This is a genomic window from Mesorhizobium sp. ES1-1, from assembly GCF_020164785.1.
Classification (GTDB): Bacteria; Pseudomonadota; Alphaproteobacteria; order Rhizobiales; family Rhizobiaceae; genus Mesorhizobium.
The window spans coordinates 114,098-307,128 of record NZ_JAIUGX010000008.1 but is presented as its reverse complement, the minus strand read 5'-3'; the positions used below and the strand labels follow the sequence as shown (position 1 = coordinate 307,128).

At 62.8% G+C, this 193,031-nt stretch carries 171 protein-coding genes, 4 tRNA genes and 1 riboswitch (1 of these 176 cut by a window edge); of the genes, 101 read left to right on the top strand and 74 right to left on the bottom strand.

Going from position 1 to position 193,031, the window contains the following annotated elements:
- Nucleotides 1-282: 282 nt before the first annotated feature.
- The 7 genes from LB513_RS16290 to LB513_RS16260 all read right to left on the bottom strand — a co-directional run bounded on the left by LB513_RS16290 (nt 283) and on the right by LB513_RS16260 (nt 9,065).
- Complete coding sequence (locus LB513_RS16290; RefSeq protein ID WP_224664511.1) at nt 283-1,269, bottom strand: lipid A biosynthesis lauroyl acyltransferase; 987 nt, start codon at nt 1,267-1,269, stop codon at nt 283-285.
- Nucleotides 1,270-1,281: 12 nt separating this feature from the next.
- Nucleotides 1,282-2,310 carry a zinc-binding dehydrogenase gene (locus LB513_RS16285; RefSeq protein WP_224664510.1) on the bottom strand — a complete coding sequence of 343 codons (1,029 nt, stop codon included), beginning with the start codon at nt 2,308-2,310 and terminating at the stop codon, nt 1,282-1,284.
- A gap of 36 nt (nt 2,311-2,346) precedes the next feature.
- The gene (locus LB513_RS16280) at nt 2,347-3,624 is read right to left on the bottom strand and encodes a beta-ketoacyl-ACP synthase (RefSeq protein ID WP_224664509.1); all 1,278 of its coding nucleotides are present in this window, start codon (nt 3,622-3,624) and stop codon (nt 2,347-2,349) included.
- A gap of 47 nt (nt 3,625-3,671) precedes the next feature.
- Nucleotides 3,672-4,862 carry a beta-ketoacyl-ACP synthase gene (locus tag LB513_RS16275; protein WP_224664508.1) on the bottom strand — a complete coding sequence of 397 codons (1,191 nt, stop codon included), beginning with the start codon at nt 4,860-4,862 and terminating at the stop codon, nt 3,672-3,674.
- A gap of 56 nt (nt 4,863-4,918) precedes the next feature.
- Nucleotides 4,919-5,200: an acyl carrier protein gene (locus tag LB513_RS16270; protein ID WP_224664507.1), complete on the bottom strand. Its 282-nt coding sequence runs from the start codon at nt 5,198-5,200 to the stop codon at nt 4,919-4,921.
- A gap of 197 nt (nt 5,201-5,397) precedes the next feature.
- Nucleotides 5,398-5,946: a histidine phosphatase family protein gene (locus LB513_RS16265; protein WP_224664506.1), complete on the bottom strand. Its 549-nt coding sequence runs from the start codon at nt 5,944-5,946 to the stop codon at nt 5,398-5,400.
- A gap of 98 nt (nt 5,947-6,044) precedes the next feature.
- Entirely contained in the window at nt 6,045-9,065 is a 3,021-nt protein-coding gene (locus LB513_RS16260; protein ID WP_224664505.1) for a caspase domain-containing protein, read from the bottom strand.
- A 142-nt stretch (nt 9,066-9,207) separates the two neighbouring features.
- On the opposite strand from LB513_RS16260, the gene LB513_RS16255 reads away from it, so the two are divergent.
- From LB513_RS16255 to LB513_RS16245, 3 genes are all read left to right on the top strand, one after another.
- Entirely contained in the window at nt 9,208-10,155 is a 948-nt protein-coding gene (locus LB513_RS16255; protein ID WP_224664504.1) for an AEC family transporter, read from the top strand.
- 176 nt (nt 10,156-10,331) lie between these two features.
- Nucleotides 10,332-11,789, top strand: coding sequence for an NAD-dependent succinate-semialdehyde dehydrogenase (locus LB513_RS16250; protein ID WP_224664503.1), 1,458 nt, complete (start codon nt 10,332-10,334; stop codon nt 11,787-11,789).
- 91 nt (nt 11,790-11,880) lie between these two features.
- Nucleotides 11,881-12,903: an aldose epimerase family protein gene (locus tag LB513_RS16245; RefSeq protein ID WP_224664502.1), complete on the top strand. Its 1,023-nt coding sequence runs from the start codon at nt 11,881-11,883 to the stop codon at nt 12,901-12,903.
- Here LB513_RS16245 and LB513_RS16240 read toward each other — a convergent pair.
- A complete protein-coding gene (locus tag LB513_RS16240; protein ID WP_224664501.1) occupies nt 12,900-13,832 on the bottom strand; it encodes a sugar kinase in 933 nt (310 codons plus the stop codon). The two genes, LB513_RS16245 and LB513_RS16240, sit on opposite strands and share 4 nt — an antisense overlap.
- A gap of 151 nt (nt 13,833-13,983) precedes the next feature.
- Between LB513_RS16240 and LB513_RS16235 the strand changes: the two genes are divergently transcribed.
- Complete coding sequence (locus tag LB513_RS16235; protein ID WP_224664525.1) at nt 13,984-14,433, top strand: FixH family protein; 450 nt, start codon at nt 13,984-13,986, stop codon at nt 14,431-14,433.
- A 7-nt stretch (nt 14,434-14,440) separates the two neighbouring features.
- A complete protein-coding gene (locus LB513_RS16230) occupies nt 14,441-15,640 on the top strand; it encodes a cytochrome-c peroxidase (RefSeq protein WP_224664500.1) in 1,200 nt (399 codons plus the stop codon).
- A gap of 1 nt (nt 15,641) precedes the next feature.
- Here LB513_RS16230 and LB513_RS16225 read toward each other — a convergent pair whose 3' ends face one another.
- Nucleotides 15,642-16,079: an Lrp/AsnC family transcriptional regulator gene (locus tag LB513_RS16225; protein WP_411962712.1), complete on the bottom strand. Its 438-nt coding sequence runs from the start codon at nt 16,077-16,079 to the stop codon at nt 15,642-15,644.
- Nucleotides 16,080-16,257: 178 nt separating this feature from the next.
- Between LB513_RS16225 and putA the strand changes: the two genes are divergently transcribed.
- Nucleotides 16,258-19,869: a bifunctional proline dehydrogenase/L-glutamate gamma-semialdehyde dehydrogenase PutA gene (putA, locus tag LB513_RS16220; protein ID WP_224664498.1), complete on the top strand. Its 3,612-nt coding sequence runs from the start codon at nt 16,258-16,260 to the stop codon at nt 19,867-19,869.
- A gap of 12 nt (nt 19,870-19,881) precedes the next feature.
- On the opposite strand, the gene LB513_RS16215 is transcribed toward putA, so the two are convergent.
- From LB513_RS16215 to LB513_RS16200, 4 genes are read right to left on the bottom strand one after another with little or no spacing between them, the layout of a single operon-like run.
- Nucleotides 19,882-20,196 (bottom strand): antibiotic biosynthesis monooxygenase family protein, encoded by a 315-nt coding sequence (locus LB513_RS16215; protein WP_224664497.1) that lies wholly within the window; start codon nt 20,194-20,196, stop codon nt 19,882-19,884.
- Nucleotides 20,197-20,250: 54 nt separating this feature from the next.
- A complete protein-coding gene (locus tag LB513_RS16210) occupies nt 20,251-21,390 on the bottom strand; it encodes an energy transducer TonB (protein WP_224664496.1) in 1,140 nt (379 codons plus the stop codon).
- A 1-nt stretch (nt 21,391) separates the two neighbouring features.
- Complete coding sequence (locus tag LB513_RS16205) at nt 21,392-21,832, bottom strand: hypothetical protein (protein ID WP_224664495.1); 441 nt, start codon at nt 21,830-21,832, stop codon at nt 21,392-21,394.
- A gap of 5 nt (nt 21,833-21,837) precedes the next feature.
- Nucleotides 21,838-24,012, bottom strand: coding sequence for a TonB-dependent hemoglobin/transferrin/lactoferrin family receptor (locus tag LB513_RS16200; RefSeq protein WP_224664494.1), 2,175 nt, complete (start codon nt 24,010-24,012; stop codon nt 21,838-21,840).
- 195 nt (nt 24,013-24,207) lie between these two features.
- Here LB513_RS16200 and hemP point away from each other — a divergent pair, with 195 nt between their 5' ends.
- From hemP to LB513_RS16175, 5 genes are read left to right on the top strand one after another with little or no spacing between them, the layout of a single operon-like run.
- Nucleotides 24,208-24,414, top strand: a complete 207-nt coding sequence (gene hemP, locus LB513_RS16195) for a hemin uptake protein HemP (protein WP_224664493.1) — start codon at nt 24,208-24,210, stop codon at nt 24,412-24,414.
- A gap of 22 nt (nt 24,415-24,436) precedes the next feature.
- Nucleotides 24,437-25,498 carry a hemin-degrading factor gene (locus LB513_RS16190; protein WP_224664492.1) on the top strand — a complete coding sequence of 354 codons (1,062 nt, stop codon included), beginning with the start codon at nt 24,437-24,439 and terminating at the stop codon, nt 25,496-25,498.
- Between the two features lie 9 nt (nt 25,499-25,507).
- Entirely contained in the window at nt 25,508-26,416 is a 909-nt protein-coding gene (locus LB513_RS16185) for a hemin ABC transporter substrate-binding protein (protein ID WP_224664491.1), read from the top strand.
- Nucleotides 26,417-26,427: 11 nt separating this feature from the next.
- Nucleotides 26,428-27,531, top strand: coding sequence for a FecCD family ABC transporter permease (locus LB513_RS16180; RefSeq protein WP_224664490.1), 1,104 nt, complete (start codon nt 26,428-26,430; stop codon nt 27,529-27,531).
- A 15-nt stretch (nt 27,532-27,546) separates the two neighbouring features.
- Nucleotides 27,547-28,338, top strand: a complete 792-nt coding sequence (locus LB513_RS16175) for a heme ABC transporter ATP-binding protein (protein WP_224664489.1) — start codon at nt 27,547-27,549, stop codon at nt 28,336-28,338.
- Nucleotides 28,339-28,423: 85 nt separating this feature from the next.
- On the opposite strand, the gene rirA is transcribed toward LB513_RS16175, so the two are convergent.
- Nucleotides 28,424-28,888, bottom strand: coding sequence for an iron-responsive transcriptional regulator RirA (gene rirA, locus LB513_RS16170; protein WP_224664488.1), 465 nt, complete (start codon nt 28,886-28,888; stop codon nt 28,424-28,426).
- 260 nt (nt 28,889-29,148) lie between these two features.
- Here rirA and LB513_RS16165 point away from each other — a divergent pair, with 260 nt between their 5' ends.
- The 3 genes from LB513_RS16165 to LB513_RS16155 all read left to right on the top strand — a co-directional run bounded on the left by LB513_RS16165 (nt 29,149) and on the right by LB513_RS16155 (nt 31,625).
- The gene (locus tag LB513_RS16165; RefSeq protein WP_224664487.1) at nt 29,149-30,444 is read left to right on the top strand and encodes a DUF445 domain-containing protein; all 1,296 of its coding nucleotides are present in this window, start codon (nt 29,149-29,151) and stop codon (nt 30,442-30,444) included.
- A gap of 101 nt (nt 30,445-30,545) precedes the next feature.
- Entirely contained in the window at nt 30,546-30,974 is a 429-nt protein-coding gene (locus LB513_RS16160) for a phasin family protein (RefSeq protein WP_224664486.1), read from the top strand.
- Between the two features lie 153 nt (nt 30,975-31,127).
- Nucleotides 31,128-31,625 (top strand): MaoC family dehydratase, encoded by a 498-nt coding sequence (locus LB513_RS16155; protein WP_224664485.1) that lies wholly within the window; start codon nt 31,128-31,130, stop codon nt 31,623-31,625.
- Nucleotides 31,626-31,658: 33 nt separating this feature from the next.
- Here LB513_RS16155 and LB513_RS16150 read toward each other — a convergent pair whose 3' ends face one another.
- Nucleotides 31,659-33,113 (bottom strand): MFS transporter, encoded by a 1,455-nt coding sequence (locus tag LB513_RS16150; protein WP_224664484.1) that lies wholly within the window; start codon nt 33,111-33,113, stop codon nt 31,659-31,661.
- Nucleotides 33,114-33,242: 129 nt separating this feature from the next.
- Between LB513_RS16150 and LB513_RS16145 the strand changes: the two genes are divergently transcribed.
- Entirely contained in the window at nt 33,243-34,154 is a 912-nt protein-coding gene (locus LB513_RS16145) for a LysR family transcriptional regulator (RefSeq protein WP_224664483.1), read from the top strand.
- Here LB513_RS16145 and LB513_RS16140 read toward each other — a convergent pair.
- The gene (locus LB513_RS16140; RefSeq protein WP_411962711.1) at nt 34,141-35,559 is read right to left on the bottom strand and encodes a PLP-dependent aminotransferase family protein; all 1,419 of its coding nucleotides are present in this window, start codon (nt 35,557-35,559) and stop codon (nt 34,141-34,143) included. The genes LB513_RS16145 and LB513_RS16140 overlap by 14 nt on opposite strands.
- Nucleotides 35,560-35,664: 105 nt before the next feature.
- Between LB513_RS16140 and LB513_RS16135 the strand changes: the two genes are divergently transcribed.
- Nucleotides 35,665-36,528: a DMT family transporter gene (locus tag LB513_RS16135; RefSeq protein WP_224664482.1), complete on the top strand. Its 864-nt coding sequence runs from the start codon at nt 35,665-35,667 to the stop codon at nt 36,526-36,528.
- A 15-nt stretch (nt 36,529-36,543) separates the two neighbouring features.
- Here LB513_RS16135 and LB513_RS16130 read toward each other — a convergent pair whose 3' ends face one another.
- The 3 genes from LB513_RS16130 to LB513_RS16120 all read right to left on the bottom strand — a co-directional run bounded on the left by LB513_RS16130 (nt 36,544) and on the right by LB513_RS16120 (nt 39,071).
- The gene (locus LB513_RS16130; protein ID WP_224664481.1) at nt 36,544-37,122 is read right to left on the bottom strand and encodes a hypothetical protein; all 579 of its coding nucleotides are present in this window, start codon (nt 37,120-37,122) and stop codon (nt 36,544-36,546) included.
- A gap of 124 nt (nt 37,123-37,246) precedes the next feature.
- Nucleotides 37,247-38,287 (bottom strand): zinc-dependent alcohol dehydrogenase family protein, encoded by a 1,041-nt coding sequence (locus tag LB513_RS16125; RefSeq protein ID WP_224664480.1) that lies wholly within the window; start codon nt 38,285-38,287, stop codon nt 37,247-37,249.
- Nucleotides 38,288-38,369: 82 nt separating this feature from the next.
- Nucleotides 38,370-39,071, bottom strand: a complete 702-nt coding sequence (locus LB513_RS16120) for a fumarylacetoacetate hydrolase family protein (RefSeq protein WP_224664479.1) — start codon at nt 39,069-39,071, stop codon at nt 38,370-38,372.
- 170 nt (nt 39,072-39,241) lie between these two features.
- On the opposite strand from LB513_RS16120, the gene LB513_RS16115 reads away from it, so the two are divergent.
- Nucleotides 39,242-39,925: a response regulator gene (locus LB513_RS16115; RefSeq protein ID WP_224664478.1), complete on the top strand. Its 684-nt coding sequence runs from the start codon at nt 39,242-39,244 to the stop codon at nt 39,923-39,925.
- 34 nt (nt 39,926-39,959) lie between these two features.
- On the opposite strand, the gene LB513_RS16110 is transcribed toward LB513_RS16115, so the two are convergent.
- Both LB513_RS16110 and LB513_RS16105 read right to left on the bottom strand, forming a co-directional pair.
- Complete coding sequence (locus LB513_RS16110) at nt 39,960-41,300, bottom strand: hybrid sensor histidine kinase/response regulator (RefSeq protein ID WP_224664477.1); 1,341 nt, start codon at nt 41,298-41,300, stop codon at nt 39,960-39,962.
- A gap of 14 nt (nt 41,301-41,314) precedes the next feature.
- Nucleotides 41,315-42,499, bottom strand: coding sequence for an FIST signal transduction protein (locus LB513_RS16105; protein ID WP_224664476.1), 1,185 nt, complete (start codon nt 42,497-42,499; stop codon nt 41,315-41,317).
- 248 nt (nt 42,500-42,747) lie between these two features.
- Here LB513_RS16105 and LB513_RS16100 point away from each other — a divergent pair, with 248 nt between their 5' ends.
- The 4 genes from LB513_RS16100 (at nt 42,748) to LB513_RS16085 (ending at nt 47,741) form a co-directional block, all read left to right on the top strand.
- Nucleotides 42,748-43,248 carry a (2Fe-2S)-binding protein gene (locus LB513_RS16100; RefSeq protein ID WP_224664523.1) on the top strand — a complete coding sequence of 167 codons (501 nt, stop codon included), beginning with the start codon at nt 42,748-42,750 and terminating at the stop codon, nt 43,246-43,248.
- Between the two features lie 120 nt (nt 43,249-43,368).
- Entirely contained in the window at nt 43,369-45,720 is a 2,352-nt protein-coding gene (locus LB513_RS16095; protein ID WP_224664475.1) for a xanthine dehydrogenase family protein molybdopterin-binding subunit, read from the top strand.
- Between the two features lie 11 nt (nt 45,721-45,731).
- Nucleotides 45,732-46,529 (top strand): FAD binding domain-containing protein, encoded by a 798-nt coding sequence (locus tag LB513_RS16090; RefSeq protein ID WP_224664474.1) that lies wholly within the window; start codon nt 45,732-45,734, stop codon nt 46,527-46,529.
- Between the two features lie 186 nt (nt 46,530-46,715).
- Nucleotides 46,716-47,741 (top strand): acyltransferase family protein, encoded by a 1,026-nt coding sequence (locus LB513_RS16085; protein WP_224664473.1) that lies wholly within the window; start codon nt 46,716-46,718, stop codon nt 47,739-47,741.
- A 30-nt stretch (nt 47,742-47,771) separates the two neighbouring features.
- On the opposite strand, the gene LB513_RS16080 is transcribed toward LB513_RS16085, so the two are convergent.
- The 3 genes from LB513_RS16080 to LB513_RS16070 form a co-directional block, all read right to left on the bottom strand.
- Nucleotides 47,772-48,269, bottom strand: coding sequence for a GNAT family N-acetyltransferase (locus tag LB513_RS16080; RefSeq protein WP_224664472.1), 498 nt, complete (start codon nt 48,267-48,269; stop codon nt 47,772-47,774).
- The gene (locus LB513_RS16075; protein ID WP_224664471.1) at nt 48,266-49,024 is read right to left on the bottom strand and encodes a copper homeostasis protein CutC; all 759 of its coding nucleotides are present in this window, start codon (nt 49,022-49,024) and stop codon (nt 48,266-48,268) included. The genes LB513_RS16080 and LB513_RS16075 overlap by 4 nt, the downstream gene beginning before the upstream one ends.
- 115 nt (nt 49,025-49,139) lie before the next feature.
- A complete protein-coding gene (locus LB513_RS16070) occupies nt 49,140-49,571 on the bottom strand; it encodes a cupin domain-containing protein (protein WP_224664470.1) in 432 nt (143 codons plus the stop codon).
- A gap of 526 nt (nt 49,572-50,097) precedes the next feature.
- Between LB513_RS16070 and LB513_RS16065 the strand changes: the two genes are divergently transcribed.
- A complete protein-coding gene (locus tag LB513_RS16065; RefSeq protein WP_224664469.1) occupies nt 50,098-51,246 on the top strand; it encodes a calcium:proton antiporter in 1,149 nt (382 codons plus the stop codon).
- 79 nt (nt 51,247-51,325) lie between these two features.
- Here the strand turns inward: LB513_RS16065 and LB513_RS16060 are convergent, their stop codons facing one another.
- Complete coding sequence (locus tag LB513_RS16060; RefSeq protein WP_224664468.1) at nt 51,326-52,246, bottom strand: LysR family transcriptional regulator; 921 nt, start codon at nt 52,244-52,246, stop codon at nt 51,326-51,328.
- A gap of 109 nt (nt 52,247-52,355) precedes the next feature.
- Here LB513_RS16060 and LB513_RS16055 point away from each other — a divergent pair, with 109 nt between their 5' ends.
- Nucleotides 52,356-53,108, top strand: a complete 753-nt coding sequence (locus LB513_RS16055) for an SDR family NAD(P)-dependent oxidoreductase (protein ID WP_224664467.1) — start codon at nt 52,356-52,358, stop codon at nt 53,106-53,108.
- A 124-nt stretch (nt 53,109-53,232) separates the two neighbouring features.
- Here the strand turns inward: LB513_RS16055 and LB513_RS16050 are convergent, their stop codons facing one another.
- On the bottom strand, nt 53,233-54,126 hold the full coding sequence (locus tag LB513_RS16050; protein WP_224664466.1) for a DMT family transporter: 894 nt from the start codon (nt 54,124-54,126) through the stop codon (nt 53,233-53,235).
- Nucleotides 54,127-54,282: 156 nt separating this feature from the next.
- Between LB513_RS16050 and LB513_RS16045 the strand changes: the two genes are divergently transcribed.
- The 3 genes from LB513_RS16045 to LB513_RS16035 all read left to right on the top strand — a co-directional run bounded on the left by LB513_RS16045 (nt 54,283) and on the right by LB513_RS16035 (nt 60,282).
- Entirely contained in the window at nt 54,283-54,447 is a 165-nt protein-coding gene (locus LB513_RS16045) for a hypothetical protein (protein ID WP_224664465.1), read from the top strand.
- On the top strand, nt 54,437-55,030 hold the full coding sequence (locus tag LB513_RS16040; protein ID WP_224664464.1) for an SOS response-associated peptidase: 594 nt from the start codon (nt 54,437-54,439) through the stop codon (nt 55,028-55,030). The genes LB513_RS16045 and LB513_RS16040 overlap by 11 nt, the downstream gene beginning before the upstream one ends.
- A 527-nt stretch (nt 55,031-55,557) precedes the next feature.
- Nucleotides 55,558-60,282 (top strand): CHAT domain-containing protein, encoded by a 4,725-nt coding sequence (locus LB513_RS16035; RefSeq protein ID WP_224664463.1) that lies wholly within the window; start codon nt 55,558-55,560, stop codon nt 60,280-60,282.
- Between the two features lie 222 nt (nt 60,283-60,504).
- On the opposite strand, the gene LB513_RS16030 is transcribed toward LB513_RS16035, so the two are convergent.
- Nucleotides 60,505-60,579: transfer RNA gene (locus tag LB513_RS16030), tRNA-Asn, on the bottom strand.
- Nucleotides 60,580-60,803: 224 nt separating this feature from the next.
- On the opposite strand from LB513_RS16030, the gene LB513_RS16025 reads away from it, so the two are divergent.
- The 9 genes from LB513_RS16025 to LB513_RS15985 all read left to right on the top strand — a co-directional run bounded on the left by LB513_RS16025 (nt 60,804) and on the right by LB513_RS15985 (nt 72,126).
- Nucleotides 60,804-61,061: a hypothetical protein gene (locus tag LB513_RS16025; protein ID WP_224664462.1), complete on the top strand. Its 258-nt coding sequence runs from the start codon at nt 60,804-60,806 to the stop codon at nt 61,059-61,061.
- A gap of 175 nt (nt 61,062-61,236) precedes the next feature.
- Nucleotides 61,237-61,310 (top strand) — tRNA-Cys (locus LB513_RS16020).
- An 85-nt stretch (nt 61,311-61,395) separates the two neighbouring features.
- Nucleotides 61,396-62,064 (top strand): protein-L-isoaspartate O-methyltransferase family protein, encoded by a 669-nt coding sequence (locus tag LB513_RS16015; RefSeq protein WP_224664461.1) that lies wholly within the window; start codon nt 61,396-61,398, stop codon nt 62,062-62,064.
- A gap of 186 nt (nt 62,065-62,250) precedes the next feature.
- Nucleotides 62,251-63,639: a TolC family outer membrane protein gene (locus LB513_RS16010; RefSeq protein ID WP_224664522.1), complete on the top strand. Its 1,389-nt coding sequence runs from the start codon at nt 62,251-62,253 to the stop codon at nt 63,637-63,639.
- 193 nt (nt 63,640-63,832) lie between these two features.
- Nucleotides 63,833-64,663: a PopZ family protein gene (locus LB513_RS16005; RefSeq protein ID WP_224664460.1), complete on the top strand. Its 831-nt coding sequence runs from the start codon at nt 63,833-63,835 to the stop codon at nt 64,661-64,663.
- Nucleotides 64,664-64,892: 229 nt separating this feature from the next.
- Complete coding sequence (locus tag LB513_RS16000; protein ID WP_224664459.1) at nt 64,893-67,676, top strand: valine--tRNA ligase; 2,784 nt, start codon at nt 64,893-64,895, stop codon at nt 67,674-67,676.
- A 360-nt stretch (nt 67,677-68,036) separates the two neighbouring features.
- A complete protein-coding gene (locus LB513_RS15995) occupies nt 68,037-69,302 on the top strand; it encodes an OmpP1/FadL family transporter (protein WP_224664458.1) in 1,266 nt (421 codons plus the stop codon).
- A 288-nt stretch (nt 69,303-69,590) separates the two neighbouring features.
- Complete coding sequence (ilvD, locus tag LB513_RS15990; RefSeq protein ID WP_224664457.1) at nt 69,591-71,315, top strand: dihydroxy-acid dehydratase; 1,725 nt, start codon at nt 69,591-69,593, stop codon at nt 71,313-71,315.
- Nucleotides 71,302-72,126 (top strand): tetratricopeptide repeat protein, encoded by an 825-nt coding sequence (locus LB513_RS15985; RefSeq protein ID WP_224664456.1) that lies wholly within the window; start codon nt 71,302-71,304, stop codon nt 72,124-72,126. The genes ilvD and LB513_RS15985 overlap by 14 nt, the downstream gene beginning before the upstream one ends.
- Before the next feature lie 42 nt (nt 72,127-72,168).
- Here the strand turns inward: LB513_RS15985 and LB513_RS15980 are convergent, their stop codons facing one another.
- From LB513_RS15980 to erpA, 4 genes are all read right to left on the bottom strand, one after another.
- Entirely contained in the window at nt 72,169-72,423 is a 255-nt protein-coding gene (locus tag LB513_RS15980; RefSeq protein ID WP_224664455.1) for a hypothetical protein, read from the bottom strand.
- Nucleotides 72,424-72,528: 105 nt separating this feature from the next.
- Nucleotides 72,529-73,323 carry an exodeoxyribonuclease III gene (gene xth / locus LB513_RS15975; RefSeq protein ID WP_224664454.1) on the bottom strand — a complete coding sequence of 265 codons (795 nt, stop codon included), beginning with the start codon at nt 73,321-73,323 and terminating at the stop codon, nt 72,529-72,531.
- 7 nt (nt 73,324-73,330) lie between these two features.
- A complete protein-coding gene (locus tag LB513_RS15970) occupies nt 73,331-73,723 on the bottom strand; it encodes a VOC family protein (protein WP_224664453.1) in 393 nt (130 codons plus the stop codon).
- Between the two features lie 2 nt (nt 73,724-73,725).
- Nucleotides 73,726-74,073: an iron-sulfur cluster insertion protein ErpA gene (gene erpA / locus LB513_RS15965; RefSeq protein ID WP_224664452.1), complete on the bottom strand. Its 348-nt coding sequence runs from the start codon at nt 74,071-74,073 to the stop codon at nt 73,726-73,728.
- A 76-nt stretch (nt 74,074-74,149) separates the two neighbouring features.
- Between erpA and LB513_RS15960 the strand changes: the two genes are divergently transcribed.
- The 13 genes from LB513_RS15960 (at nt 74,150) to LB513_RS15900 (ending at nt 89,806) form a co-directional block, all read left to right on the top strand.
- Nucleotides 74,150-75,364, top strand: coding sequence for a deoxyguanosinetriphosphate triphosphohydrolase (locus LB513_RS15960; RefSeq protein WP_224664451.1), 1,215 nt, complete (start codon nt 74,150-74,152; stop codon nt 75,362-75,364).
- 74 nt (nt 75,365-75,438) lie between these two features.
- A complete protein-coding gene (gene argS, locus LB513_RS15955) occupies nt 75,439-77,196 on the top strand; it encodes an arginine--tRNA ligase (protein WP_224664450.1) in 1,758 nt (585 codons plus the stop codon).
- A 103-nt stretch (nt 77,197-77,299) separates the two neighbouring features.
- Nucleotides 77,300-80,407, top strand: a complete 3,108-nt coding sequence (locus LB513_RS15950; RefSeq protein ID WP_224664449.1) for an SPOR domain-containing protein — start codon at nt 77,300-77,302, stop codon at nt 80,405-80,407.
- Nucleotides 80,408-80,540: 133 nt separating this feature from the next.
- Nucleotides 80,541-81,560 (top strand): beta-N-acetylhexosaminidase, encoded by a 1,020-nt coding sequence (gene nagZ, locus LB513_RS15945; protein WP_224664448.1) that lies wholly within the window; start codon nt 80,541-80,543, stop codon nt 81,558-81,560.
- 61 nt (nt 81,561-81,621) lie between these two features.
- Nucleotides 81,622-82,422 carry a segregation and condensation protein A gene (locus LB513_RS15940; protein ID WP_224664521.1) on the top strand — a complete coding sequence of 267 codons (801 nt, stop codon included), beginning with the start codon at nt 81,622-81,624 and terminating at the stop codon, nt 82,420-82,422.
- Entirely contained in the window at nt 82,419-83,180 is a 762-nt protein-coding gene (gene scpB, locus LB513_RS15935) for an SMC-Scp complex subunit ScpB (RefSeq protein ID WP_224664447.1), read from the top strand. The genes LB513_RS15940 and scpB overlap by 4 nt, the downstream gene beginning before the upstream one ends.
- A 169-nt stretch (nt 83,181-83,349) precedes the next feature.
- Complete coding sequence (locus LB513_RS15930) at nt 83,350-83,571, top strand: twin-arginine translocase TatA/TatE family subunit (RefSeq protein WP_224664446.1); 222 nt, start codon at nt 83,350-83,352, stop codon at nt 83,569-83,571.
- A gap of 29 nt (nt 83,572-83,600) precedes the next feature.
- A complete protein-coding gene (tatB, locus tag LB513_RS15925) occupies nt 83,601-84,401 on the top strand; it encodes a Sec-independent protein translocase protein TatB (RefSeq protein ID WP_224664445.1) in 801 nt (266 codons plus the stop codon).
- Entirely contained in the window at nt 84,398-85,273 is an 876-nt protein-coding gene (gene tatC, locus LB513_RS15920; protein WP_224664444.1) for a twin-arginine translocase subunit TatC, read from the top strand. The genes tatB and tatC overlap by 4 nt, the downstream gene beginning before the upstream one ends.
- Before the next feature lie 108 nt (nt 85,274-85,381).
- Nucleotides 85,382-86,686: a serine--tRNA ligase gene (serS, locus tag LB513_RS15915; protein ID WP_224664443.1), complete on the top strand. Its 1,305-nt coding sequence runs from the start codon at nt 85,382-85,384 to the stop codon at nt 86,684-86,686.
- Complete coding sequence (gene surE / locus LB513_RS15910; protein WP_224664442.1) at nt 86,686-87,444, top strand: 5'/3'-nucleotidase SurE; 759 nt, start codon at nt 86,686-86,688, stop codon at nt 87,442-87,444. The genes serS and surE overlap by 1 nt, the downstream gene beginning before the upstream one ends.
- On the top strand, nt 87,441-88,100 hold the full coding sequence (locus LB513_RS15905; protein ID WP_224664441.1) for a protein-L-isoaspartate(D-aspartate) O-methyltransferase: 660 nt from the start codon (nt 87,441-87,443) through the stop codon (nt 88,098-88,100). Before surE ends, LB513_RS15905 begins: the two co-directional genes overlap by 4 nt.
- Before the next feature lie 194 nt (nt 88,101-88,294).
- On the top strand, nt 88,295-89,806 hold the full coding sequence (locus LB513_RS15900; RefSeq protein ID WP_224664440.1) for a peptidoglycan DD-metalloendopeptidase family protein: 1,512 nt from the start codon (nt 88,295-88,297) through the stop codon (nt 89,804-89,806).
- Nucleotides 89,807-89,906: 100 nt separating this feature from the next.
- Here the strand turns inward: LB513_RS15900 and LB513_RS15895 are convergent, their stop codons facing one another.
- On the bottom strand, nt 89,907-90,782 hold the full coding sequence (locus tag LB513_RS15895) for an ATP-binding protein (RefSeq protein ID WP_224664439.1): 876 nt from the start codon (nt 90,780-90,782) through the stop codon (nt 89,907-89,909).
- A 290-nt stretch (nt 90,783-91,072) separates the two neighbouring features.
- Between LB513_RS15895 and yajC the strand changes: the two genes are divergently transcribed.
- Genes yajC through LB513_RS15875 form a run of 4 tightly spaced genes read left to right on the top strand, consistent with a single transcriptional unit; the run spans nt 91,073 to nt 95,275 of the window.
- Complete coding sequence (gene yajC / locus LB513_RS15890; RefSeq protein WP_224664438.1) at nt 91,073-91,414, top strand: preprotein translocase subunit YajC; 342 nt, start codon at nt 91,073-91,075, stop codon at nt 91,412-91,414.
- A 51-nt stretch (nt 91,415-91,465) separates the two neighbouring features.
- Entirely contained in the window at nt 91,466-94,018 is a 2,553-nt protein-coding gene (gene secDF / locus LB513_RS15885) for a protein translocase subunit SecDF (protein ID WP_224664437.1), read from the top strand.
- 28 nt (nt 94,019-94,046) lie between these two features.
- On the top strand, nt 94,047-94,439 hold the full coding sequence (locus LB513_RS15880; RefSeq protein ID WP_224664436.1) for an Mth938-like domain-containing protein: 393 nt from the start codon (nt 94,047-94,049) through the stop codon (nt 94,437-94,439).
- A complete protein-coding gene (locus tag LB513_RS15875; protein WP_224664435.1) occupies nt 94,439-95,275 on the top strand; it encodes a phytoene/squalene synthase family protein in 837 nt (278 codons plus the stop codon). Before LB513_RS15880 ends, LB513_RS15875 begins: the two co-directional genes overlap by 1 nt.
- 26 nt (nt 95,276-95,301) lie before the next feature.
- Here the strand turns inward: LB513_RS15875 and trmFO are convergent, their stop codons facing one another.
- The 3 genes from trmFO to LB513_RS15860 form a co-directional block, all read right to left on the bottom strand.
- A complete protein-coding gene (gene trmFO, locus LB513_RS15870; protein ID WP_224664434.1) occupies nt 95,302-96,714 on the bottom strand; it encodes a methylenetetrahydrofolate--tRNA-(uracil(54)-C(5))-methyltransferase (FADH(2)-oxidizing) TrmFO in 1,413 nt (470 codons plus the stop codon).
- A 569-nt stretch (nt 96,715-97,283) separates the two neighbouring features.
- Nucleotides 97,284-97,424, bottom strand: a complete 141-nt coding sequence (locus LB513_RS15865; RefSeq protein WP_224664433.1) for a DUF1127 domain-containing protein — start codon at nt 97,422-97,424, stop codon at nt 97,284-97,286.
- Nucleotides 97,425-97,472: 48 nt separating this feature from the next.
- Nucleotides 97,473-97,613: a DUF1127 domain-containing protein gene (locus LB513_RS15860; RefSeq protein WP_013531315.1), complete on the bottom strand. Its 141-nt coding sequence runs from the start codon at nt 97,611-97,613 to the stop codon at nt 97,473-97,475.
- 235 nt (nt 97,614-97,848) lie between these two features.
- Here LB513_RS15860 and LB513_RS15855 point away from each other — a divergent pair, with 235 nt between their 5' ends.
- Nucleotides 97,849-98,967, top strand: a complete 1,119-nt coding sequence (locus LB513_RS15855) for a DUF2157 domain-containing protein (RefSeq protein ID WP_224664432.1) — start codon at nt 97,849-97,851, stop codon at nt 98,965-98,967.
- Entirely contained in the window at nt 98,964-99,548 is a 585-nt protein-coding gene (locus tag LB513_RS15850; protein ID WP_224664431.1) for a GDYXXLXY domain-containing protein, read from the top strand. Before LB513_RS15855 ends, LB513_RS15850 begins: the two co-directional genes overlap by 4 nt.
- Nucleotides 99,549-99,568: 20 nt before the next feature.
- On the opposite strand, the gene LB513_RS15845 is transcribed toward LB513_RS15850, so the two are convergent.
- A tRNA-Leu gene (locus LB513_RS15845) sits at nt 99,569-99,651 on the bottom strand.
- Nucleotides 99,652-100,012: 361 nt separating this feature from the next.
- Between LB513_RS15845 and tig the strand changes: the two genes are divergently transcribed.
- Nucleotides 100,013-101,500 carry a trigger factor gene (gene tig, locus LB513_RS15840; RefSeq protein WP_224664430.1) on the top strand — a complete coding sequence of 496 codons (1,488 nt, stop codon included), beginning with the start codon at nt 100,013-100,015 and terminating at the stop codon, nt 101,498-101,500.
- A 162-nt stretch (nt 101,501-101,662) separates the two neighbouring features.
- Nucleotides 101,663-102,187 carry a hypothetical protein gene (locus LB513_RS15835; protein WP_224664429.1) on the top strand — a complete coding sequence of 175 codons (525 nt, stop codon included), beginning with the start codon at nt 101,663-101,665 and terminating at the stop codon, nt 102,185-102,187.
- 88 nt (nt 102,188-102,275) lie between these two features.
- Here the strand turns inward: LB513_RS15835 and radC are convergent, their stop codons facing one another.
- Both radC and map read right to left on the bottom strand, forming a co-directional pair.
- Nucleotides 102,276-103,043, bottom strand: coding sequence for a RadC family protein (gene radC, locus LB513_RS15830; RefSeq protein ID WP_318011196.1), 768 nt, complete (start codon nt 103,041-103,043; stop codon nt 102,276-102,278).
- Nucleotides 103,044-103,073: 30 nt separating this feature from the next.
- Complete coding sequence (gene map / locus LB513_RS15825) at nt 103,074-103,901, bottom strand: type I methionyl aminopeptidase (RefSeq protein WP_224664427.1); 828 nt, start codon at nt 103,899-103,901, stop codon at nt 103,074-103,076.
- A gap of 196 nt (nt 103,902-104,097) precedes the next feature.
- Here map and LB513_RS15820 point away from each other — a divergent pair, with 196 nt between their 5' ends.
- From LB513_RS15820 to LB513_RS15805, 4 genes are all read left to right on the top strand, one after another.
- Nucleotides 104,098-104,517, top strand: a complete 420-nt coding sequence (locus tag LB513_RS15820) for a hypothetical protein (RefSeq protein ID WP_224664426.1) — start codon at nt 104,098-104,100, stop codon at nt 104,515-104,517.
- A 110-nt stretch (nt 104,518-104,627) separates the two neighbouring features.
- The gene (locus LB513_RS15815; protein ID WP_224664425.1) at nt 104,628-104,864 is read left to right on the top strand and encodes a hypothetical protein; all 237 of its coding nucleotides are present in this window, start codon (nt 104,628-104,630) and stop codon (nt 104,862-104,864) included.
- 135 nt (nt 104,865-104,999) lie between these two features.
- Nucleotides 105,000-105,296 (top strand): DUF982 domain-containing protein, encoded by a 297-nt coding sequence (locus LB513_RS15810; RefSeq protein WP_224664424.1) that lies wholly within the window; start codon nt 105,000-105,002, stop codon nt 105,294-105,296.
- A gap of 200 nt (nt 105,297-105,496) precedes the next feature.
- Nucleotides 105,497-105,745, top strand: coding sequence for a DUF6074 family protein (locus LB513_RS15805; RefSeq protein WP_224664423.1), 249 nt, complete (start codon nt 105,497-105,499; stop codon nt 105,743-105,745).
- Between the two features lie 98 nt (nt 105,746-105,843).
- On the opposite strand, the gene LB513_RS15800 is transcribed toward LB513_RS15805, so the two are convergent.
- From LB513_RS15800 to phaC, 3 genes are all read right to left on the bottom strand, one after another.
- Nucleotides 105,844-105,918 (bottom strand) — tRNA-Glu (locus tag LB513_RS15800).
- A gap of 210 nt (nt 105,919-106,128) precedes the next feature.
- Nucleotides 106,129-107,358 carry a D-Ala-D-Ala carboxypeptidase family metallohydrolase gene (locus LB513_RS15795; RefSeq protein WP_224664422.1) on the bottom strand — a complete coding sequence of 410 codons (1,230 nt, stop codon included), beginning with the start codon at nt 107,356-107,358 and terminating at the stop codon, nt 106,129-106,131.
- 214 nt (nt 107,359-107,572) lie between these two features.
- Nucleotides 107,573-109,408: a class I poly(R)-hydroxyalkanoic acid synthase gene (gene phaC, locus LB513_RS15790; RefSeq protein ID WP_224664421.1), complete on the bottom strand. Its 1,836-nt coding sequence runs from the start codon at nt 109,406-109,408 to the stop codon at nt 107,573-107,575.
- 98 nt (nt 109,409-109,506) lie between these two features.
- Here phaC and LB513_RS15785 point away from each other — a divergent pair, with 98 nt between their 5' ends.
- From LB513_RS15785 to recJ, 7 genes are all read left to right on the top strand, one after another.
- Complete coding sequence (locus LB513_RS15785) at nt 109,507-109,899, top strand: hypothetical protein (protein ID WP_224664420.1); 393 nt, start codon at nt 109,507-109,509, stop codon at nt 109,897-109,899.
- Nucleotides 109,900-109,957: 58 nt separating this feature from the next.
- Complete coding sequence (locus tag LB513_RS15780; RefSeq protein ID WP_224664419.1) at nt 109,958-111,175, top strand: LL-diaminopimelate aminotransferase; 1,218 nt, start codon at nt 109,958-109,960, stop codon at nt 111,173-111,175.
- A gap of 48 nt (nt 111,176-111,223) precedes the next feature.
- Nucleotides 111,224-112,537: a homoserine dehydrogenase gene (locus tag LB513_RS15775; protein WP_224664418.1), complete on the top strand. Its 1,314-nt coding sequence runs from the start codon at nt 111,224-111,226 to the stop codon at nt 112,535-112,537.
- Between the two features lie 119 nt (nt 112,538-112,656).
- A complete protein-coding gene (locus tag LB513_RS15770) occupies nt 112,657-113,013 on the top strand; it encodes a hypothetical protein (protein WP_224664417.1) in 357 nt (118 codons plus the stop codon).
- A gap of 72 nt (nt 113,014-113,085) precedes the next feature.
- Nucleotides 113,086-113,253 carry a Thivi_2564 family membrane protein gene (locus LB513_RS15765; protein ID WP_224664416.1) on the top strand — a complete coding sequence of 56 codons (168 nt, stop codon included), beginning with the start codon at nt 113,086-113,088 and terminating at the stop codon, nt 113,251-113,253.
- Nucleotides 113,254-113,436: 183 nt separating this feature from the next.
- Nucleotides 113,437-113,553, top strand: coding sequence for a DUF6434 domain-containing protein (locus LB513_RS15760; protein ID WP_224664415.1), 117 nt, complete (start codon nt 113,437-113,439; stop codon nt 113,551-113,553).
- A gap of 204 nt (nt 113,554-113,757) precedes the next feature.
- Nucleotides 113,758-115,542: a single-stranded-DNA-specific exonuclease RecJ gene (gene recJ / locus LB513_RS15755; protein WP_224664414.1), complete on the top strand. Its 1,785-nt coding sequence runs from the start codon at nt 113,758-113,760 to the stop codon at nt 115,540-115,542.
- Between the two features lie 7 nt (nt 115,543-115,549).
- Here recJ and LB513_RS15750 read toward each other — a convergent pair whose 3' ends face one another.
- The 3 genes from LB513_RS15750 to folE all read right to left on the bottom strand — a co-directional run bounded on the left by LB513_RS15750 (nt 115,550) and on the right by folE (nt 117,736).
- Nucleotides 115,550-116,521, bottom strand: coding sequence for a patatin family protein (locus LB513_RS15750; protein WP_224664413.1), 972 nt, complete (start codon nt 116,519-116,521; stop codon nt 115,550-115,552).
- A gap of 80 nt (nt 116,522-116,601) precedes the next feature.
- Nucleotides 116,602-117,063, bottom strand: a complete 462-nt coding sequence (gene hisI, locus LB513_RS15745) for a phosphoribosyl-AMP cyclohydrolase (RefSeq protein ID WP_224664412.1) — start codon at nt 117,061-117,063, stop codon at nt 116,602-116,604.
- Nucleotides 117,064-117,100: 37 nt separating this feature from the next.
- The gene (gene folE / locus LB513_RS15740; RefSeq protein WP_224664411.1) at nt 117,101-117,736 is read right to left on the bottom strand and encodes a GTP cyclohydrolase I FolE; all 636 of its coding nucleotides are present in this window, start codon (nt 117,734-117,736) and stop codon (nt 117,101-117,103) included.
- 241 nt (nt 117,737-117,977) lie between these two features.
- Between folE and LB513_RS15735 the strand changes: the two genes are divergently transcribed.
- Nucleotides 117,978-118,424: an iron-sulfur cluster assembly scaffold protein gene (locus LB513_RS15735; protein WP_224664410.1), complete on the top strand. Its 447-nt coding sequence runs from the start codon at nt 117,978-117,980 to the stop codon at nt 118,422-118,424.
- 7 nt (nt 118,425-118,431) lie between these two features.
- Here the strand turns inward: LB513_RS15735 and LB513_RS15730 are convergent, their stop codons facing one another.
- Nucleotides 118,432-119,346 carry a LysR substrate-binding domain-containing protein gene (locus LB513_RS15730; RefSeq protein WP_224664409.1) on the bottom strand — a complete coding sequence of 305 codons (915 nt, stop codon included), beginning with the start codon at nt 119,344-119,346 and terminating at the stop codon, nt 118,432-118,434.
- Between the two features lie 332 nt (nt 119,347-119,678).
- Here LB513_RS15730 and yidD point away from each other — a divergent pair, with 332 nt between their 5' ends.
- The 4 genes from yidD (at nt 119,679) to LB513_RS15710 (ending at nt 124,338) form a co-directional block, all read left to right on the top strand.
- Nucleotides 119,679-120,056 carry a membrane protein insertion efficiency factor YidD gene (yidD, locus tag LB513_RS15725; protein WP_224664408.1) on the top strand — a complete coding sequence of 126 codons (378 nt, stop codon included), beginning with the start codon at nt 119,679-119,681 and terminating at the stop codon, nt 120,054-120,056.
- A 141-nt stretch (nt 120,057-120,197) separates the two neighbouring features.
- Nucleotides 120,198-121,025, top strand: coding sequence for a class D beta-lactamase (blaOXA, locus tag LB513_RS15720; protein WP_224664407.1), 828 nt, complete (start codon nt 120,198-120,200; stop codon nt 121,023-121,025).
- Nucleotides 121,026-121,340: 315 nt separating this feature from the next.
- Nucleotides 121,341-123,317: a threonine--tRNA ligase gene (gene thrS / locus LB513_RS15715; RefSeq protein WP_224664406.1), complete on the top strand. Its 1,977-nt coding sequence runs from the start codon at nt 121,341-121,343 to the stop codon at nt 123,315-123,317.
- A gap of 82 nt (nt 123,318-123,399) precedes the next feature.
- Nucleotides 123,400-124,338, top strand: a complete 939-nt coding sequence (locus LB513_RS15710; protein ID WP_224664405.1) for a lysophospholipid acyltransferase family protein — start codon at nt 123,400-123,402, stop codon at nt 124,336-124,338.
- A 22-nt stretch (nt 124,339-124,360) separates the two neighbouring features.
- Here LB513_RS15710 and LB513_RS15705 read toward each other — a convergent pair whose 3' ends face one another.
- A complete protein-coding gene (locus LB513_RS15705) occupies nt 124,361-125,323 on the bottom strand; it encodes a hypothetical protein (protein ID WP_224664520.1) in 963 nt (320 codons plus the stop codon).
- Between the two features lie 154 nt (nt 125,324-125,477).
- Between LB513_RS15705 and LB513_RS15700 the strand changes: the two genes are divergently transcribed.
- Both LB513_RS15700 and LB513_RS15695 read left to right on the top strand, forming a co-directional pair.
- On the top strand, nt 125,478-126,062 hold the full coding sequence (locus LB513_RS15700) for a nitroreductase (RefSeq protein WP_224664404.1): 585 nt from the start codon (nt 125,478-125,480) through the stop codon (nt 126,060-126,062).
- Nucleotides 126,063-126,671, top strand: coding sequence for a flavin reductase family protein (locus tag LB513_RS15695; RefSeq protein WP_224664403.1), 609 nt, complete (start codon nt 126,063-126,065; stop codon nt 126,669-126,671).
- On the opposite strand, the gene LB513_RS15690 is transcribed toward LB513_RS15695, so the two are convergent.
- Nucleotides 126,668-127,549 carry an HpcH/HpaI aldolase/citrate lyase family protein gene (locus tag LB513_RS15690; protein WP_224664402.1) on the bottom strand — a complete coding sequence of 294 codons (882 nt, stop codon included), beginning with the start codon at nt 127,547-127,549 and terminating at the stop codon, nt 126,668-126,670. The two genes, LB513_RS15695 and LB513_RS15690, sit on opposite strands and share 4 nt — an antisense overlap.
- Nucleotides 127,550-127,552: 3 nt before the next feature.
- On the bottom strand, nt 127,553-128,005 hold the full coding sequence (locus LB513_RS15685) for a MaoC family dehydratase (protein WP_224664401.1): 453 nt from the start codon (nt 128,003-128,005) through the stop codon (nt 127,553-127,555).
- A 148-nt stretch (nt 128,006-128,153) separates the two neighbouring features.
- Here LB513_RS15685 and LB513_RS15680 point away from each other — a divergent pair, with 148 nt between their 5' ends.
- Entirely contained in the window at nt 128,154-129,275 is a 1,122-nt protein-coding gene (locus LB513_RS15680; protein WP_224664400.1) for a DUF2336 domain-containing protein, read from the top strand.
- 52 nt (nt 129,276-129,327) lie between these two features.
- Here LB513_RS15680 and LB513_RS15675 read toward each other — a convergent pair whose 3' ends face one another.
- Together LB513_RS15675 and LB513_RS15670 are read right to left on the bottom strand one after the other, a co-directional pair.
- The gene (locus tag LB513_RS15675; protein WP_224664399.1) at nt 129,328-130,275 is read right to left on the bottom strand and encodes a sugar kinase; all 948 of its coding nucleotides are present in this window, start codon (nt 130,273-130,275) and stop codon (nt 129,328-129,330) included.
- A gap of 10 nt (nt 130,276-130,285) precedes the next feature.
- Nucleotides 130,286-131,467 carry an ROK family transcriptional regulator gene (locus LB513_RS15670; RefSeq protein ID WP_224664398.1) on the bottom strand — a complete coding sequence of 394 codons (1,182 nt, stop codon included), beginning with the start codon at nt 131,465-131,467 and terminating at the stop codon, nt 130,286-130,288.
- Nucleotides 131,468-131,593: 126 nt separating this feature from the next.
- Here LB513_RS15670 and LB513_RS15665 point away from each other — a divergent pair, with 126 nt between their 5' ends.
- The 5 genes from LB513_RS15665 to LB513_RS15645 all read left to right on the top strand — a co-directional run bounded on the left by LB513_RS15665 (nt 131,594) and on the right by LB513_RS15645 (nt 137,150).
- The gene (locus LB513_RS15665) at nt 131,594-132,880 is read left to right on the top strand and encodes an ABC transporter substrate-binding protein (RefSeq protein ID WP_224664397.1); all 1,287 of its coding nucleotides are present in this window, start codon (nt 131,594-131,596) and stop codon (nt 132,878-132,880) included.
- A gap of 76 nt (nt 132,881-132,956) precedes the next feature.
- Nucleotides 132,957-133,820 (top strand): carbohydrate ABC transporter permease, encoded by an 864-nt coding sequence (locus LB513_RS15660; protein WP_224664396.1) that lies wholly within the window; start codon nt 132,957-132,959, stop codon nt 133,818-133,820.
- Nucleotides 133,817-134,665, top strand: a complete 849-nt coding sequence (locus tag LB513_RS15655) for a carbohydrate ABC transporter permease (protein WP_224664395.1) — start codon at nt 133,817-133,819, stop codon at nt 134,663-134,665. The genes LB513_RS15660 and LB513_RS15655 overlap by 4 nt, the downstream gene beginning before the upstream one ends.
- Nucleotides 134,666-134,672: 7 nt before the next feature.
- A complete protein-coding gene (locus tag LB513_RS15650; protein WP_224664394.1) occupies nt 134,673-135,743 on the top strand; it encodes an ABC transporter ATP-binding protein in 1,071 nt (356 codons plus the stop codon).
- A gap of 27 nt (nt 135,744-135,770) precedes the next feature.
- Entirely contained in the window at nt 135,771-137,150 is a 1,380-nt protein-coding gene (locus LB513_RS15645; RefSeq protein ID WP_224664393.1) for an aminotransferase, read from the top strand.
- An 81-nt stretch (nt 137,151-137,231) separates the two neighbouring features.
- Here the strand turns inward: LB513_RS15645 and LB513_RS15640 are convergent, their stop codons facing one another.
- The 5 genes from LB513_RS15640 to gcvT all read right to left on the bottom strand — a co-directional run bounded on the left by LB513_RS15640 (nt 137,232) and on the right by gcvT (nt 145,861).
- The gene (locus LB513_RS15640; protein ID WP_224664392.1) at nt 137,232-139,298 is read right to left on the bottom strand and encodes an FUSC family protein; all 2,067 of its coding nucleotides are present in this window, start codon (nt 139,296-139,298) and stop codon (nt 137,232-137,234) included.
- A 40-nt stretch (nt 139,299-139,338) separates the two neighbouring features.
- Nucleotides 139,339-141,393 (bottom strand): DNA topoisomerase IV subunit B, encoded by a 2,055-nt coding sequence (parE, locus tag LB513_RS15635; protein WP_224664391.1) that lies wholly within the window; start codon nt 141,391-141,393, stop codon nt 139,339-139,341.
- 165 nt (nt 141,394-141,558) lie between these two features.
- On the bottom strand, nt 141,559-144,369 hold the full coding sequence (gcvP, locus tag LB513_RS15630; RefSeq protein WP_224664390.1) for an aminomethyl-transferring glycine dehydrogenase: 2,811 nt from the start codon (nt 144,367-144,369) through the stop codon (nt 141,559-141,561).
- 17 nt (nt 144,370-144,386) lie between these two features.
- On the bottom strand, nt 144,387-144,755 hold the full coding sequence (gene gcvH / locus LB513_RS15625) for a glycine cleavage system protein GcvH (protein WP_224664389.1): 369 nt from the start codon (nt 144,753-144,755) through the stop codon (nt 144,387-144,389).
- A 5-nt stretch (nt 144,756-144,760) separates the two neighbouring features.
- Complete coding sequence (gcvT, locus tag LB513_RS15620) at nt 144,761-145,861, bottom strand: glycine cleavage system aminomethyltransferase GcvT (RefSeq protein ID WP_224664388.1); 1,101 nt, start codon at nt 145,859-145,861, stop codon at nt 144,761-144,763.
- Nucleotides 145,862-146,010: 149 nt separating this feature from the next.
- Nucleotides 146,011-146,097, bottom strand: a riboswitch (glycine riboswitch).
- A gap of 240 nt (nt 146,098-146,337) precedes the next feature.
- Between gcvT and LB513_RS15615 the strand changes: the two genes are divergently transcribed.
- Nucleotides 146,338-147,339, top strand: coding sequence for a hypothetical protein (locus LB513_RS15615; RefSeq protein WP_224664387.1), 1,002 nt, complete (start codon nt 146,338-146,340; stop codon nt 147,337-147,339).
- Nucleotides 147,340-147,410: 71 nt separating this feature from the next.
- On the opposite strand, the gene LB513_RS15610 is transcribed toward LB513_RS15615, so the two are convergent.
- The 6 genes from LB513_RS15610 to LB513_RS15585 all read right to left on the bottom strand — a co-directional run bounded on the left by LB513_RS15610 (nt 147,411) and on the right by LB513_RS15585 (nt 152,183).
- Nucleotides 147,411-148,202, bottom strand: coding sequence for a molybdopterin-binding protein (locus LB513_RS15610; RefSeq protein WP_224664386.1), 792 nt, complete (start codon nt 148,200-148,202; stop codon nt 147,411-147,413).
- A 1-nt stretch (nt 148,203) separates the two neighbouring features.
- Nucleotides 148,204-149,088: a cytochrome b/b6 domain-containing protein gene (locus LB513_RS15605; RefSeq protein WP_224664385.1), complete on the bottom strand. Its 885-nt coding sequence runs from the start codon at nt 149,086-149,088 to the stop codon at nt 148,204-148,206.
- A 97-nt stretch (nt 149,089-149,185) separates the two neighbouring features.
- On the bottom strand, nt 149,186-149,863 hold the full coding sequence (locus LB513_RS15600) for a DUF1345 domain-containing protein (protein WP_224664384.1): 678 nt from the start codon (nt 149,861-149,863) through the stop codon (nt 149,186-149,188).
- A 25-nt stretch (nt 149,864-149,888) separates the two neighbouring features.
- A complete protein-coding gene (locus LB513_RS15595) occupies nt 149,889-150,356 on the bottom strand; it encodes a YaiI/YqxD family protein (protein ID WP_224664383.1) in 468 nt (155 codons plus the stop codon).
- A 63-nt stretch (nt 150,357-150,419) separates the two neighbouring features.
- A complete protein-coding gene (gfa, locus tag LB513_RS15590; protein WP_224664382.1) occupies nt 150,420-150,989 on the bottom strand; it encodes an S-(hydroxymethyl)glutathione synthase in 570 nt (189 codons plus the stop codon).
- Nucleotides 150,990-151,055: 66 nt separating this feature from the next.
- Nucleotides 151,056-152,183 (bottom strand): S-(hydroxymethyl)glutathione dehydrogenase/class III alcohol dehydrogenase, encoded by a 1,128-nt coding sequence (locus LB513_RS15585; RefSeq protein WP_224664381.1) that lies wholly within the window; start codon nt 152,181-152,183, stop codon nt 151,056-151,058.
- A gap of 216 nt (nt 152,184-152,399) precedes the next feature.
- On the opposite strand from LB513_RS15585, the gene LB513_RS15580 reads away from it, so the two are divergent.
- The 3 genes from LB513_RS15580 (at nt 152,400) to LB513_RS15570 (ending at nt 158,911) form a co-directional block, all read left to right on the top strand.
- Nucleotides 152,400-154,412: an acetyl/propionyl/methylcrotonyl-CoA carboxylase subunit alpha gene (locus LB513_RS15580; RefSeq protein ID WP_224664380.1), complete on the top strand. Its 2,013-nt coding sequence runs from the start codon at nt 152,400-152,402 to the stop codon at nt 154,410-154,412.
- Between the two features lie 106 nt (nt 154,413-154,518).
- The gene (dnaE, locus tag LB513_RS15575; protein ID WP_224664379.1) at nt 154,519-158,046 is read left to right on the top strand and encodes a DNA polymerase III subunit alpha; all 3,528 of its coding nucleotides are present in this window, start codon (nt 154,519-154,521) and stop codon (nt 158,044-158,046) included.
- Between the two features lie 67 nt (nt 158,047-158,113).
- The gene (locus LB513_RS15570) at nt 158,114-158,911 is read left to right on the top strand and encodes a potassium channel family protein (protein ID WP_224664378.1); all 798 of its coding nucleotides are present in this window, start codon (nt 158,114-158,116) and stop codon (nt 158,909-158,911) included.
- Between the two features lie 9 nt (nt 158,912-158,920).
- Here LB513_RS15570 and LB513_RS15565 read toward each other — a convergent pair whose 3' ends face one another.
- Nucleotides 158,921-159,802, bottom strand: coding sequence for a DMT family transporter (locus LB513_RS15565; RefSeq protein ID WP_224664377.1), 882 nt, complete (start codon nt 159,800-159,802; stop codon nt 158,921-158,923).
- Nucleotides 159,803-159,988: 186 nt separating this feature from the next.
- On the opposite strand from LB513_RS15565, the gene LB513_RS15560 reads away from it, so the two are divergent.
- Nucleotides 159,989-160,495: a hypothetical protein gene (locus LB513_RS15560; RefSeq protein ID WP_224664376.1), complete on the top strand. Its 507-nt coding sequence runs from the start codon at nt 159,989-159,991 to the stop codon at nt 160,493-160,495.
- 3 nt (nt 160,496-160,498) lie between these two features.
- Here LB513_RS15560 and LB513_RS15555 read toward each other — a convergent pair whose 3' ends face one another.
- Entirely contained in the window at nt 160,499-161,827 is a 1,329-nt protein-coding gene (locus LB513_RS15555) for a DNA polymerase IV (RefSeq protein ID WP_224664375.1), read from the bottom strand.
- A 65-nt stretch (nt 161,828-161,892) separates the two neighbouring features.
- On the opposite strand from LB513_RS15555, the gene LB513_RS15550 reads away from it, so the two are divergent.
- Together LB513_RS15550 and LB513_RS15545 are read left to right on the top strand one after the other, a co-directional pair.
- The gene (locus LB513_RS15550; RefSeq protein WP_224664374.1) at nt 161,893-162,468 is read left to right on the top strand and encodes a GNAT family N-acetyltransferase; all 576 of its coding nucleotides are present in this window, start codon (nt 161,893-161,895) and stop codon (nt 162,466-162,468) included.
- A gap of 38 nt (nt 162,469-162,506) precedes the next feature.
- Complete coding sequence (locus LB513_RS15545; RefSeq protein WP_318011197.1) at nt 162,507-164,123, top strand: DUF2125 domain-containing protein; 1,617 nt, start codon at nt 162,507-162,509, stop codon at nt 164,121-164,123.
- 22 nt (nt 164,124-164,145) lie between these two features.
- Here the strand turns inward: LB513_RS15545 and LB513_RS15540 are convergent, their stop codons facing one another.
- Nucleotides 164,146-164,799, bottom strand: coding sequence for a hypothetical protein (locus LB513_RS15540; RefSeq protein WP_224664373.1), 654 nt, complete (start codon nt 164,797-164,799; stop codon nt 164,146-164,148).
- Nucleotides 164,796-165,095, bottom strand: coding sequence for a DUF3572 domain-containing protein (locus LB513_RS15535; protein WP_224664372.1), 300 nt, complete (start codon nt 165,093-165,095; stop codon nt 164,796-164,798). Before LB513_RS15535 ends, LB513_RS15540 begins: the two co-directional genes overlap by 4 nt.
- A gap of 224 nt (nt 165,096-165,319) precedes the next feature.
- On the opposite strand from LB513_RS15535, the gene LB513_RS15530 reads away from it, so the two are divergent.
- The 8 genes from LB513_RS15530 (at nt 165,320) to LB513_RS15495 (ending at nt 173,791) form a co-directional block, all read left to right on the top strand.
- Nucleotides 165,320-165,691 (top strand): response regulator, encoded by a 372-nt coding sequence (locus LB513_RS15530; RefSeq protein WP_006334976.1) that lies wholly within the window; start codon nt 165,320-165,322, stop codon nt 165,689-165,691.
- A gap of 33 nt (nt 165,692-165,724) precedes the next feature.
- On the top strand, nt 165,725-167,098 hold the full coding sequence (locus LB513_RS15525) for a PleD family two-component system response regulator (RefSeq protein ID WP_224664371.1): 1,374 nt from the start codon (nt 165,725-165,727) through the stop codon (nt 167,096-167,098).
- A gap of 436 nt (nt 167,099-167,534) precedes the next feature.
- Nucleotides 167,535-168,275 carry a FadR/GntR family transcriptional regulator gene (locus tag LB513_RS15520; RefSeq protein ID WP_411962710.1) on the top strand — a complete coding sequence of 247 codons (741 nt, stop codon included), beginning with the start codon at nt 167,535-167,537 and terminating at the stop codon, nt 168,273-168,275.
- Nucleotides 168,272-169,459 carry a PLP-dependent transferase gene (locus tag LB513_RS15515; protein ID WP_224664370.1) on the top strand — a complete coding sequence of 396 codons (1,188 nt, stop codon included), beginning with the start codon at nt 168,272-168,274 and terminating at the stop codon, nt 169,457-169,459. Before LB513_RS15520 ends, LB513_RS15515 begins: the two co-directional genes overlap by 4 nt.
- A gap of 29 nt (nt 169,460-169,488) precedes the next feature.
- Nucleotides 169,489-170,766, top strand: a complete 1,278-nt coding sequence (locus LB513_RS15510; protein WP_224664369.1) for an ABC transporter substrate-binding protein — start codon at nt 169,489-169,491, stop codon at nt 170,764-170,766.
- Between the two features lie 178 nt (nt 170,767-170,944).
- Nucleotides 170,945-171,871, top strand: coding sequence for a carbohydrate ABC transporter permease (locus LB513_RS15505; RefSeq protein WP_224664368.1), 927 nt, complete (start codon nt 170,945-170,947; stop codon nt 171,869-171,871).
- The gene (locus tag LB513_RS15500; protein WP_224664367.1) at nt 171,871-172,719 is read left to right on the top strand and encodes a carbohydrate ABC transporter permease; all 849 of its coding nucleotides are present in this window, start codon (nt 171,871-171,873) and stop codon (nt 172,717-172,719) included. The genes LB513_RS15505 and LB513_RS15500 overlap by 1 nt, the downstream gene beginning before the upstream one ends.
- 4 nt (nt 172,720-172,723) lie before the next feature.
- Nucleotides 172,724-173,791, top strand: a complete 1,068-nt coding sequence (locus LB513_RS15495) for an ABC transporter ATP-binding protein (protein WP_224664366.1) — start codon at nt 172,724-172,726, stop codon at nt 173,789-173,791.
- Nucleotides 173,792-173,867: 76 nt separating this feature from the next.
- On the opposite strand, the gene rpmG is transcribed toward LB513_RS15495, so the two are convergent.
- From rpmG to LB513_RS15455, 8 genes are all read right to left on the bottom strand, one after another.
- Nucleotides 173,868-174,035, bottom strand: coding sequence for a 50S ribosomal protein L33 (gene rpmG / locus LB513_RS15490; protein ID WP_006201775.1), 168 nt, complete (start codon nt 174,033-174,035; stop codon nt 173,868-173,870).
- Between the two features lie 153 nt (nt 174,036-174,188).
- On the bottom strand, nt 174,189-174,647 hold the full coding sequence (locus LB513_RS15485; RefSeq protein WP_224664365.1) for a hypothetical protein: 459 nt from the start codon (nt 174,645-174,647) through the stop codon (nt 174,189-174,191).
- Nucleotides 174,648-174,750: 103 nt separating this feature from the next.
- Nucleotides 174,751-175,929 (bottom strand): MFS transporter, encoded by a 1,179-nt coding sequence (locus LB513_RS15480; protein WP_224664364.1) that lies wholly within the window; start codon nt 175,927-175,929, stop codon nt 174,751-174,753.
- A 79-nt stretch (nt 175,930-176,008) separates the two neighbouring features.
- Nucleotides 176,009-176,749 (bottom strand): NUDIX hydrolase, encoded by a 741-nt coding sequence (locus LB513_RS15475; RefSeq protein ID WP_224664363.1) that lies wholly within the window; start codon nt 176,747-176,749, stop codon nt 176,009-176,011.
- 72 nt (nt 176,750-176,821) lie between these two features.
- On the bottom strand, nt 176,822-177,256 hold the full coding sequence (locus LB513_RS15470) for a DUF983 domain-containing protein (protein WP_224664362.1): 435 nt from the start codon (nt 177,254-177,256) through the stop codon (nt 176,822-176,824).
- Nucleotides 177,256-179,580 carry a ribonuclease R gene (gene rnr / locus LB513_RS15465; protein ID WP_224664361.1) on the bottom strand — a complete coding sequence of 775 codons (2,325 nt, stop codon included), beginning with the start codon at nt 179,578-179,580 and terminating at the stop codon, nt 177,256-177,258. The genes LB513_RS15470 and rnr overlap by 1 nt, the downstream gene beginning before the upstream one ends.
- Nucleotides 179,581-179,584: 4 nt before the next feature.
- Nucleotides 179,585-182,221 carry a type I DNA topoisomerase gene (gene topA / locus LB513_RS15460; protein ID WP_224664360.1) on the bottom strand — a complete coding sequence of 879 codons (2,637 nt, stop codon included), beginning with the start codon at nt 182,219-182,221 and terminating at the stop codon, nt 179,585-179,587.
- Between the two features lie 348 nt (nt 182,222-182,569).
- Entirely contained in the window at nt 182,570-182,947 is a 378-nt protein-coding gene (locus tag LB513_RS15455) for a hypothetical protein (protein ID WP_224664359.1), read from the bottom strand.
- A gap of 175 nt (nt 182,948-183,122) precedes the next feature.
- Between LB513_RS15455 and LB513_RS15450 the strand changes: the two genes are divergently transcribed.
- The 4 genes from LB513_RS15450 to LB513_RS15435 all read left to right on the top strand — a co-directional run bounded on the left by LB513_RS15450 (nt 183,123) and on the right by LB513_RS15435 (nt 188,296).
- Nucleotides 183,123-183,869, top strand: a complete 747-nt coding sequence (locus tag LB513_RS15450) for a cytochrome c biogenesis CcdA family protein (RefSeq protein WP_224664358.1) — start codon at nt 183,123-183,125, stop codon at nt 183,867-183,869.
- Between the two features lie 121 nt (nt 183,870-183,990).
- The gene (gene glmU, locus LB513_RS15445; RefSeq protein WP_224664357.1) at nt 183,991-185,364 is read left to right on the top strand and encodes a bifunctional UDP-N-acetylglucosamine diphosphorylase/glucosamine-1-phosphate N-acetyltransferase GlmU; all 1,374 of its coding nucleotides are present in this window, start codon (nt 183,991-183,993) and stop codon (nt 185,362-185,364) included.
- A gap of 264 nt (nt 185,365-185,628) precedes the next feature.
- Entirely contained in the window at nt 185,629-187,452 is a 1,824-nt protein-coding gene (gene glmS / locus LB513_RS15440) for a glutamine--fructose-6-phosphate transaminase (isomerizing) (protein WP_224664356.1), read from the top strand.
- Between the two features lie 91 nt (nt 187,453-187,543).
- Entirely contained in the window at nt 187,544-188,296 is a 753-nt protein-coding gene (locus LB513_RS15435) for a DUF502 domain-containing protein (protein ID WP_224664355.1), read from the top strand.
- Here the strand turns inward: LB513_RS15435 and recG are convergent.
- A complete protein-coding gene (gene recG, locus LB513_RS15430) occupies nt 188,248-190,356 on the bottom strand; it encodes an ATP-dependent DNA helicase RecG (RefSeq protein WP_224664354.1) in 2,109 nt (702 codons plus the stop codon). The two genes, LB513_RS15435 and recG, sit on opposite strands and share 49 nt — an antisense overlap.
- Before the next feature lie 92 nt (nt 190,357-190,448).
- Between recG and LB513_RS15425 the strand changes: the two genes are divergently transcribed.
- A complete protein-coding gene (locus LB513_RS15425; RefSeq protein WP_224664353.1) occupies nt 190,449-190,736 on the top strand; it encodes a succinate dehydrogenase assembly factor 2 in 288 nt (95 codons plus the stop codon).
- A 13-nt stretch (nt 190,737-190,749) separates the two neighbouring features.
- Nucleotides 190,750-193,031, top strand: the 5' portion of a protein-coding gene (gene mfd, locus LB513_RS15420) for a transcription-repair coupling factor (protein WP_224664352.1). 1,216 nt of this gene lie beyond the right edge of the window; 2,282 of the gene's 3,498 nt are visible here — the first part of the coding sequence; the start codon lies at nt 190,750-190,752; its stop codon lies off the right edge, out of view.

Sequence of the window (193,031 nt, the reverse complement as noted above, 5' to 3'; positions counted from 1 at the left end):
ATCCAGCCAGCATCTTGAATCACAAACAAGCCTCGATGGGAATCCTACGATTCTCCCAAAACAGGAAACGCTCTAGCGGCTGAAACTGTCCGCTTTTTCAGGCGCGACACGCTTTCCGCGACTGCCCACTGGAGCGCGCCTGTCTGCAGGCTGGATCCAGCAGGTGCGTCTGGTGCGGCAGGCAGCACGTCAGTGGGCTCTGCGGCGCAACGCAGCGAACGTCTGCATCGCAATGGGATGCATTTCACGCTGGCTGCCAGCACGGCATCTAGGCCGCCACTATCAGTCAACAGCAACCGGCGTTTTTGTCCGCCGACGGTTGTTTGGCCGCCAGCGGCTGATCTCCCATCTCTTGTGGAACCACATCCACTGCCCCGGGTCTTCACGAACCCAGCGCTCGACCACGTCGTTGAGAAGCTGGGTGGTTGCACGCACGTCGATGCTGCCGTCGGCCGTGCGCGGCAAGGTCAGCTTGTCCTCGATCTCGAGTCGGAAACGGTTATTCGGGAGCCTGATGCAACGCGCCGGGTAGACGTCGCACTCATAGTGACGGGCGAGGGTTCCCAGCACCCGGTTGCTCTGGCAAGGACGGCCAAAGAATGTCGTGTCCAGTCCGTTCGAAAATTTCTGGTCGACAAGGATGCCGATGTTGCCGCCATTCTCCAGTACGCCGGCGAGGGCGAATGAGGCGCCGGCCATCGATGGCAGCAATGAGCCCATGGTCGAGCGGCGCGTCGAAAGTATGTAGTCGGCAAGGTAGGGATTATTCGGCGGGCGAAACAGCGCCGTGATGTTCATGCCGAAGGTCGCCGCCGCCACCGGCAGCAGTTCGAAATTGCCGAGATGGCCGGTGAAGACGATGTGCGGCCGTTGTTCGCTCGCGATCTCGAGGAAGTGCTCTTCCCCCTTGACCTCTACCCGGCCGGACCTTGAGGCTGCGGGGTCATAGTCGAACAGGACGTCGAGAAAGACGTATTCGGCGGCTAGACGGGCCATGTTGCCCCACATGTCGGAGGCGATGGCCTGAATCTCGCTTTCGCTCTTTTCCGGGTAGGCCTTGCGCAGATTGTCCACAGCGACCTGATGGCGACCCGCCCATGGGCCGACACGGCGCGCGACGCGATCGACGAAATTCAGCGCACTGTCAGCCGGCAGCAGGCGCAACAGCGAGATGATCAGCATTGCCGCGCGCGCGACAAGCCAGTAGTTCAGCTGGCGCAGCTGTCTGCCATAGCGAAACCGGAGGTCCCGGCGGACTTTCTTCAACACCGAGGTCAATCTCTAGCCGACCCGGAGGATGATCTTGCCAAAGACGTCGCGGCCTTCCATGCGCTTCAGCGCGGCATCGATGTCGTCGAAGCCGACTTCGGTGTCGATAACAGGCGCGACCTGTCCCGCCGACATTTTCTGCATGGCGTTGGCCATGTTCTCCATGCGGCAGCCGAAGGAGCCGAGGAGCTTCAATTGCTGCTGGAAAAGCTGCATCAGGTTGATCTGCGTCGACACGCCCGAGGTCGAACCGCAGGTCACCAGGCGCCCGCCGCGTTTGAGGCACAACATGGAGCCGGCAAACGTGTCGGCGCCGACATGTTCGAACACGACGTCGACGCCCTTTTTCCTGGTCAACTTGCGCACGACGCCTTCGAAACGGTCGTCGCGATAGTTGATGACGTGGTCGGCGCCCAGCGCCTTGGCCTTGTCGATCTTGTCGTTGGAGCCGACCGTGGTGATGATCGTGCAGCCCATACGCTTCGCCAGCTGGATGGCAGCCGAGCCGATGCCCGATCCGCCGGCATGGACAAGGATGGTCTCGCCGGGCTGAAGCTTGGCGTTGTCGAACAGCATGTGCTCAACCGTGCCGAAGGTGACGGGCGCGACGGCGGCGCCGATATCGGTCACGCCGGGCGGCGCAGGGACCAGCAGGCGTGCCGGCAGGTTGATCTTTTCCTGCGCAAAGCCGTCGAGGTGGAAGCCATGGACGCCAGACACATGTTCGCACAGATTGTCGCGGCCTTCGCGGCAGGCCCTGCAAAGGCCGCAGGTGCGGGCTCCGTAAATGGACACCAACTGTCCGGGCATAATGCCGGAGACGCCAGGTCCGACCGTTTCGACTTCGCCGGAAGCCTCCGCTCCGACGACCAATGGCAGCTTGCGCTTGGCGAACGCCATGCCGCGCCAGCCCCAGACGTCGATGTGGTTCAGGGCCACCGCCTTGATGCGCAGTGTGACCTCGCCGAGTGCGGGCGGCGGCGGCGGCGGCAAGTCCACCGTTTCAAGACGGCGGTCCTCTATGAGTTGCAGTGCGCGCATGGGGCCTGTCGGTTCTATCTTGCGATAGGGGGTCGCTTAGACCGGTTCCCGCGCCATGACAAGGCAAGTGTTCTGGCCGCCAAAGCCGAACGAGTTCGACAGAACGCTGCGGACCTCGGCGTTGCGCTTCTTGTTCGGCACCACGTCGAGCACGATGGCCGGATCGGGATTGTCGTAGTTGATGGTCGGGGGAATGACGCTTTCGCGCATGGTCATCAGCGAAAAAGCCGCCTCGACCGCGCCCGCCGCCGAAAGCGTGTGGCCGATCATCGACTTGTTCGAGGAGACCGGCATCGAGCCGATCCGCTCGCCGAACACGGTCGACAGCGCCAGATGCTCCATCTTGTCGTTCTCCGGTGTCGACGTGCCGTGCGCATTGACATAGTCGATCTCGTGCTCGCCCAGCCCAGCGTCGGCAAGGGCGGCGCGCACGGCGGCGATGGCCGGCGAAGCGTCCGGCTTCGAGCGGGTGCGATGGAAGTCGTCGGCCTTCTCGCCGCAACCGCCCAGGATGCCAAGGATCGTTGCACCGCGAGCCAATGCGGCTTCAAGCGATTCCAACACCAGCGCGCCCGACCCCTCGGCAAGCACAAAGCCGTCACGATCCCTGGAGAAGGGCTTGGATGCCTTTTCTGGAATGTCGTTGTGGGTGGAGAGCGCTGAGAGCAGCGAGAACCGGATCAGCGCCTCGGCGGTGGCCGAGCCGTCGGCCCCGATCGACAGCGCACGGTCGCATTCGCCGCGCCGTATCGCTTCGACGCCGAGTTGGATCGCCGTGGCGCCGGAAGCACAAGCCGTCGACAGCGTGATCGGCAGGCCGCGTGTGCCGAGCCGATCGGCAAGTCTGTCGGCTATTGCACCGAACTGCGTGGTCTCGAACATGTCGAGCTCTTTCAGGCCGCGTGCGACCCGCAGCATTCTCTCGGCAGCGCTGTCGTCACCGTCCTTGTCTGAATTGTAGAGCGAAAAGCGCTCGCTCCAGTCTAGCTCGACCGGCGGTGAGGCGAGAAAGAGCGGTCCGCCGAAATCGCCGGACTCAAGACCCGCTTCTGCCACTGCTTCAAGGCCGGCGAGTTCAGCCAGTTCGTAGGTGAGGGCGCTGGCGCCTTTGGAACTCGACGCCAGGAAATCGACCATCCCGGAGATACGGGTATTCAACTGGTCGATCGGAAAGCGAGTGATCGGGTGGATGCCCGACTTGCCGGAGGTCAAGGCCGCCCAATTGTCTTTCTTGCCGACGCCGAGGGATGTCACGACGCCGATGCCGGTGACAGCGACGACGGGCCTGCCCATATGATCATTCAGATTGGCCATTAAGGAGCCCTCGACCGTTTATCGTTGCGGCATCAAGACTGGCCGCTTTATGCGGCGTTGACCAGCGCCATGCCCTCGAATTGGTGATAGCCGATGGCCGTTGCAAGGACGGTTTCCGGCTTGCCGTCGAAAGGCTTCTCGGCTGCGGCATCAAAAACAGGATATGCAGCCTTGCGTTGGACGGCGAGAGCGGCAAGCGCCACGGCAAAGGGAAATTGTGCTTCCTTGAGATGGCCGGTCAGCGTCGAGAAGCCGCGCGCGGAGATCGAGGGGTTGGCGTCGAGCGCCGCCTTCTCGGCCTTGGTCGCCGCATGGGCGCCCGATGCGCCGGACAGGGCAAGCAGCGGGCCGTGAGGCAAGGCGGCCTGCTTGAGCAAATCGGCGATGCCGGCGTCGAGTTTGCCACGCCGGCGCCTGGCGCGGCCGGAAATGATTGGCCCAAGCTCGGCGTAGATCTTGCGGCCCCGGCTCATCGCCTGTTCGCGTTGCTCCAGCACGAGAAAGGCGCCGCCGGAACCTGTCACCACGCCGCCGCCCTCGGCGCCCTGTCTTTGCCAGACGGGCTTCCACGGGCCACGATGCAGGTAGCCGGCCAATTCATAGCCAAGCAGCATGTCGGAATGTTCGGTCTGGAAGGCGCCGCCGACCAATATGTGGGTCGATTGGCCGGAGCGGATGCGCGCAGCGGCCGTCTCGACAGCCGCCACGCCGGCGCCTTCCTCACCCATGAATGTCCTGGAGGAGCCCGTGACCTTGTGGACGATGGAGATGTTGCCGGCGAGCAGATTGGAAAGTTGGGCCAGGAACAGCGTCGGCCGCAATTCGGTGGTCAGCTTCTCGTTGAGCAGCACGTCGCGGTCGTTGCGGTTTTCCGAAGCAGCCAGAATGGCGGCATCAACCGTTTCGTCGCGCTCGCCGCCACCTGCGGCGACAACCATGTCCATGCTCGCGCAGAGCTGGTCATTGCCCTTGATGCCGGCGTCGTCCAGGGCGAGACCCGCGGCATAGGTGCCGAGCCTCTGCCATGTCTCCATCTGGCGCTGGTCGCCGCGCTTGGGGATCTGCAGGTTCCAGTCGATTTCGCGCAGTGGGTGTACAGTGTAGGGCGTGAACCGCGCGGTTTCCAGCACAGGTGTCGCGCCCGGCTGGATGAGCTTTTGCCAATGGGCATCGGGGCCTTCCCCCAGCGAGGAGACAAGGCCGATGCCTGTGATGACGACGTCGTGCGGGCTGCTCATGGGCGGCTTTGTGGGTCAGGCGGCAAAGCGCGTCAAGACCGCGCGCTTAACTGGCCTCAGACGTTCTTGGCGGCCACCAGCGCGTCGATCTTTGCGCACAGGTTCTTCATGACGAAATAGTCGTCGGTCGAAGCCTTGCCGTCATTGACTTCCTGGGTCCACTTTTCCAGCGGCACCTTGATGCCGAATTCCTTGTCGATGGCAAAAACGATGTCGAGGAAATCGAGGCTGTCGATGCCGAGGTCGTCGATCGTGTGGCTCTCGGGAGTGATGGTGTCGATATCGATCTCGCTGGTATCGGCAATGATCTTGGCGACTTTGTCGAACGTGGTGGACAAGGGCTTTTCCTTCGGTTGCGGGTGAATCTGTCCGCATGTCTTTGGGCGCTGTCTAATCGGTTTTTTCCGGCAGGAAAAGGCCTGTCACGCCGGAGATGAATTGGGAGAGACCTTCTGAAACATAAGAATGGACGGGGAGGCCGCGACTTCAGCCGCCGACTTGGAGTCGGCTTCCGCCCACGGCATCCGGTCGCCCGTCAAAAAGTGACGCGACCAAGCACGCGCAGTGTGTCGCCCCGCGGCTCGACGACGACGGCCTCGCCTTCGCGCGGCGAAATGCCGGTCAGCGCCAAGATGTCTTCAAGATGGGTGACCATGACCAGATTGTCGGAACCGGAATAGGCGCGGATCTCATTCAGGATCGCAGCGATCTGCGCCGCCTTCTGGCTGTCATCGCCTTTCAGGAGGTCGAGCGGTTCGAAAGGCTCCGGCTCGGTCTCGAAGGCGATGCGGGCGGTGTCGAGACAGCGGCAATACCGACTGGACAGCAAGCGCTCGACGGGAGCGGCGCGAGCCGCAAACAAGGCGCCGATCTTGCTTGCCTGCTGCTTGCCGCGCGCCGACAGGTTTACCTGGGAAGCACAGTTGTCGATGTTGAAATTAGCCGGGTCGGTGGTGCCGGTGACCATGGCATGGCGAAGTAGGACGACATGCCCGCCGTCACGCAGCAACGCCCAGCCTGCATCCGTCGCCTGCGCCGCGGCGGGGACGGCGAGCAGAAGCAGCGCCAGCACAAATCGAATCATCAGCTATCCCTCTTCGGGTCCCGGCAACGGGATCCGGTGACAGGACATATAGGGGATGGCAAGGCCAGCCGAAAGACAAGGCGCTGCCGGCGGGCGCCTCACTTCTTCGCCAGCTGCTGCTTCACGAGATCGATCTTCTGGTCGGTAAGTGGGATGGGAATGGTATAGCCGGCTTCGGTAAAGCCCCGCTTGGCATTCTCGAAGAACTCGATGGCCTTGAGATAGTGGGGCTTGCCGCCGCCATAGCTGGCGCGGTTCCAGTGGATGTCGCCAAGATTATTTTGTTCGAACGCCCACTGTAGGGGTTGGCTTTCGCGCGTGAACACCTTCAGCGTGGCCGTGAAAGCCGCCTCGGCTTGGTCAAGATATTTGTCGGTCCGTTCGATCGTGCCGAGATTGAGCAGGCTCATGCCGATGCCGTTCTGGGCGTTGGCCCAGTCGACGGGGGCCGCCTCGATGGTCAGCACTTCGAGTGCCGCCCTGCGTGCGGCGATCGAATCCTGCAGGGCCTTGCGATCGCCATTGCTCATGCTCAGCCAGTGCAACGTCGAGCCAAGGGCGGCCTGGGTCAGAGCCCATTGCCGTAGATTTGTCTCGCGCTTGTATTCGCGCAATGCATTGCGGTAGGCGTCTTCAGCCTCTTTGTAATGTTCGGGCTTGCCCGCCACGCCGCCCAGCAACTGCAGCGTATTGCCGAGATTGTAGTAGCTCATGGCCCAGTCCTGCGGGAACTTCCGCCTGACATAGACTTGGCGGGCTGCCTGGAAGGCTGCGGCCGACTGGTCGAGCTTGGCTGCGTCACGGGTGCGCTGGCCGATCGTCTGGTAGATGGAGCCTAGATTGTTCTGCGCCGAGGCCCACTCCAGGGGGAAGCGCTTCCGGGTGAACACCGTCAGCGCGTCATCATAGGCGATGGCCGCTTCTTCGAGGGTGCTCGTGCCCATATCGAAGCGGGCGGCGCCGCTCAGCGCGTTGCCGAGGTTGAGGCGGCTGGTAGCCCAGGACACAGGAAACGTCTCGCGGGTTCGAACCTCCAGCGCGGCGCGGAACGCGTCGGCCGCCTCATCGATCCTGGCCTTGTCGTTGAGCTGGATGCCCAGTGTCACCAGCGTGTTGCCGAGATTGTTCTCGACCATCGCCCATTCCACCGGAGTTTTGGCGCGGGTGTATTCCTGGAGCGCCAGGCGGTAGGCCGCCTCGGCTTGCTTCAGGTGCTCTCCGACTGGATCGCGCTCGCCGAGCGCATAGAGCGCAAGGCCGAGGTTGTTCTGCGACGACGCCCAGTCCAGCGGCACCTTGTCGCGCGGACGTTTGGCAAGAGTGGCGCGCATCGCCGCCACCGCTTTATTCAGGTGCTTGGGGTCGCTCTCGCGCTGACCGATCTTTAGCAGGACATTGCCGAGGTTGTTCTGCGCAGCGGCCCAGTTGCGATCGTCTTTCTCTCGCTCGAAGACGACAAGCGAATCGCGAAAGATCTGTGCCGCCTCTTCGAGATGCGCGGTTTCGGTCTCGCGCTCGCCAATGTTCTGCAACACCACTGCCATGTTGTTGCGAGTGATGGCCCAGTCGCGGTTCTGTTCGCCGTTGGGAAGGAAGTTCAGGATAACCCGGTAGGCCTCGATCGACTGCTGCAGGGCATCGAGATTGCCGCTGGCGTAGCCGTAAGCGTTGAGCGCCTCGGCTTGCTGGTTCTTGTAGTTCCAGCGCAGTTTGTCGTCCCATTTCTCGACCAGCGAGAAGGCCTTGGCGTAGTCGTCGGCGGCGGATTTGTAATCGAAGATCAACGCCGTGGCGTCACCGCGTTTGGCATAGATAGCGGCGTCGGCGATGCGCTTCTGCTTAACCAGTTCCTCGGCCTGGTCGACGGCATCGCTGTTGCGCTCCACCCTGCCGACCGCGTCATCGAGGAATTTGCGCGCCGTCACCATCGCACCCTGACCGATGGCCTTGTCGGCTGAAGCGATGAGCCGGGTGATTTCCGGGTCGTTGGTGCTCAGCGCATTGCGTTCGGCCATCATCCTCTTCAGCCGTCCGGCCTGGGCGCCGAGCACCTTTTGCAGATCTGTCGGATCTTCAGGGATCTTTTCGGTTCCGAGCGCCCTCAGTACGCCATAGAGCGCGTCCAGCGGCACGCTCTCCTGCAAGGAGGCCAGTTCCACCTGGGCACGCTTGGCGTCGGGAAGGTCGGAAATGGTCAGCAGCAGCTGCCGCCTTTCACCGGTGATCAGCCCATCGTCGCCTGTCGGCTCCGGCGGCGCCACACCGAAATAGAGCAGGCGGCGCAGGCTTTCGTTGACCCACGGACGTTGCCTGGCCTTTGTGTCTAGATAGACCTCTTCGGTCACCATGCGCATGACCGAACCGAACTCCGTGCCTTTCATCGCCGCCAGATGGCGCAGCAGCGCGGCGGCATAGGGGCTGTTCTTGCCAGCGGCACCGTCAAGCGCCGGACGGCCCGGTTCGGCGGCGAAGCCGATCACCGTGCCGAGGTTCTCGTCGGCAGCCGGCGTGTTGCCGATAGCCTTGGCGCCGCGCACCGGCTCCAGCCCGCCGGCGCCGATGGGCGAGGCGGATGCCGTGGGGGCGCGCCGTACCACGGCGTCAGCCGGAAACGGATTGGTGCGGCAGGCATCCAGCAGCATGATGGTCACCGGCACGGTCTTCTTCAACTCGTCCATCACCGCGGCAATTGGCACCAGGGCCGTGCCGGCGTCCTTCAGCGACGACATGTCGGCATCGACCGGAACGAGATAATCCTCGCCGCCGGCCTCGATGCCGTGGCCCGAATAGTAGAGAAATGCGACATCGGCGCCTTCGGCGTCCTCGGCGAATCGCTCGAGGTCGCGCTTCAGCTTTGCGGCGTCGCGGTCGGTGACGTTACGGGCATCGAAGCCGAGGTCCGTCAGCATCTTGGCCATGTCGCGGGCGTCGTTTGCCGGATTGGGCAGGGTGGCGATGTGCTCATATTGGGACTGGCCGATGATCAGCGCCACGCCCTTCAGGCTTTTCGTTTCCGCGCCGGCAAGCGTCGTCGCCAAAAGGCAGAGCAGCATCGCGGCGCAAGCCGCCTGCGCCGCGTGCCGGAGAAAGCTGCGTTTCGCAATTTCGACAAATGCCATTTGCCGGTCGTGTCCGCCCGATGAACCAAACCCTCTATAGCGCTGCCAGCCGAGGATGATCAAATTTGGGCACGATCAGTTTCGAGCACCATGAAATCCGGGTGCGATTGCGCCGCGCGCGCGGCTCGCCTATCCCTGGAAAATGTCCCCGCTTACCGAAACCGTCCTGTTCGTTTTCAGCGTTGTCGCGCTCGGCTATCTCGCTGGGTGGACCGGCTACCTTAAGCCGGCAAGCGGCGACGGCATATCCGATTTCGCTGTGTCCGTCGCAGTGCCGCTGCTCTTGTTCCAGACGATGGTGAAGTCGGATTTCCACGGCGTTGCGCCCTGGCGGTTATGGATTGCTTATTTCGCGGCTGTGGCCATCACCTGGACTGTCGGCCATCTCGTCACGACGCGGTTATTCGGCCGCGACGCGCGCGCCGGCGTGGTCGGCGGGGTGTCGTCGGCCTTCTCCAACACCGTGCTGCTCGGCGCCCCATTCATTCTCGGTATATTCGGCCAGAGCGGCTTCGAAGTCCTGTCTCTGTTGGTTTCCGTGCATCTGCCGATCATGATGATGGCGTCGATCGTGCTGTTCGAGATGTTCGGCCGCGACGGCGAAACGGTGCATCCGCTGCGCGTCCTGCGCAGTTTCTCGCGGCGGCTTTTCCTCAACCCGCTTATCATCGGCATTCTGCTGGGCTTGGCATGGCGGACGAGCGGCGTGCCGCTGCCGAACCTCGCGACGCGTCTGGTCGATGCGCTGGCCGGCACCGCCGGCCCGGTGGCCCTGTTCGCCATGGGGCTTAGTCTGCGCCGCTTCGGCATTTCCGGCAATGTCCGGCCGGCCCTGGCGCTGTCGGTGCTGAAGCTCTTCCTGATGCCGGCTCTGGCGCTTGCCTTCGTCTGGCTGCTCGACCTGCCGCCCCTGACGGCCAAGGTCGCGGTCGTGGTGGCGGCGCTGCCGTCCGGCATCAATTCCTATCTGATCGCGATGCAGTTCAACACGGGCCAGGCGCTGGCGACGAATCAGATGACCATCGCCACGGCCAGTGCCGTGGTCACCACGGCTTTCTGGCTGAGCGTGGTTGTTCACGTCTACGGGTAGTTCAGGTCTGCTGGTTTGGAGCTGGCCTAAAGCCTATATGCCATCTTGCAATTGATTGCGTGGCTTGCCCTAGGTAAAGAGCACTGGCTCCAGTGGCCCGGCCTCGATATTATCGGGCACGCTCATCGAATAAAATCCAGAACCGGCCCGTCAGCGCGCCGAGCGGAGGCTAGACCATGCTTCAAAAAACCAGCCATTTCATGCGGCAGGCCAATCTCATCAATGGTGAATGGGTGCAAGCCGACAGCGGCGTGACGGTTGACGTCAACAACCCTGCCACGGGGCTGAAGATCGGCACCGTGCCGAAATCGGGCAAGGCCGAGACGCGCCGCGCCATCGAAGCCGCCGACGCGGCATTCAAGACCTGGCGCAAGACCACCGCGCTGGAACGATCGAAGCTGCTGCGCAAGCTGCATGACGCCATCATGGACAATCAGGACGTGCTGGCCGAACTGTTGACGATCGAGCAGGGCAAGTCGCTGTTCGAATCGAAGGGTGAGATCGGTTCTGCCGCCGCCTACATCCTGTGGTTCGCCGAGGAAGGCCGCCGCACCTATGGCGACGTCGTGCCGTCACCGTGGGCGGACCGCCGCATCCTGGTGACCAAGGAGCCGGTCGGCGTCATCGCGGCCATCACGCCGTGGAACTTCCCGTCCTCGATGCTGGCCCGCAAGCTCGGCCCGGCTCTGGCCGCCGGCTGCACCGCCGTGGTCAAGCCGGCCTCGCAGACGCCATATTCGGGTCTCGCCTGGGGCGCGCTGGCCGAGGAAGTCGGTTTCCCCAAGGGTGTCATCAACATCCTCACCGGCGCGGCCGGCGAAATAGGCGACGAGATCTGCGCCAACCCGCTGGTCAAGAAGATCACCTTCACCGGTTCGACCGAGGTCGGCAAGATCCTGATCCAGAAATCATCCGTTACCGTCAAGAAGGTGTCGATGGAACTCGGCGGCAACGCGCCCTTCATCGTCTTCGACGACGCCGACATTGAACGCGCGGTTGCTGGCGCCATCACCGCCAAGTATCGCAATTCCGGCCAGACTTGCGTTTGCACCAATCGCTTCCTTGTCCAGGCCGGCGTCTATGACAAATTCGTCGAAAAGCTGGCTGCGGCCAGCAACGGGCTCAAGGTCGGCTCAGGTCTCGAAGACGGCGTGCAACAGGGGCCGCTGATCGACGAGAAGGCTGTCGAGAAGGTCGAGGAGCTGATCGCCGACGCCACCGGCAAGGGCGGCAAAATCGTCGCCGGCGGCAAGCGCCATGCGCTGGGCGGGTCGTACTTCCAGCCGACGGTCATCGCCGACGCGACACCCAATATGCGCTTCATGAAGGAAGAGATCTTCGGCCCGGTGGCGCCCGTGTTCAAGTTCGAGACAGAGGAAGAGGCTATCGCGCTCGCCAACGACACCGAATTCGGGCTCGCCTGCTATTTCTACACCGGCGATCTCGGCCGCGCCTTCCGCGTCATGGAAGGGCTGAAATACGGCATGGTGGGCGTCAATGAAGGCCTCATCACCACGCCGGAAGCTCCGTTCGGCGGCGTCAAGGAATCCGGACTTGGCAAGGAAGGCGGACACCAGGGAATCGAGGATTATCTCGATACCAAATATGTCTGCATCGGCGGCCTCGGCCTCTGATAGGCTGTTGCCGTAGCGAGCAGGCCTGGAGCCTGCTCGCACGATATGCGACAAGCAGCCGAATTCCTCTGGTCAACTGACGTTTGCGGGCATGGCGATGAAGGATGGCGAGGTTTTCGGTACAACGCAGGCGGGCGAGGCCGTGCGTCGTTTCGTGATCCGGGGTGGCGGAATCACCGCCAACATCATCGGGCTTGGCGCGATCATTCAGGATTTGCGCCTGACCGGGCACGATGCGCCGCTGGTGCTGGGCTACGACGGGCTCGAGGCCTACGAGAAAAACGACACCTTCTTCGGTGCGGTGGTCGGCCGTTACGCCAATCGCATTCACGACGGCAGCTTCACCATCGCCGGCAACCGCTACCAGACCGAGAAGAACTTTATTGGCAAGCATACGCTGCACGGCGGTTCGCAAGGATATTCGCACAAGCCATGGACGGTGGCGCTGCATGGCCGGGATTTCGTCACGCTGACGCTGCACGATCCCGACGGCTCGATGGGCTTTCCCGGGGCGCTCGACGTTACCTGCACCTACCGGCTGAAGATTCCCGGCACGCTCAGCGTCGAGCTGACGGCGACATGCGAGGAGCCGACGCTGTGCAATCTTAGCCAGCATTCCTATTTCAACCTGGATGATGGCGGCGTTACAGACATTCTCGATCACAGGATGATGCTGAACGCCGGCGCCTATCTGCCCGTCGACAGCGAGATGATACCGACCGGGGTGGTGCAGCCGGTCGACGGTACGCCATACGATTTCCGCCAGGCGCGGCCGCTGCGCATGGAGGCGGAGGGCGAACAACTGCCCTATGACCAGAATTTCTGTCTCGCCGCGACGCGGGGGCCTCTGCGGCAGGCTGCATGGGTGCAGGGGGCAAGCTCCGGTGTCGAGATGGAAGTCTGGACGACCGAGCCCGGTATCCAGCTCTATACCGGCCAATACGTGACGCCCCGTACCGGCCTGGCGGGGCGGACCTACAAGGCTTTTTCCGGCTTCTGCCTGGAGCCTCAGGTGTGGCCGGATGCTCCGAACCGGCCGTATTTCCCGCAGGCGACATTGTGGCCCGGCGCGATCTATCACCACCTGACCGAATATCGCTTCCGGCTGCCCTAATTTGACGGCTGATTGTCGAACGCTGCCCGCAATGTCTCGAACGGCGCCAGGGCGCCGCGCACTTGGACGACAGCGGCGGCGACGCGATGCGCGCGCAAGGTGGACTCGACCGCAGCATGGCCGGCGAGGCGTGCGGCCAGATACGCGCCATTGAAGGAATCGCCGGCGCCGGTCGTATCGACAGGCGCCGCGACATGGATCGCTGGGACTTCGCGCACAGTTCCATCCTCGAAGATGAGCGCCGGCTGCTCGCCATTCTTGACGACGATCTCGCCGACCGTTTGACGCAACCGGTCAATCGTTGCTCTCGGCGCGTCGTCGCCGAAGAGCATCTGTTCGTCGGGGAAAGTGGGCAATACGATGTCGGTCACCGCGAGCGCGTCGACGATCGCCGCTTGCGCCGCCTCGCGTCCCGTCCAGAGCCTGGGCCGATAGTTGGGATCGAAGGCCACAAGCGAGCCCGCCGCCCGAGCCTTCGAAACGGCCGCCAGCAGCGTCTGGCGCGCGGCATTGTCCAGAATTGCCAAGGTGATTCCGCTGAAGTAGACAAGTGCCTGATTTTCAAGGCTTTTCGACAACGCGGCGGGGTCGGAAGCGAGCTGCCGCGCGGCAGCATCCGCGCGCCAATAGGTGAAGGACCGTTCGGCGCCGTTCAGCGTGATGGCGTAAAGGCCGGGCCGCGCACCTGGAATGACAGGGCTGGAGCCTATGCCTATGCCGTTTTCGGCGAGAAAGCTGATCTGGCCTCGCGAGAACGGGTCGTCGCCGAAGGCGGAGACATAGGTTGCCGGCCGGTCGCTGCTCAAGGCATGCAGCGCCCACAGCATGTTGAACGTGTCGCCGGCAAACCCCATACGCCAGTCCGGGCCCGTCTGGCCCGATAGTTCGAGCATGCATTCCCCGACCGAAGCGACGCCGCTTCCCGCCATTCGCTGTCCTCCAATACGTTAGCTGCTGTAGCTTTTTGGGGCCGGCAGCGCCATGCTTGGCAAGCAGCCTTTTTTCAGCCAGGACGTTTTCCCACAGGCCGGCGGGATGCGAGCTGCCCCGCGAAACGTTGACTACAGAAGAGGAACCGGTTTGGCATCGTTATGGCGTTATATTCTCGCGGGTCTTGGCCTGGCTGCCCTGCTGGCTGGCATTCTCGCGGTCGTTTATCTGACGGCGCCGCGATCGCCGCAGTCCGCCGGACCCGATGTCTCGCGCACGAAGCAGACCGACAATGGACTTTTCGTGGCAAGCCTGGAGCCGGAGCGTGGCGTGGTGCGCCAGGGCGAATTGCAATCCTGGCGGCTGACCTTGAAAACCAAGGCGGGCGCGCCGGTGGAAGGTGCAGCAATCGCGATCTCGGGCGGCATGCCGCAGCACAATCACGGCCTGCCGACCAGTCCGCAGGCGAGCGACTATCTTGGCGACGGCCGCTACCGTATCGAGGGGTTGAAGTTCACAATGAGCGGCTGGTGGCAACTGCACTTCGCCATCTCCGCTACGGCCGGGTCGGACACGGTGCTGTTCAACGTGGTGCTGTGAGCGGTCGATGACGCGCCTTTCGCGCCTTGTGGCGCTGATACTGCTCGCCATGTCAGCCGGTTGCGGCAAGCCGGATTTTTCCGACTCCGACAAGAGAACAATCGCGTCGCTGGCTTTGAACACGCTGCCGGCGCTTAAGCCAGACACCACCAATCGCTTCGCCGACGTGCCGGCCGCTGCCGCGCTCGGCTCGACGCTGTTCTTCGACCAGGGCATGAGCGGTGACGGCACCGTGTCGTGCTCGACCTGCCACAAGATCGACAGGCAATTCCAGGACGACCTGCCGCAGGCCGTTGGGGTCGGCCGCACCAACCGGCGTACCATGGCATTGGCGGGCGTCGCCCGCGATCCCTGGTTTTTCTGGGACGGCCGCCGTGACAGCCTGTGGGCGCAGGCGCTGGCGCCACTCGAAAACCCGCTTGAACAGGCAGGCAACCGTACCGCGTTCGCGCGCTACATCAAGGCGCGTTTCGGCGAACGTTACGAGCGCATTTTCGGTCCGCTGCCCGATTTCGCCGGATTGCCATTAAATGCCAGCCCGCTCGGCACCGACGCCGAGAAGGCCGCCTGGAATTCGATGAGCGATGCGCAGCGCGACGCAATCAACAGCGTCTTTGCCAATATCGGCAAGGCCATCGCGGCCTTCGAGCGCTCGATCGAGCCTGCACAGACACGCTTCGACCGCTTTGCGCTGGACCTTGCTACGGGCGCCGAGCCTAAGGGCGATGCCATCTTCTCCGAGCAGGAGATTCTCGGACTCAAGCTGTTCATCGGCAAGGGCAACTGCGTGACCTGCCACAGCGGCCCGCGCTTCACCGACAACAGCTTCCATAATACCGGTGTGCCGCCGGCCGCCGGCTTGCCGCCGGATCGTGGGCGCATCGATGCGGTGGCGCAGGTGCTGGGCGATCCGTTCAACTGTTTCGGCGCTTTTCGCGACGGCGACGCCGGCGCCTGCGGTGAACTCCGCTTCATGGTCAAGGACTCACCAGAGCTCATCCGGGCCTACAAGACGCCATCGCTGCGTGGCGCGGCAACGCGCCCGCCCTACATGCATGCGGGACAGTTCTCGTCGCTCGACGAGGTGGTGGGCCACTATGCAAAGGCGTCGCCGAGCGTTGAGGGGGCGAGCGAGCTTCATCCGCTGGATCTGTCGGACCGCGAACGGGCAGCGCTGGTGGCCTTCCTGCAAACGCTGTCGCAGTGACTTACCTGTCTTTCACCGTTTCCATCGCCACGAAGGTCGAGGTCTGGGCAACATGGGGCAGCGCAGAGATGCGCTCGCCGAGCACGCGGCGATAGGCGGCTATGTCCTTGGTGCGGACCTTCAGCAGATAGTCGAAGCTCGACGCCATCATGTGGCACTGCTCGATCTCGGGCACGGCCTGGACGGAGCGGTTGAACGCGTCGAGGGCGGCCGAGCGGGTATCGGACAATTTCACCTGGACGAAGGCGACATGGCCTTCACCCATGCGCTCGCGGTCGATGATCGCCTGGTAGCCCCTGATATAGCCATCCCTCTCCAGCCGCTTCACCCGCGCCTGCACTGGCGTCTTGGAAAGCCCGACCTTTGCCGCCAGTTCCGACATGGACAGCCGGCCATCGCTTGCCAGGGCGGCCAGGATGTTGCGATCAATGCGGTCCAGTTGGTCTTCTGTCGTCAAAATTGTAGTCCATAAGGCGTAATCCGCGGCCAATTATAATTTGAATGACCTGTCATGTCGATTTCTTTGGACCGGCTCAGCTTTCGCGGCCATGCTAGCGTGCGCCATTCGGTCCGGCGACCGCCGGTCCGCTCCCTGATGCTCGCTCCACAGGACCGCCATGCCAGCGCTCGACGCCATCCGCCAGCAGATCCGCGCCAATTACCTGCCCGACGAAGACGAGGCCGTGAAGCGGCTGGCCGATGCGACGGGCCTGTCGTCTAAAGAACGTGATGTAATCTCGGCGCGGGCCGCCGATCTGGTGCGGGCGGTGCGGGGTTCTTCGGATCCCCGGCTGATGGAAGTCTTCCTCTCGGCCTACGGCCTTTCCACAAAGGAAGGCGTGGCGCTGATGTGCCTGGCCGAGGCGCTGCTGCGCGTGCCCGACACGGAGACGATGGACGATCTCATCGCCGACAAGATCGCGCCGCATGATTGGTCCGCCCATTCCGGCGGCTCGAGCTCTATCTTCGTCAATGCCTCGACCTGGGCACTGATGCTGACCGGACGCGTGCTGGACGAGGGCGAGGGCGGCATCGAGGGCACGTTGCGATCGATGGTCAGGCGGCTGGGCGAGCCGGTCATCCGCAAGGCGGTGGCAGCCGCCATGCGCGAGATGGGCGAGCAGTTCGTGCTTGGCCGAAGCATCGCCGAGGCCGTCAAGCGGGGTCGGCCGATGACGCAGAAGGGCTATCTCTATTCCTTCGACATGCTGGGCGAGGCGGCCCGCACCGAGGCCGACGCGCTTCGCTACCACAAGGCCTATGCCGATGCGATTTCCTCGCTCGACGCCGGCTCCAACGGCCCTGACATCCGCCAGAACCACGGTATCTCGGTAAAGCTCTCGGCGCTGCATCCGCGCTATGAGGTGGCGCAGAAGGAAGAGATGCTGCCTGTCATGGCCGAGCGGCTGCTGTCGCTGGCGCTCGCGGCCCGGCATTCGCGCATGGGTCTCAACATCGACGCGGAGGAGGCTGATCGCCTCGACCTGTCGCTCGATGTCATCGAGCGGGTGCTGGCCGACCCCGAACTCGCGGGCTGGAATGGTTTCGGCGTGGTCGTGCAGGCTTATGGGCCACGCGCCGCCTTCGTCATCGACTGGCTCCACGCGCTGGCCAGGAAATACGACCGCAACATCATGGTGCGGCTGGTCAAGGGCGCCTATTGGGACACCGAGATCAAGCGGGCCCAGACGCTGGGGCTGACCGGCTACCCCGTCTTCACCCGCAAGGCCAACACCGATGTGTCCTACATGGCCTGCGCCAAGAAGCTTCTGTCGATGACCGACCGGATTTATCCGCAATTCGCCACCCATAACGCGCACACGGTAGCCGCCATCCTGTCCATGGCGTCGAGCCGTGACGTGTTTGAGTTCCAGCGCCTGCACGGGATGGGCGAGGCGCTGCATGAGGCAGTGCGCAAGGCCGAAGGCACGCGATGCCGGATCTACGCTCCTGTCGGCGCGCACTCCGACTTGCTCGCCTATCTGGTCCGCCGGCTGCTGGAGAACGGCGCTAACTCGTCTTTCGTGCATCAACTGACCGACGAAGAGGTCGAACCCGAGGATATCGCGCGCGATCCGCTCGAGACTGTCGAGACCCAAGGCCCCGCCGCCAATCCGGCGATCGCCCGCCCGTCCCAGATTTTTGGAGCGGCCCGCCGCAACTCGAAGGGGTTCGACATTTCGGACACGGTGACCCTGGCCGCGATCGAGAAGGCCAGGGCGGCATTCAGCGGTCCGGATCGCTGGCATGCCAAGCCGATCACCCGAGCCGCGGGTTACGGCAAGCAGCGCCCCGTCTTCAATCCAGCTAAGCCGTCCGAGATCGTCGGCACGGTGAGCGAGGCCGCGGCCAAGCAGGTGGCGACCGCCGTGCGTTTCGCGGTGGAGGCGCAGCCCGCCTGGGCAAACCGGCCGGTCGGCGAGCGATCCGCCATCCTCAATCGCGCCGCCGACCTCTACGAAGCCAATGCCGTCGAGTTTTTCGCATTGGCGACGCGCGAGGCCGGCAAATCGCTGGCCGATGGAGTGGCGGAGGTGCGCGAAGCCGTCGATTTCCTGCGCTATTACGCCGCCGAGGCGGCCAATGCCGAGGCCGGCACGCAAGCGCGCGGCGTCATTGTTTGCATCTCGCCGTGGAATTTCCCGCTCGCCATCTTCACCGGGCAGATCGCTGCGGCGCTCGTCACCGGCAATTCAGTGATCGCCAAGCCCGCCGAGCAGACACCGCTGATAGCCTTCCGCGCCATCGAGATGCTGCGGGAGGCAGGCGTGCCGGAGGATGTCATCCAGCTCCTGCCAGGCGATGGCCCTTCGGTCGGCGGACCGTTAACGTCGGATCCCCGCATTGCCGGCGTCTGCTTCACCGGCTCGACCGATGTGGCGAAGCTGATCGAGAAGCAGCTAGCCGACACCGCCGCGCCCGACGCGATGCTGATCGCCGAGACCGGCGGTTTGAATGCGATGATCGTCGATTCCACCGCGCTGCCCGAACAGGCGGTGCGCGACATCCTTGCCTCGGCCTTCCAGAGTGCCGGCCAGCGCTGCTCGGCACTGCGCGTCCTCTATGTCCAGAAGGACGTCGAGAAGAAGATGCTGGAAATGCTGAAGGGCGCCATGGAAGCGCTGAACATCGGCGATCCCTGGCAAATCTCGACCGATGTCGGACCCGTCATCGACGACGAGGCTAGGGACTCGATCAGCGAGTACTGCACCAGGATGGGACTGCAGGGCCGGCTGATCGCCAAGCTCGAAGCGCCCAAAGACGGCCGCTTCGTATCTCCGCATGTTTTCCGGGTGAAAGGCATTGAGGAGATGGAGCGCGAAGTGTTCGGGCCGGTCCTCCATGTCGCGAGTTTCGATGCCGACCAGATCGACGCGGTGATCGCCGCCATCAACCGGAAGGGCTATGGCCTCACCTTTGGCCTGCATACCCGTATCGAAGGCCGCGTGCAGCATTTTGTCGATGGCATCCATGCCGGCAACATCTATGTCAACCGCAACCAGATCGGCGCGGTGGTCGGGTCACAGCCCTTCGGCGGCGAGGGGCTGTCCGGCACTGGCCCGAAGGCCGGCGGCCCGCATTATCTCAGGCGGTTCCGCAAGGGGCCGGAGGCCGGCACGCCTGTCGACGAAGGCCGGAAGGTGACCGCGACCGAGCTTGCCGACAGTTTGCCCGACCCGGCTCTTGGCGGCTGGTCGACACGCCCGGATCGAATCGCGATCTTGAGAAAGCATCTGCGGGGCAAGGGCGCTGCCGCCATTGGGGCCGCCGCCGGCATCGATTTCGGCCAGGTCGACCTGCCGGGACCGACCGGCGAGGCCAACACCCTATCGCTGGCGCCGCGTGGCCGGGTACTGTGCCTTGGCCCCGATGGCTACACTCTGCTGGCCCAGGCGATCCAGGCTCTGGCCGCCGGCAACGCCGTACTTGCGGTCGCGCCCGGCGCGCCGGCGGCACTTTCCGCGCTGACAGGCAAGGGCCTGCCCCTCGCGGCCATCGATGGCCGGCCCGATCCCGTCGAGGCGCGCTCGCTGCGCGTCGATGTCGTCGCCTTTTCCGGCACGCCCGAAGCGGCGCGTATCGTGCGCAAGGTGATCGCGCAGCGCGAAGGACCGATCGTGCCGCTGGTCACCGAGGTGTTCAATCCCGCCGCCTATGCGCTTGAGCGCGCCGTGTGCGTCGACACGACAGCCGCAGGCGGCAATGCAAGCCTGCTGGCCGGCTCCTGACGGGGGCTTGGCCTACGCTCCCTCGACGACGGAAAAGCCCTCGAATTGGGGATGGCCGAGATAATGAACCTTCGTCGTGCCGACATTCCTATGTGCGGCGCGGAAGTTCTCCGACCTGGTCCAGGCGATGAAATCGTCATGGCTCGCCCACACCGTGTGCGAGGCAAACAGCGTGTAGCCCTCGGCCTCATTGACGGGACCGCGGAGCAGATGGAATTCACGGAAGCCCTTCATTTCGGCCAGGCTAGAATCGCGATTCTTCCAAACGGCTTCGAAATCGTCCTCCGAGCCTTTCAGGACCTTGAAGCGGTTCATGGCGATGTACATGGTGTTCCTTTCCTGCGGATGTTCAATGCGTGCGCTGTAATTGTTTCGTGGCACTCAGAATGGGCCGATCACGACCTCGAACTCCAGACTTTGCCTACCGGCCTGCGGCGGTATCGGTGCGAAAGGAGCAGCCTTGCGCACGATGGCAAGCGCTGCCTGATCGAATTTGGCTGATCCTGAGCTTTCCAGAATGCGTAGCTCGTCGATCTCGCCTTTGGTGCCGATGACGAAGGCAACAACCGCATTGTTGCGCGCCGTCAGTTGCAGCGAGGGCGGAAGCGTACGATTGACACTGCCGAGCCTTCTGAAGACCTCGCCGCGGTAGCTGTCTTCCGAAGCGTTGGACGCCTCTTTCCGTTTGCTGCCCGTGCTCGCTGCCTGCTCCGATTGGACTTGGCCGTCGGCCGTCCCGCTCTTCTCATCAGCCTTTGCGGGAGCGGCGGGAGCCGCCGCCTGGGTTGGTCGTGGGTGGGGGACCGGCGGTTGTTTCTGGACGGCAACCGGCATTTCCGGGCGTTGGGCCTGCACGGCTGGTTGTGCCGGCGGTTCGGTTGTAACCGCCACAGCCTTATCGTCCAGGTGTGGGGTCGCCGGCACCTGTATGTCCGGGTTCGCCATTGGGGTTTTGACCGCTTCCGGTAGAGGTTTGGGTGGCTGCCTTGCCGCTTCATGGGCGGGCTCGGAAGGCTGCTTCACGACGTTATCGCGAGGTTCAGGCGATGCTGTTGGCGATACTGGCTTTGTAGGCTTTGCCGGCTGTCGTCGCGGTTCTTGCGGCGCCGGCACCAAGGTGACATTCACCGCGGCCGGATTCTCATCCAACGCGCTGCCTGCGACTTTTCGACCGGCCTGGTTGCCGCCTTCCGACTGCTCCGCGTCCTCGGAGTCGGATCTGCCGGCGGGCGACATCAGGAAGGCGGCCGCGACCACTGCATGAAGCAAGCAGGAGATGATGATCGCCGCTGCCCATTTGCGGTTCGATGCCCGGGCTCGGAGGGGCGCCTCGGTCGGCGAAATCGCCAGCACGTTGCCCGAGTCGGGAAGGGGGTCGGTATCCTGCATGTGTCGCGGCGAGACCTGCAGCGACGCGGACAGACTTGTCAAATCAAGTTCGTTCGCAAGCAGCGACAGCCAGTCGTGCCCGGCCGGCTGCCATGTCAGCGAGTCAGCCGCGAATGATGGACGCAGTCCCACCTCAAAAGCCGAACGCGACGCCGGTCCTGGTGTCGGTCCGCAGCATGCGCATGCAGGCGCTCGGCTCGATGCCGGTGCCGGCGCATTCCGTCGCACTGTTGATCAGCACGCGGCTGAGTTTACCGCATTCGGTCGCAGCCAGGTCGAACCGCGTTACCTTCGTCTTTCCGGCCGGAAGCTCCTTGAAATCGAATACGGTCAGCCGGTCGACAATCCCCGCCTCGTTGAACAAGGCGATCTCGAACGCCGCCTTGGAGAGGTCGGCGCCGAGGTTGTTGTTCACGACGAAGGTCAGCCGGCACCCCTTGTCGGAAGGCTGCGCGGCGTTGAGTTCGAGGCTCAGCGCGGGGACCGGAGCGGGCTGTTCGGCCCACGCCGGAAGCGTCGCAAGCGACATCGCCAGCGTCGAGGTCAGCAGACGAAGCGACGTCGTCAAGCTCATTGCCGTCAGCCTCCGAAGCGCATGGTCGCGGCGAGCTTCAGCGTGATGCCGGGCTCGTAGACCGCCACTGTGGTGCTGCCGTTCAAGGGATTGGCATACTTCACGTCGAACAGATTGTCGGCGCGGAAATCGACCTTGAGATTGTCGGTCGCCTGGTAGCTCGCGAAGGCATTGACCAGCGTATAGTCCTCGGCCACCGCGTTGCCCTTGGGCTTGCCGTTATACTGCACTTCGCCGCCGACAGTCAGTCTGTCCTCGAGGAAGCGAAGCCCAAGCTGGGCTGTGACCTGCGAGGAAGGGATGGTGGCTAAATCCGCCCGGTCACCGTCATAGGATATTGTATGCCCGTTGGTGATCGAGGCAGAGAGGCCGGCATAGCCCCATGCAGCATCGTAGACACCTTCCATCTCGAAGCCGTTGATCTTCGCTTTGGCGAAATTCTGGTACTGGAAGCAGATCGGTATGCCGGGACCGAACGGGCAGCCACTGGTTGGATCGAAGGGCGAAAGCGTCACGCCGTCGATATAGTCGTCGACATCATTGTTGAAGTAAGCCGCCTTGAGGCGAAACGCGTCGCCGGCCTCGAAGATGTCGTTCTGCCTGTAATTGATACCGAACTCGGTAGTCTTGCCGGTCTCGGGCCGCAGGTTCGGATTGGGCAGGAACGGGAAGCTGACGCCCGCCGGGTGATTGCCGCTGATCAGCGTCTCCGTGATCGACGGCGAGCGGTAGCCTTCCGCATAGGTGCCGTAGAATTGCAGGCCGTCCAGGCCCGCTGTTTCGAAAGGCGAAACGCCAACCGTGATGCGCGGCGAGACCCTGTCGCCGGATATGTCGTGGGTGTCGTCCTTCAGGCTGTAACGGTCGTAGCGCAGCCCGCCAATGACCTCCAGCCATTCCCAGGTAAGCTTGTCCTGGACATAGGCACCGGACACGTTGCGCTTGCCCGAAGGCGTGTAGAAGCTGTCGCCGCCGGCGGCGCCGCCGGTTTTGACGTCGTCGCCGACCCAGTCACCGCCATAGGTCAGTTCGTGCGCGATTCCGGCGGTCTCGAAACGGGATGTATTCCAGATATCGATTCCGGTCGTGCCGACGTCGAATGTCGATTGCGACCCCGCCGGCAAGACAATGGGAAGGCCGGTTACCGGATCGAACCGGTTCTGGGGAACAAGGCTCGTCAGGTCGAGATTGGTCTTGTTGTAGGACGTGTTGACATGAAGATCGAGCCAGCTCTTGTCCTCATCCGTGATGTTGTAGCGGGCCGTGAAGGTGTTCGATTTCAGGTCGACGTCATTGACCGGCACGTCGCCGCTGATCTCGCTCCAGCCGTCGCTGGAGCCTACCCAGCCTAGCTTGAGTTCGCTGTTTTCGGTTGGCCTGATCGTCGTCTTGAGCAAGCCGCTGAGCACGTCGAACCCGGTTCCCTTCACCCTGTCGCCACCACCGTCCTTGTAGTCGTCGTAGTCGCGGTAGACGATGTTTCCGAGCACGTCCCAATTCTCGTTGATGCGGTAGGCGCCGGATGCGCTTGTGGTCCAGCCCTTGCCATTGCTCTCGTAGCGTCCGGTGACGGAACCGGCCCAGGTCTCGTCGGACTTCAGGAAGTCCCTGGCATCCTTGGTATCGAAGAACACCACGCCGCCGATCGCGCCGGACCCATAAGTATTGGCGACAGGGCCACGGATGACGTCGACGGACTTTATGAGCTCCGGATCGACATAGAAGGTCGACTGCGTGCCATGATCGGACCGCTGGAAATCCTGGCGCGCGCCATCGACGATGACCGCAACGCGGCCGAAATCCTGCAGGCCGCGAATGTTGATGCTGGAGCTGACGCGCCTGGCGTCGGCCTGCACCGCGACACCGGGCACGCCCAGCAGCATCTCGTTGGGTGTCGTCGCCATGCGGCGTTCAAGCTGTTCCTGATCGACATGGCTGGCCGACGCCAGCGATTCGATCGCCGTTTCACCCGTGCGGCTGACGACGAGAATCTTGTCGAGCAGTGTCGCGTCCCCAGGCGCTGCTTCTTCCTGATCGGCTTTCTGCTCGTCTGTCTGCTGGCCTGCCTGCTGCGCGCTGGCCAACGTCGCCGACAGGGCGATTGCCGCCACGCTGGCCAGCAAGGCCGCCGCACAGTTTGCTGCCGACCGGCCCCGCCAGTCCCAATTCGATAAGCCCATGCCCCAACTCCAAATTCCAGGTTTCATGCTGGCTGGCGTGGGCTGGCTGGCATTTTTGATTGTCCGGCGTCTTAAATGTTGACTCGCTTCATCCGGTATTGCACTGACTAATAAACATGACTATGCGAGTCAAGAATGAATCGGATCTACGCAACGCCTAGCCAGATGCCCGGCACAGGAAAGGGATCGACCCAGATGAATACGCACAATCCCAACCATTTTCGTGATCGCGTCCGCCATTCCGATGACATCCCGGCGCGCTTTCCCCGGGTTCCCCTGGCTGTGCGGACCCTCTCAAGCAACACCTTGTTCCAGGGGGAGCACGAGATCGGCATCGAACATCATGGCGCGCTCTACCGGCTGAAGATTACCCGGCAGGGCAAGCTCATTCTCAACAAGTAAGGCAAGGCAGCAAGGACGAGACATGGACCAGCGCGTAAAACCCGCCCCGCATGAAATCCGGCTGGCACGGGCAGAAAATCCGAAGACGCGCGAGCGCGACCTTGCGGCCCAGCTTGGCGTTTCGGAGGCCGAACTGGTCGCCGCGCATTGCGGCGACGGCGTCCTGCGCATCGAGCCACGTGTCAATGACGTGCTGACCGGCCTCGAAGCGGTCGGCGAAGTCATGGCGCTGACCCGCAATGAAAGCGCCGTGCACGAGAAAATCGGCATTTACGATAAGGTCGTCACCGGCGCCCACAATGCCATGGTGCTTGGCGAACAGATCGACCTGCGCATCTTCCCGAAAGTATGGTCGCACGGCTTTGCCGTGGAAAAGCGCGACGGCGACGACATCAGGCGCAGCCTGCAATTCTTCGACCCTGCAGGCGAGGCCGTGCACAAGGTGCATCTGCGGCCCGCATCCAGTCTCTACGCCTATCAGAAGCTGGTGGCGGCGCTCGAATCGTCGAACCAGGAGCCGTCGGTCGACATCCTCGCCGTCGGCTCGGATGACGAGGCCGAAACCGCCGACGCTTCCGCCAATCTCGACGATCTGCGTGACCGCTGGAGCCGGCTGACCGACGTGCACCAGTTCTTCGGCATGCTGAAGACCCTGAAGCTCAGCCGCCAACAGGCAGTGCGGATGGTCGGCCAGGATTACGCATGGTTGGTCGACAATGACGCGGTCAGCGCCATGTTCCACCGTGCCGCCGAGCGCGAGATGCCGATCATGTGCTTTGTCGGCAACCGTGGCTGCATCCAGATCCATTCCGGCCCGGTCAAATCCATCAAGCCCGTGGGGCCGTGGATCAATGTGCTGGATGAGACTTTCCATCTGCACTTGCGAACGGACCACATCCATGAGGTCTGGGCCGTGCGCAAGCCGACCAAGGACGGTCATGTCACCTCGCTCGAAGCCTACGGCGCCGATGGCAAGATGATCATCCAGTTTTTCGGCAAGCGCCATGAAGGCGAGGGTGAACGGGGAGACTGGCGGTCCCTGGCAGAAAGCCTGCCGCGTCTCCCAAGCACGACAGCAGCCTGAGGGAGTCGAATGAATTTTCTCTTGAGACTGCCGGCTCTGCGCGGATTGATTCTTGGGCCGATCGTGGGTCTTTCCCTCGCTTTTGGTGCGATCGGGCCGGTCGCCGCCACAGAGGACACCTCGGCCTTCACGGATTCTTCGAAGGTTGTTGCCATTGGCGGATCGATCACCGAGATTGTCTATGCGCTCGGCGAGGAGGGTCGCCTCGTTGCCCGCGATTCCACCAGCACCTACCCGAAGGCGGCCCTCAAGCTTCCCGATGTCGGCTATATGCGGCAACTGTCCCCGGAGGGCGTCCTGTCCGTCAATCCGTCGGGCATCCTAGCCCTGCATGGCAGCGGCCCCAGGGAAGCCGTGGATGTGCTGAAGAAGGCGAGCGTCCCTTTCATAGAAGTGCCGGAGCGCTACGATAATGAGGGCATCGTTCAGAAGATACGCATTGTGGGCAGGGCCCTCGGCGTCGACGCCAAAGCCGAGAAGCTGGCCACTGATGTCGAGGCCAAGCTGGTCGCAGCGGAAAAGCGGACCGCTTCGATCAAGGAGCGCAAACGCGTCCTGTTCGTGCTGTCGATGCAGGGCGGCAAGATCCTGGCGGCGGGCAGCCAGACGGCGGCCGACGGCATGGTGAAGCTGGCCGGCGGCGTCAATGCCGTCGAAGGTTTCTCCGGCTACAAGCAATTGTCCGACGAGGCGATCGTGACCGCCAGGCCGGACGTGATCCTGATGATGAGCAATGCCGGCCCTCCGGTTTCGGAGGACGAACTGTTCGCCAACCCATCCATCGCCTCGACCCCCGCCGGTGCCGCGCGCAAGATAATCCGTATCGATGGCGGCTACCTGCTTGGCTTTGGACCGCGCACGGCCGATGCCATCAGCGATCTCGCCGTCTCGCTCTATGGCGCGCAGGTTACGGACTGAACGGGCGCATCATGGTCGATCAATCGATCGCAGGCCCGGAAGCCGTGATGGCAGGTGCGACAGAAGGCGACCGCTCGAGGCGGGCTCGCCTTGTCATCGTGTTGCTGTGTGTCGGGCTCGCCATTGCGGTGTTGCTGTCGCTGACGTCGGGCGCATCGGACGCATCGGCCGTAAACGTCATCCGCGACTGGCTGCTTGGCACCGTTCCGGGCGACCTAGCGTTGAGTGCCCGTGACAGTTTGATCGTCTATGACATCCGTCTGCCGCGCGTCGTCATGGGCATGCTGGTCGGCGCGGCGCTCGCAGTCTCCGGCGCCGTGATGCAAGGCCTGTTTCGCAATCCTCTGGCCGACCCCGGCCTGATCGGCGTTTCCGCCGGCTCCAGCCTTGGAGCTGTTTCCGTCATCGTGCTGGGCGCGACGTTCCTTGCGCCGGTGACGGCCTTGCTCGGGACTCTCGCTCTGCCCCTGGCTGCATTCTGGGGCGGGCTCGCCACGACGCTGGTGCTCTATCAGGTTGCCACCCGGCAGGGCCGCACATCGGTCGCCACCATGCTGCTCGCCGGCATCGCGCTGGCGGCGCTGGCCATGGCGCTGACGGGCATCCTGATCTTCATGGCGGATGACCGCCAGCTGCGGGACCTGACATTCTGGCAACTCGGATCGCTCGGCGGAGCGACTTGGCCTAAGATCGCCTCCGTTGGCCCGATCATCGTGCTGGCCCTGGCGGCGATGCCGTTCCTGGCGCGCGGCCTCAACGCGCTGGCGCTGGGCGAGGCGACGGCCGGGCATCTCGGCATCCCAGTGCAGAGGCTGAAATATACCGCCATCATCGGCGTTTCGGCAGCGGTCGGCGCATCCGTCGCCGTCAGCGGCGGCATCGGCTTCGTTGGCATCGTCGTGCCGCATCTGCTGCGCCTGCTGATCGGTCCCGACAATCGCTATCTGCTGCCGGCATCGGCACTGCTCGGCGGCTCCCTGCTGCTGCTGGCCGATGCGGTCGCGCGCACCATCGTCGCGCCGGCGGAACTGCCCATAGGAATCGTCACGGCGATATCGGGCGCGCCGTTCTTTCTCTGGATCCTGCTGCGCAAGCGCGGCGTGATCGACTTGTGAGCTTGTGAGGCTTTGATGATCGAGGCGAGGGATGTTTCGGTTGAGATCGCGGGCAAGCGTATTGTCGGCGGGGTCGATTTCGATGCACGTCCCGGCGAAATCGCCGCCATCGTCGGCCCTAACGGGTCGGGCAAGACGACTTTCCTCAAGGCGCTATCGGGGGAGCTCGCCTATAGCGGGCGCATCGTTCTCAATGGCCGCGATCTCCAGGCGATGAAGCCGGCCGAGACTGCCGTGCAGCGTGCGGTGCTGCCGCAGGCCACCTCGCTGTCATTCCCCTTCACGGTGCGCGAGGTCGTCAAGCTCGGGCTTGTCGGAGGCCGCTCGGGCGTCCTGCCGGGCGAGGATTGGCGGCTGCCGGAACGGGCGCTTGCGCGCGTCGATCTCGAGGGTTTTGCGGGGCGCTTCTACCAGGAGCTTTCCGGCGGCGAGCAGCAGCGCGTCCAGCTTGCGCGCGTGCTGTGCCAGGTCTGGGCGCCGGTGCTCGACGGCAAGCCGCGCTACCTGTTCCTCGACGAGCCGGTTTCAAGTCTCGACATCAAACATCAGCTGATCATCATGAACATTGCCCGCGACTTCGCAAGAAGGGGCGGCGTCGTCATCGCCATCCTGCATGATCTCAATCTGACGGCCATGTATGCCGACCGGATCTTTGTCATGCATCGGGGCGGATTGGCGGCCACCGGTTCGCCGCAAGACGTGCTGAGCGATGAGCTGATCGAGACAGTCTTCGATTGTCGGCTGAAGGTCGGCGTGCTGCCGGCAGGGAACGTGCCGTTCGTGCTGCCCCAATCCGCGGCGGCTTGAGGTTCGAGGCGAACTGCGTGCCCGTCCCGATTTTCAGACTATGCCAGGCTTGCCCATGCAGGACCTCAAACAGCCTGAGGTCTGATCAGGCGGCAGGCACCTGGCGCTGCATGAGCATATCGATGCCGAGCAAATTGCGCACATTCGGGCGTGCCGCCACAAGGTCGGCGATGGTGTAGCGTTCCAGCACCGCGAAGAAGGCGTTGAGCGCCTCGCGCAAAGCCGAATTCAGCGCGCAGCTGTCGACCAAAGGGCACTCGGCGGCATCGTTCTCGAAGCATTCGGCCATGGCAAAGCTTTCTTCCGTGATCCGCACCACATCGAACAGGCTGATCGATTCCGCGGCACGGCCCAATTTGACGCCGCCATTCCTACCACGCACGGTCTGGATGAGGCCATGCTCGACCAGCGGCTGCAGGATCTTGAACAGGAAAAGCTCCGACACCGTATAGGCGGCCGCGATTTCGGGGATACGGCTCAGCCGGTCGTCATTGGCCGCGCAATACATCAGGATGCGCATCGCATAGTTGGTCTGGCGGGTAAGCCGCATTTTGTCCTCACTGGCACGGTGCCGCCGCGCCTGATTCCAGATATCCGCCGAGGTGGCAGTCCAAAGTGCCGGACTCGTCACGCTTGGCCTTTGCGGAATATGGCCTATACCTTGGAACAATTCCAGACTGGCAAAGCGCAATAGCTGAACAAACTCGTCAACTTTGTGTGCGGTCCGGTAGAACGCGAGGCAAAACCTGCCGTCTCGCCTTTTTTTGGGCGTATACCAGATTGCCCAAGACCGACGAGGAGCAACGCATCATGGCCGAACCGGCACAATCCCCGGGACTGTCAGGCTTCGACACCGACGCTAGCGCCAAGCTATCGGCATTGCGGCGGACGAAGTTCACCGCCACGGCGGCGCTCGCGCTTTGCGTGGTGGTGTTCGCACTGGCGAAGTCATTCGAGCCGGACCATCCCTGGCTCGGTTTCGTCGCAGCGTTCGCCGAAGCGGCCACCATCGGCGGCCTTGCCGACTGGTATGCGGTGGTGGCGCTGTTCAAGCGCCCGCTGGGGCTGCCCATCCCGCACACCGCTATCATCCCGGAAAACCAGAACCGCATCGCCGACAATCTCGGCCGCTTCATCGAGGTCAATTTCCTCGCGCCCGGCCCGGTGCGAGAAAAGCTCGCAGAAGTGGACTTCTCGGCGCTGGTCGCCGATTGGCTGGCCGATACCGACCGCGCCGCCAGCCTGTCGCGTTTCGTCATGCGGCTAGTTCCGCGCATGCTCGCGGCCCTAGAGCATTCCAGCCTGCGCGGCTTCGTCACCAGCCGCATGATCGAGCAGATCGAGAAGGTGCCGCTGGCACCGCTGGCCGCCGAGCTTTTGTCGGCGCTTACCGACGATCGCCGCCACCAGAAACTGTTCGACGAGTTCACCAAAGTGGTCGGCAGGTTTCTCAGTGACGAGCAGGCGCTGGCCACGATGCGCGAGAAAATCCGCGAGGAACTCCCGTCGCTGTTCAACCTTTTTCGCGCCGATGCCTATCTGCTGAAGAAGATCGTCGCTTCGGCCGGCTCTCTGCTGGACGAGGTGCGCGCCGAGCCGGATCACCCGATGCGGGCCGAGTTCGATCGGTTCGCCCAGGCCTTCATCGAGAAACTGAGGACATCGAAGCAATATGCCAAGCGCGCGGAGAAGCTGAAGCGCGATTTCCTGGCCCGGCCGGAAGTCGCGGGCTTGGCGAACGACATCTGGGCAAGTCTCGGCCAGTTCATAGAGCAGGACACCAAGGCCTCGGATTCGATGATCAGTGCGCATCTGGCCAACATGTTCGTCGAGGTCGGACGGCATCTTGCTGGTGACCCGCGGATCAGGGCCGACATGAACCAGGGGTTCGTGGTGGCCCTGGCCGCCTTCGTCGAAAGCCAGAAGCATGGCGTGTCGAAATTCATCGCCGACCAGGTTAAGCGCTGGGACCTTGCCCAGTTGACGCGACTTATCGAGATGAACATCGGCAGGGACCTGCAATATATCCGTTTCAACGGCATGATCATCGGCGGTCTTGCCGGTCTCGTGCTCTACCTGGCCGAGCGTCTGTTTCTCGCCGGCTGACGCCCGTTTGCAGCCAGCGCCGCTCGAATGGACACGCGGCGCTTCCATGCTATTGTCGCTCCGGGAAAGCCATTTCGGTGGCGACAGGGAGGCACCACATCATGGCGAAGCAGCCGCAATCCGATTCGTTTATGGAAATGTTCGGCAAGTTCGGCCGCGACCTGAAGCTGCCCACGGTCGATGTCGAAACCATCCTTGCGCATCATCGCCGGAATTTAGAGGCGCTGGAGCAGGCGGCTCGGGTCACTGCGGCCGGAGCGACGTCGCTGTTGTCCAGGCAACGCGCGTTGCTGCAGGATACGCTGCGCGAGGTCACCGACATGGCGCAAAGCTACAAGGCGCCCGGGACTCCGCAGGAGCTGATGGCCAAGCAGACCGAGTTTGCCAGGAAATCCTTCGAAACCACGTTGAAGAATGCCGGCGAAGTGGCCGAGCTGGTCAAGAAATCGGGTACCGAATCGATCGACATCCTGCGTTCGCGCATCAAGGAGGCGATGGAGGAGATCCGCGCCGGCTACGAGAAGAAGTAGCGGCTTTCGGCCAGTCAGGCTTTTTTGCTGATGCCGGCCAGATCACGGAGCATTCCGTTCAGGCCCGCCGTCGCGGAACGGATTGCGCGACGATGAATTGACAGAGGCCGCCGGTCATGGTCGGGAAGCGTTGAAGCGATCGGGATAGTTTGAATGACCGAAATACGGCCTAGAACGCCGCCGACCTACGCAGAGCTGAAGACGATGGCCGGACAGGAGCTTGGCGTGTCGGAGTGGACGACCGTCGACCAGAACCGCATCAACCAGTTCGCCGAATGTACCGGAGACCATCAATGGATCCATGTCGACCCTGAGAGGGCGCGGCGGCAAAGCCCGTTCCGGACCACCATTGCGCATGGCTACCTGACGCTGTCGATCATCGGGGCGCTGGCGCTGGGCATGGGGATCGTGCCCGAGAACACGCAGGCGGCGTTCAACTACGGCTTCGACAAAGTGCGCTTTCTGGCGCCCGTCAAGGCGGGCGCGCGCATAAGGCTGCGCATCGTTCTGCTTTCCGTGCAAGACTGGGGGCCGGGCCAGTACCTGATGAAAGCGGCCAACACGGTGGAGATCGAGGGCGAGGAGAAGCCGGCTTTGACCGCCGAAACACTGGTTATGCTTTATGAACGCCGCAAGCGGGCAGGGGCCTGAGTCGCATTGCAGCCGGTCGACGGGCACTTATCTTCAGGAAGAATCGCCTTGCGTTACGGTGCCTGCCGAGAGGAGCGCGAGGACCAGCGCCAGCACGGCCAGGGCCGTCGCGACCTGGAAGGTGACGTGCATTCCCTGCGCCGCGGCCGCCGAACTCAAGACATCCTGACCGATGCCGTGCCGCCCGCCGGCGGACCCGGCGGCGAATATTGCGCCCATCAGGGATGCGCCGGTGATCAAGCCGAGATTGCGTGACAGGTTGAGGAGGCCCGATACGACGCCTCTTTCGCCGGCGCCGACACGGCTCATGACGGCTGCATTGTTGGAGGTCTGGAAAAGGGCGTAGCCGAAGCAGGTGATGGCGATGGGAACGACATAGCCGGCAATGCCAAGCCTCGTCATCGCCAGCGACAGCAGAAATGTGCCGATGCCGAGAGCGAACAGGCCAACCGCCATCATCCTTTGAGCTCCGAAGCGATCGGCAAGCCGCCCGGCCAGCAGCGCCGACAGGGCCGAGACGAGCGGCCCCGCCGACAGCCCCACCCCCACCATGGCGGCATCGAGCCCGAGCCCCCGCGATAAATAGAACGGGGCCACCACCAGGGTCGCCATCATCACGGTTGCGACGATGAGGTTCATGGCCAGACTGGCGCTGAGCCGCGGATCCCTGAAGCGGCCAAGCTGGACCAGGGGAGTTTTCGCTTTTCCCTGGGCGATGGCGAAAAGAACCAGGCCGAGAAGGGTAGCGGCGAGGAGGCCGATGTTGAGTGCGCCAAACTTGCCCCGGCCGAGCGTCATGGCCAATGCATAGGCGGCCAGCGTCATTGCCAGCAGGACGGTGCCCATCGCGTCGAACTTGCCTGAGGCGGGCTGTGCGTTCTTGTCGCCCGCAGGCAGGCCACGCCAAGCGAGCGCGAAGGTCAGAAGGCCCAATGGGACGTTGACGAGAAAGATCACCCGCCAGCCGAGGCCGGCGATCAGCAATCCACCGAGCGAGGGTCCGAGTGTCGTGCCAATGGCCGACATGGCGCCGAGCAGGCCCATGGCGCTGCCGGTCCGGTCCTTGCTCACGGTCTGCGCGACAAAGGCCAGTGTCAGCGACATCATCACCGCCGCGCCAAGCCCCTGCAGGGCACGCGCGGCGATCAGCAGCCAAAGCGTCGGGGCCAGCGCGCACAACAGCGACGCCAATGTGAACAGCGCGATGCCGCCCAACAGCAAGGGGCGACGCCCGAGCATGTCGGCCAGCCGCCCGGCACTGACGATCAGCGTGGTGATCGCAAGCAGATAGGCCAGCACCACCCATTGCACGGCCTGGAACGATGCCCCGAACGTCTGCATCAGCGACGGCAGGCCGACGCTGGCGATGCTTGTGCCCAGCGACGACAGCAGTGTGGCGAGCGACAGACTTGCCAGCGCCGAGACGGCGGATGAGTTTTCCTGTGGGGCTGAAATCGGCCGATCCCGATTTTGCGTGGCGACTGCCATGGCGATCTCCTTTCCGTTTGCCCCGGAAGCGGAGCTGTCGGAGATCTAATCCTGCCGCTGATATGGCGGAAGGCGCAGCATTTGCATCATAATCGTGCATCAGACGCCATCTCATGTTAGGACCTGTCCATGACATTGCCCGATCTCAACCTGCTGTTCGCCCTGGACGTTCTGCTGGCCGAAGGCAGCGTGGCCCGTGCCGCGCGCCGTCTGCGGCTCAGCCCCTCGGCGATGAGCCGGACGCTGGCGCGGCTGCGCGACGCGACTGGGGATCCCTTGCTCGTGCGTGCCGGGCGAGGGTTGGTGGCGACGCCACGCGCGGAGGAACTGCGCCGGCAGGTCGGCACCGTCGTCCAGGACGCCGAGGCGCTGCTGCGGCCTGTAAGACTGCTCGACCTCTCTCGGCTGGACAGGATCTTCACGCTGCGCACAAATGAGGGCTTCGTCGAGGAGTTCGGGCCTCGTCTGGTCGCCCGCGTCGGGGTTGATGCGCCAGGAGTGCGGCTGCGTTTCGCGCCTAAGTCTGACAAGGACATGATGTCGCTGCGCGACGCGGCGATCGACCTTGAAGTCGGCGTCGCCGGTGAAACCGGGCCTGAAGTCCGTATCCAGGCGCTGTTCCGTGACCGCTTCATTGCCGCCGTGCGAGAGGGCCATCCGCTGGGGGAGGGCGTGGTAACGCCCGAACGTTATGCGGCGGGCCGCCACGTCAGTGTGTCGCGACGGGGCCGCGAGAGAGGGCCGATCGACGAGGCCCTGAGCGCGCTTGGGCTGCAGCGGACTGTTGTGTGCATGGTTTCCGGTTTCTCGGCCGCACTTGCAATGGCGCGCGCATCCGACCTGATCGCCAGCGTACCGGAGCGGCACACCGAAGGAGCGCGTGCAGGAATGCACAGCTTTGCGCTGCCCGTCGCCACCATGGAAGTCACCATCTCGATGCTCTGGCATCCGCGCCTCGACGCCGATCCGGCGCAGCGCTGGTTACGCGAACGCGTCCGGGAAGTTTGCTCGGCCTCACGACGTACAATCAACGCGACATAGCGGCTTCCAGCACCCTGAAAATCCGCTCGTCTGCGCACTGGGCCACGTTGAAGCGCAGGAAGCGACTTGCCGTTCCCGACAGGCTGAACGCGTTACCGGGCGCGAGCACGACATTGTCGGCCAGAGCGCGTCGCGCGATCTCTGCCGCATCCACTCCATCGGGGAGGCTGCACCAGAGGAACAGGCCGGCAGGCTGGTCGATCCACGGCGTGATGCCGATGGACTTCAGCCGGGTGCCGGTCTCCGCCATCGTGCGGGCGAGTTTCACGCGCAGCAGATCCATATGTTTGCGGTAGCTGCCGTCCTTCAGAAGGGTCAGCACAAGGTCGGCCGCCAGCCGTCCACCGCCGAATGTCGTGGCGATCTTGAGGTCGGTCAGCCCCTCTATCCAGGCGCGGGGCGCGGCGATGAAACCACAGCGGACCGAGGCCGACAGCGTCTTGGAGAAACTGCCGATCTGGACGACCCGGTTCAGGCCGTCGAACGCCGCCAACCGGGGCGCGGGCGCATGTTCGAAATCGGCGAATATATCATCCTCGATGATGGTCAGATCCGATTGTTCTGCCAGTTTCAGCAACCGGTGCGCGGTGACCGGCGACAGGACCGAGCCCGTCGGATTGTGGATGGCGGAATTGGTGATGTAGAGGCGCGGCCGATGTTCGGCCAGCGCCTGCGCGAACAGGTCGATATCCGGCCCGGAACGTGTGTAGGGAACGCCGACGACCTTGGCCCGGTGGGCGCGCAGCAAAGCGTGGAAGTTGAAATAGCAGGGATCGTCGACCAGCACCGCATCGCCGGGCTCGATGAGGAACCGACAGAGAAGGTCGATGGCCTGGGTGCCCGATTCTGTCAGCATGATCTGTTCGGGAGAGGCTTCGATGCCATGTCCTGCCAAGCGTCGCGCCAGCAGTTGGCGCAGTGGCGGCAGGCCAAGCGGGGTGCCGTAGTCGGCAAGCGCGACATCATCTGCCCGCGCTGCCGTGCGCAGTGCCCGGCGCAATGCCGCTTGCGGCATCCACGAGGCCGGTAGCCAGCCGCAGCCGGGCTTGAGCATCTTGTCACCTGCCTCGAGCGATTGGCGCGAGACCCACAGAGGATCGATGGCACGGTCCAGCCGGGGGCCGATCTCGGCCAGCGACAACGGCGCTAGGGATCCGGCCGCGTAAAAGCCGGATCCCGGTCGGGAGCGGATCGCGCCTTCGGCTGCAAGGCGTTCATAGGCTTCGACCACGGTGGATTTCGATACCTGCATGGATTTGGCGAAGGCGCGGATGGAAGGCAATCGAGCGCCCGGCGGCAGGCTGCGCGCCGCGATCCGCTGGCGAATGGTCGCCATGGTGTTTTCGACCAGAGTCGGGCTGAGCAGGGTTCGCCCGCTGTCGGTTTCGAAGGCCGCGCTTGTCATCTGTACTGCTCTGATGTCCATTACAGTTTCACGGAATTGTACTCCATTGTCTCTGGTCGCGCGACGGCTATCCGGGCCATGGAGGGCCAGAACATGGAGCCTGGAATGGACAAGACCGCGAGCGGTTGGCTGAACGGATTCGTCGGGGTTTTGATTTTCGCGGGATCGCTGCCAGCGACACGCGTTGCGGTGATGGATTTCGACCCGGTATTCCTGACGTCGGCCCGAGCGGCGATTGCCGGATTGCTAGGCCTGGCAATGCTGCTCCTGTTCCGGCAGAAACGTCCTGAGCGCGGCGACCTGCTGTCCCTGGTGATCGTGGCGCTGGGCGTGGTTGTGGGTTTTCCTTTGCTCACCGCCTTGGCGCTCAAGCACGTCACCTCGGCCCACTCGATCATCTTCATCGGCCTGTTGCCGCTGGCGACCGCGATCTTCGGCGTGTTGCGCGGCGGTGACCGGCCGAGGCCTGCGTTCTGGCTGTTCTCATCCATCGGCAGCGGGCTGGTCGCCAGCTTCGCGCTGACGCAGGGCATATCGGCCTCACCAGTCGGCGACGGCCTGATGCTCGCCGCCGTGATCGTCTGCGGTCTCGGCTATGCGGAGGGCGCTGCTTTGTCGCGCAGGCTCGGTGGCTGGCAGGTGATCTGCTGGGCGCTGGTGCTGTCGCTGCCGATCATGCTGGTTCTGACCTTTGCGACGCTGCCGCCATCCTTTGCCGGCATTGGCCCGCACGCCTGGATCGGTCTTGGCTACGTCTCGCTTTTCAGCATGCTGATCGGCTTCGTCTTCTGGTATCGCGGCCTGGCGCAAGGCGGCATCGCCGCCGTCGGTCAGTTGCAATTGCTGCAGCCCTTCTTCGGCCTCGCGCTCGCGGCGACGCTGCTGCACGAAAAGGTCAGCCCCCTGATGATTGTCGTTACGCTCGGCGTGGTGGCGTGCGTGTTCGGGGCGAAGAAGTTTGCTCGGTAGGCATCGCCGCCATGCTCACTGAGGCGGCTTGCCTACATACGCCGATCCTGGGCATTCGGAGGAATCTGCAACCTGTTCTCGGTCTTCGTAACGCTTGACGAATTTGCGGCCTTTCCACTCAAAATCCTGGCGTACGCAGACGGGATTCTCGGAAGGCTCGACCCAGGCAACCCTCATCAACCGGCTTGCCAAATGGTATTCAAGGTCCAACTGGTAACCCCCCGGTATCCAAAAGAGCTGACCGGTGCGCATATCAATCATGCGCGCGGCGATGCAGGCGTTACCGCAATTGACCAAAACAACCGAGAAATGGCCGGCGAAATCCGCTCCATGTTTCAGTGCTTCGCGAATATCCGGCTTGACTGCCTGCGCCCACGAATCGTTAGGGTGGATCTGGATGTTCTTCGCAGGCTTCCTTTGAAAGATTTTCGCCGGAAAATCCTCAAATCGAAGAGTCGATTCCGTTGCCGCTGGTGCCTTTAAAGACGAGGCAGTCTGACTTGGCGCTTTGCCTCCATTGACAGGGTCACTGTCTTGCGCCCGAGCACTAAGCGTAAGCCACAGCATAAAAAGACAGGGCAGAAAGAGTCTCATTTTTCCCTCGGCCACGCCAACTGAGAGAGACAGCCTGTGGTTGTGCCGGCACCTTCATCTACTTAGGATTGTATTTGTTTTTCCGCCGGTTGTAAAGTGACCAGGTCTGGTTTTCCGATTGCTATCAGAACTTCGTCACCACCCCGATGCCGATGCCCTCGAAGCCGCCCATTGCCATCAACGCCACCGGCGCCTCGTCGAGGCTGATCTTCTTGCCGACCAGCAGCTCGGGTTTGAGCTTGCCGGTGCGGATCATTTCCATCATGGCCTGATAGCGGAATGCCTGCATGCCGTGGCTGCCCAGGATTTCAAGCTCGAAGGCAATTATCTTGCTCATCGGCACCGAAGCCTTGGCATGCTCGCCAAGCATCAGCCCGACCTGAACGTGGCGGCCGCGCCGGCGCAGGTTCGAGATGGAATTGAACGATGTCGTCGGATGGCCGAGCGCGTCCATCGACATGTGCGCGCCGCCATTGGTGATCTGCTTGACCGCCTTGACCACGTTCGGCGTTGTGGACGCATTGATGGTTGCGACGGCGCCGATCTTGCGGGCAAATTCCAGCTTCTCCTCGGTCAGGTCTATGGCCACGACATTGGCGCCCATCGCGCTCGCAATCATGATCGCAGACAGCCCGACGCCGCCGCAGCCATGCACGGCCACCCATTCGCCGGGCGTGACGCGGCCCTGGTCGACAATGGCGCGGAAGGAAGTGACGAAGCGGCAGCCCAGGCTGGCGGCGGTCGCGAATTCCATCTCATCGGGCAGGCGCACCAGATTGGTGTCGGCAAAGTCGATCGCAACATATTCGGCAAACGAGCCCCAGGCGGTAAAACCGGGCTGAAACTGATGTTCGCAGACCTGGTGGTTGCCGGAGGTGCATTCGAAGCAGTGTCCGCACCCGCCGACGAAGGGGACGGTCACACGGTCGCCCGCCCTCCAACGGGTCACGCGCCCGCCGGCGGCAACCACAACGCCGGCCAGTTCGTGGCCTGGCACGTGCGGCAGCGTTATGTCGTCGTCATGGCCCATCCAGCCATGCCAGTCGCTGCGGCATAGCCCCGTCGCTTCGACCTTGATGACGACACCATCGGCGGCCGGGTTCGGATCGGGTACGCTCTGGATCGTCGGCGGTTCGCCGAATTTCTCGAAGACGACGGCTTTCATCGGCAACACTCCTGCGCTGGAGGGAGAAACGATAGTCGATTCCCCTTCCGGTGCGCGTATGACAAAGGCAGGACGATATCGATCATGCGTTACTCGGCTGGCCGATGGTTAGTTCGATCGTGCCGATACCCTCGACGCCACCGCTGATCGTGTCGCCGGCGCGAACAGCACCGACGCCGGCCGGCGTGCCGGTGAAGATCAGGTCGCCGGGCTGAAGCTCGACCGCTCCGCTGCAGATCGACACGATGTCAGCGATCGGCCAGATAAGCTCGGCAAGATCGCCCTCCTGTTTTACCGCGCCGTTGACCGCGAGCCAGATGCGGCCTTTATCCGGATGTCCCGATTTCGCGGCCGGAACCAGTGCGCCGCAAGGTGCGGATTGATCAAAGGCCTTCGACCAGTCCCAGGGACGCGCCGCCTTCTTCGCCTGGTCCTGCAGGTCGCGGCGCGTCAGGTCGACGCCGACGCCATAGCCCCAGACATGACCGAGCGCATCCTCGCGCGCAATTTGGAAGCCTGCCTTGCCGATGGCGACGACCAGCTCGATCTCGTAATGCAGATTCGAAGTGAGCGGCGGATAGGGGATTTCGACGCCGGAATCGACCACCGCGTCGGCCGGTTTGGTGAAGAAGAATGGCGGATCGCGCTCGTCATTGCCGAATTCGCGCGCATGCGCGGCGTAGTTGCGGCCGACACAGAAAATGCGGCGGACGGCGAAGCGCTCCGTCGAACCCGCGAGAGCCACCGAGGGTGTCGCGGGCGGGGGAAGGACAAACTCTGTCATGCGTCATCTCTGCTCAAGCTCGGTCGCCGGCACCTTCGACCGATTTCGGCCTCCGGGCAAGGCAGGGCGTTCGATCAGTCCCCCACGACCAAGGTGGTGATGTACTATTTGGCAATAATCTGGGCATGGTCGAAGGATTATCCTGCGCGCCACGCACCGAAACGAGCCCCATGTCCGCAGCCAATGATAGCGCCCGGTTCCTGATCATCGACGACCATCCGCTGTTTCGCGAGGCGCTGCACAGCGCGGTGCGGATGGCCTATCCCGAGGTGGACACGGTCGAGGCGCGTTCGATCACCGAGGCGCTCGATCTGCTGGGGGGCGTCAAGCCATTCGATCTTGCGCTGCTCGACCTCAGCATGCCCGACGTGCATGGTTTCGAAGGCCTGCTTCAGCTTCGGACCCGTTACCCGCGCCTGCCGGTGGTCATTGTTTCCGGGCATGAAGAGCCTCGGATCATCTCCGAAGCATTATCCTACGGCGCCGCCGGCTTCATTCCGAAATCCTCGCGCAAGAGCGATCTGGCCAATGCGATCCGCTCGGTGATGGAAGGCGCCGTCTATGTGCCTGAGACCTATGAAGTCCAGCCGCCGGACGCCAAGAGCACCGACCGCGCCGACATGGTGCAGCGCCTCTCCACGCTGACGCCGCAACAGCTGCGCGTGCTGCAGATGCTGCGCCAAGGCCTGCTCAACAAGCAGATCGCCTATGAACTGCAAGTCGGCGAGACAACGGTGAAGGCGCATGTCTCCGAGATCCTGCGCAAGCTCAACGTCTATAGCCGCACACAGGCTGTGATCGAGGTGTCGAAGCTGGACAATGCGGAGCTGTTTCGCGATCAGGCGGGGTTTTGATTTCCAGGTCCGCCCAACAAGGGTGGCGTGGACGTCAAGCCAGCAGATGCGCCAGCAGTGCGCGCAGCTGCGCTGGCTTCACCGGCTTGCGCATCAGCTCGATGCCGCTCGCCCGGGCAACCTTCGCGACCGACTCGGAACTGTCGGCGGTCACGATCAGCGCCGGCACGGCGCGGCCGAGATAGTCGCGGACCTCAATTATGGTTGCGGTGCCGAGATCGCCGCCGTCTAGATGCTGGTCGGCAATGACGATGTCGGGCACCCAGTCGGTGTCGCCAAGCAGGTCCAGCGCATCCTCGGTCGAGGTCGCAGATCGCACCAAACATTGCCAGCGCTCGAGCAGGAATGTCATCGCCCGCAGCACCTCGGCATCGTTTTCGACCAGCAGCACCTTGGTGCCGAAAAGACCGTAGCCGCGCGGCCGCTCCAGGTCGGAGAGGCGAGCTATCGAATCGGCCGGGACACCAAGGCCGACGGGAACATCAATATGGAAGATCGTGCCGCGCCCGACCTTCGATGAAAACGTCACGGGGTGGCCGAGCGCACCGGCCATGCGGCGCACGATGGCAAGCCCCAGGCCGAGGCCGCCGCTCTCCATCTCGGCGCTGCCCGGCGATGTGCCACGGTGAAATTCTTCGAACACCGCTTCGCGCTGGTCGTCGGGAATGCCGCAGCCGGTGTCGGCGACGTCGATGCGGATAGTGTCGCCGCGATGCCTGGTGCCGACAAGCACGCCGCCCGAGCGCGTGTATCCAAGCGCGTTGGAGAGAATGTTCTGCAGGATGCGGCGCAGCAACGTCCGGTCGGAGCGGACCGAAGCATTGACCGGCCGGAACTTCAGCGACAGGCCCTTGATTTCCGCCACGGGCTGGAAATCCGAACGCAGTGAAGAAAACAGCGCTTCGAGGCTGACATCGCCGATTTCCGGCCGCACCACGCCGGCGTCGAGCTTGGAGATGTCGAGCAGGGTGCGCAGCAAGTCTTCCATCGTCTCGAGCGAGCGCTCGACCTGCCGCACCAGTTTCCTGCCCTCGTCGCTGGTTTGCACTTCGGCGAGCGCCGAGACCGACAGGTGGGCTGCGTTCAGCGGCTGCAGCACGTCGTGGCTGGCGGCGGCGAGAAACCTGGTCTTCGACAGGTTCGCCAGTTCGGCGTTTTCCTTCGCCGCGCTGAGGTCGATGTTCGATTGTTCCAGCCGCCGCAACGTGGAATGCAGTTCCTCCGTGCGCGTGCGCACCCGATTTTCCAGGGAGATCGCGGTTTGGAACAGCGAAAAGGCGTTGCCTTGCTGGTCCATCGAGCGCTCGACGCGGCTGACCAGTGCGGCATTGATCTTCTTCAGCTTCTCAAGATCGTTTATGTCCCTGAGCGGCATGGTGTTGCGCTGGCCTATTCGGCCGCTTGCCGGTCGCCGAAGGCGATGCCGGTGAACGTCTGGTTGAGGTGCATCGACCGGTACTGTTCGCCGTAGGTGCCGAAGCCGATGACGTTGTTGACCCGGTAGAGCTCTGAAATATCGCGGAAGACCTGGCGGTTGCGCGCGTCCAGGCGACGCAGCACACAGTCGAAGCCGAGGATCATGTCGATGCCGCCAAGCCTCTCCTCGACATCGCGCAGGGCGGCGCGCGTCGATTCGACCATGTCCTTGGGTTGGGCGATCGACAGCACCACGCCATCATCAATGGCGCAGAAGAATGACAGCGAGCCATCCTCGTGCATCTTCTGAATCGAGCGGCAGTAATATTCGCCGCCGACCTTCACGACCACCGGATGCGAGGCGAAGCTGAGCGGCGTGAGGGTCCGGGGCAGGATGCCGACCGCTGCGGAATATTCCTCCGCGGCATTGGTGGCGTTGAACTCGCGCACGATGCGATGGTCGGGATCGGATGCCGTCACCACCAGCTTCTCTTCGGTGGGAACGAAATTGTCGGTCTTGAAGACGTGAAACGGAATTTCCGTTGATATCAGCACGATTATGGCGCTGTCGGAGGTGACCCTGCCGTTCGCGATCAGGCGCGTGGTCTCGAATTTCAGGTCGTCGCCGGCCGAGCCGCCGATGAGCGGTATGCCGTCGAGGCCCCAATGGATAGCGGAGCTGACCGCCTCCTCGGCATAGGAGAGACCGTCGATGAAGCAAAGCGCGAACATATCCTTGGCCGGATCGTAGCCGAGGCGAGCGCGCAGCTGCCGCCGCAACGCGTCGACTTCTCCGGTGATCCTGTCCATGCCCGAAGACGACAGATTGTCGACCATCACGCTAGCGGCGGCAAAGGCCGGGGAAGGGAGGAGCACGGCCAGCACGTGGCCATCCTCGAGACCTTCAGGTGTGATTTCGCCTGCGGTAGAGCAGCCCGCATATTCGAGTGTTGGCGCGTGGTTTGCGAGTGCCCTGGAGAGGGCGCCAGCCTCGATCAGGCTCTGGGAAAAGAACAGAAGGGCGAAGCCGGCGTCGATCGCCGCTGCTTCCGTCGCAATCGCCCTGGCAAACGCCTCCATGTCGGGCTCATCCGTCGTGAGCGCCGACAGGCCGCATGCATAGCGCGTCCGGGAACTGGCCAGCGATGTCCTCCGCATTTCCTCAGACGCTGTTTTTATGCGCGTCAGGCGCGCGGGCGTCGGGCGCCATTGTTGTCTTCAATCGGCGTTTTGGCAATGGGGGCGATCGGTGGACCTGCCCCGGTCCAGCCATGATCGAAAGTACAATCCGTGGCGTTTTCGGCGCGCTGTTTTTTGTGCGTTATGCAGTGTACGAATGAAGAATGGCCGATGCTCGCACTTGCGTCGGCAGCGTGATGACCAAGGTCGATACCCAGGGAGGATTCATGTCGGACGTGTCGTTGACGGTAAACGGGAAGCAGGTGAGCGGCGTTGCCGAAGACCGAACGCTTCTGGTTCATTTCCTTCGAGAGAATCTCGGCCTTACCGGCACGCATGTCGGTTGCGACACGTCGCAATGCGGCGCCTGCGTCGTCCACGTCGACGGCCAGGCGGTCAAGTCCTGCACCATGCTTGCCGTTCAGGCCTCGGGCTCGACGGTGCTGACGATCGAAGGGCTGGCCAATGGCGCCGATCTGCACCCGGTGCAGGCGGCGTTCAAGGAGCATCATGGGCTGCAATGCGGCTTCTGCACGCCGGGCATGATCATGACCGCGACGGACATGATCAACCGCCATCCCGAGGGCCTGGATGAGGCAACCGTGCGCGCCGAGCTCGAAGGCAATATCTGCCGCTGCACCGGCTACCACAACATCGTCAAGGCGATCCTCGCCGCATCAGACACGATGTCGAAGGGTGTGACGGGCAAGGACAGGCAAGCGGCTTGAGGACATGAGCGAGCAGCGAATAGCGATCATTCAGGGTCTGTGCGACTAGCTCGCTTCGGTCTTTCGCTGCTGCCTATTCCTACTTGCTACTCACTATTCGCTTTTTCGGGAGGACGTCTAATGGGCATTGAAGGTGTTGGCGCTCGCGTAGCGCGCAAGGAAGACAAAAGGTTCATCACCGGCGCCGGCCGCTATGTGGACGACATGGTTGTGCCCGGCATGAAGCATGCCGCCTTCGTTCGCAGTCCGCACGCGCATGCGCAGATCACGAATATCGACGTCACGGCGGCGCAAGCCATGCCCGGCGTCATCGGCGTCCTTACCGGCAATGAACTGAAGGCCGACGGGATCGGCAACCTCATCTGCGGCTGGATGATCCACTCCAAGGATGGCTCGCCGATGAAGATGGGGGCATGGTCGCCGCTGGCATTCGACCGCGTCCGCTATGTCGGCGATGCCGTCGTCATCGTCGTCGCCGAGACCAAGGGGCAGGCGCGCGACGCCGCCGAGGCGGTCGAGGTCACCTACGAGGAACTGCCGGCCGTCGTCGACGCCTCGAAGGCGATGGACGCCGGCGCGCCGCAAATACATCCGGAGGCCGATAACAATCTGATCTTCGACTGGGACATCGGCAACGCCGACGAGACGACGGCGGCCTTCAAACAAGCTGCCCATGTCGTCAAGATGGACATCATCAACAACCGGCTCGTCCCCAACGCCATGGAGCCGCGTGCAGCGCTCGGCCACTACGACAAGGCCGAGGACCATTACACCTGCTGGACGACATCGCAGAATCCCCATGTCGCGCGGCTGGTGATGAGTGCCTTCTACAATGTCGCGCCGGAGAACAAGCTGCGTGTTATCGCCCCCGATGTCGGTGGCGGCTTCGGTTCCAAGATCTACATCTATCCCGAAGAGATCATCTGCCTGTGGGCGTCAAAGAAGACGGGCGTGCCGGTAAAGTGGGTGGCTGACCGGACGGAGAGCTTCCTTACCGATGCGCATGGTCGCGATCACCATACCCATGCCGAAATGGCGTTCGACGAGAACCACAAGATCTTGGGGCTGAAGGTCGAGACGCAGGCCAATCTCGGCGCCTACATGTCGCTGTTCTCATCGGCGACACCGACCTACCTCTACGCCACGCTGCTGTCGGGCCAGTACAACATCCCGGCCATCCACGCCAATGTGAAGGCGATCTACACCAACACTGCGCCCGTCGACGCCTATCGCGGGGCAGGGCGGCCGGAAGCGACCTTCGTCATGGAGCGCATGATGGAGACAGCGGCGCGCCAGTTCGGCGTCTCCCCCGCCGAACTCAGGCGCAAGAACTTCGTTACCTCGTTCCCGCACCAGACGCCGGTCATCATGTGCTACGATGCCGGCGACTATGCCGCATCGCTCGACGCGGCCATGAAGGAGGCCGACTATGCCGGCTTCCCCGAACGCAAGGCGGCGGCTGCCAGGAAAGGCCTGCTGCGCGGCATCGGCATGAGCTGCTATATCGAGGCCTGCGGCATCGCGCCGTCGGCGGCAGTCGGCTCCCTCGGTGCCGGCGTCGGCCTCTGGGAATCGGCTGAGGTGCGCGTCAATGCGGTCGGCACGATCGAGGTGCTGACCGGCTCGCACAGCCACGGCCAGGGCCATGAAACGACCTTCGCGCAGTTGGTCAACGAGCGCTTCGGCGTGCCGCTGGATTCGGTCTCCATCATCCATGGCGACACCGACAAGGTGCAGATGGGCATGGGCACCTACGGGTCGCGCTCGGGCGCCGTCGGCATGTCGGCCATCGTCAAGGCGCTCGACAAGGTCGAGGCCAAGGCCAAGAAGATCGCCGCCCATCTGCTCGAGGCCGACGAGGGCGATATCGTCATCGAGAACGGTGCGCTGAAGGTGGCCGGCACGGACAAGAACGTGCCGTGGTTCCAGATGGCGCTCGCCGCCTATACCGCGCACAATTTGCCCGGCGGAATGGAGCCGGGTCTGAAAGAGACAGCCTTCTACGATCCGTCGAATTTCACCTTCCCGGCCGGCTGCTATATTTGCGAGGTCGAGATCGATCCGGAGACCGGGACGACGGAGATCGTCCAGTTCGTCGCCGCCGACGATTTCGGCAACATCATCAATCCGATGATCGTCGAAGGACAGGTGCACGGCGGATTGGCGCAGGGCATCGGCCAGGCCCTGCTGGAGGGAGCGCACTATGATAATGGCGGCCAGCTGCTGACCGCAAGCTATATGGACTACACGATGCCGCGCGCTGGCGACCTGCCGTCGTTCAAGGTTTCGACCTCGAACACGCCGTGCCCGGGCAATCCGCTCGGCATCAAGGGCTGCGGCGAGGCCGGCGCCATCGGCTCACCCCCGGCGGTGATCAACGCCATCACCGACGCCATCGGCAGCAACGATCTCGCAATGCCCGCATCGCCATCCACGGTCTGGGCAGCGATCCGCGCAACGACCAAACACTGAGGAGGAATCAGATGTACTCAGTCAACTACCACCGCGCAGCCACGGTCGCAGACGCAGCCAAGATGATCGAGAGCGGCGACGCCAAGCTGCTTTCCGGCGGCATGACGCTGATCCCCGCCATGAAGACACGTCTGGCGGCGCCGTCCGATCTTGTCGACCTGGCCCGGATCAAGGAACTGCAAGGCATTACCGTGGCGGGCACGACCGTCACCATCGGTGCCGGGACCACACATTACCAGGTTGCGAACGATCAAACGCTGAAGAAGGCCTGCCCTGCTTTCTCGCATCTGGCTTCGCTGATCGGTGATCCCGCGGTACGCTACAAGGGCACGATAGGCGGATCGATCGCCAACAACGATCCGGCGGCCGACTACCCGGCGGCGCTGCTGGCGCTTGGCGCCACCATCGTCACCAACACGCGCGAGATCGCCGCCGAGGCGTTCTTCACGGGCCTGTTTGAGACCGCGCTCAATGAAGGCGAGATCGTCACAGCGGTCCGCTTCACCGTGCCGGCCAAGGCGGCTTATGAAAAGTTCCGCAATCCCGCATCGCGCTACGCCATCGTGGGCGTGTTCGTGGCTCAGGGCAATGACGGCGTGAGAGTCGCCGTCACCGGGGCCGGCGACAATGGTGTCTTCCGCGCCAAGGAGATCGAAGCGGCGCTGGCCGGGAATTTCGATACGGCTGCGCTCCAGGGCGTCATAATGTCGGCAGGCAATTTGATGAGCGACATACACGCTTCCGCCGACTATCGCGCCAATCTGATCATGGTGATGGCCAAGCGGGCGGTGAAGGCTGCCAACGCCTGAATGCTGGCGATTCCAAACAAGAAAGGAGCCGTCGAGGCTCCTTTTTCGTCGGCTGATCCCTGATCTCGCACTTGCACAGAAACATGCTGCGTTGCAGTATGGCCCCTGGGCGGGGATATGCGGGGTAGGTTCCGAGCGCACCGTTCGTTTCGAACCCTTCGCGTTGTCCTGTGCGAAGGTGAAGGCATGACCGAAGTTTCCGTGGCGCCTCTTGTGCCTCACCAGCCCATCGTCGCCGACGCAGCGTCACGGACCAGGCTCGCCTACCTCGACGGCTGGCGCGGCCTGTCGATCGCACTGGTCCTGATCGGCCACTTTTTTCCCGTTCCTGGCATCAACTTCGGCGTCATGGGCGTCGAATTCTTCTTCGTCCTCAGCGGACGGCTGATGGCCGAAATCTTGTTCATAGAGCGCAATCCGCTCAAGACATTCTTCAAGCGCCGCTTTTCAAGGATTTATCCCGCGCTCCTGGCCTACGTCGTCGTCGCCATGATTGCGCTCTCCGGCACATTTGTCGCCTTCAAATGGAAGGCGGCGCTCACGGCGCTGACATTCACCTACAATTATGCCGGTATTCTGGTGGCCCGCGCCGGCGCGCTCGACCATATCTGGTCGCTCTGCATCGAGGAGCATGCCTATATCATCCTGGCTGTGATCAGCGTCGTCGTCGCAAGTCGCCCCAGGGTCGTCCTGCTTTTGCTGGTGCTGGCCGGGCTCGCGATGGCAAACGGCGCGGTTTCGTACTGGCTGTTCGGCCTCGATTACGAGTCCACCTATTGGCGCACCGATGTGCATATCGCGTCGATTCTGCTGTCGGCGTCGATCTGCCTCCTCAAGGCGGATGGAAGACTGCCCGCTGCCCTCCGCGGCAAGCAGGTGGCAGTGCTCGCCACGATCCTCGCGGTTGCGCTGTTTCTCGACGCTGTGCCAACGCCGGTCCATTATCTGCTTGCCGTGCCGCTGCTGGCGCTGGCCGTCAACGCGCTTGATTTCAGTCCCCGGCATGTCACCGGTGTCCTGTCGTCCTGGCCGATGACAATGCTCGGCCTATGGTCCTATTCGCTGTATCTGTGGCAGCAGCCCTTCTACAAATTCGTCTACGAGCAAGGCAGCAATTCGTGGCTCATGCTGGCCGGGGCCTTCGGCTGCGCGCTCTGCAGCTACTATTTCGTGGAGAGGCCGGCCCGCTCCTGGCTGAACCGCAATTGGTGAGCGATGCCATTGTCCCGCCCGGCGGTCAAATTAGGCCGGCAGCGATCTCGCATAATAGCGCACCGCCTTCTTGCCGCCATGAATAACCGCGTCGCCGATCTCGGCAAAACCGAGAGCGGCGTGAAAGGCGTCTGACGCCGGATTAGGCGGGTCGCTGTTGACCTCGCATGTGACCAGTGTTTGCCCGGCGCGGGCGGTGTGATCGAAGAGATCCTGGTACAGGCGGCGGGCGTGGCCGCGGCCGCGAGCTCGCGCCGCCACAACCACGCGATCGACATAGACGAAGCGGCTGTAGCGCTCACGGAACCACAGGAAATTCGGGCTGTCGTATTGGGCATCCTGGTCGAAGGTCATGATGAAAGCTTCGACATTGCCGATTCTGCGGGCGTAGAACGCCTGGCCGAGCAGGACGTTGAGCCGTTCGGGCTCAAGCCATGAAAGTTCGGCCGCGTGATCGTTGTTGAGCGCAAGGATCGCCGCCTCGTCCCCGGCCGATACAGGGCTGATCGGAGTGGCGGCCGAAATCATGCCTTGGCCGCCTTGATGGTGGCGCCGACGAGATCGATGTCGGTCACTGTGTTGCGGTACTCCCGGTCGAGGTCCGAGCCTCCCATGCCGACATTGGGGTTGCGGTAGATCATCGCGCTCGGCACATCCTTGAGCGCGGCAAAATGCATTTCGACCAGCCCTGTCTTGGCGCGAATTCCCGCGATCGTATGGAGATCAAGCCCGCCGCAGCCCAGGATGATGATGCGGTCGCCAGCCAATCGTACCAGATCCCCCAACAGTGACACGCCCTCGACAGCCGTGTCGCGCTGCCCGCTGGTCAGCACGCGGCCGACCTTGCAGCGGATCAGCGCTTCGAGCGCCTCGAACGGGTCGCGTGTCATGTCGAAGGCGCGATGGCAGGTGACGTTCAAGGGCCCGGCGGCTTGGGTCAGCGCGGCCATGCGCGCCTCGTCGACGGTACCGTCCGGGTTCAGGCAGCCGAACACCACGCCTGGCACGCCAAGGTCGCGCAGGGCGGCGACATCGTCGAGCATCGAGCGGTATTCGGCTTCGCTGTAGAGAAAGTCGCCGCCGCGTGGCCGCACCATGACGTGAAACGGTACCGTCGCCTGGTCGAGGGCGGCGCGGACCGTGCCGAGGCTCGGCGTAATGCCGCCTTCCATCAGGCTGGCGCACAGCTCGATCCGGTCGGCGCCCGCGGCTTGCGCGGCCAGGAGGCCATCTATGCCTTCGACACAGATTTCGATCAGCGGTGGGCGGGTTTGGGTGGTCAAGGGGAGGTCCAATCCATGATGTGTTCGCCAGCCCTAGCATCGGGCCGTTTGACGCGAAAGCGTGAATTGTGGGACGCCAACCAGGCAGGAGTTGTGCCGAACGAGCGCTCGCCGTTTACTGACGCAGTTCCGTGTTCTTGGCGCCTTCCTCGACCTGATCGATCACCAGCAGCTTGACCGGGCTATCGCCGATGTTGGTGGCTTGGTGCCACTGGCTGATCATCTCGATAATGAAATCACCGGTCTTGTAGGTGTTGCTGTCGCCGCTTTCGACATTGGTGACTTTCAGCGTTCCCGCCTCGACATAGGCATAGCGCGGGAAGGGGTGACGGTGCACCGGCAAGGTCGCCCCGGGCGCGATGTCATAGGTCGAAACCAAGACCTGGACGTTCTTCCCCGGCAGGGTGATCTGCTGGCCCGAGGCGGTGGTCGTGCGGGAAGCCAGCGGCGTGACGACCACGGCAGTGCTGGTGCTGTCCAGCGCCAAGGCGGGGCCTGCGCAAAGGGCCGCCGTAAGCAACAGCGAGGACGCCAGGATTTTTCGCATGATTCCCTCCAGGAAAGGGCGAGCATCGCGCGCCGGCAGGCTGCGCGCAAGGGCGCCCTAAGCGCCAGCCCGGCGCCGGCCGGCTCCATATGCGAAATTGTTGCGTGCCGGGCAGAGTGGATGCTGTCCGTTCCGCCGTTCATCCGGCTTGCGGCTGAGGGAGCCGCGATCGGTGGATCGGATGCCGGTGTGGCCACAGGCAGTGGGACACCCATGGGGATGAAAAATGGCCGGCGTCATTGGGGTGGGAGCTAGGATGATGGCGCCGGCCGGGCGAATCAGATCCGCCGCAAGAGCAATCTAGCAATGGTGGCTCCGTTGCGTATGGCGTGATCGCGTAACCGGCACTCAGCAGACGATGATCGGTTACCTCCTCGGTACTGGTCATGCCCGGCATGTTCGTGCTCTTGTCGGTTTGAGCGGCAAGTCTCCAAAGGCCCGCAGAGGCTTCACGGGCCCGGGAAGCCAGCCATTGGCGACGATCTTTTTGAGGTGAACCCTTGGACAGGCAAACGGACCGAACGTCATGATCGCTCAAACTGAGGCGACCGACGTGAAAAAGCGGCCGGCCGGAACGGGGCCGGTTCGGTCGGCGATGCGGCTTCTTCCGGCCGGCACTTTTGTTCTGGCGGCGGTGTGCCAATCGGGTCTGTTGCCACTGGACGATTTGGGCTTCTCGGCTAGGACTGTCCTGTCGTTGCTCGCGGCATGCCTGGTGTTCGTGACGGTGTTCATGGTGCTGCGCAACGCCGAAGCGGTCGCGCACCACGTCGGAGAACCATATGGCACGCTGGTTCTGACGCTTGCGGTCACCGCTATCGAAGTCTCCGTCATCATCTCGATGATGTTGCATGGCGAGAACAATCCGACGCTCGCGCGGGAGTCGGTTTTCTCGACGGTGATGATCGTTTGCACCGGCGTCGTCGGCGTGTGCCTGACCTTCGGCGGTTGGCGGCACCTGCATCAGGACATCATCCGCCAGGGCACCAGCAGCTATCTGGGCGTGATGATCGCGCTGACGGTGCTGACGCTCGTCTTGCCCAACTTCACCTTGACGACGAGCCCCGGCACCTTTTCGCCGCTGCAGCTGGCGTTCGTCAGCACGCTGTCGCTTCTGCTCTACAGCGCGTTTGTCTTTGCCCAGACGGTGCGCCATCGCGGCGACTTCGTGGGTGATGTCGATTCGCACCATGAGGATGCTGCAGATGCGGCGGCCGAAGCACTTGCGCCCAACATCGTGCTGCTGGTGCTCGGCCTCACCGGCATCGTGCTGCTGACCGAACTGATCGCCGGAAGCATAGAGGATGGGTTGGCGGCGCTGCGGGTCGCGCAGAGCGATGCGATCGTCGGCGCCTTCATTGCCACGCTTGTGCTGATGCCCGAGGCCGTCTCCGCCATAAAGTGGGCGCTCAGGAACGACCTTCAGCGCAGCATGAATGTCGCTCTGGGGTCCGCCTGCGCCACCATTGGCCTGACGATCCCCGCCGTGTCGGCCGCCAGCCTGATTACCGGGAGAGGACTGACCCTCGGACTTGAATCCGGCGACACCGTGCTGTTGCTGCTGGCGCTGGCGATCAGCGTCATATCCTTTGGGACCGGCCGCACGACCGTTCTCACCGGCCTGGTCCATCTGGTCGTTTTCGGCGCCTATCTGTTTCTTATTTTCGTGCCGTAGCTCACGGGCGCGTCACGTCTCCGCCCTGGGATCAGAGTGCCGGCTGGCTGTCGGCGCGACCGCCGACCGGCCAATTCCATCAGCCAAGGGTGCGGCCAAGCTCTGCCGGCGACAGTTCCGGAAATTCCTTCGCCATATGGTCGATGAGGGCGCGCACCGCTGGCGGCAGTCCCCTACGGGTCGTGAAGACCAGATGGACGATACCTTCCTTGCTGCGCCAATCCGGGAAGATGCGGACGAGCCGTCCCGAGGCCATATGCGATGCGCAAGCATGGTCGGGCAGGAAGGCCACGCCCAGCCCGTCCGAAGCCGCATCGCAGAGAAGGGCATAGTCCGCGCAGCTAATGCGCGGCTCATGGCGCAGCACATGGGTCTCACCGTCCTGGTGCTCGAGGGTCCAGATGATCTCGTGCGCGTCATCGCTTGATCCGAGCGTAGGCAGGGCAGCGAGTTCGGCTATATCGGTGCCAAGGCTGCTCGCCATCTGTGGGGAAGCCACGAGGATCCATCGCGAACGTCCGAGCGAGCGCATGGTGAGGGAGGCGTCGCTCGTCAGTTCGCGGCGCACGCGAAGGGCGACGTCGATACGTTCTTCAATGAGGTCAACGGCTCGATCCGTCACGATGAGCTGGAGTTGCACTTTTGGGAAACGGGAAAGGAACCCCCGGATCACCGGCGACATCGCCTTGACCAAGTTGCGCGGGCAACTGATGCGAATGCGTCCGTGTGGCTCGGCCTGCGCCTCGGCGACCAGCGCTTCGGCACGATCCGCCTCCAGCATCATGGCGCGGCAGCGCTCGTAGAAGGTCTGCCCGATCTCGGTGACGCGGAAGCGTCGGCTGGAGCGCTCTATGAGCCGTACGCCGAGATGGGCCTCCAATGCGGAGATTCGGCGGCTCAGCTTCGACTTCGGCTGCTGCAGCACCCTGCCGGCAGCGGTGAAGCCGCCATGGGCGACCACCTGGGCGAAATAAACGTAGTCGTTGAGGTCGTGGCGCATCGTTCCTCCGGTGGAACGCTATGTGCCACATCTGCTCTCTGTAAGCAGCATCGTTCTCTTCACATCTCCAGACCTGTCGCGGACAGGCCGCCCAACGAAGGAGAACGCAATGAACAGATTCCAGAACAAGGTTGTAGTGGTGACGGGAGGCACGAGCGGCATCGGCCTTGCGACTGCAAGGGCGTTCTCGCAAGAAGGAGCCTCCGTGTTCATCACCGGGCGCCGGCAGGATGCGCTGGATGCGGCGGTGCAGTCGATAGGCGGCCGCGTGACGGGTGTGCAGGGCGACATGGCAAATTTTGCCGATATCGACCGCCTCTACGATGCCGTCCAGCAGCAGCACGCGCAGATAGACGCGGTCTTCGCCAATGCCGGCGGCGGTGAGTTCGCCCCTCTCGGCGCGATCACCGAGGAGCAATTCGACCGCACTTTCGGCACTAACGTGAAGGGCACGCTGTTTACCGTGCAGAAGGCCCTGCCGCTGCTGAAAGACGGTGGCGCAATCGTGCTGACTGGGTCGACAGCAGGCAGCGAGGGAACAGCCGCCTTCAGCGTCTACTCCGCGAGCAAGGCTGCAGTGCGCAACTTCGCCCGTAGCTGGATACTCGACCTGAAAGACCGCCGCATCCGGGTGAACGTCGTCAGCCCCGGCGCGACGCGAACGCCCGGACTTGTCGGGCTTGCGGGCGACGATGCGGAAAAGCAGCAGGGTCTCCTGGACTACTTCGGCACGCGCATCCCGCTTGGGCGGGTCGGCGAGCCGGACGAGATCGCCAGGGCTGTGCTGTTCCTTGCGTCGGATGAGGCAAGCTTCGTCAACGGGGTAGAACTTTTCGTCGACGGCGGTCAGGCTCAAATCTGAGTTCGCGACAGTCCGGGTGTGGGAGTGTTGATGGCTCTTCCCACGCTCGGACCGCTTCGCTTGGCGATTTCCGCGAGGAGCCCGATCTGAGACTTCCTATTGGCTTGCGTGAATGCCGACGGTGTCAGTTCGTTCGTGAAGCAGTGTACGCGCCAGTTACGATCAAAAGGGCGCCGACGATGGTCATCCACGATATAGATGCCACGCCGAATGCGGCGAGCAGGAGAAGGCTGACAAGCGGCGTCAGGTACGCGATGCCCGAGATCGTTGCGGCATGGCCGCTGCGGCTGGCCCGGTCCCAAAGGGCGTTGGACAATGTCAGTGGTGCAACTCCGATTGCAGCAATGGCCAGGCACTGCGCGCCGGTGAGGGATACGGGCTGCTCAAAGATGGCGTGCAGCACCATGCAGATGGCGCCGATAATCCCCATGGATGGGCCAATGACATCATGAGGTTCCTTGCCAAGAGAACGCAGCGCGGCGTAGATCGCAAAACTGAGGCCACTCAAAAAAGCAAGCGCTAGCCCGAGCAAGTCAAAGCCGTGGGAAAAGGTGGGGCCGATTGCCAGCGCGGCACCAAGGAACGCTGCAAGAATACCTCCCCACTGACCGACCATCAATGGGCTTCGGTGTGCCGCCGACAGGATCAACACGAGAAGGATTGGCCAAAGGTAGGCAATGACGTTCGCCTCGGCAGGCCCGATGCGAGGCATAGCCATCAGATACAGGACATTGTTCACCAGCAATCCCACTGTGACGAGCAGGATTGTCCGTGGCGAGGTCCGGACGAATGCTCCAATGTGCCCCGAGGCGGCCGCTCGAGCTACCGAAACAGAGAAGCCGACTATCGACGCTAGCGACAGAACCAGGAATGGAGGCGCTGGTCGCGCCCATATGGCCAGGGTTGGCCAAGTTGCCCACATCAGAACAGCCCCGACAGCTAGCGAAGCGGCGCGAGCTCTTGGCCCGAATGGCGGCAGCCTGACAAATTCCTGCCATGCGCGAAAAACTAGGATCATGAATATCCTGCCGGATAAGCCTCAGTTTGCTGCGCACATCCTATCTCATTCCAGGCAGGCGACTAGACCCTTGTAAAGGCTATGCGATCACCCGTCGGGCGAGGAGGGATTTCCGCGAGGAAGGAACCCAGGGCCAGTGTTGTGATTTGTTTAGCAATGAACACGATTGGCAGTAACTTCATCGACCGTTGGATGGAGGACAATGTTCCTGAACAAGCTGCGTCGGATATTATCACGGTCGCCAAGGCCGCGCCAAACGGGCTCCAAGCAGCCGCTTGGGCGATAGTCATCGGCGATGGAGCGCCTGGATATGTGCAATGACTACGAGCAGCATGTCGCATGGGGTGAATATTGCCGGGCGATGGCGTCTCTTGCGCTGAAAATGCCGGCACACCAGACCGAACTCGATTTGCCGCAGGCGGACGATGTCCGCATAAACGACCCAGCGCCGATCATGCGCGCCGATGGCGATACCGTCGAGCTCGCCTCGATGACGTTTGGATTTCCGCCGTCCGGCCCCAAGGGCGGGCCTGTCTTCAACTTCCGCTCCGAAGGTCGACAATTCGGGAACAGCAGACGCTGCCTGATCCCGGCGTCGGCATTCTTCGAATTCACGGGCACGAAGTATCCCAGGGCCAAGCATCGCTTCACCCTCCACGGCGCGCCATTCATGGCGATTGCCGGCCTTTGGCGCGAGGGCGCCGGCAACAAGCCGCCGACCTTCACCATGCTGACGACGCAGCCTGGGCCGGATGTCGCGCCCATCCACAGCCGACAGATCGTGGTGCTTCGGCCTGAAGACTGGGCGGCTTGGCTCAACCTGACGAAGCCCGAGGCTGAACTTCTACGGCCGCTCCCAGCCGGCTCGCTGTCGGTCGAAATGGTGCGTCCGGAGCGCACCTGATCGGCTTCGTCAGGGCGTATTGAGAAGCCCGCTTCCGCGGCAGATCGGGCATGTCATTAAACCGCCTTTGCATTGCCTGCGGCGCTTGCCGGCGGGACAGCACGCGCCTTGAGCTTCCTGCCTCTCGCTGCACTGAACGATCTTGCCCAAGCCCAGGCACCGTTGGCAGCGAAACCTCCTGAAGTGCATCTCGATGCTTCCTGCTGAAACCCCAAACTACGGCAGCGAGTGGTGTCTGGTTTCAGTTACTCCATGTCCGAACGCGGAAAAGTGAGTGTTCTGCGTCACTCAAGCTGACAAGCTGATTACACAGTGACGGAGCCGGCTCTGCTTGGTCGCGACAGGGCCCGAAATTAAGATCTGAAGTTGCTGCTATCCCCATTCCAACCCTCTGCTATTGCTGGCAATAATTGGGAATGCCGATCAGACTGCGCATATCATGTTGCGATTGCTCACCGCCGCCGCCGCGGTGGTGGGTTCGCGCAACGGCAAACTTCTGCGGCGCGTCCGTCAGCCTGGCGTTCCGATTGATCATTTGCTGGTTATGCCTGATCGGCCTGACGGGTTTCGCGAAAGCCGATACTGCCAGCGGTCAGCATGCATGTGTTTCTAACACCGACACGCCGGCCGAAATCACTGTGGCGGCATGTCAACGCGAATTGGCAGTCGCGCCGAGCGATGCCGCTCTTTCGCTTTCACTGTCGGAGGCCCTGCTGCGTGCAGGCCGTATAGATGAGGCGATCGCCCAGTATTCCTCCCTTGTACGGACCGGCAATCTGGAAGCCATGTATAGGCTTGCGATTCTGTCGATGAACGCGCAGCCGGAGAGGCGGGATGTTGCTCGATCGCTAGCGCTTCTGAACCGTGCCGCGATGGCTGGCCACGCCTCGGCGCAACACGCGTTGGGCGTGCAACTCTATCTCGGTCAGAACATGCCGCGCGACTATCGGGCCGCCGCTCAATGGTTCACCAAAGCCGCCGACCAAGGTTCGGCTTGGGGGCAATACAGTCTGGGCTACATGCTCCTCCACGGTCTGGGAGTACAAAAGGATCCTTTGAGGGCCGCGAAGCTCCTTCGATTGGCCTCGGATCAGAACGACACGGACGCAATGCGCCTGCTGGCAAGCATGTATGGGTCGGGTGCGAGAGGCCTGCCAAGAGATCCGCTCAAGCAGTATATCTGGCTTCGAAAGGCGGCAGAGAACGGCAATTCCGCTGCCCTGCTGCAACTGTCCGACCTCTCCCAAGACGTCCTGCTGTTGCCGATACCGCAGAGCAACAGCGAAACTGAAACGACGCCCGAATCAAGCGATGACATAATCGCTGCCGACGAGTTGCTTGCAGCCAACAGGCAAGTCGTGCTCGAGGCGACCGGGCGTTCCTCGGCAGCCCGGCTGGCGGAAGCCGCGGCTTGGCTGGAAAAGGCAATCGCCAAGAATGTGCCAGATGCCCTTTTGAGAATGGGGAATCTGAATCTGGGCGCCGATCCACCGGCGTATCGACCTTCTAGTTTAGAGGATCTCGACGCCAATAGCGGAGCTACCCAGGCAAGCGGCTTTCGGCCTTCGGCGGGGCAGGCGGCCATCTATTATGAAAAGGCGGCTGACAAGGGATCCAATGCGGCCCGCCTGAACCTGGCGCGGATGCTGGAATTGGGCCACGGCGTTTCTCGCAATATCGAGGCAGCTCGGCGGCTCTATCAGGAGGTCCAGCAGGGGCCTCTCGAGCCCCAGGCAAGATTGGGTTTGCTGCGGTTGGCTTCTGCGGATGTCTGGTCAGCCATCGAGCACAGACAGGGCCAGCTCCGCCACGCGATCGACGAAGCGGAGCAGGTGGTTTCTGGCCGGGATATTGTCATCAAGCCGCGGGAGCGGTGGTCAAACGTGCTCGTCATGGATGTGCTGGGACGCCGGTATTTTGGCGGCGTCTTGCCGTCTAACGGGTACCACGTGCCGCCAGCCGCCCAGCATCTGATCGTCTGGCCCAGTTTCAGCAAAGCCCTATCAACGCAGATCAGGATCGAGGTAGGGGGGCGCGAGGCGCAGCTCCCCGCCAGCGAGGGATTTGGCATTGAGTTGGATCCGGAGGCTCTGCTCTCCGGCGTGGCGGTGCAAGTCCCCGTCGCAGACTACGGTATCTATCCGGACCAAGTTCCTGAACAGACCCGCCAGGCGAGCAGGATCACGCTCATCGGGCTTGATGGACAAAGCGATGTGCACGTTGCGACCGGGGACGAGCTGGTTGGCTTCAGCGCGGGGGTCGGGCCGGGGGATCGCTTCTTCGTTCCCGATATGGCCGGCCTAGCCCTCGATATGCAAGCCGGTTCCGACGGTGCCACAGGTCGGCTGGCAGTTGTGGTGGACGGCCGCAAACTGTTTGAACTGACTGTTGCAAAGGGGTGCGCCATCCATCTGGCACTGGTCGCAGACCGTTTGCTCACTGCAAGAAGCACCAACGGCACGGCATCGTCCTGCGAACACCTTGCCGAGCACGACACTATCCGGTTGGTGACGGCGCGGGACTCGGTCCTGGGTACCATCTCCAAGGCGCCGGATGAATCCATACCAGGCGCGATTGCAGGCTTCGCTGGTTTGAACCGCGGCATTGCCCTGCTCAAAATGCGCATAGGCGGTCGCTGGGATCAATTGTTGCAGGCGAGCAGGATCGTCAGTGAGATGGACAGGCGGGAATACGGCCCCAACAGCCTCGCCGCGCTGACCAACAGCGTCAATCTCTCGGAAGCCGAAGCAGCCATGGGCAATCTGAAGGCCGCCCAGGCACTGCTCGATGGCGCAGTCAATAAACTTGAGACCGCCAGTTATTTGCCCGATGATCTGAGGAGCGAGGTTTATTTCAGAACTGGCAGCTTCAGGCTGCAACTGGGACGATATGGCGAGGCCGAGCAATTCCTGTCGTTGGCGGCGGTCTACAGGCTTCGCTACAATGAACGCTCGGGCCAGCCACCCTATTCAGGCATCACGCGCATCTACGATGCGCTCGCCGATACAAGCATGCGACTTCATCGACTCGACGAGGCGATTGCCTACAATCAGCGCAGCTTTCTCCTGTCGGCGGAACCGGAACGCAGCGAAGCGTTTCCGGCCGAGATAAGCCCGAGCAGTGTGATCCAGATGGTCAAGTGGTTGAAGCTTTCGGGCCGCAGTGGCGACGCCGACGGCCTGCTTGAGTATCTGCACCGGGAGGCCAAACGCGAGTTCGCGCGCGATCTTCCCGAACCGCTGGCATTTCCATTGGACCTCAGCGTCTTTGAGGCGACATTCGGACCGGTGGACCGGTCGACCACGCTGGCAACGGCGATGGCGAACCTGGCGCAGGTCTATGAATGGATGGGGCGCAGCAACGAAGCCATTCCTGTTCTCGAACAACAGGAGCGAACGCTCGGCAATCTCTTTGGAGAGAACAGTCCGCAGGCTACGGCCTCTCGGGCCAGGGTCGCCGACGAACAGCGGCAGGCCGGCAGGCTGGAAGACGCCGTTGTCACAGCACGGCAGGCATGGAACGGCGCCGAAACATACGCCAGCACGCGTGAAGCCGTGCGCCAAGAGGAAACCACCGCACCAACTGTCTCCATGAAGCCCGCCGGTATGGCGTTGCTCGAGGCGCTCTACGCATATGATCCTGAGGGAGGTGCCGCCGAAGCGTTTGGGGTGTCGCAAAGGCTGCACAGTTCATCGACGGCATTGGCGATGCAATCGTTCGCGGACAGGCTGGCGGTCGAGAACGACGACGCGCGCGTCTTTCTGCGCCAACGTCAGGATCTGGCCGAGCAACTGGTCGCGCTCGATCGAAAGCTCGCTATCGCGATGGCGCGGACGGACTCTGGCGGCCGGGTCATGGAAACAACCGTCCGCGAGGACATATACTCAGCCGAGCAAGAAGTGCTTGAGCTAAACCGACGGCGGCCCGCCGAGGTCAAGGCCTTGGACGAATTGGCAAGGGTGCCGGTGATGCCTGCAGGCGAGATCGGCCCTCTGCTGTCCCCGAACGAACTCCTGATCACCTATGCGGTGTTCGACGAGGCATGCTTTGCATGGACGGTGGACAGTAGTGGCGGCGTCCGCTGGTTTCGGTTGCCACTGACGGGCATGGCGCTCGAAAGAGCCGTGGCGGTGCTTCGAAATGGGCTCGGACCGGGGCTCTCGTCACGAGGCGCAAAGCCGCTTACGCATCCTCGCGCAACCGAGGCCTCCACGGAACTTGCCGCTGCCCACGACCTCTACATGGCTCTGCTCCATCCGATGAAGGAGGTGGTGGCAAACAAGGAAAGTCTGACGATCGTTGCGGACGGAGTGCTGACCAGTCTGCCATTTCATGCGCTCGTATCCGAGCAGCCGGACCCGGCTGCGCCCAACCCATGGCGTGCGGCGCGGTGGCTGGTGCGCGATCACGCGATATCCTTGATGCCTTCCGTCTCAAGCCTGCGGAGCTTGAGCCAGACCCGCCAGCATGCCGGAATGCAGACCGCCTATCTCGGCATCGCCGCACCGATCTTCGATGCTGACGGGTCCGATTTACCCACGGAGCCGATCCTGGCAAGCAATGCAGCGTTTGTCCGCGCCGGCGCCACCAGAGCCGGAGTGTCGGATTATTTTCGAGGTGGTTTCGCCGATATCGGAAAGCTGCGCCAGCTGTCGCAGCTTCCCGACTCCGCTACAGAGGTCAGGGATGTGGCAAACTCGCTGACGACGCAGGGGAGCTCGCAACTTCTCCTTGGCAAGGACGCCTCCGAGAAAGTGATCAAGTCGTTACAACTCGACCGGTTTCGCATCATTCACTTCGCAACGCATGGCCTGGTATCCGGCGACGTCGAAGGATTGGCGGAGCCGGCTCTGGCGCTGACGCCGCCCACCGTTGCGGGCGAAATCGACGACGGCCTGCTCACCGCCAGCGAAATTGCACGTCTACACCTCAATGCAAGCTGGGTTATCCTGTCGGCCTGCAACACGGCTGGCGGCGAGCGACCTGAAGCTGAAGCACTATCGGGGCTCGCACGGTCGTTCTTTTATGCAGGGGCAAGGTCCGTCCTGGTCTCGCACTGGCCGGTCGTGTCATCCGCAGCGGTGAAGCTGACCACTGGGGTGTTTAGTGACATGGCGGAAAACCCCACTCTGAGCAGGGCAGAAGCACTCAGGAGATCGATGCTCGCACTCATCGATGGTGGAGATCCGTCGCAGGCAAACCCCAGTTATTGGGCGCCCTTCATCATCGTCGGGGACGGTGGTCGTTATTGAGGGACAGACCGGTCTGAGAAAATGCATTCAAACGCGTTTCCGTCCGATCGCAATGCGGGTCAGTGCCCGCCGCCTCGAGACCCGCGTATCATGGAAACAGCTGGTTGAGGCTGACCTCCGTTACGATCTTACGCCGAAGCAGCGAATTGCAGTTCCGGATGCCGCCAACGAGGTTGCTGGCAAGAGTGGTCGACGGAAACAGATTAACTCATTGAAAAGGTTTGGCTCCCCGGGCCGGATTCGAACCAGCGACCAACCGGTTAACAGCCGGTTGCTCTACCACTGAGCTACCGGGGAACAGAGGCTCTCATGTGAGTGGGGCAGCCTATAGCAAACCCTTTTCGGCTTTGCAAAGAAGCATTTCGCATTTTTACCGGGCATTTTCGCGCGATGGTTTCTCGCAATCCTCGTGGGCCAGCCTCATATAGCCGCCTTGGGGTCTATATCGGAACCGAAATCGCGCCCACGGGTTGGGTGCGCACATGGTCTTCAGCGGTCCAAAGGGACAATCTTTCGAGCCGATGACAGCACAAGACGATCACATTCCCGCGCGAAAGATCTCGGTGTTCGGACGCGAGTTCAAAATGCCGCGTTCGCGCAGGCTGAGAATCACCATCGGCGTCCTGCTGACTCTTGGCGGTATCCTGGGTTTCCTGCCGATCCTCGGCTTCTGGATGGTGCCGCTGGGCCTGCTGGTGCTGTCTTATGAGTTCGCCATGGTGCGCCGCCTGCGGCGCCGCTTCGTTGTCTGGTGGGAGCGGCGCCGGCGGCCGAAATGAAAGCGGCTGTTTCGGCGATCGGCCGGTCCGCGGTCCATGCGCAGTGCCGGGAGGGTGCTCAGGGTTGACGGTTGCAGTAACCTCGCCAAAGGAAACCGCCCGGAATGCGCGGTCGCCGCTTGACGGCATTTTCGCCGCAACCTATTGGAACCGGGTGGAACGCCGGGAGCAATGAGGCCTCGTGGCGGAGTGGTTACGCAGAGGACTGCAAATCCTTGCACCCCGGTTCGATTCCGGGCGAGGCCTCCAATACCCGGGCTCCGGCGCACTCGCGCTGGAGCCCTGTTGTTCCGGATAAAGCGCGGATCTGGCGCGGCAGGCGGATGGTTGGAACATGAGCGCTGATTTCTCCGAACTTCGCGTCAAGATGGTCGATGGCCAGGTTCGAACCACTGATGTAACCAGCGCGCCATTGCTCGATGCAATGCTCGATGTGCCGCGCGAAGCCTTTGTCGGCTCCGCACAGCGCGATCTCGCCTATATCGACGAGGACATCCGCATCGCGACCGGTGCCGGCGGATCGCGCTACCTGATGGAGGCCTCGCCGCTGGCCAAGCTGATCCAGTTGGCCGAGGTAACACCGAGCGATTCGGTGCTCGATGTCGGTTGCGGCACCGGCTATGCCTCGGCGCTGCTGTCGCGACTGGCCCGCTCGGTCGTGGCGCTGGAAAGCGATTCGGCGCTGGCCGAGACGGCGCGCTCCACCCTTTCCTCGCTTGGTTGCGGTAATGTGATGGTCGTTCAGGGTGCGTTGGCGCAAGGCCATGCCGCGAAGGCGCCGTACGACGTCATTTTCATCGGCGGTAGCGTAGAAGAGGTGCCGACCGCACTGTTCGACCAGCTTGCCGATGGCGGCCGCCTCGTTGCGGTCCAAGGACAGGGCAATTCCGGCGTGGCCAGGCTATTTTTTAAGGCTGGGGGGGTTGTAACCGGCAGACGCGCGTTTAATGCGGCAATTAAGCCACTACCGGGATTCGAACATGTGCATGCCTTCGAGTTCTGAATGATTTTGCCTTGCAGGAGAGGCTTTGTCATGGTCGCTTGCCGTTGAACTATCGTTGCTGATCCGCAAACTGGGGGCACTTTGGGGCTGAGCAGCAGGGAACATCAGACACGCGGCGCCGGCTGATCTAAACGAGAAGCCGACGCGGCGCGGTTCCCATTGAAAACGAATGAGGGATATACCGTGCTGCCTGTACGCAAGAGCCTTTTTGCCGCCGTCCTCGTTTCCGCCACCGCGCTGTATCCATTCACGGCCTCGGCGGAATCCATCCTGGGTGCGCTAGCGAAAGCCTACCAGAACAATTCCACGCTGAATTCGGCCCGCGCCGGCGTTCGCGTCACCGACGAGAGCGTCGCCATCGCCAAGTCGGGTTGGCGCCCGACCATCGCGGGGTCGGCGTCGATCGATTACTCGAGCAGCCATCTCAACGGCACCAACTCAAGCGTCCGCCTGACCACCGGCAATTTCGGGGTCCAGATCAACCAGACGCTGTTCGACGGCTTCCAGACCAGGAACAACGTTGCCGCCGCCGAATCGCAGGTGCGTGCTTCGGTCGAAAGCCTGCGCAACACCGAAGAGAATATCCTGTTCAGCGCGGCACAGGCGTACATGAATGTGATCCGCGATCGTCAGGTCGCCGTGCTCACCGAACAGAACCTGCAATTCCTGACCGAGACGGCCCGCGCAGCGCGGTCGCGGTTCGAGGTGGGTGAGGGCACCCGCACCGACGTGGCTCAGGCGGACGCTTCACGCGCCGCCGCCGTGGCACAGGTGAGTGCCGCCCGCGCCCAGGCGCTGGCAAGCGCCGCAACCTATCGCCAGATTGTCGGCGACGAGCCGGGCAAGCTCAAAGGCGCTTCACCCTTGGGCAAGCTGTTGCCGTCGAGCCTCGCCGCCGCCATCGGTGTTGCCTCGAATGAGCATCCGGCCATCTTGGCGACGCAGCATCTTGTCGACGCGGCCGCGTTTTCGGTGAAGTCGGCCGAAGGCGCGCTCCTGCCGCAATTGACCGCCTCGGCTGGCGTTTCGAGCGCCTATCGCAACACCTCGCCTTTGCCCGGCGTCGCTTCGCAGGATGGAACAACCAATTCGGCCAGCATAGGAGCCACGCTGAGCGTGCCGATCTATTCGGGCGGGCGCACCTCGGCGATCGTTCGCCAGAACAAGGAATCACTTGGCCAGGCCCGCATCGAGGTCGACGTCAGTCGCGACCAGGTGCGCCAGGCTGTCACGGCGGCGTGGACGGAGTACACCGCCGCGCAGGAAAGTCTCGCGGCCAACAGGCAAGTCATCGAAGCCGCCCGGCTGGCGCTGAACGGCGTCATCGAGGAGCGCAATGTCGGTCAGCGCACCACGCTCGACGTCCTCAACGCGCAGGCGACGGTCATCACCGCGCAGATCAATCAGGCCAGCTACGAGCATGACGTGGTGGTGGCGAGCTACGCCATCCTGCAGGCGACCGGTCGCCTGTCGGTCGACCGCCTCGGCTTGAACGTGGTGAAGTACAGGCCCGAGGAGCACTATAACGCCGTCAAGGACAAGTGGATCGGCCTGCGCACGCCGGACGGACGCTGAGACGAAGGCCTAGTCGCGGCCTCGCCCTCGATATCCAGCGCTTCCGGCTTATTGCTCTAATCTGTTGAAATCCCACGAGTCCCCAGATTGGGGATTCTCCCGCGGCGCCCGGTCGGTTACGCTATGGACATGATTCGATCCGGCAAGACCGGAGCGGGAATCTGCACTGGGTCACAGGGGCGGCGTACTGATTATGGCAACGGCAAGCAGCCTACAGCGCGAACCTTCCATGGAAGAGATCCTGGCCTCCATCAGGCGGATCATCGAAGACAGCGACACGGGCCGCAAGCCGGCTGGTGAGACCGAAGAGTTGCGACAGGATCTGGAACGCTTGGCCCAAGTCGATGCCGTCTCAGAGGCCGAAGCTTCGCGTGTCGATCCATACGCCGCAGCCAATGCCAGGAAACCGGTGACGCTGGCGGAAATCCAGTCGCGTCCGCCGGCGGCCGAGCCAACGGTCGCGCGCAACGAAACACCTGCGCGTTTCGATCCCGGCACGCTGCGGCCCTCCTTGACGTTGGCACAAGTCGGCGCCTCGATCGCCCCAGAACCAGCCGCGGTCGAGCAAGCGCCATTGGTGCGACCGGTCGCCACGAGCGATTCCATCGTAGCGGACTGGCGTCGCGAAATCGCAGCTGTCGGCGAGCAGGCCAAGCCTTTGCCGGACAGAAGCGACTCGCGCGGTTCTCTCGTTCAGCCGGAGGTGGTCAGTCTCAGGGACGAGCCGATCGCCAAAGCAACTTTCGAGCAGGCGCCATCCAGCGAAAATGCTGAAAGGCCGGTAGCCGAAGAGGCGTCGTCGACGCGTCCGGCGATCGTCTCCGAGCACACGGGCCGACAGGTCGCCGCCGCTTTCGGCGAACTGTCCGATGCCTTCGCCAGCCGCAGCAAGAAGACCTTCGACGAGATGGCCGAGGAGATGCTGCGGCCTATGCTGCAGGACTGGCTGGACAATAATCTGCCGACACTGGTCGAAAGGCTGGTGCGCGAGGAGATCGAGCGCGTGGCGCGCGGGGCGCAGTAAACGCCGCTTAGGATGAAATTCCGCCGAGGGCCGCGTTTTCGTTTAAAGCACCTTTTGCGAACGCCCAGCGCGAAGTTCTGCCTCGGGTGTGCGCAACGCCTTCCATTGAAATGACCTATTCCGCGCCTATCTGCGTGCGATGACTCGCGGCAGCCCTTGCGGTTGACTTGGCCAAGACCTTCCGATTTACACCGGACCAGCAAATCCCGACAGCGCGGACCATTTTCCCATGCTTGAAAAGACCTACGACGCAAAAACCGTCGAGCCGAAGATCGCCAGAATCTGGGAAGAGGCCGACGCGTTTCGAGCCGGGGCGGGCGCCGAAGAGGGGGCCGAGGCCTTCACCATCGTCATACCGCCGCCCAACGTCACGGGCTCCTTGCATATGGGCCACGCGCTCAACAACACGCTGCAGGACATACTGGTGCGCTTCGAACGTATGCGCGGCAAGAATGTGCTGTGGCAGCCGGGCATGGATCATGCCGGTATCGCCACGCAGATGGTGGTCGAACGCCAGCTGATGGAAAAGCAGATCCATCGGCGCGATCTCACGCGCGAGGAGTTCATCGAGAAAGTGTGGCAGTGGAAGGCCGAATCCGGCGGCGCCATCTTCAACCAGCTGAAACGGCTTGGCGCCTCGGCCGATTGGTCGCGCGAACGCTTCACCATGGACGAGGGCCTGTCCAAGGCCGTGCTCGAGGTCTTCGTCACCCTCTACAAGGAAGGGCTGATCTACAAGGACAAGCGCCTTGTGAACTGGGATCCGAAGCTGCTGACCGCGATCTCCGATCTCGAGGTCGAGCAGCAGGAGGTGAATGGCAATCTCTGGCACTTCCGTTATCCAATAGAAGGTGCCGCATTCGATCCCGAGGACCCGAAAACCTTCATCACCGTGGCGACGACTCGCCCCGAGACGATGCTGGGCGACACCGCGGTCGCCGTGCATCCTGAGGACGAGCGGTTCCGGCACCTGGTCGGCAAGAACATCATCCTGCCGATCGTCGGTCGCAGGATTCCGATCGTGGCCGACGAGTATTCCGATCCGGAGAAGGGCTCCGGTGCGGTCAAGATCACGCCGGCGCACGATTTCAACGACTTTGAGGTCGGCAGGCGCCACAAGCTGCCGGCGATCAATATCCTCACGATCGAGGCCGCCATCAATCTCAGCGACAATGAGGATTTCCTCGCGGGCCTCGATGCGACGCCTGAGCGGAGGGCGGTCTGGGATGAACTCAACGGCCTCGATCGTTTTGTGGCTCGCAAGAGGATCGTTGAGCTGATGGAGGCGGGGGGCTTCCTCGAAAAGATCGAGCCGCATCGCCACGCCGTGCCGCACGGCGATCGCGGCGGGGTGCCGATCGAGCCGTTCCTGACCGAGCAATGGTATGCCAATGCTGCGGAACTGGCCAAGCCGGCGATCGCCTCGGTGCGCGAGGGTCGCACGAAGTTCGTGCCGAAGAATTGGGAGAAGACCTATTTCGACTGGATGGAAAACATCCAGCCCTGGTGCATTTCGCGCCAGCTGTGGTGGGGCCATCAGATCCCTGCCTGGTACGGCCCGGACGGTCATGTCTTCGTTGAAAAGACCGAGGAAGAAGCGCTGAGCGCGGCGATCGAATATTATCTGGCTTTGGAAGGGCCGTGGAAGGCCTGGGTCGAAGACAAGCTTGAGAATTTCAAGCCGGGCGAGATCCTGACCCGCGATGAGGACGTGCTCGACACATGGTTCTCGTCGGCGCTGTGGCCGTTCTCGACCTTGGGATGGCCGGACCAGACCCCGGAACTGAAGACCCACTACCAGACCGACGTCCTGGTGACCGGCTTCGACATCATCTTCTTCTGGGTTGCCCGCATGATGATGATGGGCCTGCACTTCATGGACGAGGAGCCGTTCCACACCGTCTATGTCCACGCGCTGGTGCGCGACAAGAACGGGCAGAAGATGTCGAAGTCGAAAGGCAACGTGATCGATCCGCTCGACCTCATCGACGAATATGGCGCCGATGCGTTGCGCTTCACCCTCACAGTGATGGCCGCGCAGGGCCGGGACGTGAAGCTCGATCCGGCGCGTATCGCCGGCTATCGAAATTTCGGCACCAAGCTGTGGAACGCCACGCGCTTCGCCGAGATGAACGAGGTCGCGCGCAACGATGCGTTCTGGCTCAATGACGCCAAGCTTGCGGTCAACCGCTGGATCCTGACAGAGCTGACGCGCGCAGCGCGCGAGGTCACCGACGGCATCACCTCATACCGCTTCAACGAGGCGGCGGGCGCCGCCTACCGCTTCGTCTGGAACCTCTTCTGCGACTGGTATCTGGAATTGCTGAAGCCGGTGTTTATGGGCACGGACGAGGCCGCGAAGGCCGAGAGCCGCGCCTGCGTCGCCTTCGTGCTCGACGAGATTTACAAGCTCCTGCATCCGATGATGCCGTTCATGACGGAAGAGCTTTGGGCGCAGACAGCGGGCGAGGGCAAGGCACGCGCTTCGTTGCTTTGCCACGCCTCCTGGCCAACGCCCGACTTCGAGGATGCGGAGGCCGCCGCCGACATCAACTGGCTGGTCGACCTGGTTTCGGGCATTCGCTCCGTGCGCTCGGAGATGAATGTGCCGCCAGCGGCAATAGCGCCGCTGGTCGTGGTCGGCGCCAATGAAGTGACACGCGAGAGGCTGGTGCGCGAGGAGTCCGCTATCAAGCGTTTGGCGCGAGTTGGCGACATCTCGTTGGCGGACGCAGCACCCAAGGGCTCGGCGCAGATCGTCCTCAACGAGGCGACGATCTGCCTGCCGCTTGGCAGCCTGATCGACCTGACCGCCGAAGCTGCCCGGTTGCAGAAGGAACTCGCCAAGGTCACCGAGGAGATCGCACGCCTGCACAAGAAGCTGTCCAACGAGAGATTCGTTGCCAGCGCGCCGGCCGAGATCGTCGAGGCCGAGCGCGAAAAGCTCGCCGAATACCGTGATGCGCAAGACAAGCTTTCGGTTGCATTGACCCGGGTCCGGGACGCCGGCTGAAGATTAGATTCGGGCCGCCTAGCCGTGGCGAAGACGCAGGGTTGCGTCTTCAGAAGAGGCATGCCGTTGCGTCAAGGTTCCCGCAAACGGATAGTTTTCGCCCTATTGTTGCCATAATGTAACAATGGGGCGTCAACGTCCGATAAAATGGCTGTTTTCCGGGATTTCTGGGCGACTTTTCTTCATTTTCGGCGCCCCGCACGCAGACGTTTGAGTGGTTTTCGGCCCTGCTGTGCCGCCGTGCCCTTCAGCCAAGGAGGATTTGGCAAGCATGTACATGTACGCCCTTTGAATTCGTTGTTGCAGCGTTAACCTGAATTGGTTCTAGCTTGAGCAACTGGTTATTCGGGGAGGACATCCATGAACAGTTTGCGTTTGAAGGCACTACTGGGGGCAGGGTGCTTTTCGCTGGCTTTGATCGGGACGACCATTGGTTCGGCGCATGCAGGCGGCTTGGAACGCGGCGGTTACGACATCGACCTCCTGTTCGATCCGGCACAGGTCACGGGTGAGGTCACCGGCACCTATGTGATGCCGCAGCGCGACCTCAAGAACGTGAAGGACACCGATCCTTCGGACGGTCCGCTCAACCTCATTCCAGGTTTCTCCGACAGCGCGCGCGACACTGAAAGCTATTGGATCCCGAGCGTCGGTATAAAGGCGGGCATGGGCCCCGTAGATTGTCTCGTCGATTACGGCCAGCCTATCGGCGCATCCAGCAGCCCGGGCCGGAACTGGGCGGGTGCCAACAGTAACGTGGAAACCCAGGTGAAGAGCGAGGCCGTGGGCGGAACCTGTTCTTACAAGATGGATCTTGGAAAGGGACAGTTTCGTTTCATCGGCGGCGTGTTCCACGAGAATGTATCCGGCTTCAAGGAACAGTTGGTCGCTCCTATTCCCGGAGCCGGCATAGGTCGCCTCGACCTTGAAGGCGATGGCTGGGGATGGCGGGCCGGCGTTGCCTACGAGATTCCGGAAATCGCGCTCCGCGCCAGCCTGGTCTACAACTCCCAGGTCAAGATCGACAGTCTGGACGGAACGCTGGATCTGACGCAGGTGCCTGGGGGGCTCAATCCGAATAATCCATTCTTGGGCAAGGTAACGAATGTCAGCGGTTCCTCTGCGGTTCCGGAATTCCTTGAACTTAAGCTTCAGTCGGGCATAGCTCCCGGCTGGCTGGCGTTCGGATCCATAAAGTGGGTGAATTGGAGCGAATTGCAGAGCATTCCGTTTTGCCCGACCGGCACGGCCTCCTGCACGACAACCAGCCCACTGAAACTGACCTCTCTTGACTTGCTTTATCGGGATGGCTGGACGGTTTCCGGCGGCGTCGGCCACAAATTCAACGAACAGTGGAGTGGGGCCGCGCTTGTCACCTGGGATCGCGGGACCTCCACTGGCCTCAGCGCCCAGACCGATACCTGGACCCTTGGCGGTGGCGTTTCCTATACGCCAACCAAGAATGTGGAGCTCCGTGTCGGGGGAGCGATCGGCGTGCTGACCAGCGGGTCGATCCATACAGCGGTAAGCTCGCAGGATGGTCAAACCTACGATAATGGCTATACCGCCGACTTCGGCAACGACCTTGTAACGGCGCTTTCGACCTCGTTCAAGGTCAAGTGGTAACTTACTGAGGCTGAAGACAAAAGGCCGGGCATTGCCCGGCCTTTTTGGTTTAGGCAGCCGTTCCGGCTCGAACGGGAGAAGGTTCCGTTGCATATTAGTCGCAGTGAGCAACCGTCCTGCGATTGTGATTTTTCGGCAACAGTTTCTAAGCAACCCTTGGGCTAGAAATCCCGCCAAGGACATTGCCCATTTCCCGCCATAAACCAAGCGCACCTCGATCCTGTCTCGGGACACGCGCCAAAAGGCTCGGCAATGAGGCGCGCCGCACCGCCCGCGGCAAGGAAGAGTATGGACGCCAGAGTCATCTCAAAGGCCAAGCTCCCCAGCCGCCATGTGACCGTCGGTCCGGCGCGCGCGCCGCATCGTTCCTATCTCTATGCGATGGGGCTGTCGGCTGCTGAAATCGCACAGCCTCTGGTCGGCGTCGCGTCGTGCTGGAACGAGGCTGCGCCCTGTAATATTTCGCTGATGCGCCAGGCGCAGGTGGTCAAGAAGGGCGTGGCCTCCGCCAATGGCACGCCTCGCGAATTCTGCACCATTACAGTCACCGACGGCATCGCCATGGGACACCAGGGCATGAAGTCGTCGCTGGTGTCGCGCGACGTGATCGCCGATTCCGTCGAACTGACCATGCGCGGCCATTGCTACGATGCGCTGGTCGGGCTTGCCGGCTGCGACAAGTCGCTGCCCGGCATGATGATGGCGATGGTGCGGCTCAACGTGCCATCGATCTTCATCTATGGCGGCTCCATCCTGCCTGGCAGTTATCGCGGCCGGCAGATCACCGTCCAGGACGTGTTCGAGGCGGTCGGCCAGCACTCGGTCGGCACGATCGGGGATTCCGAACTACTTGAGATCGAGCAGGCCGCCTGTCCGTCGGCCGGCTCATGCGGGGCCCAGTTCACCGCCAACACCATGGCCACGGTCGCCGAAGCGATCGGCCTCGCGCTGCCCTATTCCTGCGGTGCGCCGGCTCCATACGAGATGCGCGACCGGTTCAATTTCGCCTCGGGCGAGAAGATCATGGAGCTGATCGCAAAGAATATCCGGCCGCGCGACATCGTCACGCTGAAGGCACTGGAAAATGCCGCGACGGTGGTGTCGGCCACCGGTGGCTCGACCAACGCCGCGCTCCACCTGCCGGCGATCGCGCATGAGGCGGGAATCAAGTTCGATCTCTTCGATGTCGCCAGGATCTTCGAGAAGACACCTTACATCGCCGACCTCAAGCCCGGGGGCAAATACGTCGCCAAGGACATGTTCGAGGCAGGCGGCATTCCGTTGTTGATGAAGACCCTGCTCGAGCACGGCTACCTGCATGGCGACTGCATGACGGTCACTGGCCGTACTTTGGCCGAAAATATGGAACATGTTGCCTGGAATGAAGATCAGGATGTGGTCCGTAGCGCCGATCGCCCGATTACAAAAACCGGCGGTGTGGTGGGCTTGAAGGGAAACCTTGCCCCCGAAGGCGCGATCGTGAAGGTCGCCGGCATGTCGGAGTTGAAATTCTCCGGCCCGGCTCGCTGTTTCGATTCTGAGGAAGAATGTTTCGAAGCGGTGACGCACCGCAACTACCGGGAAGGCGAGGTGCTCGTCATCCGCTACGAGGGGCCGCGCGGCGGTCCCGGCATGCGCGAGATGCTGTCCACGACGGCGGCGCTTTACGGCCAGGGCATGGGCGGCAAGGTTGCGTTGATCACCGACGGCCGCTTCTCCGGCGCAACGCGCGGGTTCTGCATCGGCCATGTCGGGCCGGAGGCTGCCGTGGGCGGGCCGATCGGACTGCTCATTGATGGCGACGTGATCTCCATCGACGCGATGGCTGGCACGATCGAGGTGGCGCTGACCGAAACGGAACTGGCGGAGAGGGCGAAGACCTGGAAGCCGCGCACGACCGATTATCAGTCGGGCGCGATATGGAAATACGCACAGACCGTGGGTCCGGCGCGCGATGGCGCGGTGACCCATCCGGGCGGTGCCAAAGAAACACACTGCTATGCGGATATCTGAGGTGTTGAGGTCAGGGCTGTTGTCGGTGCTGGTCGCGATAGCGGTCCTTGGCGCCGTGGGCCAGGCCATGGCCTTCGATGACAAGGTGTTCGACGACAAGACGGGCGTGAAGCCGCAGTCGAGCCCGTGGGCCGTGTTCCAGTTCGGTTTTTCCGCCTACAAAAGCGGTCACAAGGAACAGGCCGCCGAGGCGTATAAATACGCCGCTGAAAACGGCCAAATCGGCGCTACCTGGAAGCTTGCCCGCATGTATGCGGAGGGCGACGGCGTAGAGCGCGACGATTATGAGGCTTTCAAGTTTTTCTCGGAGATCGTCGACCAGGATGTCGAACCCGGTTCACCCGAAGAAAGCTATGTCTCCGACGCGCTGGTGGCGCTTGGCGACTATCTGCGCAAGGGTATTCCCGGCAGCCCGGTCGCCGAGAACGAGGTAGCGGCGCAGGAATATTACATGCGCGCCGCAGCCAACTACCGCAATCCGAACGCCCAGTTCGAGATGGGACAGATGTTCCTCAAGGGCGAGGGCGGAGTGAAGGCCAGCGTCAAGCAGGCCGGGCGTTGGTTCCAACTCGCTGCCGAAAAGGGTCATGCCGGCGCCCAGGCGACGCTTGGCAATCTCTTGTTCCAGAGCGGCAAGGTCGTTCGCGGGCTGGCCATGATGACGGCGGCGCTGGAACGCGCTTCACCGGCCGATCAGCCATGGATTCGCGGGATGCAGGAAGAGGCCTTCGCCGCTGCCGGGGAAGCCGACCGCCGCACGGCGATCTCGCTGGCCGATGACATCCTCACCAAGGGCGGCGGCGACCAATAGTTCGGCCGTGGCCTCGCCACACAGGCTGCTCTTTCGTCTTGATCAATTCTCGGTCGGTTCCGTCGGCACCATGCTGGGAGCCGGTGCCGGCCTCGCCGCGCCTGTCGCGGGCGGCGCCATCGTTTGGTTGGGGCAAGTGTCGCCGATCTTCGTCCATGACGTGTTGTTGAGCACCATCTCGCAACGGGCAAGTTGGCTCTTTTCGGCAATTGTCAGGCAGGCGGCCTGGCCGACCTGATAGGATTTTCCATTGGCCAGGCACTCCTGCCCGGCAAGGGCGGCCGCGGGCGCGGCCATGGCAAGGGCCAAGCCGATGGGACACAGGAGAAATCGTGTAGTCATGGGCACCCAGGCCGACCGGCGATCAACGGCGGCATAGCGGCGATATGGGGTTTCGCGCTGTCACGCGGGCCGCAGCGCAAGGTCGATTGCGACAGGCACATGGTCGGACGGCTTCTCCCAGGCGCGCACATGCTTCTCGATCGAGGCGGACGAAAACCGGTTCGCGGCCTCCGGCGACAGCAGCAGATGGTCGATGCGAATGCCGTTGTTCTTCTGCCAGGCGCCGGCCTGATAGTCCCAGAACGTGAAGGTCTCGGGCGCGTCAGTGACCGCGCGCACCGCCTCGGTGAAGCCGAGGTTGAGCAATCGTCGGAAAGATTGCCGTGTCTCGGGCTGGAACAGCGCGTCGCCCAACCAGTTCTGGGGAAATTTGGCATCGATCGGCTCTGGAATGACGTTGTAGTCGCCGGCGAGCACCAGGGCCTCCTCCAGCTTCAGCCGTTCTTGCGCCCAACGCTCCAGCCGCGCCATCCAGGACAGCTTGTAGGGGAATTTCCTGTCGTCATTGATCGGATTTCCATTCGGAAGGTACAGCGACACGACGCGCAGCGCTCCCTTGTCGGTCGAGAATACGCCCTCGATGAAACGCGCCTGCTCGTCCGTATCGTCGCCGGGCAGGCCCCTGATCACCTCGTCGAAGCGCAGCTTGGACAGGATGGCGACGCCGTTGAAGCCTTTCTGGCCGTGCGTCTCAACATTGTAACCAAGCGCCTCGATCTCGGCGCGTGGAAACTGCTCGTCGACCGATTTGATCTCCTGCAGGCAGACGATGTCGGGCGCGCTCTCGGTCAGCCAATGGGTCAGGTTGCCGATGCGGGCACGGATACCATTGATGTTCCAGGTGACGATTTTCATGGCGGCCTCAGGAAGGTTCAGGCGGAAGACGTTCGACAAGGCCAATCGTATTGCCTGCCGGATCCTTTAGGAAGGCCATCCACTCGCTTTCCCCCGCCTCACCGAACTGGCCTTCGGTGTCGTGATGCACAAGCATGGGCGGCGCGGTGAACGGGACACCCGCGGCTTTCGCCTCGTCATGGAAAGCGGCAAGCCCGGCCATGTCAAGATAGACCGTGCCGGCGGGTAGGCCGTCGGTGAACAGCAGGCGCACATCGCCGGCCATGATGAACGCTATGCCAGGCGGGTCGTAGCGGGCGTGAACGCCCATGCCCAGAACGTCGCGCCAGAAGGCCAGCGTTGCGTCGAGGTCGCGGCCGGCCGACAGCGCGATCTGACGAACCGCGCCAACAGCAGGCATTCCTAGATGGAGAAGCTCGTGCCGCAGCCGCAAGAGGCGACAGCGTTCGGATTGCGGATCTGGAAGGACTGCCCCATCAGATCGTCAACGAAGTCGATCACCGAGCCGCCCATATAGACGAGCGACAGGTCGTCGATCAGCACGATGGCGCCGTCCTTTTCGATGGCGACGTCCTCTTCATTGCGGGCATCGACAAGATCGAACTTGTATGAAAAGCCCGAACAACCACCGCCTTCGACGGATACCCGCAATGCCGTCTTGCCGGCTTCGCCGGACACGATCTTGGCGATGCGCCTTGCGGCAGCTTCGGTCATATCGACTTTCATGGCGGTCTTGGCGTCAGCGCCCATCGGCGTCACCTTGCTTTCAGTTTCACATGATAGGTATGAAGCGCGAAGGGGCAAGTCAACCGCGGCGGCATCAGCCATGACAAATGAGCTTGGCGAGATTGGATTCGGCTACCGGCCGCGCGCGCCTTATGCCACGGATCCGGCGCTGTCGCGCGGCCGCCTGTTCGACGAGGTGGAGAGCCCGACCCGCACACCGTTCCAGCGTGACCGCGACCGCATCATCCATTCGACGGCGTTCCGGCGGCTCAAACACAAGACGCAGGTCTTCATCGCGCATGAAGGCGACCATTATCGCACCCGGCTGACCCATTCGATCGAAGTGGCTCAGATCGCCCGCGCCCTGGCACGCGCGCTGCGCGGCGATGAGGATCTGGCCGAGGCGGTGGCCCTGGTGCATGATTTCGGCCATACGCCCTTCGGCCACACCGGCGAGGATGCGCTGAACGAGAAGATGGCGGCATGGGGCGGCTTCGACCACAACGCCCAATCGCTGCGCATCGTGACACGGCTGGAGGCACGCTATGCCGAGTTCGACGGGCTGAACCTGACCTGGGAAACGCTGGAGGGCCTGGTCAAGCATAACGGGCCATTGACGGACTCCACGGGGCAGGGCCTGAGAGGTCCGGTGCCTCAGGCGATTCGGGACTATTCCGAACTGCACGATCTTGAACTTGACCGGTTCGCTGGCCTCGAGGCGCAATGCGCGGCAATCGCCGACGACATCGCCTACAACACGCATGATATCGACGATGGGTTGAGGGCAGGGCTGCTGACGCTCGACATGCTGGAGACCGTGCCGCTGCCGGGAAAAATCCTGGAAAGCGTGCGCGCCCGCTATCCTGCCCTCGATACCATGCGGACCGGGCACGAGCTGATGCGACGGCAGATCACCGCGATGGTCGAGGATGTGATCAGGTCGACGACCGCCAACCTCGAGCGCATCGGGCCACTGAGCGCCGACGCGGTCAGGGCGGCAGGCGAGACGATGGTCACTTTTTCCGGCGCCATGGCGGAGTCCGAGAAAGAATTGAAAGCGTTTCTCTACAAGCATCTCTATCGCCATGAGGAGGTCATGCGGGTGCGGGCCGATGCCGATCGGATCGTCAAGGATCTTTTCGATGTCTATTTCGCCGATCCGCGGGCCATGCCGGACGGCTGGCGCGAGGGGCTCGACCGGGCCGACGATCGCATCAAGGCGCGCAGCGTGGCCGACTTCCTGGCCGGTATGACCGACACCTACGCACTCAAGGAGCACCGGCGTTTGTTTGACCATACGCCTGAATTGAGCTAGGGCGGGCTCGATTTTGCCGGCCATTCTGCCGGATTCGCTGCAAAGCCATCGAGCCAGACCCCAGAGCTAGTCCAATGAACATCTTCGCCGACTTCAACGCGCGAGTCATAAAAGCCGTCGAAGCGCTTGAATTGAAAGACAGCAACGGCGTTTCGCCCGACCTGTCGCGCATTGCGGTGGAGCCGCCGCGCGACCCCAGCCATGGCGATCTCGCGACCAACGCGGCGATGGTGCTCGCCAAGCCGACCGGGCAATCGCCGCGCGTGCTGGCCGAAAGGCTGGCGCTGGCGCTTCGTGAGGACAAGGATGTCGCCGCCGCCGATGTCGCCGGTCCGGGCTTCGTCAATCTCAGGCTGCAGGACCAGTTCTGGCAGGTGCATCTCACGGCGTTGCTCGGCCAGGGCCGCGATTACGGCCGCTCCACGGTGGGTGGCGGCCGCAAGACCAATGTCGAATATGTCTCGGCCAACCCGACCGGCCCGATGCATGTGGGCCATTGCCGGGGCGCCGTGGTCGGCGACGCGCTCGCCAACCTGATGGCGTTCGCCGGTTACGACGTGACCAAGGAATATGTCATCAACGATGCGGGCTCGCAGATAGACGTGCTCGCCCGTTCCGTCATGCTGCGCTACCGCGAGGCGCTGGGCGAAGAGATCGGCGAGATTCCAACAGGGCTCTACCCCGGCGATTACCTCGTCCCCGTTGGAAAGGCATTGGTAGGGGAGTTTGCCGGTTCGCTGCTGGACATGCCGGACGACGAGGCGCTCGCGATCGTCAAGGACCGCACCATCGATGCGATGATGGCGATGATCCGCGACGATCTGGCCTTGCTCAACGTTCATCACGACGTGTTCTTTTCGGAGCGCACGCTGCATGTCGACAATGCCAGGAAGATCCGTTCGGCGATCAGCGATCTGACGCTGAAAGGCCATATCTACAAAGGCAAGCTGCCACCGCCAAAGGGCGAAAAGCCGGACGATTGGGAAGACCGCGAGCAGACCCTGTTCCGCTCGACCGCCGTCGGCGACGACATGGATCGGGCGCTGGTCAAGTCGGATGGGTCGTTCACCTATTTTGCCGGCGACGTCGCCTATCTGAAGGACAAGGTCGATCGCGGTTTCGTCGACTTGATCTATGTGCTTGGCGCAGACCATGGCGGCTACGTCAAGCGCCTGGAAGCCTTGGCGCGCGCGATCGCGGGTGACCGGGTGAAGCTGACCGTACTGCTGTGCAACCTGGTGAAGCTGTTTCGAGATGGCGAGCCGGTGCGCATGTCGAAACGGTCCGGCGATTTCGTGACGCTGCGCGAAGTGGTTGAAGAGGTCGGCCGTGACCCGGTTCGCTTCATGATGCTTTATCGCAAGAGCGATGCGCCGCTCGATTTCGACTTCGCCAAGGTGACCGAGCAATCCAAGGACAACCCGGTGTTCTATGTGCAGTACGCGTCGGCGCGCTGCCATTCGGTGTTCCGGCAGGCGAGCGAGCAACTGGGCGAGGCTAGTTTCGATCGCCAAAGCCTGGCGTCCGCCGCGAACCTGCTGACCGACGAGGGTGAGATCGGCCTGATCCGCAAGCTTGCCGAATATCCGCGCCTGATCGAGTCGGCCGCGCTTGCCCTCGAGCCGCACCGACTGGCATTTTACCTCTATGATCTGGCCTCCAGCCTGCATGCACACTGGAACCGCGGCACGGACAAGCCGGACTTACGTTTTGTTAAGGTTAACGACCGACAATTGACGCTTGCCAGACTCGGGCTGGTGCAGGCTGTTTCGGACGTTCTGACGTCCGGCCTGACGTTGATCGGAGCCGCCGCGCCAACCGAAATGCGTTAGGTCCGACTAAACAATCTGTCACCTTTTGCCCACATTGCGCTGGTAAGGGCCAACCCTGCGCGACGTCCATGGCGTCCGAATGAGTGCGAGTTCGGGAACAACAATGGCAGACAGAACCCAGCTGAGAGCAGCCGACCACAACGACATCGCCGACGATGATCCGTTCGCGGAACTGACCAGGATCATGGGGTTCGACCCGCGCCAGCCGGTCGAGTCGCAAAGGCCTGGGAAGCGTAAAGCCGACGCCGGTCCCGTAGCGGACGAAGGCTATTCCGACATCGATCTCGACAAGGAGTTGTTGGGCGAATTCGGCGCTTATGACAGCGACCCCGCCTTGGTCGGCGGTGCGCATGATCTGGCGTTCGAAACTGCCGATACCGACGCGTCGGATGACCGGTTGTCATTGCCGCTCGACGATGATTTCGAGCTCGACATGGCGGATATTGTAGGCCATGCGGCTTCCGCCGGTCACACGGGCGCAGGCTCCGCCGACACATCGCCCATCCTCGATCCGGTGTTCGACGCCGATTTCGACAATGCAGTTGCAAGTTCGCTCGAAGACGTGTCGCCGTTCGAGGACGATCAGCCTATGGAAGACGAGCTGGCCGCTTCGCTCGATCGGAGTTTCCGGATCGCCGAGGAAGTCGAGCGCCCCTACGCCGCGCCCGCTGTCGATGTCGAGCCGGCTTTGGATCATGAATTCGATCATGCGCTCGCGATCTCGCTCGAGGACGAGCTTATGCTCGATGAGCAGCCTTCGGTCCGACACCCCGCATACGACGCCCCGGCTGCCGAGGCCGTGCCTGTGCGCGGCCATGATGCCCAGACGATCGATGATGAGGATTTCACGGGTCATTTCGAAGACGCCATGGCCGATGTCGACATGGACTTCGACATTCAGGCCGATGAACCATTGGTTTCCTCGGTGTTTCAGGAGGCGAGGTCTGCTCACAACACGGGCGGTGACGTCGCCGACTATGCATCCGGGTATGCATCCGGGGCGACGTCGGACGATTCGTTCGACATGGATTTCGACGATGCGTTTGCTGTCGCCGCCGAAGAGCCGGTCGCCGCGGTTGCACCCGTGACGCCAGCCCCGGCTGTGGCCGAACCGGCCCCTGTCGCCGCCAAGGATGAACGAAGCCTGGAAGACGAGTTGAATGCGCTTCTGGGCGCCATGACCGCACGCACGACGCCGACCAGGGAGCCCGTCGCCACGCAATCTGCGCCCGTCCAACCACCTGCAAAGGCCGCAGAGGAACCCGCCGATCTCGTCGGCGACCTTGACTGGGGGCTGGATGAGCCCGCGCCGTTGGGATCGCATCACCTCGATGCCGGACAGGACGAGGTCAAGGTCGACAATGGTCCGTCCGTCGTGGCTTCGACCAAAGACATGAACACACGTGATGCGGCGACCTCCACAACGGATCCTCTCGACTGGCTCGCGGAACGTTCCGCGCCGGCTGAGCAGGCCCGCTCGTGGAGCCGCGTGACACCGGTGCCCCAGGCGCCGGTATTGGCTGCTCAACCGACCGCGGCCATGGCTGCCAGCGCGATGTCGCCGGCCGTCGTGCCGTCCTACCGTTCGACCGAAGCGGACGCCTATACGGCGCCGATTTACGCGTCGCAACAGCGGCAGCCCGCTCGCCACGAAGAGATGCCCGATGTCGAGACGGTCGATGTGCCCGAACGTGTCGTGGCGCTGGCGGACGATCTCGATATTCCGGAACTGCATTTCGAGGACGACGAGCCAGCAACCGCAGGTTATGACGATCTCGACGCGGAGTTCGCCAGCCTTCTCACCGACATGAACTCGATGGATGTCGCCGCCGCGCCTGCGGCCAATGCCTCCAGCGCGTCTTATGACGACGAATTCGACAATGCCGGATTCAATTCCGGCTATGCGACCGTCAAGCCGGCCTATCAGCCGGAAGCGCGGACCTATGCGGCGCGTCCGACGGAAATGCCCGTCCGCCCGGCGGCGCCCACCGCCTATGCCGACGCTGACGGCTTCGATCTTGACAATCTTCCAGGCAGCCAGCAGGCGGACGATTTCACCGTCGACGAGCTCGACTATGATCCCGAGCTTGACGAGGCGATGACTGTTCCGGGCATTGGCGAGCGCGAAGCCGCGAGACCCTCGCGGGGACGTGGGCTGTTCATCGTGGCGATCGTCGGCGCGGTGGCTGTCGTTGGCGGCCTTGGCGCCTTTGCGCTGTCGCTGGGCGGCAAGGGTGGCAACGAGCCGCCGGTAATCGTCAAGGCCGACAACAGCCCGATCAAGGTCAAGCCCGAAAACCCGGGCGGGACCGTCGTGCCGAACCAGGATAACAAGGTCTACGACGCAGTTGTGAAGGGCGCGAAGCCCACCGAGCCGGTCCAGGAAAAACTGGTCACGAACAGCGAAGAGCCGGTGGACGTGCAGGCCAAGGATCCGGCCCGGGCCATCGATCTTTCGGCTGATGCCGCCAATGATGCTGACGCGGTGGGCGACAGCGCCGACGCGGCGGATGATGCAGCGGCGCCGGCGCCGAAATCAGAGGATCGCATCGCCCAGGTGCTGCAGGACAGCGACCAGGGCGCCAACGTGATCGCCGTCGCGCCCCGCAAGGTGAAGACCATGGTGGTCAAATCGGACGGTTCGTTGGTGGCGCGCGAGGACGCGGCACCGGCCGCCCCGCAGGTCGCCGCGACCGAACCGGCCGACCCTGCGCCGCAGCATGTCGCACCGTCCACGCAAGCTGATGCTGACCAGACCGGCACCGTCCCGCCGCCGGCGGCGCAGGCTGTTGAAGAGTCAGCGCTCAAGCCTGCAGCCAAGCCAAAGGCAGAGGCTCAGTCGGCCAATACGCCGGCGAAGGTTCCGGTGGCGCCGCAGCGCCCATCCGACCAGCCGGTCGACGTGGTCGGCGAGGTCAAGCCCGACCAGGTTGCGTCCATAGATCCGGCATCGACCGCTGCCAGCGGCGGTTCGTGGTCGATGCAGATCGCTTCGCAGCCCACGGTCGAAAGTGCCCAGTCGAGCTATCAGGACCTGCAGCGGCGGTACGGCAGCGTGCTCGCCGGTCGTACCGCCAATATCGTCAAGGCCGAGATCGCCGGGAAGGGCACGTTCTATCGTGTTCGCGTTCCCGCGCAGTCTCGCAACGACGCGATCAACCTGTGTACCAGCTACAAGGCTGCCGGCGGCAACTGCTTCGTCTCGCGCTAGACGGTCATTCAAGCTGAAAGCCGGCGCGGTCCGAGACCGCGCCGGCTTTTTTCATGTGGAGACAGAGCTGGTGCATGACTGCATCCGAGCCGCGACGATTCCCTTCGGCCGCGGGAAGCCCTAGACTGTCGGCATGACCGAATCAAAATCCATGATCCTCGGCTGTGCCGGGAAATCACTCACCCGCGAGGAAATCAATTTCTATCGCAATGAATGCCCTTGGGCCTTCATCCTGTTTGCTCGCAACATCAGCGAGGCCGAGCAGATCCGCGATCTCGTCGCGCAGATGCGTGACTGCGTCGGGCGCCCGGACGCGCTGGTGTTCATCGACCAGGAGGGTGGCCGCGTGCAGCGCCTGCGGCCGCCGCTGGCTCCGAACTATCCTGCCGGCGCCGCCCTTGGCGCCTTGTGGCGCGACGACCACGACGCCGGCGCCCGCGCAGCCTGGCTGCTGGCGCGGCTGCATGCCTTCGATCTGCTGCGCTACGGCATCTCAGCCGATTGCCTGCCGGTGCTCGACGTGCCGATCGAGGGCGCCAGCGACGTCATCGGCGCGCGGGCCTACGGCAAGGACCCGAGACCGGTCATCGAACTCGGCAGAGCCGCGGCGGAAGGGCTGATGTCCGGCGGGGTGCTACCTGTCATGAAGCACATTCCCGGCCACGGGCGAGCCTTTGCCGACACGCATTTCGAATTGCCGGTCGTCGATGCTTCGCTCAGCGATCTGCAGCGGCATGATTTCGCCCCGTTCAAGGAGCTCAGCCATCTGCCGATGGCGATGACGGCGCATGTCGTCTACAGCGCGATCGATCCCAACAATCCGGCCACTACCTCGGGCAAGGTCATCGATGAGATCATTCGTCGCGAGATCGGCTTCGACGGGCTGCTGATGAGCGACGACACGTCCATGAAGGCGCTTTCTGGGGATTTCCCGACAAAGGCGGCGTCGATCCTTGCGGCGGGCTGCGATCTGGTCCTTCACTGCAATGGCGTTTTCGAGGAAATGGCCGGCATCGCGTCGCGCACCACCGGCCTCGAAGGCACATCGCTGGAGCGCGCCAAACGGGCGCTGACCTATATCAAGGACCGTGACACGGCGGACGAAGCCGAAATACGCGCCGAATTCGCTACCTTTTTCGATGCGGTGGCCTGAGATCAGGAAAGAACGATACGTGGCGGAGACATTGGACAGCAAGGCCCCGAAGCCGGCACCGATGGACCGTCTATGGGCCGAAAATGACGAGTCGCGCGTGACCGGCGATCCGTCGCTTGTCGTCGATGTGGCCGGCTTCGAAGGTCCGCTCGACCTCCTGCTGCATCTGGCTCGCACCCAGAAGGTCGACCTGGCGCGGATTTCCATCCTGGCGCTGGTTGAGCAATATCTGAGGTTCGTCGATACGGCGAGGTCGCTGCGGTTGGAACTCGCCGCCGATTACCTTGTGATGGCGGCATGGCTTGCGTTCCTCAAGTCGAAATTGTTGATCCCTAAGCAGCCCGGTGACGAGGGGGAAAGCGGCGAGGAAATGGCCGCGGTGCTGCAATTCCGGCTGAAACGGCTCGAAGCCATGCGCGATGCGGCGGCACGTCTGGTCAACCGCAATCGGCTCGGCCGCGATGTGTTTGCGCGCGGCATGCCGGAAATGGTCATCGTCGACAGGCGCAATGCCTATTCGGCATCGCTATACGACCTTCTTACCGCCTATGCCCAACAACGGCAGAAGCAGGCCGTCAACAATGTGACGATCGCCAGGCGCGGCGTCTGGTCGCTCAAGGACGCCCGAGAAATCCTGACTCGCCTCGTCGGAGCCGTCGGCGACTGGACGACATTAGATAGTTTCCTGATCGTGTACATGACCAGTCCGGAAGAACGGCGAACGGCCATCGCCAGTTCGTTTGCGGCGACGCTGGAACTGGTGCGCGACGGAACGATGGACGTGCGGCAAGACCATACTTTCGCGCCGATCTATCTGCGTGGCCGCAGGCATGCAACCAAGGCAGTCGGGGTGGCCTCATGAGCGAACGCGCCAACGCTTCCGTCATCCCGTTCAAGGCCGGTGACCCGCCCGAGCGGGACCTGTTTCCCGACGCGGTTGAGCCGGCCCAGAGCCCGGCCGAGCGGCTGCACATGGCGGAAGCCATACGCATGGCCGAGGCGATCGTGTTCGCCAGTGCCGAGCCCGTCAGCGAAAAGCAACTCGCTGCGCGGCTGCCCGATGGCATCGACATCTCTGCCGCCATGCTTGAACTGCAGCGGATCTATGCGCGCCGCGGTGTCAACCTGTTGCGGATCGGCGATGCCTGGGCGTTCCGCACGGCGGGCGATCTGGCTTTCCTCATGAGCCGCGACAGCGTGCAACAGCGGAAACTGTCGCGGGCAGCGCTCGAAGTGCTGGCGATCATTGCCTATCATCAGCCCGTCACACGGGCTGAGATCGAGGACATCAGGGGCGTCGAGACCTCGAAGGGCACGCTCGACACGCTTCTGGAAACGGAGTGGGTGCGCATGCGTGGCCGCCGCCGCACGCCTGGACGGCCCGTCACCTATGGCACGACCGACACTTTCCTCGACCATTTCGCGCTGGAGGAGATTCGCGATCTTCCCGGCATGGAGGAATTGAAGGGGGCAGGACTGCTGTCGGGCCGCATGCCATCGAACTTTTCCATTCCACAGCCGCCGGCTGACCCCGACGCGCTGAGCGACGACGAGGATGCACTGACCGACATCGATCTCGAGGAGCTAGGCCTGCTGACGCCGCGCGTCACGGAAGATTGACTGGAAACGACGTCCAAGCTGACCAGGATGCGCGGATTCGTAGCGGGCCGTCGCGCTAAAAACGCGTGACATCCAGCACCCTTTCATAAACTCTGTCGCAGTTGTGTTTGAATCCCAACGCGAAACCGCATAGATCATCGCCAGGGAAAACATTCGAGAGAGATTTGCTATGGGTTCATTTTCGATTTGGCACTGGATGATCGTGCTGGTCATCGTGCTGCTGGTGTTCGGCCGCGGCAAGATCCCCGAGCTCATGGGCGATATGGCCAAAGGCATCAAGAGCTTCAAGAAGGGCATGGCCGACGATGACGTCGCCGAGGACAAGCGCACCGTCGAGCACCGCGCCGACGAGACCGTTTCGGGCGTGAAGGAAAAGGTCAGCAAGAGCTGAACCCAAGGTTCTAGTCGGAACACAGTGCCATGTTTGAAGTCGGCTGGACCGAAATGCTGGTCATCGCGATCGTTATGATCGTGGTCGTCGGACCCAAGGATTTGCCCAATATGCTGCGCACTTTCGGCCGGACGACGGCCAAGCTGCGCGCCATGGCGTCCGACTTCCAGAAGCAGTTCAACGAGGCGCTCAAGGAGGCGGAGCTCGACGACGTCAAGAAATCCGTCGACGAGCTCAGAGGCCTCAGTCCGGCTGCCGAAATCCGCAAGCAGCTCAATCCGTTCGAAAAGGCGGCGGCCGACGTGCGGGCGGGTGTCGACGCGGCAATGAAGCCGAAGCCCGCAGCTGATCCAACGACGTCAGCTGCTTCGACGCCGCTGCCGGCGGAACCGTTGAAAAATGGCGCGACGGAAATGCCTGGTGTCAGCGGTCCGGAAGACGTGGCCGCAGCGGTACCGGTGTTTCCGGCAATGACCGATGAATCGGTGATGACGTCGTCGCTGTCAGCGGGAGCGGTCCCATCGCCCAAGCCGTCGGCGGCGAAAAGAAGCAGCAAGGGCATATCGACAAAACCAGCATCGGCGGCGCCGGCCAACGCGTCACCAGCCGTGGTGAACGCCTCCTCACCGATGAAAGCCCCGGACGCGAAGGCGAAGGCCGCCTCCAGGGCGTCAGCGAAAGCCGGAACGGCGGCGAAGCCCGAACTGCCCAAAGTCGCTAGGCCTGCGGCCGTCAAGAAGGGCGCGGCCATGCCCTCGGCGGCATCCGAGTCGCAACCAGCCCAGCCCGAGGAGCCCGCGGCAACGAAGACGGCGGGAGCCGCCAAGTGAGCGTTTCGGACAAGGAAAAGGACGAGATCGAACAATCGTCCGCACCGCTCATGGAACACCTGATCGAGCTGCGCAGGCGGCTGATCTGGTCGCTCGGCGGCTTCTTCGTCGCCTTCCTGCTTTGCTTCTTCTTCGCCAAAAGGCTATTCAATCTCCTTGTCGTCCCGTTCAAATGGGCGACCGAATGGGCCGGGCTCGATCCGCACAAGGTCGAGTTGATCTACACCGCCCCACAGGAATTCTTCTTCACCCAGGTCAAGCTTGCCATGTTCGGCGGCATGGTCATCGCCTTTCCGCTGATCGCCACGCAGATCTACAAGTTCATCGCGCCCGGCCTCTACAGGAACGAGCGCAATGCCTTCCTGCCGTTCCTGATTGCGTCGCCGATCCTGTTCCTTATGGGCGCGTCGCTGGTCTATTTCTTCTTCACGCCGATGGTGATGTGGTTCTTCCTCGCCATGCAGCAGGCCGGCACGGACGATCAGGTGCAGATTTCGCTGCTGCCGAAAGTGTCCGAGTATCTCAGCCTGATCATGACGCTGATCTTCTCCTTCGGCCTGGTGTTCCAGCTGCCCGTGGTGACCAGCCTGATGACGCGGGTTGGCATGCTGTCGTCGAAAGCGCTGGCCGAGAAGCGAAAATGGGCGATCGTCATCGCCTTTGTCGTTGCCGCCGTCCTGACGCCGCCCGATCCGATGAGCCAGATCGGCCTGGCGATCCCGACCATCCTTCTCTACGAGGTCTCGATCTGGGCCGCGCGGTGGATCGAGCGGGACCAGGAGAAGCAGCGATTGGCGCGCGAGAGGCGGGAAGCCGCCGAAAGCGTGGCCGACAAGGCCCCTGACGAGCCTCCGGCACCGGCTGCCTCTTAGCAGCGAGAAGGGCGCGCGGCGGAAAACGACAACCGGCGCCCAGCCTCATCTTGCATCGATCAAGGATGCGGTTTACGCCCTCGGCCTTAGCTCAGGAGCGTTCAAACCATGCTTGATATCAAATGGATTCGCGACAACCCGAAGGCCCTGGTGGAGGCACTGGTCAAGCGCTCCTGGTCGGCCGGGGACGCGCAGTCCACGGTCGACGGGCTGATTGCCGCCGACGAGGCGCGGCGTGAACATGTCACCGAGCTTCAGACCAAGCAGGAGCGCCGCAACGCCGCTTCGAAGGAGATCGGCAACGCCATGCGTGCGGGCGATGCCGCGCTTGCGGAACGGCTGAAAGCCGAAGTCGGAGAGATCAAGACGTTCATCCAGAATGGCGAGGCGCGCGAACGCGAGCTGGACAAGGCGCTGAACGACGCGCTGGCCGTGCTTCCCAACGTGCCGCTTGACGATGTGCCGGTCGGCAAGGACGAGCACGACAATGTGGTCAAGCATGTCGTCGGCAAGGCGGCGACGCGGCCGAACTGGGTGAAGGAGCATTTCGAGATCGGAGAAGCGCTCGGCATGATGGATTTCGAGCGGGCGGCGAAGCTGTCCGGGTCGCGCTTTACGGTCTTGAAGGGTGGACTGGCGCGGATGGAACGCGCGCTCGGTCAGTTCATGCTCAACCTGCACACGACCGAGCACGGTTACGAGGAAATCATTCCGCCGCTGATGGTCAAGGACGACGTGCTTTTCGGCACCAATCAATTGCCGAAATTTGAGGAGGACCTGTTCTTCACACCGCATGGCGAGGGCAGGCTGGGTCTCATCCCGACAGCGGAGGTGCCGCTTACGAACCTTGTGCGTGAGGACATCACGGCGCATGAAAAACTGCCGTTGCGCTACACCGCACTGACGCCGTGTTTCCGCTCGGAAGCAGGGTCGGCCGGGCGGGACACGCGCGGCATGCTGCGCCAGCACCAGTTCTACAAGGTCGAACTAGTGTCGATCACCGACCAGGAATCCTCCCTCGACGAACACGAGCGGATGACGCAATGCGCCGAGGAGGTGCTCAAGCGGCTCGGCCTGCCGTTCCGGACCATGACGCTGTGCACTGGCGACATGGGTTTCGGCGCGCGCAAGACCTATGACATCGAGGTCTGGCTGCCCGGGCAGAACGCCTATCGCGAAATCTCTTCCTGCTCGGTGTGCGGCGATTTCCAGGCACGCCGGATGGACGCCCGCTACAAGGACAGGGATGGCAAGGGCAACCGCTTCGTCCATACGCTCAACGGTTCGGGCACCGCCGTCGGCCGCGCGCTGATTGCCGTCATCGAAAACTATCAGAACGAGGATGGCAGCGTAACGATTCCTGAAGTGCTGCGGCCTTACATGGGCGGGCTGGAAAAAATCGAACCGAAATAATGCGCATTCTTTTGACCAATGACGACGGCATTCATGCCGAGGGCTTGGCATCGCTCGAGCGCGTCGCCCGCACGCTCTCCGATGATGTCTGGGTGGTGGCGCCGGAGCAGGATCAATCCGGCTACGCGCATTCGCTGTCGATCTCGGAGCCGCTGCGGCTGCGCAGGATCGGCGAGAAGCATTTTGCCGTGCGCGGCACGCCGACTGATTGCGTCATCATGGGCGTCAAGAAGATCCTTCCCGCGGCACCCGACTTGATCCTGTCCGGGATCAACTCCGGCGCCAACATCGCCGACGACGTCACCTATTCGGGAACCGTCGCGGGTGCCATGGAAGGCGCGCTGCTCGGCATTCGCTCGATCGCGCTCAGCCAAGCCTACAGCTATGCCGGCGAGGATCGCGTCGTCCCCTATGAGACGACCGAGGCGCTGGCCCCGGCTTTGCTCGAGAAGCTCGTGGCGACGCCGCTTCCGGATGGCGTGCTGCTCAATGTCAATTTTCCCAATTGTCGGGCGGAGGAGGTCGCTGGAACCGTGGTCACCTCCCAGGGCAAGCTGGTGCACAGCCTGTCGGTGGAAGAGCGCCGGGATGGACGGGGGCTGCCTTACTACTGGCTGCGCTTCGGCCGCGAGTCGGTGGAGGGCAAGCAGGGCAGCGATCTGCATGCCATGCGCAACAGGCTGGTGTCGGTGACGCCGTTGCAGCTCGACCTCACGGCGCATGAGATCCGGGACCAGCTGAGCAAGGCGCTTGCATGAACCAGGGCCTCCCAATCGATGATCGCGAAGGGTTCGCCGCCTTCCTGCTGCGGCTGCGCGGCAGGGGAACGGTGCCGAAGCCGTTGATCACCGCTTTCGAGGCAACGCCGCGCCGCGGCTTCCTCGGCGCCCAATATCATTCGATTGCATGGTCGGACCGAATGCTGCCGATCGAATGCGGCGAGGCAATCGAGGGCGCCGACCTTCAAGCCGCCGTTATCGCCGCTCTAGCGATAGAACAGGGCAACCGCGTGCTCGAGATCGGCACCGGCTCCGGATACACCGCGGCCGTAATGTCGCGACTGGCATCGCGCGTCGTCACCGCCGATCGCTACAAAACACTGGTCGAACAGGCCAGGCAGCGATTCGAGGCGCTCGGCATCGGCAACGTCATCGTTCGTCAGGCCGACGCGTCCGGCGGGTTGCCCAATGAGGCCCCTTTCGATCGCATCGTCGCCTGGGCCGCCTTCGACAGCCTGCCGCGCTTCCTGCTCGATCAATTGTCGAGCGGCGGCGTGGTCATCGCTCCGATCGGGCCTGAAGAGGGTGAGCAGATGCTGGCTAAGCTGACCAAGGTCGGCAGCCGTTTCGAACGCGAGGATATAGGCCTGGTGCGGCTGCAGCCGATCCTGCGCAGCCTGGCCAACATCCTCTAGCAAACCATAGATCACAACAGGCGATCGCCAAATCGGCCTGTCCTGGCATTGTCCAACTGCTTTCGGACATCGCCAACGCAACTCCCCAAACATTTTAAGAAAATTTGCGTCGGATTCCATCGGGTTAACCGACGAGTAACATTAACGCGCTTTAATCATGCCTAGTTTGTACCGGGTATGTGCGGGTCAGTGCGATGCAATTCAGTGTTTTGAAGGCAAACGGACGCAATCTGGCGCGTGGGTGCGCCGTGCTCATGGTCGCGGGGGTTGCGGCAGGATGCAGTTCCCAGGCTTCGCGCTTCAACAGTGTCGATGACGTCTTTACTTCATCGACCAACAATCAGCGCAACATCATCAACAAGCAGGACGCCGCGCAGCCTTATCCGGGCGATGTCGCAGCCGCGCCGCTCGACGGCGCCCACACGCAGTCGGTCAGCCGGTCAAGCCTGGAGCCGGTTTCGTCCCGGCCGCTGCCGCCGCCCGTTGCCCAATCGCAGCCGGCTCCCATGTCGGCTCCGGCCTCACGGCCGGTCCACACCGCTTCGGCCCCTCCGCTCGACAGGGCAAGCACGGGCCCGGTTGCTCCGACCGGGTCGCCCTTCAAGGTCTCGCAACCCGACGCGCCGCGCATGGCTCCTGCCGGCTCTCCGCATGCGACCGAAATCGTCGTCAGGGATGGCGAGACCATCTCCGGCCTTGCCCAGCGCTATCATGTGCCGAGCGACGTCATCATGAAGGTCAACGGGCTTAGCCCCACCAAAGGGTTGAAGACGGGCCAGAAGCTGGTCATCCCGGCCTACGCCTATTCCAGCAAGGCCGAGCCGAAAGTCGCCGAGGCCAAGCCGGGCAAGGACAGCAAGCACGACCTGCCGGCAACCGCGCCGCAGAAGGTCGCGGTGCTGCCGCAGCAGCCGAAGCCCAAGGACGGCAAGTCCGCCTCTCCGGTAGACGCTTCGGCCTCCGCGAACCAACCCAAGGCGTCTAAGCCGCAGGTGGCCGAGGCCAAGGCGACCAGTTCTGCCGGCACCTATACGGTCCAGTCGGGCGATACATTGTCCTCCATCGCCAGAAAGACCGGGGTCGGCCCCGTTGCCCTGAAGCAGGCCAACGGCTTGCAGGATGGCGTGCTCAAGATCGGCCAGACCCTGAAGGTGCCCGCGGCCGGCGCAACAACAACGGTCGCCACCGCCAAACCGGCGAAGGTCGATCCGGTCACCACGGCCACCACACAGCCCGCGGCGAAGGCCACGCCGTCGGAAACACTGGCCTCCTACACGCCGCCGAAGAAGGATAAGGTCATCCAGCAGGCCGAAGACGACGACGCCGTCGCTCCCGATGCTACCGGCATCGGCAAGATGCGCTGGCCGGTGCGCGGCCGGGTGATCTCCGGTTTCGGTGGCGGCAAGGACGGTGTCGACATCGCCGTGCCGACGGGAACGCCGGTCAAGGCGGCGGAGAACGGCGTCGTCATCTATGCCGGCGACGGCCTCAAGGAATTCGGCAACACGGTGCTGGTCCGCCATGAGAACGGCCTGGTCACCGTCTACGGCCACGCCAGTTCGATCGAGGTTCAGCGTGGCCAGAAGGTCAAGCGCGGCCAGGAGATCGCGCTGTCGGGCATGAGCGGCACGACGGACTCGCCTAAGCTCCACTTCGAAGTGCGCAAGAATTCGGCGCCGGTCGATCCTTCGGGCTTTCTCGAATAGAACAAGAAAAGCGATTTGCGGGCCGTCTGTCCTCCAGTCCGGCCCGTCCGCTCAGCCCGCTCCGCAAGGAGCGGGCTTTTTCAATTGCATGTTGTGAAGATCAGTCCTTCAGCGGCTTGCCGAGGCGCCCGGCCAGGTCCTGAGTAAACTGCCAGGCCACGCGGCCGGAACGACTGCCGCGCGTCGTCGCCCATTCAAGCGCCTCGGCACGCAATTGGTCAGGCTCGATGTCGAGGCCGTGGTGGTTGGCATAGCCGCTGACCATATCGAGATATTCGTCCTGCGAGCATTTGTGGAAGCCGAGCCAGAGGCCGAAACGATCGGACAGCGAAACCTTCTCTTCGACCGCTTCCGACGGGTTGATGGCGGTGGAGCGCTCGTTGTCGATCATGTCGCGCGGCAGGAGGTGGCGGCGGTTCGATGTGGCGTAGAAGATGACATTGGCCGGTCGGCCCTCGACACCGCCTTCGAGTGCCGCCTTGAGCGATTTGTAGGACGTGTCGTCGTGGTCGAAGGAGAGGTCGTCGCAAAACAGGATGAAGCGGAACGGAGCGGCCTTCAGCAAAGCCATGAGCTTCGGCAGCGTATCGATGTCCTCGCGGTGGATCTCGATGAGCTTGAGCGGCATGTCGGATCTTGCCTTGGCGTTGATCTCGGCATGCGCGGCCTTGACCAGCGACGATTTGCCCATGCCGCGCGCGCCCCATAACAACACGTTGTTGGCGGCATGCCCGGCGGCGAAGCGTTCGGTGTTGTCCACCAGGATGTCGCGGACGCGGTCGACGCCACGGATCAGACCGATGTCGACGCGGTTTACCTTGCGCACCGGCTCAAGATAGCCGGGATCGGCTTGCCAGACGAAGCAATCGGCGCCGGCAAGGTCCGTTTCAGGGACCGGGGGTCTTGCCAGCCGGCCGACCGCCTCGATCAGGCGGTCGAGCTTGCTGTTCAGGGCGTCCAGGCTGCTGTCGGTCATGTCTGTCTTCTGCTTGCTGATTGGGATTGATGCGGGCTGCGCAAAGGTCGCCGATTCCGCCATGCGCGAAACCCGTTGTAACCTTCTGCGCGAACGTAATCTTTTGCGGAAACAGTCTCGTGCTCTTCGCCATCATGCTCTAACACGGCCCGAGAGGCCGGAAAAGCAGCCGATTTGCCCGGCCGCGCAGTTGCATTGACAAGTTTACCGACTATATTCCGGCCAAATTTCAGGGCCGCCAACGCCAGGATCCGGCGTGGCGGCTGTTTTCCAAATTCAGGAGTTCCTCGATGTTCGTGACACCGGCATACGCGCAAGGCATCGGCGGCACGTCTCCCGACATGCTCATCAGCATTCTGCCGTTTGTCCTGATTTTCGTCATCATGTACTTCCTGATCATCAGGCCGCAGCGCACACAGCTGAAGAAGCGCGGCGAGATGCTGGCGGCGGTGCGTCGTGGCGACACGGTCATCACCGGCGGCGGCTTTGTCGGCAAGGTGACGAAGGTCATCGACGACAACGAGCTCGAGGTCGATCTCGGCAGCGGCCTCAAGGTGACCGCATTGCGCTCGACAATCGCCGACGTGCGCGTCAAGGGCGAGCCGGTGGCCAACCAGAACGCCAAGAAATAACCCAATTTCAGGCGGAGCGATCCGCGGACACGCTCTGACGGACGACGCCATATGCTGTATTTCTCGCGCTTCAAGATGATCCTGATCTGGGTGGCCGTGGCCATCACGGTGATCCTCGCCGCGCCCAATCTCTTTCCCGCGAGTACCCTGGCCCAGCTGCCGAGCTGGGTGCCGAAGCGCCAGATGACGCTCGGCCTCGACCTTCAGGGTGGCTCGCACATCCTCCTCGAGATGAACCAGAACGATCTGATCAAGGATCGGCTCGAGACGACGCGCGACGAGATACGGACGCTGCTGCGCGATGCCAAGATAGGCTATACCGGTCTCGCCGGCACGGGGCGGACGTTGCAGGTCCGCATCACCGATCCCGCCCAGCTCGATGCGGCCAAGAAAGCGCTGAAATCGCTGACCGATCCGGTGGCCGCAGGACTTTTCACCGGCGGTTCCATCCAGGAAATGACGCTCGACGATTCCGAGCCGGGCCTGCTCAAGTTCAATGTGACCGATGCCGGCATCAAGTACCGCACGTCGACCGCGTTGACGCAGTCGATCGAGGTTGTCGAGCGTCGCGTCAACGAGCTCGGCACGACCGAACCGATCGTGCAGCGGCAAGGCGACGACCGGATCCTGGTCCAGGTACCGGGCCTGCAGGACCCGCAAAGGCTGAAGGAAATTCTCGGCCAGACGGCCAAGTTGACCTTCCAGATGGTCGACCAGTCGATGCCGGTGCAGGATGCGATGAAAGGCCGTCCTCCGGCCGGGTCATCGGTCCTCTATTCGCAGGACGACCCGCCGGTCCCGTATCTGATCGAGAACCGCGTCATCGTATCGGGCGAGAACCTCGTCGATGCCCAGGCAACCTATAATTCCCAAAACAATGAGCCGGTGGTCTCGTTCCGCTTCGATTCCAAGGGCGCAGCCCGCTTCGGCCAGGCGACCGCCCAGAATGTCGGCAAGCTGTTCGCCATCGTGCTCGACAACCAGGTGATCTCGGCGCCGCAGATCCGTGAGGCGATCCTGGGTGGGACGGGACAGATATCCGGCAATTTCACCGCACAGAGCGCCAATGACCTGGCTGTGCTGCTGCGTGCCGGTGCGTTGCCGGCGACATTGACCGTCATCGAAGAACGTACCGTCGGCCCGGGCCTCGGCCAGGACTCGATCCATGCCGGCAAGGTGGCGGGCATCATCGGCTCGATCCTCGTCGTCGCCTTCATGTTCATTGCCTACGGCTTCCTGGGCTTCCTCGCCAACATCGCGCTGGCTGTGCATGTGGCGATGATCGTCGGCGTGCTCTCCCTGCTTGGAGCGACGCTGACCTTGCCCGGTATTGCCGGTATCGTCCTGACCATCGGCATGGCGGTCGATTCCAACGTGCTGATCTACGAGCGTATCCGCGAAGAGCGGCGCGCCGGCCGCTCCGTGATCCAGGCGATCGACACCGGCTTCTCCAAGGCGCTGGCGACCATCGTCGATTCCAACGTCACGTCGCTGATCGCCACGGTCGTGCTGTTTTATCTCGGCACCGGACCGGTCAAGGGTTTCGCCATTACCTATGCCATTGGCATCCTGACCACGGTCTTCACCGCCTTCACGTTCACCCGCCTGCTGGTGTCGATCTGGCTTCGGCGCGCACGTCCGAAGGAATTGCCGCGCGCTCCGATCACCTTTGTCCCGCCCGGCACGAAGATCCCGTTCATGGGCATCCGCCGGTGGACCTTCGCGCTGTCGAGCACATTGTCGATCCTGTCCGTCGTGCTGTTCATGACCGTCGGCATCAATTACGGCATCGATTTCAAGGGCGGTTCACTGATCGAGGTGCAGTCCAAGAGTGGTGACGCCAATATTGGCGATATCCGCAACCGCTTGACGGAACTCAATATCGGCGAAGTGCAGGTGCAGCAGTTCGGCGCGCCGAACGACGTGCTGATCCGGGTCGGCACGCAGGATGCCGGTGAAAATGCCGAGCAGACCGTGATCGACAAGGTTCGCGGCGAGTTGCAGGACCAGTATGATTTCCGCCGCGTCGAGGTGGTCGGGCCGACGGTTTCGGGCGAATTGGCCAAGCAGGGCACGCTCGCGATGATCGTCGCGCTGATTGGCATCCTTGTCTATGTCTGGTTCCGCTTCGAGTGGCAGTTCGCAGTGGGCGCCATTATCGCTACGGTGCACGATGTTGTCATGACGCTCGGCTTCTTCGTCATAACCGGGCTCGAATTCAACCAATCATCGCTGGCGGCGATCCTGACCATCATCGGCTACTCGCTCAACGACACGATCGTGGTCTACGACCGCGTTCGAGAGGACCTCCGCAAATACAAGCGCATGCCGCTGCCGCAGCTCCTCAACAATGCCATCAACGAGACGCTGTCGAGAACAACGCTGACCTCGGTGACGACCAGCCTGGCGCTGTTGGCGCTGGTGTTGTTCGGCGGCGAGGTAATCCGTTCTTTCACGCTGGCGATGCTGTTCGGCGTCATCTTCGGCACTTATTCGTCGATCTTCATCGCCGCGCCATTGCTGATCCTTTTCAAGCTGAGGCCGCAGGCTTCGACAGCCGACGAGGAAAAGCCGATCAGCGGCGGCAAGGCGGTCGCAACCTGAAGGGCCGCCCCGAAGGGATGACAGGACGGTGAGCGGCAAAGGCATCCTTATCCGCGAGGCGCATTTCCCCGGTCGTGCGCCTATCGAGGCCTATGGCAATGGCGGCTTCCGCTTCGCCGACATGTCGCACCGCGGCTCGCTGCTTTGTCTGCCGTCCGGCATCCATGGCTGGGAGCCCAAGGATGCTCTGGCGCTCAACGTGCCGGATTTCGACCGGGTGCTGGCGGAGGCCGACAAGATCGAGATCCTGCTGGTCGGCATGGGGAGAGATCTCCGACCCTTGCCCGCGGCATTGCGCGCGGCGCTAAAGGCGGCCGGCATCGGGGCAGACCCGATGTCGACCGGAGCGGCGGTGCGAACCTACAATGTCCTGCTGGCCGAAGACCGCGCCGTGGCCGCCGCGCTCATCGCCGTGGACTGATGTCCGCGAACGCCGGAATCGTCATGGAGGCGGTGCGAAGCGCCGACCATGATCGTTACCTCACGGCGCTCTACGCGTCGGCCGACAAGCGCGATGGATTGTTGTCGCTCTATGCCTTCAATGCCGAGATCGCCGGTATTCGCGATCGCATACGCGAGACCTTGCCGGGCGAGGTGCGGTTGCAATGGTGGCGCGATGTCATCGCGGCCGGCGGGGAGGCGGGTGCCGGCCATCCCACGGCCGAGGCCTTGAACGCCACCATCGCCGCGTACGGTCTGCCAAAGGCGGCCTTCGACAACATGCTCGAAGCGCGCATCTTCGACCTGTACGATGATCCGATGCCGTCACGCACCGATCTCGAAGGCTATTGCGGCGAGACCGCGGCGGCCCTGATCCAGCTGGCGGCGATGGTGCTCGACCCCATCGCGGCGCCTCGCTTTGCCGAACTGGCGGGCAGGGCAGGCTGTGCGCAAGCCATGACCGGCCTCCTGCTCTTGTTGCCGCTGCATCGCAAGCGCGGGCAGTGCTTCGTCCCGGCCGATCTCCTGGCAGCGGCGGGATCATCGCCGGAAGAGTTTGTTCAGGGCGATGGCGGGCCCGGTGCGCAGCGCGCCGTGGAGGCAATGATTGCGCTGGCGCGCGAACATCTGTCGGCTTTCGAGCGAGACGCTGCCGGGCTGCCGGTGTCTTTGCGCCCGGCGTTCCTATCGGTGGCGCTGTCGCGTGCCTATCTGACGAAACTGGAACGCCATTCTCCGCTGCACAGCGTGGCGCGACTGTCGGTGCTGCACCGGCACTGGCTGCTTCTGCATCGCGCGACCAAGGGCTGGGCGTAAGCGACAGACTGGTTGCGGCGCCGTCGCTATTCCGCGGCTTCGGCGGTTCGCGCCGGCAGCCCAAGCCATTGCCGGCAGTCACAGAGGGCCCGCGATGTGATTGCATGGCGCTTGGCGACGGTCTTGTCCTTGCCGCGCATGCGCTTGCCCTCGGTTTTCGGCGCCTCGACCGGGAGGAACAGGCCGAAATTGACGTTCATCGGCTGGAAGGAGCGCTTCCCCGGTTCGTCATCGGAAACGATATGGCCACCGGTGATATGGTTGAGCAGCGCACCGAAGGCCGTGGTGAGCGGCGGCAGCGATGGTGCATGGCCGAGCCTCTCGGCGGCCGCGAAGCGTCCGGCCAACAGGCCGATCGCGGCGCTCTCGACATAGCCCTCGCAGCCGGTGATCTGGCCGGCGAAGCGCAGGCCGGGGCGCGACTTCAGCTGCAGAGAGGCGTCGAGCAGAGTCGGCGAGTTGATGTAGGTATTGCGGTGCAGGCCGCCCAGACGGGCAAAATCGGCGTTTTGCAGGCCCGGAATAGTGCGGAATACGCGCACCTGTTCGGCATGCTTCAGCTTGGTCTGGAATCCGACCATGTTGTAGAGCGTGCCCAGCGCATTGTCCTGGCGCAACTGCACGACAGCATAGGCCTTCACCGTCGGATTGTGCGCATTGGTCAGTCCCATTGGCTTCATCGGGCCATAGCGGAGCGTCTCGACGCCGCGCTCGGCCATGATCTCGATCGGCAGGCAGCCATCGAAATAGGGCGTGCCTTCCCATTGCTTGAATTCGGTCTTCTGGCCATCGACAAGCGCCTGCACAAAGGCAAGGTACTGCTCCTTGTCCATCGGACAGTTGATGTAATCCTTGCCGGTGCCGCCCGGCCCGACCTTGTCGTAACGCGACTGGAACCAGCAAATATCCATGTCGATCGTGTCGAAGTGGACGATCGGCGCGATGGCGTCGAAGAAGGCCAGCGCATCGGCGCCCGTTGCGTCAGCGATAGACTGGGCAAGCGAAGGCGCGGTCAGCGGCCCGGTGGCGACGATCGCCTGATCCCAGTCCGCCGGTGGCAGGCCGGGCACTTCCTCGCGCTGGATGGTGATCAGGGGGTGCGCTTCGAGGGCCCTTGTCACCCTGTCGGAAAAGCCGTCCCGGTCCACGGCAAGCGCGCCGCCGGCCGGCACCTGGCTGGCGTCGCCGGCGCTCATGATCAGCGAGCCGGCCAGCCGCATCTCGGCGTGCAGAAGGCCAACGGCATTGTTTTGCGCATCGTCCGAGCGAAAGGAATTGGAACAGACCAGCTCGGCCAGCCCATCAGTCTTGTGCGCATCGGTGCCGCGAACCGGGCGCATTTCGTGCAGAATGACCGGTACGCCGGCCTGTGCTGCTTGCCACGCAGCTTCCGACCCGGCCAAACCGCCGCCGATGATGTGGATTGGAGTTTTGTTCATCTGCGCCGGAATAATCGCTCATCGAGGCGATTGCAATTGTCTAGGGGCGATGTCGGGAACCGCCTGGCCGAAGAGGCGCGGCTCGAAAAAACAACACCCGCCGGGGGAGGAGGTCCGGCGGGTGTCGTTTTTGGGGCCAACCCTCGGGAGGAGGTGAAGGTCGGCCATATTCGTCATCGCCGGGGAGGAGGTCGGCTTTGACGAAATCTCGTTTCCTCGCAAGACGAACTGCGTTCGCTTCGGGAAAGACGAACTGCGTTCGCTTCGGGAACTTCGTTCGCTTTGGAAACAGCGCCCGCCGCGGGAGGAGGTGCGGCGGGCGCCGTTTTTGTGGCCAACCTTCGGGAGGAGGTGAAGGTCGGGCCTATTCGTCATTGCCGGGGAGGAGGTCGGCTTTGACGAAATCTCGTTCGCGTTTTGGCAAGGGGCGAAACCCTTTTGGAAACAGCGCCCGCCGCGGGAGGAGGTGCGGCGGGCGCCGTTTTGGTGGTCAACCCTCGGGAGGAGGGTAAGGGCTGACCGTCTTCACTGGGCTCGGGGAGGAGGTCGATCCCAGTGAAATTCCGTCGTCAGAGTGCGCGGCGTGCAACGATCTTGATTTCGTCGCGGATGATGCCGAGATCGTGCAGCTGGCGGTTTGAAAGGCGACCCAGCTCGGTAACCGTCTCGCGATAGACGCGCCAGTTACGATAGTTGCGGATCAGGTTCATTGTCGTGCTCTTTTCTAAACTTGCTCGGACCATTCGCGGTCTGAAGAATTAGACCGCCTTGCGGGCGACGTAGGGAATGTCGCTGCGGCTGATGCCGAGGTCGGTCAGTTCACGGTTGCTCAGGCGGCTCAGCTCGGACACGGTGTCACGATAGCGGCGCCAGTTGCGGTAGTTGCGGATCAGGTTCATTGTAGTTCTCGTTTCGTCTTTCTTGCGGATCATTCCGTTTGTGTACGAACGTTAAATAGGCGGGCCTACATCGATTTAAAAGCGCTATGGCTGCATGGCAGCAATGCAAATTGTGCAATGCAACATTAACGAGGCTTCACGGCAGTGACATAAACAAGCCAGAATCAGAATATGCCGTAACGTCAAGGGGTTGGCGGCCGCCGCCGAAAATTGGCGATCATAGGGGAGAGGCGGAATGGGGGGCTATTCATCGCGTGTCGGCGCGGATATCGCGCGTTGGCGGCAAGCCGGTTTCATCGATGCGACGACGGCCAATATACTGGCGAAGGACGTTGCCGCCAACGAGCGGAAATCGTTGAGCTTCGGCTCGATCCTGGCCATGCTGGCTGCCCTGCTGTTCGGCGCCGCCATCCTGATTTTCGTTGCCGCCAACTGGGAGGCGGTTCCGCGGCTGGTGCGCGTGGCATCCCTCTTCGCCGTCATCCTTGGCGGCTATGTCGGTGGCGCCGTGTTGAAGACACGCGGTCACGCGGCCATCGGCGAGGCACTGTGGATCGTGGCCGCGGCCTCGTTCGGCGGCTCGATCGCTCTGATCGGCCAGATGTACCATTTGTCCGGAGACCAAGCGTCGGCCCTGGTCACCTGGGGCACCGGCACGGCGATAGCGGCCGTCGCTTTGCGTTCCAACCCATTGACGGTCGCTGCGGTCGGCATCGCGGATGGCTGGCTTTTCTTGAAAGGGTTCGATTATTTCAGCCGCACCGCGTTTCCGCACGCCTTCGTGGTCATGGCGGTGGTGTTGTTCGCCGCCTCGTTCTGGACCCGCAGCCAGCCGGCGCGCCATCTGATCATCCTGTCACTGCTCTTCTATCTGATGCTGGTGGCCATGCATGATGCGACGCTGCCGGTGGCGATCCCCCTGGTCATCGTCTCTATCGGGCTTTTCGCGGCCGGCGTCTTTGCGCCAGAACCTGTCGACAGGATTGTGCAGCTTGACGGGCGCCTGCCTCTGCATGCGCTGCTCGGCTTTCTGACCGGCCTGGCGATGATCCAGTTCGAACTGGCCGATGAGAGCACCTCCAATGGCGCCTTCGCCCTCGCCTCGGTGATCGCCCTTGCCGGCATCGTCGCTTCGATCGTGCTGGCCGGAAGGGAGAGCAGGGGTCTGCGTTGGCTTGCCTATCTCGGGTTCGCCTTCGAACTTGCCATCATCTATGTCGTGACCCTGCAATCGATGCTCGACACGGCCGGCTTCTTCCTTGCGGCCGCTGTACTTCTCGGCGTCCTTGCGATTGTCATCATCCGCGTCGAGAAGCGCTTGAACGCCCCAGTCAATTCAGGAGCGACGGCATGATGACCGGGAAGAAGCTTGTCATTTCGGCGCTGGTGCTGGCGCTCGTGCAAATCGGCTTCCTGAGCTGGATCATTGCGGGGCGGGCGGCGATACTGCGTAGTGGCAGGGAGGTGCTGCTGAAGATCGAACCCGTCGATCCCCGCGACTTCCTGCGCGGTGATTATATAATACTTGGCTATGAGATTTCCCGCATACCGGTCAAGATGATCGCCAATGTTCCGGCGGACAAGCTCGCCAGTGACGATACGTCGATCGTGGTCCGGCTGAAGAAGGGCGCTGACGGTTACTGGGCGCCGGCTACGGCGTGGTTCGGCGAGGCTCCGACGGCGGCCGGAGCGGAGGAGGCCGACATTTCAGGCCATGTTACGCAGGGCTGGGACTTGCGCGGAGAAGACGCGACGATTGCGCCCGATTACGGGATCGAGCGCTTCTACGTGCCCGAAGGCGAAGGCCTGGCGATCCAGAACGATATTCGCGTGCGCCCGTTCGGTATCCGCCTGGCGCTTGCCAGCGATGGTACGGCGCAGATCAAGGCGCTCGTCGACGGCGACAAGACCCTGTTCGAGGAGCCGCTTTATTAGTGCCGATGGATGTCGATCGATGGTGCGGGTAGAGGGACTCGAACCCCCACGATCTCTCGCCAGAACCTAAATCTGGTGCGTCTACCAGTTCCGCCATACCCGCGTGGTCCGGCAATCCCATGTAGCCATCATTCTGTCAATGTCGAAGACAAGATGTTGAGCCGCGTCAAAATAACGGCAAACCGCCCGAACGCGAAGATGGTTGAAAATCAGCCTCGCCTGTGACAAAAGGCGTGTCGAATGTGACGGGACGCGACGATCCGCTTCTGCAGAATGTGATAAGAAGTAGGAAGAACAAGAACTTATTCACATTTTGGGACGCAGTTTGGGAGAGTTTGGGCCGTAATTTTCGGTCAAATCGCCAGGTTCCGTACCAAAGCCATTCCCGGCAGAACTATACCGGCAGGCTGTGAACGGCAAAAGAGCCGTTTGGCAGCCTCATTGGTGAAAACAAAGGTTTTACGATGCAGGTCACCGAAACACTCAACTCCGGTCTCAAGCGCGAGATCAAGATCACCGTGCCGGCCGGTGACATGGAAGCCAAGCTGATGGCGCGTCTTTCTGACGCCAGGAACAAGGTTCGCATCAACGGCTTCCGCCCCGGCAAGGTGCCGGTGCAGCACCTGCGCAAGGTTTATGGCAAGTCGTTCATGGCCGAAGTGGTCAACGAAATCCTCAACGATTCGACCCGCTCGATCATCACCGGCCGCGGCGAGAAGGCCGCCATGCAGCCCGAAGTCATCATGACCGAGGACGAGAAGGAAGCCGAGAAGATCCTCGCTGGTGGCGCCGATTTCGAGTTTCGCCTCAACTACGAAATCATTCCGGCAATCGAGATCAAGGATTTCTCCGACATTAAGGTGACGCGTCAGGTCTTCGACGTGCCTGACAGCGAGATCGACGAGCAGGTGCAGCGCGTCGCCGAGTCGGCCCGGAGCTACGAGCCAAAGACGGGCGAGGCGGCAATCGGGGACCGCGTCACCATCGACTATGTCGGCAAGATCGACGGCGAGGCCTTCAATGGCGGGGCCGGCACAGATCAGCCGCTGGTGCTGGGTTCCAAGGAATTCATCCCCGGCTTCGAGGACCAGCTGGTCGGCACCAAGGCCGGTGATGAAAAGCAGGTCACCGTGACCTTCCCGGAAAATTATCAGGCGGCCAATCTGGCCGGCAAGGAAGCCACCTTCGACGTCACCGTCAAGGAAGTCTCCAAGCCCGGCGAGCTCGAGATCAACGACGAGACCGCCAAGAACCTCGGCCTTGAATCGCTTGAGCGCCTGCGCGATGTCGTGCGCGGCCAGATCGAGAACCAGTTCGGCGCGATGACGCGTCAGAAGGTCAAGCGTCAGCTTCTCGACCAGCTGGACGCGGCCTATTCGTTCGAGGCGCCGTCGAAACTCATCGACGCCGAGTTCAACAACATCTGGGCTCAGGTCAACCGCGACCTGGAAGCAGCCGGCCGCACCTTCGTCGACGAAGAGACGACGGAAGAGGAAGCACGGGCCGAATATCTGCGGCTCGCCGAGCGCCGCGTGCGCCTTGGTCTGGTTCTGGCGGAAATCGGCGAAAAGGCCGGCGTCACCGTCTCGGACGAGGAATTGCAGCGCGGCCTGTTCGAGCAGGTTCGCCGCTTCCCTGCCAACCAGCAGCAGGAGGCTTTCGAATTCTACCGCGGCAACCCCGAGGCGCTGAACGCCCTGCGGGCCCCGATGTTCGAAGAGAAGGTCGTCGACCACCTACTCGGTCAGATCTCGGTCACCGATGTCAAGGTCAGCAAGGAAGAGCTGATGGCAGACGACGAGGAAGCCGAAACCCCAGCCAAGTCCAAGCCTGCAAAGAAGACCGCCAAGAAGGACGAGGCTTCTGCAAGCGATGCAGCTCCGGCCGACGAAGCGCAGGAGCCAAAGAAGAAGGCCGCGCCAAAGAAAAAGGCGACCAAGGAAGCCGAGTAATTACCGATGCTCCTTTGAGACAGGAAAGGCCGCCCTTTGAGGCGGCCTTTTTGTTGCGGATATGCAACAGGCCCGTATGCATCGCTAACGCTGGCTGTGAATATGACGCATTGATCATTATCTGCGCTCTATCGTGGGCGGCATCGGTCGTTGGAGAGCGTGTTGAGGCTATTCGTCGAAATCGGGCACGTCACTGCCATCTTGCTGGTCCTTGTCCTGGCATGTGGCAGCGCCCATGCCGATGCGATCTCCGACAGCTGGCGCTTTGGTACCGGCGAAGATGGCATGGTCACAGCGTCGCTTCACGCGACCAACAAGCTGATTACCGGCGGCGGTGCGCTGAGCTATAGCCCGGTGCTTACCATTGCCTGCCGGGCCACAGGCGACCGGCGTTGGACTGAATGGTTGCAATTGAACGACGCCGTCTCCTCAAGCCGCAAGATCACCATGTCGGTCGCCATCGACGGTGGTAGCAAGTTCGATGAGAACTGGTCGGTCGCTCCGCGCGGGCGGATGCTGGTCCGCGACGGCGCCGATGGAATCAAACGCCTTGCTTCCGCGAGCCGGCTCTTGCTTTCATGGCGGTTCGGCTTGCTGTCGGGACGCGGCGAGGCCGATTTCAACCTCGCCGGCGTCGAAGACGCCGTCGAGCGCATCGCGGACAGCTGCAACACCGCTTCGCCATAGGCCTGAACCGGCCGCACTCCGGGTCAGACCGCCCGATTCGCGGCTTTGCCGCTGTCCCGGGCCGCCGCATGGACGCAACACCTATCCGTCAGATCAGCAACAGGCCCTTCATGCTGGCATAGCCCTTTCGCCCGATGATAAGGTGGTCATGGACGGAGACGCCAAGCCGCTTGGCCGCGTCAATGATTTCCTTGGTCATCTCGATGTCGGCGCGCGATGGGGTCGGATCGCCCGATGGATGGTTGTGGACCAGGATAATCGCGGTGGCGGAGAGTTCGAGCGCGCGCTTGACCACTTCGCGCGGATAGACAGGCGTGTGGTCGACGGTGCCGACCTGTTGAACTTCGTCGGCGATCAGCGCGTTCTTCTTATCGAGGAACAGGATGCGGAATTGTTCACGGTCCTCGAAAGCCATGGCCGACCGGCAATAGTCGAGAAGCTGCGTCCATGATGACAGGATCTCCCGGCCGTGAACTTCACCGCGGGCCATGCGCTGCGCCGTCGCAGCGACAACCTTCAGGTCGAGCGCCACCGCGGGGCCGATTCCTTTGACCTCTTGCAGCAGGCCAAGTGGCGCTCCCAGCACTTCTGCCAGCGTGCCGAAGCGGGTCAGCAGCGCCTTGGCGACCGGCTTGGTGTCGGCGCGTGGGATCAGGCGAAACAGCAAAAGCTCGAGCAGTTCGTAGTCGGGCAGGGCATCCGCACCCGCCGAGGCGAAGCGCTCGCGCAGACGGTCGCGATGGCCGAGGTAATGCGGCTTTTCCTCGGCTGCCTTGGCCTTCATCGGCCTGGCCGGCATTTCCGCGAAGAAACTCCGCTCGTCGTCGCCGTTTCCCATCCCCCAGCGCCCCCGCATTTGGTCGCCGGATGAACCGGCTTGAGAAGATTAGGCCGGCAGGCCGGGACGGTCGAGCTTGTTTGGCGACAGCGTGAAAATCTCGCAGCCGGTTTCGGTCACGCCGATTGTGTGCTCGTACTGCGCCGACAGGGAGCGGTCGCGTGTCACGGCCGTCCAGCCATCCGACAGGACCTTCACATGCGGCCGGCCGAGATTGATCATCGGCTCGACCGTAAAGATCATGCCGGGGCGCATCTCGACGCCTTCATGGGCGCTGCCATAGTGCAGGATGTTGGGCGCGTCGTGGAAAAGCTGGCCTACCCCGTGGCCGCAGAAATCGCGCACAACGGAGCAGCGCTCGGCCTCTGCATATGTCTGAATGGCGGCGCCGATGGCGCCGGTGCGGGCACCCGGCCTGATCGCCGCGATGCCGAGCATCAGGCATTCATGGGTAACTTCGAGCAGCCGTTCGGCTGCGCGCTTGATCGTGCCCACCGGATACATGCGCGAGGAATCGCCATGCCAGCCATCGAGGATATAGGTGACGTCGATGTTGACGATGTCGCCGTCCTTGAGCGGCTTGTTGTCGGGAATGCCATGGCAGACCACGTGGTTGATCGAGGTGCAGGAGGACTTGGTGTAGCCGCGATAGTTGAGCGTGGCGGGCAGCGCGCCGTGGTCCATTCCAAACTCGAAGACGAAACGGTCGATGGCGTCGGTGGTGACGCCCGGCTGGACCATGGGCACCAGTTCGTCGAGGCAGCGCGCCGTGAGGTCACACGCCTTGCGCATGCCGGCAAAGCCATCCTCGCCATAAAGGCGGATCTGGCCGGTATTTCTGAGGGGGGCCGTGGCGGCGTCTAGATAAGTGACCATGTGTCCGTATTGCCGAAAGGGCCCGTTGCGAGAGCCAGAGTGAAAATCCCCACAGATTTGGCACTTGAGGGCGAAAGGTTCAAGGAAGAACTGCCTGGCGCGCATCGACAGCCATCTATTCGCTTCGCCCCCATAGCTCTTGGTCGGCGTTCCCGCCGGTACTTTCCTTTTCGGTCACCACGCGTTAGGGCGGGTTATGTCTTGGACATCGCGCACCCCTCCAGTGGCCGGCCACTCCGGACTTCTTGAAGCGCCGCTGAAAGCGGTCTGCTCATGCCTGATAGGCGTGGTGCTGCTGGCCATGTTGTGCCTCGGTCGGCCCGGCCTGCCGGTCTCGGCCGCCGCCGCACAAGGCGCCGCCAGCGTTGGCGTGGAACGGACCGGAGATGTCGCGGCGCTCTTACGCTTCACCGGCAAGGCTCCGGCGCTGGAAATTCGCGCGGTGCGGCCGGTGCTGGCTAAGTTTGCCGGCGGTCACCCCGTATTGCCGGTCCCCGACGTCGGTGCCGTCTGGTTCGAAGCGGCTTCTTCCGGTGCGATTGCCGCTGAATTCAAAACAGTCTTCGCGCCTGGGGCGGGTGCCAACCAGCCGCGCGCCCCGCCGGCCGAGGCCTGAGCGGCCAGAGCCGCAGCTTCCACCACCGACCTGTTTCTGCTCGCGTCGTGACCTGCGGCGGCCCTGTGCCCGCGCACCGTTCGCGCGGCGCGTCATTCCGGATAATTCAAATGCAACGCATCAAGACATTCAAAACTCTGTCAAGCGCGGTCTCGGCCGCGGCCTTTCTGTCAGTTCAAGCGCTCATCTGCATCGGCACCGTCTATTGGGCGGTTGCCGAGACGCTCGGCCTGACGGCGGTGGCGGCGCTGATACTCGGCGGCGTCTTCGCGGTGCCCTCCGCAATCGTGCTGATCATGGCCGTTCGCATGGCCTTCGATGCGGAGACGGATCCGGCGAACCAGTAAGCCGCCGCCTCCAGGCGCCACCCGCGGGGTGGGTGGCGTCACCCTCGCGGCGACACATTTTCGGTCTAAAGAACGTTCTCGGCAACTTTTGACGACAAACGGCGTTCTTGGGCCACGCCGGGTCAGGAGGCAGAGATGGACAGATTGCAATTCGAGGTACCGGTGCGCATCACGCCCGCACCCGGTCTGCCAGTCGAGGAGATCTACGGCGTCGAACAGGCGCTCGATTTTCTCCAGGGCTGGCCGGCGCATCGGCAGGGGCCGGTGTACCAGAAAGCATTCAATGCCTGCTTCGGCGCCACTGTCGAGGTCGTGAAAACCGAGGAAGCTTGTCGAGCGTTCATGGCGTTCTGCCGTGTCAGCGGGCTCATGGCAAAGGATATGATGACTCCCCCCAAACGCGGAGGCCAGGCGAACGGCCTGCGGGCCTGAGGGTATCGACGGACACGTTGGTCTGTCCGGGAGCAGAGATCGCGTTCTGAAGACATGAAGAGAGGTACGGGTTAGGCTTTTCGGCGGCGCGCGCCAAAGCTTCGCCATTAGCGCTGTTAAGGGTCCATTTCCACTTTCGAGGCTACCTATTGCTTGTCCAGCAATAGTTGATTCGTTGCGTCAGTCTCATGGTTCGGAAGATGTCCTCAGCAAACGTGCGCGCGTTCCCGATTGATCGTCAGGTTTTCCTTGTTCGGGAAGTGGCGGCGACGCTGGAAACTTTGCATGGCGATACAGCGACCTCGTTCTGGAAGGCAAAGGCCACGGAACTGCTCGATCATATCGTCGGAACGGGCAGGGACAGGGCCGCGGCCGTCGACGAGGTTCGCCGCTTCTTCTTCGCAGTGCAGAACGAAATGCACATGCTGGCCGCCGCCGAAGCGGGCTGACGACCGGATCAGTTCAAGGCTGTTGGAAGGCCGAGGCACACCGAGCGTCGCCAACGCATCAGCCAACATTCCGCACCGGCTAACCCTATGGAAAAAACTGGTACGCCCAAGGGGAATCGAACCCCTGTTACCGCCGTGAAAGGGCGGTGTCCTAACCGCTAGACGATGGGCGCGCTCAGACGAAGCGGCTTATACTGGCGTTGAGCGCTACCGGCAACCCGTCTGGTGCCACCTAGGGCAACTTTTTTGCCCGGAGGTAAAATCGTGCATTGCGTTCGGATTGGCGAGGTCTGACGCCTTGCTGTTGGGAAGCGAGGCGGCAGGTGAGCAGGACTGATCGACGGGGAACCTGATCGAAATCGAATCGATGGTAAGACGCGTTTTCAGCCCCGGCTGCTGCGCCGGCGGCAGCGCCAGTTCCAGTCGCGTTCCGGGCCCACATCGATGTGCACCGATTCCGTGTGGCAATAGGTACCGACGCCGCCGCGGCCAGGCATGGTCCTGATATAGCTGGCCAGCTCCCATTTGGAAACGCCAGGCACCTGGATGTCGGCGGCGGCGCAATACATGTGCAGCGAATTCTTTGCGCCGTTGGCGCGGCGGTTGCGCGCCGGGTCGCGATAGCCCGAGGTCACTGTCATTTTGCGGCCGTAATGACCTTCGATCGTCTTCAACACGCGCACCAGGGACGGCTTCAGGCATGCCACGTCGACCGTCTCGTTCTGCTTGAGCAATCCGTTCGGCGCCAGGCGGGCCATGCCGGCAGCGGACGCGACCTGGTAGGAACCGCCCGAACCCTCATCCTCATTGAGGTCGACGTCGCTTTCGTCGTCCAGGCCGGACTTGCGCTTGATTTCGAACAGGGCGGTCTGGCGCACGCCGGGCAAGGCGTTGCCGGAGAAATTCTGATCACCGCCGAGGGAGGCCAATTGCACCGGCTTCGCCGCCGAATCGGCCGATGCGAGCGTTATGACTGGCTTTGCCTCCGGTCGCGCCGGCTTGGCCGACACGGCGATGGTTTGCTCTCCCGACCTGGCGTTGCTGGCTGGCGCGGCCGCGACGGGCTTGGCGCCGAAGAAGGAGGCCAGGAACGACTTCTTGACAGGTTCGGCCGGCGGCGTTTCGCCAGCCGTGACATAGACTGGATTGTTCATCGCCGGCGCGGGTGCGGGACGCGGCCCGGTGACACTGGCGTCGGCAGCCGCGATCTGCTCGGCGACAGCATCCGTCTGCCGAGCTGTTTGCGTCGGCGGCTGCAGGGCCTGCGGGGTGTTGCCCACGATCGTGTCGGCGCCCTCAGGGGCAGCCACTGGAAAAGCCGCTTGTGGATTGGCCTTCGGCACGTAAGCGACCGTCTCGGGCAGCGCCGTATCGGTCGCCGTCATCACCGTGGTTTGCCCGGTAGCGAGTTGGGACGAATCGGCAACGCTCACGGTTTTGGCGCCAGACGCGTTGCTCATGTCCGGCGCAGTGGCGTTGTAGGCGGGCATTCCAACCGACATGGTCGGGTCGCCAGCGGAGGTGCAGGAAGCCAGTAGCAAGGAGCAGAACACTGCCGCCAGGACGCGGCGTTCTCCCTTGGCGAGGCTCCAACCTGCTGAATTCAAGTTCAAATTCCCCCTCGGTGCCCCGCCGGCACAACCCTGGCCAGCACTTGATGTGCGACTGTCCAAGGCGGCTTGTCTCCAATGCGGAAACGGGATCTGTGTCAATTCCGCAAGCCTGAAAGTATTTTAGCGCTGATTGCCGAGTTAGGGCCGCCGGATAGTTGACGACCCATTTCGCCCGCTTTGGCGGGCTCGTCAACTCACCAGACATTACACTCCGTTACACGCGGACCTTGACATAGGTGCCCGGAGCGTCGCCGAGGGTTTTCGTGTGTTTTCCGGGTGCGCGTGCAGGGACGCGGGCGCCGTCCCGGGCCTCTATCCAGCTTTGCCAGTGCGGCCACCACGACCCGGGGTGGATGGACGCGCGGGCTATCCATTGTTCGAAGTCCCCTGTGGGCTTGTCGCCCGTCCAATACTGATATTTGTTTGTCGCGGGCGGATTGACGACCCCGGCAATATGGCCGGATCCTGCCATGACATACTCCACGGGGCCGCCAAAATATCTGGACCCGAGGAACACCGAGAGCGCCGGCGCGATGTGATCCTCCTTGGAGGCCAGGTTGTAGACCGGGATGGTGATGTCCCCGAGGGAGACGGTGCGCCCCGCCAGTTTCATCGTTCCCCGCGAGAGATTGTTTTCGAGATAGCAGTTGCGCAGATAGAACGAGTGATTAGCGGCCGCCATGCGGGTCGAATCGGCGTTCCAATAGAGGAGGTCGAAGGGCAGGGGATCCTTGCCGCGCATATAGTTGTTGACGACATAGGGCCAGATCAGGTCGCCCGAGCGCAGCATGTTGAATGCTGTCGCCATCTTGGTGCCGTCGAGATAGCCCTTGTCGTTCATGGCCCGCTCGACTGCCGCGACCTGCTCTTCATCGACGAACACTTTGAGGTCGCCGGCATGTGTGAAGTCGACCTGCGTGGTGAAAAAAGTTGCCGACTTGATGCGGTCATCGCCTTCCTGCGCCATCAGGGCAAGGGCAGCGGCCAGCAGCGTGCCGCCGACGCAGTAGCCGATCGCATTGACCTCGCGTTCGCCGGTGGCCTTCTCGATCGTGTCGAGGGAGTATTGCAGGCCTTCCCTTATGTAGGCCTCCCAGTCCTTATTGCCGTGCCGCTCGTCCGGGTTGATCCAGGAGATGACGAAAACAGTGTGCCCCTGCTCGATCGCCCAACGGATGAAGGATTTCTGCGGGTTGAGGTCGAGGATGTAGAACTTGTTGATCCATGGGGGGCAGATCAAAAGCGGCCGCTTGAGCACCGTCTCGGTCGACGGATTGTACTGGATGATCTCCGCGACGTCGCTGCGCGCAACCACCTTGCCCGGCGTGGTGGCGATGTTCCTGCCGATCTCGAACGGAGAATAGTCGGCCTGGCGCAGTTTCAGGTCGCCCTTGCCGGCCGCGATGTCCTCGGCCAGCATCCTCATGCCGCGCACCAGGTTCTCGCCATTCGACGCCACGGTCTCGCGAAACAGTTCAGGATTGGTCAGGATGAAGTTCGAAGGCGAGATGGCGTTGGACACCTGCTTGACGTAGAAGCCCGCCTTGTGGCGGGTGTGCTCGTCAAGACCTTCGGCGTGTTCGACCAGATCGGCTGCCCAGCGCGAGGTGACGAGATAGGCCTGCTTGAGGAAATCGAAGAAGGCGTTGCGGCCCCATTCAGGGTCGAGAAAGCGCTTGTCGCCGCGTTCGGGCTTGACCGCGTCTTCGGTGTCCTGCGCCGCGCTGCTGGTGCGTTGGATGGCGTTGGCCCACACAGTCATGTAGCCCGAGAACAGCCGCGTCTGCGCGTCCAGCGCGCGTTGCGGGTCTGCCAGCCAGTATTCGCTGAGCTTGGAGAAGGTCTTGACCATGTCGACAACCGGCTCCGCCACGCTGTCGCGAACGTCGCCTTTTTCTCGCGGTTCGGCCCAGGCGGAAGCGGCCTTGCCGGCCTGCTCGATCATGCGCGCCATATTCAGGGCGAAACGTTCCGGATCCTTCACCAGATATTGCTCGACGGTCGAAGGCTCGTCATCTTCCGCTTTGCCCGAATCGGGTGTTTTGGACATGGTGCGCGGGGTTCCTCCCTGGGCGTTTTCTTGACATAGTAACATGGGACGTCCGATCGGGTCCAACCCCGCTCTATCTCGGCTGCCAAGGAAACAATATGACGAATATTATTGGCGAGACTGTTTTTTCTGGCGCCGGCCGTTTTTGCCGCGTCGGCGCGGCGATGATCCTGCTTGGCGTGGCGGGATGCTCGAGCACCGGCAGCAGCGGGCCGATGCCAGTGGCGGTCGAGGCCGGACCGAAGGATACCGGCACCTTTCCAAATCTGAACATCAAGCCACAGGTCGCGGCGCCTCAGTTCACCGAGGAGGAGAAGAACGCCAAGCTCGCCGAGTTGAAGGCCGACAGCAACGCGCAGGCCCGCAAGGGCGGTGGCGCGAGGGTATCCAACCAGGCCGCGCTCAAGGATCTCGCCAAGAGGCATGGCGATCAAACGCTGAAGCAGATCGAAGGCAAATGCGACCCCGCCCTCGACCCTAACTGCAAATAAGTATATAGCGCGCGCCCAATGCCCGGATGTGCTGGGCCTTTCGATGTCTGGAACCGAAATGGAAGAATTTCACAAGGTCCGCCGGCTTCCTCCCTACGTCTTCGAGCAGGTCAACAGACTGAAGGCCAGCGCCCGCTCGCGCGGCGCCGACATTATCGACCTGGGGATGGGCAATCCGGACCTGCCGACGCCGAAGGGCATTGTCGACAAATTGTGCGAGGTCGTGCGCGACCCACGCACCCACCGCTATTCCTCGTCGCGAGGCATACCGGGCCTGCGCCGCGCCCAGGCCAATTATTATGCCCGCCGCTTCGGCGTGAAGCTCAATCCCGACACGCAGATTGTGGCCACGCTCGGTTCGAAAGAGGGCTTCGCCAACATGGCGCAGGCCATTACCGCCCCAGGCGACGTGATCCTGTGTCCCAATCCGACCTATCCTATCCATGCCTTCGGCTTCATCATGTCGGGCGGGGTCATTCGCTCGCTGCAGGTGGAGCCGGATGACGGCTTTATCCCGGCACTCGAGCGCGGTGTGCGCCACTCGATCCCGAAGCCGCTCGCGCTGATCCTCAACTATCCGTCCAACCCGACGGCGCTGGTCGCTTCGCTCGATTTCTACAAGGACGTGGTCGCTTTCGCCAAGAAGAACGACATCATCATCCTGTCCGACCTTGCCTATTCGGAAATCTATTTCGACGGCAATCCGCCGCCCTCGGTGCTGCAGGTGCCGGGCGCCATCGACGTCTGTGTCGAGTTTACCTCGATGTCGAAGACCTTCTCTATGCCGGGCTGGCGGATGGGATTCGCTGTCGGCAACGAGCGGCTGATCTCGGCGCTGACCAGAGTGAAATCCTATCTCGACTACGGCGCCTTCACGCCCATTCAGGTGGCCGCCGCCCATGCGCTCAACGGCGACGGCGCCGACATTGCCGAGGTCCGCGACATCTATCACAAGCGCCGCGACGTGATGGTCGATGCCTTCGGCCGAGCCGGGTGGACCGTTCCGGCTCCGGCCGCCTCGATGTTTGCCTGGGCGCCGATCCCCGAACCTTTCCGGCATCTCGGCTCGCTGGAATTCTCCAAGCTGCTGATCGAACACGCCGATGTGGCGGTGGCGCCCGGCGTTGGCTTCGGGGAGCATGGCGACGATTTTGTGCGGCTGGCGCTGGTCGAGAACGAGCATCGGATCCGGCAGGCGGCGCGCAACATCAAGCGCTTCCTGTCGAGCAGCGCCAAGCAGCCCAACAATGTGGTTCCGCTGTCCGCTCACCGGTAGGTTTTTCGGCAGCGATTTCGATTGATTTTTGAGGGGTCATCGCCTTCCATGGCTGAAGCATTGCGTGTTGGAATTGCCGGTCTGGGAACCGTCGGCGCCTCGGTGGCGCGCGTCCTACGCGACAAGGCAACGGAACTGACCCGGCAATGCGGCCGCGACATCGTTATCACGGCGGTCTCGGCGCGTGACCGGAAACGCGACCGTGGCCTCGATCTTGGCGACGCGACATGGTTCGACGACCCGGTCAAGCTGGCCCAGGCCGCCGATATAGACGCGTTCGTCGAACTGATCGGCGGCGAGGAAGGCCCGGCGCGGTCGTCAGTGAAGGCGGCTCTGGAAGCCGGCCGCCATGTCGTCACCGCCAACAAGGCGCTGCTGGCCAAGCACGGCGTGGCACTTGCCGAGATCGCCGAGAAGAAGGGCGTGCTGCTGAACTACGAAGCGGCGGTGGCGGGCGGCATCCCGGTCATCAAGACGATGCGCGAGGCGATGGCGGGCAACTCCGTCACCCGCGTGTTCGGCATCCTCAACGGCACCTGCAACTATATACTGACCCGCATGGAGGCCGAGGGGATCTCTTTCGACGCCTGCCTGGAGGACGCGCAGCGCCTGGGCTATGCCGAAGCCGATCCGACTTTCGACATTGAGGGCCACGACACGGCTCACAAGCTGTCGATCCTGACCAGCCTTGCCTTCGGCACCAGGATTGCCGCCAACGACATCTACATGGAAGGCATTTCCAACATCACCCAGGCCGATATCAGAGCCGCAGGCGATCTCGGCTACCGCATCAAACTCCTCGGGGTCGCCCAGCGCACCGAAAGCGGCATCGAGCAGCGCGTGCATCCGACCATGGTGCCGACCGCTTCGGTCATCGCGCAGGTGCATGGTGTCACCAACGCGGTGGCGATCGAGACCGATATCCTCGGCGAGCTGCTGCTCTCGGGTCCCGGCGCGGGCGGCAACGCGACCGCCTCGGCCGTCATCGGCGACATCGCCGACATCGCCAAGAGCCGGCCCGGTTTCCAGCACGGTCCGGTCTTCGGCCGGCCGGCGAAGGAATTGAAGCCGTATAAGAAGGCGCAGATGCGCAGCCATGCCGGCGGTTATTTCATCCGGCTTACCGTCCATGACCGTATTGGCGTCTTTGCGGCAATCGCCAAGCGTATGGCCGACAACGATATTTCGCTGGAATCGATCGTCCAGCATGCCGTCAGCGGTGAGGCCGCGGCGCAGAAAACGGTGATCCTCGTCACCCACGAAACGACGGAGGCCGCTGTGCGCAAGGCCGTCGACGGCGTCACCAAGGACGACCACCTGACCGACAAGCCGCAGGTCATCCGGATCGAGCGGGCAGGGTAGTTTCGCCGCCGCCTTTTACCCACCGAGATTATCCGTTGCCCTATCATCGATACGATGGGCCACCGGAACGAATCCTGGTCGCCGCCGTTCTGTTGGTCAGCAACCAAAGGAACCAGTTCATGGCCGAAACCACCAAGTCAGATGTCCCGCAGAGCGAGGATGCCCAGAAGACGATGGAGAGGCAGATCGCCGAGCTCCGCAGGGAGATCACCAAGATCAACAAGACCATCGCGGCACGCAGCGCGGATCTTGTGAACAATGCCAGTGAGCAGGCCTCTGACATGTATGATACGGCCGCCGCCCGCGCGTCGCGCACGACTCAACAGCTCCGCACCCAGGCACAGGCAGTGTCGGACGTCGCCCGCGAAAACCCCGGCACCACGACAGCGCTGGTTGGCGTGATCTGCCTCCTCGGCTTTCTAGCCGGTCTGGCTGTTGGCCAGACGACGAGCGACACCACCCGCCGCTGGTATTAAGTCAATCCAAGGCAGCTGATTTTGCTGCCCGCGCTCTGACATTTTCATACGTTAGTTTTCAAGGAGGGCACTATGGCTTCATCCGTGCTGGTCGGTATTCTGATCACATTTCTCGTCATTATTCTCATTCTGTACTTGGTCCAGCGGCTCCCGCTCGACGCCAAGATGAGACAGATCGTTCAGGTCATCGTCATTATCATCGGTATCATTTCGTTGCTCAAATACCTGGCGGTTTTCTAGCCGCCAGCAACTCTTTTTCCGCATCGGCGCCGGCCGGCTGTTCGCAGCTTGGCCGGCGTCATTGTTTTAGTGACAGTCACCCCGTCCGCCGCGTGAGATTGCCGGCGGTCGCAATGCTTGCGAAGCCACATTGCAACCGATAGCCATGCGGCTGGCCCGATATTGGCCACGCAAGGATTCGCCATGAAGGCTTTCGACTGGCACGCTGCCGCGATTTCGCAGGCGACAATCATCACCCGGTTCTGCCGCAACACGCAGAATGCGGACGGCATCTTGCTTGAGGGATGTGGCGATGATTAAGGGTCGACCGGCTGGTCATGGCATCACTCGGAGATGACGAGGCCAAGATCATGGAGATGCTGCCGACAAATGGCTTCGGCGGCAGGCTGAAAAGCGGGAAGTGTAGTTGCATTCGAGATCTCTCGTGACGGTGCCATCGCTACACCCTCGCTCGTGGGCGCCTCTGGTCTTTCGCGTGGGCGTACACGGCTGGCGAGCTTTTGCATGACGGGCGACAGACGACTATTTCTCGATGTCAGACAGTCGGCCACCGGTATTTCGTGGCAGCACAGGCTGACGGAACGCCAGGACATGATCGCGCTTGCCATTGCGCAAGGGCATGGCGTCCCCGACATCGTTGCGCGCGTACTTGCCGGACGTGGCGTCACCGCCGAAGAGACCCAGCGTTTTCTTGACCCGACGATCCGCGACTTGTTACCGAATCCGGCTTCGTTGACCGATATGGACAGGGCCGCGGCCCGCATTGCCGCGGCGGTGGTGGCCAGGGAAAAGGTGGCGATCTTCGGCGATTACGATGTCGATGGCGCCGCCTCGTCGGCTTTGTTGAAGCGGTTCCTTGCGCATTTCTCGGTGCCGTCTGAAATCTACATTCCGGATCGTATTTTTGAGGGCTATGGCCCAAATCCCGATGCTATGCGCGAATTGGTGTCGCGCGGGGCGACATTGATCGTGACTGTCGATTGCGGCACCAACAGCGCTGCTTCCATCAATGCCGCCAATGAGGCCGGCGGCGATGTCGTCGTGCTCGATCACCATCAGGTCGGCGGTCCCCTCCCTGCGGCGATAGCGGTCGTCAATCCCAATCGTGACGATGATCTTTCCGGGCAGGGCCATCTCTGCGCCGCGGGCGTGGTCTTCCTTGCCCTGGTGCAAACGGCGCGGCTGCTGCGCGCCCTATTGCCCGATGCCGCGCCGCCCGACCTGCTTTCGTTGCTGGATCTGGTGGCGCTTGCCACCATCTGTGATGTCGTGCCGCTCACCGGCGTCAACCGCGCCTTTGTGGTCAAGGGCCTGCAGGTGGCGCGCCAGCAGAAGAACGAAGGGCTGGCGGCGCTTGCGCGTGTCTCACGCATCGGCGAGCCGATCAGCGCATTCCACCTGGCCTATCTGATCGGCCCGCGCATCAATGCCGGCGGACGGATCGGCGATGCGGCACTCGGCAGCCGGCTGCTCGCCACTGACGATCCCGTAGAGGCACGCGCCATCGCCGAGACGCTCGATCGGCTGAACCAGGAACGACAGGTCATGGAGCAGGAGATGCTGGCGGCGGCGCGCGCCGAAGCCGACGCCGAGCTTGCCGGGGGCAATGGCCCGGCCATTGTCGTTACCGCGAGCAATAGCTGGCATCCGGGTATTGTCGGCCTGCTCGCCTCGCGATTGAAGGACCACGCAAGGCGTCCGGCCTTTGCCATCGCCTTCAACGCCAACGGCGTGGGGACCGGCTCGGGACGTTCGGTCTCGGGTTTCGACCTCGGACGTCTGGTGCGCGAGGCTGCCAATGCAGGGCTGATCGTGAAGGGCGGCGGACATGGCATGGCCGCGGGCATCACGGTCGAGCGCGCCAAGCTTGGCGAACTGCGCGCCTTTTTCGAAGAACGGGCAGCGGCCGACGTGTTCCGGCTGCAAGGCGAGGAGACCTTGGCGATCGACGGCGCTCTGGCGGCGGAGGGCGCCACGCTAGGCTTGCTGGACGCGCTGGAGAAGGCGGGGCCCTTCGGCGCCGGCTATCCGCCGCCGGTTTTCGCGCTGCCGCGCCACCGACTGGCTGATGCGCGGCTTGTCGGCACCAATCACATTCGAGCCGAGTTGCAGTCTGACAGTGGCGGCCGCATCCAAGCGATCGCGTTTAGGGCTATCGACACGGTCCTTGGCGAATTCTTGTTCATGAACCGGGGCAAGACCGTGCATGTCGCCGGTTCACTGTCGGGGAACTATTGGAACGGCAGTCAAACGGCGCAGTTCCGCATCATCGACGCGGCGCTAGCCTGAGGCAGACTCAGGCCAGGACTGTCTGAAGGCGGGTCAATTCACCGATTTGCGCCATCGTCGCCTGATAGCCGATGCTGATCGCCTCGTCGGCGCGGTGGAACTCGGTCAGGCCGATATGGCTGAGTTTCGGCTGAAGCGACATGTCGGGAGGATCGCCCGCCAGCCTGGCGCGAGAAATGCGGTCTTGGATGATATTGAAGGCCTCGACCATGACGCCGGTGATGCCCAGGCGAGTCTCACGGGACTGGCGTTGCGGATCGAACTGGCCGGGCCTTGGCGCATCCTTTTCGACGACCAGCTCGCCAGCGCCATGCTTGATGACGGCAGCACGGCCGAACAGATCATAGTGAAGGTTGACAGCGACGACGAGCGGTTGCTCATAGGCGCGGCAGACCGACACCGGCACCGGGTTGACCAGGGCGCCGTCGACCAGCACGCGGCCGTTGCAATTCACCGGCTCGAAGACGCCGGGCAGCGCGTATGACGCGCGCATGGCCGTGATAAGAGAGCCGCTCGATAGCCATATCTCGTGGCCGGTGCGTATCTCCGACGCGACGCAGACGAATGGCTTGGGCAGGTCCTCGAAGCGGACGCCGGCCACGTGCTCTCGCAGGCGGGCATCCAGCTTCATGCCGCCGAAAAGCCCGTTGCCGCGCAGGTTGAGATCGAGCAGGCCGAAGATGCGCCGCCTGCTCAGGCCTCGGGCGAACTCCTCCAACTCATCCAGTTTGCCGGCGAGATAACAGCCGCCGACCAGCGCACCGATGGAGGTTCCGGCGATCATCGAGACTTCAATGCCGGCCTCGTCCAGCGCGCGCAACACGCCGATATGCGCCCAGCCGCGCGCGCAGCCGCCACCCAGAGCGAGCGAAATGCCGGTCTTGCCAGGGGTCTTGGTTTCGGATGTGCCCGTCGAAGACGGGCCGTTGGCCTCCCGAACGTCCGGCCGGTTACGCAATGACGCCCACTCGAGCACCATGATCTCCTTGTCCCACAGCTAGTCTACGAGCGCGCCGTATCGAAATGATGAATCTATGTGGTCGGTTTGAGGCGGAAGGTTCAAGTGGTCGTCTTCCGATAGGTGGTTTGCGCGTCGAACAGCCGCTCGCTGCCGTCGTCGGCAAGCGTTGCTTCGCCGCCAACCAGCGTCACCGTCCGATAGAAGCAAGAACGACGGCCCGTATGGCAAGTGGCGTCATGGCCGGCGACCTTGACACGCAGCCACACTGCATCCTGGTCACAATCGGTCCGCATCTCGACGACATGCTGGAAGTTACCCGAGGTCTCGCCCTTCTTCCAAAGGGCGTTGCGTGAGCGTGACCAATAATGTGCGATGGTGGTTTCCAGCGTCAGCGCCAGCGCTCGCGCGTTCATATGCGCGACCATCAGCAGCATGCCGTCCTCGGCATCGGTAACCACGACCGTAATAAGGCCGGCGGCGTCGAAGCGCGGCGAAAGGACGCTGCCCTCCTCAAGCGCGATCTTGTGCGTTGGGGCTTTCGGGAATTCCAGTGCCGACATCGCCGGTCCTTAGTTCTTGGTGGCCGGCGAGGGGCGTTCAGACCCCGCCGCCGCGCACCATGGTGACGAAGCGAACCTGCTCTTCGGGCGTGTCCTTGAAGACGCCGGTGAAGGTCGAGGTCAATGTGGTGGAGCCCTGCTTGCGGATGCCGCGCATGGCCATACACATATGTTCGGCCTCGATCATGACAGCGACGCCGCGCGGATTGAGGACATCCTGGATCACGCCGGCGATCTGCGCCGTCAGCGCCTCCTGCGTCTGCAGGCGGTGAGCGAAGATATCGACGACACGCGCGATCTTCGACAGGCCGACGACCTTGCCGTCCGGCAAATAACCGACATGCGCCTTGCCGATAATCGGCACCATGTGGTGCTCGCAATGCGAGTGGAACTGGATATCCTTGACGATCACCAAATCATCATAGCCGGCGACCTCCTCGAAGGTGCGGCCAAGCTCGTCGGCCGGCGACATGTCGTAGCCGCCGAACATTTCGCGATAGGCCTTGGCCACCCGTTTCGGCGTATCGATCAGCCCTTCGCGATCCGGATTGTCCCCGGTCCAGCGCAGCAGCGTGCGCACGGCAGCCTCAACCTCGGCCTCGCTTGGCCGGTCGGTGGCAGGCCGGTCCATATAGGCTGCCTGGGGCATGAGCTTCTTGATCACGGCATCCATGAAAAGGCGTCTCCCGCGGTTCCTCCGCCGGGAAGGAACAAGTTGAACGGACCACGGGCTTTCGCGTTGGAAACCTGCCCTGTTTCCAGTCCCGCAAGCGGCGTGAACTTTTCCGGAAAGGAGGGTACTTTCGTTGCCTTGTCGATCCCGGATTGCCAACATTATATAAGGTCACGCCAAGCGAAAGGAAGACACTGCAGCGGCAATCGCTGTTCGCTTGGCGGCGACGGATTGGAAAATCATGATCAACGATGTCTATAATGCGAAAATTCTCGGCTTTGCCGGAAACATCGCGCGCATCGGTCGGCTCGATCATCCCGACGCAACGGCAAAGGCTCACTCAAAGCTTTGCGGCTCGACCGTCACGGTCGACCTCATGATGAAGGACGGCGTGGTTACCGATTTCGCCCATGACGTGAAGGCCTGCGCGCTTGGCCAGGCCTCATCCTCGATCATGGCCCAGCATGTCGTCGGCGCCAGCGCGGAAGAATTGCGCGCGGTGCGCGACGCCATGCTGAAGATGCTGAAGGAAAATGGCGAGCCGCCCCAGGGCCGCTTCGCCGACCTGAAGTATCTGGAGCCGGTGCGCGACTACAAAGCGCGCCATGCGTCCACCATGCTGACCTTCGACGCCGTAGTCGACGCCATCGGCCAGATTGAGAAAAAGCTGGCCGAAAAGGTGGCATAAGGATCCATCACGCTTCGGAACGCACAGGTCTGTTGCTGGCGAATTCGCTCAGTATCCAGTCGGCGAAGGCTGCGGCTGGCTCCGACAGCGCCTTGAAATTCCTGGCGACCAGCCAATAGGCGCCAGAGGCGACGTCGATGTCGAAAGGCTTGATCAAAACGCCGGACGCGATTTCGTCGCCGATCTGCGAGAGATCGCCCAATGCCACGCCATGTCCAAGCAAGGCGGCCTGTCTGGAAAGCGAGGCATCAGCCAGCATCGGGCCGCGCGCGGGCGCCGCATCGGCAGGCACACCCGCCGCCTCGAACCAGCGCGCCCAGCCCTGACGATTTTCTTCGTGCAGCAGCGTGTAGTGAATAAGGTCCGCCGGCTTTTCCAGGGCAGGGCCCGATGCCAGCAATGCTGGCGCAAGGACCGGCGAGTCGACGGTCAAGGCAAGCCGATGGGCCTGGCTGCGGGTCCAGGAGGTGGTGTTCGCGCTGAAGCGCAGCGCAAGCTCGGGCTGATCGCTGCGGAATTCGATCAGTCTCGGATCGACTTCCAGGGAAACGTCGATATCGGGCCGCAACTCACGAAACCGATTGAGCCGGGGCACCAGCCACACGGAAGCAAGCGACGGCTCGACGCTGACACGAACCACAGACTGCGCGGTCACCGCGACCAGTTCAGAAAGCAGCCTGTCGATGTCGTCGAAACTCCTGACCAATTGGCCCAGCAGCCGGCCGCCCGCGTCCGTCAGTTCGACGCGGCGATGGTGGCGTTCGAACAGAGGCTGCCGCAAGAAGGTTTCGAGCTCGCGGATCTGGCGGCTTATCGCCGCCTGCGAGACGAAGAGCTCCTCGGCGGCCCGGCTGAAGCTGAGATGCCGCCCCGCCGCCTCGAAACTCCTCAATGCCGTCAATGGCAGGCGTGCGCGCTTCATTTCGCATAACCCAGGATTATCCAAGGCGGAAATTATACTCGTTTGAAGGCTAAGGCCAGTGGCGGTCTAATCGGATCAAAGGAGACCGACCATGATCCACTTCCTGAGCATCCTTGGCGATGTGATGCGGGTCGCCACGTTTCAATGGCATGACGGCAGACACGACGCAAAGCGCCGCGATAAGCCGACCGGCCCTTGCCGCTGGGCGCCCGCGTCTGGCGGGGAGCCGTTTCGCCGCTCGCGCCGGTGACGGACGCCATGCAAGGCGCGGGGATTGCGTTCTCCGGGGGAAGGCCACATCTATCCAGCTGCCACGCGCTACGGAGAAGAGGGTGCACGATCCGCATGGGCATGCCAACACCGCCAGGCCGCCTGGACGGAGCCGAAACTGGCCGGGCCCATGGCGCAAGACACCGGGTCGACTTGCCGGCACTTCGCTCGTGCGTCTTTACCAACTGACGCTCTCCGGCTTTGTCGGCAATTCATGTCGGCATTTGCCGACCTGCTCCGAATACGCGCATGAAGCGATCGCCCGTCACGGTCTGTGGGCCGGCGGCTGGATGGGCTTTTTCCGTGTACTTCGGTGCGGGCCCTTCGGTACGCATGGCGTCGATCTGGTGCCCGAAAGGCTGGCCGACCATTATGTCTGGTTCATGCCTTGGCGTTACTGGCGGATCGGTCGAAAGCGCGCCGACCGAAGGCCTGATTGAGTCAGCACTGCCGTACAGCAGTGCTCGTTCACGATCTGGTAGGGTTAACGCAAACCTTCATAAAGACTGCGCATTTGAAACAAATTCGGGACAAAGGGCCCGGCTAAGCCCGCTCGCGAACACCTTCTGGAGCGAGCACCAATGCGCAACGTCGACCGTCTTCCCTTCATATTTGCCGGCATCCTGTTCCTGCTCGCCTGGCTGCTTGGGTTTCCGATGCGCGCGCAGTCGGCGCCGATCGGCGATGTTCAGTGCACCTTGATTGCCGATGCGGCGAGCGGCAAGACGCTCTATCAGGACGGCACCTGCGACCAGCGATTCAGCCCGGCCTCGACGTTCAAGGTGCCGCTCGCCCTGATCGGCTATGATGCCGGAATCCTCGCCGACGAGCACACGCCGGCCTGGGACTACAAGCCGGAATTCAACGCAGTGAAACGCGATCAGAAGACCGTCGATCCGGTGATCTGGGAGCGACACTCGGTTCTCTGGTTCTCCCGCGAGATCACGTGGCGGCTGGGCGCCGAGAAGTTTGCCGGCTATGTTTCGAAACTCGACTACGGCAACAAGGATGTCTCCGGCACTCCCGGCAAGAATGACGGGTTGACCCGTTCCTGGGTTAATTCCTCGCTCGAGATCACGCCGGTCGAGCAGGTTGATTTCCTGCGCAAGCTGCTGGCGCGCACGCTGCCGGTGTCGGCCAAGGCCTACGACATGACGTCCGCCATCATCCCGACATTCCAGGCCGGAGGCTGGACCGTGCAAGGCAAGACCGGCAGCACAAGGGTGACCAATGACGCCGGCAAGTCCAAAGACAAGCGTTCTCTCGGCTGGTTCGTGGGCTGGGCGGACAAGGATGGCCGGCGGATCGTCTTTGCCCGCCTGGTCGTCGATGCGCGCCGCACCGATATGCCCAAAGGGCTCAAGACCCGGGCGACGTTCCTGAAAGACCTGCCGCTCCTGGTAAAGTAATCAGGCCACGTGCTTTGGCACGTCCGATGATGGGGGCAGGGATTGCTCTGTGTCGGGATGACGCGCCACGGCTATGAGCCGGCGTTCGCAGGCCCGTGAGTGGCAGGGGCCGCGACATCTCTGGCAAGGTTTCCGGCGGTGAGGCCAATCAGTGCTCTTTACCTAGGCCGACAGGGCCTCTAAGAACCGCCCGCTGCCGTGTGCCCATGTATCTGGCGCATCCGGCGCTTGCCTAGGCATGTCGCAGTCATACTTTTGGCGCGACATGCATTTTGACCACCCGCGTTCGTTTGCGGGACTGGATAGGAGATCCATATGCTGAATTCCGTTTCCCTGACATTTCCCGATGGTTCCGTCCGCGAATACGATGCGGCGATGACCGGTGCTGGCCTTGCCGAATCGATCTCGAAGTCGCTGGCCAAGAAGGCCGTCGCCTATGCGATCGACGGCACTTTGCGCGACCTTTCCGATCCAATCGGCAAATCCGGCAAGGTCGAGATCCTCACCCGCGACGATGCGCGCGCGCTCGAGCTCATCCGTCACGACACCGCGCATGTACTGGCGGAAGCCGTGCAGGAGATATGGCCGGGGACGCAGGTGACCATAGGGCCGGTGATCGAAAACGGATTCTATTACGATTTCGCGCGCAACGAGCCGTTCACGCCAGATGATTTTCCGGTGATCGAGAAGAAGATGCGCGAGATCATCGCGCGCAACAAGCCGTTCACCAAGCAGGTCTGGTCGCGCGAGCAGGCGAAGAAGGTATTTGCCGACAAGGGAGAGCGCTACAAGCTCGAACTGATCGACGCCATTCCCGAGGACCAGGAGCTCAAGATCTATGCGCAGGGCGACTGGTTCGATCTCTGCCGCGGCCCGCACATGGCCTCGACCGGCCAGATCGGCAATGCCTTCAAGCTGATGAAGGTGGCGGGCGCCTATTGGCGCGGCGATTCGAACAACCCGATGCTGACCCGCATCTACGGCACCGCCTGGGCCGACCAGGCGCAGCTCGACGCCTACCAGACGATGCTGGAGGAAGCCGAGAAGCGCGACCACCGGAAGCTTGGCCGCGAGATGGACCTGTTCCATTTCCAGGAGGAGGGGCCGGGCGTCGTCTTCTGGCACGCCAAGGGCTGGAAAATGTTCCAGAACCTGGTCAACTACATGCGCCGCCGCCTCGACGAGCAAGGCTATCAGGAGGTCAACGCGCCGCAGGTTCTGGACAAGAGCCTGTGGGAGACGTCAGGCCACTGGGGCTGGTATCGCGACGCCATGTTCAAGGTGACGGTCGCCGGCGACGATACCGACGATGACCGCGTCTTCGCGCTGAAGCCGATGAACTGCCCTGGCCACGTGCAGATCTTCAAGCACGGGCTGAAGTCCTATCGCGACCTGCCGGTGAAACTCGCCGAGTTCGGCAACGTGCATCGCTACGAGCCATCCGGGGCGCTGCACGGGTTGATGCGCGTGCGCGGCTTCACGCAGGATGATGCGCACATCTTCTGCACCGAGGAGCAACTGGCATCGGAATGCCTGCGCATCAATGACCTGATCCTGTCGACCTATGCCGATTTCGGCTTCGATGAAATCAGCGTCAAGCTCTCGACGCGTCCGGACAAGCGCGTCGGCACCGACGAGGCCTGGGATCACGCCGAGTCGATCATGGGCAATGTCCTGGAGACGATCAGGGAACAGTCGGGCAATCGCATCAAGACATCGATCAATCCGGGCGAGGGCGCCTTCTACGGGCCAAAATTCGAATATGTGCTGAAGGACGCCATCGGCCGCGAATGGCAGTGCGGCACCACGCAGGTCGACTTCAACCTGCCGGAACGGTTCGGCGCCTTCTACATCGGCTCGGATTCGGAGAAGAAGCAGCCCGTCATGGTGCACCGAGCCATCTGTGGCTCGATGGAGCGGTTTCTCGGCATCCTGATCGAGAACTATGCCGGCCATTTTCCACTGTGGTTTGCGCCGCTCCAGGTGGTTGTGGCGACGATCACGTCGGAGGCCGACGGCTACGCAAGTGAGGTTGTGGCGCGGCTGAAGGCGGCCGGGCTGCTGGCGCAAGCGGATTTGCGCAATGAGAAGATCAACTACAAGGTCCGCGAGCACTCGCTGACCAAGGTGCCGGTCATCCTCGTTTGCGGGAAGCGCGAGGCGGAAGAGCAGACGGTCAACATCCGCCGGCTGGGCTCGCGCGACCAGGAATCGCTTGGCCTCGACCAGGCGATCGCACTGTTGACCGAAGAAGCGATCACGCCCGATCGCCGGCGCCAGCGGGCTGCCTGAACAGCCATCCAGACAGCATGGCGGCGGAGCGATCCACCGCCATTTTCATATCGCTGTCACGCCTTGGCTGTAACCAGCCACCATGCTCAAGCTGAAATCGCGAGAACGATCCTTTCCCGAGCTTTCCTACGCCAATCCGCGCCAGCCGGCGCTGACACGGTGGTTCATCCATTCCATCGAGGGACTGTCTGGCCGGGACCGTTACACCGCGCTTTATGATTTCTGGCGTCGCCAGGTGGTGCCGAGCGGCGAACGTGTGTTCAGCCGCATGCTCGGTCTGATCGACGTCCAGGTGCGCACCGCCGACCAGTGGCCGCCGGTACGACTCCCCGATACGCCGCTGGTGATCGTCGCCAACCATCCGTTCGGCATCGGCGACGGCATCGCGGTCCTGTCGCTGGCCGAGCAGCTCGGGCGGCCGTTCCGCGTAATGATACACAAGGATCTGCTCAAGATCCGCGAGATGGAGCCCTATTCGCTGCCGATCGACTTTTCAGAGACCAAGGACGCGCTGAAGAACAATATGGCGGTGCGTCACGAAGCGGTGCGGCTGCTAAAGGAAGGTGTCACCGTCGTGGTGTTTCCTGCTGGCTGCGTCGCCACCGCACCGAAGGGCTTTGGCCGGGCGCGCGACCTGCCTTGGAAAATGTTCCCGGCGCGTCTCATCCAGGAGGCGAAGGCTTCGGTCATCCCGATGCATTTCTCCGGTCAGAATGGCAGGCTGTTCCATCTGGTCAGCGGCCCGATGAACATGGCCGAGCGTGAGGGCCGGCTGGCCCGATTCGTCGGCAAGGCTTCGCTGACGCTGCGCACCTCGCTGCTCATCCACGAATTCGCGCGTCTGTCTGGCAGGGGGATCGATGTGCGCGTCGGTGAGGTGCTGGGCTGGGCCGAACTGGAGCCGTTGCGCGACCGCAAGGCACTGCTCGACCTTCTTTACCGCAGCGTCTTCGACCTGGCGCCGCCTCCGCCGCGTCGCCGCATCCCTTTCCTGCCGCAGCGCAACAGGCTGGCGGCCTGAAATCCGTGGCCGCGAGGGAAGGCTAGTCGGCACCTTCCTCGGGGTCCATCGCCGCAGCCTCGGTGGCCAGAACCTCGAGCTCCTGGTTCTGACCGGCCACGACCGTGAAATCCTTCTGGTAGATACGGTCTCGGTTCTTGGCGATGATGGTGTAGTCGCCCTCGGCCAGCACCATCGAGGCGAAAGCGCCGACGGTCTCCTTGATCGGGTCTCCGGATTCGTTGAGTAGCGACCAGGACGTGTCGGCGATCGCCTCGCCGCCGGATTCGCGCACCAGTTTCATGGTAATCTCGGCGGCGTGATGCTCGACGGTCGCTTCGGTCAGCTTGCCCGCTTCGACGCGGATGTCCGAGCGGATGACCGCGTTGACCGCGCCGTAAGTCGAAACGATGTGATAGATGCCGGCATTGAGCCGCACGACGCTGTTGGGCGCCACGTCCGGAATGATCAGCGCCCGGTCGCCATTGGGCTCGGCAGTGCCCTCGTAGATCGAGAAGCGCAGGTTTTTGGGCGGAATGCGCACACCGCCGGACAGGACCGCATCGAGCTTGAGGCCTCCCGCGTCCAGGACGAGGCTTTCGCGGCGGGCTTCGTTGCCGACCGTGATGCGCTTGGTGGCGCCGGCTCGGCCGTAGGAGGCATGGACTAGATAGCTGCCCGGCTCAAGCTGGAAGACAGCACTGCCGCCATGAGCGGAGGCGACCATCGGCAATTTGCCGTTGACGGCCTCGGGCTTGAAGACGCGCCAGACGATGCCGCGCGTGATGTCGGCGCCCTTGTCGGTCAGTTGGGCGGACAGGGTGATGGGGCCAGCTGTCCCGCGCGCCAGGGAGGTCTCGCTTTTCGGCGTCGCATAGTTCGAAATGCCGGGCAGTTTCAGGTCGCCGACGCCGTCCTTCTCCTGCGCAACGGCGATCGAGGCCGGCGCCAGGAACAGCGTGGCACAAAGCCATACCAGGAAAAGACGGAGCCGCCCCTCGAACATGCCTTGCGTTGAAGCCCATGCGGGTGGCAATTTCAAGGCTTAAGAGTCCGATCGATACGACTCATCATCCGGCGCCCCCCGCGTCAATGCCCGAGCCGCCCGTGTTTGCGATGGCGTGCTCCAGCTCAAGGCAACCGTTCAAGGAGACCACGCCATGGCGTCGCCGATCATCGACTTCCTGCTGACCCGCAATTCCGCGCCGATCCCGGAACTGAAGGAACCGGCGCCAGGCGCCGAAGACATTGCGACGATGATCGCCGCCGCCTCGCGGGTGCCCGATCACGGCCGCCTCGAGCCGTGGCGTTTCATCCTCTACCGTGGCGACGCTCGCATCGAGATCGGCAAGCAGCTGGCCGCGCTGGCGGAGCAGCGCGAGGGGCCTCTGTCGGAGGGCCGTCGCAACCAGGAACTGTCCCGCTTCTCGCGCGCGCCATTGGTGATCGGCGTCGTCTCGGTGCCCAGGGAAAATCCCAAGATCCCGCAATGGGAGATGTTCCTGTCGGGCGGCATGGCGGCCATGAACCTGATGATCGCCGCCAACGCCTTGGGCTACGGCACCAACATGATTAGCAACTGGTATTCGGATGTGGCGGAAGGCAGGGCGCTGTTGGGACTGGCGCCCGAGGAGCGCGTGGTCGGCTTCATTCATATCGGCTCCTATGCCGGCCCGGCGCCGGAGCGTCCCCGGCCCGACCCGACGAAGCTTTACGCCGACTATTCTGGCCCGTGGGTGAGCTGAGTGTTCTACGAACCGTCGAAGGGCCATGGGCTGCCGCACGATCCGTCGAAGGCGATCGTGGCGCCGCGTCCGATCGGCTGGATCTCGACACTGAACGGCGAAGGAGAAGTCAATCTCGCGCCATACTCCTTCTTCAACGCCGTCTCCTCTCGGCCGTTCATTGTTTGGTTTTCCTCCGAGGGCGAGAAGGACAGCGCCGCCTTTGCCGAGGAGACCGGCGAGTTTGTGGCCAATCTCGTCAGCCGCGATCTCGCGGAGCAGATGAACCGCACGTCGGTCGACGCGCCGCGCGGCGTCAATGAATTCACCTATGCGGATCTGGCCATGGCGCCGTGCCGCCTTGTCGCACCGCCACGCGTGGCGGCAGCGCCAGCGGCGCTCGAATGCCGGGTGACGGAAATCTTTCGGCCCAAGGCGCTGGATGGATCACCCACCGGCGCCGTCGTGGTGGCGGGGGAAGTGATCGGCGTGCATATCGACGACGCCTTCCTGAAGGAGGGGCTCTTCGACATCACCAAGGCAGGCAATGTGGGTCGTCTCGGCTACATGGACTATGCCAGCGTCACCGAAGTCTTTTCGATGCGGCGGCCGCGCTGGGAGAAGGACTAGTCCAGGCTTCCCGCCGCTCGCGCCCGCGCCAGCAGCCGTTCGGCCAGCCGCAGATGCGGGCGGTCGAACATCCTGCCGCCGATGCCGACGACGCCGGGGTTTCCCGCCGCCTCGAACGCCGCGACGATTGCGGACGATTGATCGACGGCCTCGGCCGAAGGCGTGAAGGCGGCGTTGATCACGGGCACTTGGTCGGGATGGATCGCCATCTTGCCGGTGAAGCCGTCCCGTTCGGCCTCGGCGCACTCCGCAGCGAGACCGGCCAAGTCTCGGAAATTGGGGAAGATGGTGTCGATCGCCGCGACCTCCGCCGCACCCGCCGCTAGGATCGTCATGGTTCGGGCGAGGCGGAAGACGTCGGTGTAGCGGCCGTGCTCATCGCGGGCCGTGCGGGCACCTATGGCCGCCGAAAGGTCTTCGGCGCCCCAGGTGATGCCGGCGAGGCGCTTGCTTGTCCCCGCATAGGTCGCCGCCGCCAGCACGCCCGCGGGCGTTTCGGTGATGATCGGCAAGATCCTGATCGCGCCGTCGGGCAAGCCGTTTTCGGCCTCGCCAACCCTGAGCTTTGCCGAGAGATGCTGCACATCCTGGCCGTTGTTCGACTTCGGCAACATGATGCCATCGGGCTTTGCCGGGACAAGCGCGGCAAGATCCTCATCCGTCAGCCCGGTCGTCAGGTCGTTGACGCGGACATAGATCGCCGGACCGGATTGTGACCTGCGCTCATTGATGAAATGCGCCGCAATCTGGCGTGCCAGCGCCTTGTTGGCGGGCGCCACGGAATCTTCCAGGTCGACGATGACCACGTCGGCGCCCGCGGCAAAGCCCTTTTCCAGCTTCCTCTCGGAATCGCCCGGAACGAACAGCAGGGAACGCATGCGTCACGCAGCCTTCTTCAGCATCATCGCTTGCCTCGTGCATTTGGCGACGAGGTCGCCATGCTGGTTGTAAGCGCGGTGCTCGAATTCGACGATGCCGCGATCCGCCTTTGATTTCGATTCGCGCACTGAGATCACCGTTGTCTCGACGTGTATGGTATCGCCATGGAAGACCGGATGCGGGAACACGGTCTCCGTCATGCCGAGATTGGCGACCGTGGTCCCAACCGTGATATCATTGACCGAGATGCCGATCATTAGGCCGAGCGTGAACAGCGAGTTGACCAACGGCTTGCCCCATTCGCTCTTGGCGGCGAAGTCGAAGTCGATGTGCAGCGGCTGCGGGTTCAGCGTCATCACCGAAAACAGCATGTTGTCGCTCTCGGTGACAGTCTTGCGCAGCGTATGCTGGTAGATCTGGCCAACAACGAAGTCCTGGAGATATAGCCCGGCCATGCCTTGCTCCTGTGCTGACAGAAGGGTTGATAGGCGCTGCCATCAAGGCCCGCAAGCCAGTTAATGAACATGGTGAACCGTTCGTAAACCATTTTTCCCTACCGTCATGTGATGGGCCCGAAGGGTTCGTCAGGGGTCGGCGGGTGGCATGGTTGTTTCACATTTCCTGAGATGGATCGGCACGGCGAGAGTCTCGGAGCGCGCTTCGGCGGCCAGCGCCCTGGCCCGGGCCTATGTCAATTCCGACCTGCCGTTCGAGGATCGCTGCGCCGCCGAGGCGGCGCTGACGTTGCTGCTCGATGACGCTTCGTCGAAGGTTCGCCTGGCGATGGCCGAGGCGCTGTCGATGAGCCACCACGCGCCGCCGCAGATCATCGGGGCGCTGGCATCGGACCAGCCGGAAGTCGCCGGCGTCGTTTTGGCGCGGTCGCCTCTGCTGACCGACGCGGATCTGATCGACCGGGTGGCGTCGAGCGCGACGGCGACGCAGAAGCTGATCGCCGACCGGCCCGTCGTTTCCATGGCCCTTTCCGCCGCCATTGCCGAGATCGGCGAGGCTGAGGCCTGCGCCGTGTTGCTGTCCAATAGCGGCGCAGACATAGCGTCGCTCAGCTTCCGCCGCATGGCGGAGCGCCATGGGCATCTGCCTTTGGTGCGTGAAGCCCTGATATCGGATGCGCGCCTTCCCGCCGACTGCCGGCACATGCTGCTCGTCAAACTCGGCGAAATGCTCAAGACATCGCCGCTGGTGATGGCGCTGATGGGAGCGGCCCGTGCCGAACGCCTGATGCGCGACGCATGCATCAAGGCTTCCGTGACACTGATCGAGGGGACCCGCCAGCAGGAGCATCCCGCTCTGATCGAGCATCTGCGCCTGCGCGGTGACCTGACGGCCAGCTTCCTGATCCGCACTATTGCGCATGGTAAGGTCGATTTCTTCGGCTCCGCGCTGGTCGCGCTCAGCCAGCAGTCCGAACAGAGGGTGAGGGCCTTGCTGGCCGGCGGTCATGACGTGGCCCTGCAAGCGCTGTTTCGCAGCGCTGGGCTCGCCGCCGCCACCCATTCCGTTATCCTTCGCGCGCTGAAGGTCTGGCGCGAAGTGGCCAACGGCAAGCGCGTCTCCGGGGTTCAGGAAGTGAGCTGGCTGATGCTTAAGGAAGTTGGCGGACACTCCGCCGAAGGCAATCTCGCCGTGCTGGTCAAGTCGATCCACCTTGATGCGCTGCGTGAAAACGCGCGCGGGCACGCGCTGGCGATAGCCGCCGCCTAGCTCAAGCCAACGGATGTTGGCGGTCGGCTGCAACTAGGCGAACACAGCCTATTCACTTTCGACCTTCTCCAGCTTCCAGAAACGCTTGGAGTTCGCCCATGGTGGACACGCCTTCCATCGGTCCCTTTTTCAGGACCGCCATGGCGCCAGCCGCGTTGGCGAGGGACAGCGCGCGTTCCGGGGGCATGCCGCGCAGCCAGCACGTGACGAAGGTGGCTCCAAAGCAGTCGCCGGCGCCAGTAGGGTCGACCTCCCGGACAGGTATGGCAGGAACCGACATGGTCTGCTCGCGATCGAAATAGGAGGCGCCCTCCGTGCCACGCTTGACCACCACGGCACGCGCCCCCCAGTCGAGCACCTCAGCAACAGCGTGGCTTTCCGTGCGTGCCTGCGAAAAAAGGAAGAGCTCCTGTCCGCTCGGCATAAAAAGATCAGCTAGCATCGCTACGGATTTCAGGGCTTCACGCAGACCGGGCAGCTCCAGCAACTCGCCCCGGATATTCGGATCGAACGAGATGGTGCCGCCACGGGCGCGAACCGTCTGGATGGCGCCGGTGGTCATCTCGACGAGGCTCTCCGAAAACAGAGACGTGCCCATAACATGCAGATGGTCACAGCCTCGAATGGCAGCTTGCGACGCTTCGCTGGCGGCCATGGACCCGCACGCGCTGTGGCGGATGTTGAAGACGAAGTCCCTCTGGCCATCCGGTCGGTACCGGACGAAGGCGGAGCCCGTCGGCCGCTCGGGGTCCCTCGCGACCGCGCCAATATCGACACCATCGGCCTGAAGGCGCTGTAGGCACAGTTCGCCGAAATCGTCGTTACCTACGCAGCCGATGATGCCGCAGGGCTGGCCCAGCCTGGCAACCTGGTCGATGAAGATGGCCGGTGCGCCGGACGCAAAGGGTCCAATCAGAGAGATCGGCTCAAGAAAGCCGTTGCCGGGGTCCAGAGCCATGATCTCGACCAGGATTTCGCCGATGGTGAGGACATGTTTCATCGGGTGGCTCTCATGCGTAGCGGTTCAGATCGCGATATTGGGGATTGTATGTTGCCAGCAATGGCAGGACGGCAGCACCGTGTGCGACCGCATCGGCGCCCAGATCGCTCCTCATCATCCGGGGCAGTGTCCGCTGGACGCGGCCGACCGATGGCAGCAGGGGTTCCGCTCGGGACATGAACTGGGTGATCAGCCAGTCGGGAGCATTTCCGCCGATCATGATCGTCTGTGGATCGAACAGATTTTCTATGGCGTTGATGGCGCTCCGAAACGGCTCGACGCCCTGCGCTATCCAGCACTCGATATCGGGATTTTCCGCGTCGACACGGGATGCGAACTCCGCCATCGAATTCACATGAATTCCCTTCGCGGCCAGATAGCGCATCGCCGAATCCACCGAGACGTAAGTCTCCAGGCAACCCCGCTTGCCACAGATGCATTGGTGGCCGTCGGTCACGACCGTCAGATGACCCAGTTCGCCGGCGTTGCCGCTCGCTCCTCCGAAGGCGGCGCTGTTGACCATGACGCCGCTGCCCGTTCCGGTGCTCAAATAGACGTAGACGAAATTGGTCAGTCCCCGGGCGGCTTCACCGAAACACCATTCGGCGATGATGGCGCATTGGCCGTCATTGGTCAGAAACACGGGGAAGCCGGTTTTGTCCCGCAGCAGGCCGCGAAGCGTCAGGGCGTCCCAGCCGGGCAGGCGGGGCGGGCTGAGGCCAGCCACCGCAAAGGGGCCCGGTGTGGCCAGCCCGATCCCGAGGAATCTCTCCGAGGAAATCCCGGCTTCCGCCATCAGGCGTCTGGTCGCTCCCGCCAGTTCGGTCACGGCACTTTCAGGTTCCAGATCGTCGAGCGGCCGGTCTTCGCGATGCAGTACATCGCCGGCAAGGTTCACTGCGATGGCCGACATCTGTCCGAAATCGACATGAAATCCAACGGTGTAGGCGCCGTCCGGATTGATGCTGAGGCGGGTAGGCGGCTTGCCGACGCGACGCTCGGACGATTTCCCTTCTTGCACGAAATGAAGCGAAATCAGCTCATCGACCAGGTCCGAACAGGCTTGTTTCGACAATCCCGTCATTTCGGCGATGCCGGAGCGCGAGATGCCATGGTTGATGCGGATCGTGTCGAGAACGACCCAGAGGTTGATCTGTTTCGCCTTCACGATGTTGGTGGCGCTAAGAAGCATGGAGTCCTTCGGGCCTTTCCGAATTAGTAAGTCAGAATGACGGAATAACTATTGACAGACCTGCAATACGTGTCAAATTCTCATTGCGTAGATCGATAGGGCCACAGAAAACAGGGGAGCCGCCCAATGTTCAACAGCTTAAGTCGTCGAAATTTTCTCCAGGCTGGCGCCGCCGCCGGCGCCGCAGCCGCCATGCCTGGCTTCATGACACGCCAGGCGCATGCCGAGGCGGTAGCGCTCAACGTGTTTGCGCCGCTCCCGCCCGACCCGGCGCCCCCGGGCGCCGCCAAGTTTTCGGAGGAAGCCTTCGAAAAATGGAAAGCCGCCAACGCCGCGACGGTTGAATATGAGACGCTTGCCTGGCCCCAGCTTCACGATCGCATGGCCACCGCTTTCGCATCAGGTTCATCTCCTTGGGATATCACCTACAATTGCGGGTGGGTGCCCGAATTCCAATCCTTCCTGACGCCTTATGCCGACAAGCTGCCGAAGGCGCTGGTCGATGATCTCCCGGCCTCGAGCTTCTCGACCGTCACCGTCGACGGCAAGCGTTACGGCACCATCTTCACCTTGTCGTTGCTCACCTTGTTCTACAACAAGGAACATCTCGAGATGGCCGGGTTCAAGGCTCCGCCGAAGAACTGGGACGAGTTCAAGACCTACGGCAAGGAACTGACCCGGGACGGACGCCATGGCCTGGTTTTGAACTACGGAGACCCCGCGGGCATCGGCGGTACGGCCAGCTACTGGATGGTGTTTCTCCAGCAGGCCGGCGGCAAGATGTATGGTGAGGACGGGCTGCCGATCTTCAAGAGCGAGCAGGGCGTGGCGGCTTTGCAGATGATGGTTGACATGATGCCGTCCACCGACCCGGGATCGATCTCGTATGCCAGCATCAATGATGCGACCAACGTACTCCTGTCGGGACGTGCGTCGATGATGATGAACTGGCCGTTCATGTGGAACGCCGGCAACGATCCAAACCAGTCGCAGGTTGTAGGCAAGCTTGCCAGCGCCGTCTTGCCGGCAGGCCCAGCGGGAAGCGCTTCGATTGACGGCACGGACGCCTGGACCATCACCAAGAGCAGCAAGAACCCGGAAAAGGCGCAGCAGCTGATCGAGTTCTATCTCGATGCCGACGTGCAGAAGCGGCAGGTCCTGGATACCGGCTGGCTGCCGATCCGCCTGTCCGTGCTCGCCGACCCCGAGGTCCAGGCCAAGGCGCCGAATGCTGCCGTCGTCCTCGAGCAGGCCAAGCACCCCTATGACAGTTTCGTGACCCCTGACTACAATCAGGTCACGGTTGCTGTCGGCACTGAAGTCCAGAAGGCTCTGCAGGGACAGAAGACCGCCGCTCAGGCCATTGCCGACGCCCATGACGCGGTGACGGCGATCGTCAAGCGGCGCGGCTGATCGACGATCGAGCAACCGGATCGGGCGCCGCGCTGTCATGACACCTACATTCGAGCAGCGCAGACGAAGAACAGGCATGGTCTTCGTCGCCCCGGCCATGATCGTGCTTGCCGCGATCCTTGGCTTCCCGATCGTCGATTCGATCCTGCTTGCCTTGCAGCATGTGCAGCTGACAGGCGGCGCCGTTTCGCAGAGCTGGGTCGGGCTGGAGAATTTCCAGCGTCTGTTCGCCGACCCGGTGTTCTGGAAGGCCGCTCTCAACACATCCTATTTCTCGGTGATGGAGGTGATCCTGGTGACGCTGATAAGTCTCGGCGTCGCCCTTCTTCTCAATCATCCGATGGGAAAGTCCGGCTTCTTCCGCATCCTGCTGATCATTCCCTGGGCGATCGCGCCGGTGGCAAACGCCGTCCTGTGGAAGTGGATCCTCAACGCCAATTACGGGGTGCTCAACGGCATCCTCAAATCGCTGGGCATCATCGATTACTACCAGGTCTGGCTCGGGACGCCTTTTTCGGCGCTCAACTTTCTGCTTATCGTAGACGTCTGGAAATCTGTGCCTTTCGTTGCCCTGCTGATGCTTGCCGGCCTCCAACGCGTGCCGCAATCGCTCTACCGCGCCGCCTACATGGACGGCGCGGGACCGCTGCAGAGCTTTCTGCACGTAACGCTTCCGACAATACGAGGCGTGATTGCCATTGCCATCGTATTGCAGACCATCTGGTCGCTTCGCGTCTTCGACCTGGTCTTCGTGCTGACGCGCGGCGGGCCGGCGGACGCAACGGCGCTGCTGAATTTCCTTGCCTACCGCGTGACGTTCAATTTCCTCGATCTCGGCTACGGATCGGCAATCGCCAATGTGATCTTCGCCGTGACCTTCATTCTTGCCGGGCTGTATGTCTGGCTGCTGTGGCCCCGCCAGCCCGGAGCCTCGCGATGAGCTTCGCTCGTCTTCAGCATGGCGGTCCTTTCAGGCAGACGATGATCCTTGTCGGGCTGGCCGTTTTCGTCGTCTGGTCGGCAGGCCCGGTTCTCTGGCTCGTGATCTCAAGCTTGCTGCAGCAGAAGGCTCTGATCCAGCAGCCGCCGGATCTGTCGCCTGCGAATTTCACGCTCACCAATTTCACCACCGTCGTCGGCGCCGCCGCGGCTTTGGGGCGAGGCATCTTCAACTCGCTGGTCGTCTCGCTGTTTTCGACCGCCGTGGCGTTGGCCTTGGGTGCGCCCGCCGCCTATGCGCTTGCGCGACTGCCAGTGCCGCGCGCCAACGGCATTGCCTTCCTGATCCTTGCCACGCAGATGCTGCCCGGCATTGCGATTGCCATTCCGTTGTTCATTCTGATCAGCAAGCTTGGCCTCATTGACAATGTCCTGTCGCTTGGCGTCGTATACCTGTCGTTCAATCTGCCGATCGTCATCTGGATCCTGCGCGGGTTCTTCACCAGCATTCCGGTAGGGCTCGAAAAGGCCGCCGCCGTCGACGGCGTCGGTATATTCGCCACCTTCTGGTACATCGTGCTGCCGATTTCGATCCCGCCGCTTACAGCCGCGGCCGTGTTCGCCTTCGTGGAGGCATGGAACGAGTTCTTCTTCGCGCTGATCCTGACCCGGCAGCACGCGCAGACTGTACCCCTGGTGATCGCCCAGTTCGCCGGCCAGTACCAGACGGTGTTCGGGCAGATGATGGCGGCCGCCGTCATCAGCGTCACGCCCGTGATCCTTCTCGCCATCCTGTTCCGCAACCAGATCATCCGCGGCTTCGCCGACGGCATGATGAAGGGTTGAAGCGCCCATGACCGCAATCGAATTGAAGAACGTCTCGAAGACATTCGGCAGCTACACGGCGTGCCGGGACGTCAGCCTGGCGATCCCCGAGGGCGAATTCGTCACGCTGCTTGGCGCATCGGGTTGCGGCAAGACGACGACGCTCAACATGGTCGCCGGGCTCGAGGATGTCAGTTCCGGCGACATTCTCATGGGCGGCCGGCGGGTCAACGACCTTTCGCCGGTGCAGCGGGACGTCGCCATGGTGTTCCAGAACTATGCCCTGTATCCGCATATGAGCGTTGCCCGCAATATCGGCTTCACCCTGAAGATGCGGGGGATGGACGCAAGCGAGGTGCGCAGGCGGGTCGAGAAGGTCGCCGCCTCGCTCGAACTGTCCAGCATGCTCGACCGGCTGCCTTCGCAACTCTCGGGCGGCCAGCAGCAACGGGTCGCCATCGGCAGGGCCTTGGTGCGCGAGCCCAAGATATTCCTGTTTGACGAGCCGTTCTCGAACCTGGACGCGAGCCTGCGCATGAGAATGCGCGCCGAGGTCAAGGAACTGCATCAGCGGCTCGGCGTCACCTCGATCTTCGTCACCCACGACCAGGAGGAGGCGATGTCGATCTCCGACCGCATTGCCGTGATGAACCAGGGGCGGATCGAGCAGCTTGGCACCCCGGAAGAAATCTACAGCCGCCCAGCGACACGCTACGTCGCGACGTTCATAGGCAGTCCGCGCATCGAGTTGGCGCCGGGCATTATCGAGCAGAGCCATGGGACGGCAGTCTGCAAGGTGGGCTCCACGGCCATTCCTTTGCCCGCGCAAACGAAGCCTGTCGAGGCGGGCCGGCAGGTGGAGGTCGGCGCCAGGCCAGAATATGTGAAGCTTTCCGACGGCAAGGGCGTGCCTGCTCGTGTGCGGCTGGTCCAACCGGTCGGCCCGACTACCCATGTCACGCTCGACTGGGAGGGCGGCACGTTGGTGTCCAGCGTGCCGGGCTTCGTCAGACTGGCGCCCGGCACCGCGACCTACGCCGAGATCGATCCCAGCCATCTACTCGTCTTCGACCGCGCCAGCGGCGAACGTCTCTCATGATCTGTTGAAAACCAGAGGAAGAACAGGATGACCACACATTTCAAGCCAAATTCGGTCGCCGGCCGCGATGTGGCATCGCAACTTCATTCGCAGACAAACCCGACGCGGCTGGAGGAAAACGGCCCGCTGATCGTCACCCGCGGCGAGGGCATTCGTGTCTTCGACGATTCGGGCAAATCCTATATCGACGCGATGGCCGGCCTATGGTGCGCTTCGCTAGGCTTCAATAACCAGCGTCTGGCGGCTGCCGCGAACCGTCAATATGGTGAGCTTGGCTTCTATCATACGTTTTTCAATCGAACCCACGCGCCGGCGACGGACCTCGCGGAGAAGCTGCTTCAACTGACCGGAATGGAGGGTGGCAAGACCTACTTCGCCACGTCCGGCTCAGAAGCGAACGAGACGATGGTGAAGCTCGCCTGGATCTACCACACGGTGCGCGGCAAGCCGACCAAGCGCAAGGTGATCGCCCGCGACCGCGCGTTCCACGGCTCGACCATTGCGGCGGCGTCGATGTGCGGGCTGACATTCATGCATCGCGAGTTCGGGCTGCCGATCGCCGGCTTCCTGCACACGCTCTGTCCGGACCCGTATCGCAACATGCTGCCCGGCGAGAGCGAGGAGCAGTTCGCGCAGCGTCTTGCCGACGAACTGGAAAAACTGATCCTGCGCGAAGGTGCCGACACGATCGCCGCCTTCATAGCTGAGCCGATCAATGCAGGCGGCGGCATCATCGTCCCGCCGGCTTCCTATTTCGCCAAGATCGAGAGGGTGCTGAAGAAGTATGACATTCTCTGTCTCGGTGACGAAATCGTCTGCGGATTTGGCCGCACCGGCAACTGGTTCGGCAAGGAGACGGTCGGCATGCAGCCGGACATGATGGCCCTGGCCAAGGGCCTGTCATCGTCCTACTTCCCGATCTCGGCCGTGGTCATGGCCGGCGAGATTTATGAAGCCGTCAAGACGTTCAACAAGCAGGGCGGATCCTTAGGCCACGGCTTCACCAATTCGGGCCACCCGGTCGGCGTTGCCGTGTCGTTGGAAGCTATCAAGATCTACGAGGAAATGAACATAGTCGATCATGTCCGCCAGATGGGCAAGCGGCTTCGGGGGCATTTCGATCACCTGGCGGGCCTGTTCCCAATCATCGGCGACGTGCGCGGCGAGGGCTTGATGCTAGGCATCGAGATCGTCGCCGATCGCGACACGCGGGTTCCGTTCGATCCGGCACTGGAAGCGGGGCCGACCTTTGATCGGATTGCTTACGAGAACGGGCTGATCGGCCGCTGCATGGGCGACACGCTAGGGTTCTCTCCGCCGCTGATCGTGACTGAATCGGATATCGACGAGATCGCCGAACGTTGCGAGACAAGCCTGAAGCAGCTTCAGAAGGCTCTGGCGGCCTAGCCTGGGCTGCCGTAGCTGCCCGAAATGCGCCAGAACACTGAGCTGGAGCATTTCAGCGTTTCGGTGACACGCTGAAGTGCGCTAGCCTCGGTCATTGGCGAAGAAATCGGGGAAATCCTCCATTGCGGCTGCGATGATGCGCAGCGACGCGGCGATCCGCAGCATCTCCCCGGTGCCGTTGCGGCGGGCGATGCCTGCTGCATATTGCCGGGCGACGGCTACCGTCGATGTGCTGGGATCACCGGGAGCCCGGAAAAGCAGTTCACGTGCCAATCCTGTCAGGAAGTTGGTGATCGAGGTCGCGGTCTCCGGCGGGATGGCCTGGCTTTGGGCTGCGTTGCGCAGCCGCAGGACTTCAAGCCCGACGGTTACGGCTGCCACGCTGCCGCCGAGCACGGCTTCGCCCTTTCTGCCGGAATTCTGCACCAGCGGCATCAACTGGTTGACCCGATCATAGGCAAGGCTCTCGAAGGCCGAGCGCCTGGGCACGCGATCATGCAGGCAAAGCCGCGCCAGATCCTGGCGCATGGCGCGTATGATGCGATCGGCCACAAGCCATGGGTCGACCGGCAACACGACCATGAAGACCCCAATAGCCAGCAGGATCCCGACCAGGATCGATGCCGACCCGGCCAGGAACAGGCCGGGATCGTAGACCATCGCCTGATGTGGGCTGAGGAAGGCGAGGAAGTTGATGGCAAAAGCGGTCGCCACGCCGACGAAGCGCGGATTGGCCATGGCCAGCGCCGCGGGCACAAGTATGGGCACGACAAAAAGCGTGAACCAGCCGAAACCGGGAAGGGCGGGCAATGCGATCTGGCCGACGAGAAAGGCAAAGGGCAAGGCGAGCAGCGTCCCCTTGAAGAATCCCCAGGCGACCTGCACCGGATCGGGGCGCGGCGCGAACAGGCTTGAGACGACGGCGACAAGGATCACCGTGCCGGCGGCTTCCGACCATTTCGTCGTCAGCCAGAACGCTGCGACAAGCAGCGTCGCCAGGGCCGCGCGTACCGCGTTGCGCAAAGCGCCGGGATAGTCCCGATGCACGACCAGAGCAGGTTGGCGGCCGCTCCGAAGAGGCCGCCCGACAGGATCGCGCAGGGCGTCGAGACCACGCAATACCTGTTTGAGGGCCTCGGCAAAATCGGCGGCGATGGTCAGGCGCGTGACGGTGCCGACCCTGTCCTCGCCCATGTCGGTCGACGGATCGGGCATCCGCCGTGCCTCGGCCGAGATCGCATCGAGCCGTTTTACCCAGGGCGCGGTGTCGTCCAGCGCCCCCGGCATCGATTCCAGGTCGCCGACAAGGGATTGCAGTTCACCGCGCACCGGCAGGAGTGCCGCGTTTCTCGGCGCGGCGTGCGCATGCAGCGCGCGCGCTGCCGACAGTGCCGAAAGAAGCTGGCCTATTGTGCGCCGCACCGGGTGGGCGCGCGGCGCGAAGCTCGGCGCCTCGAGCCTGGCATAGGCGCGCATCTCCGCAAGCGTGTGCGTGTCGGTGATCAGCTTTCTGTGTAGCCCTGCAAGTGTCGCCAAATCTCCACCGGAAAAGGCACCGCCGGCATAGGTGGCTAGGTCCAGAATGCAGCGCTTCAACCGAGAGGCTAGGGCCTCGCTTGCGAGTTTCGGCAAGATCAGCCTGCTGGTCACGCCAGCGCAGACGATACCGATCATGATCTCGGCACAGCGCGCCCCGGCGAGATCGACGATAAGCTGTGGTTGTCCGAAGGCGGGCAGGCTTATGATCATGGCGGTGTAGCCGGCAAGGGCCGCGCCATAGGCCTCGGGATTTCGCAGCAGCGAGGAGACGAAGGTAGATATGCCGATCCAGACGGCCAGAGCGGTGACAAGCACCCACGGGTTGGCGCCGAAGACTGTGGAGATGCCGACCGCCGCGATGCCGCCCGCCAGCGTGCCCAGCAGGCGGTAGAAGCCTTTTGCCAGCACCATGCCGGCAACCGGCTGGGCGACGATAAACACGGTCATCATCGCCCATTGCGGATGGTCAAGCTTGAGCGCGTAGGCGACCAGGAGCGCGACCAGGCCCGCCGACACCGTGCGCAACGCGAAAATCCAGTCCGAGCGCGTTGGCTGGGTGATACCGGCTAAGCTTGCTGCAACAAAAACCTTCAACCGCGACCGGTCCAAACGCTCTCTCCTGACAGAGCTGTTATGGACCTTCCTGCGGCTAGATATCCAGCACTTCCGTCTCGGCGAATTCGGCCCGTTCCTGGATGAAACGGAAGCGGGCTTCCGGCTTGGTGCCCATCAGGGCATCCACCGCGTCCTTGGTCGCGGCCTCGGCGTCGATGACATCGATCCGGAGCAGCGTGCGCTTCTTCGGATCCATCGTGGTTTCCTTGAGCTGAGCGGCCATCATCTCGCCCAATCCCTTGAAGCGGCCAAGCTCGACCTTGCCGCGGCCGGTGAACTCGGTGCGCAGAAGCTCATCCTTGTGGGCGTCGTCCCGCGCATAGGCGATTTTGCCGCCTTGCCTTATCGAGTAAAGCGGCGGCACTGCGAGGTAGAGATGGCCGCCGCGCACCAGCGCCGGCATTTCCTGATAGAAGAAGGTGATCAGCAGCGAGGCGATATGCGCGCCGTCGACGTCGGCGTCCGTCATGATGATGACGCGGTCGTAGCGCAGATCCTCGTCGCGGTATTTCGACCGGGTGCCGCAACCGAGCGCCTGGATCAGGTCCGAGATCTGCTGGTTTGCGGCGAGCTTGTCGTTGCCGGCGCTGGCCACGTTGAGGATCTTTCCGCGCAGAGGCAAAACCGCCTGGCTGGCGCGGTCTCTCGCCTGCTTGGCCGAGCCGCCGGCCGAGTCACCCTCAACGATGAAGAGTTCCGCCCCGGCGGCTGCGTTCTGCGTGCAATCGGCAAGCTTGCCGGGAAGACGCAGCTTGCGTACCGCGCTCTTGCGCGACACTTCCTTTTCCTGGCGGCGGCGCACCCGCTCGTCGGCGCGAGCGATGACCCAGTCAAGCAGTTTCGACGCTTCCTGTGGATTGTCGGCGAGCCAATGGTCGAACGGATCGCGGATCGCGGACTCGACGATGCGGATCGCCTCGATCGTCGCTAGCCTATCCTTGGTCTGGCCGACGAATTCCGGCTCGCGGATGAATACCGACAGCATGCCAGCCGCCGAAATCATGACGTCTTCAGAGGTGACGATCGAGGCGCGCTTGTTGCCGACGAGATCGGCATAGGCGCGCAACCCGCGCGTCAGCACATTGCGAAAGCCGGCCTCATGAGTGCCCCCTTCGCCGGTCGGGATGGTGTTGCAGTAGGAGTTGATAAAACCGTCGCCGCCGAACCAGGTCACCGCCCATTCAAGCGAACCATGGCCGCCTTGCTTCTCGCTCTTGCCGGCGAAAATCTCGCGCGTCACCTGGAAATCGTCGCCGAGCGACGCTTTCAGGTAATCCTTCAGGCCGCCTGGAAAATGGAAGGCCGCCTTGGCCGGGGTCTGGTCCTTTTCCTTTATCAGCGATGGGTCGCAGGTCCATCGGATTTCTACGCCGCCGAAGAGATAGGCTTTCGAGCGCGTCATGCGATAAAGCCGCGCCGGTTCGAACGCCGCGCCCTTGCCGAAGATCTGCTCGTCGGGATGGAAGCGAATCCTGGTGCCGCGCCGGTTATGGACTTCGCCGAGTTGCTCCAGCCCGGTTACAGGTACGCCGCGCGAAAATCTCTGGCGATAGAGCTGACGACCGCGAGCAACCTCCACCTCGAGATGGTCGGATAGCGCGTTGACCACGGACACGCCGACGCCATGCAGGCCACCTGACGTCTCGTAGACTTTCGAGTCGAACTTGCCGCCCGAATGCAGCGTCGTCATGATGACTTCGAGTGCGGGCTTCTTGAATTTCGGATGCGGGTCCACCGGGATGCCGCGACCATTGTCCGTCACCGCAAGGTAGCCGTCTGCCGAAAGCTCGACATCGATGAAAGTGGCATGGCCGGCGACCGCCTCGTCCATGCAATTGTCGATGACCTCGGCAAACAGATGGTGCATCGCCTTGTCGTCAGTGCCGCCAATATACATGCCAGGCCGGCGCCGGACCGGCTCCAGCCCTTCCAGCACCTCGATGTCGGCAGCGCTATAGCTCTCGCTGCCATCCTTGGTCGCAACGGGACGTTTGGTGGCTTGCACGAGGGGATCAGCCGGGCGAGCCGGCGCGCGAACCGGCTGCGGCTGCTTTTCCAGATTGCCGAAAAGGTCGTTGTTGTCGTCCATGCCTGCCAAACAATCCGGGGCCGCGAATCACAGTCGATACTGCCACGCTTTTCAACGCCAGGCGACGCAAGTTCCTGTTCCGTTCGGGGATCAGCGTGTCGTTTGCACGCCGCTGTGGTAATCTGGCAAGGCCGGACCGGTCAAGCCGGCCTCGCGAGCGGGCGGTTATTCCGCCGCGCCCAGATAATCCGACAGTGGCGGGCAGGAGCAGACCAGGTTGCGGTCGCCGGCGACGTTGTCGATACGCGATACCAGGGGCCAGTATTTGGCCGCGCTATCCGCGTCCCCGGACGGATAGGCCGCCTCGAGGCGGGAGTAGGGATGGCTCCAGTCAGGCGCCAGCACCTCCGCGGCGGTGTGCGGCGCGTTGACCAGCGGATTGTCGGCGAGAGGCCATTCTGCGCTTGCCACTTTCCCTGCTTCCTCGGCGATGGCAACCATCGCCTCGCAGAAACGATCGAGTTCCGCCTTCGGTTCGGATTCCGTCGGTTCGACCATCAGCGTTCCGGCAACCGGAAACGACATGGTCGGCGCGTGGAAGCCGTAGTCGATCAACCGCTTGGCGACGTCGTCGACACTGATGCCGGCCCTGTCCTTGAGGACGCGCGTGTCGAGGATGCATTCATGCGCCACGCGTCCCTGGCTGCCCTTGTAGAGGACAGGGAAATGCGTGCCGAGGCGAGTCGCGATGTAGTTGGCCGACAGGATCGCCGTTTCAGTCGCCTGCTTCAATCCGGACGCACCCATCATGCGGATGTACATCCAGGTGATCGGCAGGATCGAGGCGCTACCGAAGGGCGCCGCCGACACGGCATGGGCCGAACCCTCGGTGACGTGTCCCGGCAGATAGGGCTTCAGGTGAGCCTTGACGCCGATCGGGCCGATCCCGGGCCCGCCGCCGCCATGCGGAATGCAGAAGGTCTTGTGCAGGTTCATGTGGCAAACGTCGGCGCCGATGTCGCCGGGGCGTGCGAGGCCGACCAGCGCGTTGAGGTTGGCGCCGTCGAAATAAACCTGGCCGCCATGCTCGTGGATCAGCGCGCAAAGGTCGCGCGCGCCTTCCTCGAACACGCCATGCGTCGACGGATAGGTGAACATCAAGGCCGCGAGGTTGTTTGCGTGTTCGGCCGCCTTTGCCTTCATGTCCTCCATGTCGATGTTGCCGTCATCGGTGCAGCGCACGACGACGACGCTCATGCCGGCCATAGCCGCGCTGGCCGGGTTGGTGCCGTGCGCCGAAGACGGGATCAGGCACACCGTGCGGTGGTGGTCGCCGCGCGAGCGGTGGTAGCCCCGAATGGCGAGCAACCCGGCATATTCGCCCTGGCTGCCGGCGTTCGGCTGCAGGCTGACAGCATCGAAGCCCGTGATTTCCGACAGCCAGCCTTCCAGTTCGCCGATCATGGCGCGGTAGCCGGATGAATGGCTCGCCGGTGCGAAGGGATGCAGGTTGGCGATGCTTGGCCAACTCACGGGCATCATCTCGGCGGCGGCGTTGAGCTTCATGGTGCAGGATCCGAGCGGGATCATGGCTCGGTCGAGCGCCAAATCCTTGTCGGCCAGCCGGCGCAGGAAGCGCATCATCTCGGTTTCGGACTTGTTCTCGTGGAAGACGGGCTGGGTCAGGAATTCCCTGCCGCGCGGCTTGCCGGGCATCGTGCTGTCGGCGGAAGCAACAGGCTTGGCGCCGAACAGGGCCGCGATCGCCTCGAGATCGGCCTCGGTCGCTGTTTCGTCGAAGCTGATGCCGACATGGTCTGCATCGATGACGCGCAACAGCCGGCCGGTTTCCTCGGCGGCGGTCGCGATCTGGGCCGCCTTACCTTTCACTTGCGCTGTGACCGTGTCGAAACGGCTGGAGCCCAGCACGGAAAGGCCTGCTGTCTCGAGGCCGCCTGCCAAGCGGTTGGCGAACGCGTGGATGCGAGCCGCGATTGCCTGCAGCCCGGCGGGGCCGTGCCATATGGCATAGGCGGTCGCCATGTTGGCAAGCAGCGCCTGCGCGGTGCAGATGTTGGAGGTCGCCTTGTCGCGGCGGATATGCTGCTCGCGCGTCTGCAGGGCAAGCCGGTAGCCGGGACGGCCCTTGCTATCGATGGATTGGCCGACAAGGCGGCCCGGCATCAGTCGCGTCAATTTATCGGACACGGCGCAATAGGCGGCGTGCGGTCCGCCAAAGCCCATAGGCACGCCAAAGCGCTGCATCGGGCCGACGGCAATGTCGGCACCAAGCTTCGCTGGCGCCTCGGCCAGCGTCAGGCCCAGCGGGTCGGCGATGAAGACCACAAGCGCGCCGTGGGCGCGGGCCTTTTCGATCGCCGCCTTGCGGTCGCCGTAAACGCCGTGCGTATCGGGCCAGGACACGAGTAGCGCGGCTGTGTTGTCGTCGATCGTCTCGCCGTCGATCTCGATGCCGAGCGGTTCGGTGCGCGTGCGCACCACGTCCAGCGTCTGCGGATGCGGCGTTCCCGCAAGAGCCACCTTGCTGCGTTTGTCGCGGTGGTGCCGCAGCGCGATGCCGACCGCTTCGGCGACAGCGGTCGCTTCGTCGAGCAGCGAGGCCGAGGCCACCGGCAAGCCGGTCAGCTCGGCGACCAGCGTCTGGAAGTTGAACAGCATTTCGAGCCGGCCCTGGCTGATTTCCGCCTGGTAGGGCGTGTAGGCCGTGTACCAGGCGGGGTTCTCGAAGAGATTGCGCTGGATAACGGGTGGCACATGGACGCCATGATAACCGGCGCCGATGAAGCTTTTCTGCACCTTATTACCTGCCATTACCGTCGACAGCTCCCTCAACGCTTCGGCCTCGCCTGCAGGCGCGGGCAGCGCGAGCGGCCTGTCGAGCCGGATCGACTTCGGCACGGATTGGCTGATCAGCGTTTCGACGGATGGCACGCCGATGGCGGCGAGCATCGCCCTCACGTCGTTGTGCCCTGGGCCAATATGGCGGGCCGAGAAGGGGTAGGGTGCTGCGGTCATGTCACTGCGTCCTGTTATCAGCCGATATGGGCTTTGTAGGCGGCCTCATCCATGAGACCTGCAAGTTGGCTTTCATCGGCGAGCTTCATCTTCCACAGCCAGCCGTCCCCCGTAGCCGCCGAGTTGACCAGTGACGGATCCGCCGCCAGCGTGCCATTTGCCTCGGTGATCTCGCCATCGACAGGCGCATAGACGTCGGAAGCCGCCTTGACCGATTCGACGACGACAGCGGTGTCGCCCTTGCTGAGCTTCTTTCCAGCTTCCGGCAGCTCGACGAAGACAAGGTCGCCCAGCTGCTCCTGCGCATAGTCGGTGATGCCGACGGTGGCGATGCCGCCTTCGACGCGAAGCCATTCGTGATCTGCGGTAAAATAGGTCTGTGGCATCAGGCTTATCCTTTGCGGTAACGATGAGGAGTGAAGGGCAGGGAACTGATATCGACGGGGATCTTCGTGCCGCGTACGTCGGCGAAAATCCGCGTCCCCGGCTTGGAGAGCGGCGTCGCGACATACCCCATGGCGACAGGGTGGCCGGCCGACGGGCCGAAGCCGCCGGAGGTAACGTTGCCGACATGATTGCCGTCGGCATCGAAGAGCGCCGCGCCGGCTCGCACCGGCTGACGGCCCTCCGGCTTCAGTCCGACACGCTTCTGCCCTGGTCCTCGCCCCAAGGCGGCGCGCAGCGCATCGGCTCCAACAAAGCTACCTGTGGCGCGGATATCCTTCGAGATTGCCCACATCAGCGCCGCATCCGCCGGATTCGTCTCCGGCGTTATGTCCTGGCCGTGCAGACACAGGCCGGCCTCCAGCCGAAGGCTGTCGCGGGCCGCGAGGCCGATCCAGAGCACTCGTTCGTCCTGGAGCAGCTTGGCGACAAGGGTGCGCGCGTCTGCCTCCGGCAGGCCGATCTCGAAACCGTCCTCGCCGGTGTAGCCGGACCGGCTCATGAACCAGTCCTTCCGAGGTTCGATGCCATGCATGAACAGCAGCGATCCGGTTTCGATTCCCGCGCGATCGAGCGCCGCCCAGGCGTCCGGCCCCTGGACCGCCAGGAAGACACGTTCGAGGGGCTCCACCTCGACATCGAAATCGCCGGCCAGCGCGCGCAGATGCTTTTCGTCGGCAACGGCGTTGCCGGCATTGGCGACGACCATGAAGCTGCTGTCACCGAGCCTGGTAACGATCAGGTCGTCCAGGATGCCGGCTTTCTCATTGAGGAAGAAAGTCAATTTGGACCGAGAGATTTCGAGCGCCCCGGCGTCCAGGGGGCAGGCGCGGTTGAGCAGCTCAACCGCTTGCGGTCCGCTGACCCTGAACAGTTTCATATGAGAGATGTCGAACAGGCCGGCATGGTCGCGGGTGTGAAGATGTTCCTTCATGACACCGGCAGGGTAGGTCAGCGGCATCGACCAGCCGGCAAAGGCGCCGAAGCGCGCGCCGGCGGCCACGTGAATATCTTCAAGGGGGAGGTGTTTGGTGTCGTCGCCCGTCATGTCGTCTCCAGAGTCGCACGCAATCGGCCGCTGATGGCGACCAGTCCGTGCCCCTCTGTCTGAAGCCTGAGAGACTCGCGCAGCCGGAACTCTGTCGGCGGCGCTTACACCTTCGGCGCGGGGGCAAGCCCCGACTTTCCAGAGTGTCTTTCCTGTCTACGGTTCTTTTGCCTGAGAGATTTCGGGCGATTTCCCCTTCGGCGACAGCTCTCGCTGCTCTCTCCCGCAAACAGGTAGGACTCGAAACTTAAGCCCTCGACGCAGCATCCATAGCCCGTCGGCGACACCTTGTCACCTCCCAGCGACATTTAATGCGTTGGCCGAAATCTGCGCGTTGCGATGCATGCCATCTGGCCTGGCCCTCGGGTGGCAAGCCTTCGCTAACCACGCCGTTTGCCGGTTTTTCAAGACAAGGCTGATATGGATCGATGCAATGTGGTGGGCCGGGGTTGCACCGGTGGGGACGGGGGAGACAGATGGGCGAATTGATCATGAGCGCGCCGGTGGCGGGGCTGACCTCAAAAAGCAGGATCACGGCGGAGGACGTGGCGATGCTTCGCTGCGACGTTTTCCGAGATGGCGTGGTGACGCGTGGGGAGGCGGAAGCCCTGTTCGCGCTCGACGCCACGGCCAAGGACAAATGTGCTGAATGGCCGGTGTTCTTCGTCGAAGCGGTCACCGACTTTATCGTCCGGCAGGAGAAGCCGACGGGCTATGTCTCTCGCGACAATGCCGACTGGCTGATCCGCGCGATCTCGCGCGACGGCATGGTGGATAGCCGCACCGAACTTGAATTGCTGATCCATGTGCTGGAGGAAGCAAGATCCTCACCGGAGGCGTTGTGTGCGTATGCGCTGGAGCAGGTTGCTCACGCGGTCATCGATGGCAAGGGGCCGCTTATGTCCGGCGCTGCGCTGGTTCCCGGACTAATCTCCAAGGCGGAGGTCGAGATTCTGCGACGGATCCTTTATGCTCACGGCGGCGACGGCAACATTGCCATCAGCCGGGCCGAGGCAGAAGTGCTTTTCAGGATCAACGACCGAACCGCCCAGGCCGACAACGACCCGTCATGGAACGACCTTTTCGTCAAGGCCATCGCCAATTTCGTGCTCTGCTCGGCCGGCTACGAGGCGCCGACTCGCGAAGTGGCGCTGCGTCGTGACGCCTTCCTCGAACAGGCCGATCCGGCAATCGGCGGTTTTCTGAGCAGGATGATCTCCGGCGGCGCCGCCGGCATCATGGAGGCCTATCGTTCTCCGGAAGATATCGAAGTCGAATGGGAAGCGCGGAACCGGGCCGCCGAGGCGATGGCTCGCCGCGCCGAGGCCGTCGATGCCGCGGAAGCAAACTGGCTTGTCGGGCATATTGCGGCCGGCAGACCTTTGCGCGACAACGAAAAGGCGCTGCTGACGCTGATCAGGCAGGCATCGCCGGAGATCCATTCATCGCTCAGGCCGTTGCTCGACAAGGTTGCTTGAAAGCCCCGCAAGCGCTTTGGCGGCTGATCGGCAAGCGCAAGGCGGTCGATCATCCTCTTGCGAAGAAACCTTCAGATCCCGCCATACCAGTCGTAGCCATTGTCTTCCCAATAGCCACCACGTCCACCGCCGATATCAGCGAAGCCGTCGACCAGCTCGATCTTACGCAGATATTTCGGCATCTTGTAGCCGAGCTGACGTTCGACGCGGACGCGCAGCGGAGCACCGTTCTCGACCGGCAACGGCTTGCCGTTCAGGCCATAGGCAAGGATCGTCTGCGGGTGGCGGGCGTCGATCAGGTCGATCGTGCCGTAGTATTTGATGTCGCCAGACAGACTGCGGTCGATAGTGTCGAGACAATGGAACATGACATAGCGTGCTGTTGGCTTCACAACCGCCTGGTCAAGGACAAGCGACAGCGGCGTGCCTGTCCATTTGGCGATGCAACTCCAGCCTTCGACACAGTCGTGACGGGTGATCTGGGTGCGGCTCGGCATGTTCATCAACTGCTCGCGGCTGAGCGACAGCGGCTTTTCGACAAGGCCAGAGACTTCGAGCCGCCAGTCGGCGAAATTGTTGGCCAGCAGCGCCTTGTAATCATCGTCGTCTGGGGAGGTGACGCCGTTCGGCCGCTGTGGCTGGCGGATGTCGGCCTCAGTAAATTCAGGCGCCAGTGAATCGCGCCCGGCAAGGAAACGTTGCGCCCGGTATGTCAGGCCATTTGCGTTTTCCAGGAAACTTCGCAGGCTGCCGCCGATGCCCAACTGGCTGTCGAAGGCATCGCAGCCCGACAGCAACATGCCGGAGCCGCCAATGCCGGCCGCAGTCAGGAACTTCCGGCGATTGATCTGAAATTTGGTCATGTCAGGCATTCCTCTCGAGCGACTTGGCGGCGTCCTGTGCGGGAGGATCGGTGCGGTACCAGCCGGTGATGATCGAGCGCAGTTCGTTGATCGGGCCGGCGGCGACGATCATCAGTATATGGATGAGAAAGAACGCGACCAGCAGGAGCATAACGATGAAATGGATGGTGCGCGCCGTCTGCCGGCCGCCGAGCAGATCGTTTAGAAAAGGCAGCACGGAATTCATGCTTGGCGACATCGCCAGGCCGGTGATGATCATCAGAGGCAGAAGCAAGAACAGCACGCCGCCATACGCCATTTTCTGCAGCGTGTTGTATTCGCGTGTGTGATGGAATTTCAGCCTGGCGTGGTCAATGACGTCCCGTGGCAACCGTTTGAGATCGTCGAGACGCGGCGCGAGATCACGGCGCAGATGACCGTTGGTCAGGCTGGCGACGAGCCAGACGATCAAGGTCGTGGTCAGTATCCAGGCAAAGAAGAAATGGATGACGCGCGCGGTGCCGAGGTCATAGTAGGAGGGGATGGTCGCCCATGACGGGAAGCCGCGCGCCGTCTCGTTGCCGGCCGGGCCAGACCAGCCGAACACGCCGGTGGTGTCGAAGCGATGCCCGAAAATCTCGGTGTAGCCGCGGGGACCGGCACTCGTGTTTTCGGCCCCGATCTCAAGGATCGTGTTGTCGTAGCCGAAACCCGACTGCTTGCCGATATAGAGCTGCGGACGGGCGTTGAAGATTTGCAGGCCCGTAAGCAGCATGAAGAACAAGGAGATGGCCCACAGCCAGTGCGTCAGCCTGGTCCAGGCAGACTGCCGGTAGATCAGCTTGGCTCCATGGGTGGCCGAAGCCCCCAGCTCGGCGGCGGATTGGCTTCTTGCAACCGATTCCATCTCTGTGTGTCTCCCGGAGTCGGGGCATGGCCCGCGCGCTCATTGTCCTCTTGATACGTCGCGATCCAAACCGATGTTTCATCCGATCACGGATTTATTACGGGCTGCCCAGGCTGACGGCGAGATTGACCGCGGCGGCCACGATGACCGTGTTGAAGAAGAAGGACAGGATCGAATGCACGAGAACGACACAGCGCATATGCGTCGTCGAAATGTTTGTGTCCGCGGTCTGCGCGGTCATGCCGATGACCGCGGAAAAGTAGAGGAAATCCCAGCCTTCGGGCCGCTTGTCACCGGGGAAAAGCAGGCCGCCGATCGGCGTTTTCTTCTTGGTCTTGCTGTCGACCGTGTCGCCGTCCATCCAGTAGACATGGGCATAATGCAGGGCCGCCATGGCATGGATGGTGAACCAGCCCAGCGGAATCGACAACAGGGAAAAACCGAGCCCGATCGGGTCGGCACTTTCCTTCTGGTTGATCAGCAGAAACAGCGAGACGACGGCAACGCTGACGACAACAATGGTGACCGCGAAGATGACCAACACAGGCTGGTCGGTCGCGCGTGCATTCTTGCTGAGGTAGGCGCCGGTGAATTTCGGCATCTGGGCGATGACAAGAATGTCATAGGCGGCGAAGAAGGCGTTGGCACCAATGGGATAGGCCAACGAAGCGTGCAGCAGAACTGCAACCAGGAACGCCGCAACGCCGAAGCAGGCCGAAACCGCAAACAGCATGTGGCGTTGTATGGGTTTCTTGACGGGGGCTTGGGCAGCCATGGTTTGGACCTGGAGGCGCTCGGTTCTAGCCCGGTGTGGCGGATTTGAGGGCCCGCCGCAAGATGCGGTCGAGTTCGCCGAGAAATCGTGACCGGTCCTGCGGCGCGAAGCTGGCGTTGTAGCCCTTGCTTTCGCCGGTTTCGCGCAAATGCTGCTTCAGGTCCCGCATAGCCACCGCCATGCCGATCGTCTCCGGCGTGAAGGGACGCCCGGTCGGCCCGAGCACATGCGCGCCGAGTGCTACCGAGCGAGCGGCGAGCGGAATGTCGGCGGTGATGACGATATCGTTGGATTTGGCGTTCTCGACGATCCAGTCGTCGGCGGCGTCGGCGCCCTTGGAGACCACGACATTGCGTATCATCGGGTCACGCGAAGGCCGCAGGCCGCCATTGGAAACATAGGTGACGACGACGCCGTGGCGTTCGGCGACCTTTTCGACCTCCGCCTTGACCGGGCAGGCATCGGCGTCGACGTAGATTTCAGGGGCGGGCATTGTCTCTCCGAAACGGGCAAGGGCCGGACGCGTGTCCGGCCCTTGGGGCAATTCTGGTGGCCGTCAGGCTGGAAGAACTCCGGACTTCTTCGCGGTCCAGGTGGCGATATAATCCATCAGACCGGGGTTAAGGCAGTCATACGGCTCCAGCCCGGCCGACTTCAACTGGGAGCGAATGCCGTCCATGCGCTTTGGATCCACACCGGATTCAATGATCGACGAGACGAAAGCAGTGAAGCCCGGCGGCGACCAGCCGTCCTCTTCGAAACGTTCGGGATGGATGAAGGAGAGGCCCTTGAACGGATGATCGCGCTCGACCGGCCCATGCATGTGAACGCCGCAGCCGGTGCAGGCGTGGCGCTGGATCAGGGCCGAGGGATCGACCACCTTGAGCTTGTCGCCGTTCTCGGTGACCGTGACATCGCCGGTCCCGGCCACGGCAACGACCGAGAACACGGCGCCTTCCGGCTTCCAGCATTTCGTGCAGCCGCAGGCATGGTTGTGGGCGATCTGGCCCTTGACCTTCACTTTCACCGGATTGCTGGTGCAGGCGCAGACCAGCGTTCCGCCGGCAAAGCCGGCGCTCTCCTTGGGCAGGCCATTGTCGATTTTAGGGTGCAGTTTCTCAGGCATTTCATTCCCTCCCTTGTTGAACCTTCGCAACTTGAGTCGCTGGCCCTTCGGTCGGCGGCTTCCTCCTCAGTAAACGACGACGCTTCGGATCGATTTGCCCTCATGCATGAGGTCGAAGCCCTTGTTGATGTCTTCGAGCTCCAGCGTGTGTGTGATCATCGGGTCGATCTGGATCTTGCCGTCCATGTACCAATCGACGATCTTCGGAACGTCTGTCCGGCCGCGCGCGCCGCCGAAGGCCGTGCCCATCCAGGTGCGGCCGGTGACGAGCTGGAACGGGCGTGTCGAAATCTCCTGGCCGGCACCGGCGACGCCGATGATCACCGACTTGCCCCAGCCGCGATGCGACGATTCCAGCGCCTGGCGCATCACCTTGGTGTTGCCAGTGCAGTCGAATGTGTAGTCGGCGCCCCCGATCTGGTCGGCGCCTCGCTTGGTCATGTTGACGAGGTAAGGCACGATGTCGCCCTCGATCTCCTTCGGATTGACGAAATGCGTCATGCCGAATCGTTCGCCCCATTCCTTCTTGTCGTTGTTCAGGTCGACGCCGATGATCATGTCGGCGCCGGCAAGCTTCAGACCCTGGATGACGTTGAGGCCAATGCCGCCGAGACCGAAGACCACGGCCGTGGCGCCGATCTCGACCTTGGCCGTGTTGATAACCGCGCCGATGCCGGTCGTGACGCCGCAGCCGATGTAGCAGATCTTGTCGAAGGGTGCGTCAGGGTTGACCTTGGCCACCGCGATCTCCGGCAGGACGGTGAAGTTCGAGAAGGTCGAGCAGCCCATATAGTGGAAGATCTTGTCCTTGCCGATCGAGAAGCGCGACGAGCCGTCCGGCATCAAGCCTTGGCCCTGCGTGGCGCGGATGGCGGTGCAGAGATTGGTCTTTCGCGACAGGCAGGACGGGCACTGCCGGCATTCCGGCGTGTAGAGCGGGATGACATGGTCGCCCTTCTTGACCGAGGTGACGCCCTTGCCGACATCGACGACAACGCCGGCGCCTTCATGGCCGAGGATGGCGGGAAACAGGCCTTCAGGATCGGCTCCGGACAGGGTGAACTCGTCCGTGTGGCAGATGCCGGTGGCCTTGATCTCGACAAGCACCTCGCCATCGCGCGGACCATCAAGGTCAACCTCCATGATCTCCAGCGGTTTTCCGGCGGCGACGGCCACGGCAGCGCGTGTTTTCATAGGGCAATTCTCCAGATGCGATTTTTTGCGCACGCTTTCAGGTTTTGCATCCCCGATCAACTGCCAGGTGTGTTGCAGACACAGGACGCCGAGAAATTTCCATCCCACATGGCCGAGTTCCACTCCACATCGATTGAATGACCTGAAGGATCAGGCGCGGCTTGACCGCGCCGGCACACGCCATACAAAGGTGGCCGACCCGAGGATGACAGCCGCATGTTCACCAAGATTCTGATCGCCAATCGAGGCGAGATCGCCTGCCGCGTCATCAAGACGGCGCGCAAGATGGGGATTGCCACGGTCGCGGTCTATTCCGATGCCGATCGCGATGCCGTGCATGTCGAGATGGCCGACGAAGCGGTGCATATCGGTCCTTCGCCCGCCGCCCAAAGCTATCTCGTCCCCGAAAGGATCATCGCTGCCTGCAAGGCGACGGGCGCACAGGCCGTTCATCCCGGCTACGGTTTCCTGTCGGAGCGGGCTGCTTTCTGCGAGGCGCTGGAAGCCGAAGGCATCGTCTTCATTGGCCCGAAGCCGAAGGCCATCAAGGCGATGGGCGACAAGATCGAGTCGAAGAAATTCGCCAATGCCGCCAAGGTGTCCACCGTGCCGGGCTGGCTTGGCGTGATCGAGAATGGCGACCATGCCGAGAAGATTGCCGACGAGATCGGCTATCCCGTGATGATCAAGGCTTCCGCAGGCGGCGGCGGCAAGGGAATGCGCATCGCCTGGAGCCAGTCCGAAGTGCGCGACGGTTTCGACCGGGCGCGATCGGAGGCCAAGAGCTCATTCGGCGACGACCGCCTGTTCATCGAGAAATTCGTCGTCGATCCGCGCCATATCGAGATCCAGGTGCTGGCCGACGCGCATGGCAACGCCCTTTACCTCGGCGAGCGCGAATGCTCGATCCAGCGCCGCAACCAGAAGGTCGCGGAAGAAGCGCCATCGTCGTTTCTCGACGCCGACACCAGGAAGGCCATGGGCGAACAATCGGTGGCGCTGGCCAGGGCCGTCGATTATCAGAGCGCCGGCACGGTCGAGTTCATCGTCGACAAGGACAAAAACTTCTATTTCCTTGAAATGAATACACGATTGCAGGTCGAGCACCCCGTCACCGAGCTCGTGACCGGCATCGATCTCGTCGAACAGATGATCCGCATCGCGGCCGGCGAGACGCTCGACCTGAAGCAAAGTGACGTCAAGTTGAATGGCTGGGCGGTGGAAAGCCGGCTCTATGCCGAGGATCCCTACCGCAGTTTCCTGCCGTCGATCGGCCGGCTGACACGCTACCGGCCCCCCGAGGAAGGCCAATTTGGCGACGTCGTCATCCGCAACGACACCGGCGTCACCGAAGGCTCGGAGATTTCGATGTTCTACGACCCGATGCTCGCCAAGCTCTGCACCTGGGCGCCGACCAGGCTTAAGGCCATCGACGCGATGTCTGAGGCACTCGACAGTTTCGTTGTCGACGGGATCGAGCACAACATTCCATTCCTTGCCGCTTTGATGCAGCATCCGCGCTGGCGGGAGGGGCGGATATCGACCGGGTTCATCGCCGAGGAATATCCCGACGGTTTCATGCCGATCGTGCCGAGCTCCAAGGAAACGGCCGTCTTGGCGTCGATCGCGACGGCCGTGGAGTTGTTGCGGCGTGACCGGCTCGATCGGCTGGGCGGGCGACTGGCGCCGCACTCCGGTGCGGTCAAGCCCGATTGGGTGGTGAAGATCGGCGATGACTATGTGTCGGTGTCCATCGTCGACGGCATGGTTACCATTCCAATAGAAGTCGGACTGTCGATCGGCGGCGGCAAGGCGCTAAGCGTTTCATCCGATTGGCGGCCGGGCGACCTGATCTGGCGGGGGACGGTTGGCGCGCGCAGGGTCGTGGCTCAGGTCAGGCCGGTCGCAAACGGCCTTCGCATAGCATGGAAAGGCATGTCGGTGACCGCACGCACGATGCTGCCGCGCATCGCCGCGCTTGAACGATTGATGCCGGAAAAGATAGCGCCGGACACGTCCAACCTGCTGCTGTGCCCGATGCCTGGCCTCGTCGTGTCGATCGCAGTCGCCGAAGGCCAGGAAGTCAAGGCCGGGGAGACGCTGGCGGTGGTCGAAGCGATGAAAATGGAAAACGTGTTGCGCGCCGAGCGCGACCTGATCGTATCGAAGCTCAATGCCAAGCCGGGCGACAGCCTGGCCGTGGATGCCGTGATCATGGAATTCCTGTAGAGCGGACCGAAGTCTGTGGTCGGCGGCCGTTTGTGCTGGACTGGCATCGCGCGGTCCCGGACAATACATCACCATCGACTCAAGGCCCACCGTAACGCGAGAAACCATGGCGGACGACCGACTTCCACGCGACCCTCTGAAGCGCGAAGCAGCGCTCGCGGCGTCCCGGCCGGAGATGCCGGCGAGGCCGTTTGTCCATCTGCGCGTGCATTCGGCCTACTCGCTGCTCGAGGGCGCGCTGCAAATCGGCAAGATCGTCGGTCATGCCGTGAGGGATGAAGCACCGGCGATCGCCGTCACCGACACCAACAATCTGTTCGGGGCGCTGGAATTCGCACAGAAGGCGGTGAAGGAGGGCATCCAGCCGATCATCGGCTGCCAGATCGCGCTCGCCTTCAGCGGCGAAAACAGTGACGGCCAGCGCGACCGCAGGCGGCAAGGCCCCGAGATGCGGCCGGTCGTCTTGCTTGCCGCGACCGAGGCCGGCTACGCCAATCTGGTCAGGCTGGTCAGCCGCGTCTACCTCGAGACGCCGCCCGGCGAGGCCGTTCACCTCGCCACCGAGATGATGCAAGGCTATTGCGATGGGCTGATCTGCCTCAGCGGTGGCCCGCGCGGCCCAATAGGCTTTGCCTTGAAGGAGGATCGCCGCGATCTCGCCGAGCTACGGTTGCTGACCCTCAAGGCTATGTTCGGCGACCGGCTCTACGTCGAACTCGACCGTGTTTCGGGGTATGACCGGGTGATCGAGAAATCCTCGATCGATCTGGCCTATCTCCACGAACTGCCGCTGGTCGCCACCAACGAAGCATTCTTCTCGGCGCGCGACGACTATGACGCGCATGACGCGCTGATCGCGATCGCCGAAGGCTCGGTGGTCGCGGCCGACAACCGCCGCCGGCTATCGCCGGACAATTTCCTGCGCAGCCAGGCCGATATGGCCAAACTGTTTGCCGACTTGCCAGAGGCGATCGACAACACGGCCGAGATCGCGCTGCGCTGTTCCTATTACCCGAAGACCCGTAATCCGATCCTGCCGCGCTTCACCGGCGGCGATGTTGCGGACAATGACGCCGCCGTGCAGGCGGAAGCGGACGAATTGGCGCGCCAGGCGCATGAAGGGCTCGACGCGCGGTTGGCAGCGCATGGGCCGACAGCCGGCTACACGGTCGAGCAGTACCGGCAGCGCTTGAATTTCGAGCTTGGGATCATCACGAAGATGAAATTCCCCGGCTATTTCCTGATCGTCGCCGACTTCATCAAATGGGCCAAGGCGCAAGGCATCCCGGTCGGGCCTGGCCGCGGCTCAGGTGCGGGGTCGCTGGTCGCCTATTCGACAACCATCACCGACATCGATCCGCTGCGTTTCTCGCTGCTCTTCGAACGCTTCCTCAATCCCGACCGCGTCTCGATGCCCGATTTCGACATCGATTTCTGCCAGGACCGGCGCGAGGAGGTCATCCGGTACGTCCAGCAGAAATATGGCCGCGACCAGGTCGGCCAGATCATCACTTTCGGAACGCTGCAGGCCCGCGCGGTGCTGCGTGACGTCGGCCGCGTGCTGCAGATGCCCTATGGCCAGGTCGACAAGCTCTCCAAGATGGTGCCGCAAAATCCGGCCAACCCTGTCAAGCTCGCCGACGCAATCGCCAACGAACCGCGCTTCGCCGAAGAGGCCGAACGCGAGCCGATCGTCCAGACGCTGCTCGACATGGCGCAGAAGCTGGAGGGGCTTTACCGCCACGCCTCGACGCACGCGGCGGGCATCGTCATCGGCGACCGTCCGTTGTCGGAACTTGTGCCGATGTATCGCGATCCACGTTCCGACATGCCGGTCACCCAGTTCAACATGAAATATGTCGAGCAGGCCGGGCTGGTGAAGTTCGACTTCCTCGGTCTGAAGACGCTGACCGTGCTGGAGACGGCGGTCAAGCTGATCCGCCGCCGCGGCATCAACATCGATCTGGCGACAATCCCGCTCGACGACAAGGAAACCTACGCGATGCTGTCGCGTGGCGAGGTGGTCGGCGTGTTCCAGGTGGAAAGTGCCGGCATGCGCAAGGCGCTGATCGGCATGCGGCCCGACTGCATCGAGGACATCATCGCCTTGGTCGCGCTGTACCGGCCGGGGCCGATGGAGAATATCCCGACCTACAATGCGCGCAAGCATGGCGAGGAGGAGATGGCCTCGATCCATCCCAAGATCGACCATCTGGTGAAGGAGACGCAAGGCGTCATCGTCTACCAGGAACAAGTGATGCAGATCGCGCAGGAACTGTCCGGCTATTCGCTTGGCGAAGCCGATCTGCTGCGCCGCGCCATGGGCAAGAAAATCCGCGCCGAGATGGACAAGCAGCGCGAGCGGTTCGTTTCAGGCGCGGTCGAGCGTGGCGTCGGCAAGCCGCAAGCCGACTTCATTTTCGATCTGTTGGCTAAGTTCGCCGACTATGGTTTCAACAAGTCGCACGCGGCCGCTTATGCGGTGGTTTCGTACCAGACCGCCTATCTCAAGGCGCATTATCCGGTCGAGTTTCTGGCGGCATCGATGACGCTCGACATGGGCAACACCGACAAGCTCGCCGACTTCCGCCAAGACGCGCTGCGTCTGGGTATCCAGGTGCTTGCGCCGTCCGTGATGACCAGTTTTCGGGCTTTCGAGGTCGGCGAGAACCGCATCTATTATTCACTGGCGGCACTGAAGGGTGTCGGCGATGCCGCCGTGGAGCACATCGTGGCGCAGCGTGGCGAGAAGCCTTTCAAGAGTCTCGCGGATTTCTGCGAGCGGGTCGATCCCAAGATCGTCGGCAAACGGGTGTTCGAAAGCCTGATCATGGCTGGAGCGCTCGACTGTTTCGGCCATGACCGCGCGGCGATGATGGCGGGTGTCGAGCGCATGATGGGACTGGCGTCGTTGGCGCAGCAGAATGCAGTCTCCGGACAGCATGACATTTTCGGCGCGTCGCTTGGCGCTCAGTCGCAGGCGCTCAACCTGCCGGCAGCCGAACCGTGGCTGCCTGCCGACCGGTTGCACCGCGAATTCCAGGTGGTCGGCTTCTACCTCTCCGCCCACCCGCTCGACGAGTACAAGGCCGCGCTGCAAAAGATGCGGGTGCAGAATTGGGCAGAATTTTCCGCTGCGGTAAAGCGGGGCGCAACCGCCGGGCGGCTCGCCGGCACCGTCACCACCAAGCAGGAGCGCAAGACGCGCACCGGCAACAAGATGGGCGTCGTGGCCTTTTCCGATACATCGGGACAGTATGAAGCCGTGCTGTTTTCCGAAGGGCTGGCGCAGTATCGCGACCTGCTCGAGCCCGGGCGGTCCGTGGTGATCACCGTTGCCGCCGAGGACAGGCCGGAAGGCGTCAATCTGCGCATCAATTCGGTCCAGTCGCTCGAGGATGAGGCAAGCCGGATCCAGAAGGCGCTGCGGATTTTCCTGAGAAACGCGGCGCCGATCAACACGCTTGCCAGCCAACTGACGGTCAAGGGCGAGGGCCAGGTGAGTTTCGTCCTGATCAAGGAAGAAGGCGAGGGGGAGATCGAGATCGAATTGCCGAGCCGCTACCGGATTTCTCCGCAGATCGCTTCGGCGATGCGTGCCGTGCCGGGCGTGGTCGAAGTGGAGTTGGTGTGATCGCGGCGTCCCGTGGCCGGTGGCGATCCGCGCATCGGCTGTTTTTTCCGTTTTTTGCGACGTCGCCATGAACCGCGCCGACCGTCCGAGCAAGGGCACGGCCACGGACGGTTTGCGCGACAGGCTGCGCAAGCTCTATCACGGCCGCACGCCAGCCGCGTTCCGGTTCCAGCTGATCACGATCATCATCGATCTCGCCATAATCGGCTTCTTCGTCGCGACGCCCGTCCTGCAGCAATGGTCTTCGTTCCTGTGGCTCGACTATACTGTTGCCGCGCTCGTCGCCGCCGACCTGATTGCGCGGCTGCTCGCATCCAACGATATGGTGCGGCTGATGAAGCAGCCGACCTCCTGGGTCGATGTCTTTATCCTACTGACGCTGTTGATGCCGACGGCGCTGGCAAATCTTGGTTTCCTGCGCATCCTGCGGCTCTGGTCGCTCTCGCGCAGCGGTTCGCTGTGGCGGCATCTGGAGATGCGCGGCCTGCGGCCCTGGCGCGAGGCAAGCCAGGCAGTCATCAACCTGCTGACGTTTCTCTTCGTCATCACCGGTTTCGTCTACAGCTTTTTCTTCCGCACTGGGGAGGGGCTCGAAAACTATGTCGACGCGCTGTATTTCACCGTAGCCACTGTGACGACGACCGGCTTCGGCGACATCGTGCTGCCGGGCATAGCGGGCAAGCTTACGGCTATCTTCACGATGATCATCGGCATATCGCTGTTTGTCCGGCTGGCGCAGGCCATTTTCCGGCCGAACAAAGTCTTCTTTCCCTGTCCGCAATGCGGCTTGCAACGGCATGAACCGGATGCCGTTCACTGCAAGGCCTGCGGCCATATCCTCAACATACCCGATGACGGGAACTGATCGGCAGGCTCAGGACGCTGCGATTTCAGCTGGCTTTACCGGCCTGCGCTGCAGATTGAGCAGGTTTCCCATCAGGATCAGCAGCGCGCCACCGGCGGTGAAGGCATCGATCTTCTCCTGGTAGAGCAGCCAACCGATGACTGCCGACAATGGCACGCGCAGAAAATCCATGGGAGAGATCACGGTCGCGTCGGCATGGCTCAGCGCGCGGGCCATGCAGAAATGCGATGACATGCCAGTGAAAGCAATGAGCACGATCCACGGCCAGAGTTCCAGCGGCGGGTTGCGCCATTCGTAGAGCGCCGGGATCAGCCCGACCACCGACTGGATGATGAGCATCCAGAAGATGATGCGCACGACGCTGTCCGTGCGGGTCAGCGACTTCACCATCACGACGGAGATTCCGAAGCAGACCGCCGCGCCCATTACGATCAGATGTCCGGGGTTGACCGGGCCGACGCCCGGGCGGACGATAATCACCACGCCGATGAGTCCGAGCGCTATCGCCGCGAGCCTGGGCCGCGACAACCTTTCCCCAAGGAAGGTGACCGCAAAGATCGCCGTCCAGATTGGCGTGGTGAATTCGATCGAGATCAGCACAGCCAGCGGGATCAGGGTCAAGGCATAGAGCCATGCCGCCTGGCCGCTATAGTGGACGACGTTGCGCGCGAGGTGGGCCAGCGGCCGGCCGGTGCGCATCGCGGCAAAACCGCCATTCGTCATCACCAGCGGCAAGAGGATGATGAAGCCGATCACCGAGCGCAATTCCAGCACCTGGAAGACATTCAGCTCGGCCGTCGTGGCGCGGCCGGCGACCGACATCGCCAGGAACGACGCGATCGACAGCGCCATCCAGAAGGCGGCCTTGGGAATGGAGGGGGTTGGGATCATGCCGCTATGTCGCAGGCCAGCACCTTCGCCGCAATCGCTAGAAACTGCATTCTTCTGGGCCAGTGCGCGGCCAACGCTGCGAGCGCCAGCCTGCCGGCGGAACCCGATACGGCAAGCAGCGTTGTTGCCCATTGGTGACCGTGCTTCTGGGACGTGCCGCGATTTCACCGTCGACAGGAGAGTTTCATGAGATCATTCGCGCCGTACGCGTTCGCAAGCTGTCTGATAGTCGCGGCAGGCACTGCCCATGCCGATGAAGCAAAGTTCCTGCAGTCGTTCAACGGTAATTTCGCCGGCAAGGGCACCGTTCAGGTGACGACGGACGTCCCGAACGTCAGCGTTTCCTGCAGCTTCAAATCGAACGCGTCTTCGACTTCGCTCTCTCTGGACGGCAATTGCCGGGGCCTGGTCGTGGTGTCGCGGGCCATCAGCGCCAAACTGAAGGTCACCAATGCGAAGTACAGCGGAGTCTATGTCGGATCCCGCACCGGGCCAGCGCAGCTGAACGGCAGTCGGTCGGGCAATGCGATCAATCTTGGCATCCGCTGGGCGAAAGAGGTCAATGGCGATCAAAAGGCAAGGATGACCGTCGAGAAGCGAGGCGAGAATGGCATCCGGCTGACGGTCATCGACACCGACCCCAAGACCGGCAAGAGCGTCGTCACGAGCAAGATCGATCTAACGCGCACCTGACGCTTAATCTTCCTGCGGCTCCGGCGGGTGGGCATCGCGGCCCTTGCCAAACGTATATCCGGTTTCCACTGCCTTACGGCCGAACTTGCCGCGCAAGCTGTCTATGGCGCTTTCGGCCAAGGCGCGCTTGCGCGCCTGAACGTCGACCAGGTCCGGCGGGTCGGCCTTGTCGTCGTCGGACAGGGCGCTGACGCCGATGCCGAGCAGCCGAAATTTCGTGCCGTCCGTCTCCTTGCGCAGAAGCTCCACCCCGGTCTGAAAGATACGGTCTGCAAGCCGGGTCGGGTCGCTCAACTGGCGATTGCGCGTGCGCAGCTTGAAATCCTGGGTCTTGAGCTTCAATATGACGGTGCGTCCGGCAATTCCTGACTTCTTCAGCCGCGCCGAGACCTTTTCCGAGAGGCCGCGCAGCACGGCGACGAGTTCATCCGGTGAGGCGATGTCGGTATCGAAGGTGGTTTCGGCCGACACGCTCTTGGCGTCCTGGTCAGGATCCACCCGGCGGACGTCCTCCCCACGCGAAAGGCGGTAGAGGCGATCGCCCATGGTACCGTAGCGGCGCATAAGGTCGCCACGATCCATCTGCTGCAACTGACCGATGGTGCGGATCCCATCACGCTCGAGCGTTGCGTTGAAGGCCTTGCCGACACCCCAGATCATGGTCACCGGCTGCGGCGCCAGGAATCCCATCGCATCGGCCTCGCCGATGACCGAGAAGCCGCGCGGCTTGCGGAAGTCGGAGGCGATCTTGGCGAGGAACTTGCAGTAGGACAGGCCGGCCGAAACGGTGATCCCGACCTGCTTTTCGACAGCAAGCGCGAAGCGCGCCAGCACAACCGCAGGCGGCAGGCCATGCAGCCGTTCGGTGCCGGACAGGTCGAGAAACGCCTCGTCGATAGACAGGGGTTCGACCAGCGGCGTCAGGGCCTGCATCATGGCGCGCACCTCGCGGCCGACGCCAACATATTTTTCCATGTTCGGGCTGATGACGACCGCTTCGGGGCAAGCTTCCAGCGCCTTGTACATCGGCATCGCCGAGCGCACGCCCTGGATGCGGGCGATGTAGCAAGCAGTGGAAACGACGCCGCGCTTGCCGCCGCCGATGATCAGCGGCTTGTCCTTCAGCGCAGGATTGTCGCGCTTTTCGATCGCCGCGTAGAAGGCATCACAGTCGATGTGAGCCAGATGCAGCCGATAGAGCTCGGCGTGACGCGCCAGCCTGGGGCTGCCGCAGCGCTCGCAGCGACGGATCTCGCCGCGCTGGAACGTCAGGCAGTCGCGGCAAAAACCGTTTGAGGGATCGTTGACAGGGGTCGCCATCGCTGCGAACATAAAGAGAACAAATGCAATGGTACGACAGTGCAGGGTCAGCGACAAGGCTAGCCTGGGGAGAACGCATGAGCACGACCATAGCGCCGCTCCGGCCCGAGTTCTGGCCGGATTTCGCAGACCTCTTCGGCAAGCAGGGCGCCTGCTACGGTTGCTGGTGCACGCATTTCCGGCTGGCGCCGGCGGTGCGCCGCCAGAGCAACCGCGCACGCAACAAGGATCACATCAAGGCACGCATCGAAGCGGGGCCGCCGCCGGGCGTGCTGGCATTCGAGGATGGCCAGGCAGTGGGGTGGATGCAGATCGGGCCGCGAGCCGACGTGCCCGAATGGAACAACCGGGGCAGGGGTTCGGCTCCGGTCGATCCCGCCGATGCCGCGGACCCCGCCGTGTGGGCGATCTCCTGCTTCTTCATCCGCGCCAGGGCGCGCGGCACGGGCATCATGCATCGCCTTGTCGAGGGTGGCGTAGCGTTCGCGCGCGAGAACGGCGCGCGGTTGGTCGAGGCTTGCCCGATCGATCGGTCGAAAGATTCGCGATCGATCGGCCTCTTCGTCGGCTCGTCGCGCGTTTTCGAGAAGGCCGGTTTCGAGAGGCTGGTGGAACGCAAGGCTGGCCGGCCCCTGATGCGGCTGGTGATTTAACTGGTGCCCGCAATGCATGGTCCTGTCTTGCGGCTGTGATGGGATTTCCCTACCAGTGCAGAAACGGTTTTGACGCAATGGAATTGAGGATCGATATGAAGCGCGTTTTGCCATTTGCTTTGCTTGTTGCCTGCAGCGCCCCAGCCTTCGGCCAGACGGTCGACAGCGAAGGCGCAAAGCAGCTTTCCGACAACCTTGCGCATTATTTCGGCAACAAGCTTTTTGACATCGGATTTGTGAAAGTTTCGGTCGATGGCGGCGCCTACAAGCTCGCATTCGATTTCAAACCGCTCGTAGAGCTTGCGGGAAAACAGGACGGCATGAAGCTTGATTTCACGCCTTATGCGCTGTCGACCAAGCCTCGGGGCGATGGCTCGTGGGATGTATCAGGCAATCTGGCGCCCGAAGGGTCGGTGGAGTTGAAAGGACCTCAAGGGCCGCAAAGCCTGAAGATGTCGGTAAAGGGCGGCAGGTTCATCGGCGTCTACGATCCTGAACTCGCCGCGTTCGCAAGCGGTTCGTCATCGCTGGACGGCATGTCGATGACGTCGCAGGACGCAATGCAGCGCACGGAGGTGAGTACCGGTGCCGGCAGCGCGACTGTAAGCGCCGTCAAGGGCGCAAATGGCGGAGTCGATTTTAGCATGGCTCAGACGATCGCCGATTTTAATGAGACGGTGGTGGCCGACAATCCGACTAACGGTCAAAAACTGCTTCTGACGTTCAAGTCACCGACTTTGTCCGTGGATGCGAAAGGCAAAGGGCTGCGCACGAAGCCGCTGCTGGACCTGCTGGCTTTTGCGGTAAGCAACGAGGATGAGGCCAAGGTGAAGGCCAACCAGGCAGAACTTAAGTCGCGTCTCCTCTCGGCACTGCCGTTGTGGGAGCGCATCGATGGCGCATACAGTTTCAAGGACTTCATGATCGGCAGTCCGGTCGGCAATTTTAGCGCGGCCAATGCGAGCGTTGTCTTCGGCACCGACGGTATCGCCCGCAATGGAACGATCAATTATGGGATCAAGGCAACAGGGTTCTCGATGCCGCAAAACCTTGTTCCTGCCTGGAGCGTCGCGCTTTTGCCCACCGACATCGACCTTAATTTCGGCGGTGCCAATATCGATCTCGACACGATGGCGAGGAAAGCTATCGAGGCCTTTGATCTCAACAAAAGCCCGGCGCTGTCGCCTGCATTCGGTGACGAATTGAAAGCAGGTTTCCTGGCCAACGGACCCAAGGTCGTCATCGGCCGCAGCACAGTCAGGAATGGCAGCGTTGAAGTCGCGCTTGAGGGCGACATGACTTTTCCCGCCGGCGATAAGCCAGATGCAAATCTGACGGTCGACGTCGCCGGCTACGACAAGATCGTGGCAAGCCTGCAGGAGGCGGCCAAGACGGATCCGCAAGCCTCGCAGGCTTTCACCGGCGCGCTAGCCATCAAGGGTTTTGCCAAGACGCTGCCAGACGGCCGGGTGGAGTGGGTCATCAACGCCAAGCACGACGGGTCGGTTACGGTCAACGGTGCCATGCTAAAGGGCCCGGACCCGGTCGTGGAAGACAATTCCGATAGCGCGGCGCCTGAGGAAGGCGCGGCTCCTGGCGAAAACATGAACCCAGGCGAAGGAAACAGCGGCGCGGGCGTCGAACCGCAGCCCTGAGCAGAAGCCGGCAGCGCTGGGCTTATACCCCCAGCGCTTGCGCGATCAGCGGCGCTGCTTCGTGCCAATCCTGGACGACGATGATGTCTTCGGGCATCGGCGGCAGGAAGGCGCGCAGCGAATTGTCGGCCATGAGATGGAAGAGATGCGCATCCTCGACGGAGCTGCGCGCCGAAATCAGATTGGGCGGCTGATCGTCGACGAAGGCCACGGGGCGGCCGTTCTTGCCGCGCAGCTTGGCAACCGCGGGGCCCTTGGCCATCTCGGTGGTCAGAAGCGGAAAGTTCAACCCGAGCGCGTCGAGATGGGCGCGACGCGTAGCGCGATGTTTGTGCGGCATGGCCGTCAGCATGATGATCTCGGCGCGGTCGCCCAATTGGGCCAGGGCAGCCGCGGCGCCATCGGTGATGCTCTGCCAGTCGGCCTGCGTGTGGAAGAATTCGTCCAGCAGGGCGGTGACTTCGGGTTGTTCGACCAGCCGGCCAGTCTCTGTCTCGGCGATATTGCCGGTCAGTCGGAAGGAGGCGAAGGTCAGGTCGAAGCCGCGGGCCTTGAGGAAATTCGGGAAAGGCCGAATGAATTCAAGCACGACGTCGTCGACATCAAGGATCAGCAGAGGTCGATCGTCAGCCGCCAGTTCCTCGATCTGGCGTGCTGTCTCGGGATCATCACTCATGTCGAACGCTCATGGTTGTCGTCGCCCGTGGGCAACGCCCGCAACGCCTTGCCGACGGCAGCCGGCGGCGTGCCGGTTTCCTCTGAGAAGCGCATCAGCGTCGGCTCGTGGGCAAGAATGAACTGCAGCACGCCGGCAAGAAACCCCGGCTCTGTGGCGGCCTTGCGGACAGAATGAGCCTCGATGCCGGTTATCGCCAGGAAGCGAGGCAGCAGTTCGGGATCGGAGGCGACGAAGCCCAGCGCCTCGACGGCGATGTTTTCAGCCTCTTCACGCATTGACGCTGCGTTTGCCATCACTACCTTCAGTGCGCGGGATGTGTCTGTTTCCGCAGTAATCGCAAGCGGCGCTCGCGGCAAGCCGTCGGCGCGGCGTTGGACGCTGAATCCAGCCAGCATTTTCCACGGCGGGTTTCCGTTTCGTCAATTATATTGCCGTAAGCAATGCATGGTTTGGTGCGTTCGCGATGAGCGCATGACGGCAGCCTTCGGAGCGGAAGGACGGCCGGGACGGGATATCGATGCCTAAGAAGGTCATGATCGTCGAGGACAATGAGCTCAATATGAAGCTCTTTCGGGACCTCATCGAAGCGAGCGGCTACGAGACAGTGCGCACCCGCAACGGTCTTGAAGCACTCGATCTGGCACGTCAGCACCGGCCCGATCTGATTTTGATGGATATCCAGCTGCCCGAAGTCTCGGGGCTGGAGGTCACGAAATGGCTGAAGGAAGACGATGATCTGCACGTCATTCCGGTCATCGCGGTCACGGCTTTCGCCATGAAAGGTGATGAGGAGCGCATCCGCCAGGGCGGGTGCGAAGCCTATATTTCCAAGCCGATCTCGGTGCCACGTTTCATCGAGACAATAAAATCCTACCTGGGCGACGCCTGATGTGTCCTTCGAGTCGAGCCGGAGTCTTGTGAAATGACCGCGCGGATCCTCGTCGTCGACGATATCCCGGCCAATGTGAGGCTTCTGGAGGTCCGGCTGCTTGCCGAGTATTTCGAGGTGCTGACCGCCTCCAACGGGCCCGATGCGATCGACACATGCGAGAATGGTAAGGTCGATGTGGTGCTGCTCGACGTGATGATGCCCGGAATGGACGGGTTCGAGGTCTGCAAGCGGCTGAAGAGCGATCCGGCAACATCGCATATTCCCGTGGTGATGATCACCGCGCTGGACCAGGTTTCCGATCGTGTGCGGGGGCTGGAGGCAGGCGCCGACGACTTCCTGACCAAGCCGGTCAACGACCTGCAACTTATGACTCGCGTCAAAAGCCTGGTCCGGCTGAAGTCGCTGACCGACGAACTGCGTCTGCGCGCTTCGACGACGCGCAATATCGGCATCGAAGAGTTGCTGAGCCGCAATTTCGCGTCGGTGGACACGACGCCGAAAGTTCTTTTGATCGACGAGCGCAAATCATCCGTCGAGCGCATCCAGAAGATGCTCCGTGACCGTGCCGATCTCGATATCGCCGGCGACCCGCATTCCGGCTTCTTCCAGGCGGCGGAGACGCCCTACGAATGCGTGATCATCTCCACGGCCTTCTCCGATTTCGACCCGCTTAGGCTGTGCTCGCAGTTGCGCTCGCTCGACCGCACACGCTTCGTCCCGATCATCCTGCTTGCCGAAGAGGGCGAGGAGGAGCGGATCATCCGTGGCCTCGAACTCGGCATCAATGATTACTTGATGCGGCCGATCGACCAGGAGGAACTGACGGCGCGGCTGCGCACGCAGGTGCGCCGCAAGCGTTACAATGACCAATTGCGCGCCAGCGTCACCCAGACCATCGAAATGGCGGTGACCGACGGGCTGACCGGACTGCACAATCGCCGTTATTTGGACAGTCACTTGCAGACGCTGTTCGATCGCGCTGTGGCTCGGCGGCGGCCGCTTTCGGTGATGATCACCGATCTCGACCGCTTCAAATCGATCAACGATGCCCATGGCCATGACGGCGGCGACGAGGTCCTGCGCGAGTTTGCGCGACGGCTGCGCAAGAATGTCCGCGGCATCGATCTCGCCTGCCGCTTCGGCGGTGAGGAGTTCGTCGTGGTGATGCCGGATACGGACGGGCCGGTGGCCGAGAAGGTGGCCGAGCGTATCCGAGCCGAGATCGCCCAGGCGCCATTTTTCGTCGGCCAGGATGGCAAGACCATCGAGGTCACGGTCAGCGTCGGCGTGTCATCTGTGCTGAAGGGCGTGGATACGGCGGCAGCGCTGATGAAGCGCGCCGACCTCGCGCTCTACGAAGCCAAAAGCGGTGGCCGCAACCGCGTCGTCGCGAAGGCGGCCTAGAAGTCGAGGGGGTTCTTCGGTCAAGCCGGCAAGGTTACCCATTTACCTTAATCCAAGGGATTCGCCGGCCTTGGTTAAGAAACTGTTGATTTCCATAAGCTGGCGCGCAAGTGTGCCCGTCAAGACAAGCCGGCGCGAGGCTCGACAGCCGGCTCCATACCCAGATACCCCATGATGCTCAGGTCCGCCGCATCTCCTGGGTCCGTGGGGTCGGCCGGCCGGCGCTGGATATAGTGGCCTCCTCGTACCGCTGCCAAACGCCGACCGGCCACCTTGTTCAAGTCTATCCAAATCTGCTGAAAGCTTTCGAAGCCGAAAGCGCCGTAGCAATGCGGACTTCTTACGGCGCAGTCGTACGAAGCGTTTTTCATTCGGCTGTTGACAGCACTCGGCGTTCGTGCGGAAATTGGTTGGACCATTGGACCACAGGCGAGCAATGAGTTTGGACTACAACAGCCTTCCACCCGTCCACACGATTGCGCGCGACGACGCCGTTCTGAAGGCATTGGTGGGGTTTGTCGGGGCCGCAGACCTGCAGCCAGGCCAAAAGCTTCCGACAGAACGCATTCTTGCTGATCGTCTCAAGGTCAGTCGCAACACGGTGCGCGAGGCCCTGACGCGGTGGGAAGGGCTCGGCTTGGTCGAGCGCCGGCAAGGCAGCGGCACCTATCTCAAGGCGGCCGTGTCTGCCGACATGCTGCACATGCCGCTGACACTGGCCGGCGGCCATGATTTCGCCAGCCTGATGCAAACGCTGGAAATCCGGCGTGCGCTGGAGGCGGAGGCTGCCTCCCTTTGTGCCGAGCGCGCCAGTCCGGCCGATGTCGCGGAGATCGAGCGCAAGCTCGATGTCATGGAACAGGCGTTCCGCACGCGCGACGGCATGTCGGCGGAAGAAGACTGGGAGTTCCACCAGGCAATCTACCGGGTCTCCGGCAATCCCCTTTTCGAGCAGATCATCGCCGCAATGCACGAGTTGTTCCATCGCTTCTGGGAGCATCCGCTGGGCGTACGCGACTTCGGCCATGCCAGCTTTCCCTACCATCGCACCATCTATGAGTGCATCGCGGCGCGCGACTCGAAGGGCGCCCGCGCCGAGGCACTCAAGCTGATCGCCACAGTCGAGGATGATCTCAAGCGCGGTGCGGCCAAACTCAAACTTCCGGGCCAGATATGAACGAGCATCCAACCGGCTTCGAGCACGATTATCTCGCCGATGCGGCGACGCTGCTTGCGCATGACGAACCGTTTCCCGGCGGCGCCGTGGTGCCGCCGATCTATCAGACGTCGCTGTTCACCTTCGCCAATTATGCCGAAATGGCAGATACGTTTGCCGGCAAACGAAAGCAGCCGATCTATTCGCGCGGCGACAATCCGACGGTAATGGAATTCGAGACGCGCGTCGCGGCGCTCGAGGGGGCCGAGGCCGCGCGCGGCTTCTCCAGCGGCATGGCGGCAATCAGTGCCACGGTGCTTGCCTTTGTGGGTGCGGGCGAGCGCATCGTGGCGGTGCGCAATTGCTACGGCGATGCCTACCGGCTGTTCGAGCGGCTGTTGCCCCGGCTCGACATCAAGGTCGACTATGTCGACGGCTCCGATCCGGATGCGGTTGCGGCGGCTCTGCCCGGCACCAAGTTGCTCTATTTGGAGAGCCCCACCTCGATGATGTTCGAGTTGCAGGACATTGCGCATCTGGCCCGGCTGGCCAAGGAACAGGGCGTCATCACCACCATCGACAATTCGTGGGCCACCCCGGTCTTCCAGAAGCCGATCGCGCATGGGATCGACCTTGTGCTGCACTCTGCTTCTAAATATCTCGGCGGCCACAGCGATACCGTCGCCGGGGTGGTGGCTGGGTCGGCCGCGCATGTCAGGCACATCAACGAGCAGACCTATTCCTATCTCGGCGGCAAGCTGTCGCCATTCGAAGCCTGGCTACTGCTGCGCGGCCTGCGCACGCTGCCGCTGCGCCTGCCGCACCATATGAAGAGCGGCCTTGCCATCGCCGAACGCCTGAAGGCGCATGCCAATGTCGAGCGGGTCAATCATCCGGCCTATTCGAACCACCCGGGCAAGGCGACGCTCGCCGGCTATGCCGGACTGTTTTCCTTCGAGGTCACGGACGATATCGACATCCCCGGCTTCGTCGATGCGCTGAGATATTTCCGCATCGGCGTGAGCTGGGGCGGGCATGAAAGCCTGGTCGTGCCGGCCAAGGCGTCGCTGGAGCAGACACCGGGATTGAATTCGATGGCGCGCTTCGGCGTCAGCCCCCGAACCATCCGCTTCAATGTCGGATTGGAGAGTGTCGAAGACCTGTGGGCAGATGTCGCCCAGGCCTTCGAAAAAGCCAGGAAATAACAAACGCGTTCAAAATGGGAGTCTTGAACATGAGAAAACTGACCGTCCTGCTTGCCACCGTCGCGGGGCTGGCGATTTCCGCCGGAAGCGCACTCGCCGACTCGACCCTCAAAATGGTGGAGGTCATCACCAGCCCGCCGCGCACCGAGTTTCTCAAGAAGCAGATCGCGGAGTTCGAGGCAGCCAATCCAGGCATCAAGGTCGAGCTCGTTTCGCTGCCCTGGGGACAGGCCTTCGAAAAGTTCCTGACCATGGTGCAGGCCGGCGACACTCCCGACGTGGTCGAGATGCCGGAACGCTGGATGGGCCTTTATGCAAATAACGGCCAGCTCGAGGATCTCGGCCCTTACATGGCCAAATGGGACGATGCCAAGACGCTGGGTGAACGCGCCAAGCAGTTCGGCTCGACGGTCAACAACACGCAGTTCATGATCCCCTACGGCTACTATGTGAACGCGCTGTTCTGGAACAAGAAGCTGTTCAAGGAAGCCGGCCTCGAGGGCCCGCCGGCCACGCTGGACGATTTCATTGCCGACGCGAAGAAGATTTCGGCGCTGCCGGGCAAATACGGCTACTGCCTGCGGGGCGGCCCGGGCGCCTTCAACGGCATGCACATGTTCATGAACATCGCCGCCGGCAAGGGTGGCTATTTCAACGAGGACGGCACCTCGACGATCAATGAAGAAGGCTCGGTCAAAGGCCTGCAGATGCTGGCCGACATGTACAAGGACGGATCGGCGCCGAAGGATGCGGTCAGCTGGGGGTTCAACGAGACGGTCACCGGCTTCTATTCCGGCACCTGCGCCATGCTCAACCAGGATCCAGACGCCTTGCTCGGCATTGCCGACAAAATGAGCGCCGACGACTTCGCCGTGGCGCCGTTGCCGGTTGGCCCGAGCGGCAAATCCTACCCGACGCTGGGCTATGCCGGCTGGGCGATGTTCGCCAATTCCCAGCACAAGGACGATGCCTGGAAGCTCATGGCGACGCTTTTGTCGCCGAAGGACAATCTGGAATGGGCCAAGGAGGTCGGGGTCGTGCCGATCCACAACGGCGCCGACCAGGATCCTCATTTCAAGACCGACCAGTTTAAGGGCTGGTTCACGGAGCTCAGCGACACTTCCAAATATGAAATGGTGACGCCGCCGACGCATCTGGAAAACCTCGGCAATTTCGTCGACCAGGTAGCGATCAAGAATTTCCAGGAAGTGCTGCTTGGCCAGAAGACTGCCAAGGAGGTTGCCGACCAATGGGCCGCCTTCCTCACCAAGGAACAGCAGGACTGGCTGGCCAAGAACAAGAAGTAATTGCGTGACGTGCATCCTTCTCCCCGTTCATGGAGAAGGATGCACGGAAAGGCTGAAGAGGCGCGCGCGTGCCTCGATAGGTTCGCGCTGCCCATCATCGACCTGCAGGCATCTTCTCCCCACGGTACGGGAGAAGGAGGCAGTCTCGACGCCGCTCCAGGGAGCCGATCATCACCTGATGACCTACGCCGTGTCCGAAATACGATCCACCGGCAGACCCCGTCGCAAGCGGCTGTCATATGCCGCAATCGAGCCGTGGCTTTATCTCAGTCCGGCGATCGTCCTGCTGGTCGTGGTGCTGCTCGTACCGCTGGTCATCGGCATCAGCTACTCCTTCCGCAAGTTCTCGGCCTTCAAGTCGGACTATGTCGGACTTGCCCAGTATCAGGCCATGTTCTCCGACCAGGTGCTGGGACAGGCGCTGGTCAATACGCTGTGGTGGACGGTCGCCGGGCTGTTCTTCCAATTCGTCCTCGGCCTCGGCCTTGCGCTGCTGCTGGACAGGCCGTTCTGGGGCCGCAAGGTGGTGCAGGCGCTTGTCTTCCTGCCGTGGGCGGTGCCGTCTTTCTTGTCGGGCCTGACCTGGGCGTGGCTGTTCAATCCGATCGTCGGCCCGCTGCCGCACTGGCTGTTCGCTCTGGGGTTGCGATCCGAACCAACTACCAGCATCCTGTCCGATCCCTCGACCGCCATGTGGGGGCCGATCATCGCCAATGTCTGGTTCGGTATTCCGTTCTTCGCCATAACCCTTCTGGCGGCGCTTAAGTCTATACCGTCGGAATTGCACGAGGCGGCGGCCATCGATGGCGCTTCGCCGTGGCAGGGTTTCACCAAGGTCACCCTGCCGTTCCTGGCGCCGACCATCGCCATTACCGTGATGCTGCGCACGATCTGGATCGCAACCTTTGCCGACCTGATCTTCGTCATGACCGAGGGCGGCCCGGCCGGCTCGACCAACACGGTGCCGGTCTACATCTATGTCAGCGCCTTCAAATCGCTGGACAAAGGCTATGCCTCGGCTGTGGCGGTTCTGCTGCTCGTCCTGCTCATTGCCTACGCGATCGCGCTGATCGCCATCCGCCGCTCGCTGGTGAGGCACGTCTGATGATTGCAGGACGTTCCGCCTCGCAACGCTTCTTCGGCAGTATCGGTCTCTACGCGGCGATTGCCGTGTACCTGATCTTCTCCCTGTTTCCGATCTATTGGACGCTGAAGATCTCGGTCACGCCGCAGCGGCTGCTCTACTCCGAAGGCGTCACTCTCTGGCCGTCGAGTATGACGTTGCAGAACTTCGTCACCGTGCTAGAGGCTACTGATTTCCCGCGCTATTTCCTCAATAGCGTCATTGTCTCGGTCTCGACGGCGGCCCTGGTGACGATCATCGCCACACTTGCCGGCTATGCCATGTCGCGGTTCACGTTTCGCGGCAAGGCGACGCTGGCGCTGATGCTGCTTTTGACCCAGACATTCCCGCTGGTGATGGTCATTCCGCCGATCTACCGCGTCATGGGGCAGATTGGCCTGATCAACAGCCTGACCGGGCTGATCATCATCTACACCGCCTTCAACACGGCTTTCGCCACTTTCCTGATGCAGTCGTTCTTCGACGGCATTCCCAAGGATTTGGAAGAAGCGGCAATGATCGACGGCTGCACGCGCGCGCAGGCGATGCGCAAGGTGATCGTTCCGCTGACATTGCCTGGCATGGGCGCAACGCTGGGCTTCGTTTTCACTGCCGCGTGGAGCGAGCTTTTGTTCGCGCTGATGCTGATTTCAAGCGACGACCAGAAGACCTTTGCCGTCGGCCTGCTCACCTTCATCGGCAAGTTCGCGGTCGACTGGGGACAGATGATGGCGGCGTCGATCCTGGCGCTGATCCCGGTCTGCATCTTCTTCGCCTTCCTGCAGCGCTATCTCGTCACCGGCCTGACCGCCGGCGCCGTAAAAGGATAGATCGATGGCCTCTGTCACGCTCGAAAAAGTCCGCAAGGATTATGGCGCCGTGCGCGTCCTGCACGCGGTGGACCTTGAAATCGCCGATGGCGAGTTCGTCGTCCTGGTCGGACCGTCCGGCTGCGGCAAGTCGACCTTGCTGCGCATGATTGCCGGGCTGGAGGAGGTCTCCGCCGGCGAGATCCGTATCGGTGAGCGTTTGGTCAACGACGTGGCGCCAAAGGATCGCGACATCGCCATGGTGTTCCAGTCCTATGCTCTCTATCCGCACATGGATGTGTCGAAGAACATGGGCTTTAGCCTGCTCCTTCGGAAAGCCGAAAAGACGACGATCGGGGCGAGGGTGGATGGCGCGGCCAAGCGCCTTGGCCTCGACACGTTCCTGCAGCGTCTGCCACGGCAGTTGTCAGGCGGCCAGCGCCAGCGCGTCGCGATGGGCCGCGCGATCGTGCGCGATCCGAAGGTTTTCCTGTTCGACGAGCCGCTGTCGAACCTCGATGCCAAGCTGCGAGTCCATATGCGCGCCGAGATCAAGGCACTCCATCAGCAGCTGAAGACGACGTCCGTCTATGTCACGCACGATCAGATCGAGGCGATGACAATGGCCGACCGGATCGTCGTCATGCATGACGGGCTCATCCAACAGGTCGGTGCGCCGCTCGATCTCTACGATCGTCCGGCCAACATGTTCGTGGCCGGCTTCATCGGTTCGCCCGGCATGAACTTCTTGCCAGCAACGGTTCGCCGGCGCGTGGATTTGGAAGCTCTGCTGGCAGACGGCCAGTCGCTATCCCTGCCGACGGGTCTTCCGTTGAAGGATGGCGGCGCCATTACCATCGGCCTGCGGCCGGAGCATATAAGGCTGGCCGATGGCGGGGCGCTGAAGGGCGAGGTCGGTGTGGTGGAGCCACTCGGGCTTTCGACGCAGTTCTATGTCAAATGCGCCGGCCAGCAGCTTTGCGTCTTCGCCATGGGCCGCGCCGGTGTGAAGCCTGGCGACATCGTGCGGCTATCGGCGGATCCCGAGTCGCTGCATCTGTTCGATCCGAAAAGCGGCGATCGCATCGGGTGATGGAATCAATCCGCCTTGGACTGCAAACAAAAACGCCGCCCCATGGGCGGCATTTTTGTTTGAATGGAAAACCAGATTACTTGATCTTGGTTTCCTTGAATTCGACGTGCTTCTTGGCGACCGGGTCATACTTGCGGAACGACAGCTTGTCGGTCTTGGTACGGCTGTTCTTGCTGGTCACGTAGAAGAAACCGGTGTCGGCGGTCGACAGAAGCTTGATCTTGATGTTTGCGGCTTTGGCCATGATGTCAGTCCGTTATGTTCGTGGGGTTTTGGCCGCTGGAGCACGGGAAAACGCCCGGACGCGGGAAACTTGCCGCGACACATAAAGAACGTGCCCGGAAAGTCAAGCCCGGCGGACCTTGATGCCCGCCGTCGGCCTGACGTTAGCTTCGACTCAAGCGATCTCCGGCTCGTGGGCAGCAACCTTCTTCCAGTCCCCCGTGGTGTTCCACCAGCGATTCGGGTTGGCGCGGTCATCCAGTCCCTTTGAACGGCTGGCCAGGATCGGCTGTAGACGGATCACCGGCTCCTGGTAGGAGTGCGCCTGGAAAATCGCTTCGACCACGCGCGCCGCCAGTGTCTGGTCGTCCGGCAGTTCGAACGAAACCTCCACCGTGCCCGGCCGGCGGCGCAGCTCGGTCTCGGCGCCGGCCGCGGCTCCTTCAAGCGGCCTATAGCGCTCGATACCGTTTGCCGACTGAAAGGCGTTGCGATCGTATTTGCCCATGGCCAGGGGAGCGATCTCCGCCACCGCGTCCATGATACGGTCGACGTCGGCCGCTGGGGCCTGGAACGTCACGAGCAGCTGAAGCGTCATGCACAAGGAAGTGGTTTCAAAGCCGCTGTCGATCATCGGAGTGCCCTCGATTCAGGTGTTCGAGGACAGTTATAGTCCTGGCCTGCTGACATGGTTCTGTCAGCAGGCTGTCATCGTGACGCGTTGTGAACCGGTTGCGTTACAGCAGGATCTTGCGGATCAGCCTGACGCAAACCAGGGCGATATAGGCAGCGAAGAACAAGCCTAGAGACCAGCCGAAGCCGGAGGGCCCGTAGGCATCCATGCCGATGCCGATCGCTTGGGGGCCGAGCACCATGCCGACGCCATAGCATAGCACGAAGGCGGCGTTGGCCGATGCGAGTTCGTGGCCAGACAGTTGCGAGCCGAGATGGGCTAGGCCGATCGTGTACATGGCGGCGACCACACCGCCCCAGACGAACAGCAACGCTGCCATCAGGTGCCAGTTTTGGGCGAAGAGAGGCATGAAAACCGTGCCCGCCAGACCCACGGTGGCGCAGGCAAGCAGCAGATAGCGGCGGTCGCTGACACGGTCGCTGATCATGCCGATCGGGATCTGCAGCAACACATTGCCGAGGCCGATCATGGTCAGCAGGAGCGCTGCGTCGGCTTCGGAATAGCCGATGCGGTTGCCGTAAACCGGGAACAGCGCAAAGCCGCCGGTTTCGACCGCGCCGAACACCAGCACGGCGGCTGTCGCCGTCGGCACCAGCCAGATGTAACGCAGGAAATTGCTGGTTTCACCGTCGGAGACGATCGTCGGGCTCTCGTTGCGCGCCGCCAGCACCGGTATGGCGGCCAGCGTCACCAGTCCGATGATGACGCCGAAAGGCCTGAAGCCGGAACTGCCGAGATGGGCAAACAGCCAGGGCCCCGCGGCAAAACCCAACGAGAGAACCGTAGCGTAGACGCCGAGAACCAGGCCTCGCCGATGCGGCGGCGCGGAGGTGCTGATCCAGAACTCGGACAGGATGAACAGCACCGTCAGGGCAATGTGCAGCACGATGCGCAGCGGAAACCACATCCAGAAATCCGGTGCGAAATGGAAGCCGATGAAGGCGAGCGCGCCGGCGGCGATCATAGCGACCATGGTCCAGGCGACGCCAAAGCGCATGGCGAGCGGGGTGGCCAGCGGCGCGCCGGCGATCGAGGCAAGGCCGGCGACAGCCGTGTTTAGACCGATCATCGAGGCCGAATGGCCGCGCGACTCCAGGATGACGCTGAGCAGTGGCATGCCGAGGCCAATGGCAATGCCGACGACGCTTATCGAGGAGATCGCCGCCACCATCGGCAGCCAGTGTACGCGTTCGTCGCCCGGTGGTTGGGTATCGACCGTCATGGGATGCTGATTACTCTGCCTGTTTGAACTTACGCAATTCCCGGCGGAAACCGCGGCACGCTTTTCCTTGGAATTACCTCTAGAGAAGTTCGCGGGTGAAGCGATTGCTGACGAGCCGGTAGAACGGCACGGGACCTCCCGGACGCAACAGCGGATCACGGGCGAGGCGCTGTTCCAGCTCGTCCAGGATCATTCGGGTGATGTCGGGTATGTCGGCTTCCCTGGCCTTGGCCAGCGGTAACCAGACCAATTGCTCGAGTTCGTTGGTCGGGCCGCCACCCGGCAGTTCGACGGCGACATCGTGGCGCCAGGCGCTGAAAAAGCGGGTGTCGAAGCGGCGCACCCGGTTGGGCGGTGTAATGGCACGGGCGATGAAACGCAGCACGTCCAGGGCAGGCTGCACGCCGTGCTCGACGAAGCCCTGCCAGTCACGCTTGTCCGTTGCAAAGGCGGCCTTGCGGCCGATCAGCAGCCCGGCTTCCTCATAGGTCTCGCGAATTGCAGACAATGCGACGGCGCGAGCCCGCGCGGCACTTGTGCGGCCCGGACCCGCGAGCAGCTTCGTCTCTTCCTCGCGATGCAACGGGGTGGCCGTCGGGACGCGACTGTCCGCAGGATCGGTACGGCCACCGGGAAACACGTACTTGCCCGGCATGAAGGCATGGCCGGCGTGGCGGCGGCCCATGAGAACAAGGACGTCGTCGCCCTTGCGATCGATAAGGATCAAGGTCGCGGCGTCACGCGGACGAAGCGCCCGGCCGTCATGCGCGGCCAGGCCCTTGTCGATCCTGCCGACGTCCGCCTTGGTCATAGCTTCCATGCGCACGACCTAGCGGAAACTTCTTGCATGCGAAAGTGGCCTTGGTGGGTGGCGTGTTGCGCCAGCAATGCTTCAGGCGCCGTGTTGGGACTCCGTCCCATCTTCATCGCCACCGAAGCCGTGCATATAGAAGGCCCATTGCAGTCCGATGACGGCGCCTTTCACAGGCTGCAGCAGGGCAACCGACAGTATGATCGTCAGCGGCACCCAGATCAGGATGTGCTGCCAGGTGGACAAGGTCGACGCTGCCTCCACGCCCATGAACGCGCCGAGAACGATGTGGCCGACGATGACGATGACGAGATAGGCCGGCAGGTCGTCGGCGCGATGATGGTGGATTTCCTCGCCGCACACCGCACAGGCGTCGACGGTCTTGGTGAAGCCGCGGAACAGTCTGCCTTCGCCGCAATTCGGGCAGCGACCCAAGAGACCGCGCTTCATGGCCGTCCATAGGGGGCGCGCAACGCGGCCCGAGTGATGTTCGCCGCCGAAAACCTGTTGTTCCATCATCGTCTCCTGCCGCGCGAGCCCGGTCGCGATTGCGACGCGCGGGCGCGGCCTTTGGCCTTGTGAAACGACCTGCTGGAGCCCGGCAGAGGCTTCGGGTCTGTCAGCATCTCGAAGCGCATTGCGCCCGCCATGGGCGCCACCTCTACGAGCCGTACCTCGACGCGATCCGCCAGCTGGTAGCCCTTGCCCGAGCGTTCGCCGAACAGGGAGCGGGCCGTTTCGTCATATATATAGTAATCGCCGCCCAGAGTTGACACCGGGATGAAGCCATCCGCGCCAAACTGCGGCAATTGGACAAACAGTCCGGACTTGGTGACGCCGGAAATGCGGGCGTCGAACCTGTCGTCCACGCGCTCCGCGAGATACGCGGCAATCAGCCGGTCGACTGTGTCCCGCTCGGCCGCCATGGCGCGGCGTTCGGTGCCCGAGATCAACACCGCCACGTCTTCCAGCCTTGCTTCCTCTTCCTGCGTCAGTCCACCCGGACCGAGGCCGAGAGCGGCGATAAGACCGCGATGCACGATCAGGTCAGCGTAGCGCCGGATCGGCGAGGTGAAGTGGGCGTAGCGCCTCAAATTAAGGCCGAAATGACCGATGTTCCCGGGCGCATATTCCGCCTGGCTCTGCGAGCGCAGCACCACCTCGTTGACGAGGCCTTCATTGTCCGCGCCGCGCACGCGCTCCAGTATGCCGTTGAACTGGGCCGGGCGCATCTGAGCGCCGCGCGCCAGCGACAGGCCGAGCGTCTGCAGGAATTCGCGCAGCGATTCCTGCTTTGCCAGCGACGGCGCGTCGTGGACGCGATAGACCAGCGCCTGCTTTTTCGCTTCCAGGGTCTCGGCCGCAGCGACATTAGCCTGGATCATGAATTCTTCGATCAGCTTGTGGGCGTCGAGCCGCTCCGGCACGATGACGCGATCGACCGTGCCGTCTGGCTTGAGCACGATCTTGCGCTCCGGCAGGTCGAGTTCGAGTGGCTGGCGTCCGTCGCGGCCACGCTTGAGGATCGCATAAGCGTCCCAGAGGGGCTTCAGGACGGTGTTGAGGATCGGGCCGGTCTTGTCGTCGGGCGCGCCGTCGATCGCGGCCTGCGCCTGGCTGTAGGCGAGCTTCGCCACCGACTTCATCATCACGCGATGGAAGGAATGCCGCACCTTGCGGCCTTCGGCTGAGAAGACCATGCGCACCGCCAGTGCCGGCCGGTCCTGGCCTTCGCGAAGCGAGCAAAGATCGTTCGAGATGCGCTCTGGCAGCATCGGCACGACCCTGTCCGGGAAATACACGGAATTGCCCCGCTTCAACGCTTCGCGATCAAGTGCCGTGCCGTAGCGCACATAGGCGGCGACATCCGCGATGGCGACGGTGGCGATCACACCGCCCGGGTTGCTCTCGTCGAGATCGGGCGTGGCAAGGACGGCGTCATCATGGTCCTTGGCATCGGCCGGATCGATGGTCACCAGCGGCAGGTCGCGCCAGTCTTCGCGATGAGCGAGGGTGGCGGGCTTGACGGCCTCAGATTCGGCGATGACGTCCGCCGGGAAGATATGAGGAATGTCGTGTGCGTGGATGGCGATCATGGAGACCGCTTTCTCGCTGGTCAGCGAGCCCAGCACATTGAGCACCTTGGCTCTCGGTAGCCCGTAGCGGGAAGCGCGCGCGGGCTCGACCTCGACCAGATCGCCGTTCCTGGCGCCGTTTTGGAATTCCTTGTCGACAATCAGTTCGGGTTGGCGGCGCTCCACCGGCTCGATGCGGAAAGAACCGTCCTGAAGCACGCGGAAGACACCGAGAACGGCGTCGGTACGCTTCTCGAATATCTTCATCACCCGGCCCGTATAAGCGGGGCCGGTCGTCTCGTTGGTCGGGAAGGTCTTGGCGAGCACCCGGTCGCCGATGCCAGGCGCGGGTCCGTTGCCACCACGGGAAATGCGAATGGAGACCACAGGCGGTTCCCCGGTGCCGACGGGCTCGGCTGGGTGCGCCAGCAGGACGCCATCGCCGTCACGGCCGAAGATGTCCAGCACCGCGACATGGGGCAGGGCGCCGACGCGGGCCAACTGCTTGCGTTCTTTGGTCAGGACGCCTTCGTCCTGCAGGTCGCGAAGAATGTCCTTCAGCCAGATCCGGTCGTCGCCGCGCAGGGCGAACGCCTTGGCGATGTCGCGTTTGCCGGCACGATCGGGATTTTCGGCAATATAGCGCAGGATGTCGTCGCGCGTCGGCCGGTAGTCATCCTTGACCTTGGTCCGGTCCTTGGCTTTACCCTTTGCGTCGGCGGTGCGCGGATCGCCGTTGTTTCTAGCGGTGATCCTGCGCGCCACGCTGCTACCCTTTTTTCTTCGCGGCCGGCTTCTTGGCGGCTGCCTTCTTCGTCGTGCTCGTCTTGCCAGCGGGTGCCTTGGCCGCTGCCGCCTTGCGGAACGGTTTCTTGCCGCCGCCGCCCTTGGCTTCTTTTTCCGCGATCAGCGCCAGCGCATCCTCGATGGTCACCGACTGGGGATCCTTGCCCTTCGGCAGCGTGGCATTGACCTTGCCGAAATTCACGTAAGGCCCGTATTTGCCGTCGCGCACAACGATCTTGCCGCCACCGTCGGGATGGTCGCCAAGCTCCTTGAGCGCAGCGGCTGTGCCGCCATTGCGGCCGCCCTTACCCTTCAACTGCTTCTCGGCGATGACCGACACGGCGCGGTTGAGGCCGATCGAAAACACATCCTCGATGCTGTCGACATTGGCATAAGTCCCGTCATGCAGCACGAACGGCCCGTAGCGTCCGAGCCCGGCCGAGATCATCTTGCCGCTCTCGGGATGCTTGCCGACATCGCGAGGCAGCGACAGCAAAGCCAACGCCTTCTCATGATCGATGGTTTCAGCCGTCCAGCCCTTGGGCAGGCTGGCGCGCTTGGCCTCCTTGCCGTCGCCGCGCTGCAGGTAAGGGCCGAAGCGACCCGAGCGGAGCGTGATTTCCTCCGCCGTATAGGGATCCTTGCCGATGACCTTGGTGCCATCCTCGCCGGCGCCATTCTCGCCATTGGGGTTGGCGGCATCGCCGAGCTGGCGGGTGAACGAGCATTCGGGATAGTTCGAGCAGCCGACAAAGGCGCCGAATTTGCCCAGCTTCAGCGACAGATTGCCGGAGCCGCATTTCGGGCAGATGCGAGGGTTGGAGCCGTCTTCACGCGCCGGGAACACCAGCGGCGCCAATTCTTCGTTGAGCGCGTCCAGGACGTCGGTGACGCGCAACTCCTTGATGTCGGAAACTGCGCCCGAGAAATCCTTCCAGAAGTCGCGCAGCACCTCTTTCCACGCGAGCTTGCCGTCGGAGATCTCGTCGAGCTTTTCCTCGAGCGAGGCGGTGAAATCATACTCCACATAGCGCTTGAAGAAGCTTTCCAGGAAAGCCGACAACAACCGGCCCTTGGCCTGCGGCACCAGCCGGCGCTTGTCGATCGTGACATAGTCACGGTCTTCGAGCGTCTTCAGGATCGCCGTGTAAGTTGAGGGCCGGCCGATGCCGAGTTCCTCCAGCTTCTTGATCAGCGAAGCTTCGGAATAGCGCGGCGGCGGCTCGGTGCTGTGCTGGGTGGCGTTGATGGCCTGGCGGGCGAGCTGCTCGCCGGTGCGGATTTCGGGCAGCCGGCGATTTTCCTCGTCTTCGGCGTCGTCATCCTTCAGGTCGGTGTAAGCGGCGATGAAGCCGTCGAACCGAACGACCGAGCCGACGGCGCGAAGTTCGGCGGTGCGCGTACCATTGACCGCCTCGATCTCGGCGGTGGTGCGCTCGATCTCGGCTGGCTGCATCTGGCTGGCGATGGCGCGCTTCCAGATCAGCTCGTAGAGCCGCATCTGGTCGGAATCCAGATATTGCCTGACCGATGCCGGGGTGCGCATGAAATCAGTCGGACGGATCGCCTCGTGTGCTTCCTGGGCGTTCTTCGCCTTGGCGGTGTAATGGCGCGGCTTTTCCGGCAGGTATCTGGGGCCGAATTCCTTGACGATGGCGTCGCGGGCCGCCGAGATCGCCTCCGGCGCCATCTGCACGCCGTCGGTTCGCATATAGGTGATCAGGCCGGTGGTCTCGCCGCCGATTTCCATGCCTTCATAGAGACGCTGCGCCACCTGCATGGTGCGGCTGGCTGAGAAGCCGAGGCCCGAGGAGGCTGCCTGCTGCAGGGTCGAGGTGGTGAATGGCGGGCCGGGGTTGCGTTTCGTCGGCTTGGCCTCGACGGACAGCGCCTTGAAGGTCGCGCCTTCGAGCATCGACTTGATGTCGTCGGCCTGCGCCTTGTTGGCAATGTCGAGTTTCTGCAGCTTCTTGCGGTCGAATGCCGTCAGCCGCGCCTCCAAATTCTCGTTGCGTGGCGTGCCGAGGAGCGCCGAGATCTGCCAGTATTCCTCGCGGATAAAGCGCTCGATTTCGGATTCCCGGTCGCAGACGAGACGCAACGCGACCGACTGGACACGCCCGGCCGAGCGAGCACCCGGCAGCTTGCGCCACAATACCGGCGACAGGGTGAAGCCGACCAGGTAATCAAGCGCGCGGCGGGCCAGATAGGCATCGACCAGGGGCGCGTCGATCTGGCGAGGGTTGGCCATTGCCTCCAGCACCGAAGACTTGGTGATGGCGTTGAAGACGACGCGGCTGACCGGCTTGTCCTTCAGCGCGCGCTTCTGCTTCAGCACTTCCAGCACATGCCAGGAAATCGCTTCGCCCTCGCGGTCCGGATCGGTGGCGAGGATCAGCCCATCGGCATCCTTGACCGCCTTGGCGATATCGGCAAGCCGCTTGCCCGAGGCCGTGTCGACGGCCCAGGACATTGCGAAATCCTCGTCGGGACGCACCGAGCCATCCTTGGCCGGCAGATCGCGGATGTGACCGAACGAGGCCAGAACCTTATAGTTCTTGCCGAGATATTTGTTGATTGTCTTCGCCTTGGCCGGCGATTCGACGACGACGACGTCCATGAGGTCTCATATCAGCTGTGATGCGGCAGAAGAATTCCGCTGCGCGCGACGAAATCTCGGTTCTGTTGCCGCTCACATGGCCGCGCTTTCGCATTCGGTCAAGGGGAAGCGCCCAAATTGGCGGGGCAGTCCGTGGCAATACACTCTTAGAGTGTATGCAGGAAATCGGGGAATTCGGGTGATGTTGTTTGGGATGGATGGTGGTCCGCGTCCCCGGCAACGCCAGGGTCTGCATCACCTGAGTCGCCGGGATGACTGGCCACGGTGGCGCCACGCAGTTCGGGTCGATTGGGCTGGTCGCAGACCCCGCAGGCCCGGCGACCAGTTCCGTTCGGTCCAGGCAGGCTGTTAGTCGGCCTTGACGATGTGCCAGACCTCGCCGACGCCATCGCCGGTCACATCACCGGCCTTCTTGTCCTTGATGAAAGTATAGACCGGCTTTCCGTCATAGGCCCACATCTTGGTGCCGTCGGTGCGGTCGACAACGCTCCACTCATCATCAGCCATCGCGCCGGCTTCGGCCTTGAGAGGCGGCCAGTTGGTGGCGCATTTGTCGTAGCAATTGCTCTTGCCCTTCTCATCCTTGTCGTAGGTATAGAGCGTCATGCCATTGGCATCGGTGTAGATCTTGGCGCCACCGATTTCGGCTTCCTTCCACGCATCGGCGGCGAAGGCGGCGGCAGTGCTCAGCAGAAATACGGCTAGCCCGACTGTGATCGTTTTCATGGAAAACTCCCTGGATGTCCAAAGAGGTGCGAGAAATCGCGGCCTCGCTTGCTCAACGCCGGCCGCCGCCGCTTTCTTCCGTGGCACGACACGCAAACGTCGGCTTGCCACAAAATGGTGATTGGTGGACAAGCCGCGTGCAGCCTATATCGGCGCCGGGTGGTGGAGGTTGGGAATGGCATTGGACATCGGCTATGTCAGCGCGGTCGGGGCGGGGGCTATCTCGTTCCTGTCGCCGTGCGTGCTGCCGCTGGTGCCGCCCTATCTCTGCTATATGGCCGGCGTTTCGGTCGACGATTTCCGTGGCAGTGCAGGCGTAACGGCTCGAGAAGGCGCGCGTGGCGCGCTGCTCTACTCGTCGATCGCCTTCGTGCTCGGCTTCTCGACCGTGTTCGTGGCGCTCGGCGCCGGTGCTTCGACCATCGGCCGGCTGCTGCGCGTCTGGCAGGAGCCGCTGGCGATGGCGGCGGGCGTGCTGATCATCCTGATGGGCTTGAACTTCCTCGGCATCCTTCGCATCCCACTGCTGTCGCGCGAGGCGCGCTTCCAGTCGCAGGGCAAGCCGGCAAGCGCGGTCGCCGCCTATGTCATGGGGCTCGCCTTCGCGTTCGGCTGGACGCCCTGCATCGGCCCGGTTCTCGGGCCGATCCTGACGCTGGCGGGCGGGCGTGAAACCGTGGGCGAGGGCGCGCTGCTGCTCGCCGCCTATTCGCTTGGGCTAGGCATCCCGTTCCTGATCGCTGCGCTCTTTTCCGGCGCCTTCATGCGTTTCCTCGGCAAATTCCGCGTCCATCTCGGCCGTGTCGAAAAGGCGATCGGCGCGTTGCTGGTCGTCGCCGGCGTATTCTTCCTCACTGGTGGCGTGCAGACGGTGTCCTACTGGCTGCTGGAGAATTTCCCGGTGCTGGGGCGGCTCGGGTAGAGCCGGCACCGGAAACCGTGAGCGGCTCCGCCCCAAACCGGAATTTAACCGCATTGGTGAAGCATGGCGCCAATGCTAGATAGTCGCGATTCCCGACCCTCTTCATATTGGTTGTCCGTCCATGAGCCAGAGATCCTGCCTGTCCATCGTCCTCGCCGCCGGCGAAGGCACGCGGATGAAGAGTTCGCTGCCGAAGGTGCTGCACCAGATCGCCGGGCTGCCGATGGTGGCGCATGTGGTGAAAGCGGCGGAACTTGCGGGCTCGGGGGATCAGGCGCTGGTGATCGGCCATGGCGCCGAGGAAATGCGCAAGGCGGCCACGAAATTCGCGCCTGATGCCGAGACCTTCGTGCAGGACAAGCGACTCGGCACCGCCCACGCCGTGCTGGCCGCCCGCGAAGCGATAGCAAGAGGTTATGACGATGTCCTGGTGATGTTCGGCGACACGCCGCTCATCGATCCGGGTGCGCTGACCGTGGCGCGACTGAAACTGGCCGAGGGGGCTTCTGTCGCGGTCATCGGATTCCGTACGCCCAATCCGACTGGATATGGCAGGTTGATCGAAAAGGGCGGCAGGCTGGTCGCAATCCGCGAGGAAAAGGATTGCAGCGAGGAGGAGAAAAACATCACCTTCTGCAATGGCGGGCTTATGGCAATCGACGGCAGCAAGGCCCTGGGCCTTCTCGACGCGGTCGGCAACGCAAATGCCAAGGGCGAGTACTATCTCACGGACATCGTCGAAATCGCCACCGGCGAAGGCCTCGAAGTCGTTGCTACCGAAGCCAGCTTCGAGAACGCGCTCGGAATCAACAATCGCGCCGAGCTGGCGCAGGCCGAAGGCATCTGGCAGGCGCGCCGCCGGCACGAGGTGATGCTGTCGGGCGTGACGCTGATCTCGCCGGAAACCGTGTTCTTCTCGCATGACACCGAGATTGGCGCCGACACGCTGGTCGAGCCCAATGTGTGGTTCGGCCCAGGCGTGAAGATCGCTACCGGAGCCAAGATCCATGCCTTCAGCCATATCGAAGGCGCCACCATTGCCTCGAACTGCGACGTCGGGCCGTTCGCGCGGCTGCGGCCGGGCGCCGATCTCAAGCAAAAGGCCAAGGTCGGCAATTTCTGCGAGGTCAAGCAGGCTGTCGTCGAGGAGGGCGCCAAGGTCAACCATCTGACCTATATCGGCGACGCACGCGTCGGCGCTGGCGCCAATATCGGCGCCGGCACCATCACCTGCAATTATGACGGTTACTCGAAGTTCTTCACTGACATCGGCGAGGGTGCCTTTGTCGGCTCCAATTCCTCGCTGGTGGCACCGATTACGATCGGCAAGGGCGGCTACATCGCCTCGGGAAGCGTCATCACCGAAGACGTGCCCGAAGACGCGCTGGCCTTTGGCCGCGCAAGGCAGAAGACCATCCCCGGGAAGGGCAAGGAATTGCGCGAACGCTTTGCGTCCGCGGCGGCGAAGAAGAAGGCAGCCGCCACCGACCATTGACGGTCAGCGGCCCGATCGTTCGCAGAGGAGAATGGTGGGCGCGGCGTCGTTCATGGCTCGCGGACTAGCCAAGGGTTTCCGAATCGGAACCGAATGTCTGAGATCCAGACGACTGTGGTAATGGGCTTGCAAAAGCCATCCATGATAGTGCATCCGCAAGGAACGATTCCCGCTAACGCGGGACGAAATGCAATTTGACTTTCACGGCAGGCCGGCCATCCCCTAGATATGCTGGTTTTCCGCGGGCAATCGGGGGTCTTCCGTATGTGCGGTATCGTTGGAATCGTCGGCAATTCGCAGGTCGCGCCGCTCATCGTCGATGCGCTGAAGCGGCTCGAATATCGCGGCTATGATTCGGCCGGCGTCGCCACGCTGGAGCATGGGCAGCTTGCTCGGCGCCGTGCCGAGGGCAAGCTGGTCAACCTCGAGCGCCGGCTCAAGGACGATCCGCTCGCCGGAACGATCGGCATCGGTCACACCCGCTGGGCGACCCATGGCGTGCCGAACGAGACCAATGCGCATCCGCATTTTTCCGATGGCGTGGCCATCGTCCACAACGGCATCATCGAGAATTTCGCCGAACTGCGCGAGGAACTGATCCGGGACGGATACGCATTCACGTCGCAGACCGACACCGAGGTCGTGGCCCATCTGGTGGCGCGCGAACTGGCCAGCGGGCTGAAGCCGGTCGAGGCCGCGCATCGGGCGCTGAAGCGCCTGGAAGGCGCCTTCGCGCTGGCCATCATGTTCAAGGGCGATGAAGACCTGATCGTCGGCGCCCGCAACGGCCCTCCGCTGGCCGTGGGCCATGGCGACGGTGAAATGTTCCTCGGCTCCGATGCCATTGCGCTGGCGCCTTTCACCAATTCCATCACCTATCTCGAGGATGGCGACTGGGCGGTGCTGCGCCGTGAAGGCGTCACCATCTTCGACATCGATGGCAATCAGGTCGAGCGCAGGCGCCAGCAATCGCTCTCGACTAGCTTCATGGTCGACAAGGGAAACCGGCGTCATTTCATGGAAAAGGAAATCCATGAACAGCCCGAAGTGATTTCGCACACGCTGGCGAACTATCTCGATTTCGTCGGCGGCGTGTCCAAGCCGCTCGATCTGCCTTTCGATTTCGCCAAGATCGACCGGCTGGCGATCTCGGCTTGCGGCACGGCCTATCTCGCCGGCCTGATCGGCAAATACTGGTTCGAGCGCTACGCACGGCTGCCGGTCGATATCGATGTCGCCTCGGAATTCCGCTACCGCGAAATGCCGCTGTCTGCGACCGACGCCGCCTTCTTCATCTCGCAATCGGGCGAGACCGCCGACACGCTGGCCTCGCTGCGCTATTGCCGCAAGGCGGGGATGAAGATCGGCGCCGTCGTCAATGTGCGCGAATCGACCATGGCGCGGGAATCCGACGTGGTGCTGCCGACGCTGGCGGGACCGGAGATCGGCGTCGCCTCGACCAAGGCTTTCACCTGCCAGTTGTCGGTGCTGGCATCGCTGGCTGTGCGCGCCGGCGTCGCACGCGGCAAGATCTCGCCCGAACAGGAAAAATCCCTGGTGCGCGAACTGTCGGAAGCGCCGCGCTACGCCAACCAGGTGCTCAAGCTCGACCACCAGATCGAAAAGATCGCCCGCGATCTCTCCTATCACAAGAACGTTCTCTATCTCGGCCGCGATACTAATTTTCCGCTGGCCATGGAAGGCGCGCTGAAGCTCAAGGAGATTTCCTATATCCACGCCGAAGGCTATGCGGCGGGAGAATTGAAGCATGGGCCGATCGCACTGATCGACGAGAACATGCCGGTGATCGTCATCGCCCCGCATGACCGGATCTTCGAGAAGACGGTTTCCAACATGCAGGAAGTCGCGGCGCGCGGCGGGAAAATCATCCTGATCACCGACAGCAAGGGCGCGGCGCAGGCAAGCGTGAAGACGATGGAGACGATCATCCTGCCTGACGTGCCGGAGATCATCTCGCCGATCATCTACGCGTTGCCGATCCAGATGCTGGCCTATTTCACCGCAGTGTTCATGGGCACCGATGTCGACCAACCGCGCAATCTGGCGAAATCGGTGACGGTGGAGTAGGCGTCCCTAATCGGGCTTTTAAAAACTTCGCAGTTTCAAAGGGCCGTCCGGTTCACTAATGTTGCGCGCAAACCCGCGCCCCCGGTGACCCATGTCCGATGCTCCCAAGACCTCCGGCATGACCCGGCTGAGGAACTATTTCCTCACGGGCTTCATCGTCTGCGCGCCGCTGGCGATCACCGCCTATATCGCATGGTCGGTCATCGGTTGGGTGGATTCCTGGGTGAAGCCTTATATTCCTGCCCGCTACAGCCCCGATACCTATCTGCCATTCCCGGTTCCCGGGTTCGGGCTTATCGTCGCCCTGGTCATGATCACGCTGATCGGTTTTCTCACCGCTAACATTGTCGGCCGCGCCATCGTAGGGTTCGGCGAGCGGCTGCTTGGGCGGATGCCGCTGGTGCGCGGCATCTATGGCTCGCTGAAGCAGATTTTCGAGACCGTGCTGTCCAACAAGGGAGACATGTTCCGCCAGGTTGGGCTGGTCGAATATCCGCGCAAGGGCGTCTGGTCTCTGGTCTTTGTCTCCGGCGAAAAGGAAACCGAGATCAACCAGAAGCTCGACCAGGAGGGCGACCCTCTGATCGCGGTGTTCATGCCTTGCGCGCCAAACCCGACGACCGGGTTCCTGATGTATGTGCTGAAATCCGATATCGTGCTGCTCGACATGACCATCGAGGACGGTGCCAAGCTGATCGTCTCGGCCGGGCTGGTGGCGCCCGAGGTGAAGTCAAGGTTGGTGACTGTCAACGGCGAGCCGATCAACGGAAAAGTGGCCAATCCAACGCTCGCATCTCATCCGGCGCGCAGCAGCCGCACCGCCTCGTCGCGGCCGAACAAATAGAGCAGCAGGCGCAACGCCTCGCCTCGATCCGATTGCAGTTCGGGGTCGCGCGACAGGATCAGCCTGGCATCGTCGCGGGCCGCTTCCAACAGGTCGGCATGCGCCTCGATGCGCGCCACCTGGAAGCCGGGTGTGCCGGACTGCCGGGTGCCGAGCAATTCGCCTTCGCCGCGCAGCTTCAGATCCTCCTCGGCGATCAGGAAGCCGTCCTCGGTCTCGCGCATCACCGACAGCCGGCGTTTGGCGGTCTCGCCGAGCGGGTCCTTGTAGAGGAGCACGCAGGAGGAGGGCTTGTCGCCACGGCCGACCCGGCCGCGCAACTGGTGCAACTGGGCAAGGCCAAAGCGTTCGGCATGCTCGATGACCATGACGGTGGCGTCCGGGACGTCGACGCCGACCTCGATGACCGTGGTGGCGATCAGGATGCGCGTCTCGCCCTGCTTGAAGGCGCGCATCGCCTCGTCCTTCTCGGCGCCTTTCATGCGGCCGTGGACCAGGCCGATGCGGTCGCCGAACAGCGGCTTAAGCGAGGCGAAGCGGTCCTCGGCGGACATCAGCTTGATCTCTTCGGATTCCTCGACCAGCGGGCAGATCCAGTAGATTTTCTGGCCGCCGGCGACGGCGTCGACCATGCGGCCAACCAACTCGTCCAGTCTTTCCAAAGGCAGGGTGACGGTGCGGATCGGCTGCCGGCCGACCGGCTTTTCGGTCAGCTTCGACACGTCCATGTCGCCAAAGGCGGTCAGCACCAGCGTGCGCGGGATCGGCGTCGCGGTCATCACCAGCATGTCGGGCGCATCCCCCTTGGCGGTGATGGCAAGCCGCTGATGAACGCCGAAGCGGTGCTGCTCGTCGATGACGGCGAACACCAGATCATGGAAGGTGACCGTCTCCTGGAACAATGCGTGAGTGCCAACGACGATATTGATCTCGCCACTCGCCAAGCCGGCCAAGGTGTCGGCGCGCTCGCGCCCCTTTTCGCGACCGGTGAGGATGGCGATGCGCAGGCCGACCCTGGCCGCAAGCGGAGCGATCGTCGCCAGATGCTGGCGCGCCAGGATTTCGGTCGGCGCCATCAAGGCCGCCTGGCCGCCGGCCTCGACGGCGCGTGCCATGGCGAGCAGCGCCACCACCGTCTTGCCGGAACCGACATCGCCCTGCAGCAGCCGCAGCATGCGTTCGGGATTGGCAAGGTCGGCATTGATTTCGGCCAGCGCGAACTCCTGGCTGCCGGTCAGTGTGTATGGAAGAGCGGCGCGCAGTTTCTCGACGATGCGGCCGTCGCCGACCAGCGGGCGCCCGGACAGGCGGTGGACTTTCGCCCGCACCAGCGCCAGCGAAACCTGGCCGGCCAACAACTCGTCATAGGCCAGGCGTCGCCAGGCGGCGCCATCGATGGAAACATCGATCGGGTCCGCTGGAATGTGGATGCGGGTGAGAGCATCGCCAAAGGCTGGAAATGTGTGGCGGCGCATGAAGGCGCCGTCCTGCCATTCCGGGAATTGCGGAACGCGCGCCAGTGCTTGGCCAATTGCCCGGCGCAGTATCTTGCTCGAGAGCCCGGCTGTGAGGGGATAGACCGGCTCGACGAGCGGCAGGTTTTCCGCCTCGCCGGCCAGTGCGATATGGTCGGGATGGACCATGGTGGGGCGGCCGTTGAACCATTCCATGCGGCCCGAGACGACGACATGCTCACCCACCGGCATCGCCTTCTCCAGGTAGGAGGCGTGCGCGTGGAAGAAGGTCAGTCCGATTTCGCCCGTATCGTCATGGGCGTAGACCCGGTAGGGTACGGCCCTGTTGCCGCGTGGCGGCGGCTGGTGTCTATCGATGCGCAGCTCGAGCGTGACGATGGCGCCTTCGGGCGCCAGCGCGATGCCGGGACGGTTGCGACGGTCGATGACGGTATGCGGCAGCACGAACAGGAGATCGCCGGCCCGTGCGGCGCGGTCGCCGAGATCCGCCGCGACGACTTTCTCGATCAGCGCGCCGACCTTCGGTCCCACGCCGGCAAGCGAGGTGATCGGGACAAATAACGGATCGAGGATGGATGGACGCATGAAGTCAGCTTATGTCGCGACGGCCTCAGCGCAAGGCTGACAGCACCCTCTATCCACGCTATATGGCCGCAGCAAGCGAGGATAAGCCACCAATGAGCGGAACGAAGAGATCGAGCGAGGGGCTGGACGCGCACCGCCGCAAGCTTCTGTTCCGCTCCTGGCATCGGGGCATGCGGGAGATGGACCTGATCCTCGGCACGTTCGCCGACGCCGAGATCGGCACCTTGACCAAGGCGGAAATCGACCAATATGAGAGGCTCCTCGACATTCCCGACACCGACTTCCTGCCCATGGTCACCGGCGAACGCTCGGTCCCAGCGGATATCGATTGTGCCGTCCTGCAAAAGATCCTGGCATTCCGCCATTCCATGACATTCTGACCAACGTGATTTTATGAGCCTCATACCCACCATCGGCCTGCCGAAAGGGCGCGCCGGCCAGTTCATCGTCGACGGCGTTGCCGACGGCTATGAGGCGTTCGCGCTCGTCCAGACGGCGCTCGAGATCGCGCCCGACAAACCGGTGCTGTTCGTGGCGCGCGACGGGCAACGGTTGCCGGCAATCATCGAGGCGCTGTCCTTTGCGGCGCCCGGCCTGCCGGTCCTCGAATTGCCGGCCTGGGACTGTCTGCCGTATGACCGCGTCTCGCCCGGATCGGACGCCGCCGCCAAGCGGCTCGATGCCTTGACGGCCATGATCGCGCTGGCAAAGAAGCCGCATCGCGCGGTCATCCTCACCACCGCCAATGCCCTTCTGCAGCGCATTCCACCTTCGGAATTGGTCGAAGCGCAGACCTTCCATGCCAGGCCCGGCAACCAGATCGACATGAACGTGCTGGTGTCGCGGCTGGAGACCTCCGGTTTCGAGCGGGTGCCGACCGTGCGCGGCATCGGCGAGTTCGCCGTGCGCGGCGGCATCCTCGACCTCTTCGCTCCGGGCTGGACCGAAGCACTCAGGCTCGACTTCTTCGGCGACACGCTGGAATCGATCCGCGTCTTCGACGCCGGCACCCAGCGCACCACCGGCCAGCGCAAATCGATGGCACTGCAGGCGATGAGCGAGGTGGCGCTGACGCCAGAGACCATCAGCCGCTTCCGCCGCTCCTATATCGAGGCCTTTGGGGCGCCCCAGCGCGATGACGGGCTCTATGCGGCGGTCAGCGAAGGCAGGCGCTTTGCCGGCATGGAGCACTGGCTGCCGTTCTTCCACGAACGGCTGGAAACGGTGTTCGACTATCTGCCCGAAACGCCGGTCATCTTCGACCATCTGGCGCATGAAGCGCTGGCCGAACGCCACACGCTGATCCTCGACCATTATGAAGCGCGCAAAAAGCAGGCCGACGGCGCGCTGAAGGACGCGGTGCCCTACAAGCCGGTGCCGCCGGACCTGCTTTATCTCTCGCCCGAAAACCTGATCGCATCGCTTGGACCGCGCGAAGCCATCGACTTCACGCCCTTCGACGCTCCCGATGCGGGCACGAAGAAAGTCTATCATGCCGGCTCGCGCCAAGGCCGCAGCTTTGTCGAGGAGCGCGCCGACCCGAGCATCAATGTCTTCGATATCGTCGTCAGGCACATCGCCGACGAGCGTGCGGCGCGCCGCCGCGTCGTCATTGCCGGCTGGACGGAAGGCTCGCTCGACCGGCTCGGCCAGATCCTGGCCGAGCATCATCTGGGCAATCTCAAACAGGTCGTGACGCTGGCGGAAGCTGAGAAGCTCGAGCCGGGGCAGGCGGCGTTGGCCGTGCTGCCGCTCGAATCCGGTTTCGAGACCGAGGGACTGGTGGTCGTCGCCGAGCAGGATATTCTCGGCGACCGGCTGATACGGCGCTCGAAACGCAAGAAGCGGGCGTCGGATTTCATCGCCGAAGCCTCGGCGCTTTCGGCTGGGGACATTGTCGTCCATGCCGACCACGGCATCGGCCGCTTCATCGGCCTGCGCACGATAGAGGCGGTAGGCGCGCCGCACGACTGCCTGGAAATCCACTATGCAGGTGACGACCGGCTGTTCCTGCCGGTCGAGAATATCGAGCTCCTGTCGCGCTACGGTTCGGACTCGGCCGAGGCGACGCTGGACAAGCTCGGCGGAGGGGCCTGGCAGTCGCGAAAGGCGCGGCTGAAGAAGCGGTTGCTCGACATGGCCGGGCAGCTGATCCGCATCGCCGCCGAGCGGCAAATGCGTGCGGCGCCGGCGCTGGTCCCGGCCGAGGGCCTTTATGGCGAATTCGCCGCGCGGTTCCCCTATGAAGAGACCGACGATCAGCAGACGGCGATTGACTCGGTGCGCGATGACCTCGCCGCCGGCAAGCCGATGGACCGGCTGATCTGCGGCGATGTCGGATTCGGCAAGACGGAAGTGGCGCTGCGCGCCGCCTTCATCGCGGCGATGGAAGGATTCCAGGTGGCAGTGGTGGTGCCGACCACGCTTTTGTCGCGCCAGCATTTCAAGACCTTCTCTCAGCGCTTTTCCGGGCTTCCGATCCGCGTCGCCCAGGCCTCCCGGCTGGTGGGCGCAAAGGAGCTGGCCGAGACCAAGAGAGGTATCGCCGAGGGCCAGGTCGACATCGTCGTGGGCACCCATGCGCTGCTCGGATCGTCGATTTCATTCAAGAATCTCGGCCTGCTGATTATCGACGAGGAGCAGCATTTCGGCGTCAAGCATAAGGAACGGCTGAA

What these genes read in the sequence shown, in the direction of transcription:
- LB513_RS16285 (WP_224664510.1), bottom strand. Translation starts at nt 2,310, where the DNA reads ATGCGCGCACTGCAACTCATAGAGGACCGCCGTCTTGAAACGGTGGAC.
- LB513_RS16280 (WP_224664509.1), bottom strand. Translation starts at nt 3,624, where the DNA reads ATGGCCAATCTGAATGATCATATGGGCAGGCCCGTCGTCGCTGTCACC.
- LB513_RS16275 (WP_224664508.1), bottom strand. Translation starts at nt 4,862, where the DNA reads ATGAGCAGCCCGCACGACGTCGTCATCACAGGCATCGGCCTTGTCTCC.
- LB513_RS16265 (WP_224664506.1), bottom strand. Translation starts at nt 5,946, where the DNA reads ATGATTCGATTTGTGCTGGCGCTGCTTCTGCTCGCCGTCCCCGCCGCG.
- LB513_RS16260 (WP_224664505.1), bottom strand. Translation starts at nt 9,065, where the DNA reads ATGGCATTTGTCGAAATTGCGAAACGCAGCTTTCTCCGGCACGCGGCG.
- LB513_RS16255 (WP_224664504.1), top strand. Translation starts at nt 9,208, where the DNA reads ATGTCCCCGCTTACCGAAACCGTCCTGTTCGTTTTCAGCGTTGTCGCG.
- LB513_RS16250 (WP_224664503.1), top strand. Translation starts at nt 10,332, where the DNA reads ATGCTTCAAAAAACCAGCCATTTCATGCGGCAGGCCAATCTCATCAAT.
- LB513_RS16245 (WP_224664502.1), top strand. Translation starts at nt 11,881, where the DNA reads ATGGCGATGAAGGATGGCGAGGTTTTCGGTACAACGCAGGCGGGCGAG.
- LB513_RS16240 (WP_224664501.1), bottom strand. Translation starts at nt 13,832, where the DNA reads ATGGCGGGAAGCGGCGTCGCTTCGGTCGGGGAATGCATGCTCGAACTA.
- LB513_RS16230 (WP_224664500.1), top strand. Translation starts at nt 14,441, where the DNA reads ATGACGCGCCTTTCGCGCCTTGTGGCGCTGATACTGCTCGCCATGTCA.
- putA (WP_224664498.1), top strand. Translation starts at nt 16,258, where the DNA reads ATGCCAGCGCTCGACGCCATCCGCCAGCAGATCCGCGCCAATTACCTG.
- LB513_RS16215 (WP_224664497.1), bottom strand. Translation starts at nt 20,196, where the DNA reads ATGTACATCGCCATGAACCGCTTCAAGGTCCTGAAAGGCTCGGAGGAC.
- LB513_RS16205 (WP_224664495.1), bottom strand. Translation starts at nt 21,832, where the DNA reads ATGAGCTTGACGACGTCGCTTCGTCTGCTGACCTCGACGCTGGCGATG.
- LB513_RS16200 (WP_224664494.1), bottom strand. Translation starts at nt 24,012, where the DNA reads ATGGGCTTATCGAATTGGGACTGGCGGGGCCGGTCGGCAGCAAACTGT.
- hemP (WP_224664493.1), top strand. Translation starts at nt 24,208, where the DNA reads ATGAATACGCACAATCCCAACCATTTTCGTGATCGCGTCCGCCATTCC.
- LB513_RS16190 (WP_224664492.1), top strand. Translation starts at nt 24,437, where the DNA reads ATGGACCAGCGCGTAAAACCCGCCCCGCATGAAATCCGGCTGGCACGG.
- LB513_RS16185 (WP_224664491.1), top strand. Translation starts at nt 25,508, where the DNA reads ATGAATTTTCTCTTGAGACTGCCGGCTCTGCGCGGATTGATTCTTGGG.
- LB513_RS16180 (WP_224664490.1), top strand. Translation starts at nt 26,428, where the DNA reads ATGGTCGATCAATCGATCGCAGGCCCGGAAGCCGTGATGGCAGGTGCG.
- LB513_RS16175 (WP_224664489.1), top strand. Translation starts at nt 27,547, where the DNA reads ATGATCGAGGCGAGGGATGTTTCGGTTGAGATCGCGGGCAAGCGTATT.
- rirA (WP_224664488.1), bottom strand. Translation starts at nt 28,888, where the DNA reads ATGCGGCTTACCCGCCAGACCAACTATGCGATGCGCATCCTGATGTAT.
- LB513_RS16165 (WP_224664487.1), top strand. Translation starts at nt 29,149, where the DNA reads ATGGCCGAACCGGCACAATCCCCGGGACTGTCAGGCTTCGACACCGAC.
- LB513_RS16160 (WP_224664486.1), top strand. Translation starts at nt 30,546, where the DNA reads ATGGCGAAGCAGCCGCAATCCGATTCGTTTATGGAAATGTTCGGCAAG.
- LB513_RS16155 (WP_224664485.1), top strand. Translation starts at nt 31,128, where the DNA reads ATGACCGAAATACGGCCTAGAACGCCGCCGACCTACGCAGAGCTGAAG.
- LB513_RS16150 (WP_224664484.1), bottom strand. Translation starts at nt 33,113, where the DNA reads ATGGCAGTCGCCACGCAAAATCGGGATCGGCCGATTTCAGCCCCACAG.
- LB513_RS16145 (WP_224664483.1), top strand. Translation starts at nt 33,243, where the DNA reads ATGACATTGCCCGATCTCAACCTGCTGTTCGCCCTGGACGTTCTGCTG.
- LB513_RS16140 (WP_411962711.1), bottom strand. Translation starts at nt 35,559, where the DNA reads ATGACAAGCGCGGCCTTCGAAACCGACAGCGGGCGAACCCTGCTCAGC.
- LB513_RS16135 (WP_224664482.1), top strand. Translation starts at nt 35,665, where the DNA reads ATGGACAAGACCGCGAGCGGTTGGCTGAACGGATTCGTCGGGGTTTTG.
- LB513_RS16130 (WP_224664481.1), bottom strand. Translation starts at nt 37,122, where the DNA reads ATGAGACTCTTTCTGCCCTGTCTTTTTATGCTGTGGCTTACGCTTAGT.
- LB513_RS16125 (WP_224664480.1), bottom strand. Translation starts at nt 38,287, where the DNA reads ATGAAAGCCGTCGTCTTCGAGAAATTCGGCGAACCGCCGACGATCCAG.
- LB513_RS16120 (WP_224664479.1), bottom strand. Translation starts at nt 39,071, where the DNA reads ATGACAGAGTTTGTCCTTCCCCCGCCCGCGACACCCTCGGTGGCTCTC.
- LB513_RS16115 (WP_224664478.1), top strand. Translation starts at nt 39,242, where the DNA reads ATGTCCGCAGCCAATGATAGCGCCCGGTTCCTGATCATCGACGACCAT.
- LB513_RS16110 (WP_224664477.1), bottom strand. Translation starts at nt 41,300, where the DNA reads ATGCCGCTCAGGGACATAAACGATCTTGAGAAGCTGAAGAAGATCAAT.
- LB513_RS16105 (WP_224664476.1), bottom strand. Translation starts at nt 42,499, where the DNA reads ATGCGGAGGACATCGCTGGCCAGTTCCCGGACGCGCTATGCATGCGGC.
- LB513_RS16100 (WP_224664523.1), top strand. Translation starts at nt 42,748, where the DNA reads ATGTCGGACGTGTCGTTGACGGTAAACGGGAAGCAGGTGAGCGGCGTT.
- LB513_RS16095 (WP_224664475.1), top strand. Translation starts at nt 43,369, where the DNA reads ATGGGCATTGAAGGTGTTGGCGCTCGCGTAGCGCGCAAGGAAGACAAA.
- LB513_RS16090 (WP_224664474.1), top strand. Translation starts at nt 45,732, where the DNA reads ATGTACTCAGTCAACTACCACCGCGCAGCCACGGTCGCAGACGCAGCC.
- LB513_RS16085 (WP_224664473.1), top strand. Translation starts at nt 46,716, where the DNA reads ATGACCGAAGTTTCCGTGGCGCCTCTTGTGCCTCACCAGCCCATCGTC.
- LB513_RS16080 (WP_224664472.1), bottom strand. Translation starts at nt 48,269, where the DNA reads ATGATTTCGGCCGCCACTCCGATCAGCCCTGTATCGGCCGGGGACGAG.
- LB513_RS16070 (WP_224664470.1), bottom strand. Translation starts at nt 49,571, where the DNA reads ATGCGAAAAATCCTGGCGTCCTCGCTGTTGCTTACGGCGGCCCTTTGC.
- LB513_RS16065 (WP_224664469.1), top strand. Translation starts at nt 50,098, where the DNA reads ATGATCGCTCAAACTGAGGCGACCGACGTGAAAAAGCGGCCGGCCGGA.
- LB513_RS16060 (WP_224664468.1), bottom strand. Translation starts at nt 52,246, where the DNA reads ATGCGCCACGACCTCAACGACTACGTTTATTTCGCCCAGGTGGTCGCC.
- LB513_RS16055 (WP_224664467.1), top strand. Translation starts at nt 52,356, where the DNA reads ATGAACAGATTCCAGAACAAGGTTGTAGTGGTGACGGGAGGCACGAGC.
- LB513_RS16050 (WP_224664466.1), bottom strand. Translation starts at nt 54,126, where the DNA reads ATGATCCTAGTTTTTCGCGCATGGCAGGAATTTGTCAGGCTGCCGCCA.
- LB513_RS16045 (WP_224664465.1), top strand. Translation starts at nt 54,283, where the DNA reads ATGAACACGATTGGCAGTAACTTCATCGACCGTTGGATGGAGGACAAT.
- LB513_RS16040 (WP_224664464.1), top strand. Translation starts at nt 54,437, where the DNA reads ATGTGCAATGACTACGAGCAGCATGTCGCATGGGGTGAATATTGCCGG.
- LB513_RS16025 (WP_224664462.1), top strand. Translation starts at nt 60,804, where the DNA reads ATGACAGCACAAGACGATCACATTCCCGCGCGAAAGATCTCGGTGTTC.
- LB513_RS16015 (WP_224664461.1), top strand. Translation starts at nt 61,396, where the DNA reads ATGAGCGCTGATTTCTCCGAACTTCGCGTCAAGATGGTCGATGGCCAG.
- LB513_RS16005 (WP_224664460.1), top strand. Translation starts at nt 63,833, where the DNA reads ATGGCAACGGCAAGCAGCCTACAGCGCGAACCTTCCATGGAAGAGATC.
- LB513_RS16000 (WP_224664459.1), top strand. Translation starts at nt 64,893, where the DNA reads ATGCTTGAAAAGACCTACGACGCAAAAACCGTCGAGCCGAAGATCGCC.
- LB513_RS15995 (WP_224664458.1), top strand. Translation starts at nt 68,037, where the DNA reads ATGAACAGTTTGCGTTTGAAGGCACTACTGGGGGCAGGGTGCTTTTCG.
- ilvD (WP_224664457.1), top strand. Translation starts at nt 69,591, where the DNA reads ATGGACGCCAGAGTCATCTCAAAGGCCAAGCTCCCCAGCCGCCATGTG.
- LB513_RS15985 (WP_224664456.1), top strand. Translation starts at nt 71,302, where the DNA reads ATGCGGATATCTGAGGTGTTGAGGTCAGGGCTGTTGTCGGTGCTGGTC.
- LB513_RS15980 (WP_224664455.1), bottom strand. Translation starts at nt 72,423, where the DNA reads ATGGCCGCGCCCGCGGCCGCCCTTGCCGGGCAGGAGTGCCTGGCCAAT.
- xth (WP_224664454.1), bottom strand. Translation starts at nt 73,323, where the DNA reads ATGAAAATCGTCACCTGGAACATCAATGGTATCCGTGCCCGCATCGGC.
- LB513_RS15970 (WP_224664453.1), bottom strand. Translation starts at nt 73,723, where the DNA reads ATGCCTGCTGTTGGCGCGGTTCGTCAGATCGCGCTGTCGGCCGGCCGC.
- erpA (WP_224664452.1), bottom strand. Translation starts at nt 74,073, where the DNA reads ATGGGCGCTGACGCCAAGACCGCCATGAAAGTCGATATGACCGAAGCT.
- LB513_RS15960 (WP_224664451.1), top strand. Translation starts at nt 74,150, where the DNA reads ATGACAAATGAGCTTGGCGAGATTGGATTCGGCTACCGGCCGCGCGCG.
- argS (WP_224664450.1), top strand. Translation starts at nt 75,439, where the DNA reads ATGAACATCTTCGCCGACTTCAACGCGCGAGTCATAAAAGCCGTCGAA.
- LB513_RS15950 (WP_224664449.1), top strand. Translation starts at nt 77,300, where the DNA reads ATGGCAGACAGAACCCAGCTGAGAGCAGCCGACCACAACGACATCGCC.
- nagZ (WP_224664448.1), top strand. Translation starts at nt 80,541, where the DNA reads ATGACCGAATCAAAATCCATGATCCTCGGCTGTGCCGGGAAATCACTC.
- LB513_RS15940 (WP_224664521.1), top strand. Translation starts at nt 81,622, where the DNA reads ATGGACCGTCTATGGGCCGAAAATGACGAGTCGCGCGTGACCGGCGAT.
- scpB (WP_224664447.1), top strand. Translation starts at nt 82,419, where the DNA reads ATGAGCGAACGCGCCAACGCTTCCGTCATCCCGTTCAAGGCCGGTGAC.
- LB513_RS15930 (WP_224664446.1), top strand. Translation starts at nt 83,350, where the DNA reads ATGGGTTCATTTTCGATTTGGCACTGGATGATCGTGCTGGTCATCGTG.
- tatB (WP_224664445.1), top strand. Translation starts at nt 83,601, where the DNA reads ATGTTTGAAGTCGGCTGGACCGAAATGCTGGTCATCGCGATCGTTATG.
- serS (WP_224664443.1), top strand. Translation starts at nt 85,382, where the DNA reads ATGCTTGATATCAAATGGATTCGCGACAACCCGAAGGCCCTGGTGGAG.
- surE (WP_224664442.1), top strand. Translation starts at nt 86,686, where the DNA reads ATGCGCATTCTTTTGACCAATGACGACGGCATTCATGCCGAGGGCTTG.
- LB513_RS15905 (WP_224664441.1), top strand. Translation starts at nt 87,441, where the DNA reads ATGAACCAGGGCCTCCCAATCGATGATCGCGAAGGGTTCGCCGCCTTC.
- LB513_RS15900 (WP_224664440.1), top strand. Translation starts at nt 88,295, where the DNA reads ATGCAATTCAGTGTTTTGAAGGCAAACGGACGCAATCTGGCGCGTGGG.
- LB513_RS15895 (WP_224664439.1), bottom strand. Translation starts at nt 90,782, where the DNA reads ATGACCGACAGCAGCCTGGACGCCCTGAACAGCAAGCTCGACCGCCTG.
- yajC (WP_224664438.1), top strand. Translation starts at nt 91,073, where the DNA reads ATGTTCGTGACACCGGCATACGCGCAAGGCATCGGCGGCACGTCTCCC.
- secDF (WP_224664437.1), top strand. Translation starts at nt 91,466, where the DNA reads ATGCTGTATTTCTCGCGCTTCAAGATGATCCTGATCTGGGTGGCCGTG.
- LB513_RS15875 (WP_224664435.1), top strand. Translation starts at nt 94,439, where the DNA reads ATGTCCGCGAACGCCGGAATCGTCATGGAGGCGGTGCGAAGCGCCGAC.
- trmFO (WP_224664434.1), bottom strand. Translation starts at nt 96,714, where the DNA reads ATGAACAAAACTCCAATCCACATCATCGGCGGCGGTTTGGCCGGGTCG.
- LB513_RS15865 (WP_224664433.1), bottom strand. Translation starts at nt 97,424, where the DNA reads ATGAACCTGATCCGCAACTATCGTAACTGGCGCGTCTATCGCGAGACG.
- LB513_RS15860 (WP_013531315.1), bottom strand. Translation starts at nt 97,613, where the DNA reads ATGAACCTGATCCGCAACTACCGCAACTGGCGCCGCTATCGTGACACC.
- LB513_RS15855 (WP_224664432.1), top strand. Translation starts at nt 97,849, where the DNA reads ATGGGGGGCTATTCATCGCGTGTCGGCGCGGATATCGCGCGTTGGCGG.
- LB513_RS15850 (WP_224664431.1), top strand. Translation starts at nt 98,964, where the DNA reads ATGATGACCGGGAAGAAGCTTGTCATTTCGGCGCTGGTGCTGGCGCTC.
- tig (WP_224664430.1), top strand. Translation starts at nt 100,013, where the DNA reads ATGCAGGTCACCGAAACACTCAACTCCGGTCTCAAGCGCGAGATCAAG.
- radC (WP_318011196.1), bottom strand. Translation starts at nt 103,043, where the DNA reads ATGCGGGGGCGCTGGGGGATGGGAAACGGCGACGACGAGCGGAGTTTC.
- map (WP_224664427.1), bottom strand. Translation starts at nt 103,901, where the DNA reads ATGGTCACTTATCTAGACGCCGCCACGGCCCCCCTCAGAAATACCGGC.
- LB513_RS15820 (WP_224664426.1), top strand. Translation starts at nt 104,098, where the DNA reads ATGTCTTGGACATCGCGCACCCCTCCAGTGGCCGGCCACTCCGGACTT.
- LB513_RS15815 (WP_224664425.1), top strand. Translation starts at nt 104,628, where the DNA reads ATGCAACGCATCAAGACATTCAAAACTCTGTCAAGCGCGGTCTCGGCC.
- LB513_RS15810 (WP_224664424.1), top strand. Translation starts at nt 105,000, where the DNA reads ATGGACAGATTGCAATTCGAGGTACCGGTGCGCATCACGCCCGCACCC.
- LB513_RS15805 (WP_224664423.1), top strand. Translation starts at nt 105,497, where the DNA reads ATGTCCTCAGCAAACGTGCGCGCGTTCCCGATTGATCGTCAGGTTTTC.
- phaC (WP_224664421.1), bottom strand. Translation starts at nt 109,408, where the DNA reads ATGTCCAAAACACCCGATTCGGGCAAAGCGGAAGATGACGAGCCTTCG.
- LB513_RS15785 (WP_224664420.1), top strand. Translation starts at nt 109,507, where the DNA reads ATGACGAATATTATTGGCGAGACTGTTTTTTCTGGCGCCGGCCGTTTT.
- LB513_RS15780 (WP_224664419.1), top strand. Translation starts at nt 109,958, where the DNA reads ATGGAAGAATTTCACAAGGTCCGCCGGCTTCCTCCCTACGTCTTCGAG.
- LB513_RS15775 (WP_224664418.1), top strand. Translation starts at nt 111,224, where the DNA reads ATGGCTGAAGCATTGCGTGTTGGAATTGCCGGTCTGGGAACCGTCGGC.
- LB513_RS15770 (WP_224664417.1), top strand. Translation starts at nt 112,657, where the DNA reads ATGGCCGAAACCACCAAGTCAGATGTCCCGCAGAGCGAGGATGCCCAG.
- LB513_RS15765 (WP_224664416.1), top strand. Translation starts at nt 113,086, where the DNA reads ATGGCTTCATCCGTGCTGGTCGGTATTCTGATCACATTTCTCGTCATT.
- LB513_RS15760 (WP_224664415.1), top strand. Translation starts at nt 113,437, where the DNA reads ATGAAGGCTTTCGACTGGCACGCTGCCGCGATTTCGCAGGCGACAATC.
- recJ (WP_224664414.1), top strand. Translation starts at nt 113,758, where the DNA reads ATGACGGGCGACAGACGACTATTTCTCGATGTCAGACAGTCGGCCACC.
- LB513_RS15750 (WP_224664413.1), bottom strand. Translation starts at nt 116,521, where the DNA reads ATGGTGCTCGAGTGGGCGTCATTGCGTAACCGGCCGGACGTTCGGGAG.
- hisI (WP_224664412.1), bottom strand. Translation starts at nt 117,063, where the DNA reads ATGTCGGCACTGGAATTCCCGAAAGCCCCAACGCACAAGATCGCGCTT.
- folE (WP_224664411.1), bottom strand. Translation starts at nt 117,736, where the DNA reads ATGGATGCCGTGATCAAGAAGCTCATGCCCCAGGCAGCCTATATGGAC.
- LB513_RS15735 (WP_224664410.1), top strand. Translation starts at nt 117,978, where the DNA reads ATGATCAACGATGTCTATAATGCGAAAATTCTCGGCTTTGCCGGAAAC.
- LB513_RS15730 (WP_224664409.1), bottom strand. Translation starts at nt 119,346, where the DNA reads ATGAAGCGCGCACGCCTGCCATTGACGGCATTGAGGAGTTTCGAGGCG.
- blaOXA (WP_224664407.1), top strand. Translation starts at nt 120,198, where the DNA reads ATGCGCAACGTCGACCGTCTTCCCTTCATATTTGCCGGCATCCTGTTC.
- thrS (WP_224664406.1), top strand. Translation starts at nt 121,341, where the DNA reads ATGCTGAATTCCGTTTCCCTGACATTTCCCGATGGTTCCGTCCGCGAA.
- LB513_RS15710 (WP_224664405.1), top strand. Translation starts at nt 123,400, where the DNA reads ATGCTCAAGCTGAAATCGCGAGAACGATCCTTTCCCGAGCTTTCCTAC.
- LB513_RS15705 (WP_224664520.1), bottom strand. Translation starts at nt 125,323, where the DNA reads ATGTTCGAGGGGCGGCTCCGTCTTTTCCTGGTATGGCTTTGTGCCACG.
- LB513_RS15700 (WP_224664404.1), top strand. Translation starts at nt 125,478, where the DNA reads ATGGCGTCGCCGATCATCGACTTCCTGCTGACCCGCAATTCCGCGCCG.
- LB513_RS15690 (WP_224664402.1), bottom strand. Translation starts at nt 127,549, where the DNA reads ATGCGTTCCCTGCTGTTCGTTCCGGGCGATTCCGAGAGGAAGCTGGAA.
- LB513_RS15685 (WP_224664401.1), bottom strand. Translation starts at nt 128,005, where the DNA reads ATGGCCGGGCTATATCTCCAGGACTTCGTTGTTGGCCAGATCTACCAG.
- LB513_RS15680 (WP_224664400.1), top strand. Translation starts at nt 128,154, where the DNA reads ATGGTTGTTTCACATTTCCTGAGATGGATCGGCACGGCGAGAGTCTCG.
- LB513_RS15675 (WP_224664399.1), bottom strand. Translation starts at nt 130,275, where the DNA reads ATGAAACATGTCCTCACCATCGGCGAAATCCTGGTCGAGATCATGGCT.
- LB513_RS15670 (WP_224664398.1), bottom strand. Translation starts at nt 131,467, where the DNA reads ATGCTTCTTAGCGCCACCAACATCGTGAAGGCGAAACAGATCAACCTC.
- LB513_RS15665 (WP_224664397.1), top strand. Translation starts at nt 131,594, where the DNA reads ATGTTCAACAGCTTAAGTCGTCGAAATTTTCTCCAGGCTGGCGCCGCC.
- LB513_RS15660 (WP_224664396.1), top strand. Translation starts at nt 132,957, where the DNA reads ATGGTCTTCGTCGCCCCGGCCATGATCGTGCTTGCCGCGATCCTTGGC.
- LB513_RS15655 (WP_224664395.1), top strand. Translation starts at nt 133,817, where the DNA reads ATGAGCTTCGCTCGTCTTCAGCATGGCGGTCCTTTCAGGCAGACGATG.
- LB513_RS15650 (WP_224664394.1), top strand. Translation starts at nt 134,673, where the DNA reads ATGACCGCAATCGAATTGAAGAACGTCTCGAAGACATTCGGCAGCTAC.
- LB513_RS15645 (WP_224664393.1), top strand. Translation starts at nt 135,771, where the DNA reads ATGACCACACATTTCAAGCCAAATTCGGTCGCCGGCCGCGATGTGGCA.
- parE (WP_224664391.1), bottom strand. Translation starts at nt 141,393, where the DNA reads ATGGACGACAACAACGACCTTTTCGGCAATCTGGAAAAGCAGCCGCAG.
- gcvP (WP_224664390.1), bottom strand. Translation starts at nt 144,369, where the DNA reads ATGACCGCAGCACCCTACCCCTTCTCGGCCCGCCATATTGGCCCAGGG.
- gcvH (WP_224664389.1), bottom strand. Translation starts at nt 144,755, where the DNA reads ATGCCACAGACCTATTTTACCGCAGATCACGAATGGCTTCGCGTCGAA.
- gcvT (WP_224664388.1), bottom strand. Translation starts at nt 145,861, where the DNA reads ATGACGGGCGACGACACCAAACACCTCCCCCTTGAAGATATTCACGTG.
- LB513_RS15615 (WP_224664387.1), top strand. Translation starts at nt 146,338, where the DNA reads ATGGGCGAATTGATCATGAGCGCGCCGGTGGCGGGGCTGACCTCAAAA.
- LB513_RS15610 (WP_224664386.1), bottom strand. Translation starts at nt 148,202, where the DNA reads ATGACCAAATTTCAGATCAATCGCCGGAAGTTCCTGACTGCGGCCGGC.
- LB513_RS15605 (WP_224664385.1), bottom strand. Translation starts at nt 149,088, where the DNA reads ATGGAATCGGTTGCAAGAAGCCAATCCGCCGCCGAGCTGGGGGCTTCG.
- LB513_RS15600 (WP_224664384.1), bottom strand. Translation starts at nt 149,863, where the DNA reads ATGGCTGCCCAAGCCCCCGTCAAGAAACCCATACAACGCCACATGCTG.
- LB513_RS15595 (WP_224664383.1), bottom strand. Translation starts at nt 150,356, where the DNA reads ATGCCCGCCCCTGAAATCTACGTCGACGCCGATGCCTGCCCGGTCAAG.
- gfa (WP_224664382.1), bottom strand. Translation starts at nt 150,989, where the DNA reads ATGCCTGAGAAACTGCACCCTAAAATCGACAATGGCCTGCCCAAGGAG.
- LB513_RS15585 (WP_224664381.1), bottom strand. Translation starts at nt 152,183, where the DNA reads ATGAAAACACGCGCTGCCGTGGCCGTCGCCGCCGGAAAACCGCTGGAG.
- LB513_RS15580 (WP_224664380.1), top strand. Translation starts at nt 152,400, where the DNA reads ATGTTCACCAAGATTCTGATCGCCAATCGAGGCGAGATCGCCTGCCGC.
- dnaE (WP_224664379.1), top strand. Translation starts at nt 154,519, where the DNA reads ATGGCGGACGACCGACTTCCACGCGACCCTCTGAAGCGCGAAGCAGCG.
- LB513_RS15570 (WP_224664378.1), top strand. Translation starts at nt 158,114, where the DNA reads ATGAACCGCGCCGACCGTCCGAGCAAGGGCACGGCCACGGACGGTTTG.
- LB513_RS15565 (WP_224664377.1), bottom strand. Translation starts at nt 159,802, where the DNA reads ATGATCCCAACCCCCTCCATTCCCAAGGCCGCCTTCTGGATGGCGCTG.
- LB513_RS15560 (WP_224664376.1), top strand. Translation starts at nt 159,989, where the DNA reads ATGAGATCATTCGCGCCGTACGCGTTCGCAAGCTGTCTGATAGTCGCG.
- LB513_RS15555 (WP_224664375.1), bottom strand. Translation starts at nt 161,827, where the DNA reads ATGTTCGCAGCGATGGCGACCCCTGTCAACGATCCCTCAAACGGTTTT.
- LB513_RS15550 (WP_224664374.1), top strand. Translation starts at nt 161,893, where the DNA reads ATGAGCACGACCATAGCGCCGCTCCGGCCCGAGTTCTGGCCGGATTTC.
- LB513_RS15545 (WP_318011197.1), top strand. Translation starts at nt 162,507, where the DNA reads ATGGGATTTCCCTACCAGTGCAGAAACGGTTTTGACGCAATGGAATTG.
- LB513_RS15540 (WP_224664373.1), bottom strand. Translation starts at nt 164,799, where the DNA reads ATGAGTGATGATCCCGAGACAGCACGCCAGATCGAGGAACTGGCGGCT.
- LB513_RS15535 (WP_224664372.1), bottom strand. Translation starts at nt 165,095, where the DNA reads ATGGCAAACGCAGCGTCAATGCGTGAAGAGGCTGAAAACATCGCCGTC.
- LB513_RS15530 (WP_006334976.1), top strand. Translation starts at nt 165,320, where the DNA reads ATGCCTAAGAAGGTCATGATCGTCGAGGACAATGAGCTCAATATGAAG.
- LB513_RS15525 (WP_224664371.1), top strand. Translation starts at nt 165,725, where the DNA reads ATGACCGCGCGGATCCTCGTCGTCGACGATATCCCGGCCAATGTGAGG.
- LB513_RS15520 (WP_411962710.1), top strand. Translation starts at nt 167,535, where the DNA reads ATGAGTTTGGACTACAACAGCCTTCCACCCGTCCACACGATTGCGCGC.
- LB513_RS15515 (WP_224664370.1), top strand. Translation starts at nt 168,272, where the DNA reads ATGAACGAGCATCCAACCGGCTTCGAGCACGATTATCTCGCCGATGCG.
- LB513_RS15510 (WP_224664369.1), top strand. Translation starts at nt 169,489, where the DNA reads ATGAGAAAACTGACCGTCCTGCTTGCCACCGTCGCGGGGCTGGCGATT.
- LB513_RS15505 (WP_224664368.1), top strand. Translation starts at nt 170,945, where the DNA reads ATGACCTACGCCGTGTCCGAAATACGATCCACCGGCAGACCCCGTCGC.
- LB513_RS15500 (WP_224664367.1), top strand. Translation starts at nt 171,871, where the DNA reads ATGATTGCAGGACGTTCCGCCTCGCAACGCTTCTTCGGCAGTATCGGT.
- LB513_RS15495 (WP_224664366.1), top strand. Translation starts at nt 172,724, where the DNA reads ATGGCCTCTGTCACGCTCGAAAAAGTCCGCAAGGATTATGGCGCCGTG.
- rpmG (WP_006201775.1), bottom strand. Translation starts at nt 174,035, where the DNA reads ATGGCCAAAGCCGCAAACATCAAGATCAAGCTTCTGTCGACCGCCGAC.
- LB513_RS15485 (WP_224664365.1), bottom strand. Translation starts at nt 174,647, where the DNA reads ATGATCGACAGCGGCTTTGAAACCACTTCCTTGTGCATGACGCTTCAG.
- LB513_RS15480 (WP_224664364.1), bottom strand. Translation starts at nt 175,929, where the DNA reads ATGACGGTCGATACCCAACCACCGGGCGACGAACGCGTACACTGGCTG.
- LB513_RS15475 (WP_224664363.1), bottom strand. Translation starts at nt 176,749, where the DNA reads ATGGAAGCTATGACCAAGGCGGACGTCGGCAGGATCGACAAGGGCCTG.
- LB513_RS15470 (WP_224664362.1), bottom strand. Translation starts at nt 177,256, where the DNA reads ATGGAACAACAGGTTTTCGGCGGCGAACATCACTCGGGCCGCGTTGCG.
- topA (WP_224664360.1), bottom strand. Translation starts at nt 182,221, where the DNA reads ATGGACGTCGTCGTCGTCGAATCGCCGGCCAAGGCGAAGACAATCAAC.
- LB513_RS15455 (WP_224664359.1), bottom strand. Translation starts at nt 182,947, where the DNA reads ATGAAAACGATCACAGTCGGGCTAGCCGTATTTCTGCTGAGCACTGCC.
- LB513_RS15450 (WP_224664358.1), top strand. Translation starts at nt 183,123, where the DNA reads ATGGCATTGGACATCGGCTATGTCAGCGCGGTCGGGGCGGGGGCTATC.
- glmU (WP_224664357.1), top strand. Translation starts at nt 183,991, where the DNA reads ATGAGCCAGAGATCCTGCCTGTCCATCGTCCTCGCCGCCGGCGAAGGC.
- glmS (WP_224664356.1), top strand. Translation starts at nt 185,629, where the DNA reads ATGTGCGGTATCGTTGGAATCGTCGGCAATTCGCAGGTCGCGCCGCTC.
- LB513_RS15435 (WP_224664355.1), top strand. Translation starts at nt 187,544, where the DNA reads ATGTCCGATGCTCCCAAGACCTCCGGCATGACCCGGCTGAGGAACTAT.
- recG (WP_224664354.1), bottom strand. Translation starts at nt 190,356, where the DNA reads ATGCGTCCATCCATCCTCGATCCGTTATTTGTCCCGATCACCTCGCTT.
- LB513_RS15425 (WP_224664353.1), top strand. Translation starts at nt 190,449, where the DNA reads ATGAGCGGAACGAAGAGATCGAGCGAGGGGCTGGACGCGCACCGCCGC.